General features: G+C 58.1%; 208 protein-coding genes, 3 tRNA genes and 9 pseudogenes (2 of these 220 only partly in view). 110 read left to right on the top strand and 110 right to left on the bottom strand.

Annotated features, from left to right (window positions below; all coding sequences use genetic code 11):
- A protein-coding gene (thiI, locus tag ACMXYH_RS02710) for a tRNA uracil 4-sulfurtransferase ThiI (RefSeq protein ID WP_129439251.1) crosses the window boundary here: on the bottom strand, window positions 1–1,106 show its 5' portion. It extends 349 nt beyond the left edge of the window; only the first 1,106 of its 1,455 coding nucleotides appear in the window; it begins with the start codon at window positions 1,104–1,106; its stop codon lies off the left edge, out of view.
- 330 nt (window positions 1,107–1,436) lie between these two features.
- Between thiI and glnA the strand changes: the two genes are divergently transcribed.
- The 6 genes and pseudogenes from glnA to ntrC all read left to right on the top strand — a co-directional run bounded on the left by glnA (window position 1,437) and on the right by ntrC (window position 8,182).
- Window positions 1,437–2,843, top strand: coding sequence for a glutamate--ammonia ligase (gene glnA / locus ACMXYH_RS02705; RefSeq protein WP_046045568.1), 1,407 nt, complete (start codon window positions 1,437–1,439; stop codon window positions 2,841–2,843).
- Between the two features lie 375 nt (window positions 2,844–3,218).
- Window positions 3,219–4,180: pseudogene (locus tag ACMXYH_RS02700) on the top strand (IS110 family transposase).
- Between the two features lie 126 nt (window positions 4,181–4,306).
- Window positions 4,307–4,816 (top strand): DUF4124 domain-containing protein, encoded by a 510-nt coding sequence (locus ACMXYH_RS02695; RefSeq protein WP_415766222.1) that lies wholly within the window; start codon window positions 4,307–4,309, stop codon window positions 4,814–4,816.
- Window positions 4,813–5,433: a DUF4124 domain-containing protein gene (locus tag ACMXYH_RS02690; protein WP_415766221.1), complete on the top strand. Its 621-nt coding sequence runs from the start codon at window positions 4,813–4,815 to the stop codon at window positions 5,431–5,433. The genes ACMXYH_RS02695 and ACMXYH_RS02690 overlap by 4 nt, the downstream gene beginning before the upstream one ends.
- A gap of 230 nt (window positions 5,434–5,663) precedes the next feature.
- Entirely contained in the window at window positions 5,664–6,749 is a 1,086-nt protein-coding gene (gene glnL, locus ACMXYH_RS02685) for a nitrogen regulation protein NR(II) (RefSeq protein WP_415766220.1), read from the top strand.
- Window positions 6,746–8,182, top strand: a complete 1,437-nt coding sequence (ntrC, locus tag ACMXYH_RS02680; protein ID WP_046052178.1) for a nitrogen regulation protein NR(I) — start codon at window positions 6,746–6,748, stop codon at window positions 8,180–8,182. Before glnL ends, ntrC begins: the two co-directional genes overlap by 4 nt.
- A gap of 551 nt (window positions 8,183–8,733) precedes the next feature.
- Here the strand turns inward: ntrC and ACMXYH_RS02675 are convergent.
- Window positions 8,734–9,174 carry a hypothetical protein gene (locus ACMXYH_RS02675; protein ID WP_046052179.1) on the bottom strand — a complete coding sequence of 147 codons (441 nt, stop codon included), beginning with the start codon at window positions 9,172–9,174 and terminating at the stop codon, window positions 8,734–8,736.
- Here ACMXYH_RS02675 and ACMXYH_RS02670 point away from each other — a divergent pair.
- Window positions 9,173–9,628 carry a tRNA (cytidine(34)-2'-O)-methyltransferase gene (locus ACMXYH_RS02670; protein WP_415766219.1) on the top strand — a complete coding sequence of 152 codons (456 nt, stop codon included), beginning with the start codon at window positions 9,173–9,175 and terminating at the stop codon, window positions 9,626–9,628. The two genes, ACMXYH_RS02675 and ACMXYH_RS02670, sit on opposite strands and share 2 nt — an antisense overlap.
- 131 nt (window positions 9,629–9,759) lie before the next feature.
- On the opposite strand, the gene secB is transcribed toward ACMXYH_RS02670, so the two are convergent.
- Genes secB through ACMXYH_RS02655 form a run of 3 tightly spaced genes read right to left on the bottom strand, consistent with a single transcriptional unit; the run spans window position 9,760 to window position 10,962 of the window.
- Window positions 9,760–10,251, bottom strand: a complete 492-nt coding sequence (gene secB, locus ACMXYH_RS02665; RefSeq protein ID WP_027922165.1) for a protein-export chaperone SecB — start codon at window positions 10,249–10,251, stop codon at window positions 9,760–9,762.
- 41 nt (window positions 10,252–10,292) lie between these two features.
- The gene (gene grxC / locus ACMXYH_RS02660; protein WP_415766218.1) at window positions 10,293–10,547 is read right to left on the bottom strand and encodes a glutaredoxin 3; all 255 of its coding nucleotides are present in this window, start codon (window positions 10,545–10,547) and stop codon (window positions 10,293–10,295) included.
- 1 nt (window position 10,548) lies between these two features.
- Window positions 10,549–10,962 carry a rhodanese-like domain-containing protein gene (locus tag ACMXYH_RS02655; RefSeq protein ID WP_008149429.1) on the bottom strand — a complete coding sequence of 138 codons (414 nt, stop codon included), beginning with the start codon at window positions 10,960–10,962 and terminating at the stop codon, window positions 10,549–10,551.
- Window positions 10,963–11,115: 153 nt separating this feature from the next.
- Between ACMXYH_RS02655 and gpmI the strand changes: the two genes are divergently transcribed.
- The 5 genes from gpmI (at window position 11,116) to ACMXYH_RS02630 (ending at window position 17,669) form a co-directional block, all read left to right on the top strand.
- On the top strand, window positions 11,116–12,645 hold the full coding sequence (gpmI, locus tag ACMXYH_RS02650) for a 2,3-bisphosphoglycerate-independent phosphoglycerate mutase (RefSeq protein ID WP_134419600.1): 1,530 nt from the start codon (window positions 11,116–11,118) through the stop codon (window positions 12,643–12,645).
- A gap of 241 nt (window positions 12,646–12,886) precedes the next feature.
- Window positions 12,887–14,185 (top strand): murein hydrolase activator EnvC family protein, encoded by a 1,299-nt coding sequence (locus tag ACMXYH_RS02645; RefSeq protein WP_056745475.1) that lies wholly within the window; start codon window positions 12,887–12,889, stop codon window positions 14,183–14,185.
- A 31-nt stretch (window positions 14,186–14,216) separates the two neighbouring features.
- Window positions 14,217–15,536, top strand: a complete 1,320-nt coding sequence (locus ACMXYH_RS02640) for a S41 family peptidase (RefSeq protein WP_129445084.1) — start codon at window positions 14,217–14,219, stop codon at window positions 15,534–15,536.
- A gap of 1 nt (window position 15,537) precedes the next feature.
- Window positions 15,538–16,329 (top strand): divergent polysaccharide deacetylase family protein, encoded by a 792-nt coding sequence (locus ACMXYH_RS02635; RefSeq protein WP_415766217.1) that lies wholly within the window; start codon window positions 15,538–15,540, stop codon window positions 16,327–16,329.
- A gap of 98 nt (window positions 16,330–16,427) precedes the next feature.
- On the top strand, window positions 16,428–17,669 hold the full coding sequence (locus ACMXYH_RS02630; RefSeq protein ID WP_415766216.1) for a trypsin-like serine peptidase: 1,242 nt from the start codon (window positions 16,428–16,430) through the stop codon (window positions 17,667–17,669).
- A gap of 3 nt (window positions 17,670–17,672) precedes the next feature.
- Here the strand turns inward: ACMXYH_RS02630 and ACMXYH_RS02625 are convergent, their stop codons facing one another.
- From ACMXYH_RS02625 to ACMXYH_RS02595, 7 genes are all read right to left on the bottom strand, one after another.
- Complete coding sequence (locus ACMXYH_RS02625; protein WP_129439270.1) at window positions 17,673–18,428, bottom strand: substrate-binding periplasmic protein; 756 nt, start codon at window positions 18,426–18,428, stop codon at window positions 17,673–17,675.
- A gap of 78 nt (window positions 18,429–18,506) precedes the next feature.
- Window positions 18,507–19,277, bottom strand: a complete 771-nt coding sequence (hisF, locus tag ACMXYH_RS02620) for an imidazole glycerol phosphate synthase subunit HisF (protein WP_121731627.1) — start codon at window positions 19,275–19,277, stop codon at window positions 18,507–18,509.
- 9 nt (window positions 19,278–19,286) lie between these two features.
- Complete coding sequence (hisA, locus tag ACMXYH_RS02615; protein ID WP_415766215.1) at window positions 19,287–20,024, bottom strand: 1-(5-phosphoribosyl)-5-[(5-phosphoribosylamino)methylideneamino]imidazole-4-carboxamide isomerase; 738 nt, start codon at window positions 20,022–20,024, stop codon at window positions 19,287–19,289.
- Between the two features lie 42 nt (window positions 20,025–20,066).
- On the bottom strand, window positions 20,067–20,327 hold the full coding sequence (locus ACMXYH_RS02610; protein ID WP_054616495.1) for a DUF2164 domain-containing protein: 261 nt from the start codon (window positions 20,325–20,327) through the stop codon (window positions 20,067–20,069).
- Window positions 20,328–20,966, bottom strand: coding sequence for an imidazole glycerol phosphate synthase subunit HisH (gene hisH / locus ACMXYH_RS02605; RefSeq protein WP_076028989.1), 639 nt, complete (start codon window positions 20,964–20,966; stop codon window positions 20,328–20,330).
- On the bottom strand, window positions 20,966–21,559 hold the full coding sequence (hisB, locus tag ACMXYH_RS02600; protein ID WP_129439274.1) for an imidazoleglycerol-phosphate dehydratase HisB: 594 nt from the start codon (window positions 21,557–21,559) through the stop codon (window positions 20,966–20,968). The genes hisH and hisB overlap by 1 nt, the downstream gene beginning before the upstream one ends.
- A gap of 270 nt (window positions 21,560–21,829) precedes the next feature.
- Window positions 21,830–23,494, bottom strand: coding sequence for an OFA family MFS transporter (locus ACMXYH_RS02595; protein ID WP_415766214.1), 1,665 nt, complete (start codon window positions 23,492–23,494; stop codon window positions 21,830–21,832).
- A gap of 218 nt (window positions 23,495–23,712) precedes the next feature.
- Here ACMXYH_RS02595 and ACMXYH_RS02590 point away from each other — a divergent pair, with 218 nt between their 5' ends.
- The 7 genes from ACMXYH_RS02590 to ACMXYH_RS02560 all read left to right on the top strand — a co-directional run bounded on the left by ACMXYH_RS02590 (window position 23,713) and on the right by ACMXYH_RS02560 (window position 30,198).
- On the top strand, window positions 23,713–24,117 hold the full coding sequence (locus ACMXYH_RS02590) for an acetyl-CoA sensor PanZ family protein (protein WP_415766213.1): 405 nt from the start codon (window positions 23,713–23,715) through the stop codon (window positions 24,115–24,117).
- Between the two features lie 78 nt (window positions 24,118–24,195).
- Complete coding sequence (locus tag ACMXYH_RS02585; RefSeq protein ID WP_415766212.1) at window positions 24,196–26,412, top strand: AsmA family protein; 2,217 nt, start codon at window positions 24,196–24,198, stop codon at window positions 26,410–26,412.
- Entirely contained in the window at window positions 26,409–27,476 is a 1,068-nt protein-coding gene (gene mutY / locus ACMXYH_RS02580) for an A/G-specific adenine glycosylase (protein ID WP_415766211.1), read from the top strand. Before ACMXYH_RS02585 ends, mutY begins: the two co-directional genes overlap by 4 nt.
- Entirely contained in the window at window positions 27,473–27,745 is a 273-nt protein-coding gene (locus ACMXYH_RS02575; protein WP_008149405.1) for an oxidative damage protection protein, read from the top strand. The genes mutY and ACMXYH_RS02575 overlap by 4 nt, the downstream gene beginning before the upstream one ends.
- Window positions 27,746–27,848: 103 nt before the next feature.
- Window positions 27,849–27,924 (top strand) — tRNA-Phe (locus ACMXYH_RS02570).
- Window positions 27,925–28,257: 333 nt separating this feature from the next.
- Window positions 28,258–29,334 (top strand): hypothetical protein, encoded by a 1,077-nt coding sequence (locus ACMXYH_RS02565; RefSeq protein WP_415766210.1) that lies wholly within the window; start codon window positions 28,258–28,260, stop codon window positions 29,332–29,334.
- A 72-nt stretch (window positions 29,335–29,406) separates the two neighbouring features.
- The gene (locus ACMXYH_RS02560; RefSeq protein ID WP_129439286.1) at window positions 29,407–30,198 is read left to right on the top strand and encodes a TSUP family transporter; all 792 of its coding nucleotides are present in this window, start codon (window positions 29,407–29,409) and stop codon (window positions 30,196–30,198) included.
- Window positions 30,199–30,462: 264 nt separating this feature from the next.
- Here the strand turns inward: ACMXYH_RS02560 and ACMXYH_RS02555 are convergent, their stop codons facing one another.
- Window positions 30,463–30,912 (bottom strand): carboxypeptidase regulatory-like domain-containing protein, encoded by a 450-nt coding sequence (locus tag ACMXYH_RS02555; protein WP_415766208.1) that lies wholly within the window; start codon window positions 30,910–30,912, stop codon window positions 30,463–30,465.
- A 261-nt stretch (window positions 30,913–31,173) separates the two neighbouring features.
- On the opposite strand from ACMXYH_RS02555, the gene ACMXYH_RS02550 reads away from it, so the two are divergent.
- The 4 genes from ACMXYH_RS02550 to ACMXYH_RS02535 all read left to right on the top strand — a co-directional run bounded on the left by ACMXYH_RS02550 (window position 31,174) and on the right by ACMXYH_RS02535 (window position 34,189).
- Window positions 31,174–32,232, top strand: a complete 1,059-nt coding sequence (locus tag ACMXYH_RS02550; protein WP_415766207.1) for a PDDEXK nuclease domain-containing protein — start codon at window positions 31,174–31,176, stop codon at window positions 32,230–32,232.
- Between the two features lie 69 nt (window positions 32,233–32,301).
- Window positions 32,302–33,276 (top strand): alpha/beta hydrolase family protein, encoded by a 975-nt coding sequence (locus ACMXYH_RS02545; protein WP_415766206.1) that lies wholly within the window; start codon window positions 32,302–32,304, stop codon window positions 33,274–33,276.
- A gap of 37 nt (window positions 33,277–33,313) precedes the next feature.
- On the top strand, window positions 33,314–33,730 hold the full coding sequence (locus ACMXYH_RS02540; protein WP_403139131.1) for a hypothetical protein: 417 nt from the start codon (window positions 33,314–33,316) through the stop codon (window positions 33,728–33,730).
- A 6-nt stretch (window positions 33,731–33,736) separates the two neighbouring features.
- Complete coding sequence (locus ACMXYH_RS02535; protein ID WP_129439292.1) at window positions 33,737–34,189, top strand: hypothetical protein; 453 nt, start codon at window positions 33,737–33,739, stop codon at window positions 34,187–34,189.
- Between the two features lie 72 nt (window positions 34,190–34,261).
- Here the strand turns inward: ACMXYH_RS02535 and gabP are convergent, their stop codons facing one another.
- A complete protein-coding gene (gene gabP, locus ACMXYH_RS02530) occupies window positions 34,262–35,653 on the bottom strand; it encodes a GABA permease (protein WP_129439294.1) in 1,392 nt (463 codons plus the stop codon).
- A gap of 561 nt (window positions 35,654–36,214) precedes the next feature.
- Between gabP and ACMXYH_RS02525 the strand changes: the two genes are divergently transcribed.
- The 8 genes from ACMXYH_RS02525 (at window position 36,215) to ACMXYH_RS02490 (ending at window position 43,658) form a co-directional block, all read left to right on the top strand.
- The gene (locus ACMXYH_RS02525) at window positions 36,215–36,988 is read left to right on the top strand and encodes an ABC transporter ATP-binding protein (protein WP_007897462.1); all 774 of its coding nucleotides are present in this window, start codon (window positions 36,215–36,217) and stop codon (window positions 36,986–36,988) included.
- 13 nt (window positions 36,989–37,001) lie between these two features.
- Window positions 37,002–37,748, top strand: a complete 747-nt coding sequence (locus tag ACMXYH_RS02520; protein WP_046052200.1) for an ABC transporter substrate-binding protein — start codon at window positions 37,002–37,004, stop codon at window positions 37,746–37,748.
- Between the two features lie 78 nt (window positions 37,749–37,826).
- Window positions 37,827–38,522 (top strand): ABC transporter permease, encoded by a 696-nt coding sequence (locus ACMXYH_RS02515; RefSeq protein WP_129439296.1) that lies wholly within the window; start codon window positions 37,827–37,829, stop codon window positions 38,520–38,522.
- The gene (locus ACMXYH_RS02510) at window positions 38,519–39,208 is read left to right on the top strand and encodes an ABC transporter permease (protein WP_129439298.1); all 690 of its coding nucleotides are present in this window, start codon (window positions 38,519–38,521) and stop codon (window positions 39,206–39,208) included. The genes ACMXYH_RS02515 and ACMXYH_RS02510 overlap by 4 nt, the downstream gene beginning before the upstream one ends.
- Window positions 39,189–40,418 carry a methyltransferase gene (locus ACMXYH_RS02505; protein WP_415766204.1) on the top strand — a complete coding sequence of 410 codons (1,230 nt, stop codon included), beginning with the start codon at window positions 39,189–39,191 and terminating at the stop codon, window positions 40,416–40,418. The genes ACMXYH_RS02510 and ACMXYH_RS02505 overlap by 20 nt, the downstream gene beginning before the upstream one ends.
- Window positions 40,419–40,716: 298 nt before the next feature.
- The gene (locus ACMXYH_RS02500; protein ID WP_415766203.1) at window positions 40,717–41,958 is read left to right on the top strand and encodes a nucleoside deaminase; all 1,242 of its coding nucleotides are present in this window, start codon (window positions 40,717–40,719) and stop codon (window positions 41,956–41,958) included.
- A gap of 130 nt (window positions 41,959–42,088) precedes the next feature.
- Window positions 42,089–42,164, top strand: a tRNA-Thr gene (locus tag ACMXYH_RS02495).
- A gap of 171 nt (window positions 42,165–42,335) precedes the next feature.
- Window positions 42,336–43,658 carry a tyrosine-type recombinase/integrase gene (locus tag ACMXYH_RS02490; protein WP_415766202.1) on the top strand — a complete coding sequence of 441 codons (1,323 nt, stop codon included), beginning with the start codon at window positions 42,336–42,338 and terminating at the stop codon, window positions 43,656–43,658.
- A gap of 8 nt (window positions 43,659–43,666) precedes the next feature.
- Here ACMXYH_RS02490 and ACMXYH_RS02485 read toward each other — a convergent pair whose 3' ends face one another.
- Entirely contained in the window at window positions 43,667–44,182 is a 516-nt protein-coding gene (locus ACMXYH_RS02485; protein ID WP_415766201.1) for a hypothetical protein, read from the bottom strand.
- Between the two features lie 1,132 nt (window positions 44,183–45,314).
- Here ACMXYH_RS02485 and ACMXYH_RS02480 point away from each other — a divergent pair.
- From ACMXYH_RS02480 to ACMXYH_RS02455, 6 genes are all read left to right on the top strand, one after another.
- Complete coding sequence (locus ACMXYH_RS02480; protein ID WP_415766200.1) at window positions 45,315–46,292, top strand: integrase domain-containing protein; 978 nt, start codon at window positions 45,315–45,317, stop codon at window positions 46,290–46,292.
- On the top strand, window positions 46,289–46,561 hold the full coding sequence (locus tag ACMXYH_RS02475; RefSeq protein WP_415766199.1) for a hypothetical protein: 273 nt from the start codon (window positions 46,289–46,291) through the stop codon (window positions 46,559–46,561). Before ACMXYH_RS02480 ends, ACMXYH_RS02475 begins: the two co-directional genes overlap by 4 nt.
- 1,072 nt (window positions 46,562–47,633) lie before the next feature.
- Complete coding sequence (locus tag ACMXYH_RS02470; protein WP_415766198.1) at window positions 47,634–48,884, top strand: iron-containing redox enzyme family protein; 1,251 nt, start codon at window positions 47,634–47,636, stop codon at window positions 48,882–48,884.
- Between the two features lie 93 nt (window positions 48,885–48,977).
- Window positions 48,978–50,285 (top strand): aspartate aminotransferase family protein, encoded by a 1,308-nt coding sequence (locus tag ACMXYH_RS02465; protein ID WP_415766197.1) that lies wholly within the window; start codon window positions 48,978–48,980, stop codon window positions 50,283–50,285.
- Between the two features lie 36 nt (window positions 50,286–50,321).
- Window positions 50,322–53,864 carry an amino acid adenylation domain-containing protein gene (locus ACMXYH_RS02460; protein ID WP_415766196.1) on the top strand — a complete coding sequence of 1,181 codons (3,543 nt, stop codon included), beginning with the start codon at window positions 50,322–50,324 and terminating at the stop codon, window positions 53,862–53,864.
- A 42-nt stretch (window positions 53,865–53,906) separates the two neighbouring features.
- A complete protein-coding gene (locus tag ACMXYH_RS02455; protein ID WP_415766195.1) occupies window positions 53,907–54,815 on the top strand; it encodes a DMT family transporter in 909 nt (302 codons plus the stop codon).
- A gap of 490 nt (window positions 54,816–55,305) precedes the next feature.
- Here ACMXYH_RS02455 and ACMXYH_RS02450 read toward each other — a convergent pair whose 3' ends face one another.
- Together ACMXYH_RS02450 and ACMXYH_RS02445 are read right to left on the bottom strand one after the other, a co-directional pair.
- Window positions 55,306–56,055, bottom strand: coding sequence for a hydroxypyruvate isomerase family protein (locus tag ACMXYH_RS02450; protein WP_415766194.1), 750 nt, complete (start codon window positions 56,053–56,055; stop codon window positions 55,306–55,308).
- Entirely contained in the window at window positions 56,048–56,749 is a 702-nt protein-coding gene (locus ACMXYH_RS02445) for an aspartate/glutamate racemase family protein (protein ID WP_415766193.1), read from the bottom strand. The genes ACMXYH_RS02450 and ACMXYH_RS02445 overlap by 8 nt, the downstream gene beginning before the upstream one ends.
- 154 nt (window positions 56,750–56,903) lie before the next feature.
- Between ACMXYH_RS02445 and ACMXYH_RS02440 the strand changes: the two genes are divergently transcribed.
- The 5 genes from ACMXYH_RS02440 to ACMXYH_RS02420 all read left to right on the top strand — a co-directional run bounded on the left by ACMXYH_RS02440 (window position 56,904) and on the right by ACMXYH_RS02420 (window position 62,464).
- Window positions 56,904–57,821, top strand: coding sequence for a GntR family transcriptional regulator (locus tag ACMXYH_RS02440; RefSeq protein ID WP_415766192.1), 918 nt, complete (start codon window positions 56,904–56,906; stop codon window positions 57,819–57,821).
- Window positions 57,822–58,010: 189 nt separating this feature from the next.
- Window positions 58,011–58,709, top strand: coding sequence for a hypothetical protein (locus tag ACMXYH_RS02435; protein WP_415766191.1), 699 nt, complete (start codon window positions 58,011–58,013; stop codon window positions 58,707–58,709).
- Entirely contained in the window at window positions 58,663–60,474 is a 1,812-nt protein-coding gene (locus ACMXYH_RS02430) for a pyrroloquinoline quinone-dependent dehydrogenase (protein ID WP_415766190.1), read from the top strand. The genes ACMXYH_RS02435 and ACMXYH_RS02430 overlap by 47 nt, the downstream gene beginning before the upstream one ends.
- A 273-nt stretch (window positions 60,475–60,747) precedes the next feature.
- Window positions 60,748–61,485, top strand: a complete 738-nt coding sequence (locus ACMXYH_RS02425) for a TSUP family transporter (RefSeq protein WP_282481195.1) — start codon at window positions 60,748–60,750, stop codon at window positions 61,483–61,485.
- A gap of 25 nt (window positions 61,486–61,510) precedes the next feature.
- Window positions 61,511–62,464, top strand: a complete 954-nt coding sequence (locus ACMXYH_RS02420; protein ID WP_415766188.1) for a TauD/TfdA dioxygenase family protein — start codon at window positions 61,511–61,513, stop codon at window positions 62,462–62,464.
- A gap of 191 nt (window positions 62,465–62,655) precedes the next feature.
- On the opposite strand, the gene ACMXYH_RS02415 is transcribed toward ACMXYH_RS02420, so the two are convergent.
- Genes ACMXYH_RS02415 through ACMXYH_RS02405 form a run of 3 tightly spaced genes read right to left on the bottom strand, consistent with a single transcriptional unit; the run spans window position 62,656 to window position 64,284 of the window.
- Entirely contained in the window at window positions 62,656–63,366 is a 711-nt protein-coding gene (locus ACMXYH_RS02415; RefSeq protein ID WP_415766187.1) for an SDR family NAD(P)-dependent oxidoreductase, read from the bottom strand.
- Window positions 63,367–63,409: 43 nt separating this feature from the next.
- Window positions 63,410–64,066: a DsbA family oxidoreductase gene (locus ACMXYH_RS02410; protein ID WP_415766186.1), complete on the bottom strand. Its 657-nt coding sequence runs from the start codon at window positions 64,064–64,066 to the stop codon at window positions 63,410–63,412.
- Window positions 64,063–64,284, bottom strand: a complete 222-nt coding sequence (locus tag ACMXYH_RS02405; RefSeq protein WP_046045533.1) for a tautomerase family protein — start codon at window positions 64,282–64,284, stop codon at window positions 64,063–64,065. Before ACMXYH_RS02405 ends, ACMXYH_RS02410 begins: the two co-directional genes overlap by 4 nt.
- Before the next feature lie 227 nt (window positions 64,285–64,511).
- On the opposite strand from ACMXYH_RS02405, the gene ACMXYH_RS02400 reads away from it, so the two are divergent.
- On the top strand, window positions 64,512–64,835 hold the full coding sequence (locus ACMXYH_RS02400; RefSeq protein WP_415766185.1) for a helix-turn-helix domain-containing protein: 324 nt from the start codon (window positions 64,512–64,514) through the stop codon (window positions 64,833–64,835).
- Here ACMXYH_RS02400 and ACMXYH_RS02395 read toward each other — a convergent pair.
- Window positions 64,832–65,179: a type II toxin-antitoxin system RelE/ParE family toxin gene (locus ACMXYH_RS02395; RefSeq protein ID WP_415766184.1), complete on the bottom strand. Its 348-nt coding sequence runs from the start codon at window positions 65,177–65,179 to the stop codon at window positions 64,832–64,834. The genes ACMXYH_RS02400 and ACMXYH_RS02395 overlap by 4 nt on opposite strands.
- A 361-nt stretch (window positions 65,180–65,540) precedes the next feature.
- Here ACMXYH_RS02395 and ACMXYH_RS02390 point away from each other — a divergent pair, with 361 nt between their 5' ends.
- The gene (locus tag ACMXYH_RS02390) at window positions 65,541–65,834 is read left to right on the top strand and encodes a DUF3077 domain-containing protein (protein ID WP_415766183.1); all 294 of its coding nucleotides are present in this window, start codon (window positions 65,541–65,543) and stop codon (window positions 65,832–65,834) included.
- A 55-nt stretch (window positions 65,835–65,889) separates the two neighbouring features.
- Here the strand turns inward: ACMXYH_RS02390 and ACMXYH_RS02385 are convergent, their stop codons facing one another.
- The 6 genes and pseudogenes from ACMXYH_RS02385 to ACMXYH_RS02360 form a co-directional block, all read right to left on the bottom strand.
- Window positions 65,890–66,567, bottom strand: a complete 678-nt coding sequence (locus ACMXYH_RS02385) for an RES family NAD+ phosphorylase (RefSeq protein WP_415766182.1) — start codon at window positions 66,565–66,567, stop codon at window positions 65,890–65,892.
- Window positions 66,567–66,977, bottom strand: a complete 411-nt coding sequence (locus tag ACMXYH_RS02380; protein WP_415766181.1) for an MbcA/ParS/Xre antitoxin family protein — start codon at window positions 66,975–66,977, stop codon at window positions 66,567–66,569. The genes ACMXYH_RS02385 and ACMXYH_RS02380 overlap by 1 nt, the downstream gene beginning before the upstream one ends.
- Window positions 66,978–67,304: 327 nt before the next feature.
- On the bottom strand, window positions 67,305–67,619 hold the full coding sequence (locus ACMXYH_RS02375) for a type II toxin-antitoxin system YafQ family toxin (RefSeq protein ID WP_415766180.1): 315 nt from the start codon (window positions 67,617–67,619) through the stop codon (window positions 67,305–67,307).
- Window positions 67,585–67,875, bottom strand: a complete 291-nt coding sequence (locus ACMXYH_RS02370; protein ID WP_415766179.1) for a type II toxin-antitoxin system RelB/DinJ family antitoxin — start codon at window positions 67,873–67,875, stop codon at window positions 67,585–67,587. Before ACMXYH_RS02370 ends, ACMXYH_RS02375 begins: the two co-directional genes overlap by 35 nt.
- 328 nt (window positions 67,876–68,203) lie before the next feature.
- A pseudogene (locus tag ACMXYH_RS02365) lies at window positions 68,204–69,488 on the bottom strand (OprD family porin).
- A gap of 251 nt (window positions 69,489–69,739) precedes the next feature.
- Window positions 69,740–70,411 (bottom strand): DsbA family protein, encoded by a 672-nt coding sequence (locus ACMXYH_RS02360; RefSeq protein ID WP_415766178.1) that lies wholly within the window; start codon window positions 70,409–70,411, stop codon window positions 69,740–69,742.
- A gap of 254 nt (window positions 70,412–70,665) precedes the next feature.
- On the opposite strand from ACMXYH_RS02360, the gene ACMXYH_RS02355 reads away from it, so the two are divergent.
- Window positions 70,666–72,756 carry a TonB-dependent receptor gene (locus tag ACMXYH_RS02355; protein ID WP_415766176.1) on the top strand — a complete coding sequence of 697 codons (2,091 nt, stop codon included), beginning with the start codon at window positions 70,666–70,668 and terminating at the stop codon, window positions 72,754–72,756.
- Window positions 72,757–72,951: 195 nt separating this feature from the next.
- Here ACMXYH_RS02355 and ACMXYH_RS02350 read toward each other — a convergent pair whose 3' ends face one another.
- The 4 genes from ACMXYH_RS02350 to ACMXYH_RS02335 form a co-directional block, all read right to left on the bottom strand.
- The gene (locus tag ACMXYH_RS02350; RefSeq protein ID WP_046045525.1) at window positions 72,952–73,164 is read right to left on the bottom strand and encodes a hypothetical protein; all 213 of its coding nucleotides are present in this window, start codon (window positions 73,162–73,164) and stop codon (window positions 72,952–72,954) included.
- Window positions 73,165–73,408: 244 nt separating this feature from the next.
- Window positions 73,409–74,515, bottom strand: coding sequence for an agmatine deiminase (aguA, locus tag ACMXYH_RS02345; protein WP_415766175.1), 1,107 nt, complete (start codon window positions 74,513–74,515; stop codon window positions 73,409–73,411).
- Window positions 74,516–74,520: 5 nt separating this feature from the next.
- Complete coding sequence (aguB, locus tag ACMXYH_RS02340; RefSeq protein WP_415766174.1) at window positions 74,521–75,399, bottom strand: N-carbamoylputrescine amidase; 879 nt, start codon at window positions 75,397–75,399, stop codon at window positions 74,521–74,523.
- A 288-nt stretch (window positions 75,400–75,687) separates the two neighbouring features.
- Entirely contained in the window at window positions 75,688–78,600 is a 2,913-nt protein-coding gene (locus ACMXYH_RS02335; RefSeq protein ID WP_415766173.1) for an aminotransferase, read from the bottom strand.
- A 488-nt stretch (window positions 78,601–79,088) separates the two neighbouring features.
- Here ACMXYH_RS02335 and rfbC point away from each other — a divergent pair, with 488 nt between their 5' ends.
- The 4 genes from rfbC (at window position 79,089) to ACMXYH_RS02315 (ending at window position 83,434) form a co-directional block, all read left to right on the top strand.
- Window positions 79,089–79,634, top strand: a complete 546-nt coding sequence (gene rfbC / locus ACMXYH_RS02330; RefSeq protein WP_415766171.1) for a dTDP-4-dehydrorhamnose 3,5-epimerase — start codon at window positions 79,089–79,091, stop codon at window positions 79,632–79,634.
- Window positions 79,635–79,741: 107 nt separating this feature from the next.
- Window positions 79,742–81,550, top strand: a complete 1,809-nt coding sequence (locus tag ACMXYH_RS02325) for a sensor histidine kinase (RefSeq protein WP_415766170.1) — start codon at window positions 79,742–79,744, stop codon at window positions 81,548–81,550.
- A complete protein-coding gene (locus ACMXYH_RS02320; RefSeq protein WP_415766169.1) occupies window positions 81,547–82,938 on the top strand; it encodes a sigma-54-dependent transcriptional regulator in 1,392 nt (463 codons plus the stop codon). Before ACMXYH_RS02325 ends, ACMXYH_RS02320 begins: the two co-directional genes overlap by 4 nt.
- 40 nt (window positions 82,939–82,978) lie before the next feature.
- Complete coding sequence (locus ACMXYH_RS02315; protein ID WP_415766168.1) at window positions 82,979–83,434, top strand: YiiD C-terminal domain-containing protein; 456 nt, start codon at window positions 82,979–82,981, stop codon at window positions 83,432–83,434.
- 99 nt (window positions 83,435–83,533) lie between these two features.
- On the opposite strand, the gene cysQ is transcribed toward ACMXYH_RS02315, so the two are convergent.
- Window positions 83,534–84,361, bottom strand: a complete 828-nt coding sequence (gene cysQ, locus ACMXYH_RS02310; RefSeq protein WP_415766167.1) for a 3'(2'),5'-bisphosphate nucleotidase CysQ — start codon at window positions 84,359–84,361, stop codon at window positions 83,534–83,536.
- Window positions 84,358–84,924, bottom strand: coding sequence for an ADP compounds hydrolase NudE (nudE, locus tag ACMXYH_RS02305; protein WP_033058385.1), 567 nt, complete (start codon window positions 84,922–84,924; stop codon window positions 84,358–84,360). Before nudE ends, cysQ begins: the two co-directional genes overlap by 4 nt.
- A 233-nt stretch (window positions 84,925–85,157) precedes the next feature.
- Between nudE and yrfG the strand changes: the two genes are divergently transcribed.
- Together yrfG and ACMXYH_RS02295 are read left to right on the top strand one after the other, a co-directional pair.
- Window positions 85,158–85,820 carry a GMP/IMP nucleotidase gene (gene yrfG, locus ACMXYH_RS02300; RefSeq protein WP_129439346.1) on the top strand — a complete coding sequence of 221 codons (663 nt, stop codon included), beginning with the start codon at window positions 85,158–85,160 and terminating at the stop codon, window positions 85,818–85,820.
- A 364-nt stretch (window positions 85,821–86,184) separates the two neighbouring features.
- Window positions 86,185–86,889: a TetR/AcrR family transcriptional regulator gene (locus ACMXYH_RS02295; protein ID WP_129439348.1), complete on the top strand. Its 705-nt coding sequence runs from the start codon at window positions 86,185–86,187 to the stop codon at window positions 86,887–86,889.
- Here ACMXYH_RS02295 and ACMXYH_RS02290 read toward each other — a convergent pair.
- Together ACMXYH_RS02290 and ACMXYH_RS02285 are read right to left on the bottom strand one after the other, a co-directional pair.
- Entirely contained in the window at window positions 86,869–87,783 is a 915-nt protein-coding gene (locus tag ACMXYH_RS02290; RefSeq protein WP_415766166.1) for an HpcH/HpaI aldolase/citrate lyase family protein, read from the bottom strand. The genes ACMXYH_RS02295 and ACMXYH_RS02290 overlap by 21 nt on opposite strands.
- A 53-nt stretch (window positions 87,784–87,836) precedes the next feature.
- Window positions 87,837–88,577, bottom strand: a complete 741-nt coding sequence (locus ACMXYH_RS02285) for an SDR family NAD(P)-dependent oxidoreductase (protein WP_129439352.1) — start codon at window positions 88,575–88,577, stop codon at window positions 87,837–87,839.
- Between the two features lie 580 nt (window positions 88,578–89,157).
- On the opposite strand from ACMXYH_RS02285, the gene ACMXYH_RS02280 reads away from it, so the two are divergent.
- The 10 genes from ACMXYH_RS02280 (at window position 89,158) to ACMXYH_RS02235 (ending at window position 98,645) form a co-directional block, all read left to right on the top strand.
- The gene (locus ACMXYH_RS02280) at window positions 89,158–89,568 is read left to right on the top strand and encodes an acyl-CoA thioesterase (RefSeq protein WP_129439354.1); all 411 of its coding nucleotides are present in this window, start codon (window positions 89,158–89,160) and stop codon (window positions 89,566–89,568) included.
- Window positions 89,569–89,656: 88 nt separating this feature from the next.
- Complete coding sequence (locus ACMXYH_RS02275) at window positions 89,657–90,802, top strand: acyl-CoA dehydrogenase family protein (protein ID WP_403139229.1); 1,146 nt, start codon at window positions 89,657–89,659, stop codon at window positions 90,800–90,802.
- A gap of 191 nt (window positions 90,803–90,993) precedes the next feature.
- Window positions 90,994–91,785 carry a 2-(1,2-epoxy-1,2-dihydrophenyl)acetyl-CoA isomerase PaaG gene (paaG, locus tag ACMXYH_RS02270; protein ID WP_129439358.1) on the top strand — a complete coding sequence of 264 codons (792 nt, stop codon included), beginning with the start codon at window positions 90,994–90,996 and terminating at the stop codon, window positions 91,783–91,785.
- A gap of 2 nt (window positions 91,786–91,787) precedes the next feature.
- Entirely contained in the window at window positions 91,788–93,128 is a 1,341-nt protein-coding gene (paaK, locus tag ACMXYH_RS02265) for a phenylacetate--CoA ligase PaaK (protein WP_129439360.1), read from the top strand.
- A 42-nt stretch (window positions 93,129–93,170) separates the two neighbouring features.
- Window positions 93,171–94,157, top strand: coding sequence for a 1,2-phenylacetyl-CoA epoxidase subunit PaaA (gene paaA / locus ACMXYH_RS02260; protein ID WP_415766165.1), 987 nt, complete (start codon window positions 93,171–93,173; stop codon window positions 94,155–94,157).
- The gene (gene paaB, locus ACMXYH_RS02255) at window positions 94,150–94,431 is read left to right on the top strand and encodes a 1,2-phenylacetyl-CoA epoxidase subunit PaaB (protein WP_129439364.1); all 282 of its coding nucleotides are present in this window, start codon (window positions 94,150–94,152) and stop codon (window positions 94,429–94,431) included. Before paaA ends, paaB begins: the two co-directional genes overlap by 8 nt.
- A gap of 8 nt (window positions 94,432–94,439) precedes the next feature.
- Window positions 94,440–95,201 carry a 1,2-phenylacetyl-CoA epoxidase subunit PaaC gene (gene paaC / locus ACMXYH_RS02250; RefSeq protein ID WP_415766164.1) on the top strand — a complete coding sequence of 254 codons (762 nt, stop codon included), beginning with the start codon at window positions 94,440–94,442 and terminating at the stop codon, window positions 95,199–95,201.
- Window positions 95,188–95,694: a 1,2-phenylacetyl-CoA epoxidase subunit PaaD gene (gene paaD / locus ACMXYH_RS02245; RefSeq protein ID WP_129439368.1), complete on the top strand. Its 507-nt coding sequence runs from the start codon at window positions 95,188–95,190 to the stop codon at window positions 95,692–95,694. The genes paaC and paaD overlap by 14 nt, the downstream gene beginning before the upstream one ends.
- A gap of 26 nt (window positions 95,695–95,720) precedes the next feature.
- Window positions 95,721–96,797, top strand: coding sequence for a 1,2-phenylacetyl-CoA epoxidase subunit PaaE (gene paaE, locus ACMXYH_RS02240; protein ID WP_129439370.1), 1,077 nt, complete (start codon window positions 95,721–95,723; stop codon window positions 96,795–96,797).
- A 144-nt stretch (window positions 96,798–96,941) separates the two neighbouring features.
- Window positions 96,942–98,645 (top strand): alpha-keto acid decarboxylase family protein, encoded by a 1,704-nt coding sequence (locus tag ACMXYH_RS02235; RefSeq protein ID WP_129439372.1) that lies wholly within the window; start codon window positions 96,942–96,944, stop codon window positions 98,643–98,645.
- Between the two features lie 72 nt (window positions 98,646–98,717).
- On the opposite strand, the gene ACMXYH_RS02230 is transcribed toward ACMXYH_RS02235, so the two are convergent.
- The 5 genes from ACMXYH_RS02230 to ACMXYH_RS02210 form a co-directional block, all read right to left on the bottom strand.
- Window positions 98,718–99,512 carry an SDR family NAD(P)-dependent oxidoreductase gene (locus ACMXYH_RS02230; protein ID WP_347802637.1) on the bottom strand — a complete coding sequence of 265 codons (795 nt, stop codon included), beginning with the start codon at window positions 99,510–99,512 and terminating at the stop codon, window positions 98,718–98,720.
- Between the two features lie 101 nt (window positions 99,513–99,613).
- Complete coding sequence (locus tag ACMXYH_RS02225) at window positions 99,614–101,065, bottom strand: efflux transporter outer membrane subunit (RefSeq protein WP_129439375.1); 1,452 nt, start codon at window positions 101,063–101,065, stop codon at window positions 99,614–99,616.
- Window positions 101,062–102,138 (bottom strand): HlyD family secretion protein, encoded by a 1,077-nt coding sequence (locus tag ACMXYH_RS02220; RefSeq protein WP_129439377.1) that lies wholly within the window; start codon window positions 102,136–102,138, stop codon window positions 101,062–101,064. Before ACMXYH_RS02220 ends, ACMXYH_RS02225 begins: the two co-directional genes overlap by 4 nt.
- 25 nt (window positions 102,139–102,163) lie before the next feature.
- Window positions 102,164–103,711, bottom strand: coding sequence for an MFS transporter (locus tag ACMXYH_RS02215; RefSeq protein WP_403139250.1), 1,548 nt, complete (start codon window positions 103,709–103,711; stop codon window positions 102,164–102,166).
- Between the two features lie 234 nt (window positions 103,712–103,945).
- The gene (locus ACMXYH_RS02210) at window positions 103,946–104,860 is read right to left on the bottom strand and encodes a LysR family transcriptional regulator (RefSeq protein WP_129439381.1); all 915 of its coding nucleotides are present in this window, start codon (window positions 104,858–104,860) and stop codon (window positions 103,946–103,948) included.
- A 179-nt stretch (window positions 104,861–105,039) separates the two neighbouring features.
- Here ACMXYH_RS02210 and ACMXYH_RS02205 point away from each other — a divergent pair, with 179 nt between their 5' ends.
- Both ACMXYH_RS02205 and ACMXYH_RS02200 read left to right on the top strand, forming a co-directional pair.
- Entirely contained in the window at window positions 105,040–105,504 is a 465-nt protein-coding gene (locus tag ACMXYH_RS02205; RefSeq protein WP_129439383.1) for a universal stress protein, read from the top strand.
- Window positions 105,501–106,277 (top strand): enoyl-CoA hydratase, encoded by a 777-nt coding sequence (locus ACMXYH_RS02200; protein ID WP_129439385.1) that lies wholly within the window; start codon window positions 105,501–105,503, stop codon window positions 106,275–106,277. The genes ACMXYH_RS02205 and ACMXYH_RS02200 overlap by 4 nt, the downstream gene beginning before the upstream one ends.
- Window positions 106,278–106,331: 54 nt before the next feature.
- Here the strand turns inward: ACMXYH_RS02200 and lysM are convergent, their stop codons facing one another.
- On the bottom strand, window positions 106,332–106,772 hold the full coding sequence (lysM, locus tag ACMXYH_RS02195; protein ID WP_415766163.1) for a peptidoglycan-binding protein LysM: 441 nt from the start codon (window positions 106,770–106,772) through the stop codon (window positions 106,332–106,334).
- Between the two features lie 140 nt (window positions 106,773–106,912).
- Here lysM and ACMXYH_RS02190 point away from each other — a divergent pair, with 140 nt between their 5' ends.
- The 4 genes from ACMXYH_RS02190 to ACMXYH_RS02175 all read left to right on the top strand — a co-directional run bounded on the left by ACMXYH_RS02190 (window position 106,913) and on the right by ACMXYH_RS02175 (window position 111,925).
- Window positions 106,913–107,800: a LysR family transcriptional regulator gene (locus ACMXYH_RS02190; protein WP_283189635.1), complete on the top strand. Its 888-nt coding sequence runs from the start codon at window positions 106,913–106,915 to the stop codon at window positions 107,798–107,800.
- 94 nt (window positions 107,801–107,894) lie between these two features.
- Window positions 107,895–108,734, top strand: coding sequence for a formate dehydrogenase accessory sulfurtransferase FdhD (gene fdhD, locus ACMXYH_RS02185; protein WP_129439390.1), 840 nt, complete (start codon window positions 107,895–107,897; stop codon window positions 108,732–108,734).
- Window positions 108,731–111,079, top strand: a complete 2,349-nt coding sequence (locus ACMXYH_RS02180; protein WP_415766161.1) for an FdhF/YdeP family oxidoreductase — start codon at window positions 108,731–108,733, stop codon at window positions 111,077–111,079. Before fdhD ends, ACMXYH_RS02180 begins: the two co-directional genes overlap by 4 nt.
- A gap of 354 nt (window positions 111,080–111,433) precedes the next feature.
- Window positions 111,434–111,925 (top strand): glycine zipper domain-containing protein, encoded by a 492-nt coding sequence (locus ACMXYH_RS02175; RefSeq protein WP_149631734.1) that lies wholly within the window; start codon window positions 111,434–111,436, stop codon window positions 111,923–111,925.
- Window positions 111,926–111,994: 69 nt separating this feature from the next.
- Here ACMXYH_RS02175 and ACMXYH_RS02170 read toward each other — a convergent pair whose 3' ends face one another.
- From ACMXYH_RS02170 to ACMXYH_RS02155, 4 genes are all read right to left on the bottom strand, one after another.
- Entirely contained in the window at window positions 111,995–112,426 is a 432-nt protein-coding gene (locus ACMXYH_RS02170) for an acyl-CoA thioesterase (protein ID WP_192226755.1), read from the bottom strand.
- 178 nt (window positions 112,427–112,604) lie between these two features.
- Window positions 112,605–113,831 (bottom strand): 3-hydroxyacyl-CoA dehydrogenase, encoded by a 1,227-nt coding sequence (locus ACMXYH_RS02165; protein ID WP_415766160.1) that lies wholly within the window; start codon window positions 113,829–113,831, stop codon window positions 112,605–112,607.
- A gap of 102 nt (window positions 113,832–113,933) precedes the next feature.
- On the bottom strand, window positions 113,934–115,868 hold the full coding sequence (locus ACMXYH_RS02160; RefSeq protein ID WP_415766159.1) for a RecQ family ATP-dependent DNA helicase: 1,935 nt from the start codon (window positions 115,866–115,868) through the stop codon (window positions 113,934–113,936).
- Window positions 115,869–116,097: 229 nt separating this feature from the next.
- Window positions 116,098–116,394, bottom strand: coding sequence for a hypothetical protein (locus ACMXYH_RS02155; protein WP_415766157.1), 297 nt, complete (start codon window positions 116,392–116,394; stop codon window positions 116,098–116,100).
- Between the two features lie 308 nt (window positions 116,395–116,702).
- Between ACMXYH_RS02155 and ACMXYH_RS02150 the strand changes: the two genes are divergently transcribed.
- The 4 genes from ACMXYH_RS02150 (at window position 116,703) to ACMXYH_RS02135 (ending at window position 119,342) form a co-directional block, all read left to right on the top strand.
- On the top strand, window positions 116,703–116,966 hold the full coding sequence (locus ACMXYH_RS02150; protein WP_129439404.1) for a hypothetical protein: 264 nt from the start codon (window positions 116,703–116,705) through the stop codon (window positions 116,964–116,966).
- A gap of 101 nt (window positions 116,967–117,067) precedes the next feature.
- Entirely contained in the window at window positions 117,068–118,195 is a 1,128-nt protein-coding gene (locus tag ACMXYH_RS02145; protein ID WP_415766156.1) for a hypothetical protein, read from the top strand.
- 382 nt (window positions 118,196–118,577) lie between these two features.
- The gene (locus tag ACMXYH_RS02140) at window positions 118,578–118,874 is read left to right on the top strand and encodes a hypothetical protein (protein ID WP_123367054.1); all 297 of its coding nucleotides are present in this window, start codon (window positions 118,578–118,580) and stop codon (window positions 118,872–118,874) included.
- A 114-nt stretch (window positions 118,875–118,988) separates the two neighbouring features.
- Window positions 118,989–119,342 carry a DUF1493 family protein gene (locus ACMXYH_RS02135; protein WP_129439408.1) on the top strand — a complete coding sequence of 118 codons (354 nt, stop codon included), beginning with the start codon at window positions 118,989–118,991 and terminating at the stop codon, window positions 119,340–119,342.
- Here ACMXYH_RS02135 and ACMXYH_RS02130 read toward each other — a convergent pair.
- The 3 genes from ACMXYH_RS02130 to hslO all read right to left on the bottom strand — a co-directional run bounded on the left by ACMXYH_RS02130 (window position 119,339) and on the right by hslO (window position 122,113).
- Window positions 119,339–119,470: a hypothetical protein gene (locus ACMXYH_RS02130; protein ID WP_256657693.1), complete on the bottom strand. Its 132-nt coding sequence runs from the start codon at window positions 119,468–119,470 to the stop codon at window positions 119,339–119,341. The two genes, ACMXYH_RS02135 and ACMXYH_RS02130, sit on opposite strands and share 4 nt — an antisense overlap.
- Before the next feature lie 16 nt (window positions 119,471–119,486).
- Entirely contained in the window at window positions 119,487–121,028 is a 1,542-nt protein-coding gene (locus ACMXYH_RS02125; RefSeq protein ID WP_129439410.1) for a phosphoenolpyruvate carboxykinase, read from the bottom strand.
- A gap of 182 nt (window positions 121,029–121,210) precedes the next feature.
- Complete coding sequence (gene hslO / locus ACMXYH_RS02120) at window positions 121,211–122,113, bottom strand: Hsp33 family molecular chaperone HslO (RefSeq protein WP_415766155.1); 903 nt, start codon at window positions 122,111–122,113, stop codon at window positions 121,211–121,213.
- A gap of 104 nt (window positions 122,114–122,217) precedes the next feature.
- On the opposite strand from hslO, the pseudogene ACMXYH_RS02115 reads away from it, so the two are divergent.
- A pseudogene (locus tag ACMXYH_RS02115) lies at window positions 122,218–122,406 on the top strand (phosphatase PAP2 family protein); the annotation flags it as partial.
- A gap of 203 nt (window positions 122,407–122,609) precedes the next feature.
- Here the strand turns inward: ACMXYH_RS02115 and ACMXYH_RS02110 are convergent.
- Window positions 122,610–123,017 carry an RNA-binding S4 domain-containing protein gene (locus ACMXYH_RS02110; RefSeq protein WP_129439414.1) on the bottom strand — a complete coding sequence of 136 codons (408 nt, stop codon included), beginning with the start codon at window positions 123,015–123,017 and terminating at the stop codon, window positions 122,610–122,612.
- A 116-nt stretch (window positions 123,018–123,133) separates the two neighbouring features.
- Between ACMXYH_RS02110 and ACMXYH_RS02105 the strand changes: the two genes are divergently transcribed.
- The 3 genes from ACMXYH_RS02105 to rimK are packed head-to-tail and all read left to right on the top strand — an operon-like array spanning window position 123,134 to window position 125,311.
- On the top strand, window positions 123,134–123,913 hold the full coding sequence (locus tag ACMXYH_RS02105; protein WP_415766154.1) for an EAL domain-containing protein: 780 nt from the start codon (window positions 123,134–123,136) through the stop codon (window positions 123,911–123,913).
- A gap of 34 nt (window positions 123,914–123,947) precedes the next feature.
- The gene (locus tag ACMXYH_RS02100) at window positions 123,948–124,409 is read left to right on the top strand and encodes an ATP-dependent zinc protease family protein (protein WP_176471525.1); all 462 of its coding nucleotides are present in this window, start codon (window positions 123,948–123,950) and stop codon (window positions 124,407–124,409) included.
- On the top strand, window positions 124,406–125,311 hold the full coding sequence (gene rimK, locus ACMXYH_RS02095) for a 30S ribosomal protein S6--L-glutamate ligase (protein WP_134419496.1): 906 nt from the start codon (window positions 124,406–124,408) through the stop codon (window positions 125,309–125,311). Before ACMXYH_RS02100 ends, rimK begins: the two co-directional genes overlap by 4 nt.
- A gap of 160 nt (window positions 125,312–125,471) precedes the next feature.
- Here the strand turns inward: rimK and ACMXYH_RS02090 are convergent, their stop codons facing one another.
- The gene (locus ACMXYH_RS02090; protein ID WP_008149285.1) at window positions 125,472–126,785 is read right to left on the bottom strand and encodes an ATP-binding protein; all 1,314 of its coding nucleotides are present in this window, start codon (window positions 126,783–126,785) and stop codon (window positions 125,472–125,474) included.
- Window positions 126,786–126,900: 115 nt separating this feature from the next.
- The gene (gene ompR / locus ACMXYH_RS02085) at window positions 126,901–127,641 is read right to left on the bottom strand and encodes an osmolarity response regulator transcription factor OmpR (protein WP_129439422.1); all 741 of its coding nucleotides are present in this window, start codon (window positions 127,639–127,641) and stop codon (window positions 126,901–126,903) included.
- Between the two features lie 361 nt (window positions 127,642–128,002).
- Between ompR and ACMXYH_RS02080 the strand changes: the two genes are divergently transcribed.
- The 7 genes from ACMXYH_RS02080 (at window position 128,003) to tauD (ending at window position 136,464) form a co-directional block, all read left to right on the top strand.
- The gene (locus ACMXYH_RS02080; protein WP_415766153.1) at window positions 128,003–130,327 is read left to right on the top strand and encodes a Tex family protein; all 2,325 of its coding nucleotides are present in this window, start codon (window positions 128,003–128,005) and stop codon (window positions 130,325–130,327) included.
- Window positions 130,327–130,710 (top strand): PaaI family thioesterase, encoded by a 384-nt coding sequence (locus tag ACMXYH_RS02075; RefSeq protein ID WP_415766152.1) that lies wholly within the window; start codon window positions 130,327–130,329, stop codon window positions 130,708–130,710. The genes ACMXYH_RS02080 and ACMXYH_RS02075 overlap by 1 nt, the downstream gene beginning before the upstream one ends.
- Before the next feature lie 256 nt (window positions 130,711–130,966).
- On the top strand, window positions 130,967–132,550 hold the full coding sequence (gene gshA / locus ACMXYH_RS02070; RefSeq protein WP_415766151.1) for a glutamate--cysteine ligase: 1,584 nt from the start codon (window positions 130,967–130,969) through the stop codon (window positions 132,548–132,550).
- A gap of 251 nt (window positions 132,551–132,801) precedes the next feature.
- A complete protein-coding gene (gene tauA / locus ACMXYH_RS02065; RefSeq protein WP_415766150.1) occupies window positions 132,802–133,779 on the top strand; it encodes a taurine ABC transporter substrate-binding protein in 978 nt (325 codons plus the stop codon).
- A 15-nt stretch (window positions 133,780–133,794) separates the two neighbouring features.
- Window positions 133,795–134,589 (top strand): taurine ABC transporter ATP-binding subunit, encoded by a 795-nt coding sequence (tauB, locus tag ACMXYH_RS02060; RefSeq protein WP_415766149.1) that lies wholly within the window; start codon window positions 133,795–133,797, stop codon window positions 134,587–134,589.
- The gene (tauC, locus tag ACMXYH_RS02055) at window positions 134,586–135,419 is read left to right on the top strand and encodes a taurine ABC transporter permease TauC (RefSeq protein WP_415766148.1); all 834 of its coding nucleotides are present in this window, start codon (window positions 134,586–134,588) and stop codon (window positions 135,417–135,419) included. The genes tauB and tauC overlap by 4 nt, the downstream gene beginning before the upstream one ends.
- A gap of 202 nt (window positions 135,420–135,621) precedes the next feature.
- The gene (tauD, locus tag ACMXYH_RS02050) at window positions 135,622–136,464 is read left to right on the top strand and encodes a taurine dioxygenase (protein ID WP_129439432.1); all 843 of its coding nucleotides are present in this window, start codon (window positions 135,622–135,624) and stop codon (window positions 136,462–136,464) included.
- Window positions 136,465–136,619: 155 nt separating this feature from the next.
- Here the strand turns inward: tauD and mgrA are convergent, their stop codons facing one another.
- The 4 genes and pseudogenes from mgrA to ACMXYH_RS02030 all read right to left on the bottom strand — a co-directional run.
- A complete protein-coding gene (gene mgrA, locus ACMXYH_RS02045) occupies window positions 136,620–137,657 on the bottom strand; it encodes an L-glyceraldehyde 3-phosphate reductase (RefSeq protein ID WP_415766146.1) in 1,038 nt (345 codons plus the stop codon).
- 120 nt (window positions 137,658–137,777) lie between these two features.
- Window positions 137,778–138,242, bottom strand: a complete 465-nt coding sequence (locus ACMXYH_RS02040) for a type II toxin-antitoxin system HicB family antitoxin (protein WP_415766145.1) — start codon at window positions 138,240–138,242, stop codon at window positions 137,778–137,780.
- Complete coding sequence (locus ACMXYH_RS02035; protein ID WP_046045491.1) at window positions 138,239–138,421, bottom strand: type II toxin-antitoxin system HicA family toxin; 183 nt, start codon at window positions 138,419–138,421, stop codon at window positions 138,239–138,241. Before ACMXYH_RS02035 ends, ACMXYH_RS02040 begins: the two co-directional genes overlap by 4 nt.
- Window positions 138,422–138,551: 130 nt before the next feature.
- Window positions 138,552–138,851, bottom strand: a pseudogene (locus tag ACMXYH_RS02030) (LysR substrate-binding domain-containing protein); the annotation flags it as partial.
- Window positions 138,852–138,854: 3 nt separating this feature from the next.
- Here ACMXYH_RS02030 and ACMXYH_RS02025 point away from each other — a divergent pair.
- Both ACMXYH_RS02025 and ACMXYH_RS02020 read left to right on the top strand, forming a co-directional pair.
- A pseudogene (locus ACMXYH_RS02025) lies at window positions 138,855–139,010 on the top strand (SDR family oxidoreductase); the annotation flags it as partial.
- Window positions 139,011–139,102: 92 nt separating this feature from the next.
- A complete protein-coding gene (locus tag ACMXYH_RS02020) occupies window positions 139,103–139,363 on the top strand; it encodes a hypothetical protein (protein ID WP_415766144.1) in 261 nt (86 codons plus the stop codon).
- 27 nt (window positions 139,364–139,390) lie between these two features.
- Here the strand turns inward: ACMXYH_RS02020 and betT are convergent, their stop codons facing one another.
- On the bottom strand, window positions 139,391–141,346 hold the full coding sequence (gene betT / locus ACMXYH_RS02015; RefSeq protein ID WP_415767646.1) for a choline transporter BetT: 1,956 nt from the start codon (window positions 141,344–141,346) through the stop codon (window positions 139,391–139,393).
- A 406-nt stretch (window positions 141,347–141,752) separates the two neighbouring features.
- Window positions 141,753–142,679: a serine O-acetyltransferase EpsC gene (gene epsC / locus ACMXYH_RS02010; protein WP_046045486.1), complete on the bottom strand. Its 927-nt coding sequence runs from the start codon at window positions 142,677–142,679 to the stop codon at window positions 141,753–141,755.
- A gap of 192 nt (window positions 142,680–142,871) precedes the next feature.
- Here epsC and ACMXYH_RS02005 point away from each other — a divergent pair, with 192 nt between their 5' ends.
- The 11 genes from ACMXYH_RS02005 (at window position 142,872) to ACMXYH_RS01955 (ending at window position 154,529) form a co-directional block, all read left to right on the top strand.
- Window positions 142,872–143,864, top strand: coding sequence for a D-cysteine desulfhydrase (locus tag ACMXYH_RS02005; protein ID WP_129439441.1), 993 nt, complete (start codon window positions 142,872–142,874; stop codon window positions 143,862–143,864).
- A gap of 317 nt (window positions 143,865–144,181) precedes the next feature.
- On the top strand, window positions 144,182–144,982 hold the full coding sequence (tcyJ, locus tag ACMXYH_RS02000) for a cystine ABC transporter substrate-binding protein (protein WP_129439443.1): 801 nt from the start codon (window positions 144,182–144,184) through the stop codon (window positions 144,980–144,982).
- On the top strand, window positions 144,982–145,647 hold the full coding sequence (gene tcyL, locus ACMXYH_RS01995) for a cystine ABC transporter permease (protein ID WP_008148276.1): 666 nt from the start codon (window positions 144,982–144,984) through the stop codon (window positions 145,645–145,647). The genes tcyJ and tcyL overlap by 1 nt, the downstream gene beginning before the upstream one ends.
- 4 nt (window positions 145,648–145,651) lie before the next feature.
- A complete protein-coding gene (gene tcyN, locus ACMXYH_RS01990; protein ID WP_095127632.1) occupies window positions 145,652–146,407 on the top strand; it encodes an L-cystine ABC transporter ATP-binding protein TcyN in 756 nt (251 codons plus the stop codon).
- A 502-nt stretch (window positions 146,408–146,909) separates the two neighbouring features.
- Window positions 146,910–147,674, top strand: coding sequence for a hypothetical protein (locus ACMXYH_RS01985; RefSeq protein WP_415766143.1), 765 nt, complete (start codon window positions 146,910–146,912; stop codon window positions 147,672–147,674).
- A gap of 333 nt (window positions 147,675–148,007) precedes the next feature.
- Window positions 148,008–149,249 carry an SfnB family sulfur acquisition oxidoreductase gene (locus ACMXYH_RS01980; protein ID WP_415766142.1) on the top strand — a complete coding sequence of 414 codons (1,242 nt, stop codon included), beginning with the start codon at window positions 148,008–148,010 and terminating at the stop codon, window positions 149,247–149,249.
- A 23-nt stretch (window positions 149,250–149,272) separates the two neighbouring features.
- On the top strand, window positions 149,273–150,466 hold the full coding sequence (locus tag ACMXYH_RS01975; RefSeq protein ID WP_415766141.1) for an SfnB family sulfur acquisition oxidoreductase: 1,194 nt from the start codon (window positions 149,273–149,275) through the stop codon (window positions 150,464–150,466).
- On the top strand, window positions 150,467–151,819 hold the full coding sequence (locus ACMXYH_RS01970) for an LLM class flavin-dependent oxidoreductase (protein WP_415766140.1): 1,353 nt from the start codon (window positions 150,467–150,469) through the stop codon (window positions 151,817–151,819).
- A gap of 142 nt (window positions 151,820–151,961) precedes the next feature.
- Window positions 151,962–152,771 carry a MetQ/NlpA family ABC transporter substrate-binding protein gene (locus ACMXYH_RS01965; protein ID WP_415766139.1) on the top strand — a complete coding sequence of 270 codons (810 nt, stop codon included), beginning with the start codon at window positions 151,962–151,964 and terminating at the stop codon, window positions 152,769–152,771.
- A 2-nt stretch (window positions 152,772–152,773) separates the two neighbouring features.
- A complete protein-coding gene (locus tag ACMXYH_RS01960) occupies window positions 152,774–153,895 on the top strand; it encodes a methionine ABC transporter ATP-binding protein (protein WP_415766138.1) in 1,122 nt (373 codons plus the stop codon).
- On the top strand, window positions 153,885–154,529 hold the full coding sequence (locus ACMXYH_RS01955; protein ID WP_129439456.1) for a methionine ABC transporter permease: 645 nt from the start codon (window positions 153,885–153,887) through the stop codon (window positions 154,527–154,529). Before ACMXYH_RS01960 ends, ACMXYH_RS01955 begins: the two co-directional genes overlap by 11 nt.
- Window positions 154,530–154,623: 94 nt before the next feature.
- On the opposite strand, the gene ACMXYH_RS01950 is transcribed toward ACMXYH_RS01955, so the two are convergent.
- Window positions 154,624–157,485 carry an RHS repeat-associated core domain-containing protein gene (locus ACMXYH_RS01950; RefSeq protein ID WP_415766137.1) on the bottom strand — a complete coding sequence of 954 codons (2,862 nt, stop codon included), beginning with the start codon at window positions 157,483–157,485 and terminating at the stop codon, window positions 154,624–154,626.
- Between the two features lie 213 nt (window positions 157,486–157,698).
- Here ACMXYH_RS01950 and ACMXYH_RS01945 point away from each other — a divergent pair, with 213 nt between their 5' ends.
- Window positions 157,699–158,325 (top strand): class I SAM-dependent methyltransferase, encoded by a 627-nt coding sequence (locus tag ACMXYH_RS01945; RefSeq protein WP_129439458.1) that lies wholly within the window; start codon window positions 157,699–157,701, stop codon window positions 158,323–158,325.
- 135 nt (window positions 158,326–158,460) lie between these two features.
- On the opposite strand, the gene ACMXYH_RS01940 is transcribed toward ACMXYH_RS01945, so the two are convergent.
- The 3 genes from ACMXYH_RS01940 to ACMXYH_RS01930 are packed head-to-tail and all read right to left on the bottom strand — an operon-like array spanning window position 158,461 to window position 163,678.
- Window positions 158,461–161,514 (bottom strand): efflux RND transporter permease subunit, encoded by a 3,054-nt coding sequence (locus ACMXYH_RS01940; RefSeq protein WP_415766136.1) that lies wholly within the window; start codon window positions 161,512–161,514, stop codon window positions 158,461–158,463.
- Entirely contained in the window at window positions 161,511–162,578 is a 1,068-nt protein-coding gene (locus tag ACMXYH_RS01935) for an efflux RND transporter periplasmic adaptor subunit (RefSeq protein WP_415766134.1), read from the bottom strand. The genes ACMXYH_RS01940 and ACMXYH_RS01935 overlap by 4 nt, the downstream gene beginning before the upstream one ends.
- Complete coding sequence (locus ACMXYH_RS01930) at window positions 162,575–163,678, bottom strand: efflux RND transporter periplasmic adaptor subunit (protein ID WP_415766133.1); 1,104 nt, start codon at window positions 163,676–163,678, stop codon at window positions 162,575–162,577. Before ACMXYH_RS01930 ends, ACMXYH_RS01935 begins: the two co-directional genes overlap by 4 nt.
- Window positions 163,679–163,814: 136 nt before the next feature.
- Between ACMXYH_RS01930 and ACMXYH_RS01925 the strand changes: the two are divergent.
- Window positions 163,815–164,197 (top strand): annotated as a pseudogene (locus ACMXYH_RS01925) (AAA family ATPase); the annotation flags it as partial.
- 159 nt (window positions 164,198–164,356) lie between these two features.
- Here the strand turns inward: ACMXYH_RS01925 and ACMXYH_RS01920 are convergent.
- The 8 genes from ACMXYH_RS01920 to ACMXYH_RS01885 form a co-directional block, all read right to left on the bottom strand.
- Complete coding sequence (locus ACMXYH_RS01920; RefSeq protein WP_415766132.1) at window positions 164,357–165,223, bottom strand: transporter substrate-binding domain-containing protein; 867 nt, start codon at window positions 165,221–165,223, stop codon at window positions 164,357–164,359.
- On the bottom strand, window positions 165,220–166,002 hold the full coding sequence (locus ACMXYH_RS01915; RefSeq protein WP_415766131.1) for an amino acid ABC transporter ATP-binding protein: 783 nt from the start codon (window positions 166,000–166,002) through the stop codon (window positions 165,220–165,222). The genes ACMXYH_RS01920 and ACMXYH_RS01915 overlap by 4 nt, the downstream gene beginning before the upstream one ends.
- A complete protein-coding gene (locus ACMXYH_RS01910) occupies window positions 165,999–166,658 on the bottom strand; it encodes an amino acid ABC transporter permease (protein WP_008009608.1) in 660 nt (219 codons plus the stop codon). The genes ACMXYH_RS01915 and ACMXYH_RS01910 overlap by 4 nt, the downstream gene beginning before the upstream one ends.
- Complete coding sequence (locus ACMXYH_RS01905; RefSeq protein ID WP_415766129.1) at window positions 166,639–167,304, bottom strand: amino acid ABC transporter permease; 666 nt, start codon at window positions 167,302–167,304, stop codon at window positions 166,639–166,641. The genes ACMXYH_RS01910 and ACMXYH_RS01905 overlap by 20 nt, the downstream gene beginning before the upstream one ends.
- A 561-nt stretch (window positions 167,305–167,865) precedes the next feature.
- The gene (locus ACMXYH_RS01900; protein WP_046052269.1) at window positions 167,866–168,648 is read right to left on the bottom strand and encodes a MetQ/NlpA family ABC transporter substrate-binding protein; all 783 of its coding nucleotides are present in this window, start codon (window positions 168,646–168,648) and stop codon (window positions 167,866–167,868) included.
- Window positions 168,649–168,913: 265 nt separating this feature from the next.
- The gene (locus ACMXYH_RS01895; RefSeq protein ID WP_129439481.1) at window positions 168,914–169,843 is read right to left on the bottom strand and encodes a sigma 54-interacting transcriptional regulator; all 930 of its coding nucleotides are present in this window, start codon (window positions 169,841–169,843) and stop codon (window positions 168,914–168,916) included.
- 74 nt (window positions 169,844–169,917) lie between these two features.
- A complete protein-coding gene (locus ACMXYH_RS01890) occupies window positions 169,918–170,499 on the bottom strand; it encodes an alpha/beta hydrolase (protein ID WP_008148229.1) in 582 nt (193 codons plus the stop codon).
- 362 nt (window positions 170,500–170,861) lie between these two features.
- Complete coding sequence (locus ACMXYH_RS01885) at window positions 170,862–171,935, bottom strand: fatty acid desaturase (RefSeq protein ID WP_415766128.1); 1,074 nt, start codon at window positions 171,933–171,935, stop codon at window positions 170,862–170,864.
- Between the two features lie 100 nt (window positions 171,936–172,035).
- On the opposite strand from ACMXYH_RS01885, the gene ACMXYH_RS01880 reads away from it, so the two are divergent.
- Entirely contained in the window at window positions 172,036–173,040 is a 1,005-nt protein-coding gene (locus tag ACMXYH_RS01880; RefSeq protein WP_129439484.1) for an AraC family transcriptional regulator, read from the top strand.
- Window positions 173,041–173,167: 127 nt separating this feature from the next.
- Here ACMXYH_RS01880 and ACMXYH_RS01875 read toward each other — a convergent pair whose 3' ends face one another.
- Together ACMXYH_RS01875 and ACMXYH_RS01870 are read right to left on the bottom strand one after the other, a co-directional pair.
- On the bottom strand, window positions 173,168–173,533 hold the full coding sequence (locus ACMXYH_RS01875; protein ID WP_008148221.1) for a response regulator: 366 nt from the start codon (window positions 173,531–173,533) through the stop codon (window positions 173,168–173,170).
- A 70-nt stretch (window positions 173,534–173,603) separates the two neighbouring features.
- Window positions 173,604–174,290: pseudogene (locus ACMXYH_RS01870) on the bottom strand (Crp/Fnr family transcriptional regulator).
- A gap of 84 nt (window positions 174,291–174,374) precedes the next feature.
- On the opposite strand from ACMXYH_RS01870, the gene ACMXYH_RS01865 reads away from it, so the two are divergent.
- Window positions 174,375–174,899 carry a DUF962 domain-containing protein gene (locus ACMXYH_RS01865; RefSeq protein ID WP_415766127.1) on the top strand — a complete coding sequence of 175 codons (525 nt, stop codon included), beginning with the start codon at window positions 174,375–174,377 and terminating at the stop codon, window positions 174,897–174,899.
- A 90-nt stretch (window positions 174,900–174,989) separates the two neighbouring features.
- Here the strand turns inward: ACMXYH_RS01865 and ACMXYH_RS01860 are convergent, their stop codons facing one another.
- The 6 genes from ACMXYH_RS01860 to dibA form a co-directional block, all read right to left on the bottom strand.
- A complete protein-coding gene (locus ACMXYH_RS01860; RefSeq protein ID WP_415766126.1) occupies window positions 174,990–175,979 on the bottom strand; it encodes a sulfate/molybdate ABC transporter ATP-binding protein in 990 nt (329 codons plus the stop codon).
- A gap of 3 nt (window positions 175,980–175,982) precedes the next feature.
- Window positions 175,983–176,855, bottom strand: coding sequence for a sulfate ABC transporter permease subunit CysW (gene cysW / locus ACMXYH_RS01855; protein WP_129439493.1), 873 nt, complete (start codon window positions 176,853–176,855; stop codon window positions 175,983–175,985).
- A 12-nt stretch (window positions 176,856–176,867) separates the two neighbouring features.
- Window positions 176,868–177,686 (bottom strand): sulfate ABC transporter permease subunit CysT, encoded by an 819-nt coding sequence (gene cysT / locus ACMXYH_RS01850; RefSeq protein WP_033058556.1) that lies wholly within the window; start codon window positions 177,684–177,686, stop codon window positions 176,868–176,870.
- 184 nt (window positions 177,687–177,870) lie between these two features.
- Complete coding sequence (locus tag ACMXYH_RS01845; RefSeq protein ID WP_415766125.1) at window positions 177,871–178,884, bottom strand: sulfate ABC transporter substrate-binding protein; 1,014 nt, start codon at window positions 178,882–178,884, stop codon at window positions 177,871–177,873.
- A gap of 143 nt (window positions 178,885–179,027) precedes the next feature.
- Window positions 179,028–179,210, bottom strand: a complete 183-nt coding sequence (gene oscA / locus ACMXYH_RS01840; RefSeq protein ID WP_007945260.1) for a sulfur starvation response protein OscA — start codon at window positions 179,208–179,210, stop codon at window positions 179,028–179,030.
- A 139-nt stretch (window positions 179,211–179,349) separates the two neighbouring features.
- Window positions 179,350–181,275 carry a phosphodiesterase DibA gene (gene dibA / locus ACMXYH_RS01835; RefSeq protein ID WP_415766124.1) on the bottom strand — a complete coding sequence of 642 codons (1,926 nt, stop codon included), beginning with the start codon at window positions 181,273–181,275 and terminating at the stop codon, window positions 179,350–179,352.
- Between the two features lie 147 nt (window positions 181,276–181,422).
- Here dibA and desA point away from each other — a divergent pair, with 147 nt between their 5' ends.
- Both desA and ACMXYH_RS01825 read left to right on the top strand, forming a co-directional pair.
- Window positions 181,423–182,607 (top strand): delta-9 fatty acid desaturase DesA, encoded by a 1,185-nt coding sequence (gene desA / locus ACMXYH_RS01830; protein ID WP_056745676.1) that lies wholly within the window; start codon window positions 181,423–181,425, stop codon window positions 182,605–182,607.
- 226 nt (window positions 182,608–182,833) lie between these two features.
- The gene (locus ACMXYH_RS01825) at window positions 182,834–183,823 is read left to right on the top strand and encodes a GGDEF domain-containing protein (RefSeq protein WP_415766123.1); all 990 of its coding nucleotides are present in this window, start codon (window positions 182,834–182,836) and stop codon (window positions 183,821–183,823) included.
- A 127-nt stretch (window positions 183,824–183,950) separates the two neighbouring features.
- Here ACMXYH_RS01825 and ACMXYH_RS01820 read toward each other — a convergent pair whose 3' ends face one another.
- The 3 genes from ACMXYH_RS01820 to gabD form a co-directional block, all read right to left on the bottom strand.
- Window positions 183,951–185,165: an HDOD domain-containing protein gene (locus tag ACMXYH_RS01820; protein ID WP_415766122.1), complete on the bottom strand. Its 1,215-nt coding sequence runs from the start codon at window positions 185,163–185,165 to the stop codon at window positions 183,951–183,953.
- A 149-nt stretch (window positions 185,166–185,314) separates the two neighbouring features.
- A complete protein-coding gene (gabT, locus tag ACMXYH_RS01815; RefSeq protein ID WP_415766121.1) occupies window positions 185,315–186,592 on the bottom strand; it encodes a 4-aminobutyrate--2-oxoglutarate transaminase in 1,278 nt (425 codons plus the stop codon).
- A 197-nt stretch (window positions 186,593–186,789) separates the two neighbouring features.
- The gene (gabD, locus tag ACMXYH_RS01810) at window positions 186,790–188,232 is read right to left on the bottom strand and encodes an NADP-dependent succinate-semialdehyde dehydrogenase (RefSeq protein ID WP_415766120.1); all 1,443 of its coding nucleotides are present in this window, start codon (window positions 188,230–188,232) and stop codon (window positions 186,790–186,792) included.
- 350 nt (window positions 188,233–188,582) lie between these two features.
- On the opposite strand from gabD, the gene ACMXYH_RS01805 reads away from it, so the two are divergent.
- Window positions 188,583–188,659, top strand: a tRNA-Arg gene (locus ACMXYH_RS01805).
- Window positions 188,660–188,800: 141 nt separating this feature from the next.
- On the opposite strand, the gene ACMXYH_RS01800 is transcribed toward ACMXYH_RS01805, so the two are convergent.
- The 5 genes from ACMXYH_RS01800 to ACMXYH_RS01780 form a co-directional block, all read right to left on the bottom strand.
- Window positions 188,801–189,067, bottom strand: a complete 267-nt coding sequence (locus ACMXYH_RS01800; protein WP_256657694.1) for a hypothetical protein — start codon at window positions 189,065–189,067, stop codon at window positions 188,801–188,803.
- A gap of 20 nt (window positions 189,068–189,087) precedes the next feature.
- Complete coding sequence (locus tag ACMXYH_RS01795) at window positions 189,088–189,696, bottom strand: hypothetical protein (protein ID WP_415766119.1); 609 nt, start codon at window positions 189,694–189,696, stop codon at window positions 189,088–189,090.
- The gene (locus tag ACMXYH_RS01790) at window positions 189,693–190,259 is read right to left on the bottom strand and encodes an RNA polymerase sigma factor (RefSeq protein WP_415766118.1); all 567 of its coding nucleotides are present in this window, start codon (window positions 190,257–190,259) and stop codon (window positions 189,693–189,695) included. Before ACMXYH_RS01790 ends, ACMXYH_RS01795 begins: the two co-directional genes overlap by 4 nt.
- A gap of 1 nt (window position 190,260) precedes the next feature.
- Window positions 190,261–191,970: a vWA domain-containing protein gene (locus ACMXYH_RS01785; RefSeq protein WP_415766117.1), complete on the bottom strand. Its 1,710-nt coding sequence runs from the start codon at window positions 191,968–191,970 to the stop codon at window positions 190,261–190,263.
- 87 nt (window positions 191,971–192,057) lie between these two features.
- Window positions 192,058–192,618 carry a YbhB/YbcL family Raf kinase inhibitor-like protein gene (locus ACMXYH_RS01780; protein WP_415766115.1) on the bottom strand — a complete coding sequence of 187 codons (561 nt, stop codon included), beginning with the start codon at window positions 192,616–192,618 and terminating at the stop codon, window positions 192,058–192,060.
- A 139-nt stretch (window positions 192,619–192,757) separates the two neighbouring features.
- Between ACMXYH_RS01780 and ACMXYH_RS01775 the strand changes: the two genes are divergently transcribed.
- Window positions 192,758–194,287 (top strand): FAD-dependent oxidoreductase, encoded by a 1,530-nt coding sequence (locus tag ACMXYH_RS01775; protein WP_415766114.1) that lies wholly within the window; start codon window positions 192,758–192,760, stop codon window positions 194,285–194,287.
- Between the two features lie 89 nt (window positions 194,288–194,376).
- Here ACMXYH_RS01775 and ACMXYH_RS01770 read toward each other — a convergent pair whose 3' ends face one another.
- The 12 genes from ACMXYH_RS01770 to ACMXYH_RS01715 form a co-directional block, all read right to left on the bottom strand.
- On the bottom strand, window positions 194,377–195,882 hold the full coding sequence (locus ACMXYH_RS01770) for a YdgA family protein (protein WP_415766113.1): 1,506 nt from the start codon (window positions 195,880–195,882) through the stop codon (window positions 194,377–194,379).
- 322 nt (window positions 195,883–196,204) lie between these two features.
- Window positions 196,205–196,843: an NADH:ubiquinone oxidoreductase subunit N gene (locus ACMXYH_RS01765; RefSeq protein WP_129439519.1), complete on the bottom strand. Its 639-nt coding sequence runs from the start codon at window positions 196,841–196,843 to the stop codon at window positions 196,205–196,207.
- An 82-nt stretch (window positions 196,844–196,925) separates the two neighbouring features.
- Window positions 196,926–198,374 (bottom strand): efflux transporter outer membrane subunit, encoded by a 1,449-nt coding sequence (locus tag ACMXYH_RS01760; RefSeq protein WP_415766112.1) that lies wholly within the window; start codon window positions 198,372–198,374, stop codon window positions 196,926–196,928.
- Window positions 198,371–199,258, bottom strand: a complete 888-nt coding sequence (locus ACMXYH_RS01755) for an efflux RND transporter periplasmic adaptor subunit (protein WP_129439523.1) — start codon at window positions 199,256–199,258, stop codon at window positions 198,371–198,373. Before ACMXYH_RS01755 ends, ACMXYH_RS01760 begins: the two co-directional genes overlap by 4 nt.
- Complete coding sequence (locus tag ACMXYH_RS01750; RefSeq protein WP_033058629.1) at window positions 199,255–199,464, bottom strand: DUF1656 domain-containing protein; 210 nt, start codon at window positions 199,462–199,464, stop codon at window positions 199,255–199,257. Before ACMXYH_RS01750 ends, ACMXYH_RS01755 begins: the two co-directional genes overlap by 4 nt.
- Window positions 199,461–201,533, bottom strand: coding sequence for an FUSC family protein (locus tag ACMXYH_RS01745; protein WP_415766110.1), 2,073 nt, complete (start codon window positions 201,531–201,533; stop codon window positions 199,461–199,463). Before ACMXYH_RS01745 ends, ACMXYH_RS01750 begins: the two co-directional genes overlap by 4 nt.
- Entirely contained in the window at window positions 201,530–201,958 is a 429-nt protein-coding gene (locus ACMXYH_RS01740) for a MarR family winged helix-turn-helix transcriptional regulator (RefSeq protein WP_415766108.1), read from the bottom strand. Before ACMXYH_RS01740 ends, ACMXYH_RS01745 begins: the two co-directional genes overlap by 4 nt.
- A 593-nt stretch (window positions 201,959–202,551) precedes the next feature.
- On the bottom strand, window positions 202,552–204,246 hold the full coding sequence (locus ACMXYH_RS01735) for a DUF2326 domain-containing protein (RefSeq protein WP_415766107.1): 1,695 nt from the start codon (window positions 204,244–204,246) through the stop codon (window positions 202,552–202,554).
- Window positions 204,237–204,473 (bottom strand): ABC-three component system middle component 6, encoded by a 237-nt coding sequence (locus ACMXYH_RS01730; RefSeq protein WP_415766106.1) that lies wholly within the window; start codon window positions 204,471–204,473, stop codon window positions 204,237–204,239. The genes ACMXYH_RS01735 and ACMXYH_RS01730 overlap by 10 nt, the downstream gene beginning before the upstream one ends.
- On the bottom strand, window positions 204,470–205,057 hold the full coding sequence (locus ACMXYH_RS01725; RefSeq protein ID WP_415766105.1) for a hypothetical protein: 588 nt from the start codon (window positions 205,055–205,057) through the stop codon (window positions 204,470–204,472). The genes ACMXYH_RS01730 and ACMXYH_RS01725 overlap by 4 nt, the downstream gene beginning before the upstream one ends.
- Before the next feature lie 2 nt (window positions 205,058–205,059).
- Complete coding sequence (locus ACMXYH_RS01720; protein ID WP_283189583.1) at window positions 205,060–205,362, bottom strand: hypothetical protein; 303 nt, start codon at window positions 205,360–205,362, stop codon at window positions 205,060–205,062.
- A gap of 154 nt (window positions 205,363–205,516) precedes the next feature.
- Window positions 205,517–206,980: a Fic family protein gene (locus ACMXYH_RS01715; protein ID WP_415766103.1), complete on the bottom strand. Its 1,464-nt coding sequence runs from the start codon at window positions 206,978–206,980 to the stop codon at window positions 205,517–205,519.
- Between the two features lie 261 nt (window positions 206,981–207,241).
- Between ACMXYH_RS01715 and ACMXYH_RS01710 the strand changes: the two genes are divergently transcribed.
- Both ACMXYH_RS01710 and ACMXYH_RS01705 read left to right on the top strand, forming a co-directional pair.
- Window positions 207,242–207,517, top strand: a complete 276-nt coding sequence (locus tag ACMXYH_RS01710) for an antitoxin of toxin-antitoxin stability system (RefSeq protein ID WP_415766102.1) — start codon at window positions 207,242–207,244, stop codon at window positions 207,515–207,517.
- Window positions 207,514–207,795, top strand: a complete 282-nt coding sequence (locus tag ACMXYH_RS01705; protein ID WP_415766101.1) for a type II toxin-antitoxin system RelE/ParE family toxin — start codon at window positions 207,514–207,516, stop codon at window positions 207,793–207,795. The genes ACMXYH_RS01710 and ACMXYH_RS01705 overlap by 4 nt, the downstream gene beginning before the upstream one ends.
- A gap of 14 nt (window positions 207,796–207,809) precedes the next feature.
- On the opposite strand, the gene ACMXYH_RS01700 is transcribed toward ACMXYH_RS01705, so the two are convergent.
- Entirely contained in the window at window positions 207,810–208,055 is a 246-nt protein-coding gene (locus ACMXYH_RS01700) for a DUF2789 domain-containing protein (protein ID WP_095127695.1), read from the bottom strand.
- 154 nt (window positions 208,056–208,209) lie between these two features.
- Window positions 208,210–208,671: an aminoacyl-tRNA deacylase gene (locus ACMXYH_RS01695; protein ID WP_123369093.1), complete on the bottom strand. Its 462-nt coding sequence runs from the start codon at window positions 208,669–208,671 to the stop codon at window positions 208,210–208,212.
- A gap of 199 nt (window positions 208,672–208,870) precedes the next feature.
- Between ACMXYH_RS01695 and ACMXYH_RS01690 the strand changes: the two genes are divergently transcribed.
- From ACMXYH_RS01690 to ACMXYH_RS01680, 3 genes are all read left to right on the top strand, one after another.
- A complete protein-coding gene (locus tag ACMXYH_RS01690) occupies window positions 208,871–209,401 on the top strand; it encodes an NfeD family protein (protein WP_415766100.1) in 531 nt (176 codons plus the stop codon).
- A 2-nt stretch (window positions 209,402–209,403) separates the two neighbouring features.
- Entirely contained in the window at window positions 209,404–210,162 is a 759-nt protein-coding gene (locus tag ACMXYH_RS01685) for a slipin family protein (protein ID WP_129439535.1), read from the top strand.
- Between the two features lie 323 nt (window positions 210,163–210,485).
- The gene (locus ACMXYH_RS01680) at window positions 210,486–210,869 is read left to right on the top strand and encodes a DUF6124 family protein (RefSeq protein ID WP_415766099.1); all 384 of its coding nucleotides are present in this window, start codon (window positions 210,486–210,488) and stop codon (window positions 210,867–210,869) included.
- A 126-nt stretch (window positions 210,870–210,995) separates the two neighbouring features.
- On the opposite strand, the pseudogene ACMXYH_RS01675 reads toward ACMXYH_RS01680, so the two are convergent.
- Both ACMXYH_RS01675 and ACMXYH_RS01670 read right to left on the bottom strand, forming a co-directional pair.
- A pseudogene (locus tag ACMXYH_RS01675) lies at window positions 210,996–211,957 on the bottom strand (IS110 family transposase).
- Window positions 211,958–212,230: 273 nt separating this feature from the next.
- Window positions 212,231–213,799 carry a glycosyltransferase family 39 protein gene (locus tag ACMXYH_RS01670; RefSeq protein ID WP_415766098.1) on the bottom strand — a complete coding sequence of 523 codons (1,569 nt, stop codon included), beginning with the start codon at window positions 213,797–213,799 and terminating at the stop codon, window positions 212,231–212,233.
- A gap of 158 nt (window positions 213,800–213,957) precedes the next feature.
- Here ACMXYH_RS01670 and ACMXYH_RS01665 point away from each other — a divergent pair.
- Together ACMXYH_RS01665 and ACMXYH_RS01660 are read left to right on the top strand one after the other, a co-directional pair.
- Window positions 213,958–214,038, top strand: a pseudogene (locus ACMXYH_RS01665) (phage tail protein); the annotation flags it as partial.
- A 55-nt stretch (window positions 214,039–214,093) separates the two neighbouring features.
- Complete coding sequence (locus tag ACMXYH_RS01660; protein WP_415767777.1) at window positions 214,094–214,228, top strand: hypothetical protein; 135 nt, start codon at window positions 214,094–214,096, stop codon at window positions 214,226–214,228.
- A 63-nt stretch (window positions 214,229–214,291) separates the two neighbouring features.
- Here the strand turns inward: ACMXYH_RS01660 and ACMXYH_RS01655 are convergent, their stop codons facing one another.
- From ACMXYH_RS01655 to bcsQ, 9 genes are all read right to left on the bottom strand, one after another.
- Window positions 214,292–215,158 carry an ABC transporter permease gene (locus tag ACMXYH_RS01655; protein WP_033058673.1) on the bottom strand — a complete coding sequence of 289 codons (867 nt, stop codon included), beginning with the start codon at window positions 215,156–215,158 and terminating at the stop codon, window positions 214,292–214,294.
- A 20-nt stretch (window positions 215,159–215,178) separates the two neighbouring features.
- Window positions 215,179–216,039, bottom strand: a complete 861-nt coding sequence (locus tag ACMXYH_RS01650; protein WP_415766097.1) for an ABC transporter ATP-binding protein — start codon at window positions 216,037–216,039, stop codon at window positions 215,179–215,181.
- A 5-nt stretch (window positions 216,040–216,044) separates the two neighbouring features.
- Window positions 216,045–217,070: an ABC transporter substrate-binding protein gene (locus ACMXYH_RS01645; protein WP_046047244.1), complete on the bottom strand. Its 1,026-nt coding sequence runs from the start codon at window positions 217,068–217,070 to the stop codon at window positions 216,045–216,047.
- A gap of 18 nt (window positions 217,071–217,088) precedes the next feature.
- Entirely contained in the window at window positions 217,089–217,985 is an 897-nt protein-coding gene (locus tag ACMXYH_RS01640; protein ID WP_056745751.1) for a TauD/TfdA dioxygenase family protein, read from the bottom strand.
- A gap of 455 nt (window positions 217,986–218,440) precedes the next feature.
- Window positions 218,441–221,917: a cellulose synthase complex outer membrane protein BcsC gene (bcsC, locus tag ACMXYH_RS01635; RefSeq protein ID WP_415766096.1), complete on the bottom strand. Its 3,477-nt coding sequence runs from the start codon at window positions 221,915–221,917 to the stop codon at window positions 218,441–218,443.
- Entirely contained in the window at window positions 221,905–223,020 is a 1,116-nt protein-coding gene (bcsZ, locus tag ACMXYH_RS01630) for a cellulose synthase complex periplasmic endoglucanase BcsZ (protein WP_415766095.1), read from the bottom strand. Before bcsZ ends, bcsC begins: the two co-directional genes overlap by 13 nt.
- 4 nt (window positions 223,021–223,024) lie before the next feature.
- Window positions 223,025–225,307: a cellulose biosynthesis cyclic di-GMP-binding regulatory protein BcsB gene (gene bcsB, locus ACMXYH_RS01625; protein WP_415766094.1), complete on the bottom strand. Its 2,283-nt coding sequence runs from the start codon at window positions 225,305–225,307 to the stop codon at window positions 223,025–223,027.
- Window positions 225,304–227,898, bottom strand: a complete 2,595-nt coding sequence (gene bcsA, locus ACMXYH_RS01620; protein WP_415766093.1) for a UDP-forming cellulose synthase catalytic subunit — start codon at window positions 227,896–227,898, stop codon at window positions 225,304–225,306. The genes bcsB and bcsA overlap by 4 nt, the downstream gene beginning before the upstream one ends.
- A protein-coding gene (bcsQ, locus tag ACMXYH_RS01615) for a cellulose biosynthesis protein BcsQ (RefSeq protein ID WP_149631077.1) crosses the window boundary here: on the bottom strand, window positions 227,895–228,445 show its 3' portion. The gene runs 172 nt beyond the window's last position; only the last 551 of its 723 coding nucleotides appear in the window; its start codon lies off the right edge, out of view — the gene reads right to left on this strand; it ends in the stop codon at window positions 227,895–227,897. The genes bcsA and bcsQ overlap by 4 nt, the downstream gene beginning before the upstream one ends.

Genomic DNA, 228,445 nt, shown 5'->3' with positions numbered 1-228,445 from the left:
AACTGTTGTTCTTCGTACTCCACGCGTGGACGCTTGGCGTGGGTCTTGGGGTTCACCGAGATGACCCCGCAGTATTCCGGCATGTGCTTGGCGAAGTCGGCAGTACCGATTTCGTTGGCCAGGTCGATGATGTCCTGCTTGTGACTGGCGATCAGCGGACGCAAGACCAGCTTGTCGGTCACGCAGTCGATCACGGACAGGTTCGGCAGCGTCTGGCTCGACACCTGGGAAATCGCTTCGCCGGTGACCAGCGCATCGATCTCCAGCCGATCGGCAATACGGGAAGCAGCGCGCAACATCATACGCTTCAAAACTACGCCCATATGACTGTTATCGACTTTACCGAGAATTTCTCCCAGTACTTCCTCGAACGGCACACTCACAAATAACACGCGTTGGGAGCTGCCGTACTTCTTCCAGATGAAGTGCGCGACTTCCATGACGCCCAGTTCATGGGCTCGTCCGCCCAGATTGAAGAAGCAGAAATGGCTCATCAGCCCGCGGCGCATGATCTGGTAAGCGGCGACGGTGGAATCGAAGCCGCCGGACATCAGCACAAGCGTCTGTTCCAGGGCGCCCAGCGGATAACCGCCGATGCTGTTGTGCTGGCTGTGGATCACGAACAACCGTTTGTCGCGAATTTCGAGGCGAACTTCGATTGCAGGCGTTTTCAGCGAGATTCCGGCGGCGCCGCACTGACGACGCAGTTGGCTGCCGACGTATTTCTCGACGTCCATCGAGCTGAATTCATGCTTGCCGGCACGCTTGCAGCGCACCGAAAAGATCTTCCCGGCCAATGCATCACCGAAGTGCTGCTTGCACTTGGCGACGATGTCGTCGAAGTCGCCCAACGGGTATTCGTCGACTTGCAGGAAATGCGCGATGCCCGGCATGCAGCTCAGGCGCTCGGTCATCTCCTTCAGGGCTTTGGGCTCGCTGACGCGGGTTTCCAGCTCGAGATTGTCCCACACACCGTTCACCACCACAGCCGGGTCCAGGTCGCGGAGCACGGTACGGATGTTTTTGGCCAACTGGCGGATGAAACGCATCCGTACCGGGCGGCTCTTGATGGTGATCTCGGGGAAGACTTTTACGATTAGTTTCATGAAAACAGCGCGCGCTGGGCCAGCCGAAAAAGGGGGGCGCGGATTATAGCGGAAATTGCTCAAGGTTTAACCAGTTAATGTGCAGAAGGTTTTGCGCGCACCAAAACGGGTCATTTGTTGTATTTGACGCTACATTACGGGGCGCTATTTCCAGCTTTGCTGCGCTTTGCACCTTTATAAGCGTGAAATTGGGGCAAAAAACCCATGGTGGGGCACTGGCATGCAATTTGCTCCCTTGTGAGGCAGGTTGCCTTGGCAGAGTATTCGCGCCGGCATCACCCACATTCTAAGGGCATCCACTACTAAGCCCGAAGCCACCCGGAGGACACTATGTCGAAGTCGGTTCAACTCATCAAAGATCATGACGTCAAGTGGATTGATCTGCGCTTCACGGACACCAAAGGCACTCAGCACCACGTGACCATGCCGGCTCGCGACGCGCTGGATGAAGCTTTCTTCGAAGAAGGCAAAATGTTCGACGGTTCCTCCATCGCTGGTTGGAAAGGCATCGAAGCCTCCGACATGATCCTGATGCCGGACGACAGCACTGCCGTTCTCGACCCGTTCACCGAAGAGCCAACCCTGATCCTGGTTTGCGACGTGATCGAGCCTTCGACCATGCAAGGCTACGACCGTGACCCACGTGCGATCGCCAAGCGTGCCGAGGAATACCTGAAGTCGACCGGTATCGGCGACACCGTATTTGTTGGTCCAGAGCCTGAATTCTTCATCTTCGACGAAGTGAAGTTCAAGTCCGATATCTCCGGCTCCATGTTCAAGATCTACTCCGAACAAGGTTCGTGGATGTCCGACCAGGACGTGGAAGGCGGCAACAAAGGCCACCGTCCAGGCGTCAAAGGCGGCTACTTCCCGGTTCCGCCGTTCGACCACGACCACGAAATCCGTACCTCCATGTGCAACGCCATGGAAGAAATGGGCCTGGTCATCGAAGTTCACCACCACGAAGTGGCAACTGCCGGCCAGAACGAAATCGGTGTGAAGTTCAACACCCTGGTGGCCAAGGCTGACGAAGTTCAGACCCTGAAGTACTGCGTACACAACGTTGCTGATGCATACGGCCGCACCGCGACCTTCATGCCTAAGCCTCTGTACGGCGACAACGGTTCGGGTATGCACGTTCACCTGTCCATCGCCAAAGATGGCAAGAACACCTTCGCTGGCGAAGGCTATGCCGGCCTGTCCGATACCGCTCTGTACTTCATCGGCGGCATCATCAAGCACGGTAAGGCCCTGAACGGCTTCACCAACCCGTCGACCAACTCCTACAAGCGTCTGGTCCCAGGTTTCGAAGCTCCAGTGATGCTGGCCTACTCGGCTCGCAACCGTTCCGCCTCGATCCGTATTCCTTACGTGTCCAGCCCTCGCGCTCGCCGTATCGAAGCCCGCTTCCCGGATCCGGCAGCTAACCCGTACCTGGCCTTCGCTGCCCTGGTAATGGCCGGCCTGGACGGTATCCAGAACAAGATCCACCCTGGCGATGCTGCTGACAAAAACCTGTACGACCTGCCGCCTGAAGAGGCGAAAGAGATCCCACAAGTGTGCGGCAGCCTGAAAGAAGCCCTGGAAGAGCTGGACAAAGGTCGTGCGTTCCTGACCAAAGGCGGCGTTTTCAGCGACGACTTCATCGACGCTTACATCGCTCTGAAAAGCGAAGAAGAAATCAAAGTACGTACCTTCGTACACCCACTGGAATACGAGCTGTACTACAGCTGCTGATCCAGTAGCGCCTGCGCAAGCGGCGTGACAAAAAAGAGGCCTCCTTCGGGAGGCCTTTTTTTGTGGGCGCGATTCAACGGCTGCAATAAACCCCTGTGGGAGCTTGCTCGCGATGGCGGCGGATCAGCCAACATCAATGTTGAATGAGAAACCGCTATCGCGAGCAAGCTCGCTTGTATGTTTAGACTTGAAGGGGTGGGCGGGACTAAAAGCTCGATTCTGACTCTGACCAGTACAGACCGTGGGAGACTTCTCGTCCCGCCCTTTCTACCCAAAGCGCCGATAAGGAATTCATCGGTAAAACCGACGATAGAGGCAAGCCAGCGCAACGGTAGACCCCGACAAGCTCTTAAACCCTAGCTCCGAGGATTCGTCATGACAATCCTTACTTCGCAGACGGTTGTTGGCATCGATATCGCCAAGGCTGAAATAGTTATCTATCGCTCCGACCTGCAAACCACTGACGCCATCAAGAACGATCGAACAGCCCTTAAACGCTGGCTTAAAACATTGCCCGCCCAAAGCGCTATCGCCGTTGAAGCCACCAACATCTACCACCTGGACACTGTCGAGTTGGCCCATGCGATGGGTCACCAGGTCTATGTCGTGGATGCTTATCGGGTGAGCAACTATCGCCGCGGCATCGGCCAGCGAGCCAAGAACGATCCCTGCGATGCCCGTCTGCTGGCGCGTTATTTGACGAACGAACAAGACGGACTGCGGATCTGGAGCCCGCCACCCAAGGCCTACACCTCGCTGAAAAGCCTGCTCCACAGGCGTGCAACGCTAATCCAGAACCATGCCGGTCTGATGCTGAGCTGGGCCAATGAACCCTTGTTGAAGAAAGTGCAGACCGCCCAGCAAAAGGCCTTCAAGCAAGCGGATCAGGCCATTCAGAAACTGCTGCGCAAGGTCTGCAAAGAGGCGGGTATTGAAGAGAATATCGACCGCTGCAAAGCCATCGAAGGGGTTGGCGAACTGACTGCAACCGGGTTGGCGACGACCTTTATGCGCGGTGATTTTGCCAATAGTGATGCGTTCATCGCGTTTCTAGGGATGGACCTTACGGTCGATGACTCCGGGAAGAAGAACGGCCCCCGGCACTTGACCAAAAAAGGGGATCCGGAAGTACGCCGGTTGGCTTACAACGCCGCAATGGCAGCCTGTCGCTCAGCTAAATGGAAACCGTTTTACGAGTCATATTTGGCAAGAGGCTTCTCGAAAACCCAGGCATTGGTGGCCCTTGCCCGGAAACTCTGCCGGGTGGCATTTGCCCTGATGAAAAATCAGAGCAAATACCAGCCGGCCTGAAGTTGCGGGGTTGCCCTGCAACATAGAATCTCCCACAGGTATTTACGGTGCTTGATGGACCTCGTTAAACCATGCCCAAATGTTTACAACTTGGGACAATCGCCGCGCCTGACCTATGCTGCACCTCAACGCTTTTGTTTCTGGTCGATTTTATGGGTCGTGGTTTTCTACTGATGTTGCTGTTGATCGCCCTGCCCGCCGCCGCGCAGATCTATAAGTACACCGACGCCGACGGCAACACCGCCTACAGCAATCAACCGCCCGATGGCGTGAAGGCTCAACCGGTCGAGTTACCACCGCTTAACAGGGTTGAGCCCCAAGCCCCTTCTGCGCCACCTGTCGAAGCCACCAGCCGCGAACAGCCGCGCAGCGCTTACGAGGTGCTGGAGCTGACCAACTTACCCACCACCGAAGCACTGCGTGCCAACAACGGCACCTTCACCGTCAACGTGCTGATCAAACCCCGCCTGCAAGGCCCTCATCTGTTCAGGCTGTTGCTGGACGATCAACCTTACGGCCAGCCGAGCAACGTGCCGATCCTGCAACTGGTCAATATTGACCGCGGCACACACAGCCTTGCTGTACAGGTGATCGACGGGGAAAACATCGTTCAACAAAGTCCCACCGAGACGTTCACCGTACAACGGGTGCATAAGCCGTGAGGCTGTGGCTGCTGATCACCTGCTTGATCGCCCTGCCGGTGACGGCCGAGGTGTTCACCTACGTCGACGCTCAGGGCAATCGGGTCTACACCGACCAGCCAGGCTCCGGCAATGCCAAGCGCGTGCCGCTGGCGACGAGTAACCGCATGTCCGCCAACCCTGGCGGCGCAGCACCGGTGATGGCTGGAAAGAAGGCCGAAACAAAACCACTGTTCCACTACGACATGCTGAGAGTCCTGGTGCCGGAGCCAGACGCCACGGTGCGCAGCAGTGCTGGCGAGATTATCGTCAGCGTCACCAGCGAACCCAGCCTGCAACGAGGCCATCGCTACCAACTGCTGCTCGACGGCCAACCCACCGCAGCGCCCGGCCTGAGCCCGGTATTCGCCCTGAGCAACCTCGATCGCGGCAGCCATAACCTCTCCGTGGAAATCCTCGACGAGCAGGGCCGCACGGTCGAGCGCACAGCCAACCAGCCGTTCCACATGCTGCGCATCTCCCTCGCACAGAAGCGTCAGGTCAAACCCTGCGCCCTCCCCGATTACGGCCAACGGCCGGAATGCCCGCTCAAAGACAAACCCGTAGAAGAAAAAAATCCCTTCCTGCGCTTCTTCTAACGCCGCTCAAGTTTGCGCACTATATTGGTGCAATTGGTTGCACCATACTCACATCCCATCCCATTTTGGTTCGAAAGTACCCGTCAAAGCTGGCAGAACGCCACGCAAACGAGCGTCAAACGCCCGTTTCAGGCCTTAAACGCTTCTTTTCGGAGCCTTGGTTTGGTTTTTGCATTTTCCTCGTATCAGCGCTTTATTCATGCGCGCGCCCTGCTCCAAAAGAGGTCCTGATGACCATTAGCGACGCACTGCATCGATTGCTACTCGACAACCTGACCACCGCCACCATTCTGCTCGACGCCGAACTGCGCCTTGAGTACATGAACCCGGCGGCGGAGATGCTTCTGGCCATCAGCGGCCAGCGTAGCCATGGGCAGTTCATCAGCGAGTTGTTCACCGAATCTCCCGAGGCGCTGAACTCCCTGCGCCAGGCGGTCGAGCAGGCACACCCGTTCACCAAGCGCGAAGCGATGCTCACCGCCCTCACCGGCCAGACGCTGACCGTCGACTACGCGGTAACCCCGATCCTGGCCAACGGCGCCACGATGCTGCTGCTGGAAGTCCACCCCCGTGACCGCTTGCTGCGAATCACCAAGGAAGAGGCGCAGTTGTCGAAGCAGGAAACCAGCAAGACGCTGGTGCGCGGCCTCGCTCACGAAATAAAGAATCCTCTCGGCGGGATTCGCGGCGCGGCGCAATTGCTCGCCCGCGAACTGCCGGAAGAAAGCCTGCGCGACTACACCAACGTGATCATTGAAGAGGCCGACCGCCTGCGCAATCTGGTCGATCGCATGCTCGGTTCCAATAAGCTGCCGTCACTGGCGATGTGCAACGTCCACGAAGTTCTGGAACGCGTTTGTCATCTGGTGGAGGCCGAAAGCCAGGGCTGCATCACGTTGGTGCGCGACTACGACCCAAGCATTCCCGACGTGTTGATCGACCGCGAACAGATGATTCAGGCCGTGCTGAACATCGTGCGCAATGCGATGCAGGCCATCAGCAGCCAGAACGAGCTGCGCCTGGGCCGCATCAGCCTGCGTACCCGCGCCATGCGCCAGTTCACCATCGGCCACGTGCGTCATCGCCTGGTGACCAAGATTGAAATCATCGACAACGGCCCGGGCATTCCCGCGGAGTTGCAGGAAACCATCTTCTTTCCCATGGTCAGCGGCCGTCCGGACGGTACCGGGCTGGGCCTGGCCATTACCCAGAACATCATCAGCCAGCACCAGGGCCTGATCGAATGTGACAGCCATCCAGGCCACACCACCTTCTCGATCTTTCTGCCACTGGAACAAGGAGCCACATCGACATGAGCCGTAGTGAAACCGTGTGGATCGTCGATGACGACCGTTCTATCCGTTGGGTCCTGGAAAAAGCCTTGCAGCAAGAAGGCATGACCACGCAAAGCTTCGACAGCGCCGATGGCGTGATGAGTCGCCTGGCGCGCCAGCAGCCGGACGTGATCATCTCCGACATCCGTATGCCGGGTGCCAGCGGTCTGGACCTTCTGGCGCGGATTCGCGAACAACACCCACGGCTGCCGGTCATCATCATGACCGCTCACTCCGATCTGGACAGCGCTGTCGCGTCCTATCAGGGCGGCGCGTTTGAATACCTGCCCAAGCCGTTCGACGTCGACGAAGCGGTGTCGCTGGTCAAACGCGCGAACCAGCACGCCCAGGAACAGCAAGGCCTGGAAGTCCCGGTCGCCTTGACCCGCACCCCGGAAATCATCGGTGAAGCACCGGCGATGCAGGAAGTGTTTCGCGCCATCGGGCGCTTGAGCCACTCCAACATCACTGTACTGATCAACGGTGAATCCGGTACCGGTAAAGAACTGGTGGCGCATGCCCTGCACCGTCACAGTCCGCGGGCGGCTTCGCCGTTCATTGCACTGAACATGGCGGCAATCCCGAAAGACCTGATGGAATCCGAGCTGTTCGGCCATGAGAAAGGCGCGTTCACCGGCGCGGCCAACCTGCGACGCGGGCGTTTTGAACAGGCTGACGGCGGCACGCTGTTCCTCGATGAAATCGGCGACATGCCGGCAGACACCCAGACCCGCTTGCTGCGGGTGTTGGCGGACGGCGAGTTCTATCGCGTCGGCGGTCATGTGCCGGTGAAGGTCGATGTGCGAATCATCGCCGCGACTCACCAGAATCTGGAAACCCTGGTGCACGCCGGGAAATTCCGTGAGGACTTGTTCCACCGCCTCAACGTGATCCGCATCCACATTCCACGGTTGTCGGACCGTCGCGAAGACATCCCGACCCTGGCCAAGCACTTCCTCAGCCGCGCCGCGCAAGAACTGGCGGTGGAGCCAAAGCTGCTGAAAAGCGAAACCGAGGAATACCTGAAGAACCTGCCGTGGGGCGGCAACGTGCGTCAGCTGGAGAACACCTGCCGCTGGATCACGGTGATGGCTTCGGGTCGCGAAGTGCACATCAGCGACCTGCCGCCGGAGCTGCTGAACCTGCCGCAGGATTCGGCGCCAGTGACCAACTGGGAGCAAGCGCTGCGCCAGTGGGCTGATCAGGCGTTGGCCCGTGGCCAGTCGAGCCTGCTGGACAGCGCTGTACCGGCGTTCGAGCGGATCATGATCGAAACTGCCCTCAAACACACCGCCGGCCGCCGCCGCGATGCCGCCGTTTTGCTGGGCTGGGGGCGTAATACCCTGACTCGCAAGATCAAGGAATTGGGGATGAAGGTTGATGGTGGGGATGATGATGAAGGGGAAGAAGGCTAAGCAGCCTTTAGCTCTTCGCCGACAGTTACATCCAATCGCGAGCAAGCTCGCTCCCACAGTGGATTTCAGTGTTTTCACGATTGAGTGAACCCCCTGAACCCTGTGGGAGCGAGCTTGCTCGCGATGCTTTTGGGGCCATCGTGCACCGACTGAATGCACCGTGAACCGCAATCGCGCACGGCAACAGATCCGAAATCCCGCCGGCTTTCGCAATCGAACCCCTATCGAAAAAACACGAAAGCCCCGGAATACGGGGCTTTCGACGTTTCTGCGCGACATTCTGTTTCAACTTGTTAAAACCTGGCACGCCCCCTGCAATAGTCCATTCAGTGATTCAGTTCACTACCCGGTTTCGGGGACCTTGGTACAGGCAGGCCGGGGATTCCCCTCTTTACATCGGGCTCACACCGCACTTGCGACGAGCCCAAGCAGTTTTGGGGCCCTTGATACAGGCAGGTCAGGGGTTCCTTCTTTACACCGGGCTCACGACGCAATGCGCGAGCCCTCCCGTTTTGGGGACCTTGGTACAGGCAGGCCGGGGATTCCCTCTTTTATTGCTCTCGGAGATGGATCTCCAGCCGCCAGCGGTCATCGACCTCGCTACCGGCCCACTCGCCCTGCAGTGGCCGAGCCGCCACCACCGTCAGCAACAACCCCCCATCACTCAAACGCACGCGCCAGTTCACGCTCTTGTCGTTGATTTTGAGCTGACCTTTCTGCGCCTTGCCTTCAGCCTCGAACAGCAACGCGAGGCTACCGTCGACGAACTCGCCGTGAGCCTTGGGTTCGTTGTTGAACCACACCACCAACCCGTCGTTCGTCACCTCGACCTGCTGCAATTCACTGGGGTCGGGCGTGGTCAGGCGACCGATCATCAGCCCTACCATCACCCCGACAATCGCCAGCGAAGCCATCACTCGCGGGAATAGCTTCGAACGCGGGTCCGCTTCAGGCGTAGAATGCCGCTCATCTTTACCTTCGGAGCCGTGCATGTTTCACGTCATCCTTTTCCAACCAGAAATTCCGCCGAATACCGGCAACGTTATCAGGCTGTGCGCCAACAGTGGCTGCCACCTGCATTTGATCGAACCGCTGGGCTTCGAGATGGACGACAAGCGTCTGCGCCGGGCCGGCCTCGATTACCACGAGTATGCCACCCTGCAACGCCACGCAGACCTCGCCAGCTGTCTGGAAAGCCTCGGTCATCCTCGGCTGTTCGCCTTCACCACCAAGGGCTCGCGGCCGTTCCACGATGCCCGCTTCGCCGAGGGCGATGCATTCCTGTTCGGCCCGGAAAGCCGTGGTTTGCCGGCGGAAGTACTCGATGCCCTGCCCGGCGAACAGCGCCTGCGCCTGCCGATGCGTGAAGGCTGCCGCAGCCTGAACCTGTCGAACACCGTGGCGGTCGCCGTCTACGAAGGCTGGCGCCAGCTCGGTTTTAAATAACACCGCATAACAAATGTGGGAGCGGGCTTGCTCGCGAAGGCGTCGTGTCAGTCAACATCAATGTTGAATGATCAACCGCTTTCGCGAGCAAGCCCGCTCCCACATTGGACTTGCTTCGACGCTCAGACCGCTTATTGCACGGTTGGGGTTTCGCCCGCAGCCTGCATGCGTTGCAGTTCTTGTGCGTACAGCGCGTCGAAGTTCACCGGGGCCAGCATCAGGGCCGGGAAGGAGCCACGGGTGACCAGGCTGTCCAGGGTCTCGCGAGCGTACGGGAACAGGATGTTCGGGCAGAACGCGCCGAGGGTGTGGCTCATCGAAGCGTCGTCGAGGTTCTTGATCAGGAAGATCCCGGCCTGTTGCACTTCAGCGATGAACGCCACTTCGCCGTTTTCACCGTTTTTCACGGTCACGGACAAGGTCAGCACGACTTCGTGGAAGTCGCCTTCCAGAGCCTTTTGACGGGTGTTCAGATCTAGACCGACGCTCGGTTCCCACTGCTGGCGGAAGATGGCCGGGCTTTTCGGGGCTTCGAAGGACAAGTCACGTACGTAGATGCGCTGCAAGGAGAATTGCGGTGCGGTTTCTTCTTCGCTAGCTGCAGTGTTCTGTTGGTCAGTCATCTCAGATCCTTTCTGATCTTGGGGTCTTATAGGGAAGGCATTCAGGCCTTGAGCATGGCGTCGAGCTTGCCGGCGCGCTCAAGGGCGAACAAATCATCACAACCACCCACGTGGGTGCTGCCGATCCAGATCTGCGGCACGGACGTACGTCCGGCCTTCTGAGCCATGGCGGCACGCACCTGCGGCTTGCCATCGACCTTGATCTCTTCGAAGGTCACGCCTTTGTTCTCGAGCAGGTACTTGGCTCGCGAACAGTAAGGGCAGTAATCGCTGGAATAGACGACGACGTTGCTCATATCACTTCACCAGCGGCAGGTTGTCGCCTTTCCAGCTGGAAATACCGCCGGAGAGCTTGGCGGCGGTGAAGCCGGACTTCATCAGTTCGCGGGCATGCGTGCCGGCAGTCTGGCCCATGGCATCGACCAGGATGATGGTCTTGGCCTTGTGCTTTTCCAGTTCGCCGACGCGAGCGGTCAGTTTGTCGTGAGGAATGTTCACCGCGCCAACAATGTGACCGGCGGCGAAGTCCTTGGTCGAACGGATGTCGATCACAACGCCCGCGTCCTTGTTGACCAGTCCGGTCAGTTCACCGGTGCTCAGGCTGCGACCGCCGCCTTGCATCTGATAAGCGATCAGCAACGCCAGCAGTACGACGAAGATACCGACGAGCAGATAGTGGTTAGTGGCAAATTCAATCAGGTGAGCAACCATCGAAGGAGGTTCCAGGGCGTTAAAATGTCGGCCAGTATACACAGCCACTATGGTGGGCCAAACCCCGTCCGGCGGTGACGCCGTCGGAACTTAGCTTTAAACTGCCACTCCCTTTTCCATCGCCCTCTTTTAACTCAGCCACGAGTGGAATCCATGACTACCACGCCTAAACCTTTGGTCCTGATTATTCTCGACGGCTTCGGTCACAGTGAGAGCCCTGAATCCAACGCCATCTTTGCGGCGAAGAAGCCCGTACTGGACCGTCTGTGGGCCACCGTGCCGAACGGCCTGATCTCGGGCAGCGGCATGGACGTCGGCCTGCCGGACGGCCAGATGGGCAACTCCGAAGTCGGCCACATGAACCTCGGCGCCGGCCGCGTGGTGTATCAAGACTTCACACGCGTGACCAAATCGATCCGCGACGGCGAGTTCTTCGAGAACCCGACCATCTGCGCCGCTGTCGATAAAGCCGTCGCTGCCGGCAAAGCCGTGCACTTCATGGGCCTGCTGTCCGATGGCGGCGTTCACAGCCACCAGGATCACCTGGTTGCCATGGCTGAACTGGCTTTCAAGCGCGGCGCCGAAAAAATCTATCTGCACGCCTTCCTTGATGGTCGCGACACACCCCCGAAAAGCGCCCAGTCGTCCATCGAACTGCTGGATGCGGCCTTCCAGGCCCTCGGCAAAGGCCGGATCGCCAGCATTGTTGGCCGTTACTTCGCCATGGACCGCGACAACCGTTGGGACCGCGTATCCCAGGCTTACAACCTGATTGTCGACGGCAACGGCGAATTCAACGCTGCCACCGCACAGGAAGGCCTGCAAGCCGCGTATGAACGTGGCGAGAGCGACGAATTCGTCAAAGCCACTTCCATCGGCGAGCCGGTGAAAGTCGAAGACGGCGACGCCGTGGTGTTCATGAACTTTCGCGCCGACCGCGCCCGTGAACTGACCCGCGTGTTCGTCGAAGACGATTTCAAGGAATTCGAACGTGCCCGCCAGCCGAAACTGGCCGGCTTCGTCATGCTGACCCAGTACGCCGCCAGCATTCCTGCACCATCGGCCTTCGCCGCGGGCAGCCTGGATAATGTGCTGGGCGACTACCTGGCGAAAAATGGCAAGACCCAGCTGCGCATCGCCGAAACCGAGAAGTATGCCCACGTGACCTTCTTCTTCTCCGGCGGCCGTGAAGAACCGTTCCCGGGCGAAGAACGCATCCTGATCCCGTCGCCAAAAGTCGCCACCTATGACTTGCAGCCCGAGATGAGCGCCCCGGAAGTCACCGACCGCATCGTCGATGCCATCGAAAACCAGCGTTACGACGTGATCGTGGTCAACTACGCCAACGGCGACATGGTCGGCCACAGCGGCGTGTTCGACGCAGCCGTTAAGGCCGTTGAATGCCTCGACCTGTGTGTTGGCCGCATCGTCGATGCCCTGGAAAAAGTCGGCGGTGAAGCGCTGATTACTGCCGACCACGGCAACGTCGAGCAAATGGCCGACGAATCCACCGGCCAGGCACATACCGCCCACACCACCGAACCGGTGCCGTTCATCTATGTTGGCAAGCGTGACTTCAAGGTTCGCGACGGCGGCGTGCTGGCGGATGTGGCACCGACCATGCTGATGTTGATGGATCTTGAGAAACCAGCTGAGATGACCGGCACGTCGATTCTGGTGTAATCCGGCCTAACAAACGCCGCTAAACCCTGTGGGAGCGAGCTTGCTCGCGATAGCAATCTGACAGTCAACATCTACGTTGAATGTTATGGCGCCATCGCGAGCAAGCTCGCTCCCACATTGGTTTTGGAGTGTTTTCAGAGGTAACTCTGCTCCGGTTATCACACAGCCCCAATTGGGCGTTTTTTTTGCAGCGCTTGGCGGGCATACTAGGCCGTCCCTTTCCCTGGTGTCGCCCGCCTCTATGCTTCGCGTCCTGATAGCCCTTGCTCTGACATGCCTGCTCCAACCGGCCTTTGCTGACGAGCGCGCGCAAACCCAACAACAGTTGGACGCCACGCGTCAGGACATTGCCGAGCTGAAAAAACTGCTGGGCAAGCTCCAGGAAGAAAAATCCGGTGTGCAAAAAGACCTCAAAGGCACCGAGACCGAGATGGGCAAGCTCGAGAAGCAGGTCGACGCCCTGCAAAAAGAGCTGAAGAAAAGCGAATCCGAGCTGCAGCGACTCGATGCCGAGAAAAAAAAACTCCAGAGCGCGCGGATTGAACAGCAGCGACTGATCGCCATTCAGGCCCGCGCGGCCTATCAGAACGGCCGTCAGGAGTACTTGAAGCTGCTGCTCAACCAGCAGAACCCGGAAAAATTCGCCCGCACCCTCACCTATTACGACTACCTGAGCCAGGCCCGCCTGGAGCAGCTGAAGAATTTCAACGAAACCCTGCGCCAACTGGCTAATGTCGAAAAAGACATCGCCATGCAACAGGCGCAATTGCTGGTGCAGAAAAGCAGCCTCGACAGCCAGCGCGACGAACTCGACAAAGTCCGCAAGGAGCGCCAGCAAGTCCTGGCCAAGCTCAGCGACGACGTGAAGGCCCGCGATCAGAAGCTGGCAGCCCGCGAGCAGGATCAGGCAGACCTGTCTAAAGTCCTTAAAACCATTGAAGAAACCCTGGCCCGTCAGGCCCGTGAGGCAGAAGAAGCGCGGCAAAAAGCGCTGATCGCCCAGCAGGAAGCCGAAAAAAAGCGTTTACGTGAGGCTCAGGCTGCAGCAGATGCAGACGCCACTGACGCCCCACGCAAACCCGTTAAATCGACACCCGGCGCACTGGTTTCAAGTTCAGGCGAGACCTTTGGTGGCCCCTTTGCTTCAAGCCGGGGAAAACTTCCCTGGCCAGTTGATGGTCGACTGCTGGCACGCTTTGGCGAAACCCGTGGCGACGACGCCCGCACCAAGTGGGACGGCGTGATGATCAGCGCCTCCGCCGGCAGCCAGGTGCACGCCGTGCATGGCGGTCGCGTGGTGTTCGCCGACTGGTTGCGAGGCGCCGGGCTGCTGGTGATTCTCGACCACGGCAACGGTTTTTTGAGTCTTTATGGTCACAACCAGACGCTGCTCAAGTCTGCGGGTGACGTGGTTAAAGCCGGTGAGTCCATCTCCACTGTGGGTAGCAGTGGCGGGCAGGACACACCAGCGCTGTATTTCGCTATTCGTCAGCAGGGTCACCCGAGTGATCCGGCGCAATGGTGTCGTGCGCAAGGATAAGTACGCCATCTACTTCAGGAGTTCGTTCGACATGCTGCATTTGTCCCGCCTTACCTCGCTGGCCCTGACGATCGCCCTGGTGATCGGCGCGCCTCTGGCATTTGCCGCTCAACCGGCCCCGGCAGTCGCGCCTGCGGGCACTGCTGCGACCACCAAGGCGCCATTGCCGCTGGAAGAGTTGCGCACCTTTGCCGAGGTCATGGATCGGATCAAGGCCGCGTATGTCGAACCGGTGGACGACAAGACCCTGCTGGAAAACGCCATCAAAGGCATGCTCAGCAACCTCGACCCGCACTCCGCCTACCTGGGCCCGGAAGACTTCGCTGAGTTGCAGGAAAGCACCAGCGGCGAATTCGGCGGCCTGGGCATCGAAGTTGGCGCTGAAGATGGTTTCATCAAGGTGGTTTCGCCGATCGATGACACCCCGGCCTCCAAGGCTGGCATTCAGGCCGGCGACTTCATCGTCAAGATCAACGGCCAGCCGACCCGCGGCCAGAGCATGACCGAAGCCGTGGACAAGATGCGCGGCAAGATCGGCCAGAAAATCACCCTGACCCTGGTGCGCGACGGCGGCACGCCGTTCGACGTAACCCTGGCCCGCGCCATCATTCAAGTGAAGAGCGTGAAGAGCCAGCTGCTGGAGTCCGGCTACGGCTACATCCGCATCACCCAGTTCCAGGTCAAGACCGGCGAAGAGGTCTCCAAGGCCCTGGCCAAGCTGCGCAAGGACAACGGCAAGAAGCTCAAAGGCATCATCCTCGACCTGCGTAACAACCCGGGCGGCGTGCTGCAAGCGGCGGTTGAAGTGGTCGACCACTTCATCACCAAGGGCCTGATCGTTTACACCAAGGGCCGTATTGCCAACTCCGAACTGCGCTTCTCCGCCACCGGCAAGGACGAAAGCGAAGCCGTGCCAATGGTCGCGCTGATCAACGGCGGCAGCGCCTCGGCCTCGGAAATTGTCGCCGGCGCCTTGCAGGATCAGAAACGCGCGGTGGTCATGGGCACCACCAGTTTCGGCAAAGGCTCGGTACAAACCGTGCTGCCGCTGAACAACGACCGCGCACTGAAGATCACCACGGCGCTGTATTACACGCCGAACGGCCGCTCGATCCAGGCTCAGGGCATCGTCCCGGACATCGAAGTGCGCAAGGCCAAGATCACCAACGAGCAGGACGGCGAGTACTTCAAGGAAGCCGATCTGCAAGGTCACCTGGGCAATGGCAACGGCGGCGCCGACAAACCGACCAGCTCCAGTGGCAAAGCCAAGGCGATGCCGCAGGATGACGACTACCAGTTGGCCCAGGCCCTGAGCCTGCTCAAAGGGTTGAGCATCACCTCCGGCCGCTGAGATGCGCCTGCGGTTCATCCTCGGCTTGCTGTGCTGTCTGGCGGGTGTTGCTCATGCAGCGCCCGTCGCGACGACGCCTCAAACGGCCTATCTAAGCCTGATCATCGATGACCTGGGGCAGAACCTGCCCCGGGATCGCCGCGTGTTGGCCCTGCCCGGCCCCGTCACCACGGCGATCATGCCCGACACACCCCACGCCACCGAATTCGCCCGCGAAGCTCACCGCGCCGGCAAGATCGTCATCCTGCACATGCCGATGGACCCGGCCACCGGGCCGTTTGCCTGGCATCCCGAGTTGCCCATAGAAGAACTCGAAAAGCGCCTGAACGCGGCGTTACAGGCTGTGCCGTACACCGCTGGCATCAACAACCACATGGGCAGCCGCATGACCTCTCAGCCAGCCGCCATGTCCTGGTTGATGGCCGACTTGCAGCGCCGACACAAGTTCTTCGTCGACAGCCGCACCAGTGCACAAACCGTGGCGGCCGCCGAGGCGCAGAAGATTGGTTTGGCGAGCGTTTCGCGGGATGTGTTCCTGGATGACGAGCCCACTGAAGCCGCGATCTTTACTCAGCTACAGACGGCTATCACCCTGGCGCGCAAACAGGGTTCTGCGGTGATGATCGGGCATCCGTATCCGCAGACATTAGCGGTACTTGAACGTGAATTACCCAAGCTCAAGGCTCAGGGCATTGACTGGATCGACATCAAACAGATGATCAGCGTGCGCGGCAATCGTGCAACGGCAGCGCACGGCAAGGATGGCCAGTACCGCCTCCCGACCGCCCGATAATTCCTCGCAGCCCACTCCATTTCGCGATAACTATTTATACCTGCCGGTACACCGCCGCGTGCCACGATAGCGCTCACACTGAATTTCATCACCAAGGAATGGACATGAAATACCTTAGCTTCTTTTGCTTCGCAGGCCTGATTGGCCTGCTGGCTATTTCCGCAGTGCAGGCCCGCGATCTGGGCGAAGGCGCCGTCAACGACTCACCGTCAAGGGCACTGCAAAACAGCGAACATCTTTATGAACTCTGGAGCGGCGTGGGACGACTCAATCTCCAATCAGGCTTGACCTGCAGCGCCGTTCTACTGGATACGCGAAACAGGCAAGGCCGAGCCACCGGCCCTGCTTACCTGCTCACCAGCGGTCATTGCGTGTTGTTTCAGTACGGTTCGGCGCGGACCAATCTGCCTTTTAAAGCCAACGTCACCTTCCACTACTTTCATGACATGCCACAGCGTAAGCGCCGATACGCCATCCGGACTGCCCGATGGAGCAGTCTGGTCGGGACCGATCTTGCAGTACTGGAGGTCGACGCAACATTGGCGTCGCTGATACAGGCCGGGGTCAACCCGCTCAAGCTGGCGCCCCATCAAACCAACGAGAGTCATGATGCGCTTAACATTGGCGCGCCGGGCGGCTTTACCGAACAAGGGCTTCGACTGAGTGCCTGCGCTGAACAAACCGCCGGAACGTTCATCGATCACCCCGGGGTGTTCCCTTTGGCCATGAAAAACAACTGCGACCTTCACGGTGGCAGCTCCGGCAGCCCGATGCTGAACCGCCGCACCAATGAAATCACCGGCATCGTCAGTAAAGTCGTGATCTCGCGCAATACCCCAGCGCCGCCAGATTGTGAGCACTCGACGTCTTGCAAGGCCGCCCGTTTCAACTACAGCTACTCTGCCAACTTTCTGCACAACTGCTTTATTGACAGTGTCTTCACCAGCGATGGGGCGAACTGTTCGTTGGAGCCGGTCGAGCTGACTGTCACGGAGCCCTGGAAGCTCAAGTCATACGTTCATAGAACGCAAAACGCGGATGAGCAGATCGTATTGCCTACGTGGGACTTCAGGTTCTCCCTCGAGGCGCCCTTCTATCGCTACAAAACGGTCCATAACGCCAGGGACTGCAAAGTTTCCGACAATTACAGCGCCGCCATCAGCGCTGAAGATGCTTACATCAATACTGAAATCGGGCCACAAAGCGGCGCACATGCACTGTGCATTATCGGCGTCGCCTCAGGGGAACTGCAGCTGACAAGGGCGATGTTGAATAACGTGTTTACAAGTGCCGTGTACTTGAGCGCGACGCCGGCTCCGTCTCAGGTTGTATCGAAGTGATGGTTACAGATACTTCGCCATGATGTCGTCCACCACGCCTTCCTTGCGCAGCTGATCCAGCGCTGCCTGAAGCTTGGCGACGACGTCATCCGGCACGTCCTTGTTCAATGCCAGGTACAACTCGGCACTGTTAAATCGCAGCACGGTCTTGAGCCCGGTCACACCGTCCTGGCGAGCCAGGTAACGTCCGGCCGGATCACCCGTGGCCCACAGATCAATCTGGCCATTGACCAGCTTCTTCGCGTTGTCCTGATCCCGCAGCACGACTATCGGCTTCAATCCCTGCTTGGCCAACGTCTCGGCAATCGCATCGCCTTTATACGCACCAATCTTGTATTTGCGCGCCTGCTCCAACGACTCAAGGCTGATCTTGCTATCGGCCTTGGCCAGCATGATCCAGTCATCCGGCCCGATCGGGCCAACCCACTTGAACAGGTTCTCGCGGTCCGGCAACCGCGCCATCACAAATACGCCGTAACCGGGCTTCTCCAGGGCGAGTTTGTAGATTCGCTCCCAAGGGAAACGCAGCGTCAGGCTGTAGGTGACTTCGGCACGTTTGAACATTTCGCGGACGATGTCCACCGCGATGCCGTTGATGTTCTCGTCCTGAGCGAAGTTCTTGCCGTTCTTCGCCATGTTGTACGGGGGGAAATTTTCAGTCAGCAACACCAGACCGGTGTCGGGATTTTCTGCGGCATGCGCCCCATTGACGAGCAATAGAGAAGCACCGGCGAGGGCAAGAAGAAGGCGTCTAAGCATGTCTGGCTACCGAAATCCATGGCGTACCCAAGAGTGCCCTGAGCCCGCCATGATGTCCACTGGCCTGTATCGGTTTGTTTAGCGCATCACGATGCCGCGATGAGCCATGTAGGCCTTGGCTTCCTGCACGGTGTATTCGCCGAAGTGGAAAATACTCGCCGCCAATACGGCGCTGGCGTGGCCTTCGATAATGCCGTCGGCCAAATGCTGCAGGTTGCCGACGCCGCCGGACGCGATTACCGGAATCCCCAGCGCATCGCTGATGGCGCGGGTGACGCCCAGGTCGAAGCCGTTTTTCATGCCGTCCTGGTCCATGCTGGTCAGCAGGATTTCACCGGCACCGAGGCCTTCCATCTTCTTCGCCCATTCAACGGCGTCGAGACCGGTAGGCTTGCGACCGCCGTGGGTGAAGATTTCCCAGCGCGGGGTTTCGCCCGGCAGCGAAACCTTCTTCGCGTCGATGGCAACGACGATGCACTGCGAACCGAAATGCTGAGCCGCTTCACCAACAAACTCAGGGTTGAATACCGCAGCAGTGTTGATCGAAACCTTGTCCGCGCCAGCATTCAGCAGATTGCGAATGTCCTGCACGGTACGCACACCGCCACCCACGGTCAGCGGGATGAACACCTGGCTGGCCATGCGCTCGACGGTATGCAGCGTGGTGTCGCGGCCATCGACGCTGGCGGTGATGTCGAGAAAAGTAATCTCGTCGGCACCCTGCTCGTCGTAGCGACGGGCGATTTCCACCGGGTCACCAGCATCGCGGATGTTCTCGAACTTGACGCCCTTGACCACCCGGCCGTTATCCACGTCCAGGCAAGGGATGATGCGTTTGGCCAGCGCCATGGTCAGTCCTCAGCCTTTGTACGAATCGCAGAAAGCTTGCGCTTCAGCGACATCGAGAGTGCCTTCGTAGATCGCCCGGCCAGTGATGGCGCCGATGATGCCTGGCGCCCTGGCGTCGAGCAGCGACTTGATGTCACCCAGATTGTGGATACCGCCCGAAGCGATGACCGGAATCTTCGTCGCAGCGGCCAGGGCAGCGGTGTACGAAACGTTGCAGCCCTGCATCATGCCGTCTTTGGCGATGTCGGTATAAACGATCGCGGACACGCCGTCGGCTTCGAATTGCTTGGCCAGGTCGATCACCTGAATGGTGCTGATTTCAGCCCAGCCGTCAGTGGCGACAAAACCGTCTTTGGCATCCAGACCGACGATCACTTTGCCCGGGAACGCGCGGCAAGCTTCAGCAACGAAAGCCGGATCTTTCACGGCTTTGGTGCCGATGATCACGTAGCTCACGCCCGCTTTCACGTAGTGTTCGATGGTTTCCAGAGAGCGGATACCGCCGCCGATCTGGATCGGAAGGTTCGGGTAGCGCTTGGCGATGGCGGTGACCACTTCGCCGTTGACCGGCTGGCCTTCGAAGGCGCCGTTCAGGTCGACCAGATGCAGACGACGGCAACCGCCCTCCACCCACTTGGCAGCCATGCTCACCGGGTCATCGGAGAACACCGTGGAATCTTCCATGCGGCCCTGGCGCAGACGAACACAGGCACCGTCTTTAAGATCGATAGCGGGAATAATCAGCATCTGGCAAACCTTCAAATTCGATTGTTCAGCTTCGCTCGAAAATCAGTTTTTCTCGAGCGCCCACAAGTCGCTTTCGATGCTTTCGAACCTCTCTTTGAGGTGCGTCTGCACATCGAAAATCGCCCTGTTGTAATAGTGCGGCGCAATTTCACGGGTAAACAGCTCAAGGATTTCAGCCGCTTCGAACGAACCCAGGTCCAGCTCGAAGCGATCTTCCATAAAGCGCTTGATCTTGTGATTGGCCTCGTTCTCCTGTTCAGGAGTGAGGGTCAGGATCGGCGGTTTGGATTTCTTGACGGCCATTTACCAGCGACCATCCCACGCGGCGAAGTTCTGCAGCAATTGCAGGCCATGGGTATGGCTCTTCTCCGGGTGGAACTGCACGGCGAAACGCGAGCCATCGGCCAGCGCCGCGGCGAAATCGACACCGTAGTGACCGCCACCCACCACTTGCCGCGGGTTGCCGGCAGCGATGTAGTAGCTGTGCACGAAGTAGAAACGCGCCAGGTCCGGAATGTTGTGCCACAGCGGATGTGTGACCGTCTGCTTCACTTCGTTCCAGCCCATGTGCGGGACTTTCAGGTGTTCGCCATCTTCGTGCAGGTCTTTGCCAAAGAACTTCACCGCGCCCGGAAACAGGCCGATGCAGTCGACGCCGTCGTTCTCTTCACTGCTGTCGAGCAAGGCTTGCATGCCGACGCAGATGCCGAGGAACGGGCGGTCCTGGCTGACTTCGCGCACCAGCGAATCGAAGCCCAGGCGACGGATCTCCGCCATGCAATCGCGAATCGCGCCGACACCGGGAAATACCACCCGGTCGGCTTCGCGAATCACGTCGGCATCACTGGTGATCAAGACCTTGCCGGCACCGACGTGCTCGAGGGCCTTGGCCACCGAGTGCAGGTTGCCCATGCCGTAATCGATAACCGCGACCGTCTGCATTACAGAACGCCTTTGGTCGACGGCATCTGACCGGCCATGCGGTCATCGAGCTCTACAGCCATGCGCAGTGCGCGGCCGAAAGCCTTGAACACGGTCTCGATCTGGTGGTGGGTGTTGTGCCCACGCAGATTGTCGATGTGCAGGCTGACGTTGGCGTGGTTGACGAAGCCCTGGAAGAATTCCTGGAACAGGTCAACGTCGAAACCGCCGACGGTGGCGCGGGTATAAGGAACATGCATCTGCAGGCCAGGACGGCCGGAGAAGTCGATCACCACGCGCGACAGCGCTTCATCGAGCGGCACGTAGGCATGGCCGTAGCGACGGATGCCTTTTTTGTCGCCGATGGCTTTGGTGAAGGCCTGACCCAGGGTGATACCGACGTCTTCCACCGTGTGGTGGTCGTCGATATGCAGGTCGCCCTTGCTGACAATATCCAGGTCGATCAGCCCGTGACGGGCGATCTGGTCCAGCATGTGCTCAAGAAAAGGAACACCGATATCAAATCGGGCCTTTCCGGTGCCATCCAGGTTGATCGAGGCTTTGATCTGGGTTTCCAGAGTGTCGCGCTCGACTGACGCCTTACGTTCGGCCATCACCAGCTCCGCAAAATCATTGGGCGAAAAAGGCAACCATTATAGGGGCGCGGGCGCCAAACAGAAACACGGGAGGTGATTTCACTGACGGAGTGAATCCCGTGTTGTCGGGGATAGACATGTCAGTACAAGCCAGCAAACCCAGATTCTGTACCTTGAGGAGATCAAATGTGGGAGCGGGCTTGCTCGCGAAAGCGGTGTGTCAGCCAACATCAATGTCGACTGACACACCGCTTTCGCGAGCAAGCCCGCTCCCACAGGGGTTTTGCGTTAGTGGAACAGTACTGCGGTTTTCTGCAGGGTCACCCAAACACCCCACGCCAACGGAATACCCACCACCAGCCACGCAGCCACTGCCAAAGGCTTGGTGCCCGCATCCGCTTTCCACTCCAATACGGTGCTGCTGTCAGCCCCCTTGTCGTGGCCCAGCGCCTGTTCGGCAGCCAGCTCAGCGTCGGTCATGAAGTACTTGTCAGCCACCGGACGCACCAGCAGGTTGCAGATGAAACCCAGCACCAGCAGGCCCGCAAGGATGTACAGGGTGATGTCGTAAGCCGCGGCGCGTTCAACGCCGATGCTCAGCTGATACTCACGCAGGTAGTTCACCAACACCGGACCCAACACACCCGCCGCCGCCCAGGCAGTCAGCAGACGACCGTGGATCGCGCCGACCATTTGCGTACCGAACAGGTCCGCGAGATACGCAGGGACAGTCGCAAAACCACCGCCGTACATCGACAGGATGATGCAGAAGGCCGCTACGAACAGCGCAACGTTGCCCAGGTGACCGAGGTTCGGGATCAACGCGTACAGCGCAAAACCGAGGGCGAAGAACACGAAATAGGTGTTTTTACGGCCCAGGTAATCCGAGAACGAGGCCCAGAAGAACCGGCCACCGATGTTGAACAGACTCAGCAAACCAGTAAATCCGGCAGCAATCGCCGCGATCGAGGCCAGTTGCCCAGCGTCCAGTTGACCAAACGTCTGGTCAGTGCCCAGCAATTTACCGGCGAACACTTCCTGCAACAGCGGCGAAGCCATGCCGAGGATGCCGATACCTGCCGAAACGTTCAGGCACAGCACCAGCCACACCAGACGGAATTGCGGGGTTTTCCACGCCACGTTCACGTGGACGTGACGGTGGGTGATCATCGCGTTGGAAGCTTTCTTCGCCGGAGCCGTCCAGCCTTCAGGCTTCCAGCCGGTTGGCGGAACGCGGTAGGACAGTGCGCCACCGATCATGAACACGAAGTAGATCGCGGCCATCACCAGGAAGCTCTGCCATACGCCGACGCTGGTTGGCGAAGCGAAGTGGCCCATCAAGGCTGCGGCCAGCGGAGCACCAACCATCGCGCCACCACCGAAACCCATGATCGCCATGCCGGTCGCCATACCGCGCTTGTCCGGGAACCACTTGATCAAGGTCGAGACCGGCGAGATGTAACCCAGGCCCAGGCCGATACCGCCAATGACCCCGGAGCCGCTCCACATCAGCCATATCTGGTGGGTATAGACCCCCAGCGCTGAAATCAGCAGACCGCCACACCAACACAGTGCCGATACAACGCCAGCCTTGCGTGGCCCGGCGTGTTCCAGCCAGCCGCCCCAGATGGCGGCCGAGCAACCGAGGAAGATGAAGAACAGGGTGTAGATCCAGCCGAGCATCGAGATCGGCCAGTCGCATTGGGACGAGAATACTTGCGAGATGAAGCTCATGTCCGGTGCGCAGGTCACTGCCTTGGTCACACCCAGGGCTTTGGACAGTGGCAACCAGAACACCGAAAAGCCGTAGGCCATGCCGATGCACAGGTGGATGGCCAGAGCGGCCGGTGGTACCAGCCAACGGTTGAAACCGGGCTTGGCGATGATGCGCTCCTTGGACAGGAACGCGGGCTGGTCGGCTTTGAGGCCGTCCGCCGTGATGCTCGTGGTCATTGTGTATCCCCCAATTATTAGAATGGTTCGTCAGCGCTCCTCACCCCCAGCCTTTATGCGCACGCATGACTGTTTTTGAGGTGAAGCTCCATTTTGGTGCGATATCACGTCGCAGAAGGACGGACGAACCGGCAGAGGTTACCATCTGTACGTGACAGAAAAATCAAAGTGATATCACCTTTTGTATGTCATCAGTTCTCGTACCTGAAGGAGCCCTCATGCCGATCATTGTCGAGCCGCTAAACGAAGCCACTTATCAGGATCAGCAAGATCTGCAGAAGATCTACCGCGATGCGCCGGACTGGCTGTTTGCCCCGTTTGCCGGAGATTTGCAGTTGATCGAAAGCTGCCTGCTGGACGGTTCGCTGATCGCCGGCCGCTTCAACGATCGGCTTTTGGGCGCGGCACGCCTGCAACGGCACTCGGATGTCTGGCATCTGTCCCAACTATGCGTACGAAAAATTACCCGTCGTCGTGGCGTGGCCGAGCGCCTGGTGAATGAAGCGCAGAAAATGGCGTCGCAATCGGGCGCGACATTGCGCTTGCTGGCGCCTGCCGGGCATCTGGAGGCGCAAGCGCTGGCGGCCAAACTGAAAATACCGCTGGATGTATTTCCGACGTGATCGCTGACCGGTCGTCCGCTACGGAGCGCTATACTCCCCGGCTAAATTTCGAATTCGACTAACTACAAGGACTCGCCCATGAAAGCGTTCGGCAAAATCCTGGGTCTGGTACTTCTCGGGCTGTTGCTGATCATTGTGGCGCTGGGCTTTGCCCTGACCCACCTCTTTGATCCCAACGACTATAAAGACGAGATTCGCCAGATAGCCCGCGACAAGGCCCACATCGAGCTGACGCTCAATGGCGATATCGGTTGGAGCCTGTTCCCGTGGCTGGGCCTGGAATTGCACGAAGCCAGCGTCGCGACCCTGGCCAAGCCCACCGAGCCGTTCGCTGACTTGCAGATGCTTGGCTTGTCGGTCCGTGTGCTGCCGCTGCTGCGCCGTGAAGTGCAGATGAGCGATGTGCGCGTCGAAGGCCTGAACCTGCGCCTGACCCGCGACAAGGACGGTCACGGCAACTGGCAAGACATCGGCAAGGTACCGGCGCCGGCCACTCCGCCCGCGACCACTGGCGAACCAGCGACCGAGACCACCGCCCAAGCGGAAAAACCGGCGCAGCCAATTCGCCTGGACATCGACAGCCTGACCGTCAACAACGCCCGCGTTGAATACAGCGACGAAAAAACCGGCAAGCAATTCAGCGCCGAAAGCATCCAGCTGAGTACCGGCCCGGTGCATGACTCCACGAACATCCCGGTCAAGCTCACCGCGTTCCTGGGCACCAACCAGCCGGTCTTGCGTGTCCGTACCGAGCTCAACGGCGAGCTGCGTTTCGAGCGCGCACTGCAGCGCTACAAACTCGAAGACATGAAACTCTCTGGCGAAGTGGCTGGCGATCCGCTGCAAGGCAAAACCATGACCTTCGCCGCCCAGGGCCAGTTACTGCTCGATAAAGCCGCGAACGTCTCCGAATGGACTGGCATCAAGATCTCTGCCAACCAACTGCGCGCATTGGGTGAACTGAAGGTCAACGACCTCGACAAAACCCCGCAAATCAGCGGCGGCCTGTCGATCGCCCAGTTCGATCTGGCGAAATTCGTCGACAGCATCGGCCAGAAGCTTCCGGCGATGGCTGACGGTAGCCTGAGCAAAGTCGAGTTAGTCAGCCGTCTGGCTGGCACGCCGACCAGCGTGGTGCTCGACAACATCAACCTGAAAGTCGATGACAGCACCTTCAGTGGCCGCATCGCCGTCGAGGACTTCGCCAAACAATCGCTGCGGGCGACCCTCAAGGCCGACACCTTCAACGTCGACCGTTACCTGCCGCCAAAATCCGCCGAAGCCAGTAGCGCGACGCAGGTGCGTCAGGCCGAAGTGGCCAGCACCGAAGCCGATGCCTTGGCTGGTCCGGGCAGCACGCCGCTACCGCAAGCACCGACCAAAGACGCGTGGAGCAACGAGCGCCTGCTGCCGGTGGAACGCCTGAGCAAACTCGACGTAGACGCTGACCTGACCTTCGGCCAGCTGACCCTCGATAAATTGCCGATCCAGAACGCTGCGCTCAAAGCCACAGGCCAAGGCGGTCTGCTGACACTGGAAAGCCTTCGCGGCGACCTGTACGACGGCAACTTCGACGCCAAAGGTACGCTCGACGTGCGCCAACAGGTGCCAGCGCTGAACATGCAGACGAGCATCAGCAAAGTGCCGGTGGAAAAAATCCTTGAAAGCCAAGGTAAAAATCCACCGGTCAAAGGTCTGGTGACGCTCAACAGCAACCTGACCGGCAACGGCAACAGCCAGAAAGCGCTGATCGAAACCCTCAACGGCAACGCCAGTTTCGTCATCAACAACGGCGTGCTGCTCAATGCCAACCTCGAACAACAGCTGTGCAAAGGCATCGCCACCCTGAACCGTAAATCCCTCAGCGGCGAGCCTCGGGGCAAGGACACACCGTTCCAGGAGCTCAAGGGCAACCTGACCTTCCGTAACGGCGTGGCCAGCAACCCGGACCTGAAAGTGCGCATCCCGGGCATGACCGTCAACGGCGACGGCGATGTCGATCTTCGGGTGTTGGGCATGGACTATCGCGTGGGCGTTATCGTCGAAGGCGACAAGAGCGACATGCCGGACCCTGCCTGCCAGGTCGGCGAGAAGTTCGTCGGCATCGAGTGGCCGCTGCGCTGCCGTGGTCCGCTGGAACTGGGCGCCAAGGCTTGCCGCCTCGATAACGAACGCATGGGCGAGGTCGCGAGCAAACTGGCCGGCGAACGGATCAGCGAAAAAATCGACGAGAAGCTTGGCGACAAGGTCAGTCCTGAACTGAAAAACGCGTTGAAGGGGCTGTTCAAGCGATGAGAGCCGAGCAGTTTTCATCGGCGGTGCTGGACTGGTACGACCGCCACGGCCGCCACGACTTGCCTTGGCAACAAGGCATCACCCCGTATCGGGTGTGGGTCTCGGAAATCATGTTGCAGCAGACCCAGGTCAGCACCGTGCTGAACTACTTCGACCGCTTCATGGCCTCGCTGCCGACGGTCGAAGCCCTGGCCGCCGCGCCGGAAGACGAAGTCCTGCACCTGTGGACCGGCCTCGGTTACTACACCCGTGCGCGCAATTTGCAGAAGACCGCGAAGATTGTTGTCGCCGAGTACGGCGGCGAGTTTCCGCGGGATGTGGAAAAACTGGTTGATCTGCCGGGTATCGGCCTGTCCACGGCGGGCGCCATCGCCAGCCTGAGCATGGGCCTGCGGGCGCCGATCCTCGACGGCAACGTCAAACGGGTGCTGGCGCGCTTTACCGCGCAAGAGGGTTATCCGGGCGAGCCAAAGGTCGCCAAACAGCTGTGGGCGAACGCTGAGCGCTTTACACCGCATGATCGGGTCAACGCCTACACCCAGGCGATGATGGATCTGGGCGCCACACTTTGCACCCGCAGCAAGCCGAGCTGCCTGCTCTGCCCGCTCGAAAAGGGCTGCGAAGCGCACATGCTTGGCCTGGAGACGCGCTACCCGATCCCCAAACCGCGTAAAGTCGTGCCACAGAAGCGCACGCTGATGCCGATGCTCGCCAACGGCGAAGGCGCGATTCTGCTTTACCGTCGCCCTTCCACGGGCTTGTGGGGCGGTCTATGGAGCCTGCCGGAACTCGATGACCTCGACGACCTGCAACATCTGGCTTCGCAGCATTCGCTGGAGCTTGGCAGCCAACAGGCGCTGCCGAGCCTGGTACACACCTTCAGTCATTTTCAGTTGTCCATCGAACCCTGGCTGGTTCAGGTCCAGGAGGCCGGCAATCACGTGGCCGAGGCCGACTGGCTCTGGTATAACCTCGCCACCCCGCCGCGCCTGGGCCTTGCCGCCCCGGTCAAAACCTTGCTCGAACGCGCGGCCGCCGTATTGAACGCAGGAGAGTCGTCATGACCCGCACCATCATGTGCCGCAAGTACAAAGAAGAATTGCCCGCCCTGGAGCGCGCTCCATTTCCAGGCGCAAAAGGTCAGGACATTTTTGACCATGTCTCGGCCAAAGCCTGGGCAGACTGGCAAAAGCACCAGACTCTGCTGATCAACGAAAAACGCCTGAACATGATGAACGCCGAAGACCGCAAATATCTTCAGGGCGAGATGGACAAGTTCTTTTCCGGCGAGGAATACGCCAAGGCTGACGGCTACGTTCCGCCGGCTGAATAATCCCGCTTTTTCGAGGGTCGGAACGTAAGCGACGGTAATAATTAAAATTTTTTTGAAAACTTTCTTGACGACCCCCTGAAAAACCAGTTTAATGCGCCCCGTTGCCCAGATAGCTCAGTCGGTAGAGCAGGGGATTGAAAATCCCCGTGTCGGCGGTTCGATTCCGTCTCTGGGCACCAAATACCGAAAACCCTGAATCGCAAGATTCAGGGTTTTTTTATGTCTGGGATTTAATGAGGCACTGTTCCAGCCGCTATCGAAGCGCCGGACGAAGCATCAATTCCCCACCCCCTGTCGACGCCAGCACGCGCCTGTAACGCTTGCCGAGGCCGAGTCCCGACAAGCCGTTACAGGCATTGGTGATCGGCCCTTCTTGATAGTCTCTCGGGTCTGTCGGAACGCTCCGTATGCTTTAGCGGAAATGGATGACATACGCTGATCATCGGATTGGGCAGAATCGGAACAGAAGCTGCCGCATAACCGGGAGCAGATACACAACAGGGATGTAGACAATGATTGACGCTATTAAACCGGACGTCGAAACCGCTGAGCTTACTGAACAAGAAATCAGGACTTTCAGCTTTGATACTCGGCAGTCAACATTGCTTCACAAATTCGCCGAAGAACTGGCCGCCATCGGCGGGCCACAGGCATCAGGAGCCAAGTCCAAAGCCTCTCTGGCAACCACCGAATTAAAGTCCTCGTTTTCGAAAGACCAATGTGAACTGCTGGATGCCTACTCCGATGGCCTTGTTTCCGTGTTGATCTTTGAAGGCCTGCAAAAAATCACCGATGTCAGCCCTCCAAATGAACTGCCTGACCTGACATCCCTGGAAAATCGATACGACGTCCTTTGCCTGGCCGCACGTAATCAGATCTTGTTGAAACTGGTGGATAACAGTGCCTTTGCCTATGACATGGACAACGAAGGAAAACTGGTTCGATTGGTGGCCAACTTCAAGGGTGGCGGGCTCATCAAAATCAATGCCGAGACGGAAATCATAGAACTGAGTTCCCATTCCGGCCTCGCGCTTGGCCCGCACACCGAGGCGCCTTACTGGTGCGCCGTGAACGCGAAAGACGGGCACTCGCCCTCTCCGTCGTCGCTCATACTTTCCGCCTTGTGGAACCCGAGCCTGGAACCTACTCGGATCATTCCACTACCTCCCATACTCGAAAAAATTGGCGTCACCAACTGCCTCGCACTGACCACGGATAACTTCCAGTTCACTCGTAGTGACTCCTTTGTCAGTGGCAAAGGGGAAGATGGCCGCAACGTTTCGATTCTGGAGTTCGACGACAAGGTCGGGTTCGCAGCCCGCTTTAACTCGTATCGCTTTTCGGTCAATGACAACGTCTCGACCTTTGTCAAAACGGCTTACACCGCCCTTTGCCGGGGTGTGGGCGAGGCAACCCCGGTTGAATACACACTGACCCAGGAGTCGGCCATGGCCATCAATAACATCCGGGCTTTGCACTGTCGCGATGTCATCAAAGACAACAGACGAGTCCTGGTTCGCATTTTCGGACTTTCAAAATTTTCTTCCCCTCTCGTTATTTCAGAGGACCCGTTACTGCTGCAGGGCTGATTTTTCAAGTATTCAGGCCGTTGAACGACCCGTCATTTGATGACTGGCCAATAACGATAAAGAGGGAATGTAATGTCTTGGGATGTCATTGGCATGTTGGCGCTCGTCGCTTTTTGCGCCGGTTTTTTTGATGCGATTGCCGGTGGTGGCGGCTTGATCACCTTGCCTGCTTTGTTTCTGGCAGGCTTAGATCCGGTCAGTGCAATTGCAACGAACAAGTTCCAGGCCGCGTCGGCAACTATTTCGGCCACTGCAACCTTTGCACGCAAAGGAATGATCGAGTGGCGCGAGGGCCGTTTCCTGGTTATCTGCGGATTTATTGGCGGCGCCAGTGGTGCCTTGCTGGTCAGCTCAGTGGATAAGCGCTATCTGGAAGTTTGCGTGCCTATTATGCTGATTCTGGTGGCGATCTATTTTGCGCTCTCTCCAAAGCTGGCCAATGAAGATCGACGCAAGAGAATCGGAATTCTGCTTTTTTCGTTTACCGTGGCGCCGATCCTGGGCTTTTACGACGGTATATTTGGCCCCGGTGTAGGCTCTTTCTTTATTGTCGGGTTTGTACTTCTTTGCGGCTTGGGCATGATGCGGGCCATGAGTTTTACCAAACTTGCCAACGCCTCATGCAACCTGGGTTCTCTGTCGGTCTTCATTACCAAAGGTGTGATTATCTGGCCGATTGCCATAGCCATGGCTTTGGCGGCCTTTATCGGCGCTCAACTGGGCGCACGGGCTGCTGTTCGGGTCGGACCACGGTTGATTAAACCCATGTTGATCGTTGTCTGCTGCGCATTAGCCATCAAGCTGCTAAGCGTAGAAACCAATCCTTTGCGCGTCGCGGTCCTCAATTCATTAGCTTCGTTATGATTACCGGTGCGGCGCCGACCAGTTCTTGCTTTCAACTTTGATCGCAGCCGACCCGCCCTGCGCATTACTTTTTATAGACTTTAGAGGGCTATCAACTTGAAGGTCGCGCGCTGTCAAATCCCCGTGCCGGTGGTTCGATTTCGTCTCTGGAACCAAATACCGAAAACCCTGAATCTCAAGATTCAGGTTTTTTTTATGACTGCAATTTGATCAGGCGCTTTTTCTCTGCCTTGCTCGCGACACTTCTCTCTCGCCCATCCTTAGCTATTCGTCACCATTCCAATGGAAGACCAGATTGCGAGCAGTGCCGCTTCCGACATCCGTCGTGTCATGTCGCGCCTCACCATTGCGGGTCGCGACAACGGTGTACTTGCCAGGAGGTAGCTGAACGTACACCAGCGGGCCAGCCTGACTCAGCGTCAGCACCGTTTGCCCTGGTACTGTCTGAATGACCACATTCACATCGGGAACGTATTTGTTCTCCACACCGATGGAGAAGGTCATGTGCAGGTTGTACCCAGTGGCTTGCTGGATGGCCTTTGACTCATCCTCGCCAACACCACCGGACAAGTAAGCGATCCCGTTTTGCTCTTGCCTCTGGACTTGCACGCCCGAGCTGTCGACGGGCTCAAGGCTGGCAGCGCTCAACATGACGGGAAACATCAATACGCCGACAGCGGCGATGGGCAACAGGAGTGAATGGAGGTACTTCATGGTGGCGGCTCCCGGGCTCCGCAGAACCCAATCGTTTCCCCTGTTAGATTTCCTGCTGATTGGCCAAGTTTTAGATTAATTAGTACTTGGGTTCACTGCGAATCGGCCTACACGTTGTATTCCTCAAGCGCGGATTGCCGTCGGCGTGATCCCGCAAAACCAGTCGGATTTTCCTTCCGGTTTACCAGCCGCGCCCGGCATCGCTGACCAACCTCCCCCTGCAATCCTCTTCTGCCTGTTCATCCAGCAGCGGAAGACCTCATGAGCGCACTCAAGCCCGATAACACCCAAGACCCACAACTCACCTCACTGCTTGGCAATCTTGGCGAACTGATCCGTCAGGCACGGCAGAAGGTGCTACGTGCGGTCGATACCGTCCAGGTGCAAACCTGCTGGCAGATCGGGCGGCATATTGTGGAGTTCGAGCAGGAGGGGGCCCGGCGAGCGGGTTATGGCAAGCAGTTGCTGTCGACGCTGGCGAAAAGGCTTACAGCAGAGTTCGGAAAGGGCTTTGACGAACGCAATCTGCGACACATGCGTGATTTTTATCAGACCTTTCCAATTTGGAACGCAGTGCGTTCCGAATTGAGCTGGACCCACTATCGCAGGCTGCTGCGCGTCGATAACGACCACGCTCGCCATTGGTACATGAACGAATCAGCCCTGCAGAACTGGTCAAGTCGCGCCCTCGAGCGCCAGATCAATACCCTCTATTACGAACGCTTGCTGGCGAGCCGCGACCGGGCTGCCGTCAAACAGGAAGCTGCCACCAACATCCAGCAAATGAACGCCAGCCCTCGGGATTTCATCCGGGACCCAGTGCTACTGGAGTTTCTCGGCCTGCCCAATGCGGGCTTGATCCAGGAAAGTGAACTTGAACAAGCATTGATCAATCAACTCCAGGGCTTCCTGCTCGAATTGGGCAAAGGCTTCGTCTTCATCGCTCGCCAGCAACGCATCAGTACCGAAAGCAAAGACTTCTACATCGATCTGGTGTTCTACAACTACCTGCTCAAGTGCTTCGTCATCTTCGACCTCAAGCGCGGCGTACTGACCCACCAGGATGTCGGCCAGATGGACATGTACGTGCGCATTTACGACGACCTCAAGCGCGGACCGGCGGATGGCCCCACCGTCGGCCTCATTCTCTGCGCGCAAAAAGATGAATCAGTGGTGCGCTATTCAGTACTGCAAGGCAACGAACAACTGTTCGCCAGTACATACAGATTGGTACTGCCGAGCGAGGAGGAACTTCGCACAGAACTGGATCGGGAGTGGGCGGTGCTTGAGGAGCGGTTACTCAAGCAAAAGCCCCGATAAGCACGGGTGGATTGTTCATAAACGGCGTGAAGACTATGGTGACTGGCTAACCGCAAAGGTTCAAAGCCGATGAATTTACAGGACATGCCCTCACTGGCCCCGACGCAACTTGAATTGCCGTTACCCACCGGCACACCTGGTGACTCTTTCAAGGAACCCGCCGCCGACGGTTTCATCCTTGGCGGCTTCACCTGGCGGCATGCGCATCAAGACTCGACCCGTCCTGTGGTGATCATTAACGCCGCCACCTCAGTCCGCTGTCGCCACTACTCGCGCTTCGCCGATTACCTGTTCGCCAACGGCTTCGACGTGATCACTTACGACTACCGTGGCATCGGCGAATCGCGACCCGCGTCGCTGAAAGGGCTTCGGGCTTCATGGTCAGATTGGGGCGCGCTGGACTTTGAGGCGATGCTCAAGCGCGCTCAGCGTGAATTTCCCGGGCAACCCATCGACGTCGTCGGTCACAGCTTTGGAGGCTGTGCAGCGGGCCTGGGAGCTTCCGGGCATATGATTCGACGTCTGGTGACCGTCGGTGCGCAATTCGCTTACTGGCGCGATTACGCGCCCGCCCATCGCTGGCGGATGTTCGGCAAGTGGCATCTGGTGATGCCGTTGATGACATTGCTTTGCGGCTACTTCCCCGGCAAACGTCTCGGCTGGCTAGAGGACACCCCCGCCGGCGTGGTTCGCGACTGGAGCATGCCCACCGCGCAATACGAGAAACGCCCCAGCGGTCGCGTCCTTCACGCAAAAACCGGGCGACTGCCCTTCTCATCCGTCACCGCACAAAACCTGGCCATCAGCCTCAGCGACGATCCTTACGGCACGATTCCGGCCATCGAACGGCTGCTGGGTTACTTCACCAACAGCACGAACGCCCACTTGCGAATCGCCCCCGAAGACATCGGCGAAAAAGAAGTCGGACATTTCGCCTTTTTTCGTAGCGCATACCAAGCCACACTATGGCCCATTGCACTGTCCTGGCTGCAGACCGGCGAACTGACCCCCAACACACCCGGGCGGCTAGTGCCACGCAACTGACTGATGCGCCCACTCAACGGAATACGGAACGACGCCCATGGCATCCGCCAACAAGCAGAACAAACGCGCCACACGCGCCAAAGCCAAGGCCAAGCAGAACCGCACCCAACGGGCCGCCGCGCCGGTCGAGCTGGACCCGAACGATGATCGTATCGACTTCGAATCGGTGGATTTGACCGAGCTGTTCAAAGAGATGATCGACGCGGAAAAGATCAGCCAACAAGCTATGTGCGCGGCCTTTCTTGAACACCCGCTGCTCGCGTTGGTGCTGGAGCAGGAAGGCGAAGAAACAGCGACAGACTTCATCATCGCTGCGCTGATCGAATACCGCCAATGGTCCACCGAAGCGGACGAAGCCAGTGCCCTGGCCTGGATCGAATCCCCGGCCTTCCAGATTGATTACGTGGCAGCTTCCGAAGCTATCGCGGCCCAAAACCAACAGAAACCGAACTGAGTTCCCATGGCCTCCCTGAACAAGCAACAGAAACGCGCCAAACGCGCCAAGATCAAAGCCAAGCAAATCAATATTCACGGCAGAAAACCCGCCGCACTGGACGATGATCTGGGGGAAATCGGCGAGCCGATCCCGGAATACACCCTGGCGATGTTCAGCAAAATGCGCGACGCAGAAGCCACCAGCCGTAACGATATGCTGCTGTCCCTGCTGTCGAACCTCGCCGACATCATCAGCGACCATCCAGAACTGCTGGACATGGAAAACGCCGACAACGAAGCCATGGCCGCCACTCACCTGGCCGCCGACATGCTGATCGACTACCGCATGTGGGCCGACGGCATGGACCGCGACACCGCCCAGGCCTGGCTGACAGATCCGCAGTTCATCACCGACTTTGGCACGGCGCTCGACAGCTATCGCGAGTCGCTGGATGCGCTGGAAGAAAAGGCTGAGTAAACAATCGCTTCAGAAACAAAAACGGCCGCTTGTCATCACTGACAGCGGCCGTTTTGCGTTATGCGGTACGAATCAGCTCAGCACCACCGCACCCATCTTCTGCAGCTTGCGACGGCGAGCCACAAACAAACCGGCAGCCACCACCAGCAAACTCAGCAGACCGGTCGCGAGGATCTCCACGCGATGCGCTTCCTGGAACAACATGATCGTCAGGGCCGCAACGATGAAGATGATCACCGCGTAGGTCAGGGCCGGGAACAGCCACATGCTAAAAGCGATTTTCTCGCCACGTGCCATACGCTGCTTGCGCATACGCAGTTGCGAAATCGCGATCACCAAGTACACCAGCAGCGCGATAGCGCCGGAGCTGGCCAGCAGGAACTCGAACACGGCGGCCGGGGCCACGTAGTTGGCGAAAACCGCGATGAACGCAGCACCGGTGGACAACATGACGGCCCAGTACGGCGTGCCGCTCTTGTTGGTGCGCTGGGAAACGGCCGGTGCATCACCGCGCTTGCCCAGGGAGAACATCATGCGTGATGCAGTGTAGAGCGCCGAGTTCAGGCAGCTGGTTACAGCAACCAACACCACGATGTCGACGATCAGCTTGGCATTCGGGATGCCCATGCGTTCCAGTACAGTCTGGTAGGAACCGACGCTGGCCAGAATCGGGTCGTTCCATGGCACCAGGGCCACAACAATGAAGATCGACACGAGGTAGAACAAGCCAATCCGCCAGATCACCGAGTTGGTGGCCTTGGAGATTTGCTGGCCAGGGTTCTTCGATTCCGCGGCCGCAATGGTCACGATCTCAGTGCCCATGAAGGAAAACATGGTGGTCAGGATCGCGCCCAGCACTGCGCCCATGCCGTTTGGCAGGAAGCCCTGGGTGTCGAACAGATGCGAAACGCCGCTGACCTGGCTGTTCGGCAGGAAGCCGAAGATCGCCAGAATGCCGAGGCCAATGAAACCGATGATCGCCACGACTTTGACCAGGGCGAACCAGAATTCGAATTCACCGTAGTTCTTCACACTGAACAAGTTGGTGACTGTCAGCAGCAAAGTGATGATCAACGTGAAGGCCCAGATCGCCACATTCGGGAACCAGGCGTGCAGGATGGTCGCGGCGGCGTTGGCTTCCAGCGGAATCACCAACACCCAGAACCACCAGTAGAGCCAGCCGATGGTGAAACCGGCCCAGTGACCGATCGCGCGATCGGCATACGTCGAGAAGGAGCCTGTGTCCGGCGAAGCCACAGCCATTTCGCCGAGCATGCGCATCACCAGCACCACCAGCATACCGGCGGCGGCGTAGGCCAACAGCACGGCCGGGCCTGCGGCTGCGATGGCGTGACCCGAGCCTACGAACAAGCCGGCGCCGATTACCCCGGCAATCGACAGCATGGTCACATGACGCGGTTTGAGCCCCTGTTCGAGGCCATTGGAGCTTGGGGTACTGCTCATTGAAACTACCTTTGTAAGGAAAAGCGAATGCGTGCATCCCGCCTGGAATTCTTTCTCGTAAAAAGAAACCAACGGGGCGTTCTGGATTCTGTACGCAATAATTGCGCCAAAATGTTTCAAAGCCGTCTACCACGGCGATCTCATCCAGACCGGACAGTCATCGCAACCCATTGAAATTAATGGCACTTTGCCAGTGCGTTACCCTGCGACTCACTTTGAGAACGAATTCGCGCACCGGAAACACACCCGGAAAATGCCCGACGCACAATAAAAGTTCAGATCAGGAACGTTTGGCCGGTTAGCGCTTCCAACCCCCGCCAAAGCTGGCAACATCGCGCCCTTTTTTGGAACAGCCCCAGCCTTTTTATCGACAGGCAGGGTTCAAACGGCTGTTCGGTTGATAGCAGCGCGACAGTCTGCTGTACCGATGCGACAACCTGCCACAGGCAACCCGTTTACCGCCCGTAGCGCTGTTGGCTGCCATTCAGACGCTATGCTAGCTTGGCCGCCTCGCCAGGAAGGCCGCCAACAGCAGGAGCGAAATACTTATGAGGAACGCACATGGCTGAGGCCACGCCCGCGCTTGAAATCCGCAACTTGCACAAACGCTACGGACAGCTTGAGGTGCTCAAAGGCATCTCGCTGACCGCCCGCGACGGCGACGTGATCTCGATCCTGGGTTCTTCCGGTTCCGGCAAGTCCACCTTCCTTCGTTGCATCAACCTGTTGGAAAACCCGCATCAGGGCCAGATCCTGGTGGCCGGCGAAGAACTCAAGCTCAAAGCCGCCAAGAACGGCGAACTGGTCGCAGCCGACGGCAAGCAGATCAACCGTCTGCGCAGCGAGATCGGTTTTGTATTTCAAAACTTTAATCTCTGGCCGCACATGAGCGTGCTCGACAACATCATCGAAGCGCCGCGCCGCGTACTCGGTCAGAGCAAAGCCGAAGCCATCGAAGTCGCCGAAGCCTTGCTGGCCAAGGTCGGCATTGCTGACAAGCGCCACGCCTACCCGGCGCAACTCTCCGGTGGCCAGCAACAACGCGCGGCCATCGCCCGCACGCTGGCGATGCAGCCCAAGGTGATCCTGTTCGACGAGCCCACCTCCGCCCTTGACCCGGAAATGGTCCAGGAAGTACTTAATGTCATCCGCGCATTGGCCGAAGAAGGCCGCACCATGCTGCTGGTCACCCACGAAATGGGCTTCGCCCGTCAGGTGTCCAGCGAGGTGGTGTTCCTCCACCAGGGCCTGGTAGAAGAGCAAGGATCGCCACAGCAGGTGTTCGAAAACCCGCTTTCGGCGCGCTGCAAACAATTCATGTCCAGCAACCGCTAACGGAGCTACCCACATGCAGAACTACAAAAAAATCTTCCTGGCGGCTGCCGTCACCCTGGCCTTCAGCGCCGGTGCCGCCGCCGAGACCTTGAAGATGGGCATCGAAGCGGCCTACCCGCCGTTCAACAACAAAGATGCCAGTGGCAATGTCGTCGGCTTCGACAAAGAAATCGGCGACGCCCTGTGCGCCAAGATGAAAGTCGAATGCACCGTGGTTACGTCCGACTGGGACGGCATCATTCCGGCCCTGAACGCCAAGAAATTCGATTTCCTGATCTCCTCGATGTCGATCACCGACGAACGCAAGCAAGCGGTGGACTTCACCGACCCGTACTACTCCAACAAGCTGCAATTCATCGCGCCGAAAAACGTCGATTTCAAAACCGACAAGGACTCCCTGCAGGGCAAAGTGATCGGTGCACAACGTGCGACCCTCGCTGGCACCTGGCTGGAAGACAACATGGAAGGCGTTGAAGTCAAACTCTACGACACCCAGGAAAACGCCTACCTCGACCTGACCTCCGGTCGTCTGGACGGCATCCTGGCGGACAAGTACGTCAACTACGAGTGGCTGAAAAGCGACGCCGGCCGTTCTTATGAGTTCAAAGGCGACCCGGTGGAAGAAAGCGACAAGATCGGTATCGCTGTACGTAAAGGCGATGAGATTCGTACGAAGCTGAACACCGCACTGAAAGAAATCGTCGCTGATGGCACCTACAAAAAGATCAACGACAAGTACTTCCCGTTCAGCATCTATTGATTCTGACCTGCCTGGCTGGCGCCGTTACTTGACGGCGCCAGTCCCTGGCATTGCCTGCCGCGATTTGAAAAGAAATCCATGACTATCGATCTCTACGGATTCGGCCCGGCGCTCGCCGCTGGCGCGCTGATGACTGTGAAACTGGCACTCTCGGCCTTGTGCCTGGGGCTGGTGCTCGGTTTGCTCGGCGCCTTGGCCAAGACTTCCCCGTACAAGCCGCTGCAATGGCTTGGCGGCACTTATTCGACACTGGTTCGCGGCATCCCTGAATTGCTTTGGGTGCTGTTGATCTACTTCGGCACGGTCAACTTGATGCGTGCCCTGGGCGAGTTCTTCGGCAACCCCGACCTCGAACTCAATGCTTTCGCCGCCGGCGTAATTGCATTGGGACTGTGCTTCGGCGCCTACGCCACGGAAGTGTTTCGTGGTGCAATTTTGGCCATTCCCAAAGGTCACCGCGAAGCGGGTGTGGCGTTGGGTCTGTCGAAATTTCGTATCTTCACCAAACTGATCATGCCGCAGATGTGGCGCATCGCCCTGCCCGGCCTGGGTAACTTGTTCATGATCCTGATGAAAGACACCGCACTGGTATCGGTCATCGGCCTGGAAGAAATCATGCGTCACGCGCAAATCGGCGTGACCGTGTCCAAGCAGCCGTTCACCTTTTATATGGTGGCCGCATTCATGTACCTGGGCCTGACGATTCTCGCCATGACCGGCATGCACTTCATGGAAAAACGCGCCGCTCGCGGCTTCGCGAGGAGCACCCAATGAACTGGGACGTCATCATCAAGTGGCTGCCGAAACTGGCTCAGGGCGCGACGCTGACCCTGGAACTGGTGGCCATCGCCGTGATCGCCGGTTTGCTGCTGGCAATTCCACTGGGCATCGCACGCTCGTCGCGACTCTGGTACGTGCGGGCATTTCCCTACGGCTACATCTTCTTTTTCCGTGGCACGCCGTTGCTGGTTCAACTGTTCCTGGTCTACTACGGCCTGGCGCAGTTCGACGCGATCCGTAACAGCTCGATGTGGCCGTACCTGCGCAATCCGTTCTGGTGCGCTACCGCAACCATGACCTTACACACCGCGGCCTACATCGCCGAAATCCTGCGCGGCTCGATTCAGGCGATTCCAAAGGGCGAGATTGAAGCTGCCCGGGCGCTGGGCATGTCCCGAGCCAAAGCGATGTTCTACATTATCCTGCCCCGCGCAGCGCGCATCGGGCTGCCGGCCTACAGCAACGAAGTCATCCTGATGCTCAAGGCCAGCGCCCTGGCCAGCACCGTGACCCTGCTGGAACTGACCGGCATGGCCCGCACCATCATTGCCCGGACCTACCTGCCGGTGGAGATCTTCTTCGCGGCGGGCATGTTCTATTTGCTGATGGCTTATGTGCTGGTTCGCGGCTTCAAGCTGCTGGAGCGCTGGCTGCGCGTCGATGCCTGCCAGGGGCGTTGATTCCTGCGTGCTGACGGGTGAGGCCTTACTCGCCCGTTTCACGGCGCTGGATGCTTTTTTGATCGAGCATCAGGCGCTGTGGAAGCCTCGGCCGTTTACTCATCTGCAACTTCCCTGGGAAGCGTCCTACCCCGAGTTGGCGACCTGGCTACGAGGGCGATCGCTGGAGGACGCGGAACACGCTCATAACAACCCAGCTCTTTTGGACGCACCGGAGCCGTTTGCCTCATTGGCGGCGATGTCCCTTGAGTTGATCGCTGTGGAGGAGTTGCCAGCGCATACGCTTGAAACGGCGGGTCATCGACTGAATGTCGATGTGCCAGGGCGCAAGTGGCAGCAAATCGAAGCCTTCGCCAGTCGCTTGCAGTTTGCTGACGCGCCGAGCCATTGGCTGGACTGGTGCTCGGGCAAAGGCCACTTGGGTCGACGGTTGCTGACAGCCGGGCAACAGCTGACCTGCCTGGAATACGACCCGGCGCTGGTCGCCAGCGGTCAGGCACTCAGTCAGCGTCATCAACTGCATGCGCTTCATGTCGAGCAAGACGTGCTCGCGCCCGGTGCCGCCTCTTTATTGAATGCTGACCACACGCCGGTAGCGCTGCACGCCTGCGGTGAACTGCATGTGCGGCTGATGCAGCTCGCCAGCGCCACCGGTTGCAAGCAACTGGCCATTGCCCCTTGCTGCTACAGCCGGATCAGTGTGAGCGAGTACCAGACGCTTTCCTCGTCGGCCAAGCGCTCCGACCTACAGCTGTCCCTCGATGATCTTTCGCTACCGATGAGCGAAACCGTCACCGCTGGTGCTCGCGTCCGACGTCAACGTGACACCTCCATGGCCCGACGCCTGGCCTTCGACCTGCTGCAGCGGCAGCTGCGCGGCATTGACGAATACCTGCCCACCCCTTCCCTCCCCAGTGCCTGGCTGGATAAATCCTTCGCTGATTACTGCCATCATTTGGCCGCGCTTAAAGAATTATCCACAATCGGCCCGCAGGATTGGTCAGCACTTGAAGCCGTCGGTTGGCAGCGATTGGCCGAAGTGCGCAATCTCGAGCTCCTGCGCGGACTTTTCCGACGCCCGTTGGAGCTGTGGCTGGTACTCGATCGGGCACTTTTCCTATCCGAGCAGGGTTATGCCGTTCGCCTCGGCACCTTCTGCGAAACCCCACTTACACCGCGTAATTTCCTGATCCTGGCTGAGCGCCCTTAAAGCGCCTCAGCCTGTGGATAACTCTGGGGATGAAATTATCGTGGATCCAATATATACGGCTTTTTCGGGGCTGAAACACAACTGTTCAATTTTCGTACACCTGTAAAAAAATCGGAAAAACAGGCATTTGCGATCAAATGAGAACGGCTCCACAAATTTGCCTCTAAGCAGGTGCGGTACAGATCCCGTTGTGCATAAGCGTTCAGCCAAAACAACATAAACGACCTGCGAAACCTGAACTATCTTTGCCAAACGCCAGAATTGCCTGGCGTTCAAACAGCAAGGAGCTGGGAAAAACATGAGCACATTGAACAGTGCACAGGAAGCCGTCGATACCGTCGCCAACCAAGCCATTGATGCTGCGCTGCAGCAAACCTTCGCGGTGGGTGGCGCCATCATCAACAACGCAACGGGCGAAGTCATCGCCGCGCTGCACAACAATGTGCTGATGCCTTACCCCGGCAGCGGCACCACTTACTTTCTACCTCATGACCCGACCGCACACGGCGAGCGGCAATTGGTGGACTGGTACTACGAAAACGTCGCGCCATTGAACCTGCCACCGCCCAATCAGTTGACTGTCGTCACCACGCTGGACCCGTGCGCCATGTGCGCTGGTTCACTGCTGACTGCAGGATTTAACGTCGCCGTCAGTGCGATCGATGACTACGCAGGCATCAACTACAACAGCCAGTTCACCTTTCCGTCGCTGCCGCCGCAGATCCGCCAACAGGCGCAGGACACCTGGGGTTATTACGCGATTGCGGCGCCTGTCAGCCGGGCTTATCAAGGTTCGACCAGCCCGGTATTCGGCGGTCAGACCATCGACTCGGCGGCTTACTTCCTCACCAGTTCGATCTTCTCCGCCAGCGTCAACACCGTACGCGAGGCCAGCAACAACAGCGGTCTGCCACCGGATCAACTGCAAAACCCGGCAAACCTTCCGGCCAACAGCAAAGTCCGCCAGGCACTGACTGCGCTCAGCCCGTTTGCGCTGACCGTGCAATCGGCCAACCCACGCGACCCCGGCGCAGAACTCGCCCCGCCACTGTTACAAACCGCACAGCACAGCCCGGTGTTCAACTCGGTGGCCCTCATCGATCCGTTCGGCAACCTGCTGGTGTGTCTGGGAGGCGTCGAGAACCAGTCGCCAATTCGTACAGCGTTCATGGAAACCACCCGCAACTACGCGGTCATGCGCTGGACCCTGATGAACGACCCCGACCCGACGGTTCGCGCCCAGGCCGAGCAATACCTGACGCATCCAAAGTACGGCACCTTCGTCTTCCTCTACGCCCCCGACCCCACCACCCCGCAGGCCGTGATGACCTTCGGCGCGTACGGTTCGACCATGGAAGGCCCCGTGCCGCAGAGCTATCCGTCCAACCTCCAATACGTGCTGCTGCCGGGCAACACCACCGCACAAGCGCTGTCGACACTGGCCCAAAACCTGCCGCCGTTCTACACGCAAAGCGTGCAAGTGGCTCCCGCGCAGGTGTTGAGTCAGGACCTGATCAACGCGGTAAAAAACGGCGTGTAATGCTTTAAAGCAATCGCACAGACCAGCCCCGCAGAAGCGTCCGCGGGGCCGGTCTGACGCCTACGCAAAAATAGTCTGAATTCAGGGGTTTACAGAACCAACCCAATCGCTATAATCGTCGCCCTAACACGCCGGTATAGCTCAGTTGGTAGAGCAACTGACTTGTAATCAGTAGGTCCCGGGTTCGACTCCTGGTGCCGGCACCATACAAGGTTCCAGAGAAGGCTTTCAAAATCTCTGAAACCCCCGAAAAACCCGCCTTCTGGCGGGTTTTTTCGTTTTGGCGTTCCATCGGTTTCCGTCAGAAACTGGTGGATTCCAACCGTTTTAGGGGGAATGTTAGGGGTAAGGTAATTCGATAAAGGGGGAGTACCCTTATGTCGCGCACCACTGCTCCACTCTCCGATTCGGCTTGCCGCTCAGCCAAGCCCACCGACCGCGCCTACAAGCTTTTCGACGGCGACGGCCTCTACCTTCTAGTCCAACCCAATGGCCGTAAAGGCTGGCGTCTCAGGTATGTAAAACCTGATGGCCGAGAAGGACTGACCTCGTTCGGCAGCTACCCCGTGGTCGGCCTCGCCGAGGCTCGCAACAAGCGCCTGGAGGTCAAGCGGATGCTGGCGAAAGGCATCGACCCCATAGAGACCAAACACCAAGCCAAGACGCAGGCCGCAATCAAAGGCCGAACCTTTGAAAGCGCCGCACTGGACTGGCACAAAGCGATGTCTGCCAAATGGGCTCCGGGCCATGCCAAGACCGTTCTGAGCCGCCTCAAAACCCATGTCTTCCCGCTGATCGGCGCTCGCTCTATTGTCGATCTGGACACCCATGACCTGATGCAACCTCTGGAAGCGATCCAGAAACGCGGCACGATTGACGTCGTTTTAAGGGTACAAAACTACCTGCAAAGCATAATGCGCGAGGCGAAGCGTTCACGGCTTATCACCGTAAACCCTGCCTACGACCTCGAAGGCTTGATCAAAGCCCCGAGAGTCATTCATCGCCCCGCTCTACCCTTATCGCGTCTGCCTGAATTGCAGGAACGTATCGATACCTACAAAGGCCGCGCACTTACCCGGTTGACGGTCATGCTCTCGCTGCATGTGTTCGTACGCTCCAGCGAACTGCGCTTCGCCCGCTGGAACGAGTTCGACCTCAAGCGCGGCACCTGGGAGATACCGGACACTCGACCCGCGTTGGACGGCGTACCCTTTTCAACAAGGGGTACGAAGATGGCCGGGGACATCCACCTTGTACCCTTATCGCCGCAAGCCGTGGTCCTGCTTGAACAGATCCACGCCCTCACCGGCAAATTCGACCTGGTGTTTGCAGGCGATGCCAACCCGTCGAAACCGATGTCTGAAAACACGGTGAACAGCGCGCTTCGAAATATGGGTTACGACACCAAAACCGAAATCTGTGGCCATGGCTTCCGCTCGATGGCATGTAGCGCACTGATTGAGTCAGGATTGTGGTCCGAGACCGCCATTGAAAGGCAGATGAGCCACAAAGAACACAACAACGTCCGCGCCGCTTACATCCACAAGGCCGAATTCATTGAGGAGCGCAGATTGATCATGAACTGGTGGAGCCGGTATCTGGAGGCCAACCGGCAGGAACATGTCACTCCGCACGAATTCGCGAACCAGACCGGAGCGAACGTCACGCGGCTCAAGGCGAAAAGCAGCTTGAGGGAGTAGGCCTTTACCTACTCCTCATCCTGTCCACCAATGTGCGCTTTGTACGCTTGCCTTTCATGAGTCGGCTTGGACGGAAATGCCAACTGAATCTGCCTGCTTTTCACCATTCCATTCAGGTACTGCTGACGGAGGGCATCTGGACTGCGCTTTAACAAATTAGCCAAAACGTTGAGCGTCAGATAGTGCTCCTTGCAAAGGGTGATAATCACCTGTTGCATACGATCCTTTTGCATGCGCTCTCGATTGCGCGGCTCCTCAGCCAGTATTTCGAGTTTTTCTCGAAACCCTGCGTCAAGCCTGTCCAAAGCATCGATCAGCGGCGCGTCAATATGATCGCTCAACAAGCAGCCATCACCGTTTCGCTGCATATCCGGCTCGACCTTATGTTCGGAGCTACCTGCTTTATGTTCGGAGCTAGCCCCGTTATGTTCGGAGCTGCCGGCGTAATGTTCGGAGCTCTGCAGCGGACCTGCGAACACTTGCTCCGGCGTAGGCAGTTGCTCACCCGGCAGGTGATAAATCATGCCTCGTGAGCGCCCGTCACGTAGCTGCAAAAGGTCGAAGAAAAGACATACGTGCGGGGAGTGTACTCAGTCTTCCATAGTCGCACGCAACTCAACGAGCGGAGACTGATCATCAACTGGTGGAGCCGATTCCCAGTCACGAATCAGCAGGAGGATGTCACTGCTCACGACTTTGCACGAACGTCGCACGGCCAAAAGCCAATCGCGGCGCAGCAAAGTAAGCGTACGGTCTCGAAATCTCGATGATCCGCTTGTCCACGCGGGTCCATCCAAGCGGGGCTGCAAAGCCGCCCTGCTTGGATGGACCTCACTTAAAAAATCTAAAGCCCACGCAACTGTCTGTGGAAAACCACTGATTTCCACCGGTGGATAATTTCATCCAAAGCCGCAGAAATCCCGAAAATTCGAGCCTTGACCCGAATTATCCACAGGCGTAGAAAAGATCGGGCAAAGCGCTGTCGTTGACAGCAACCCAGGTAGCCAGAACCTTTAAGGCTACGCCACACCGTGGTGGTTCTCCCAAAGTGCGATTAGCGTCCGGCGGCTCGCACGGTCACAGCGATGTGATGGATGCCTGCTTTTACCAGTGTGCCCACTGCGGCAACTCATCCCCTTTCATAGCTGCCCTGCAGCAACCTATCCGTTTGGCCATTTCATTGCGCCAACCTGCGCCCGTCTCTTTCTCCGGGAAAGAGACGGGCGCTCCTACCGCTGCTGCAGCCCAACTCGTACAAGGCTTTGCGGCATTCCCCCTCGTGACAATCGGCGTGACAAACACCGAAGTCACCAGAAACAGCGATGCAGATGATGGTGCCGCAGCCCAAGGAATGGACTGCACCTGACTGACAGTCAGGCATGCCCCTGTCATCGCATCACTGCCTTCACCCGACTCAGGATCTCGCGGCGCCGGTCTCGTCAGCCAGTGCAGCCTCCACCCGCCCACTTCCTCGGAAGTGTTCAGGAGGCCAGATCATGAGATGCCCAAGCTCCCGGTCGTAAGGAGCCGCAAGTCCCGCGTTAATGGACAACCCTCACAGGTCGCAGGGGCCTTGATCCCTGATAACACTCAACATCCATGGCGGGATGACGTGGGGAAGGTTTCAAAGATTTTGGCTTCGAGAGGAGTTTGATCATGGCGTTGGTCGGTAAACGGGATGGGCGCAATTTTGGGTATGGACGGCAACTGAGTTATGCCGGGCCACAGGCATTGCGAGATCTATTTGGCGGCGGGCATTACGGGACCGTCAAAGCGCACAGCGATCGTTGGCAGGCATTTGTGCGCTGGTGTCGCTCAGACACTGGACCAGGACTCAACGATGCGCGCCAGATTGATCGCCAAACCTTGTCGGATTACGCGGCGCATCTGCGTCAATTGGTCGAGCGCGGCGACCTTGCCATCGCCACCGCACAAAACCGATTGTCCGGCGTCAACCGGACTATGGCAGCGCTTCGCGGGGATCAGTACGTGAAAGTGCCGAGTCCGAGCAAGATTTTGGAAATGCAGCGCACCACCATCCGCATGACAGCCCCACAAGGCCAGGATCGCGAACATTTGATACGCATCGTCGATGCGCTCCGCGAAGAGCATCCCCGTGCCGCCGCCATCGCGCTCTTGGCACGAGTCACCGGAATGCGTTTGCGGGAGGCGATTTTGGCCGACCTTCCGCGCCTCAAGCGTGAGGCCGAATATCACGGGAAGATCAACATTCAGGACGGCACCAAAGGTGGCCGTTCAGGCACATCGGCACATCGATGGGTCTCAGTGGATGATCATATTAGCGAAGCACTCAGGTATGCCGAACAGGTTTCACCCGCTGGCTGTCGCAATCTGCTCGCACCGAATGAACGCTACCTCGATTTCCAAAAGAGAGTCGCTCGCCCAGCCCGAGACATTCTTCATACACACAACCTCAAAGGCTTCCACGAATTACGAGCAGCCTATGCGTGCGAACGCTACGAGCAAATCACCCATCATCCCGCGCCCGTCAATGGCGGCAAGTGCTATCAGCTCGATCGAAACCTTGATCGAGAGGCCCGAGCACAAATCAGCTATGAGCTAGGACACGGTCGTATCGACGTGGTATCGGCGTACATTGGCGGGCGAGCATGAGCAAGCCATTCGATATGGAGGTTTTTCTGGTAGGAGTGCTGACCGGGTCGCCTGCCACACGCGAGCGTCACCTACGCCAAGCAAAGGCAATTCACGCTGCGATTTCTAAACGCTGGCACCGAGATAATCCATGGACCTGGCAGCGAAAGCATCTGGTCTGGTTTCTTGATGCGCACCTGAATCCGCGCGCTGAGTCGACACGCTACTACTATCTGTTGACCATACATTTGCTCACTATTCGCTTAGGAAGGGCATGGCAATTCAATTGATAGTCGAGGATCAGCAACCAATCAGAAGCGGGCGATAGGAATTGGCCTCTTCCCCAGTATTTCGCAACATCGTCCGTGAACGCTAAATCGACACGGCATCGACCCAAGGTTCTCAGTCCGGCATAGGCTTGATCTATGAGCGATACCTGGCCTCACATAACGTGTAGATACCCAAGGCAATCGCCAGCCATAACTTGCTTGTACAGGCCGGACTGACCTTGTCCGGGGGCAGTGTCAGCTACTCGCCCAAAGCTTGCCTGTCTCACCTGATCGAACGTGGTGCATTGCGCGGGTTGGTCACGATTCCAGGACTGCCACGAATTCGGCTCACTGCACTCTATCGTACCGATCACCAGTTTGGACTGAATCAGAATATGGCGCAGTTGGCGCTGCAATACTGTGATTGTTCCCGATTTCTGCTTTCAGTAGAGCCCAACCGTGCTCGGCGCCTTCGATCATCCCGGGCATCGCCATTTTCGTTGTATGGCATCAGTGCAACGATTCGCACACCGTGTCAGCCTTTGACCGGTTCAGATATTCATCGTAGATATTCTGGAATTTGCCGACAACTCTATCGTTCATTATATTTTACTACCGTTTGAAATGGTCGCCTCCCCCTACGCACATGAAAGTATTAGCTTTTTTAAGACCTGAGCTTTACCTTAGCTCAAAATAAAAAGCGAACACGAACATAATATCAAACACTCACAGCATGGTTTCTAGATTGACAGTTACAACAGTGCGACTATATGATTTGAATCAAGGACACGTTATTTTCACGGAATGAATCCAATGCTCCACCATCTCTCTCTGTGTATTCAGCTCCCTCCTGATTTTCCCATCGCATTGCGGCCCCCACTAACAGTTAATAGCTGGGACGCCCGTACCTATTTTCTCCGCACGGCAGCATCTTAATAGATGCCAAAAATCTATTCGTATTGATCTTCGCGCTGAGATTTAACTCAGTGAAGGTCGCAACCTGCGAATGTAAACCTTAAAAGCCAATTAGCTTGAGTCTTGCGCCGGATATATGACGCAGGGAAAATATCGCCTATAAAATGAAAGGATTTCTATGAAGTTACTGGATAACGCTATCCGTTTTTCCTACCCGCTGCCTAATGGGCAAACCGTCACGCTTAACCTTGCGACGGAGGAGCTGCTAGGTGTTCGCATGAAAAAAAATGTGAAGCGCCTAATTGGTTGCTATGAGCAGGACATGCTCTTCTTGAACAAGGAAATCGAAGGGGACATTCAGCAGCATCTCGACGAACGATATGGCCGCGACAAAAGCAAGAAGGCTTTAGACGAGTTGAGAACACTTGAGGCTGTTGTATTTGCACCGGTCAGTGCACAGTTGGATAAAGTCGACTTCTCGGTCTCGGCAGATCAATTGAAGGCGTTTTTCGGCGCCCAATTGGATGAGGAGTTCGCTCGACTCAAAAATGGCGACTTTGATCCTACGCTTTCTTACATTCTCAACGATTCAAACGGCCAAGCGTTGATGAGAAGTTTGTTGACGCAGTTCTCGATTGAATTCCTCATCGAGGGCGCGCCAATGGGCCTTTACGCTACGGGCGCATTCGGCACCTTACAGTCCCATCTGCTGCGGGTTTACCAGGACGAGATGGGCAACGGCGTTCCCGAGGACAAACACAGCCATTTGTATGAAAAGACGATGTTGGATCTTGGACTGAGCGATACGCCGGATGCGTATCAGGACCACTTCCTTACCAGCAACATGCTGGTCTCGGCTTTTACTTATCAGATCTGCCACGACAAAAGTAAGTTCTTGCGTTACCTCGGCGCATTTTTCCGCAATGAAGCTTGCTTCATTGTGTGGCAAAAACAACTGGGAGAGTCTGTTCGCGAAATTTATAGCGGAAAAGTCGACTGTCATTATTTTGATGTGCACACCTCAGTCGATCAGGCACATGGTCGCTGGGTGCTTGACAACCTGGTGGCTCATGCATTGGAGCGTTTCGGTGATGACGCCGCGCCCCATATATTGCGCGGTTTTGTAGAGCTGATGATTTACCAGGATATTTTTGGCTTGGAACTTGATCATCAAATATTGACCGGCACGGTGGCAGAATCAACAGAGTCACCAAACTCAAATCGTCCATTTTCAAATCACATATCCCCCGGCCAGACCGAGCACCTTTTCTCTGCTCAGGAACTTCTCATCAATCTTCAGGGAAGTGGCAAACTCTTTCTCACGGATCCTTTGACTGCTACCACTTCGTCAGAGCGCGAACTGATTCGTCTCCCTCCATTTACCGCAGCCTATGTCATCGCCGGAAACGACGGCGTAAATTATAACTAAAAGTCTATAGCGTCGCGATTGTTCTTCAATCAATCGCGCAGCAACCGATACCTGATGACATTAATGCTTGGTTATCAAGCGTAAGGAACTTTCATGTCTAAAGAAAAGGCTCTGCCTGATCATGGCAATACATGGCTTCACTTTTTTCCTTCCGATCAACTTGGTAATACGGATGCTTTCCCTTCAACTTTAATTGAAGCGCAAGGGATCTATGTAACGGATGCGCACGGCCGTCGATATATGGATGCCATCAGCGGAGCGTATTGTGTGAATGTCGGTTATGGCCGCGACTCGATTGTCGATGCGGCCAGCCAGGCGGCCAAGACGCTTGCGTTTTGCTCTCCGTTCAGTTTTTCAAACCCGTACTCCACCAGGCTGGCTCAGACGCTGGCTGATCTGGCGTCCCCCGTCGTCGGAGCCAATGCACGGGTGTTCTTCACCAATAGCGGTTCGGAAGCGGTAGAGACCGCGTTGAAAATTGCTCGGGCTTTTGCCGTCAAGAATGGCGAAAGCCAACGCAAATGGCTGGTTTCTCGCGATCATGCTTACCACGGTGTCACCCTGGGTGCGCTGTCAGTTTGCGGGTTTGCGGCTTTGAAAGAGGAGTTCGGTCCACTTCTACCCATGACCGCGACCATTCCTTCGATGCGAGATAGCGGCGATCCCTTTTATGATTTGCTGAACGCCACCCCAGGCCGTGGCAAGGATGTGGCGGGCCTACTGGTTGAAACGGTCGAAACTAGTAACGGCATGGTGACGCCCACCACACAGTATCTTGATGGATTGAAACGATTGCGCGAGGAGACTGGCGCTTTACTGATCGTGGATGAAGTCATTACCGGATTCGGACGTCTCGGCAGTTGGTTCAGCGCTGAACACTATGGTCTGGAAGCAGACATCATTGTCTGCGCGAAAGGGCTCACAAGTGGATACGACTCCCTTGGGGCAACGATTGTCAGCGAACGCGTCGCTTCGGTCTTTGCCCAGGGCGACGAGAGCATGTTTGCCCATGGAGCCACGTTCGGTGGTCGTCCAGCCGCGGCCGCGGCGGCATCGGAAAACATCGGGATTCTCGAACGCGAGCAGTTGCTTGGGAACGCCTCATCCATGGGTGTCTATTTAAAAGACAAACTGCACAGTTTGCTTAAAGACCATCCAAAGGTTTCCGGTCTCACCGGTATAGGTCTGCTCCAGGCCATCCATTTGAAATCAGCAGACTCCTCAGCTCCCGCCACTGCGGAAGAAGTCGTGGTGATTCGGGAGCGCTTATTAAACCTTGGGGTCATCACCTCCTTGTATTACACCCGTAACGATCCAACGATCGAAATTGCCCCTCCACTGTGTATCAACCGGGAGCAGATCGATCATCTCTGCCTAGTTATCCTCGAAGCATTGAACTGACTGTCGTTGAGCCTCAATCGTAAAGGACTATAAGAGATGACATTCGATGAAATCGAACACACAGATCCGGTGCGCAATACACAAGTGCAAGGTGAGGAATATGAAAGATCGACAGTGAATGAGGCGTCGGTCAGTCTCGAACGGGCAGAGGCAGTGGGTACGAAGGACGCTGACTTTGAAGCCAGCCTGCTGACAGCCTGGCTTATAACGGCTTGCTGGTACGCCAACTGGGCGGAAGAGGTGAACAGTGTCGTCGTCTCTCGCGCAGGACATTTTAATTGCCTGAATGTGGATCCGCATGCGCCAGCTAGTGCACTTCGCGCTGCCTGCAAAAAAGCCCTGAACGACATGTTCGGCGCGCAGACCGCCCCGTGGCAGGTACGGGCCTGGTCAGACATCGAACAATGCCAGGGCTTATTCGGTACGGCCCGGCTGCAGATGTGTGTCAGAGAAGCCTCGGTCGAATTATTGTTCGACAGTCAGATTCTCGACAAAAACCTGGCTCATGAGATCTTCGACACGCTGCACGCTATCGCAACTGCCTTGCAGAGTGATGAATGCGTGACTCCGCAACAACTTGTGGAGCTTGCAAGACCTGTGCAGTCGAACTCTGAATTGCTGGGCAAACTGCACGGCGTCGTGGATCAGGATGTGCTGGAAGCGTTCGAGAGCCATGCATGCCGGAATCCTAAAAAAGTAGCCATTTGTGATGCTGGCACGACTATAAGTTACGGGCAGTTATCGATGTATGCCCGGAAGCTCGCAGCAGAGCTTGCACGTGACGGGGTAACCGCCGGCAGCCGTGTTGCGCTGAGCATGCCGCGCTCCAGCGGTTTTGTTGTTGCCGCGCTGGCGTTGCTTTCGCTGGATGCCATCTACATTCCAATAGACCTCGAACTTCCTGCTGAGCGAAGCAAAATGATGCTTGAGGATGCGCGGGTAGGGTGGATCATTGGTAGCGATGCCATAGTAACAAGGGTTCGCTCGATAGCCGAAACCCAATCCGAAAGCGACTCGGGTTGCGGGTATGTGCTGTTCACCTCGGGAACTACGGGTCGGCCCAAGGGGGTTCTGGTTTCTCGCTCATCACTCTCGTACTACGCCAGCGTTGCCAGACATTCGTTCAATCTCACTGGCCATGACAGGGTTCTGCAATTTGCTACCGTATCGTTTGACGCCTCTGTCGAGGAAATTTACCCCTGCCTGATGGCCGGTGGAACTGTGATCATCCGCGATTCGTCTGTCGATTTACGACCTGCCAGATTTCTGGAGTTCGTGCATGAACAACAGATCACCTTCCTTGACTTGCCGACCGGGTACTGGCGAGAGCTGAGCCTGGCCTGCACATCGGAAAACCTCCGCTTTCCACCTAGCGTTAACCTGATTGTCATTGGTGGAGAAGCGCTCTACAAATCAGATATCCACGCCTGGTTCCGTCTCCCCGCACCTCGCCCGACCCTGATCAATTCTTACGGTCCGACCGAGACAACCGTTGTCACAGCCTTCCAACGCGTGCGGCCACCCAGTGCAACCGACGACTCAAAGAACGATATCTCCATCGGCCGCCCAATTGCCGGAAGCAGAATTGTCTTGCTCGATCGCTTTGACAACCCGGCGCCACTCGGAGGAATGGGGCAGATATGCATATCCAGCCCAGGTGTGGCCGTGGGGTATCTGAACAGCCCTGAAATGACTGATGAGAAGTTCTTCGTCCGGGTGGAAAGCGATCGAAGTCAGCGCCGCTACTACAAGAGTGGAGACCTAGGACGCATCGGCACCGACGGGGCACTCGAATATCACGGGCGCATGGACAATGTGGTGAAGCGTCAAGGCTTCAGAATCAGTCTTGGTGAAATCGAGTCGATCGTCCGGACTCTGCCCGAAGTGTCAGATTGCTGCGTGGTCATGACCGAAGCGGGTAGCAATGGCAAGCTACTGTGCGCGGTGCAATTGATGCCCGATGTCGAGGTGACTCAAGCGGATGTTCTCCACCAACTGAGCCTGGATCTTCCGTCCTATATGGTTCCGAATAGCTTCGTCCTGCTCGACGAAATACCACGTACCCTCGCTGGAAAGATCGATTACAACGCGGTGCGGGCTCTTGCGACCGTCACTGCCGAGATCGAGGATAGCGGCAAGACCGGCCGGCAGCAGGAAAGCGAACTCATGGTGGGAATACGCTCGATATTGGGCGGTCGTGAACTGAATTGGGATGCCAGTCTTGCGGAGAATGGTGCCGACTCATTGGAAATCGTGCGGTTAGCCGTATTTCTGGAGCGGCACAGCGGTCGAGAATGGCCACTGTCGACGCTGTACCACTACTCGAGCGTGCGGGCCATACTGACCGACGCAGGTAACTCGATGGTCGCACAATACCCTGCTCGACACTTCCGCGACTGGCGCTACACAGAGCTTGATCGACTCAAAGGTTTGCTCCGTTTCGGCGTGACACGATCCGGTCGTATTGAAGACGGCATTCTTGTGACAGGAGCTACGGGGCTGCTCGGACGCCACATGGTCAAAGACCTACTGAAAAAGACGCAACGTCCAATTTACTGTCTGGTTCGCAACTCACCCCCGGGAGCGCCCGAATCCCTGCGTCGAAAACTGATGCAAACGCTCAATGTGAGGAATGAGGAACTGCACAGACTGCACATCCTCGTTGGCGATCTGACCCTCAATAACTTCGGGCTGGACGAGGAGTGCCTGCATACCCTGCAACACAGCATCGGCGATATCGTACATTGCGCCGCCGATACCAACATGTTGTTGCCTTACTCGAAATTGGCGACGACCAATGTCCTCGGGAGCCTGAACCTCATCAATCTGGCGCTCTCAAGTGACGCTGGCTTCCACTTCGTTTCTTCTATGGCTTTGTTTGATACCAAACCAACACTCCCGACAATCTCCCCAAACACCAAAATAACGGAAGTGGATAGCGTGACGTCCGGTTATCTGCAAAGCAAATGGATGATCGAAATGTTGCTGGAGCAACTCGGCGCGTCGGGCCTCAAGGCAACAATTTATCGCTGCGGTCGACTTTGGGGCGGCACCACAAACATCGCTGAAGCCAGCAACGACTACGTCTTTCAGTTCTTGAGTGTCTGCCTGCGAATAGGTCAATTTCCGATCATGCCAATGCAGTTGGAAGTCTGTCCGGCGGATCGCATCGCTGGCCAGATCGCCTCATCCGTAGTAAATCCGGCTAGGCAACCCATGACTGCCGCAAACATCTATCATCTGTGCTCCAGCAAAAGCCACACCATGGACGAAATCTACACGGCCATGCGTCGGCAGGTAAGAGATCTGGCGCTGGTGAATTCGGCAACATGGCTTGCAACGTTGAATGCTCGCATTTTGGCCAATCCGCAGGATGTCCCGGCGATGAGAGTGTTCGCAGTCGTGAAGTCGCTGTCGCTTTCAGATTGTATCGATGACCTGGCGATCAATGAAACGACCGCCTCGCATGAATGCTGGGAGCATGGCGAACCTCCCGGCCTCACACCGGAGCAGATGGTCTACACCGTGATTGCAGGATCAACCCCTCCATATTCACAGGCTCAAGCGGTCGCGCGTTGATGACGCTGAACCGAGAGATTCACTTAACAAGGAGTTACCAAATTGACGCGCTACATCAATTTTCTACTGCTCGCCCTGATGGGCAGCACCTGGGGGCTCCATTTCGTACTGGTAAAGAAAATCACCAGTGCCGGGGTTCATGCAGATTTGATCCTGTTTCCGACGCTGATCGGGGTGGCTATTGTGTTCCTGGCGATGATGGCCGTCAGTCGCAGCTCGTGGCGTATCAACCCGTCGTGGTGGGGCTTCCTGATCATTTGCAGCGTACTCGGCTACGCCTTTCCGATCTGGCTTGAGCTGGTGGTGGCGCCTTATATCGACTCAACGCTGATTACACTGATCGTCACCAGCACACCAGTTTTTTGCATCATGCTGGGATTTCTGCTGCGTCTGGCAACGGTTACGGTCTGGCATCTGTTGTGTGCAGCACTGGGTATTGGTGCCGCAATGATGCTCCTGCTGCCCAGCGCGGCGCTTCCGCAGGGATCGTCACGTTTTTGGTTGGCGGCGGCCATTGGGGTTCCGGTGAGCTATGCGCTTTACAACCTGTACGTCGCCGCTGCCTGGCCGAAAGGCCTAGGGGTATTCACCATGGCAGCATATGAGTCTGTGCTTGCTGCATTGCTGGCACTGCCGTTATTTGCTACTTCAACGTCGGAGACGGGCTATCAGGAGCTTGTGCAACATGGACCTGAGGTGACGCTGCTGGTGATCGTCACAGCAATTGAAGTTTGGTCGTTCTTCGAGCTGGTGCGCCGGGCAGGTGGGATTTATGTTTCGTTCGCCAGCTTCGCAGCGCTGGCGGCGGGGATTGCATGGTCAGCATTGTTACTAGATGAGCAGATCACTCCATGGATGAATGTGAGCATCGGCGCGATTGTGCTTTCACTGTTGTTGTGTCTGATCGGGGATCGAAGCCAAGCCCGAAGGACGTCTCTGAGCGAAGTTTGAAGCCAGGGCAGACATGATCGAAGCAGCCCTGTCGACGTTTGCCGATGCAACCGCCGACAGGGTTGGAAGAGGATTAGCGCGAACATTTTCACCTACCTCTCCGAGTCCCTGTTTTTCCACCTAGAACGTCAATTCCATCACAGCTTCCTCCAGCGCGAGAATGTCCTTACCGGGTATCGAGACGGGTCGAATAAAATGCGGGGGGTGATTAGGATAATTTTAGGGATAGAAAAATTTATAATTAAGCATAAGTAATAAATAAAACAGTTGGTTAATGTCTGATTCGACTCCTGGTGCCGCACCATACAAAACAAAGCCCTCGTAGAAATACGAGGGCTTTGTCGTTTCTGGGTTTCGGAATGCCCTTACGTCAAATCGTGTAAATGACGCGCATAGAACAATAGCGATTGTCCCGCTGGCGTCCGACACCGCGGGCATTTCACACCAACAGAAACGACCCAATGGTGGCGTCGTTCGCGCGTTCCAAGCGCTAAGCACTTAGCTGCTTAATCCAGTCAAGGCTCGCAATGGTAGAACCGGAAGGACGGTATTCACACCCGATCCATCCTGGGTAGCCACGCTGCTCCAGCGCCGCGAACAAGGCAGCAAAGTCGATGCTCCCCGTTCCCGGTTCGTGACGACCCGGGCAGTCGGCAATTTGCACATGGACGGTTCTGTCATAAAACCGAGCCAGAACATCTGCTGCGTCTCCGGCCAGAAGCTGGGCATGGTAGAGATCGAGAATCAGCCCAACACTCGGGAAGGTCTCCAGCACCTGTTGCGCCTTGCTGAAGTCAGACATGTAATAACCCGGCATCGCCTGCGAACTGATCACTTCGATAAGCGGCCGCAAACCCTGATCTTCGAAGTACTTGACTGCATACTCCAGGTTGCCCCCGAAGATAAGCGCTGCCTCATCCTGCGTTGTAACGCCAGACATGATGTGGACATCCGAACACGCCAGCGCCTTTGCATAGCGGGCGGCCTGGACCAAGCCAGCACGAAACTCTTCTTCCTTGCCCTGCAAGGCAGCGATGCCTTTGGTAACGCCAGCCGGTGCGGCGAACTGAATCATCGGCAGACGGTATTGAGCCAGGTGATCGGCCAGTTCGCTGGCGTCGAATTCATAGGGCGACGGGAACTCCACCGCCTGAAAACCAGCTGCGGCGGCGGCTTCGATGCGTTGCAGAAAAGGCAACTCATTGAATTGGAAACCGAGATGAGCATTGAATTTAAGCATTGGGTAAACCTCCATCCTGGGAAGAAACGAAATCATCAACCTGGAGCATCCTTCGCAGCTCCAGCACTGCACTATCGGGAGTGGTCAATACAGGTAGACCAGATCGAGCCTGTGCTTGCCCTGCGGCGCTCGTCATCGAAAACTGTGCGAAACAGATCAGATCGCAGACCCCGACCTGACCGGCCATTTCCGCGATGGCGGTATCGTGGCCTTCTCTGTTCCCTTCACTCAGTGCCTGCATTGCACCAGGGACAAAATAGGGCACCACCTCCAGCGCTCGACCACTGCGCTCAGCCACTTGCTTGAACTCGGCCATTATCGAGGTGATGGTAGGCTCGAACGTCGCCAGCACGGCAACACGCGATGCTTGCGCTAGAGCCAGATTGATCATGGCTTCGTTCGGCTTGAGTACTGGAATGGAAATGTCAGGCTTGCACAGGTCGATGGCATCGCCGAAAGCCGAGCAGGTAAAAAGAATGGCATCCGCTGCGCTTTGTACTGCGTAATAGGAAAGCGTCAGAAAGCGCGCCTTCATACTCGTGGTTAATCCGCCCTCCTCCACTCGGTCTCGGGACAACGAGTCCTCGAGCAGATTGATGATCTGTGCCTGCGGCCATAGCCGGGCGAAAGCCGCCGTGATGGGATCGATCGCCAGTGCGGTCGCGTGGATCAGAAAAATGCGTGGAGCCTTCATACTCATGTGCCTCGACAAGGTTGGTCGACAAGTCCACCTGCGCTCTTTGTGCAGATACCCACATCCTCTTCGTATGGTATTTTCCAACTCCAGTCCGATGGGGGTATCTCCCCCAACGGGAACGGACTGAAGCTAACCATTCGAGATAGAGCCTGTGATCAAGAAAGACCTCGCCTTGCAGTTGGCCCCACGCGTCATCGACATGGTTCGCGCCCGGTCGATGAAAGCCGGTGAGCCGTTGCGCGAGCAGACGTTCGCGCAAGCGCTGGGTGTTTCGCGTTCGCCTATTCGGAGAGTTTTTGCCTTGCTCGCTGAGTGGGATCTCGCGATTCAGGAACCTAATCGTGGCTACTTTCTGAAACAAGGTGCAGGGCAGATTCAGGAAACAACATTCCCTCTCGCCAGTGATCCTTTCGAAGACTTTTACCTTCGCGTGGTCGACGACATTCTTGGCGGGGAAATACCTGCCCACTTTTTCGAAGCGCAGCTGTTGCGCCGTTACGAAGTGCCCCGCGGACAATTGCTCAAGGTATTGAACAGGCTGGCCAGCGAAGCCATGGTGGAGCGCAAGCCGGGGCAAGGATGGAGTCTCAAAGACTTCGTGCATAACGCCCAGACACACATCCAAAGCTACCGCTTCCGAATGGCCATCGAGCCGGCCGCCCTGCTTGAGCCCGGTTATCAGATTAATCACGCAGCGTTTGCCAAGGCCAGGCAGCAACAGCAGGCCATGCTCGATGGGGATATCCACACCTTGTCCCGCGCCCAACTGTTCCAAGTGGGCGCCCAGTTTCACGAACTGATCGTGCAGTGCTCCGGAAATGTCTTTTTCATCGATGCCATACGCCAGCAAAATCAACTCAGGCGATTCATGGGCTACAAAGCCAACGTCGATCGCACTCGCCTTATGGTGCAATGCCAGGAACACATCCATTTGCTCGACCTCATCGAGTCTGATCGGCGCGAAGAAGCCGCTCAATTTCTCTGGAGGCATCTGGACGAAGTGGGCCGGCTCAAGACTCAACAGGACGTCTTGCCAGAAGCGCACCCCGAACACCCCATTACGGATTGAAGCCTCGTCAGAGCGCTCCCCAAAAATTCGCTGGTCAGCTTAGCATGATTGTTTCTAATCGAAACAAGATACAAAAACATGGCACGTCCGTACTAGGAAGTTAATTTTTTCGTCGGATATTGTATTTCATTACAACAATAAGCAATTATGCGCGCCGCTGGACGCTGAGCCATATCGAATTACACAGGGATGATCGCAGTGAAACAAAGGACGTTGGGTAGAGGGCCGGGAGTCTCGAACTTTCTGTTCGGGGTGTACACCATATTGGTTGCCCTGCTTGGAGCGTCACTCGCCTATAGAGGCGGGGCTCTGGTGGCAGCTGGCGGATCACCCTATTACGCCATGATGGGCACCGCCCTGTTGCTATCGGCCATCCTCATCGGCCTGAAACAGGCTCGCGGCATTTACCTCTATGGTGCGGCCTCCCTGGCCACCTACGCCTGGGCGATCTGGGAGTCCGGGTACGATGGTTGGGCCTTCATTCCACGCTTAGCCTGGCTGGCCGTTCTCAGCGTACCGTTTCTGGCTTTTTGGCCTTTGGTGCGTCGTGACTTTTCCAACGCTAAAAGAAGCCATTACTTCACCATTATGGGTCTACTGCCGATACTTATGGCGATCACCATCCTGGTGCCCCTGTTCTTCCCAACAACCGTTCATCTTGCCGACTCGACGCTCGCAACGACGCGTCCCGAACAACCGTTCAGTCGCAATACGGTAACTTCACCGGACGGTAATTGCCGCGTCACACGACGAAACCAACTGGACCGCCTATGCAGGCTCCAACTTGGGCAATCACTATTCCGCAGCATCGCAAATCACCCCTTCGAATGTGTCGGGCTTGGTGAAAGCCTGGGAATACCACCACGGCGACGTGAAGCAACCCGGTGAAAAAACCAAATACTTGAACGAGGCCACTCCGATCAAGGTGGGTAACTCGCTCTATACCTGCACTCCGAAGCAAATCATCATTTCTCTGGATGCCACCACAGGGAAGGAGAACTGGCGGTTTGACTCCAAAGTCGACCCAGCCTACTTCGACAATGGCGGCGCATACTGCCGTGGTGTCTCCTATTTCGAAGTGCCAAATGCCAGTGGCCTGTGCGCCTCGCGCATCATCTGGGGCACCAACGATATTCGCTTGGGAGCGGTAGACGCCTTGACTGGCCAAGCGTGCCCCGGATTCGGCAACGCAGGTTTTGCGGATTTGAAAGACGGGTTAGGCACCTTCAGAAAAGGGTCGACCGGGATTACCTCCGCGCCCATCGTAATCCGCGGGGTAGTGATCACCGGGGGCCGAGTCCTTGATTCAGATGTGCGCCCAGCGCCCTCGGGAGTGGTTCGTGCCTACGACGCGGTTACCGGCAAACAAAAATGGGCTTGGGACTTGGGCCGCCCAGACACCAATGCCCCCGCTCGCGACGACGAGAACTACACGCTCAGCACACCCAACTCCTGGGCACCGCTTTCCGCCGACGATGAACTGGGATTGGTGTATGTCACCACCGGCAACGCTGCCGGCGACTTCTATGGTGGTACTCGCACGGAACAAGAGGACAAGTTCAGCTCCTCCCTGGTTGCACTGGATGCGGCCACAGGTAAGGTCAGATGGCATTTCCAGACAGTTCACCATGATCTATGGGACTACGACCTGAGTCCACAACCCAATCTGATTGACTTCCCCACATCAACGGGCACACGCCCTGCCGTCATTCAAGCCACCAAATCCGGCCAGCTGTTCGTACTTGACCGCGCCACCGGCGAACCTTTGGTGGATATCGTGCAATCTCCCGTCCCACAGGGAACCGCTCCTGGCGACTACACCTCGGCCACCCAGCCGCTTTCGCCCAATATGCCGAGCACCATGGGGCGCCCATCGAAAATGCCGGAAGTACTGACCGAGGCAAATGCCTGGGGCTTAACGCCATTCGATCAGTTGCAATGTCGCATCGAGTTTCGCCAGGCACGCTACGAAGGGATCTTCACACCACCAGTCGTAGGCCAACAAAGCCTGATTTTCCCCGGCCATCATGGCGGCTTGAACTGGGGAGGCGTGATGGTAGACCTCAAACGAGGCCTGCTGATCATCAATAACCAGCGGCTCCCTTACATGCAGGGGTTGGTTCCTCGCGAACAACTCGACGCCATCAATGCCAAGTCATTCCAAGAAGCGCCGGGCAACAGCCAAGGCTTCCGCGTCCAGGCCGGACTGCCTTACGGCGCCATCAAAGATCCATGGATGTCATCCCTTGACCAACCTTGCATTGCGCCACCCTGGGGCTTCATTACTGGTATAGACCTGCGCACGCGCGATGTAGTCTGGAGTCGCCCGTTCGGTACGGGGTACGACAGCGGGCCTTGGGGAATCGCCTCTCGTATGCGCTTCGAAATCGGTACGCCGAGTGACGCGACGGGCGTGACAACAGCTGGAGGCGTGACGTTCATCGGTGCCGCCATCGATCGTTTCATGCGGGCTTACGACAGTGAAAGTGGAGAACTACTGTGGGAAGAACGCCTTCCCGCGGGCAATCAGGCTTCACCCTTGACCTACATGAGCCAAGGCCGACAGTACGTCGTGGCAGTGGTCGGCGGTCATGACCGAATTCCAACCAAGTTAGGTGACAGCATCATCGCCTGGGCCCTACCCAAGAAGTAAATCGCGCTCTGCCTGAAAAGGCTCTCCGTAACATTATCGGACCGGGATGGAAGGGAAGTTAGCAGTCTAACTTCCCACTTACGAGAGAAGTAATTTTGTAGCTGCTTATCACAGCCCCGGACAGGGGCGACCCTCTTAACTTTGTTTGAACAGTGTGCGGCACGGCTGATGACGTCATTCGCGTTATCGGACGCGTAAGTGCGCGCCGACATAACTGGAAGCCGCTGCATAGAGATGCAATTTTTATCTTAAGAAACCGAACAGGAACTAAACATGTTTGAACTCTCTTCTGGCTTATACGTTTTGGTGGGTGTCAGTTTCATAACTTCATTCATGACTGCCGCCATTGGTGTCGGTGGCGGGATTGGATTGCTTGCTGTGATGCCTCAATTTATACCTATCTCTGCGGTTGTACCGGTTCACGGCTTGATTCAAATGGTGAGCAATGGCAGTCGATTCGCATTTGACTACAAGAGCGCAAAAATAGAGATCCTTCCCAGATATATCATCGGCTGTCTGACGGGAGCTTTTATTGGATATTTCTTCATAGGGAATTTCCCTGAAAAATACTTATCATTGATCCTTGGCATTTTTATTCTAGCAATCACATGGACCAAGATTGTTTCATCATTAGGATTCGTGCTTAAAAACTTTGCCATCGTTGGTTTTCTTCAAACATTTCTTTCGCTTTTCGTTGCTGTAACCGGTTTGATATCACAGCCCATCTTGATGAAGATGAATATCAATAAAAATGAAGTAATCGTCACGCATGCCATGCAAATGAGTGTGCTGCACGGGTTGAAAGTCGCTGCTTTTGTTATTGCGGGCTTTGCATTCATGGACTACGCAGAACTCATAATCATCATGATAGCAGCATCCACTATCGGCTCGTATCTGGGCGGGTTTCTTAGAGATCGAATATCGCAACGTGTAGGCGCCATGCTTTTAAAAGCGGGGGTCACTTTTTTTGGTTTTAAAATGATTCTGGATCATTTTATCAAGGGCATGTGAAGTTTATCAAAACAGGGAGTGTGAAATGACCGCGAGCAAAAAGTTTGATTTCTTTGACACCCAAGGAATCTCCAACTTTCTTAATGAACATGGATATTGTGTTGTCAAGCCTCAAGACAACTCTTTGGAGGCATTTAGAGATGTCGCGGGCAAGTTTGGGCTAATTCAATTCCACACAAAATCTGACGAACATGGCGTCGTGGGCGGTGGAGAGCCAATTAATAAGGATTGGCAAAGTTTCAAAGATGATTATCATGGTGAATTATCAAGTGATTTTTTCCCTCATACTGATGGATCTTTCTTGAATGGGATAACTTATGTTGATGGCGTGGCAAAGAAAATCACGCCTCCCAAATTTGTAATTCTTCAGTGCGTATCAAAACCAGAGATTGGCGGAGATAATTTTTTGGTTGACGGGCAGAAGATTTACAATGACTTACTTGCAAATCAAGCTGGCATATTAAAGACATTGATGACGAGCGGAATTGTCACTTACTGTCGAGACGACCTGTTATCTATGGATTGCTCTGTATTCGAAAAAATCAATGAAAATAAATTAAGAATCCGCTACAGGTATGACAGCACCGCGTTTATTCCTGAGTGGGCCAGCGCTGCATTTAATTACATCCAAAATGAATACTCCACCAATGAGAACTACATTATTAATGTAAGTCTTGAGCCTGGGGATATCCTGGTGATGGATAACCTTAGAGTCTTACACGCACGCCATCAATTCTTTGATGGCAGCAAGAAACGAAAAGTAAGAAGACTTTGGATTGCTGATGACTCACAAGTTATATTTAAAAATATATTGAATCAGTCACCTGTGCGTAGAGCAATGCTCCCCTTTCAGAACTATAATACTTCCCAACAAGAAAATGCAGAGCATTTACGTATTGAATATACATGTGGCATTCATTATCAACCGACCAAGAGCTTATCAAAAGCTCACGACGAGCTTGATATGATTGTCGAGTGATAGCCTCTGCCCGCCAATCTGCTGCGCATCGAGATCATCCACGAACTTCCCGAGCATGAACTGACTTGCGCCTGCGGCTGCAGTAAACACGCCATCGGCGAAGAAGTCAGCGAGATTGCTACACCATACAAAACAAAGCCCTCGTAGAAATACGAGGGCTTTGTTGTTTCCGGGGTTTGGAAAGTCAGGTTTTAGTGACCCGCGCTCTGACCACCATCGACGTGCAGGATTTCGCCGGTGACAAAGTTGGCGCTGTCCAGATACACGACCGCCTGAGCAATGTCGCTGATCTCGCCCATGTGCCCAACCGGGTGCAGGTTCCCCAGCGCTTCATGAGTTTCCTCGCCATGCATCGGCGTCTTGATGATACCTGGGGAAACCGCATTCACCCGAATCCCACGCTTGGCGTACTCGATGGCCAGGGATTTGGTCGCCGCATTCAAACCACCTTTGGTCAACGACGCCAGTACCGATGGCACACCGTCGATGGCGTGGTCCACCAGGCTGGTGGTGATGTTGACGACGTGGCCGCTGCCTTTTTTTTCCATCTCGTTGATCGCGAGTTGGGTGATGTAGAAAAAGCCGTTCAGGTTCACCGACAGCACGTTGGCGTAGTCTTCCGCGGTGTACGCGGTGAACGGCTTGGCGATGAAGATCCCGGCGTTGTTGACCAGGGTGTCGATGCGGCCAAAACGTGCGATGGCTTCACGGATGACTTGCTGGGCGACTTCCGGGTTGCCGATGTCGCCCGCCACGGTGAGGATGTCTGGGTCGGTGGACGGTTTGATCGAACGCGAAGTGGCAACAACCTTGTAATCCAGATCACGGAACGCCTTGACCATGCCTGCGCCGAGACCTTGGGAAGCACCAGTAATAACGATGACTTTTTTCGAATTACTCATGATGAACCTCTACTAATAAATGATGGTTTGAAAAAGTAAGTAATCAGGCTTCGGCGGGGGCCTTCGCCATTTGTCTCAACATCTGTTCGTAGTACTCGACCGACTGCGAACCGGACACCAGGTGACGACCGTTAAGCACCATGGCCGGTACCGAATTGATGCCGCGCTGGCGGTAAAACGCTTCAAGCTCACGCACTTCCTCAGCGAACGCTCCGGACGCCAACACCTCTTGAGCCGCCGCCGCATCCAGTCCCGCTTCAGCAGCCAGACCCACCAGCGTCTCGCGATCGCTCGGGTTCCGGCCGTCGGTGAAATAAGCGCGCAGCAGGATTTTCTTCAGTGCGACCTGCCGCCCTTCCTGCAACGCCCACATCAACAACCGGTGAGCATCAAACGTGTTGTAGAAGTGGCTGCGCTTCTCCAAATCGAACTTGAAACCAATGGCCGCACCACGTTCGATCTGCATCGCTTTGCCGGCGGCGACGTCTTCGGCGGTTCGTCCATATTTGCGCATCAAGTGCTCAACCGCTTTTTCGCCGACTGCCGGCATGTCCGGGTTCAACTCGAAGGGCTTGTAGGTCAGCTCCACCGAGACTTCACCCGCCACGTTCTCGATCGCCTGCTCCAGCGCCGTCGCACCCAACGCGCACCACGGGCACACCACGTCGGAGATGAAATCGATGGAGACGGTCGCGGTCATGACTGCCCCTCCGCCTCAGCCAGTTGCTTGCGGTACTGGGTGGTGGTGATACCGGCGTAGCCCCAGTTATCGGTGTCGACCTCTTCGATCACGATGTGGGTCAGGTGCGGATCCTTGTTAAGAACGCGTTCCAGGGTTTCAGTGATTTCAGCGATCACCTGAGCTTTCTGCTCAGAGGTAACGCCATCGCGGGTGATGCGTACGCTTACGAAAGGCATGAGGAATCTCCAAGTGACCTTCCCTTCGGAATGAATGGGTCGGCGTTGGAGCTCAATGTAGGGAGTTAGCTGGAGGGGATAAAGGTGGGGGCGGGAACATCATTAGTTACTTGGTGTAATGAGTATGCTGGGGGGCAGGCGAAAAAAATGTTTGCATCAAAAATGAGCAATCGCTAACCTCAATTTATCGCAAATTTTAGATAACTATTAAAAAAGGGGGAATGCTCATGGCAATCCAATTCTTCGACAGCCCGTTCCATGTCACGCATGACGAGGAAGTCGCCAGCAAAATGGCTCTGAAAATGGAGTTGTCAATTTTCATCACTGAGTGCATCAAAAAACTGGGCCTCAAACAGAGTGAGGCCGCAGCCAGGTTGAACGTGACCCAATCACGCGTTTCAGAGCTCACCACTGGGAAGATCGAGAAATTTACGATCGATGCGATGATGGACATGCTGGATAAACTCGGCTTTCGCACCACTTTTACATTGCCATCCAATGATGCCGGCGCATTACCTCAGATTGTCATTTCACAAGCTCACGCCTGCTAGACGTTACATCCCATTTTCCGAAGCTCCCTTTTCAGCTCCTTCAACCGATCTTGCGCGACTGTCATTGCGTGACGATCTGTTCGATTCGTCGTTTTCACGAACGAATGAAGGACGAAAATGGTATCCGCATACTTCGCAATGTAGATGCATCGGTATGCGGGACTACCATTGATGATCAACTCAATAGCGCCCGCCCCAACTGAACTCAGCTGCTTTATTGCCAGCTCTGGATCCCGGCTGTACTGCACACGCATCAAGTCTTTCCCGAACTCATCTTGTACCCAGCCCGGTAAGTCCCTGTACTCGCGTGTTGCAGCTTCATTTACAAAAGCAAATCTCTTCAAAAGATGGATTCCTACCTGGAACAGTCGATGCCCTCCGAACGCCTCAGTAGACGATTGATGGATTGCTGTTTAGTAGTCATCGCTGGCTCTTTTCGCAGTAGGACTCAGCCTCTTTTGAAGTAGTCCGTTTTGTTACATGTCGCTTTTTTAATTGACGCCACCACCTAGCCACGATTGCGCGGCCTCTCACCGCTAGCTACCTTCGACGCGTCGCTGCCAATTCAGCGACCGGGCCTGAGAACTCGAATTCGATGCAAGAACCAACCGGAGTTCTCCTTATGTATGCCCGCAATCCACTCAAAATTTTCGCTACTGCTACACCGGGTCACCCTCACCACCGCCCAAAAACCGGAGGTGCCCAATGACCAACCCCCAAGACCTGAAAACCATCGGCCTCACCCCTTTCTCCTACCACGGCAACCAACCACTGTTCCGCATCAACGCCGGTGTCCCGGTCATCCAGGCCCTCTCCCATGCCTCCGACCTGCTTCACATCGCCAAACTTCTCGCATCAGACGCCGCCATGGTTCGTGACACCGACCGGCATGCCTGGGCGTCGCATTTTTTGCAGGATATGAGTAAGGCGATCATCGATGACGTAGCGAAGGTGCTCGATGCACCGGGTAACAACCGAGACAGTAACGTCGCGCCATAAACAAATCGCACACAAGAAAAAGCCCCGAATCAATCGGGGCTTTTTGCATTCCGGCTCATACCTCGCTGACCTCAAACACAAACGAAATCTTCCGACTGCTCGCACTCCACACATATCGAATGTGCTTGCCTTGCTTCGGAATAGACACGGCCGGCGGACGAAACGCAGCGACACATTCATGCCCAGGCAGCCGAACGCTGTTGTAAAGCAGCCCCCACGACAAGGTTTCACGCAGTTGTCGGGCAAAGACTTGTGACGGCCCGTAAGCGTCAGGGTCCGGGTTGTGCAGCTCGGGGTAGTGTTGGCGGATGTCGTGCATCGGTTTAACGACTTTGTTGACGTAGGTGCGCAGGGTCAACTCGATGTCGGGCTCGTTGGTTGCGGCGAGGAAGCGTTCCTGGTGATAGCTCGTTTCGGCGATGGCGGCGGCCTGGCTGCTGGCGGCGTAGTAGACGCCATAGGTGCCGTCAGTGAAGCGGCTGGTTTTGCCGATGTGGGTGAACGCGGCCATGACCGGTGATGAGCCGGGGCCGGAGATTCGGTCTTCGGGCCGCACGCGGGAGAGCACGCCGGCTTCTTGCACCAACCGGTCGTTGGTCAGGGCTTCCAGGGCGTAGGCGGTTTGCAGGTCTTCGGGGTCGAGTACGTCTTCAAACAGGGTGATCGGGGGGAACGCGCTGTTGATCATCCGGTAAGCACGGTTCCACTCGGGGAGCGCTACTTCCGGGGCCATCAGCCGCGAACGCCATCGAGGTAGCGACGCACGTCAGCGATGTCCACCACCCGGCCGGCCAGCATATAGCTCAACGCGGATTGACCATTGAACGGCGCGGCGGTGTTCGGACTGCTGACCCATTTGTAGGCGCGGTCGCGGTTGTTGCTGAAGATGATGCTTAGCGCTTTGTGGATGCCCATCAGGTAGGAGATGCGCTCCAGAGTGTCATGAGGGAGACGCACAGTGGGCGGCAGGTGTTTGTATTTATAGAAGGTGGTGTTGCCGACTTTGCCCAGCAGCGTGCGCTGTTCTTCGGCGGTGCAGCCCCAACGCTCCATCAGGTTGAAGAAGAACTTGAGCGCCACACGGCCGGCTTCCGGGGTGTCGAGTTCTTGGGGAGCGGTGCGCACGGGAGATGAAGTTGCCATTGGAAGGACTCCTTCGGGCAAAGGGATGTGCCTTCAGAGTAGTACAGATCCGAACATGTTTTTAATTTTTGTTCGTTTGCGGATTTTCTAAGGCTTTTCGACGATCACGGTTTCCACAGTGCGTTGAGCCTCTTTATAACTCAACTCGCCTTTTTCGACTTGGTCGACAACCGACAATTAAAAGTCAGCGTGTAATCTCGCTGACTGCGTTTTGCGCCCGTATCCATTGCACCCTCCTGATAAGAAGTCAGAAGGTGTAAACCTTATTCAGGACGAGACAGCGCCCACAAAAAGCCCCGAACCAGTCGGGGCTTGTGTTGAGAGGCGCTACTTGAACAGTTCGGAATGACTTCCGAGATCAACAAATGTGATCAGATCGGAGCGCGTGTGCTCATAAATCATCAAGAAATCACCGCCTATATGGCACTCTCGAAAACCTGCCCAAACCCCCGTCAACGGATGATCCAGATACTCGGCGGGCAATGGCTCTCCCAGAAATAGCATGACCATCACCTGACGGACTTCATTCATGTCACGGCGTCCGGCTCGCTTGTAACGTTCCCACGACTTCTTGAATTCCGATGTTTGTGCACACTGTTTGGGCAGCTCAGCGCGCTTTTGCTTTTTCTCCGGTTTCGCCATCAGCGTCCCTCAGCATGTCGTCTATCGAGTCGAACCGCTGGCGAATATCTCGTGCTTCCGTCATGGCGCGGGCCGTCTTCTCCGAGGGGACGCGTACCTCAAACGGGAGGCCCTGAGTCGCTACAACCTGACGAAGAAAAAGACGCATGGCATCACTGATGCTCAAGCCGCAAGCACTCAAGACTTCAGTAGCCCGCGCCTTCAAATCCTCATCAATGCGGCAACGCACGTCTGTGGTTTTCAGTAATGCACCCATGGTAAAAACCTCATCGTTGATTTGTAGCTACATTGGCGCTACCTCGAGCATTGTGGTTGAGCGGGATCTTTTCGGTCAACTTCAGCGTGATGGACGGCTCCAAAGCTTGGGAAGCTTGATCATCAGCTGGATTTCTCGCCCAGTATTTCAATCGTTTGAGCACGCGATGAATATCAGCCTGATCCCTTTCCTACTCGAGAACCATCCCGGTTCAATGCAGGAAATAGCTGAGAGCGTTGAGCTCTAAATCGCGCCCACAAAAGCCCCGAACCAGTCGGGGCTTTTTCTTTCTCAGCCTTGCATCAGGCCTCGATAGCGCAACCGATCATCAGAAAATGTTGATCGGGTAATCCACGAACACACGCACTTCATTACCGCTGGAGTTGTACTCACTCGATTTCTGCGAGACACGCAGGATCGAGCTGCGCAGTTTCACGCTCAGGTCTTTGGCCGGGCCGCTTTGCACGACGTATTTGAACTGGTTGAAGATTTCGCGCTCGGTACCGCCTTCGCTGGTGGAGGTGGTGATGTTGTCGCCGCGCACGTAGGCGAAGTTGTAGCTCAGGCCTGGAATTCCGAAGGTGCTGAAGTCGAGGCCGTAGCCCAGCTGCCAGCTGCGTTCGTCTTCGGCGTTGAAGTCGGACCAGTAGGAGTTCGCCAGGTAGATGGTGTTGCCACCGTCGCCGACGCGACCTTGATCCTTCTGGTAGCCGCCGTAGGGGTAGCCCAGGTTGCTGTCGCCGGTGCTGCGCTGGTGGGCGAGCGTGAACGAGTGCGCGCCGGTGGCGAATGTGGCGGCCAGGCTCCAGATCTTGTTGTCGTCGCCGGTGGCACCGCTTTCGCGAACGTAGGAATCGTCCAGCTTGGTGCGGTAGCCGTTGAAGTCCAGGGTCAGGGACTGATCCCTGTCGATCGGGAACACGTAGTTGGCGTTCACGTATTGCTTCTTCAACACGTCTTCGACGTCGGAGGCGTACAGCGCAGCCTTGAACTGTTCGGTGAACTGGTAGCTACCGCCCAGCACGTTGATCGACTTCAGGCCACCGCTGTCACGGCCTTCAGCACTTTTGCGCGATTCGGCGGTGAAGCGACCGGCGTTCAGCTCCAGGCCTTTGATCTCCTTGGAGGTGATCAGCGTGCCGGTATAGCTTTCTGGCAGCAGGCGGGAGTTGTCGTAGTTCAGCACCGGCATGACCGGCATCTGGTCGCCGTAAGTCAGAACGGTGCTGGATACGCGGAATTTTACCGCGCCACCGGATTTGGCCAGGTCGCCGGCCGGGTTACCGCTGTCGCCTTCCTTGAAGAAGTCGATGCCTTGGCCGCCGCTGTGGCTACCACGGTCCAGACGCAAGCCGTACAGACCGAAGGCATCAACGCCTACGCCGACAGTTCCTTGGGTGAAGCCCGAGGTGTAGGTACCGATGGCAGCCTGACCCCATTCACGCTGGTCGTCGTTGCCGTCTTTTTTTATCGCGATTGATGTAGGCATTGCGCAGCAGCACTTTGAGGCTGCTGTCTTCAACAAAACCCTTGGATTCGGCCTGGTCGTTAGCCATGACCTGTGTAGCAATCAACATCCCCAGAGCGATCAGGCTGATTCGCTTGTTCAACATTTTGTTCTTTTCCTTATGACCGGTTGATACGCGCTGTGTCGAACGGCTGAAACGGCGCTATCGCACTCTTTTTTCACCCCAAACAAAAAGGCCCGCGCACGAAGAAATCGTGGCGGGCCTTTTTATTTTTTTTGAGTCATGGCGGTTAGCCACAGGCGTGGGGCGAATCCTAGCCGCGCCCTTAACGATGTGTCAATTTCATGAATCGTCTGTAAATAGGCGAAAAACGTCTAAGAAATCACTGGTCGACGTCAATGGGCGCAGCCGTCGAGGCCACAGGCTTGAAGCTCCGATGATGACGCTTGTCCGGGAAGCGACTGACTCAGCCATGCCGCGAAGGCTTGCGGCTTGCCGAGCCACGGGCCGATATCGATCAGGGTGAATTGGCCATTGTGTTCCAGGGCGAAGGTCGGGAAACCCTGGCCGCCGACTTCGGCCAGGAATGCTCGACTGTCCTTGATATGGCGATCGGTTTCAGCGTCTTTGAAAGCAGCCTGGAACGCTTGAGGTTCCAGACCGATGTCTTTCGCGAGTTCTAACAACACAGCTTCATCGGCAATGCGTCGACCTTCCTCGTAGTGAGCACTTTGCAAACGCCCCAGCAACTCCAGTCCGCGGCCGGCGAGCTGCTCGGCTGCCAGCACCGCGGCAATCGGCGGTGCGGAATCGAACACCGCTGTCTCATCGCGCAGCAAACCCTCGAAATACGCCTCGCCGAACGGCTGGCCGGTGTACTCGGCAATGCGCCGGTCGTGGGGCATCACGTAGTTGCGCAGTTGTGGCGAGACTGTCTGGCGGTTGGCACCGGTCATCATCCCGCCGCCGTGGGCGATCACTGGCAAAACAGCCTGGGCGGCTTGCACCAGCGGTTTTGCGCCATAGCACCAGCCGCACAACGGGTCGTAAATGTAGTGAAGGATCATGGGAAGACTCCGGCAAAAGCGTAGGAAAACGAGATGCCGGCAGATTAGTCCTCCGCCCGTTTCTGAAAAACGCTGCAATGGCTTTCAGTCTGTTTCATGAATCGGTCGAATGGCCTCACGGCCCCACTGTAGCCATCTCGACACAATTCGAAATAATCAAACAGAGAAACCTTTCAAGAATAATTAACGGAAGTAAATAGCAAGCATTACCATTCACGCCATCAAATTACTCCACCCTTCCGGATGCGCTTCAGATGCCTGCCCCCTTTCGCCTCACGCCCGTCACACTTGGGCTTTCTGCATTTCTCTCTGCCGGTTTTACCTGCGCCGCCACCACTGTTTTACCCGAGACGTCGATCAGCGCCGAAGTTGAGGCCGATGACCCGCGCGTGAAGGAAACCAGCACCGCGACCCGCACCGCCACGCCGGTGCGCTACGTTCCACAAGCCATCGACTCGATCAAAACCGCGAACGTCGTGGATTACGGCACCAACGATCTGGGCACTGCGCTGAGCGGCATCCCCAACGTCAGCAGCGGCGCCGACACTCGCTTCGACAGCTTGCGCATCCGCGGTTTCGACGCCAGCAACGACTTCTACCTCGACGGCATCCGCGACGACAGCCAATACGTGCGCGATTTGCACAACATCGAACGCATCGAAGTCCTCAAAGGCCCGGCCGCTGTTTTGTATGGCCGTGGCAGTCAGGGCGGGATCGTCAATCGGGTCAGCAAATTGCCTGAATTCGGTCGTCGCTCGACCATCGAAGCCCAGGGCGGCAGCGATGATTTGCGCAGCCTCTACGCCGACCTCAGCACCGACCCGAGCGAGAACATCAGCCTGCGCCTGAACATGGGCAACATGGACCAAAACAGCTTCCGCGACGGCGTGAGCGGCAATCGCCAACTGTTCGCTCCATCGATGAGCTGGCAACTGACGCCGGACCTGAACTGGCTGGTGCAGTACGAATACAGCCGCTACAACCGTACGCCGGATCGCGGCATCCCCGGTGTAAACGGGCGCCCGGCGGACGTAGGACGGGATACGACCTACGGCAGCGAACACGATTTCATCGACGACAAGTCGCAATCCCTGCGCTCGAAACTCAGTTATGAGCTCAGCGACAACTGGCAGCTGCGCCACACCCTGGGCGTGTTCAAGCTCAACAGCGATTTCGACAACACCTACCTGACGGGTTATACCCCGGCGACCAACAAGGTCACGCGCCAGCACTGGCAACAGGACCTGACCACCCGCAACGTCTACAACAACGTCGAACTGGAAGGCGGTTTCGACACGTTCGGCCTTGAACATCGTTTGCTGACCGGCATCGAAATCGGCAGCCAGCGGCGCGACCCTACGTTGTACAACGCGGCCACCGGGCGCGGGACTCAGCCGGTGCCGGCACTGGACCTGTACAATCCCGACCGCAATTTGCGCCATACCGGGCGGATGCAAGTGTCCAGCAGCACTCACACCGAAGTCGAAAGCCGTGCGGTGTACGTGCAGGATCAACTGCGCCTGAACGATCAATGGCAACTGCTGGCCGGCTTGCGTTACGACACCTTCGACATCGAGTCGACCAACAAGCTGCGGGACATTTCCGAAGATCGCGACAGCCATAGCACCAGCCCGCGTGTAGGACTGGTGTGGACGCCGCTGCAGAATCATTCCTTCTACGCCTCCTGGACCAAGACGTTTTCCCCGGTCGGCGGTGGCTTGATCGGTATCACCCCAGGCGCCGCCGGCAACAGCAATGACCTGAGTCCCGAGCTGACCAAGCAAAAGGAAATCGGCGTGAAGAGCGACTGGCTCGATGATCGCCTGAGTACCACGTTGGGGATCTACGAACTGGAACTCTACAACCGCCGTACCCGCGACCCCAACGATCCGACCGTCACCTTGATGACCGGCGTGCAACGTTCCCGCGGGATCGAGCTGACTGGCACCGGCAAAATCGCCGGCAACTGGTACGTGCGCGGTGGCGTGGGTGTGCAGGACGCGACAGTCGAAAAGGACAACAACGGCTTTGAAGGCAAACGCATCAGCAACGTGGCCAAGCATAACGGCAGCCTGTTCCTGACCTGGAAGCCGGAAATGGGCTGGTACGCTGAAACCGGTCTGACCCTGGTAGGCCAGCGTTATGCCGACAACCTCAACACCACCGTCCTGCCGGGTTATGGCCGTTGGGATGCATTGGCCGGGTTCCGGCAGAAGGATTGGGATTTGCGCGCGGCGCTGAACAACATCAGCGACAAGACCTATTACTCGTCGGCCACCAGCGCGGCGCAGATTCAGCCGGGTGAACCGCGCAGCCTGGTCGTGACCGGAACCTACAGTTTCTAAATTCACTGCGATCCAGTGTGGGAGCGGGCTTGCTCGCGAAGGCGATCGATCATTCAACATTAATGTCGACTGACACCCCGCCTTCGCGAGCAAGCCCGCTCCCACATTTGATCTCCAGTGATCATGAAAAAACCTTCGCCCATAAAAAAGCGCCGCCATCCCGGCAGCGCTTTTACCAATCCGTTGTTTTTCTTCTTATCCTTCCATCACATCCCACAACGCTTCCAGCTCCGCTTCGCTGAATAAACCAGCGGGGTAGCGTTCGATCATCATCCGGCGCGGATCAGGTTCTCTGATCTGACGCGTTCCATTGGACTTCAACCAGTGCGCCAGGACCTGGAGCGATTCGCTGTTTACTGCCAGGGGATGCAACGCCCGTTCGCTCACTACATTCATTTCGGCGTTCATTTCCGCGCTCTCTCCTGGTGTGTGAGCGGCTAACTTATCCAAGGTTTATGACAGAACATCGCAGTTCTCTCCTCCCTGTTTTACACCAGGAGAGATACAAGAGCTGTGCCAAGGTTTAGAAACTGTCGACAAGCGGATACAAAAAAGCCCGCGGTCCTGATGGACTGCGGGCTCTCTACAAGGCGAGAAGGCAAAACGCTTGCCGAATCGATTCTGCAATCAACTCAAGCTGTTACAACCTCACTCACTCCTTGTGCGGTGCTGGCTGTTGTTGGGTAAGGCAGTGAATGTTACCGCCTCCCAGTAACAGTTCGCGGCCGGGCACCATCACCACTTCGTGCTGCGGGAACAGTGCCTGCAAAATCTCTTTTGCCGGGCCATCCAGCGGGTCGTCAAAGCTCGGCGCGATGATGCCGCCGTTCACGATCAGAAAGTTCACGTAGGAACCGGCCAGACGCACGGTCGAATTACGTTCCTGAGTCCCGTCCACCGGATCAACACCAGCGCACTCTTCTTCGGTCGCATACAGCGGCCCCGGAATCGGCATCTTGTGCACCGTGAATGGGCGACCCTTGGCGTCGGTGCTGCTTTCCAGCACTTTCATCGCCGCCTGGCAGCGCGGGTAGTTCGGGTCCTGCGGATCATCGGTCCAGGCCAGCAACACTTCGCCCGGACGCACGTAGCAGCAGAAGTTATCCACATGGCCGTCGGTTTCGTCGTTGAACAAACCGTCCGGCAGCCAGATGATTTTATCCACAGCCAGATTCGCACTGAGCACCGCTTCGATCTCTGCGCGGTTCATGTGCGGATTGCGATTGCGGTTAAGCAGGCATTCTTCGGTGGTGATCAGCGTGCCTTCGCCATCAACGTGGATCGAACCGCCTTCAAGCACAAAGCCCTCGGTGCGGTAGCGCTGGCTGCGCTCGATCTCGAGGATCTTGCCGCCGACCTGCGAGTCGCGATTCCACGGCGAGTACAGACCACCGTCGAAACCGCCCCACGAGTTGAAGTCCCAATTCACACCACGGACTTCGCCACTGTTATTGATGACAAACGTCGGGCCAGTGTCGCGAACCCAGGCGTCGTCGCTGGACATTTCCACCACACGAATATTCGGCACGTCCAGGCGGGCACGGGCGTTTTCGTATTGGCCGGCGGAAACCGCCACGGTCACCGGTTCGAAGCGGGCAATGGCTTTGGCCACCGCGACGTGCGCGGCCTGCGCCGGTTTGCCACCCAGGCGCCAGTTGTCCGGGCGCTCGGGCCAGATCATCCAGGTCTGGGTTTGCGGCGCCCATTCGGCTGGCATGTAAAAGCCATCAGCGCGAGGGGTGCTGTTCAAAGTGGTCATAGCGATCAGGACTCCAGGGAACCGTCGAGGGTCTTTAGTGTGCCATACAGGTTCGGGCGACGATCACGGAACGAACCCCACGCGCTGCGGATGTGCTCCAGCTCATCGAGGTCGAAGCTTTGAACCAGCACGCCTTCTTCGGTCTTGTCGAGCTCCTGAACCTTCTCGCCGAACTGGTTGGCGATGAACGATGAGCCGTAAAAGGTGATGTCGTAACCGTCCTGCTCTTCGTTGCCGATGCGGTTGCTGGCGATCAGCGGCATCAGGTTGGCGCCGGCATGGCCTTGTTGCACGCGCTGCCAGTGATCACGGGACGAAATGGTCTTGTCGTGTGGCTCGCTGCCGATTGCGGTCGGGTAGAACAGGATTTCCGCGCCCAGCAACGCCATGCTGCGGGCACATTCCGGGAACCACTGGTCCCAGCAGATGCCCACGCCGATTTTCGCGTAACGGGTGTTCCAGACTTTGAAGCCGGTATCGCCCGGATTGAAGTAGTACTTTTCGTGGTAGCCAGGGCCGTCCGGGATATGGCTTTTACGATAAATCCCGATATTGCTGCCGTCGGCATCGATAATCGCGATGCTGTTGAAACGTGCGCGGCCCGCCAGTTCGTAGAAGCTGATCGGCAAAACGACTTGCAGTTCTTTGGCGACTTTCTGGAAGTGCTTGATGGCGACGTTGTCTTCAACGGTCGTGGCCAGCTGCAGGTAATCCGGGTTCGGCTTTTGGCAGAAGTACGGAGCCTCGAACAGTTCCTGGATCAGGATGATCTGCGCGCCTTTCGCCGCGGCCTCACGGACCAGCCTCTCAGCGGTCTCGATGTTGGCTTCAAGGTCCCAGGAACAGGCCATCTGGGTGGCGGCGACGGTAACGATACGGCTCATGAATCATCTCCGGGGCAATTGCTTGAGGGTCGAAGGTGGCATCGACCGATGACAGAAAGAAGAATGACGACTTTATAGCCGATAAAAATCGGCTTTAAAAGCGATAAATATGCCTTCTGTCTAAAACAACGCACTAACACTCGATAATAATCGGACTTAGCGCGATCCCCTGTGGGAGCGGGCTTGCTCGCGAAGGCGGTTGATCACTCAACATTGATGTCGACTGATACGACGCTTTCGCGAGCAAGCCCGCTCCCACATTAGTCCGTGTACATCGAAAAATACCGTTTACAACCCTTCATCCAAAACCTGCGACAGCATGTCCACGAAGAAATCCACGCTCTGACGCGAGGTCACCATCGGCGGTTTGATCTTGAGGATGTTCAGGTAATCGCCGGTCGGCTGCATGAAGATCCCCAGTTCGCGCAACCGATCACACAGCGCCGTGGTTTCTTCGGTCGCCGGTTCCAGGGTTTCGCGATTGCGGATCAACTCGACGCCCAGATAGAAGCCGGAACCATGCACCGCGCCCACCAGCGGATGAATATCGATCAGCGCTTCAAGCCGTTCCTTGAAATACCCGCCAACGACCTGAGCGTTTTCCCAGAGCTTTTCTTCTTCCATCACATCCAGCACCGCCATGCCAATCTGGCAACTGACCGGGCTGCCGCCGGCCGACGAGAAGAAGTAACCCTCGGCCTCCAGCGCTTCGGCGATTTCCCGGCGAGTGATCACCGCGCCCAACGGCTGGCCGTTGCCCATGCCTTTGGCCATGGTGATGATGTCTGGCACCACGCCCTGCTCTTCGAAACCCCAGAAAAAGTTGCCCATGCGGCCGTAACCGACCTGCACTTCATCGGCGATGCAGACACCGCCCTGGGCACGAACCAGTGCATAAACCTGCTTCAAATACCCTGGCGGCAGCGAGATACCGCCGGCATTGCCATACACCGGCTCGCAGATGAAACCGGCCAGTTGACGTTTCTGCTCGGCAATTTTCGCCAGGTTGTGTTCGACGCTGCGCACGTAGTCCGGCGCGCTGCCTGGTCCACGGAATTCGCCGCGATAAGTATTCGGCGCGGTGACTGGATGCACCCAGTCCGGACGGCTGCTCAAAGCCTTCGGGTTGTCGGCAATCGAGGTCGAGACCGCGTCCGCGCCCACTGTCCAGCCGTGATAGGCCTCCAGCACGCTGAGCATGTCGCGACCGCCGCTGTAGGCCCATGCCAGGCGGATTGCCAGGTCGTTGGCCTCGCTGCCGCTGTTGACCAGGAACACTCGGTCCATGGAGTCCGGCGACAGTTTCAGCAAACGCTCGGAAAACTCGGCAATCGCTGCGTAGTTAAAACGCGAGTTGGTATTGAGCAGCGACCACTGACGACTGGCGACCGCGGCCATGCGCGGATGACCGTGGCCAAGCACCGCAACGTTGTTGAGCATGTCGAGGTAGGAGCGACCCTGCATGTCGATCAAGTGATTGCGCCAGCCACGTTCGATGCGCGGCGGATCGACGTAATAGTGCTTCTGGGTACGGGCGAAACTGGCATCACGGCGCGCAAGCAACGTCTGCGAATCGAGTTCCACTTCGGCGTCACAGGCCAGCCCCAACAGCACCGCCGGCGACGGGCACAACGCTTGCCAGGCCGCGGCACGAGACGGCGTACAAAACAAGGGCGCATTGAACGAGGCGCCTCGGCACAACTGCACCACCAATGGCCCGTTGACTGAACCCAACACCTGACCTTTGACCAGCGCTGCGCCCGTGTGCAGCGACGGCGTCACGCCCCACAACCGCACACTCAGTTGCGGGCCATCCAATTGCAGCACGCCTGCCGCCGGCTGATGCACCACCCCGGCAAACGGTGACTCGACCGCCGTGCCGTGGGGCACTCGCAATTCGACGTGCAATGGGCACGTGTCCGGCTCCGTGGCGCTGTCCGGCCGGGTACGGGACAAGCGATATTGCCCATAACGACTGGCCGCCAGACCATGAGCCGCGGCGGCTTCGGTCAGCAGACGTTGATCGATCCCCTCCTGCTCCCAGTTGCCGGCCTCAAAATGCGGACTGAGCACGCCCAAATCGATCAACGCAAACTCACGCCCCACCAGGCTCGGCAGCAGCGGCGCGAAACCTTCGCTACCGATGCTCGGCAGGTTCTGGCCGACCGAGGTCAGGATCGCCGCTTCCATCAACGCCAACGGCACTGATGTAGCGACGCGGAAAATCTCCCACTCGTGGGTGAGATTGTCGCGGCTGTACGCGTTGCCAGGATCGATGCTGACCTGCTGTTCACCGCTGAGCACCAACACCGCCGCACGGGCGACGATCAGCGGCCAGAGCGCCAGTAACTCTTCATGCGTGAGCGGATTGACAGCGTGATAGGCCTGAACCGCCGGCAAAATGTAGAACGGATCGCCATCAGCGTGGTGCAGCAGCGCCGCGCAGGTCACCGACAGATCAGTAATGCGCCAGGTACGAACCAGGTCGCCGAAATCGATCACGCCCTGCAATTGCCACTGGCGTTGCGAATCTCGCTGCCACACCACGTTGTCGTCGGTGATATCCATGTGAATGGCCTGCACCGGCAGCTTATCCACAAGCGGCTGCAAATGACGCTCGGCCCGTTCAGCCGCATCGGCGATCAGCCGGCGTTGCTGGTCGTCGTTGATGACCGGCAACAAATGCGCGATCAGCGCGTTGGCGTGACGGGCGTCCCATTGAAGGGTGCGTTCGAGGCCCGGATGATCGAAACCGGCCAGGGCCAGGTCCATTTCACCGCAGAGCCGACCGAAACCGGCCACCACTGAACCGGGCAGATGATCCAGGTGTGTGAGCGACTGGCCTTCGATGTAATCGAGCAGGCGCACATGCACCGGTTGGCCCCCGACTTCCAGGGAAAGTAGGTCTGCACCGTTTTTGGCGGGAATCACTCGTGGCACATGCACATCGGGGTGTTCACCCAAATGCTTGAGCCCGGCGTGCTGGGCGTGCAGCTCCAGCGCCGAGTAGTCGCCACGACAGATTTTCAGGACAAAACGCCCCTGGTCGCTGTCGACCCGATAGTTAAGATCCTGCTGGCTGCCGAGGGCCTGCAACCTTCCACTCAGCCCGTAATGTCCCTTCAACAGCTCAAGCGCTTGCTCCGCAGACACTTGCGGGCTGGGCAAACTGGCGCGATGAATCAACGTGGCGAGCGGCATACAACGACCCCTGAAATTTTATTAGGCGCTTATATCGCCACTGCTTGGGGCGATACGCAACCCCCTTTCAAGCCAGCGACCTCTCTATTGAATTTTCCTACGCCCATCCCGGATTACCTTCCGCTGAAGGGGGGGGAACAAACTACAGCGGCTGTACTCAAAGAATGCGCCCAGCAGAAGATCCACGTAGCCCTTCTGACAAGGCCTTTTTTCATCGTGGATGATGAAATTTTTGTTCACGTCAATAAAGAAAGAGGGACAGTGTCTATAGTCCAAGCACCGGTACTTCGGTGAGGTGAATGTAGCGAACGATGGCTCGTATTAAGACCATTGGAGATACAAAGCCTTCAGCGCCTTGCGCGTCGAAAACCTCAAACTTTCAGGACTGCACTTCCAGAGTTTGATTACCGTGAACCACGGTTCACTCGCGCCCGCCGCTACTTTGCGCAAGAATGACGCCCATCAACGCCTATTGCTGGAGAAAGACCATGAAAGTAGTCACCACCGACCTTCCCGGTGTTCTGATCATCGAACCCAGGGTATTTGGTGACGAGCGCGGTTTCTTCTATGAAAGCTTCAATGCCAAGGCTTTCAAAGAAGCGACTGGCCTGGAGACGAATTTCGTTCAAGACAACCATTCCCGCTCGCAAAAAGGCGTATTGCGCGGCCTGCATTACCAACTGGAAAACACTCAGGGCAAACTGGTTCGCGTCACAGTGGGTGAAGTACTCGACGTGGCGGTGGACATTCGCCGCAGCTCGCCACATTTCGGCAAATGGGTGGCTGTGCGTCTGTCCGCCGACAACCATCGTCAAATGTGGGTCCCGGAGGGTTTCGCCCACGGTTTCGTGGTGCTGAGCGAGTTCGCCGAATTTCTCTACAAAACCACCGACTACTACACACCGTCCGCCGAGCGCAGCATTCGCTGGGACGATCCGGACCTGGCCATCGATTGGCAACTGGATGAAGCACCGCAACTGTCCGGTAAAGATCAGGCCGCCGCGTTCTTCAAGGACGCTGACGTCTTTTCCTGAAACATCGTCTGAATCTTCACCGCACATGCGTGCCAGACCCACGGGTACGCAGACTGCACCCGCAAGCCTAGGCATAATGCGCCTGTACCCACAGGCGCTCGATGCTCATGACTCCAACCCTCCCCCGCAGACCCCGCTGGCGCAGCCTGGCCCTGCTCGCACTGTGCCTGGCGCCATTGCTGTGGCCGCTGGAGCATCTGGCCGAGCGTTACTACCGCAGCGAACTGGCCGGGCAGAACCGTCAGACGCTCGACCTTTACGTCGCCAACCTGCTGGGTACCCTGCACCGTTATGAAGTGTTGCCGCAAATCCTCGGCGATCTGCCGGCCCTGCGAGCCGTCCTCGGCGCGCCCGACGATGGCGTCACCCAGGGCAACGCCAATCGCTTGTTGAAAAATATCAGTGCCCAGACCGGCGCCGAAGTCATGTACCTGATGGACACCACGGGCAAGACCCTGGCCGCGTCCAATTGGGACAAACACGACAGTTTCGTCGGGCGTAATTTTTCCTTCCGGCCGTATTTCAGCGAAGCCATGGCCGGGCGGCTTGGGCGCTTTTTCGGTTTGGGCACAACCTCGGCCAAGCGTGGCTATTTCTTCGCCGCCGCCGTGCGTAACGGCGAAAAGATCATCGGCGTGCTGGTGGTCAAGGTCGACCTGGACCACACCGAAAGCCTCTGGGGCAAAACCCCGGAACAACTGCTGCTGACCGACCATAACGGGGTGGTCATTCTCACGTCGCGGCCCGAGTGGCGATTCCGCTCGACCCGCCCGTTGGGCGAAGAGGAACGTAAGGCTATTACTGCGATTCAACCTTATCCGACCCGTGATCCCAAACCATTGCGGCTCAACCCCAACGCCTGGCTGACACAAACCCAGCCCATCGCAGAAACCGGTTGGAATGTCAGCATCCTCGCCCCACGCACTTTGATCGATCGCCCGGTACGCACGGTCGTCGCCATCGGCGGCGCGACATTGTTGGTCTTGATGTTGCTGCTGGGTCTGATGATGCAGCGACGCCGTCATTACCTCGAACGAATCGCCTTCGAAGCCAAGGCCCGTCAGGAGCTGGAAGGCCGGGTAGCCGAGCGGACCAGCGACCTCGAAGGCCTCAACCGTCGACTGAAACAGGAAGTGCTGGAACGCGAACAAGCCCAGCAAGAATTGGTACGCGCCCAGGATGATCTGGTGCAGGCCGGCAAACTGTCGGCCCTTGGCACCATGTCAGCAAGCATCAGCCACGAATTGAATCAACCGCTGGCAGCGATCCGCAGCTACGCGGAAAACGCCGAAGTGCTGCTCGACCATCAGCGCACCGACGATGCGCGCGGCAACCTCAAGCTGATCAGCGAACTGACCGGGCGCATGGCCTCGATCATCGCCCACCTGCGCGCCTTCGCTCGGCGCGATCGCCACGCCCCGGAAAGCGTCGCCCTGCAACCGGCGCTGGACGATGCGCTGGCGCTGCTGGCCAAGCGTCGACGCAGCATGGAAGTCGAGCTGATCCGCGACTTGCCGGCCGCCACCCTGTGGGTCGAGGCCGGGGAAACCCGTCTGCGTCAGGTGCTCGGCAATCTGCTGGCCAACGCCTTGGACGCCCTGACGGAAAAAGGCCCGCCGCGTAAGCTCTGGTTGAGTGCCCAATCCACTGCCGACGGCGTCAATCTGTACATTCGCGACAATGGCCCCGGGTTCTGCCTGGAGGCACTTGGCCGCGCCAGCGAGCCCTTCTACACCACCAAGACCCGCACTCAGGGGCTTGGGTTGGGGCTGGCGATTTGCGAAACCCTGATGCGTGCCTTCGGTGGTGAACTGTCGTTCGCCAACCACAAGGAAGGTGGCGCCCTGATTACCCTGAAGCTGCGTGCAGGCGCACCGGGTGTGAGCCTGCAACCGTCCGAGGACCGAAGTGCATGACCATCGACAACCGCATCCAGGTCGTGCTGATCGACGACGATCCGCACCTGCGTCAAGCCCTGAGCCAGACCCTGGACCTCGCCGGCCTGAAAATTCTGCCACTGGCCGAAGCCAAGGGCCTGGCCGCGCAACTGGAACGCGACTGGCCCGGCGTGGTGGTCAGTGACATCCGCATGCCGGGCATGGACGGTCTCGAATTGCTGACTGAACTGCATGCCCAGGATCCGGAACTGCCGGTGCTGCTGATTACCGGTCACGGCGATGTGCCGCTGGCGGTGCAGGCCATGCGCGCCGGGGCTTATGACTTTCTGGAAAAACCCTTTGCCAGCGACGCCTTGCTCGACAGCGTGCGCCGCGCCCTGGCCCTGCGCCGGCTGGTGCTGGACAACCGCAGCCTGCGTCTGGCCCTGAGCGATCGCAATGAGCTGAGCACCCGATTGGTCGGGCAATCGGCGCCGATGCTGCGCCTGCGCGAGCAGATCGGTGCATTGGCAGCGACCAAGGCCGATGTGCTGATCCTTGGCGAAACCGGCGCCGGTAAAGAAGTTGTCGCACGTGCGTTGCACGATCTGTCGAGCCGTCGTAACGGTCCGTTTGTAGCAATCAACGCCGGCGCCCTGGCCGAGTCGGTGGTAGAAAGCGAGCTGTTCGGTCACGAGCCAGGCGCCTTTACCGGCGCGCAAAAGCGTCGCATCGGCAAGTTCGAATTCGCCAATGGCGGCACGTTGTTCCTGGATGAAATCGAAAGCATGAGCCTGGATGTACAGGTGAAATTGCTGCGCTTGCTGCAAGAGCGGGTCGTCGAGCGCCTGGGCGGCAATCAGCTGATCCCGCTGGACATCCGCATCATCGCCGCGACCAAGGAAGACCTGCGTCAATCCGCCGATCAGGGCCGCTTCCGTGCCGACTTGTATTACCGCCTGAACGTCGCACCGCTGCGTATTCCACCGCTGCGCGAGCGTGGCGAAGATGCGCTGATGCTGTTCCAGCATTTCGCCGATGAAGCCAGCGCTCGCCACGGCCTACCACCCCACGAGTTGCAACCGGGACAACGCGCCCTTCTGCTGCGCCACACCTGGCCGGGTAACGTGCGGGAATTGCAGAACGCCGCCGAACGCTTTGCCCTGGGCCTGGAACTGGCCCTGGACAATAACGCAGCAGATGGCGCTGTCGGCATGACGGTCGACGTGGTCAGCGGCGGTCTCAGCGAACAAGTGGAAAACTTCGAGAAGAGCTTGATCGCCGCCGAACTGGCGCGTTCTCACAGCTCGGTGCGCAGCCTCGCCGAAGCCCTTGGCATCCCACGCAAGACCTTGCACGACAAACTGCGCAAACACGGGCTGAACTTCGCCGACGGTGGCAGCAGCCACACCGACGACCCCGATTGAGCTACCGTCAAATCATCATCTTCAAACAAGAGATCCGTGCATGAGCCGCGACAGCCGTCATCTGGAATCAGTCCTCCATCGCGACATTCCCCTTACCCGGGACATGGGCCTCAAAGTGCTCGACTGGCACGACCAGCAACTGCGCCTGCACTTGCCGCTGGAGGCCAACGTCAATCATAAAAGCACCATGTTCGGCGGCAGCCTGTATTGCGGCGCGGTGCTGGCCGGTTGGGGTTGGTTGCATCTGCGTTTGCGTGAAGAAGGGGTTGAAGGCGGGCACATCGTGATTCAGGAAGGACAGATCAGCTATCCGCTGCCGGTGACCATGGACGCGACAGCGATTTGCCATGCGCCGAGTGCGGCGGTTTGGAAGAAGTTTTTGGCGATGTATAAGCGGTATGGACGGGCGCGGTTGACACTGCATTCTCGGATCGTAAATACGGACAGTAATGACGATGCCGTGAAGTCTACTGGGCAGTACGTACTCCACCGCTAAAGCAAAAGATCGCAGCCTCGTTTCACTCGACAGCTCCTACAGAGAAACGCATGCCCCTGTAGGAGCTGTCGAGTGAAACGAGGCTGCGATCTTTTGATCTTACGCCCGCGCCAACGCCAGCAGTTTTTCGCGCCAGGCAGCCTTCGCCGGCAGCGCCAGGAAAAATGCATTCAACAACGACTCTCGCGCCGGATAACTAAACGGCGCACCGCTCAAATCCAGCACCTCACCGCCCGCCCCTTCCAGCACGCCTTGCGCCGCCGCCGTGTCCCACTGCGAAGTCGGCGCCAACCGCGGATAACAATCCGCCGCCCCCTCCGCCAACAAACAGAACTTCAGCGAACTGCCGATATTGGCCAATTGCAGCTCACCCAGACTGTCGCTCAACCCGGCCAGCAAGCGCTCCTGCTCAGGACTCGAATGCCGACGACTGGCAACCACGGTAAACGCTTCACCCTCAGCAGGAACCTCGCGAACCTGAATCGGCAAAGGCTCCGCGTCTTTATCGCCACGCCACGCGCCCAGACCCGCACCACCGACGTAGAAGCGTCCGTTGGTCGGCATCGACACCACGCCAAACACCACACGCCCCTGCTCGATCAGCGCGATGTTGACGGTAAATTCTTCGCTACCGGAGATGAACTCCTTGGTTCCGTCCAGCGGGTCCACCAGCCACCAACGCTGCCACCCGGCGCGCACGCTCTGGGGAATGTTGGCATCTTCTTCGGACAGCACCGGGATGCTCGGGTCCAGCGCCGTCAGCCCGGCCAGAATCACATGGTGAGCGGCCATGTCGGCGGCCGTCACCGGGGAATTATCGGATTTTGCAGTCACGGCGACGTTGGCACGCCAAAACGGCAGAATCGCTGCACCGGCTTTCAGCGCCAGTTCAACAACAGGCGCCATCAACGGATGGGGGAAAATCATGGCTGGAACACTCCACGCTGAGTCAGTAGATCACGGGCCAGATACAGTGCTGCCAATGCGCGGCCCTCAGTGAATCGCGGGTTCTGGGCCAGGGCCGACAACTCACGCAGGTTGATTTTGTCCACGCCCATCGGCTCGGGCTCATCGCCTTCAAGGCTTTCTTCGTACAAATCGGTGGCCAACACCACCTGGATCTTCTGGCTCATGTAACCGGGCGACAACGACAACTCAGTCAAATGCTCCAGTTGCCGCGCGCCGTACCCGGCCTCTTCCTTGAGCTCCCGCTCGGCCGCCGCCAGCACGTCCTCGCCCGGCTCGATCAAGCCTTTGGGCAAGGACAGCTCGTATTCATCGGTGCCGCCGCAATACTCTTCAACCAGCACCGCGTGGTCCGCATCCAGCATCGCCACGATCATCACCGCGCCATAACCGGCGCCCTTGCCCACCAGTCGCTCATACGTGCGCTCCACGCCATTGGAAAAGCGCAACTTCAGCTCTTCGACGCAGAACAAACGGCTGGTGGCGACGATCTCGCGGGCGAGGATGGTGGGTTTCTGGCGCATAAGAAGCTCCTTGGCGTGAACGCGTTACTATACAGGCTGATTGAAAGCTGCTGCGCTCGGGATTGCTGCGTCAAAAACAGGCTCGGACGGGTCATTTACAACTCGTAAACTCCCCGTCCTCGCCTGTTTTTTCCTTGCACTCCCTTCGCTCGCGACGCTTTCAAACCAGCCTTTACCCGGCCTATCCTGATTGTTTACGTCGGATATCTTTTTTACCGCTGGAGAAGTTTTTTATGTCCCTGCTGCCCTGGCGCGACATCGACACCGTTCTGTTGGATATGGACGGCACGCTGCTGGACCTGCATTACGACAACCATTTCTGGATGGAACACCTGCCCCAGCGTTACGCCGAATTGCACGGGGTGAGTCGGGCCATGGCCGAGATGGAATTGCAGCCGTTGTTCGAACGCAACGCCGGCCAGTTGCAGTGGTATTGCCTGGATTTCTGGAGCGCCGAGCTCAAACTGCCGGTGCGCGAACTGAAACTGGAAACCGCGCACCTGATCGCCTTGCGACCGGACGCGGACACCTTTCTGGCCGCCATCAAACAGGCCGGCAAGCGCGTGGTGCTAATCACCAATGCACACCGCGATTCGCTGTCATTGAAACTGGAAAGAATCGAACTGGCGCCGTACTTCGAGCGGTTGATCAGTTCCCACGATTACGGGTTCGCCAAGGAAAACCCGCAATTCTGGGATGCCCTGCAGGCGGACATCGGCTTCGACCCGGCGCGCAGTCTGTTTATCGACGACACCTTGCCAATTCTGCGTAGCGCCCGCGACTTTGGGGTTGCGCATCTATTGGCCGTGAGCGAACCGGACAGCCGCAAAGGGCCCAAAGACACCGCAGAGTTTGCGGCGGTGGGGGATTATCGAGAATTGATCGAAGGCCTTTAGAACTGTCTGTAAACGAAAAAAGCCGCCGCGCTGACCGCCAAAGGCCAGCCCGCAGGCTCCCGCCTATGCAAAAAGCTCACTAGCTTAACCCTACTCCCGCGCTCGATACATGTCCTGAACGCTAACTATAAACTGCACATAAAAGCATTTTCGAACGCCTATTAAGGATCAAGAATCGTCACGGTAAATAAGTTACTGCGTCAGGGGCACGTATGCGCTGCCGTAGCTTGGTCGCTTCCACGCAGGGGAGTCGCGCGCACCTAAAAGGAGCAAATCCTCCAGAGGCAGCGCTCGGCGTCAGTTCCAGCGGTCCCAATGGCAGTAACTCAGATACAGGGAAAATAGACAGACTCTGGAGTTATCCGTGAAGCACATCCAACATCCTCGTAAGGCCCCCACCCAGACTCGTTCGAAAATGATGGTCGAGGCCATCCTCGAAACCACTGCCAACGTGGTGGTCAAACATGGCTATGCCGGGACCAATACCAACCTGGTCGCGCAGCTGGCCGGCGTCAGCGTCGGATCGGTCTATCAGTATTTCCCCAACAAAGACTCACTGATAGCCGCCCTGCACTATCGCAAGGTCAAGGCCACTCACGAAGCCATCCAAGGCCTTCTGACCCGCTCAGACATCTCCAGCCTGCAAGGGCATATCGAGCACTTGGTACGAGCCTTCCTGACCCCACATACGAAGGAGCCGGAGCTGCATCGACTGCTGGAGCAAGAGTTCTCGTTCTTGAATGATCAGACGACCGAGGATGCGTATAAAGCGGAAATCCCGCTAATGGTGCAGGACCTGCTGGGGCGCTGGGCCGACCAACTGGTGCAAAACGATATCCAGCTGGCCGCCTGGCTAGTGACCCGGATGATCAGGTCACTGATACATGCCTATGTGATCGAATGCCCCGATTTTTGCCCCAAGGCTATCGAAAAAGCCATCTGCGACTCAGTCATGGGCTATCTGTGCGGGACAGCCAACAACACTTCGCTACTGGTTTCCCGCGCGCGACGGATTGCAAAAAACCGCACCAACGCCCGCATGGCGCACTCATGCGCCCCCGCGGCGTAACGCCTGCACCGCGCACAATTGCTCATAACGATTGAGCAGTCGCCTGGATTGTAGATAGCTTGGCACCTCAACAATTAGCCCATCCACTTCTGCCCGCACCTTACCGCCACTGGCAGCCTGTTCGAAGGCCTCGATCTGGCGAACTGACAACTCGGCATCGGCACTTGTCGGTGTCAGATAGCGATTGGCAACGGCCACGTGATCCGGATTGACCACACCTTTTGCCTGATAACCGATAGAGCGCGCAACGCGCATGTCCGCTTCGGCGCCCTCGTCATCAGCAAAGGTATAGGGCGAATCAATCGCCAGGACTCCGGCAGCAGCGCATTCAAGGAGAAAACGGGATCGGGGATAGAACAGCTCGGTCCCTTCTCTACTGCGCCCGGCACCGAGGTCAGCGACCATATCTTCAGTCGCTACCAGCATTCCCTTGATTCGCGGGCTCGAATGCGCGATATCGATCGCTCGCACCACACCCAGGGCGGTTTCGATGTTCGGGACAATCAGCGTTGAGCCCTGCTTGATCGAAAGCATCGACTCCAGCCGGGTAATTTGCTGGTCCAACTCGATCATCTGTTCAGTGGATTCGACTTTCGACATCATGATGATTGCCGGCCGGCCGACCATAACCGCACTTAGATCATCATGGCCGCACGTTTCGAAGGGATTGATGCGCACCGAAGTGATACGCCCGCACTCGCGCCAATGGTCCATGACTCTCGCCGATAATGCGCGGGCCTCTGCGCGCCTGGCCGGCGGCGTGAAATCTTCCAGCTCCTGTACCAGGACATCGGCACCCGTTTGCAGTGCCGCATGCAGCGCGACCTCTTCTGCGCCTGGTACAAACAAGAACGTACGGCATAGCGCCAACGGGTTTTCGGGGGACATAGCCATAGCATCTTCCTGATGATCTGTTGGGTTGAGAGAGGAAAAAATACGAGGTACTTCTAGAGCATGGTCAGGCCGCCATCCACCGGAATAGTCACACCACTGACAAATGAGGCCTTGCCGGACAACAACCACGCGATAACCTCGGCGGCTTCGTTCGCCGAGCCTTCACGACGCAATGCGGTCATCTCATGCAAACGCTGCAACTGGCCATCCTGACGAGTGGTGTCATCGAGCATCGGGGTACGAATCACGGCGGGGGCGACACAATTGACGTTAATACCTCGAGGGCCCAATTCGCGGGCAAGGCCCTTGGTCATGGTCACCACCGCGCCCTTGCTGGCGGCATAGGCCAGAGTCCCGGCCAAGCCACCACCGCGCAGCCCGGCGACACTGGCCACAGTGCAGATGCGAGCACCCGGGCTCATTCGCGGCACAGCCAATTGCACGACACTGAAGGTGCCGATCAGGTTGATATCCATCAGTGTTCGGAAACGCGCAGCCGTGAGCGAATCAAAAGGTGAGGTATCGACTACCCCGGCACAGGTTGCCAGGGCGTCTATCCGACCCTGCCAATCATCGATCTGCTGGAACACCCGAGCCAGCGCCTGCTCGTTACAGACATCGGCAACAAACCCGCGGTGCTGGCTACCCAGCCCACCGATCGCTTCCTCCAGCCCCTGCGCATTCATGTCCAGGCCTGCGACCAAAAATCCCAACTGGTGCAAGTGTCGTGCAGTGGCTGCGCCAATGCCGCTGGCGGCGCCAGTCACTACGGCCACGGGTTGTGATGAAGACATCTGAGCGGGACTCCTTGAGCATTCCGTTGCGGGTCGGCGTGAGCCTTGATCAGGTACCCACCCACTCGACTGGACGAGCCAGAACGAGCGCTTATGCTAAAAGAACCCGGACAGCCTCACTACTCGCATGCCAAACAGACAGCCCATGGTTAATACAGCAGTCTAAAGCGACTTATTACTCGCATTTATTTCTACTCGGTCGTTAATGTGTATTGTCCGACAATAGGAATACAACAGCGTTTCTGAAAATGCGAGTACGCCAGCCTTATACGGACTGAAGTTGCTCTTCTGTTTACGCACCCCTCAGATGAAATAAGACCGAGAACAGCGACTCTGCGCTACCTATCGATAGGTCCGCGCTCGCCAAGTTGGAAGTTTCGTCAGTCTTTTCGAGCGCAACGGAATGCGAGTAGCCACACTAATACCTGTGCCGTAGCATGAGTAACAAGTTGTGACAAGCGCTGAGAGCGCCTAGAACTATTAGTCATCAAAGCGTCATAAAGTTCAACGCTTTGATGAACACACCAACGCTTCTCGCCAGCACAACTCAGATGTCTCACTAAGCCAAGAGGGTACTGCAATGGGCAACAATGGATTTGATACCGTCATCGAAGTTAAATATCGCGACACCGACTCGATGGGTCATGTAAGCAGCCCTGTTTACTACGACTACTTGCAGCACGCTTACCTGAGCTACATGCACAACCTGCTGAACCTGCCGAAGGATCAAAAGCTTCCGCACATCATGGTCAAGACCTCCTGCGAATATGTTAAGCCAGCGGTCTATGGCAACATCGTGACTGTCACCAGCCGTGTTATCGAGTTCGGCAACAAGAGCTTCGAGATGGAGCACATCATGCACCTTAGCGATGCAGGGAAAACCACTGTCGCTAAAGGCCTGTCCAAACATGTGATGTTCGACTACGCGGGCAATCGCACCATCACCGTCCCCGACGAATTCAAAAACCAGGTTCTGGCCTTCCAGGAGTAGTGATCGAAACCCGACCACGACTCGAACAATGATCGCTGGCCGATGCCACCAGGCCGGCGTCTAGGGTGTATTGATAGGTAACGCAAATATGCTGCTGTCCTGGACTACCGAACAACGAAGCCTGCTCGAGAAATACCGTGAAATCGGCGGGCAACTGGCAAGTGCAAACAAAGGCACACCGGTTGGGTTTGACCATGCCGGTTGGAGCCGCCTCTGCGAGGAGGGACTATGGAAACTGGTAATTCCATCCAGTCACGGCGGCACGGGAGAAGACTGGTGGGGCTTCACTGCAGCGCTTGAAGGGCTGGCCTCTTCGATCCGCACACCAGAGCTGCTGCTCTCGGTCATCGCTCAGGCCGGTATGGTTCGGGCGTTGATGCTGTATGGCAGCGAAAGCCAGAAGGACCGATACCTTCAGGCGATTCTCAACGGCGCAATCAGCGCCACCGGGATCGCCGAACCTGGCACCGGTACCGACGTCAGAAGCATCGACAGCACGCTCAGCCCTACCGCCGACGGCTACAGCCTGACCGGCAGCAAATACAATATCGCTCACGCACCGATCGCCGACTTCATGCTGATCGTGACCAAACTGGCCGATATGCCAAAGCACAATATCGCGCTGGTCCTGCTCGACGGCGACATGCAAGGCCTGAGCAGAGGCGAGCCGGATGACAAGCTCGGCAACAAGAATCTACCTACCGGCCCGCTGTACTTCGACAACGTTCAGGTACAGGCTTGCCAAGTACTGGGCAAAGCCGGTCGCGGCCTGCAACAACTGATCGACATTATTTCTTTGGGCCGACTTTATTACGGTCTGGTGGCAGTCAACCTGCCAACGCCTTATGTTGCCGAGGCCGTGCGCTACGCCGCCGAGCGACAAAGCTTCAATAGTTCAATCGACAGCCACCAATATGTACAAAAGCGCCTGATCAATATGACCATTGGCATGGAGCGCAATCGCTGGATGGTCTATGCCGCGCTGTACCAACTTCTTAATGGTCATCCCCAGGCGTTGATGAGTTGTTCCATCGCTAAACTTACCAGTGCCCAAGACTTGATAGAAACTGCACTAAGTCTGGTAAAACTGTATGGCAGTATCGGCTATCACGAAGGTGGCATCGCTACCTTTGTTAAAGATGCTCTGGGCTTTGCCAGTGTCGGCGGCACAGAAGAAATGCATCAAAAAAATATATTCAATCAAATGCTTCGACTGGCATCCCATACAGAATAACAAAACAGCAATGCAGCCAACTTAATAGCCGGTTGATCCTGCGCACTCTAAACAGTGTGCTGTCGGCTTTAGGTTGAGCTGTGACGCCTTATCGAATGCATAACACTGCGTGCGACGTTGTATCAGCCTCACTGCGTGGTTAACGGCCGCGTGCCGGTACAACCAATTGCATCAATGATGAGTGGCTTGAGATGAATAGCGAGAACATTCTTTTCTCTGTGGATCAAGGTGTCGCTGTCGTGGTTCTGAATCGTCCGGACCAATTCAACAGCTTTACCGCAGACATGCACGAGCAACTGCGCCAAGCGTTGGCTCTGGTTCGGCAAGATCCAGGTATTCGCGCCCTGTTGCTGACCGGCAAAGGCCGGGCGTTTTGCGCCGGGCAGGATCTGGCGTCGTTGCAGATAAATCCTGACGGAACACCAGCAAACCTGGGCGACCTGCTCGAGCATGACTACAACCCGCTGATCAGAGCCTTGCGTGACCTGCCAATTCCGGTGATCTGCGCCGTCAACGGCGTAGCCGCCGGAGCTGGAGCCAGTATCGCTCTTACCGCCGACCTGGTCATCGCGGCCCGCAGCGCCAGTTTTATTCAGGCCTTCGGCAAGGTTGGCCTGATACCCGATTCAGGCGTCAGCTGGGTACTTCCACGCCTGATCGGCAGCGCTCGAGCCAAAGCGCTGTTTATGTTGGGCGAGCGCATCAGCGCCGAGCAAGCACAACAGTGGGGAATGATCTGGCGTTGCGTAGATGACAGTGAGCTTGCAGACGAAGCGCTGCTGCTGGCTAGGCACCTTGCCACGCAACCGACCTACGCTCTCGGTCTGCTCAAGCGCTGCATGGATTTAAGCCAGCAACACAGCCTGGATCAGCAGCTTGAAACGGAACGCGAGTTGCAGACGCTGGCAGGGCAAAGCGAGGACTTCAGTGAAGGCCTCAACGCTTTTATCGAGAAGCGCAGCACTCACTTCAAGGGTCGTTGAAAATGGACGCAATCGCACGTTTGGACACTGCGGTCAGACCGCTGCTCAATACTCACGATGACGCACTTGAACACGCGTCGATCGACCAACTGCGGCACCACCAGTTGCAACGTTTGCGATGGAGCCTGTCACACGCCTACACCAACGTCCCGTGGCATCGCCAGCAGTTCCATGATTTGGGGGTTCACCCTTACGACCTGAACAACCTGGAAGATCTGGCACGCTTCCCGTTGACCAGCAAAGCCGAGCTGCGCGAGCACTACCCTTTCGGGCTGTTCGCCGTGCCCATGGAGCAAGTGGTTCGTCTGCACGCCTCCAGTGGCACCACCGGCAAACCGACAGTGGTCGGTTACACCCGCAACGACATCGATGTCTGGGCCTCACTGGTGGCCCGCTCGATTCGCGTGGCGGGCGGGCACAGCGGCGACCGTATTCACATTGCCTACGGTTACGGCCTGTTCACCGGTGGCCTGGGCGCACATTACGGTGCGGAGAAACTCGGCTGCACGGTTATCCCGATGTCTGGCGGGCAGACCGCTCGACAAGTCCAACTGATCCAGGATTTCCGTCCCGACATCATCATGGTCACGCCGTCTTACATGCTCAACATCGCCGAAGAAATCGAGCGTCAGGGTATCGCCACCGAAGATCTGTCACTGCGGGTCGGCATCTTTGGTGCAGAGCCGTGGAGCGCGCAGATGCGGAGCGAGCTGGAACAACGGCTCGGCATTCAGGCACTGGATATCTATGGATTGTCCGAGCTGATGGGACCGGGCGTTGCCATGGAATGCCTGGACACCAAAGACGGCCCGACACTTTGGGAAGACCATTTCTACCCTGAAATCATCGACCCCGACACCGGCGCGGTATTGCCCGACGGGCAGTTCGGTGAGCTGGTGCTGACCTCGCTCAGCCGCGAGGCACTGCCGATGATTCGTTATCGCACCCGTGACCTGACCCGACTGTTGCCAGGCACCGGTCGAGCCATGCGTCGCCTGGACAAAATCACCGGTCGTAGCGACGACATGCTGATCATCCGCGGGGTCAACGTGTTCCCGACGCAGATCGAGGAACAACTGCTCAAGCAGGCGCCGCTGAGCCCGATCTATGAGCTGCACATCTATCGCAGCGGCAACCTCGACAGCCTTGAAGTGCATGTCGAACTGCGCCCGGAGCACGCCGCGCTGAGCGAGCCTGAGCGGGATGCGCTGTGTCGCGAATTCGGCCATCAGATCAAGGTCCATGTCGGCATCAGCACGCAGATCAAGTTACAGCCCCACCACACGCTCAAGCGCTCGGAAGGAAAGGCTTGCCACGTCTTCGATCGACGCGGCGAGTACTGATTGCGCACCTCACACGTCTTCGACTCACACGAGGAACCGCTCATGCAATCTTCATCGCAAAAGGATTTCGGCTCGACCCACGAGTCTGACGAAGAAGCCGCCTTTATGGAAAAAATCCAGGCTGAAGTGAAAATAGAGCCCGACAACTGGATGCCCGCCGGCTACCGAAAATCACTGATCCGTCAGATATCCCAACATGCCCACTCGGAAATCGTCGGCATGCTCCCGGAAGGCAATTGGGTCACCCGCGCGCCAACGTTCAAACGCAAGCTGCAACTCATGGCGAAAATCCAGGATGAAGCCGGTCATGGCCTGTACCTGTATTGCGCCGCAGAAACACTCGGCGCCGACCGCGACCAGGAGATCGCCCGCTTGCATGCCGGGCAAGCCAAGTACTCGAGCATTTTCAACTACCCAACGCCGAGCTGGGCCGATGTCGGCACCATCGGCTGGCTGGTCGACGGCGCCGCGATCGTCAATCAGGTAGTCCTGCAACGGACCTCCTACGGCCCCTATGCACGGGCCATGGTGCGGATCTGCAAAGAAGAAAGTTTCCATCAGCGCCAAGGCTACGAGCTGCTGTTGGTGATGATGAAACAAGGCACAGAGGCACAGAAGGCAATGGTTCAGGATTCAATCAATCGCTTCTGGTGGCCGGTGCTGATGATGTTCGGGCCAAGTGACGCGCACTCGCCCAACAGCGCGCAATCGATGGCCTGGAAGATCAAACGCAACAGTAACGACGAGCTGCGTCAGCGATTCATTGACCAGACCATCGCGCAACTGGAATTCCTCGGTTGCACAGTCCCGGACCCGGACCTTAAGTGGAACGCCGGACGCGGTCACTACGACTTCGGTGAGATCCAGTGGGATGAGTTCTACCACGTACTCGAAGGTAATGGTCCCTGCAATCAAGAGCGCCTGGATACCCGCCGCCAAGCCTTCGAAGAAGGTAGCTGGGTACGCCAGGCGGCAGCCGCCCACGCTCGCAAACAGCAAGAAAAAAACCGAGAGGCCGTGCATGTCTGAATGGTCGCTGTATGAGGTCTTCGTGCGCAGCAAGCACGGCCTCAACCACAAACATGTTGGCAGCGTGCACGCCACCGATGCGCGCATGGCCATCGAAAACGCTCGCGAGCTCTACACCCGGCGCAATGAGGGAATCAGCCTGTGGGTGGTCGCGGCGGACCAGATCACCGCCTCCAACCCGCAAGACAAGGAGATGCTGTTCGAACCGTCTCAGGACAAGGTTTATCGGCACGCCAGTTTTTATGAGCTGCCCGACGAAGTGGGGCATATGTGAGCCAGATAATGAATCAAACCGACGAGCTAATCGACTATCTGCTGCAAATGGGTGACAGCGCATTGATCACCGGCCAGCGCCTGTGCGAGCTGTGCGGGCATGCCCCGGCCATTGAGGAAGAACTGGCGCTGATGAATGTCGGCCTCGACCTGGTCGGCCAGGCTCGCAACTGGCTGGAGTACGCTGCCGAGCTGCTCAATGACGGGCGCAATGCCGACCGCTTGGCGTTCCTGCGCGGTGAACATCTGTATCGCAATCTGCTGTTGGTCGAACAGCCCAACGGAGACTATGCGCAAACCTGCGTGCGCCAATTTCTGTATGACGCCTGGCACTTTCATCGGCTGCAGGGTTTGCAGAACTCCAGCGACAAGATGGTCGCCGCTATCGCCAACAAAGCCCTGAAAGAAGTTACCTACCACCTGCGCCGCTCCAGCGAGTGGATGCTGCGCTTGGGCGACGGCACCGACTACAGCCATCAACGGATGCAGAGCGCGCTGGATCAGCTGTGGCGCTTCACTCATGAACTGTGCACGGTCAGCGACCGCGAGCAGCGTCAGTATCAAGTCGGTTTGAGCAGCGATCCCCAACTGCAGGTGAACGCCTGGCGCGAGACCATAGAGGGCATCCTCGCCCGCGCAACCCTGAAGCTGCCGCCGCCTGCGCGCTACTTCTACTTGAGTGGCATCGAGGGACGGCACACGGAAAACCTCGGCCCGCTTTTGGCGACCATGCAGTCTCTACCACGAGCTTACCCAGATGCACGCTGGTGAGCTGATCGCGTCCGACTGGTGTGGTCGTCGGGCGAAGGCCGAGGACCTGCCAAACGCCTGGTCGCTCATGGCACAGGTGATGGACCCGGAAGTGCCGGTGGTCAGCCTGGTCGACCTGGGCATCGTGCGCGACATTCTGTTCCAGGACGGCCGGCTGAAGGTGGTGCTGACACCCACCTATTCCGGCTGTCCAGCGACCGAAATGATCGAGCAACGTGTGCGCCAGGCGCTGGAATGCGCAGGCTATGCCACGCCCTATCTGGAACAGCGACTGGCGCCAGCCTGGAGCTCGCAATGGATCACCAACCAGGGCCGGCAACGCCTGCTGGACTACGGCATCGCCCCGCCACAGGAGAAATCCGGCCCGGTGCCCTGCCCGCAATGTGCGAGTCTCGATACCGAAACCGTCAGCGAGTTTGGCTCGACCGCCTGCAAGGCGTTGTACCGGTGCCGCCGTTGCAAAGAGCCCTTCGACTACTTCAAGTGCATTTGAGTCTGTAGCTGACTCAGGAGAAATCCATGAACACCTTTCACCCACTGGAGGTCCGGGACATTCGGCGCGAAACCCGCGATGCGGTTTCGATTCTCTTCAATGTGCCCGGGGCATTGCGCGACACCTTCCAGTTTCAGCAGGGCCAGTACCTCGTACTGCGCACGCAACTGGATGGCGAAGAAATCCGCCGCTCCTACTCGATTTGCAGCGCTCCACATGAAAACGAGCTGCGGGTGGCGGTCAAGCAAGTCAGCGGCGGGCGCTTCTCCGAGTTCGCCAATCAAACGCTGGTCGTCGGCGATTATCTGGACGTCATGGCGCCAAGCGGCAATTTTTTTGTCGAGCTGGACGCGCAACGTCACGGCCGCTATCTGGGCATCGCCGCCGGCAGTGGCATCACGCCTTTGCTGTCGATCATCAAGACCACGCTCGAGCAGGAACCGCATAGTCAGTTCACCTTGCTCTATGGCAATCGCTCCAGTTCCGGGACGCTGTTTCGCGAACAACTGGGAGACCTGAAAGACCGCTATCTGGAACGCCTGAAGCTGATCTTCGTGATGAGCCGCGAGCGCCAGGATGTCGACCTCTATAACGGTCGCCTGGATGGGCAAAAATGCCGGCAATTCTTCACTCGCTGGATCGATGTCGCAGCGTTGGATCATGCGTTTATCTGCGGCCCGCATGCGATGACCATTGAGGTTCAACAAGCGTTGATCGAGCACCAGCTTGACCCCGCACGAGTGCACTGCGAACTGTTCGCCAGCCCATCAGCCGGCCGCAAACAGGCCGTTCGCGAGGCCGCCCCGACAGACACCGTCAGAACCAGCCTGATCACCGTGATCAGCGATGGCAACAGCCTGGCCTTCGAGCTCCCGCGCAACACCCTGAGCATTCTCGACGCCGGCAACCAGAACGGCGCAGAACTACCCTACGCCTGTAAGGCCGGGGTCTGTTCGACCTGCAAGGCCAGGTTGGTCGAAGGTGAAGTGGAGATGGACAGCAACTTCGCCCTTGAAGATTACGAGATCGAAGCAGGCTTCGTTCTCTCATGCCAATGCTTTCCCCTTTCTGATCGAGTAGTGCTGGATTTCGATCAACTTTGAAACCCCACAACAAGAAAACTGTTCCGCTGCTGCAGCACTTTTAGCACCGCCCTTTTCTGGTACCTGCGTGACTAAGCCGCCTTTGAACTGCCTTTAGCGCAGAGAAGACTCGACTCATCAAGGAACTCTGAGGAAAAACGAATCATGGACATGACTATTGGTGATTTTTTATTGCGACGCTTGCGCGAATTCGGCATTCGTCATCTGTTCGGCGTACCCGGGGATTACAACCTGGCATTCCTCGAACAGGTCGAGTACTCGAACGAAATAGAGTTCATCGGCAATTGCAATGAACTCAACGCTGCCTATGCCGCGGACGGCTATGCCCGGACCCAGGGCTTTGGCAGCGTATTGACCACCTATGGCGTCGGCGATCTGAGTGCGCTAAATGGCATCGCCGGCGCCTACGCCGAACGCGTACCGGTGATTCTGATCTCCGGCATGCCGCCCCTGCATGCGATTCTCGACCGCGCGTTGTTGCACCACACGCTGGTCGACGGCAACTACGACAACGTGATGATCACCCTGCGCGAGTTCACAGTGGCGCAAGCCCGCATCACGGTGGAAAACGCTGCAGCGGAAATCGACCGGGTGTTGCTGACCTGTTATCGAGAGCGACGACCGGTTTATCTACAGCTACCGTCGGACCTCGCCACGCTGCAAATCGAAGTGCCTGAGCATCCATTGCAGTTGACCGAAACCCGCAGTGATCCGAACCAACTAAAGGAAGTGGTTGAGCAGATCGTCCAGCGCCTTTCACACGCCAGCACGCCGACGCTACTGGTGGATGCAGATGTCTCGCGTTTTGGTCTGACCGGCCTGGTGCAGAGCCTGGCTGAAACGCTGAATGTGCCATTTGCAACCATGGCACCAGCCAAGGCCATGCTGCCAGAATCGCATCGTCTGTTTCTCGGGACCTACGTCGGCGCTGGTTCGGCTCCGAGCGTACGTGAAGCGATTGAAAACTCAGACTGCGTGATCAGCATCGGCGCTCGATTTACCGACACGAGCACGGGTCTGTTTTCGCAAAAATTCAGAGCCGGCTCGTTGATTCAGCTGCACCCCTATGCCGTATCCCTCAACCGTGTCCACTACACCGCCGTATCGGTGCGCCAAGTGCTGGCGGGCGTTCTTCAGCTGGCCACGAAGCGCCTCCAGGCCTGGCCGATGCGCGAGTTGCGCGAGCAACGTTCAGTCACGCCGTTCGAGCCACAACCGGATGCCAAGCTGAGCCAACTGCGCTTCTGGCAACGCATCAGTCACTTCATAAAACCGGGCGATCTGATCATCGCTGAAAGTGGCACTTCTTCAGCTGGCCTCAACGGTTTGAGCCTGCCGGAAGATGTCACCTTCATTTCCCAGCCGATCTGGGGCGCTATCGGTTTCACTCTGCCGGCCCTGCTCGGCTCGCTAGTGGCCCAACCGCAACGCCGGCAGATGCTGTTCATCGGCGACGGTTCGATCCAGATGACCGTGCAGGAGCTGTCATCGATTCTGCGTCGCGACCTCAAGCCGATTATTTTCCTGATCAACAACGACGGCTATACCATCGAGCGCCTGATACTCGGCGAGAACTCCAGCTACAACGACGTCAACCGCTGGCGTTACGCCGAGCTGCCGTATGTACTGGACACGCGCAATCGCTCTCGACGGCTGATCGTTCACACCGAAGATCAATTGGAGGCCGCTGTCGAACAGGCAGCGACAGCCAACGAGCTGGTGTTTATCGAAGTGATGATGGAGCGGATGGATGCCCCTGAGTCGCTCAAGCGTTTCGCGAAGATGTTTGCCGACTTCGATTTCGGTCCCATTCCCAAAGCGACCGAAACGTTGTCGATGGCAGTCTGAGCCAAAGGCATCGGCGGTGGTCACCGCCCATGCCTTCTTGCCTCCAGTGACCTTCAACGGTCACCCTCTGCATCAGGCGATGGAACGAACCACGCCACCATCGACACGCATCGCCGCACCGGTGGTTGCACTGGCTTGAAGCGACGCCAGATAGACCACCAGATTCGCCACTTCTTCAGTCGTCGCCAAACGCTTGATCAGCGAGCTTGCGCGATGTTGCGCGATGAAACTCTTCTCCAACTGCTCAGACGGCACGCCTTGTTCTTCGGCCATCTGCGCGAAGAAACCGCCGACACCTTCAGAGCGCGTTGGCCCCGGCAGTACCGCGTTGACCGTCACACCGGTGCCGGCCAGCGTTTCCGCCAGGCCACGAGAGATTGCCAGCAGCGCGGTTTTGGTGGTGCCGTAATGGACCATTTCAGCCGGAATCTGCAACGCCGATTCACTGGACAGGAACAACACCCGACCCCAGCCACGTTCAGCCATGACCGGCGCATAGTGACGTGACAGACGCACTGCGCTCATTACGTTGACGTCGAAAAAACGCTGCCAGTCGGCATCGGTAATATCAAAGAAACCCTTGGGCTCGAAGATCCCCAGGTTGTTCACCAGGATGTCGACATTCGATACTTTGGAGAACAGTTCCTGCGCGCCTTCCACGGTTCCCAGATCGGCTGCAAGACCGATCAGCCGAGCACCCGGCAGTCGGCTCAGAATGTGCTCGATAGCCTTGCGCACCCTCTCCTCGCTACGCCCGTTGATGACCACTTCAGCACCCGCCTCGGCCAGACCGAAAGCAATAGCCAGACCAATACCGGCCGTGGAACCACTGACGATCGCGCGCTTTCCGTGCAACGATATGTTCATGCTTACTTCCTCCGATGGATGATGTAACGACACAAAAGGCGGACTCAAGGTCCGCCGTAATTGATTCGAAAAGCCTGGCGCCTCAATCAGTGGTACCGGCATCAGCCGTTGCCAGCGGGATAAATCGACTGCCAGCCGCCACCTAGTGATTTATATAGCCCAACCATGGCCAACGAGACCGTAGTCGAGCTTTCCACCAGTTGTTCCTGATTCGCCAACAAGGCGCTCTGAACCGTCAGCACGTTGAGGAAATCCACCACCCCTTCGACGTACTGGCTTTGCGCAGTTTCCAGCGCGATCCGATTCTGCCGCACCGCTTCGGCCAGTCGGTCACGTCGCAGTTGGCTGGCGTTGTACAAGGTCAGCACATCATCAATTTCATGCCAGGCCCGCAGCACCACCTGTTGGTAATCGAGCGCCGCTTCCTGTTGTTGCGCCTCGCGCAACTTGACCATCCCACGCAAACGTCCACCCTCGAAAATCGGCAGACTCAACTGTGGGCCGATAGCAAATTGGCGCGAGCCCCAGGACCCGAAATCCGATAGCTGCATAGACTGGAAACCAACGTTGCCGGACAGACGAATGCGCGGATAGAAATCACCTTTGGCCACTCCGATCCCAGCCGTCGCGGCATGCAGACGGGCTTCGGCTTGACGAATATCCGGACGACGCTCGGCCAGCTCCGAAGGCAAGCCAATTGCGAAGTTTTGTGGGGTTTGCGGTACTTGCGCCGGTCGTTCCAGTTCGGCCTGCAAGGCTCTTGGTGGCTCGGCCAACAGCAGGCTCAAAGCATTGATCAACTGTGCCTGACGCTGTTCGAGCGACGGTAAGCGCGCTTCGACTGCGGCGACCTGCGCAGCGGCTTCAGCCACATCCAGATTGGTCGCGATGCCATCAGCCAAACGCGTCTGCGACAGCTTCAGGCTGTGCCGGGAAACAGCTAGGTTCTCGCGAGTGACCGCGAGGGTGCTCTGCACGCCGCGCAGCTGAATGTAATCGCCAGCGGTCTCGGCCAGAATCGACAGCAGGACCATGCGCCGGTCGTTCTCAGCCACCTCGACCGATGCATCGGCCGCTTCCACTTCGCGTTTGACCCGGCCCCACAAGTCTAGCTCCCAGGCAGCGGTGAAATCGCCCTCCCAGAGATTGAAGGCAGACTTGCCGCCCTTGCCCGAAGGGTCACTCAGGCCCTTGCTGCTGTTGCGTGCCCGCTCATAGCCGACACCGGCATCAAGGCTCGGATATTGATCGGCGGCGATGGTCTGGCGCGCCGCTCGACTCTGCTGCAGACGAGCACTGGCGATTTTTACATCGAGGCTGCTGGTGACAGCACGGCGAGCCAGGGCAGACAACTGCGTATCGTGAAAGATGTCCCACCAGCGTTCTTCAACCGGCGAAGCCTCTGGGCGACTGACGGCAGCCTGGCCTTGCAGCAAGGGCCACTTTGCGTTATCTGGCCCCTGAGGCTTCTGAAAGTCCGGACCGACGCTGCAAGCCGAGAGCATCAACACGCTCGACAACAATAATGGTTGAACAGGGAAAGTCCGACTCATCGAAGGGTGACCTCTTTACGTGCGTCGTTGCCCTGCGGGTCCTGCGTCTCGATACTGGCTTCCACCGACATGCCCACACGCAGGCGGTTCGCCAACGGTTGATCGGCATCCAGCGCAATCTTCACCGGTATCCGCTGCACGACTTTGGTGAAGTTGCCCGTCGCATTGTCCGGTTTGACCGAAGCAAAGGTCACCCCGGTCGCCGGCGCAATACTTTCGACCCGACCGGTGAGGCTCTCGCCACTAAAGGTGTCGACGCGGATCTTCACTGGCTGCCCTGGCTGCACATGTGTCAACTGGGTTTCCTGGAAGTTGCCAACCACATAGGCCCGCTCCAGAGGAACAATCGCCATGATCTTCGCGCCTGGATTGACATAGGCCCCGACACGCGCAGCACGTTCACCGACTACACCATCCAGCGGTGCCACAAGACGAGTGTAGGACAGATCAAAACGGGCCCGCTCCAAGGATGCCAACGCATGTTTGTGGCCTCCGTCGGCACTGTCGAGCTGGGCCTTGAGGATATCCACCTGTTTGCGCGAAGCGGCCAAGGCAGCGGTCGAATTGGCCAAGCGGGCGCTGGCTTGATCCACCCGGCTGCGGGCCTGCTGAGCATTTTGCACGGTGCCGGCGCCCTGGCCTGCGAGATGGTTGTAGCGCGTCAGTTCGTGCTCCGCGAAAGCTTGCTCAGCCTTGTCGGCAGCCATCATGGCCTGCGCCTGAGCGATCAATGACGACTGGCGTTCCAGCGTAGCTTTCGCGTTTTGAAACTGCGCCTGCGACACCAGTGACTGTGCCTCGGCCGCCTGGAGCGCAGCCTGGTAGTCACGATCATCGATGACCACCAGCAATTGACCGGCCTTCACCGGCTGGTTGTCCTCGACCAGCACCTGACTGATAAAACCCGAAACCTTCGGCGCCACCAACGTGTAGTCCGCCGTGATAAACGCATCGTTAGTGGTTTGCAGCGAGCCGGAACCAAACAGGCGCGGCGCTGCCAGGTAGATGACCCCGCCAAGAGCAACCAAGGCAACTGTGTACAAGGCAATTTTCTGATTTTTACTCGTAGTCATAACGACTTTCTCTCTGAATGGAACGCTATGCCACCGCACGAGGTGGATAGATCCGGGAAGGCATCAACGGGATCAACAGAATCAAGGCCAGTGCCAGCAACGCCATGCAGTAGTACAAGTCCGAAGACGTCAGTACGACCGCCTGTTCGTGGATGCGATGGGCAAGCCCTGCAGCGTCGCTGTCTGCCAAAGGCGAGTTGCCCAGGCGATCGACCAGCATGGTTGAGTGGAAATGCAGCCGCGCCGTGGTCAACGCCTCCAGCACGCCGGTAGCAAGGACCGCCGAAAAACCTTTGACGGTGTTGAACCAGGCGGAAGCGAACGGGCCGTCTTGCGGCGCCAGGCCGCCGGTAGCGAGCATCAGCAACGGGATCACCGCCATCGGCTGACCAAACACCTGGAACAGCTGCAAGATGTAGAAGTTGTCACGAATCCACTCGGAAGTGATTTGCGTGCCGCCAGCACAGGCCAGCGCCAGCAATCCAAGACCGATTGCCAGAACCCATCGGCAGTCGACCCGACGGATGTTGCACAAGGCCGCCACCAGCGGTAACGCCAGCAACTGCGGCAAGGCCACCATCAGCAATACCGGCGCAGTTTGTACCGGGCGATAACCCTGCACCTGAGCCAGGTAGCTGGAAGGGATGATGATCACCCCCAGCAATACGATCAGCACCCCGCCGAGGGTTAGCAACGAGTGGGACAGGTTCAGGTTGGTCAGCATCTGCAATTTGAAGAACGGCAGCGGGTGCGACCATTCATTAATAAAGAACAACACCAACAGCACCAGACCGCCGCCAAGCAGCCAGCAGATCAGCGTGGACTCGAACCAGTCCAGACGATTGCCCTGGGACAGACCGATCACCAGCGCACAAATCGCCGGCAAACCGAGCAACAGGCCACGCCAGTCAAACTGTTTGAAACGCTCAAAGCGCATCGGGTCCTGCGGCAAGCCATATGCAACCGCGACCATCGCCAACAAGCAGGGCGGGACGATCTGCCAGAACGCCCATTGCCAACCGACGTATTCGGTCCACAACGCGGCCAGCGGAGTCCCCAGGCTCGGGCCGAAGGTGGCAGTCAACGCATAACTTGCCAGCCCGTAAAGCTTGACGCCGGGCGGGAGGAAACGCAGCGCGACGGTCATCAGCATCGGCGGCAGACTGCCCCCGGCCAGCCCCTGCAAAGTTCGTAACACCATCAGGCTTTCGAGGTTCGGAGCGAACGGGCAGAGAATCCCAAGCACGGTAAACGCACCGATGGCGCTGAGAGTGAAGCGACGCAGGGAGAAGGTGACCGAACACCAGGGCGCAAACGCCATGGCCGATACTGAGGTGGCAGCGTAAGTGGCGATCAACCAGGTACCTTCATCCGCACCGATATACAGCGCGCCACGAATGTCAGGCATGGCCACTTTGGTGACCATCTCGTTGAGACCGGCCACTAATACGGCAATCAGCACCCCGATCAGCCCGATCACAATACGCAGGCCAAACACTGGCGCAGCGGCCGGTGCGGGTTTCGTCACCTCCAGCGTCGGGGCCATAACAGCAGGGGCTGCGAGCGAACTCACGGGTTCACCCGTCGGCCAGCGCCCCGAAAGATAGAAAACAACACAAGGCACATTGCGTCATGACTCCAGGTAAAGGGTTACCTGGATAGTTTATGAAGACGCAATAGTTCCGAAAACTGACATATGGGAAGCTTTAAGCTGCACCCAACGCACGTATCAATCCACAGGCTGCGATAAGCCGGGGTCGTGCTCGGCCCGAAGGGGCTTGCGGCGATCCTGGAAGCGCAAGCTGCTTCAAACCCGTGGCGAGGAGTACTTGGCACAGCTCTCTTTCAACGTCTGACGCAGCCAGCGATGGGCCGAGTCGTTATCAAAGCGTGGATGCCAGGCCTGCATGACCACCACCGTCTCCAGCGCCATAGGGATACGGAACGAACGCAACGGCAAGCCCAGCCGCGAGACGCTCCACAACACATGCTCCGGCAGCGGCAGCAACAGGTCGGAATCGGGCAAGGCGAACATCGCCGAGTGAAAGCTAGGAGTGATCAACGCGACACGCCGCTGCAAGCCCATCCCGGCCAAAGCGGTATCGATCGGCCCGGTTGCACGACCGCGTCGCGACACGCTGACCTGCGCATAGGAGGCGAAACGTTTTGGCGTGATTTCTTCCTGAAAGATTGGGTGATCCACCCGGGCCAGGCCGACAAAGGTCGTGGTGAACAGGCTCTGAACTTTGATTTCCGGCCCAAGATTTCGCGTCGCACTGATATAAAGATCGATCCGCCCTTCGCGCAACGCGTCATCCTCGCCCTCGCCTTCCGGCACGAAGCGCAGCACGGTACGTGGGGCCTTTTTGCGCATGATTTCCAGCAGCTGCGCACCAAAGGCCGCGACAAATACGTCATTCGCCCGCAAGTTGTAGCAGCGTTCCAGCGTCGTCAGATCGACCTCGTCACCCGAAAGGAACACCTGCGCCGCTTGTTCGACCAAGCTGCGCACCTGAGCCCGTAATGCCAGCGCCTTGGGTGTCGGCACCAGACCACGCCCGGCGCGCACCAGAATCGGGTCACCGACTGCGCTACGTATCCGGGTCAAGGTCCGGCTCATTGCCGCGGGGCTCAAGCTCATGCGCCGGGCGGCACCGACCACACTGCCCTCGTCCAGCAGCGCATCCAGGGCCACCAGCAGATTCATATCTGGAAGATGCACAACAAACACTCCTTGTGAAAATCAATTAATCCTGGCGCAATCCTAGCAGTTTCTGACCAAACACCAATGCGCGCGAAGCCTGCGCCGTATGCAACTACAAAATGCACGACGAACCATTTACCTAAACGTACGATTTTCCAAGAATACCTGCTTTCCGTTAACTCCCGGTTGGAACAGCCATGCTTCGCTCCTTACTCGTTGCTATTGATGGTTCGCCCCAGAGCCGATCGGTCCTGGACCTGGCCGCACAGTATTCCAAGCTGGATGCCTCTCGACTCTATGTCCTGCTTTCCGTCGACAGTGCGTACACCCTGCCTTCGGAAAATGGGCACATCAAGCCTGCAGATGAGCAGGAATATCCCGCGGCCAGCAGTGAGCAACATATAGCCAATAACGCCATGCAAGAGGCCCTGGACTATTTACGGTCACTCGGGCTTGACGCAGAAGGCGTGGTCATTGACGGAGAGCCGGCCTCTTCGATCGTTTCGCAAGCCGACCGGCTGAAGGTCGACTTGATCATCGTCGGCCACCGCCATCTTTCGCGGATCAACCGTATCTTCGACCCTTCAGTCAGCGCCCGAGTCATCGAAGTCGCCCGCTGCCCGGTGCTGGTCGATGTCCTGAATTTCGCAGGTGATATATGAAACTGGAATACCTTTTATTGGAGAAGCATGGCCATGTGGCGATGATCACCCTTAACCGCCCCGAGGTGCTGAATGCGCTTTCAGCCGGACTGAATGCCGAATTGGCGCGTCTGCTCGATCATCTGGAAACAGATGACGAAACTCACGTAGTGGTGATTACCGGCAATGAAAAGGCCTTCGCCGCCGGTGCCGATATCAAGCTAATGAAGGATTGGAGCTACATGGATGTGTACAAGGCTGACTTCGTCAGCCTTGACTGGGAACGCCTGAGCACCTTTCGCAAGCCGAGCATCGCTGCGGTTGCTGGCTATGCGCTGGGCGGAGGCTGCGAGCTGGCGATGATGTGCGATTTCATTATCGCAGCGGAAAATGCCCGCTTCGGCCAGCCAGAGATCACCCTCGGTACCATCCCCGGCGCCGGTGGCAGCCAACGACTGGCAAGGTTTGTCGGCAAATCCAAGGCCATGGACATGGTTCTGACCGGGCGCACCATGGATGCCGTCGAAGCTGAACGCTGCGGTCTGGTTAGCCGTTTAGTGCCGACTGCCTCGCTGCTCGACGAGGCACTGAAGATAGCCTCACGCATCGCTGGCTTCTCATCCCCGGTAACACTACTGGCCAAGGAAGCGGTAAACCGCGCCTTCGAAACCAGCCTGGCAGAGGGCGTACGCTTTGAACGCCGGCTGTTCCATTCGACCTTTGCTATCGAAGATCAGAAAGAAGGCATGAACGCGTTCAGTGAAAAACGCCCACCGCAGTTCAAACATCGCTAAGCAGGCAAGCAGGAATCGGGATTCAGCCAGGCTCGAAAGCCTGGCTGAAAAGCATCACTCAGGAATACGCAATACCTGGCCGGTATAGATCTTGTCCGGGTGCGACAGCAGCGGTTTGTTGGCTTCGAAGATTTTCTGATACTTGTTGGCGTCGTTGTACTCAGCCTTGGCAATCGCGCTGAGGGTGTCGCCTTTTTTCACGGTGACGAAACGCGCCGCCTGAGCGACCGGGCCGGTCACGGTGATCTGGTCGTCAACGCTGCCGATACCGGCAATGTTGCCCACGGCCAGCAGAATTTTCTCTTTTTCTTCCTGGCTGGCGACTTCACCAGTCACCGTGACCGTATCGCCATTCACTGTTGCCTGAACATTCGGGTTGCCCAGGCCGACCTTGGCGATGTGCTCCTTCAACTGCTCGCTCGCATTGGCATTACCCGGCGTTAACAGGTCAATAAGCTTTTCGCCCGCTTCTTTCACAAAGCTAAAAATACTCATGATGCACTCTCCTTGGGTTTATGAGGTCCAGACGCGAAAGACTAGACCAACGGCAAAGAACGAGGTTGCGATCCGACCAATGACTCAAGTGCTCTGCAAGCGCGTTAGAATCTCGAGCCTGACCGCGCCCTGGAGCGAAGATGGACATCAAGCAACTGAAATTCCTCATCGCCCTCGACGAAACCCGGCATTTCGGCCAGGCCGCTGCGCGTTGTCACATCACCCAGCCGACCCTGTCCATGCGCCTGCGCAGCCTCGAAGAAGAACTCGAGTTGCCGCTGGTCAATCGCGGGCAGCGCTTCGAAGGATTCACCGCACCGGGTGAACGGGTGCTGGCGTGGGCGCGCACCGTGCTGGCGGCCTACGACGGTTTGCAGGCCGAAGCGGCTGCCTGTCGCGGCAATCTGGTCGGTACGTTGCGTCTGGGCGTGGTGCCGCTGTCGAGTTTCGATCCGCTGCCGCTGATGCAACGCTTGCACGCCGAACACCCGAACCTGCGCTTCGAACTCTCGGCACTGAGTTCCGAACAGATCCTCGAACAGCTGGCGAACAATCGCCTGGATCTGGGCGTTTCGTATCTGGAGCGGCTGGATGGCGAACGCTTCGATTCCCTGGCATTCAGCGAAACCCGCATGGGCCTGCTCTACGATCAGCGCTTCTTCAGTTTCGGCGAGGCGCCGCTGAGTTGGGAGTCCCTGATCGAACTGCCGCTGGGCATGCTCACCAGCGGCATGCATTTTCGGCAGTCCATCGACCACAACTTCCACAGTCGCGGCCTCACCCCGCAGCCGTTGCTGCAAACCGATGCCGTCCACCAATTGTTACAAGCGGTGCACGGCGGATTCTGCTGCGCCGTGATGCCGCTGGACGGAGGCCTGGAAAAACTCACCGATCATTTGCGCCTGCAACCCATCGAAAATGCTCAAACCCTCGCCCGGCTGGGGCTGATCATGCGTCGCAGCGCCCCGCGTTCGGCGCTCGCGGAAGCCTGTTTCGCAATTCTTCAGCAATCGCTGCCAAGCTCTTGATCGACGTCATCTATCGGTAGATCAGTATTAGCGATTAGACGCGACAAGTTGACGCGCCTAGGCTTAAAGCAGCCTAAACCGTCGGTGATGCCTAATGAACGCCAAGCACCCTGTCTGCGCGGCGCCAGCCCTCGAAACGCCAGCGCCCGCCGCAAGCCAGACGTACAGTTACTGCGACCTTCAAGACACCGAATCAGCCAGCACCGCGCTGGCCGAAGAAGTCGCGTTGGCGATCGCTTATAACGGCATCAGTCAGGCGGTCATGTTGGTGACGCCGACGGACCTTGAAGACTTCATCGTCGGCTTCAGCCTCGGCAGCGGCATCATCGAAGACGCCTGCGATATCTATGACCTGCAACTCAGCGGCTCGGGTTCAGCGCAATACGCGCAAGTGACCATCGCCAACCGCGCCTTCTGGAACCTCAAGCAACAGCGTCGGCAAATGGCTGGCACCAGCGGTTGCGGACTCTGCGGTGTGGAAGCGGTGGAGCAGGCATTGCCAGACCTCAAGATCCTGCCCGGCGCACCCTTGCCGCCCGCCGAATGGCTCGATGGTTTGCGTCAACGCATCGGTGCGTTTCAGCCTCTTGGCCAGTACTCCGGCGCGGTGCACGCCGCCGTGTTTATGAACAGTCAGGGCCAATTGCTGCTGGGCCGCGAAGACATCGGCCGACACAACGCCCTCGATAAGCTGATAGGCGGACTGATCCGTCAGAAAATCCCGACCACCGGCGGGCTGGTGATTGTCACCAGTCGTTGCAGCCTCGAATTGATCCAGAAAGTATTGCGCGCAGGTATCCAGACCCTGGTCAGCCTGTCGTCGCCCACGGGCCTTGCCGTGCAATGGGCCCGTCGCCACAACCTTAATCTCATCCACCTGCCGCAGAAAAGTGCGCCGCGGGTCTACAGCCCTGCGACGGAGAACCAAGCGTGAGTCAACATCGTCAAGCCGACCAGAAACCCGTCCCTCGCTACAAGCCCTACAAAGGCCCAGCCGGTGGCTGGGGCGCGCTGGCCAGCGTTGCCCGGGCCTGGTTGACCAGTGACAACGCGCTGAAAAACCTGCGCATGATGCTCAAGACCAACAAGAACGGCGGGTTCGACTGCCCCGGTTGCGCCTGGGGCGACTCCAACGAAGCCGGCATGGTGGCGTTCTGCGAGAACGGCGCCAAAGCAGTGAACTGGGAAGCGACCAAACGCCGTGTCGACGGTGCGTTCTTTGCCAAACACAGCGTCAGTTCGTTGCTGGAACAAAGTGACTATTGGCTGGAATATCAGGGGCGTCTGACCGAGCCACTGCGCTACGACGCCGAGACCGATCGCTACAAACCCATCAGCTGGGAAGCGGCCTTCGCGCTGATCGGCAAACACCTGCAAGGGCTGTCGAGCCCGGATCAGGCCGAGTTCTACACCTCGGGCCGCGCCAGCAACGAAGCGGCGTACCTGTATCAATTGTTCGTGCGTGCCTACGGCACCAATAACTTCCCCGATTGCTCGAACATGTGCCACGAGGCCAGCGGTGTGGCCATGTCGCAAAGTGTCGGCGTCGGCAAAGGCACCGTCACCTTCGACGACTTCGAACACGCCGACGCGATTTTTGTCTGGGGTCAGAACCCTGGCACCAACCACCCACGGATGCTCGAACCGTTGCGCGAAGCGGTGAAACGCGGCGCTCAGGTGGTATGCATCAACCCTTTGAAGGAGCGCGGCCTGGAACGCTTCCAGCACCCGCAACACCCGATCGAAATGCTCACCAACGGCGACAAGCCGACCAACACCGCGTACTTCCGTCCGGCATTGGGCGGCGACATGGCGATCATGCGCGGCATGGCCAAGTTCCTGCTGCAGTGGGAGCGTGACGCACAGAAGGCGGGTGAGCCTGCCGTATTCGACCACGACTTCCTCAATGAACACAGTGTCAACGTGCTGGAATACCTGGGCATCGTCGACGACACCTCGTGGGAGCAGATCGTCGAACAATCCGGACTGACGCTGGTTGAAATCGAGCAAGCGGCGCGGATGTACGCCAAAGGCAAGAACGTGATCATGTGCTGGGCGATGGGCATCACACAGCATCGCCATTCGGTGGCGACCATCCAGGAAATCGCCAACCTGATGTTGCTGCGTGGCAACATCGGCCGCCCCGGCGCCGGTCTGTGCCCGGTGCGCGGCCACAGTAACGTGCAGGGCGACCGGACCATGGGCATCAACGAGCGTCCGCCGGGGGCGTTCCTCGACTCCCTGGAGCGTCGCTTCAAGTTCAAGGTGCCGCGTGAAAACGGTCACAACGTGGTCGAGGCGATCCATGCCATGGCTGACGGCCGCGCGAAAGTCTTTATCGGGCTGGGCGGTAACTTCGCCCAAGCCACCCCGGACAGCTCACGGACCTTCCAAGCCCTGAGCAACTGCGACCTGACCGTGCAAATCAGCACCAAGCTCAACCGCAGCCATTTGGCGCACGGTAAAGACGCGTTGATCCTGCCGTGCCTGGGTCGCACCGACATCGACATCCAGACCGAAGGCCCGCAAGCGGTGACCGTCGAAGACTCGTTCAGCATGGTTCACGCCTCCAACGGCCAGTTGCAGCCGCTGTCGAACCAGATGCGCTCCGAGCCGTCGATCATTGCCGGCATCGCCGCCGCGACCCTGGGCAGCAAACCGGTGGACTGGAACTGGCTGGTGGCCGATTACCGACGCATCCGCGACCTGATCGCCGACACCATTGTTGGTTTCAAGGACTTCAACGAGAAGATCCAGAACCCGGGCGGGTTCTACCTCGGCAACAGCGCCGGTGCTCGCCGCTGGAATACCGCGTCGGGGCGCGCCAATTTCCGTCCGAACATCCTGCCTAAAGATCTGGTGCACGAACGCACTCGCGCCACCGGCGTATTGCCGGACCTGATCATGCAGTCGATGCGCTCTCACGATCAGTACAACACCACGATTTATGGGCTTGATGACCGCTATCGCGGCGTGAAAGGTCAGCGTGATGTGTTGTTCGTCAACGAAGCCGACATCATTCGCCTGGGGTTCAAGCCAGGGCAAAAGGCTGACATCGTTTCGATCTGGGATGATGGACGTGAGCGTCGGGTGAAGGGCTTTACGCTGCTGGCGTTTGATATCCCTGCCGGGCAAGCGGCGGCTTACTACCCGGAAGTGAATCCGCTGGTGCCGCTGGAAAGCATCGGGGATGGCAGCCATACGCCGACATCGAAGTTTGTGGCAATCCGGCTGGAAGCGGCGAGTGCGACTGGGTTGATTATGGCGAAGTCGGCGTAACGCGGCAGCAGGTCTGGCCCCTTCGCGAGCAAGCTCGCTCCCACAGTGGATCCTGATTGAACACAAATACTATGCCCACTGAAGATCTAATGTGGGAGCGAGCTTGCTCGCGATAGCGGTGGAACATTCAACGAATTTCCGAATTGACTGCTTTTCCTTTCGCCCACAAAAAAGGCCGTTTTGCATGAAAACGGCCTATCCGAAGTAGCTAAAGACCGGCGAAAAATACTTAAGTTCCGGCTAAAAAACAGTAACTTATAGAAATGTGCTCAAGTCGTGCTACTCGTCGGATTTCGATTGTCACGACCATGACACAGCCTCAGGATCGCGCCGTCATCCCCTTGAGGTTCCTCTATGAAGTTCTCCTCGATTCTCTTGTTGTCCCTTAGCCTGGCTAGTGGCATCGCTTCTGCTGGCGGCACCGCTGAAGCAGGTGTGGGCGGCGCATTGGGCGGGGTTCTGGGCTCAGTCGTCGGTCAGTCACTAGGCGGCAATACAGGTTCCACCATCGGCGCGGCCCTGGGCGGCGCGGGTGGTAGCGCCGTTGGCGCAGACAGACGCAGCCGTGGCGAAGCCGCCATTGGCGGTGCGTTGGGCGCGGCAGGCGGTAACGTGGTCGGTCGCAGCATGGGCGGCACCTCCGGCAGTCTGATCGGCTCCGCAGCAGGCGGCGGCGCCGGTGGCGCGCTGGGTAACTACATGGGCAACAAGAGCGATGACGACGATGATCGTCGCTCCTATCGTCGTGGTTATGATGATGATGATCGTCGCTACTACCGTGACGGCCACCCGGGGCGCGGTCATGCCTATGGCCACCGCAAGCATCACCATCGCGATCGCGACTGAGGCTTGAATCGCCTCGCTTGCCGATGCATCAAAAAATCGCAGCCCAAGGGCTGCGATTTTTTTTGTCCGTCAAACCACCAACCGCTCCAGCGCCCCCCGTAACCCGGCAGGAATCGCCACCGGCTGATTCGACACCCGGTCTACAAACACGTGCACGAACCGCCCCGCTGCGCAGGCTTCGTCTTCCCCGGCCTTGAACACTGCCAGTTCGTATTGCACGGAACTGTTACCCAACTTGCCCACCCGCAAACCGATCTCGATTCGATCGGGGAAGGCAATGGAAGCAAAGTAATCGCAGGCCGAACTCACGACAAAACCCACCACCTCGCCGTCATGGATATCCAGGCCGCCGACTTCGATCAGGTAGGTGTTCACTGCCGTATCGAAGAAGCTGTAGTAGGTGACGTTGTTGACGTGACCATAGGCGTCGTTGTCGTGCCAGCGGGTGGTGATGGGCTGGAAGTGGGGGTAGTCGGTGCGTTGGGGCATCGGGTTGGACATCAGCGTCGATTCCTGGAGTTGGATTGCCAGTCTAAGGCGAAAACCGCGTCGTACTCATCGCGAGCAAGCTCGCTCCCACAGTGAATCTCAGTCGTACACAAAATCTGTGCTCACTGAAGATCAAACTAATGTGGGAGCGAGCTTGCTCGCGATGAGGACATCAGAGGCACTACTTCAATCAGCGCTCAGAAACCCCCTTGCCCACCGCCGCCAACTCCCCAATCAACCGTGCCGGATTCCACTGATCACCCTGCTTCGTCTCCAGCGCCAGCAACCGTTGGTGAATATCCGCCAGCCCTTGCTGATCCGCCCAAGCCATCGGCCCACCCTTGTCCGCCGGGAAGCCGTAGCCATTGAGGTACACCAGATCGATGTCGTGCGCCGATCCGGCAATCCCTTCCTGAAGGATCTTCGCACCCTCGTTGACCAGTGCCAGCAAGCAGCGCTCAAGAATCTCCTCGGGCCCTATCTCTCGACGCTGGAAGCCCAACCCTTCGCTAACCTTCAGCACCAGCGCATCGACTTCAACATCGTGCTCAGCCTGGCGACTGTCCGACTCATAGTGGTAATAGCCATTGCCACTTTTCTGGCCGAAACGACCCAATTCGCACAGACGATTGTCCACCTGAACCTCAGGCGCATCCTGCCCTTTGCCGGCCAACTGCCGGGCGCGCCACTCCAGATCAATGCCGACCACGTCGTACATGCGGAACGGCCCCATGGCGAAACCAAAACCTTGCAGTGCCGCATCGACCTGATGTGGATAAGCGCCTTCGAGCAGCATCTTGCGCGCTTCTAGCACATACGGATGCAGCATGCGGTTACCGATGAAACCATGGCAGTTGCCCGACACCACGCTGACTTTGTCCATGCGCTTGCCCAGTGCCAGAGCAGCCTCAAGCACCACCGGTAAAGTCTGCGCACCGCGAACGACTTCCAGCAACTTCATGATGTGCGCCGGGCTGAAGAAGTGCAGGCCCAGGACCTGTTGCGGACGGCGGGTGGCCGCGGCGATGGCATCAATATCCAGCGCCGAGGTATTGCTGGCCAAAATCGCTTCGGGTTTGAGCAGATCGTCCAGCTCACGGAAGATTTTCTGCTTGAGTTCGAGGTTTTCGTACACTGCTTCGATGACCAGATCGACATCGCAGATCGCCGCGTAGTCAGCAGCCGCCGTTACCCGTGCTATGCGAGCGTCCGCTTCGGCCTGATCGATCCGTCCCTGACGCACGTTGTGGGCGTAGGTGTCCGCCACGGTAGCCAGCGCCTGTTCAAGCATCTGTGGATTGTTATCGACCCACTGCACCGGGACGCCGGCGTTGGCCAGACACATGACAATGCCACGGCCCATGGTGCCCGCGCCAATGACGGCGGCGCGCTGAATAGTGAACAGTGTCTGGCTCATAGTTGTTCTCTTGTTGGCGATCCAAAGACAGCCTTCACCATAGTCAGGCGGCGCGCATTTTTGAAATTTATTCCTGTGATGAGCAACATTCAGCGGATGGATCTACGCCGGCAAATGTGCCTCGGCCCACGTCCGGACTTCGGCATACGGATAATCCTCCAGCGCCGCAAACCCGGGAATCGACCGTACCTTGAGCTTGGTGAACAGCGGCACGCCGATGCCGCATAAAAACCGCGTAACGCGTTCCGCCGATGGAGTGTTGCCGGTGTACTGCTCGTGCCTGTGGATAAAGTCACCGCACAACGCCTCGAAGTTTTTATCCACAAGCGCCGGTAATTCCGGTGGCGTCGGCAATCGCGCCACATCCCCGTGACACACCGAACAATGCCCGCACTGCTGCGGTGCGTTTTCATCGCCGAAGTACTCGGCCAGGCGATAACCCAGGCAATGGTCGGTGGCGAACAGTTCCAGCATGGCGTGAATCCGCGCGACCTCGGTGCGCTCGTGCCGGGTGAAATAGGCGTGTAACTCGGCGCTCAGGGCCTGGCTGTTGAAATCCGTTTGCAACAGGCTGTAGACCTCGGTCATCTGTTTGCTTTCGAGCTCGACCCAGCCCTTTTCCTGGAAATAATCCAGCGCCTTGACCACTCGATTGCGTTCGGCCTGATGCTGTTCATACAGCGCATCGAAATTCACCGTGGCCCAGGTCCGTGCGCGACTGGAGGTCTGGATGATCGCCGCGACGAAGTCCTTGCGCTCACCCTCGAAACGGGCGAGTAAAGCTTCCGGCTCCTGCAAATACTTGAAACGGTATTCGGCGTAATAGGCGTAACGCGGCGCAATGATTCCACGCAGTTCCAACTGCACCAGCAAAGTCTTGAGCGGCAGCTGACGGATGTTGCTCTGATCGGCCAGCGGCCCCAACAGAAACTCCCACTGCCCCTCGGGCGCGGCGGCTTGCAACTCGTCGAGCACATAGCGGATGCCATCCAGCTCAGGCGTATCGCCGTAGACGAAGTTTTCCAGCACGTTGAGGCTGTCGCGGTTGGCCAATACCAGGCAGTCGGACGGCTGCCCGTCACGCCCGGCACGGCCGATTTCCTGGCTGTAGTTTTCGATGGATTTGGGCAGGTCGAAATGCACCACGTTGCGGATGTCGCTCTTGTCGATGCCCATGCCGAACGCGATGGTGGCAACGATGCAATTGGACTGCCCGCCCATGAACCGGCGCTGGATTGCTTCGCGCTGTTCGTGGGGCAGACCAGCGTGATAGGCCTCGGCCTGAATGCCGTTGCGGGTCAGATGTTCGGCAATGTGCTCGGCGGTTTTCTGCAGGGTGACGTAGACGATGCTCGGCTGGTCGGGACGCTGGCTCATCCATTCGACAAGGCGTCGTCGCTTGTCCTGACCGCGCACCGGCTCCACCAACAGATTGAGGTTCGGCCGGTAGAAACCGGTGGTCACCACGTCCTCAGGGGCGATGGCGAATTTTGCCTCCATGTCCGCGATCACTTTGGGGGTCGCAGTGGCGGTCAGCAGCAAGGCCTGAGGGATGTTGAACTGGCGCTGATAGTCGGGGAGCTTGAGGTAGTCGGGGCGAAAGTTGTGGCCCCATTCCGAGATGCAGTGCGCCTCGTCCACCACCAGCAACGAGATCGGCACCTGCTGCAAGAAATTGCGGAAACGCTCGTTCTTCAGGCGCTCCACGGAGATCATCAAAATTTTCAGCTCGCCAGACTTGGCCCGAGCCATCACGTCGCTGGCGTCATCGCGGCTCTGGGCCGAATCGATACTGCCCGCCGCAATGCCATGGCGCTGCAGGAACGCCAACTGATCCTGCATCAACGCCAGCAGTGGCGAGACCACCAGCGTCAGGTGCGGCAGTAGCAAGGCCGGCAATTGATAACAAAGGGACTTACCCGAGCCGGTGGGGAAAATCGCCGCCGCCGAGCGCCCGGCCAACACCGCGCTGACCGCCGCTTCCTGGCCGGGCCGAAACTGTGGATAACCGAAAACCTGTTCCAGGGTGTTGTGCATAAGCTGTCACTCCGTTGACCGCTGCGAAGCCCAAAGCCTAGCCGGCAAACGCAGCGAGTCGAGAAAAGGTCGGGGACCAAAACGATACGGGATGATACAGCGTGTTGTCGGCGATCGTTCCCATGCGCCGCAAAGGAATGCAGCCCGTGACGCTTCGCGTTACTGGACGCGGAGCGTCCCTTGAGGCATTCCCACTCGGGTGCGTGGGAAGATCAGTCAGGAGAGGAGGCTAAGGCGCCAACACCGCCACGCGCAGCTGTTCATTCAATGCCTGCTCGTGAAACACCTGGCTCTTGCTCGCCCAAATGGCATGGGCCGGACTGATTTCGCCGGTGAACGCCGCCGCCAACTGACGCAAATCAGCGCGCAAAGCGGTGTCCATGCTCGCCTGACTGGTCAGCGCATCCGGCCAACCGGTGCGATCCATATTGGCCAGGACCATCGAGTTACCGGCGTCAGCAGCACCTGCTGCGCGACAAATCCCGGCCCACAGCAACAAAATCGAGGCCATACGCAGCCATTGCATACTTAATTCCCTTTAAGCGTTGGACGGACGTTTCGAAACTTCCTACTGATTCTGGCGCGCACCATACAGAGGCTTGATGCGTTGCGCCTGACAAACCCGTAGGAAATTTGCCATCTAAGGGTTTAGGCGTAAAAAACCTCGGGAAACGCGTAGGTTCGGTCCGAAAAGGCAGGAAAAACCCCTACAAACCCTGTCCATTGCGGCCGTATTGCCGCGCTGCGTCGCCACCTTCATAGTTTGCGGCGCGGCTGAAAACAGGGTGTCGACCTGCCGGCGAGACTGCCCGACTTCCTACAGGACTGACCTAAATGCAAGACCGCTACCGTCCACTCAAAACCAGCTACAGCGAAACACCCGTCCTCGTCATCGACACCACGGCCAGCACCGGTGCCGTCCTCGACGCAGCGCACCAACGCCTGCGCGCAGCCAGCGATTTGCTCGAAACGCTTTATTGTCTGTGCTTCAAACAGGCCGACGTTAAAGACATCCCTCATATAGTGAATGCGCTTTATTTACTAACGCAGGATGGTTGCGAGCTACTAGAAGTTGCCAAACAAAGAATAGAACACTAAAACTTCAAACACACACTACAACCCCGGTAACAACTAACCACTTCATTATTTAAATAACTCAAACTAGTCTGCACGCTCTTAAACCAAACAAGAGCACAACAATGACTACATTAACTATTTTCTTTTGCGGTACCGGCTCGACTAAATTTGACAACCAAAACCCAACTTACTGGAATGGCGAACTGGTTTCGGCACTGGCCTCCCATCATGCTGGCCGAGAGTTTGCCGAATGGATCGTCATTGACGGCCCTGGCACCAGCAACCTGCAAGCTGATGAGCTGTTCACTAAATCCAAGGACTACGGCCTGAGCGGCACGCTGTTCGGCAAGGGCTGGGAGGAGAACGTAAAGCACGCCATCAACATCATCAAAGGTCAGTGTGACTGGCAGCGTGAAAAACTGACCGAGACCGAATACAACCGCCTGAAGGCTGCAGGCATTCCAATCGAAGACGTGATCGTCGAAGGCTCCTGGCTGTGGCGTAAATATAACTACGGCGACCGCAGTGTGACCCAGCAGAAGTTACAAGAACAAATCATTAAAACGTTTCGCAAGGACGGCATTATTCCAACCAAGGTAAACTTGGTAGGCTGGAGCCGCGGCGGTATTAGTTGTCATATGCTGGCCAATGCCATGTTCAAGGACAGCACACTGAAGAACATCCCGGTAAATATCTTTGCGATTGATCCAGTACCGGGCATCGGCAACTTTCAGGAAGACAAAGTAAAACTGAATGCCAACGTAAAAGAATACGTCGGCTTCTACGCCCGAGACGAGCGCTCCAAAGGCTTCAGCTGCGTCATCCCGCAAACGGCAACCGGCACCCGAACCCACATTTTTCCCATGCCCGGCCGCCATGGCACGCTGGTTGGCAACGCCGCAGCAGACGGTGTCGGCGGCCCTAAAGTGCTGGCCGAGCCTGGCCTGATCGTCCGCCACTTTGCCGAAGTGTGCCTGAAGCGCTGGGGCGTGCCGCTGAACAAAACCCTCAACTTGACCCCGGCCGACCTGCAGAACCACCACAACACCATGGTCAGCACCGCCGCGAAATACAAAGCGATGGAAAAGTGTTCGTACACCTATTTCACCGAGCTGGACCAGGGCGAGCGTTACGTTTCGTTGGGTAGTAATGGGGTCAGGTTCTCGGCAGTGAAAGGTACGATCTACGCGCCGGCGACCGGGCTGACCACTGGCCTTCTGGATGTTGCTTCGTATCAGCATATTCGTTGAGGTGGTAGGGCGCGGGATGGCAGAAAAGCACGAGAAATTCCTCGCGAAAACTCCTATAGAAACGGCCTAGCCAAGGTTCATCCCGTTCCTACATGCGGGGACTCTTTGTCGTCTATCGCTGCCCGGCTGCTCACACCTATAGTCGGGCTGTCGCTGCCAAATCAGCGTCTCGGGCTTGGTCACTCGATGGAATACATAAACGCGTCCGTTGTATGCTGCCGGCACCTCAAGTGTCTGCACGCTATATGGTGGCTGTGTTTGGGACGCCTTATGGCGTGCCGGTCTTATGTATTCCTCCGGCTGACCAACCCGAACACAGTCCGCCTCCATCGCTTGGTCACGATGGTGGTGGTTTCATCTGATGCATTTGAGAATACATAAAATGAATAAATTGAACCCGTTCCCCGATCGCTACCGCCCCCTCCAAACAAACCTCACCGATTCCCCGCCCCTGATCATCGACACAGAGGCCAACCCCCAGGACATCCTCGAAGCTGCCCTCCAGCGAATCAGAGCTTCCGGCGACCTACTCAAAACCCTACATTGCCAATGCTTCAAAAACGGCGATGTGGAAGACATCCCGCATATCACCCACGCCCTCTACCTGTTGACTCAGGACGGCTGCGACCTGCTGAAAGTCGCGCAACAACGCATGATGGGCTGGAAAGCACCAACCTGACGCCGAGCGAAGATCGTTCCCACGCTCTGCGTGGGAATGCCTCAAGTTAGTCGGTCCTTCCCCCAGGGCCCGACGATCAATAAGCTCCACCCAAGCCCAATCGGACACTCCGCAATGAACTTCGCCCCCGACTTCCCCGACGACCAAACCATGCATCTGCTCATGCAGCTGCTGCACGAAGAGCTCGGTCTGCCAGAACGCAAAACCATCAGCCTCACCACCTCGATTAACTTCGACTTTGGCTGCAACGGCACCGATGCGCGCCACCTGATGGAGACGCTGGAAGAACAGTTCGCCATCGACTTCATCGATTACGACGCCTATCGCTACTTCCAGCCCGAAGGCTTTGACGTATTCCTCAAGCGCCGGGCCAAGGGGCGTGGCGACAAGATCCCTCTGACTATCGGAATGATTTACCAAGCGATCAAGTTGCAACGGTGGGACACACAGGAATTGGAAGGAATCTAGCTGAACGCGTAAGTGCCATTATTCTGGTCGTTTAGCGCCTTTTCGGCTGGAATAATGGCACTTAAGGTGTCCCTGACGGCCTGAATTGCACGCACAAAAAAGCCGCCCTCAAAGGGCGGCTTTTTCATTCGCTAAATCCAAGCCTTACAGCTTCGGCCCAGCAGCCTTGATCGCGTCGCTCACTTCAAACTTCTTGAAGTTCTCAACAAACAACCCAGCCAATGCTTTAGCGGCTTCATCGTAAGCAGCCTTGTCAGCCCAGGTATTACGTGGGTTCAACAGTCCAGTCTCAACGCCCGGCACAGCCAACGGCACGTCGAGGTTGATGGTGTCGAGGTGTTCGGTTTCAGCACCGATCAACGCGCCGCTCTGGATCGCTGCGATCACGCCGCGAGTGGTCGGGATGTTGAAGCGTTTGCCGACGCCGTAGCCGCCGCCGGTCCAGCCGGTGTTGACCAGGTAGACCTTGGAGCCGAAGCCGCGGATGCGCTTGATCAGCAGTTCTGCGTATTCGCCAGCCGGACGCGGGAAGAACGGTGCGCCGAAGCAGGTGGAGAAAGTCGACTTGATGCCGCTGCCGGAACCCATTTCGGTCGAGCCCACCAGTGCGGTGTAGCCGGACAGGAAGTGGTAGGCCGCTTGTTCTTCGCTGAGGATCGACACTGGCGGCAGTACGCCGGTCAGGTCGCAGGTCAGGAAGATCACAGCGTTTGGCTCACCACCGAGGTTTTTCTCGGAACGCTTGGCGACGTGCTCCAGCGGGTAGGCGGCGCGGCTGTTCTGGGTCAGGCTGACATCGGTGTAGTCGGCGTGCTTGGCGTCATCGATAACGACGTTTTCCAGGACTGCGCCGTGCTTGATGGCTTTCCAGATGACCGGCTCGTTCTTCTCGGACAGGTCGATGCACTTGGCGTAGCAGCCGCCTTCGATGTTGAAGACAACGCCTTCACCCCAGCCGTGCTCGTCGTCACCGATCAGGTAACGGCTTTCATCGGCGGACAGGGTGGTTTTGCCGGTGCCAGACAGACCGAAGAACAGGGTCACGTCGCCCGCTTCGCCGATGTTGGCGGCGCAGTGCATTGGCAGTACGTCGGCAGCCGGCAGCAGGTAGTTCTGCACCGAGAACATGGCTTTCTTCATTTCACCGGCGTAACGCATGCCGGCGATCAGCACTTTCTTCTGAGCGAAGTTGAGGATCACGCAACCGTCGGAGTTGGTGCCGTCACGCTCTGGCACGCACTCGAAGTTGGCAACGTTGAGCACTTGCCACTCATCACGGCCAGCCGGGTTGTACTTTTCCGGGTTGATGAACAGGCAACGGCCGAACAGGTTCTGCCAGGCAGTCTGGGTGGTCATCTTCACGGCCAGGTAGTGGTCTTCAGACGCACCTACATGCACGTGGGAAACGAAATGCTCTTGTGCATTGTTGAACGCTTCAACGCGGTCCCACAGGGCATCGAACTTGTCGGCCGGGAACTTGCGGTTGATCGGGCCCCAGGCGATGGAAGCCGAAGTGGACGGCTCGTCAACGATGAAACGATCGACTGGCGAGCGACCGGTGCGGTGACCGGTGCGAACAGTCAGCGCGCCGGTATCGGCAAGCTCGCCCTCACCGCGACTCAGAGCTTCTTTTACCAGATCATCAACACTCAGATCGGTGTACACGGCGTTATTGGCTTGCGTCATGAGATTCCCCGTCGGCCAGTGGCCGAGTGTGCTCCAAACGTTTTGTAGTAGAAAGTCGTGCACTACTACCGCGACAAAAAGTGGGCCGGATTATGCCAGAAAAGCCCAAAAATAGTAGGGCCCTCCCGTCAGAACGGCGTTATTCCGGCACAAACCAGTGAATTTACCTGCGCTGAACCGTTTTAGTGACGGGTATCTGACGGCGTATCAACACCCGCGCCGGCGAATAATTGAGCGATATCGGCGGCGTCGAACAGGTAGCGCTCGTTGCAAAATTGACAGTCAATTTCAATATTGCCACCGTGTTCGACCACGAGCGACTGGGCATCTTCCAGACCCAAACTGACCAGCGCATTGGCAGAACGTTCGCGCGAGCAGCTGCAACGGAAGCGCAGTTTCTGCACATCGAACAGTCGAACCTGCTCTTCGTGGTAGAGGCGATGGAGAATGGTTTCGTTATCCAGGCTCAGCAATTCATCGGCGGTCAGGGTGCTGCCCAGCGCGGTGATGTGCTGCCAGCTGGCGGCGCGTTCTTCTTCATCTTTCAATCGATCAGCAGGCAGCTGCTGCAACAACAGGCCACGGGCGCGACGACCATCGGCGTACAACCAGAAACGCGTACCGACTTGTTGGGACATCACGAAGTAATTAGTGAAGCACTCCGACAGGGTTTCGCCATCGAGGTCGACGATGCCCTGGTAACGCTGGCCGTGGGTCGGGTCGACGGTCAGCGCCAATACGCCGTTGGGCATCAGGTCGGCGAGGGTCGCATCCGGCGCGATCTGGTCGGCCTCGTATCGGGCCAGGCCACGGATTTCTCGCTCGCTGGAGCACTCGATCATCAGCAGCGGGATCGGGCCTTCGGAACGGGCCTGGAGAATCAGCAAGCCATCGAACTTCAAGGTGCCGACCAACAACGACGCCGCCGCCATCAGCTCGCCGAGCAGTTGTGCAACCGGCTCCGGGTACGGGTGTTTAGCGAGGACTTCGGCGTAGCTACGCTCCAACGCAACCAGCTCGCCGCGGGTGTCGCTGTCATCGAAGATGAAGCGTTGGGTGTAGTCGGTATCCGGTAAATCGGTCATAGGTCTGGGTATCTGAAGTAATGACAAAATGATTTCAAACAGCGAGAAATTGCGCCTCTTCGGCACCATTTTGGTGCGCAATGTTCAGCCATGGGAGGCATTTTATGAACAATCCGGGTTTGTTCCAAGCAAGGTGGAGCCTCCGCCGGATGGCTTTATGCAATTTCTTACCTCTGGCGCTGCTGGCCTTCTGGTTATGGCCTACGGGTCAGAGGCTGCGTGTGGTTTTCGACAAGTGGCGCTTTCACCCATCCAACGCGCCGCTGGCGATTAACCCGATATGGCTACACGTTTAAGCAATTGCAAGTCTGCGTCCCGTCGATGCGGTGGTGGGTGGTGCGTAGCGCCTGATAGTCAGGCACGCCTGGCGAGTGCTTCGCACTCGATCGCGAGCAAGCTCGCTCCCACAAGGACTGCGCAATACCTGTGGGAGCGGGCTTGCTCCGGGCGGCGATCCGACGAAGGCTGCCTCACAGGCAACACAGAAACAATTGTCTTACTCGTCGTTACTGCTTCCACGAAACTTGAACAAATCCCGTCGCTGTTTCTTGCTCGGTTTGCCATCGGTGCTCACGCCCAGCGAACCGGCCTTACGCATGGCCGCAGCCGCCTCGCGCTTGGCGATGCTGGCGTCGGTTTCAGCGTAGAGCGCCTGAGCCTCTGGCGCACCACGGCGTACGATCGACAGCGCCTGAACCACCACCGTGCGTTCCTCGAACCCTGCGCGAATCTGAAACTCATCGCCGATCCTCGGTTCCTTACCCGGTTTGCAGCGCTCGCCCCGGCAATGCACCTTGCCGCTTTCAATCGCCGCCTTGGCCAAGGCACGTGTTTTATAAAAACGCGCGGCCCACAACCACTTATCGAGACGGACCTTGTCGTCCTCTTCCTGTTTTTGTGCCACTTGAATTCCTCTCTCAGCCAATAGTCAGAACTGTACTACCGTTTCTGTCGGGCGCAATAACTCGACCCTCCAGCTAGAATGCGATCTTGGCCGGATCACCGGCATGGAGTGATCGAGTGACTACATTTCCGTCTTCATTGACCTCGCCTCAGGGCGGGTGCCAGGGTTGTCAGCAAAGCGAGCCACTGGGCTTCGATTTTGCCTTCGCCTACCAACCGATCGTCGATTTGCGAGACCAGTCGATTTTTGCCCACGAAGCATTGGTACGGGGCCTGGCCGGTGAAGGTGCGCTGTCGGTGCTCAATCAGATCACCGAGGACAACCGCTACCGCTTCGATCAGCTCTGCCGGACCCGAGCCATTGAAGGCGCAGCGAATCTGGGGATGCAGACGCATCTGTCGATCAACTTCATGCCCAACGCCGTGTACCGCCCGGAACTGTGTATTCGCAGCACGCTGGAAGCCGCGAAAAAACACAACTTCCCCATCGACCGGTTGATTTTCGAAACCCTGGAAAGCCAGCACGTAGATAACTATCGCCATTTGACCAATATTCTGCGTGAATACCGCGAATTCGGCTTCAAGACCGCCATCGACGATTTCGGCGCGGGCTACTCGGGGCTCAATCTGCTCGCTGATTTCCAACCGGACCTGATCAAACTCGACATGGCACTGATCCGCGATGTCGACCGTGATCGTGCTCGTCAGGCTATCGTTCGAGGGATTGTCACAATCTGTGCGGAGCTGAACGTTACAGTCATTGCCGAAGGGATCGAAAGCGCCGGAGAACGGGATTTCCTGGCGGACTGTGGAATTTTTCTGATGCAGGGTTACTGGTTCGCCAAGCCCGCATTCAAAGCGTTGGCCCAGGTAACACCTGGGTCCTGGACGCGTTAATCGCCGGTTTTTCCTATTGAAGACATTTGACCATTTGACCGTTGTCGGTCTGCGCGAGTGGGTGGCGCTCCCGGATTTGGGAGTCGCGGGCCTGCGCGCAAAAATCGACACCGGCGCCAGCACCTCCAGCCTGCATGCCACCGATATCGAACCGTTCGAGCGCGACGGGGAACAGTGGGTGCGCTTTACTGCTCACTTGGGCACGGTGGTGCAACTGCGTCACCGGCGCTGCGAAGCCCCCCTGGTGACGATGAAGACCATCAAAAGCTCCAACGGCCACGCGCAGATGCGTTACGTGGTCAGCACCACTCTGGCCCTCGGTGATCGGGTCTGGCGGGTCGAGTTCACTCTCGCCTGCCGCAAGTCCATGCGTTATCGCCTGTTACTCGGTTCAAAAGCCTTGATCGACGGCCAGTTGGTGGTCAATCCAGGCATTAAGTACGTACAAGACAAGCCGGTGTTCCCGGTATCTACCTCCTCCACAGGTGTTGCATGAAGATCGCTGTGCTGTCGCGGAACCCGCGTCTGTATTCCACTCGTCGTCTGGTCGAAGCCGGTACCGAACGTGGCCATGAAATGGTGGTGATCGACACCCTGCGCGCCTACATGAACATCGCCAGCCACAAGCCGCAGATCCACTACCGCGGCAAGCCGTTGGAGGGTTTCGATGCGGTGATCCCGCGGATTGGCGCGTCGGTGACGTTTTATGGCTGCGCGGTGTTGCGCCAGTTCGAAATGATGGGCGTGTTCCCGCTCAATGAATCGGTGGCCATCGCCCGCTCGCGGGACAAACTGCGGTCCCTGCAATTGCTGTCACGCAGAGGGATCGGTTTGCCGGTCACTGGTTTTGCGCACTCCCCGGACGACATTCCCGACTTGATCGAGATGGTCAACGGCGCGCCGCTGGTGATCAAGGTGCTGGAAGGCACTCAGGGCATCGGCGTGGTGATGTGTGAAACGGCGACGGCGGCGGAGTCGGTGATCGAGGCGTTCATGGGCCTGAAGCAGAACATCATGGTTCAGGAATACATCAAGGAAGCCGGCGGGGCGGACATTCGCTGCTTCGTGGTGGGCGACAAGGTGATCGCGGCGATGAAGCGCCAGGCCAAGCCTGGGGAGTTTCGCTCCAACCTGCATCGGGGTGGCACTGCCAGCCTGATCAAGATAACGCCGGAAGAACGCATGACGGCATTGCGTGCGGCGAAGGTCATGGGGTTGGCGGTGGCGGGTGTGGATATCCTTCGTTCCAATCACGGGCCGCTGGTGATGGAAGTGAATTCATCGCCGGGGTTGGAAGGGATTGAAACCACCACCAGCAAGAACGTGGCGGGGATCATCATTGAGCATCTTGAGAAAAATGGTGGGCCGAATATGACGCGCACCAAAGGCAAGGGTTAAGGGTACAAAAGCCGGCTTTTGTGGTGACGGGCAGGCCGCCTTCGCGAGCAAGCCCCACATTTGATCTGTGGCGAACACAATATCAGTGTCTGACACGATCTACTGTGGGAGCGGGCTTGCTCGCGAAGAGGCCTTGAGCCCCAACGACAATGCTGATCTCTTAAACCGCATCCCGCGGCAGCATCAACCCAAGCGGCAATCGCACCCGCGCTTCCAACCCACCACCAGACCGATTGCGCAGCTCAACATTCCCACCATGCATCGAAGCAATCCGCTTCACGATCGCCAAGCCCAACCCGGTCCCCTTCCCGCCCCGGGCTCGGTCACCCCGAGTAAACGGATTGAAGATCGCTTCCAGCTCGGACGGATCAATCCCCGCCCCACGATCCATGACACTCAGCACCACATACGGCGCGCTGGTATCGCCGGACACATAAGCCGCCACCTCAACCCCGCTGCCCGCGTGATGCAAGGCGTTGCCAATCAGGTTGTTCAGCAGCCGCTTCATCGACACCCGACGCAACGGAAACGGCTGAATCGGCTCCAGGCGCAGGCGCACTTTCTCTTCGTTCTGGTTGTACGGCGCCGCGACTTCGCGCACCAGATCGCTCAGGTCCACCTCTTCCACCGACTCGTCGCGACCATCGCGAATGAACGCCAGGAACTGGTCGAGAATCGCGTCCATGTCTTCGATGTCGCGCACCATGTCGTCCGTCAGGTCGCTGTGGTCGCCCATCAGCTCCAGAGACAACCGCAAACGGGTCAACGGTGTGCGCAAGTCGTGAGACACACCGGCCAGCATCAATTCGCGCTCACGCCCCGCCTGTTCGACGTCTTCGGCCATCTGGTTGAAGGCGCGATAGACCTCGGTCATTTCACTCGGCGTGTCGCTGATCGGCAGGCGCACACTGCGACCCTGGCCGAGTTGCCTCGCGGCATAGACCAGACGTTTCAATGGTTGATTGAGCTGGCTGACGAAGATCCACGCCGAGGCAGTGGACAGCAGACCGATAGCGAGGAACCAGCCGAGCACGTTCCAGATTTTCTGGCCGCGCAATGGATGCGGGTAAAGCGGCACTTTCAGCCAGCCGTCACCCAGGCTTGGCGCCCGAACCCACAGGGCTGGCGGCGAATGCATTCGCAATCGGACTTCAGTGTCGGCACCCAGCTCCGCTTGCATCTGCCGCTGATAGATCTCGCTGTAAGGCCAGTGTTGCTCACCTTCCGGCACGCCAGCGCCCACTACCCGGATCAGGGTCGCGGCATCGGCAATCTTCGTACGGTTTTCTTCATCGGCCGCCCAATAGGCGCGTAGCGTCAGGGCGACGCCGTGGCTGTATTGGCGGTCCACCAGCACGTCTTCGTTCATCAACAGATAAACCAGGGTCAGCGCCTTGGAAAACAGCACGACGATCAGCACCAGCCAAAGGGTGCGGGAGAAGAAACTCTGGGGGAACCAAACGGGGGTTTTCATGGATAACCGCTACACACTTGCAGGAGCGAGCGATGCTCGCATATTGCGGATCGCGAGTCTGCGAGCAAGGTCATCTGACCCGTTGCCCGCAAGACCCGCTCCTACAAATCACCGATCACTTGGTGGCGGCGCCATCCGGAACGAACACGTAACCCACGCCCCAGACTGTCTGGATGTAACGCGGTTTGGACGGATCGGGCTCGATCATCCGGCGCAGACGAGAAATCTGTACGTCGATGGAGCGCTCCAGGGCGTCCCACTCGCGGCCACGGGCCAGATTCATCAGCTTGTCGCGGGTCAGTGGCTGACGGGCGTTCATGACCAACGCCTTGAGCACCGCAAACTCACCGGTGGTGAGCATGTGCACTTCGTCGCCGCGTTTGAGCTCGCGGGTGGCCAGGGACAGTTCGTAGTCACCGAAGGTCACGCTTTCGTCTTCGCTGCCCGGTGCGCCCGGCACAGGAGTCGATTGACGACGCAGGACCGCTTTGACACGAGCCATGAGCTCGTCCGGGTTGAATGGCTTGGCCAGGTAATCGTCGGCGCCCAGCTCCAGGCCCTTGATGCGGCTCAGCTCATCGCCCTTGGCGGTCAGCATGATGATGGGGATCTGGTTGTTCGAGGTGCGCAGGCGACGACAAGCGGTCAAGCCGTCTTCGCCGGGCAGCATCAGGTCGAGGACGACCAGGTTGAACACTTCACGCGCCAGCAGGCGATCCATTTGTTCAGTGTTCGGTACGGCGCGGGCGCGGTAACCCTTGCTGACGAAAAAACGTTCCAGCAGGCTGCTCAGCCCTGGATCGTCGTCAACAATAAGAATTTTTTCGCCTTCAGCAATGTTTGCAGTGCTGCTCATTAGATGCTCCTTTGATCTCGGCGCGCATTATGGCGTAGCTGCCGTTATACGCACCGTGTGCATTGTTAGCAGATTTTTCCTTCATCGCCAGAAATCCGGTCTTTATGCCTACAGCCTGCGATGCCCCCGAATGACAGAACGCTGGTTATAATGCGCGGCCTTTTGTGTCAGGCAACGTCTGATCATTACTGTAGGTGGCCGTTTTTTATTTTCATGGCACGGGCAGTAATTGTTCGATTTCACGGGTCAACGGGATACCTGTTGATCCAGGTAGCGGCGCAGGCCAGGCCGCTCAACCAGACTCGCCGAGCCTTTATCTCTGCGCCTGCGAGCCTGCTTTCACAATTTGTCAGGTGGTTTTATGGACAGCATCAACAGCCGCATCGCCCAGGAACTCGGTGTACGCCCACAACAGGTCGAAGCGGCCGTCGCGCTACTCGATGAAGGCTCCACGGTGCCCTTCATCGCCCGCTACCGGAAAGAAGTGACCGGCAGCCTCGATGACATCCAGTTGCGTCATCTGGAAGAGCGTCTGCGCTACCTGCGAGAACTCGACGAACGGCGTATCAGCATCCTTGCCAGCATCCAGGAACAAGGCAAGCTGACCCCGCAACTTGAACGCGATATTAAACTCGCCGACACCAAAACCCGCCTCGAAGACTTGTACCTGCCGTACAAGCAGAAGCGCCGCACCAAGGGCCAGATCGCCCTGGAAGCCGGCCTCGGCGAGCTGGCCGACGGCCTGTTCAACGACCCAACCCTGACGCCAGACGCTGAAGCCGCGCGCTTCATCGATAGCGAAAAAGGCGTCGCCGATGTGAAGGCGGCCCTCGAAGGCGCCAAATACATCCTGATGGAACGTTTCGCCGAAGACGCCGGCCTGCTGGACAAGCTGCGCAGCTACCTCAAGCAGGAAGCCACCCTCAGCGCCCGCGTCATCGCCGGCAAAGAAGAGGAAGGCGCCAAGTTCCGCGACTACTTCGAACACGATGAACCGCTGAAAAGCATGCCGTCGCACCGCGCACTCGCCATTTTCCGTGGCCGCAACGAAGGCATTCTGAGTTCGGCGCTGAAAGTCGGCGACGAACTGCCGGGCACCATGCACCCGTGCGAAGGCATGATCGGCCAGCAATTCGGCATTCAGAACCAGAACCGCGCCGCCGACAAATGGCTGGGCGAAGTGGTGCGCTGGACCTGGAAGGTCAAGCTCTACACCCACCTGGAAACCGACTTGCTGGGCGAACTGCGCGACGGCGCAGAAACCGAAGCGATCAACGTGTTCGCTCACAACCTGCACGACTTGCTGCTGTCGGCGCCGGCTGGCCCGCGTGCCACGCTAGGCCTCGACCCGGGCCTGCGCACCGGTTGCAAGGTGGCCGTGGTCGATTCCACCGGCAAACTGCTGGATCACGCCACGGTTTACCCGCACGTGCCGCACAACAAGTGGGACCAGACCATCGCGATTCTGGCTGCCCTGTGCGCCAAGCATGCAGTGGACCTGATCGCCATCGGCAACGGCACCGCCAGCCGTGAAACCGACAAGCTGGCCGCTGAGCTGATCAAAAAATACCCTGCCATGAAGATGACCAAAGTCATGGTCTCCGAGGCCGGCGCATCGGTTTACTCGGCGTCGGAACTGGCTTCCAAGGAATTCCCGGACCTCGACGTGTCGATCCGTGGCGCGGTGTCGATCGCTCGTCGCCTGCAGGATCCACTGGCTGAGCTGGTGAAGATCGACCCGAAATCCATCGGCGTCGGCCAGTACCAGCACGACGTGTCGCAGCTGAAACTGGCGCGCGGCCTGGACGCTGTGGTCGAAGACTGCGTGAACGCCGTGGGCGTCGACGTGAACACCGCCTCCGTGGCGCTGCTGGCGCGGATCTCCGGCCTCAACGCGACCCTGGCGCAAAACATCGTCAGCCACCGCGACGAACACGGCGCGTTCAAAACCCGCGCGGCACTGAAGAAAGTCGCTCGCTTGGGCGAGAAAACCTTCGAACAGGCCGCTGGCTTCCTGCGCGTCATGAACGGCGACAACCCGCTGGATTCGTCTGCGGTTCACCCGGAAGCCTATCCGCTGGTCCAGCGCATCGCCGCTGAGACCGACCGCGACATTCGCTCACTGATCGGCGACGCCAGCTTCCTCAAGCGTCTTGATCCGAAAAAGTACACCGACGAAACCTTCGGTCTGCCAACAGTCACCGACATCCTGCAAGAACTGGAAAAACCTGGCCGCGATCCACGTCCCGAATTCAAGACCGCCGAGTTCCAGGAAGGCGTCGAAGACCTCAAGGACCTGCAGCTGGGCATGATCCTCGAAGGCGTGGTGACCAACGTGACCAACTTCGGTGCTTTCGTCGACATCGGCGTGCATCAGGACGGTTTGGTGCACATCTCTGCGCTTTCGGAGAAGTTCATCAAGGATCCGCGTGAAGCGGTGAAGGCCGGTGACGTGGTGAAAGTGAAAGTCATGGAAATCGACATCCCGCGCAAACGCGTGGGCCTGTCGATGCGCATGAGCGATACGCCGGGCGAGAAAATCGACGGTGCCCGTGGTGCACGTCCGGGTTCGGCGCCACGCCAGTCCCAGAACACCGCACCGCGTAAGGAAACCACGGCGGCGGTTCCGGCCAACAACGCCATGGCGTCGCTGTTCGCCAACGCCAAGCAGTTGAAGAAACGCTGATGGACATCCCGGCCGGGCTGACCGAAAGCGCTTTTTTCAAGTTGCTGGGGTGTCGCTTGCACAGTCTGGATACCGGGGTGGCGCAAGTCGCCCTCGGGCTTGCGCCAGAACTGCGCAATCGCGGTGGCAAGCTGCACGGCGGGGCCTTGTTCAGTCTGGTGGACATTGCCATGGGGCTGGCCTGTTCCAGCACCCATGGTTTTGACCAGCAGAGCGCGACCATCGAGTGCAAGATCAATTACATTCGCGCCGTCGCAGACGGTGAAGTGATGTGCACGGCGCGGGTGATCCACCCGGGCCGCCGCACACTGGTGGTCGAAGCCGACGTGATGCAAGGCGACAAACTCGTCGCAAAAGCACAAGGCACGTTCGCTGTCCTATAGCTCCCCATCCCCAATTTGAGTTAATTTCGGCGCTGTGACCGCAGCGTCGGAGTTTCCTGTGGGAGCGGGCTTGCTCGCGAAGGCGGTGTGCCAGACGACTTAAGTGCCGACTGACACGCCCTCTTCGCGAGCAAGCCCGCTCCCACAGGGATTGTGGCGATCCAAAACCAGGCGACAACGCCAGTTTCAACTTCACCCTTGTAGACCGTCTTGCCCACCCCCATATTGGGGCGACTGACGCGTGAAGGAATCCAACTTGAGCGAACTTCTCAACCGCCGCCTGGCTCTGCTCGGCGAGCGCGCTAACCTCTCTCTGCTCGAACAGTGCCTTCACGGCATCGAACGTGAATGCCTGCGCGTGACCGGCGAAGGTCGCCTGGCGCAAACGCCGCACCCGGAAGAATTGGGTTCCGCGCTGACCAACGAACAAATCACCACCGACTATTCCGAGTCGCTGCTGGAGTTCATCACGCCCGCCCTGCCCGACCCGGCGGATACGCTGGCGAGCCTGGACAAGATCCACCGTTTTGCCTACAGCAAGCTCGGCAACGAGTACCTGTGGAGTCCATCGATGCCGTGCCCGTTGCCGGCCGAGGAAGACATCCCGATTGCCTATTACGGCACCTCCAACATCGGTCAGCTCAAGTACGTCTACCGCAAGGGCCTGGCCCTGCGCTACGGCAAGACCATGCAGTGCATCGCCGGGATTCACTACAACTTTTCCCTACCGGAAAAGCTCTGGCCGCTGCTTAAAGAGGCTGAAGGCTTTGTCGGCACCAACCGTGACTATCAGTCGTCGGCCTACATCGCGCTGATCCGTAACTTCCGCCGCTACAGCTGGCTGCTGATGTACCTGTTCGGTGCTTCGCCTGCGCTGGACGCCGGTTTCCTGCGTGGCCGCTCGCATCAGTTGGAACAACTGGACCCGGACACCTTGTACTTGCCGTACGCTACCAGCCTGCGCATGAGTGACCTGGGTTACCAGAGCAACGCCCAGGCCGGTTTGACGCCGTGCTACAACGACTTGGCGAGCTACACCGACAGCCTGCGCAAAGCGGTCGCAACGCCTTACGCGCCGTACGTCGAAATCGGCACGCATCAGGACGGTGAGTGGGTTCAGCTCAACACCAACATCCTGCAGATCGAAAACGAGTACTACTCCAACATTCGCCCGAAACGCGTGACGTACACCGGCGAACGGCCGATTCAGGCGCTGGTGGCCCGTGGCATTCAGTACGTTGAAGTGCGTTGCCTGGACATCAACCCGTTCCTGCCGATGGGCATCGACCTGCCGGAGTCGCGGTTCCTCGATGCGTTCCTGCTGTATTGCGCGCTGAACGACAGCCCGCTGCTGACCAACACCTCGTGCGGCAACGCGACCTCGAACTTCCTCAGCGTGGTCAAGGAAGGTCGCCGCCCGGGCCTGCAACTGCAACGCGACGGTCATCCGGTGGACCTGAAAGAATGGGCCGGCGAGTTGCTGGAGAAGATTGCACCACTGGCGGCGATGCTGGATCAGAGTCATGGCGGCGATGCGCATAGCAAGGCGCTGGACGTGCAATTGGAGAAGATCAAGGATCCGTCCCGCACACCGTCGGCCCAAGTATTGGCGGCGATGGCTGAGCATAAGGAAAGCTTTGCTCAGTTCTCCCTGCGTCAGAGCCGCGCGCATGCGGAGTTTTTCCGCAGCGAGCCGCTTTCAAGCGAAGACCAGGCGAAATTTGAAGACCGGGCAGGTTCGTCGCTGGCTGAACAGGTCGAGCTGGAGCAGAACGAGGTGGGCGATTTCGATGTGTTTGTCGGGTCGTATCAGGCGAGTATTTTGGCAATCAGCAACTAAGCGGCGCCTGTCAAAAGATCGCAGCCTTCGGCAGCTCCTTGGGACGGTGCCAGGGTTGCGATTTTTTTTTGCCCGCACCACGCAATTTTGAATTCGCACGCTACCTTTGTAGGAGCTGCCGCAGGGATCTTTTGATCCTTTAGAATTTTCTGCTCATAAGCTCATTCGAAAAAGTTATTTATTTTCCGATTCTTATATCACTTAGTCTCCTTTTCACGCCGACTCTCGGTCGCCTGACAAGGAGCTTCTCAATGAAACTGATTTTCCCCCTTCGCCTGCTGGCGGCCGCGTCTCTGGCTGCGGTGAGTTTCTTTGCCCAGGCGGCTGACGTCACCGTCGCCTACCAGACCACCGTAGACCCGGCGAAAGTCGCCCAGGCCGACGGCGCGTACGAAAAAGCCACCAACGCCAAGATCGACTGGCGCAAATTCGACAACGGCGCCGACATCATCGCCGCCATCGCTTCCGGCGACGTGCAGATCGGTTACCTCGGTTCCAGCCCCCTGACGGCGGCGATCACCCGTAAAGTCCCGGTAGAAACCTTCCTCATCGCCACGCAGATCGGCGCCGCTGAAGCCCTGGTTGCCCGCGACGGTTCCGGGATCAAGACCCCACAAGACCTGATCGGCAAGAAAATCGCCGTGCCGTTCGTGTCCACCGGTCACTACAGCCTGTTGGCCGCGCTGAAGCACTGGAACATCGATCCATCGAAAGTCACCGTCCTCAACCTTGCCCCGCCAGCCATCATTGCTGCGTGGAAACGCGGTGACATCGACGCCACTTACGTTTGGGACCCAGCCCTCGGCGTGGCCAAGGAAAATGGCAAAGTGCTGATCACCTCCGGTGAACTGGCCAAGTTCGGCGCACCAACCTTTGATGCCTGGATCGTGCGTAAAGACTTCGCCGAGAAGCACCCGGAAATCGTCACCGCGTTCGCCAAGGTGACCCTCGATGCCTACGCCGACTACCGCAAAGACCCGAAAGCCTGGCTCGCCAACCAAAGCAACGTCGACAAGCTGGTGAAACTCTCCGGCGCCAAGGCCAGCGACATTCCGTTGCTGCTGCAAGGCAACGTCTTCCCGCTGGCGGCTGATCAGGTGATCACCCTCGGCGCGCCGACCACCAAGGCCATCACCGACACCGCCGCGTTCCTGAAAGAACAAGGCAAGGTTGAAGCCGTGCTACCGGACTACGCCCCCTACGTCAGCGCCAAATACATCACCAACTGATCGGAGTTAACCGCGATGGCTTTGCTTCAGCTGGAGCGCATCAGCGCACAGTACCCATGCAGCCCCGAACCGGTACTGGCGGATATATCCCTGAGTCTTGGGCCCCAGCAGTTGCTGGTCGCCCTCGGCCCGTCCGGCAGTGGCAAGACCTCGCTGTTGAACCTGATTGCCGGTTTCGTCGAGCCCAGCGCCGGGCGCATCACCCTTGATGGCGTGCCCGTCAAAGGCCCGAGCGCCGAACGCGGCGTAGTGTTCCAGGACGATGCCCTGCTGCCCTGGCAGGACGTGCTGGCCAACGTTGGTTTCGGTCTGGAACTGGCTGGTATTCCCCGGGACAAACGCGAAATCCGCGCCCGGGAAATGCTCGCGCTGGTCGACCTTTGCGGTTTCGAAAACCGCCGGATCTGGCAGCTCTCGGGTGGCCAGAGGCAGCGTGTCGGCTTGGCCCGTGCCCTCGCCGCCGACCCCCGGGTGTTGCTGATGGACGAACCCTTCGGCGCCCTCGATGCCTTCACCCGCGAACAGATGCAGGAGTTGCTGCTGCAAGTCTGGCAGCGCACCGCAAAACCCGTATTTCTGATTACTCACGACATCGAAGAAGCGGTGTTTCTCGCCACGGACCTGATTCTGCTGGCGCCTAATCCTGGGCAAATCGTTGAGCGCCTGAGCCTGGATTTCGGTCAACGTTATGCCGCTGGGGAGTCGGCTCGATCGATCAAGTCAGACCCGCGCTTTATCGAAACCCGCGAACACGTGCTTGCCAAAGTGTTCTCCCAACGCAGCGCCGCCCAGCGGCAGGAGACCGTATGAGCAGCTATGAGATTCCGGTCGTCACGGTCAAACCGCACTCTACGGTGATTCCTGTTCGACGCAGCCTCAGTACTCGCTGGATCAGTCTGCTGACACTCGTCGCGCTCGTGGTCATTTGGTGGGCCGTCACCGCCACAGGAATGATCGAACCACTGTTCCTGCCGCCACCCTCCGCCGTACTGCAAAAAGGCTGGCTGCTGGTGACCACCGGCTACATGGATTCAACGTTGTGGCAGCACCTTGGCGCGAGTCTCAGCCGAATCGGTCTGGGCCTGGGCTTCGCGGTGCTGACCGCCGTGCCCGTTGGAATCGCCATCGGCCACAACCGCATTGCCCGCGGCATTCTCGATCCGCTGATCGAGTTCTACCGCCCTATCCCACCGCTGGCTTATCTGCCGCTGATCGTGATCTGGTGCGGCATCGGTGAGCTGTCGAAAGTCTTGCTGATCTACCTCGCGATCTTCGCCCCGATCGCCATCGCTACGGCGACCGGCGTGCGCACGGTTGACCCGGCCAAATTGCGCGCGGCGCAGTCGTTAGGCGCGACCCGGGCGCAGTTGATTCGCCATGTGATTCTGCCGAGCGCCTTGCCGGACATTTTGACCGGTGTGCGGATTGGCCTGGGTGTGGGTTGGTCGACACTGGTCGCCGCCGAATTGATCGCCGCCACTAGCGGTTTGGGCTTCATGGTGCAGTCGGCCGCGCAGTTCCTGGTCACCGATGTGGTGGTGCTGGGGATTCTGGTGATCGCGCTGATCGCCTTCGCCATGGAGATGGGCTTGCGCGCCCTGCAACGCAAACTGGTGCCGTGGCATGGCCAGGCACACTGAAGCATTTGAATGTAGGAGCAACTGCCTTGATACCCCCTTTTTTTGGATCAACCCTGTAGGAGCTGTCGAGTGAAACGAGGTTGCGATCTTTTGATCTTGCTCTCTAAAAACAACATCAAAAGATCGCAGCCTTCGGCAACTCCTACAGGTGCGGTGTCGTTCACAAAATTCATGTACGGCCTCCAGAATTGAAGAGAACACCATGAGCAACCTGACCATCGTCCCCTTAAGCTATGCCCTCGGCGCACACATCAGCGGCGTCGACATCAGCCAGCCGCTGAACCTGGAACAGCGCGACGCCATCGAGCAGGCGCTGCTCAAACATCAAGTGTTGTTCTTCCGCGATCAGCCGATCACACCGCAGCAACAGGCGCGTTTCGCCGCCAATTTCGGCGACCTGCACATTCACCCGATTTACCCAAATGTGCCGGAACAGCCCGAAGTGCTGATCCTCGACACCGCCGTCACCGACGTGCGTGACAACGCGATCTGGCACACCGACGTGACCTTCCTGCCGACCCCGGCCCTGGGCGCGGTGCTCAGCGCCAAGTTGTTGCCGGAGTTTGGTGGCGACACGTTGTGGGCCAGCGGTATTGCGGCGTATGAAGCGTTGTCCGCGCCGATGAAAACCTTGCTCGAAGGGCTGACGGCTACCCACGATTTCACCCGCTCGTTCCCGCTGGAGCGCTATGGCAACACGCCGCAAGCCTTGGCCCAGTGGGAGGAAGCGCGCAGAAAAAATCCGCCGCTGTCACACCCGGTGATTCGCACTCATCCGGTGAGCGGACGCCGGTCGTTGTTCGTCAATGAAGGCTTCACGTCGAAGATCAACGAACTGTCGGAAACCGAAAGCGAGGTGATTCTGAAGTTTCTGTTTGCCCACGCGACACGGCCGGAATTTACCATTCGCTGGCGCTGGCAGAAGGACGACGTGGCGTTTTGGGATAACCGCGTGACACAGCATTACGCCGTGGATGATTACCGGCCGGCTCGGCGGGTGATGCAGCGGGCGACGGTGTTGGGGGATGTGCCGTTTTTTCGGTAATCCAGGGAGTTTTTTTACTAACTTTGATGGCCCCTTCGCGAGCAAGCCCGCTCCCACATTAGACCGCGTTCTTACTGAACAACTCGGTCTAATGTGGGAGCGGGCTTGCTCGCGAAAGCGGTCTGTCAGGCGCCAAAGGATCCAGCGCCGAACACTTACTCAGCCGTCGACGGCTTCTCCCAAAGATTGACCCCGCCCTCTTGGGCAAACCGGTCAATTTCCGCCAGCTCTTCAGCGCTAAAGCTCAAATTTTTCAACGCCCCGACGTTCTCGATAATCTGCTCGGGCCGGCTCGCACCGATCAGCGCCGACGTCACGCGCGGATCGCGTAACGTCCACGCCAATGCCAGCTGCGCCAGACTCTGACCGCGACGCTTGGCGATCTCATTCAGCGCACGCACATGAGCGATGTTGGCTTCGGACAGGTGCGCCGTCTGCAACGAACCACCCCCCGGACGATTGACCCGCGCATCAGCCGGCACACCATTCAGGTACTTGTCGGTCAACAACCCCTGAGCCAGCGGCGTAAACGCAATCACGCCCGTACCGAGTTCGTCCGTCGTATCCAGCAGGTCTTTTTCCACCCAACGATTGAGCAGGTTGTAAGCCGGTTGGTGAATCAGCAACGGGACCTTCCACTCTTTCAGCAGCGCGGCCATTTCACGGGTTTTAACCCCCGAGTACGAGGAGATACCGATGTACAACGCCTTGCCCTGTTGTACCGCGGCGGCCAGTGCGCTGGCGGTTTCTTCCAGCGGCGTGTCCGGGTCGAAGCGGTGGGAGTAGAAGATGTCCACGTAGTCCAGGCCCAGACGCTGCAGGCTCTGATCAAGGCTGGCCAGCACGTATTTGCGCGAACCGCCGCCCTGACCATAAGGGCCGGCCCACATGTCCCAACCGGCCTTGCTGGAGATAATCAGCTCGTCGCGATACTGCTTGAAGTCTTCACGCAGCAAACGACCGAAATTGATCTCGGCGCTGCCATACGGCGGGCCGTAGTTGTTGGCCAGGTCGAAATGGTTGATGCCCAGATCAAACGCGGTACGCAGCAACGAACGCTGAGTGTCGATCGGCGTGCTGTCGCCGAAGTTGTGCCACAGGCCCAGAGACAGTGCGGGCAGCACCAGCCCGCTGCGCCCCACGCGGCGGTAAGGGATGGAGTCGTAGCGGTTTTCGGCAGCGGTGTAGGTCATCGAATCCTCTCTTGTCTGTCTTGAAGTTGGTATCGACTGCTTCGCAAGTTGCCCAGCATACGCCCAGACAAACGCCGATGGACCTTGGACTCGAGAAAATGCTGAAACGTTTCACAACATTTACGCCGACAACTCACGCAGGGCGGCGGCAGCCAAAAAGCCAGACCTTGAGCTGTACCGCTGATCCCGCCTGACTGTTTGATCGATACGTTCAAGCAACTGCTCAGGCAGCGTGGCATTGAAGCGCACCGACTTGCCGAAGTAAGGCGTGATATCGAATTCGACCACACCCCACACGCCGCCTGCGTAATCAGGGTTATCAAGATGAGCGTCAATCTCACGCACCTGCGGCAGTGGATCGCCATCGGCCACCAAGCCTTCGTAGTGCAACGACAGCGCTTCCTTCACGTTTTCAAATGCCTGCGCCACAGTACCGCCTGCGGAGAAGCAACCCGGCACGTCCGGGATAATTACTCCGTATTCTGAGTCGGCATCCTTGTGCAGAACGACCGGGAATTTCATTTCGGTAAGTCCTTCCTGTGATGTGGCCCGCTTGGGGCTTTCGTATTCGGTGTCGGGTCTCATTTCAGACCCGCCTGTTTCAATATGCTGTTGATCGTTCCTTTCGGAAGATCCGAGTCCGGGTGCTTTATCGTCACCCTGCCTGGCTTGCACGGATGCTTGTACTGATGATGGCTGCCTTTCACGGCCACCAGATACCAACCATCCTCCTCGATCATCCTGATCATTTCCCGACTTCGCATCACCTTCGTCCTTGTGGGCAGCATCTGCTGCGCACACTACGCGACGAAGCTTCATGTCAATACACACCATACACACTCTGATAAATATTAGCCTATCGTGCATCGGCCTGATTTCCCTATAGACCAGCGGCTACTGTGCCCCCGCAAACACGTCCCCCAACCAATCCACAAACACCCGAACCCGTGGCGACATGTGTCGGTTGTGCGGATACAACACCGAAACCGGCATCGGCGGTGGCGGCGTTTCGATCAGGACTTCCTGCACCAAGCCCTGGGAAATCTGCGTTTCCATTCGGTAATGCGGGCACTGGATCAGCCCCAACCCGGCAATCGCCGACGCCGCATAAATTTCCGCGCCGAATACTGAAAGCGCGCCATCGATAGCCACTTCCTTCAGTTCGCCATCAACCATGAATTCGAAGGGAAACAACGCAAGAGCGAAGAGCAGATCCAGAGCTTTGCCAAGATGGCCCCGCTGGAACGTTTGGCTCAGCCAGAAGACATCGCCCGCGTTGTGTCTTTCCTGGTCGGTCCTGATTCGGCGTGGGTCAACGGGCAAATCCTGCGCGTTAACGGTGGGTTGGTTTGAGCACGTGGCGCGCAGCGACGCCTATGCTCGATAGAACGGGGTGCGGACAATCCTGCAAGGACGCCTGACACCCAAAATCAGGAGCACACACCATGCACACCACCATCATCATCACCTTCGGCCTGATCCTGCTGGCGCTGATGTTGTTCATCGGCGAAAAAATCGGCTTCAGCCAACAGACACTGACCTACAGCTTCGTGGTCTTGTGGCTGGCGCTGACGTTGATCAACGGCGCCGTTGGCATGGTCACTGCCGGCCAGTCACTGAGTTCGGAACTGATGATCGGCACGGTGGTGTTCAGTGTGCCGGTGGCGGCGCTGGTGCTGTTCATGGTGTTGAGCGCCGAGACCTGAAAAAGGCCCGGCGCCACCGGTTCTCGATCAACGCACCAAATGCAAAAACTGCATGTGCCGTTCGTACTGATCGAGGATGTCGTTGATGATCTGCTCCTTGGTGTAACCCACCAGATCGTAGTCCTGACTGCCCTCTGCAAGATGCACTTCAGCCCGGTAATAACGACGGTTGTTGAGTTCCTTGGAACCCATGCCGCCACGGGCAAACGACGGCGTGAAATAGCCACGCATCTGCACTTGATAGATAAACGGATGCTCCTCGCCGTGACCGATTTCCAGGCTGACATTGTCGTTGGCCGGGTCCGGCTGAGTGACCACGTTTAAACCCTTCTCGACGAATACTGCCGTCACTTCTTCAATCGCCGGACGTACCGTCGTTTCGAGGAAGCGATAGACCTCATCCCGCGACGGGAAATGCACCGCCTGACTCAAGCGCTGACGCCAGCCACCACGGCGTGAACCGGAGACCGGTGCCAGCGAATGCAGTTGCGCGATCTGCTTCTGCGACTCCAGGTAGAACGCCTTGTGCAGCCCCCACATCATCAGCAGCAAGATCATCGAGAACGGCAACGAGGTCAGCACCACCGCTGACTTCAGCGCATCGATGCTGCCGGAAAACAGCAGCGCACTGGTCACCAACGCGGTCATTGCGCCCCAGAACACTCGCAGCCATTTCGGCCCGTCTTCATCGGGATTGCCGCCCTTGGCAGACAGCGTCGACAGCACCACGGTGCCGGAGTCGGCAGACGTCACGAAGAACACGAAACTGATGAACACCGTGACCGCGATGACGGTTTTGCTCCACGGGTAGGTTTCCAGCAGCAAGTAGAGGGTCATCGACGGGTTATCGATGGCCGACATGCCGAGGGCGCTCATGCCGTGATTGAGGACTTGATCGATGGCGCTGTTGCCGAAGATCGACATCCACGCGAGGGTGAAGCCGAGCGGGATCAGCAGCACGCCAAAGACGAATTCGCGGATGGTCCGGCCACGGGAAATCCGTGCGATGAACAGGCCCACGAACGGCGACCATGCGATCCACCAGGCCCAGTAGAACACCGTCCAACCGCCCAGCCAGTCGCTCGGTTTGTCGTAGGCGTACAGGTCGAAACTCTTCATCGGCAAGGCGCCGAGGTAGTCACCGATGTTCTGGATCAGAGTGTTGAGCAGGTGCTGGGTCGGGCCGGCGAACAATACGAACAGCAACAGCGCGCAGGCCAGCAGCATGTTGATGTCAGACATCACGCGCACGCCTTTATCGACACCGGACACCGCGACGATGATCGCCGCGCCCATCATCAGCGTGATCAGGCCGACCTGAATCCACTGGGTGTGAGCGATGCCGAACAGGTAGTCCAGACCCGAGTTGAGGTGCAACACGCCAAAGCCCATGTCGGCACCGAGGCCGAACACCGTGGCGATGATGCCGAAGCCGTCCACCGCGTAACCGATGGGGCCGTTGATGCGCTTGCCGATCAGCGGATAGAGCGCCGAACGTAGGGCCAGCGGCAGGTTGTGACGGTAGGCAAAATAAGCCAGCGCCATGCCAACAAAGGCGAACACGCCCCAGCCGTGCAGGCCCCAGTGCAAAAACAGAATCTGCATCGCCTGACGCGCCGCATCCGCCGTGCCGGCTTCGCCTTGCGGGGGTTGCGCCAGGTGTGTCAGCGGTTCGGACACGCAAAAAAAGAACAGCGTGATGCTGATCCCGGCGGCGAACAGCATGCCGGCCCAGGACAGGTAACTGAATTCGGGCTCGTCGTGGTCGGCACCGAGCTTGATCTTGCCGTAGCCGGACAAGGCGGTGACCACCACGAAGACCAGATACAGGGTCATCGCGAGCATGTAGTACCAGCCGACCGTGTTGGCCGCCCAGTTCTGCGCTTCCAGAAGCCAGGCGCCGGCTTGTTCAGGCATGGCGATGACGATGATGCCGAACAGCAAAATGAACGTCGCCGAAAAGTAAAACACCGGCGGATTCATGCGGACCTGACCGCTAGCGGGGGTGGGCGATGCACTCATGAAAGATGCACCTCAAGGGGGTGAAACAGGGCAATCAGTAACGGACTCGGCATAGGCAAGCCTCCTGTTGTGAGCGGGCAGCAAACCGGCGGTTTAACTTGAATGAGCGTTCAAGTTAAACATGAATAGGGTGCTAAGGACTAATCGCAAGGCTCGGCGGTACTGTTCGTACGCTAGCTCAAGGAAGGGTATGACGTGGGGTTCGGGGGATTTTGTAGGAGCTGTCGAGTGAAACGAGGCTGCGATCTTTTGATCTTGATCTTAAAAAAGCAAAGTCAAAAGATCGCAGCCTCGTTTCACTCGACAGCTCCTACACAGCTCCTACAGCCAACGAAGACTGTTTATCAGTCACCAAAAAGCCGGGGGCTTACTTCTGCGTCCCATCATCATGCTGCAGATTCGCCTGAGTCAGGTTGCTCCCCGCCGGCACGCTGCGGGTCAGCCAGACATTGCCGCCAATGGTCGAGCCCTTGCCGATGGTGATCCGCCCCAGAATCGTCGCACCGGCATAGATCACCACGTCATCCTCGACAATCGGATGTCGCGGTTGCCCCTTCTGCAACTGACCGTCTTCATCCGCCGGGAAGCGCTTGGCGCCCAACGTCACGGCCTGATAAATCCGCACGCGCTCGCCGATGATGGCGGTCTCGCCGATCACCACACCCGTCCCGTGATCGATGAAGAAGCTGCGACCAATCTGCGCGCCAGGGTGAATGTCGATGCCGGTCGCCGAGTGTGCGATTTCCGCGCTGATCCGTGCCAGCAGCGGCAATCCGGCGCGGTACAAATGGTGGGCCAGGCGATGGTGAATCACCGCCAGAATCCCCGGATAGCACAGCAACACTTCATCGACACTGCGAGCCGCCGGATCGCCGTGATAGGCCGCCAGCACGTCGGTGTCGAGCAGACTGCGCAGCCCCGGCAATGCGAGGGCGAAGTCCTGAATGATCTGAATGGTCTTGGCCTCGACTTCAGTGTCGGCCTGAGCACTGTGGCGAGCGGCGTAGCGCAATTCGAGTCGCGCCTGAGCCAGCAACGCGTTCAACGCAACGTCCAGCGTGTGGCCGACGTAGAAGTCTTCACTCTCCTCGCGCAAATCCACCGGCCCCAGGCGCATCGGGAACAATGCGCCGCAGAGGGCTTCGAGAATCTCTGCCATGGCCGCTCGGGAAGGCAACTCGCGACCGCCCTGTTCGGTGCTGGCGCGGCCATTTTGTACCCGCCACTGATCACGCGCCGTGCGCAGTTGGCTGACGATGGTCTGCAGTTGCCAATGACTGGAACGCTCGCTCACGGTAAAAACTCCTCACGGGCGGCCGGACTGTCTGGCCGCGTTAACCGCGATTACTTTACGGCATGGTCTGGAAGCCGAATTAAGAACCGATTGTGCTGTGCTCAGCACTTTTTGGCATAAGGCGATTGGCAGTTGCCCCGCAAAATAGGCGTGCCTATAGTCCTGTCATCTCCCTCCGCCAGTACGGACCCCATGATCAAACAACAGCTTGCCCGCTTTAACCGCCTCGACCTGCTCGGTCATCCTACCGCCCTGGAAAAACTCGAACGCCTGTCGGCCTGGTTGGGCCGCGATGTATACGTCAAGCGTGATGACCTGACGCCGCTGGCGATGGGCGGCAACAAGCTGCGCAAGCTCGAATACCTGGCGGCCGATGCACTGGCACAAGGCGCCGACACCTTGATTACCGCTGGTGCGCTTCAGTCCAACCACGTGCGCCAGACTGCCGCCATTGCGGCCAAGCTTGGCCTGGGCTGCGTAGCCCTGCTGGAAAATCCCTTGGGTACCGACGACGCTAACTATGTCGGTAACGGCAATCGACTGTTGCTGGACCTGTTCGATGCCAAGGTCGAGCTGGTGGAAAACCTCGACAACGCCGACGAGCAATTGCAGGCTCTGGCCGACCGTCTACGCAACAACGGCAAGAAGCCGTATCTGGTGCCGATTGGTGGCTCCAACGCATTGGGCGCTTTGGGTTATGTGCGCGCCGGGCTGGAATTGGCCGAGCAGATCAAGGACACCGGGCTGACATTCGCGGCCTTGGTTCTGGCTTCGGGCAGCGCCGGGACCCATAGCGGTCTGGCGTTGGGGTTGAGTGAAGCACTGCCGGATTTGCCAGTGATTGGTGTCACGGTTTCTCGCAGCGATGAAGATCAGCGACCGAAAGTCCAGGGGCTCGCCGAGCGCACTGCCGAGCTGTTGGGTGTGAGCCTGCCAGAGAATTTCAAGGTCGAGTTGTGGGACGAGTATTTCGGCCCGCGCTACGGCGAACCGAATGCCGGGACGTTGGCAGCCGTGAAGCTGGTGGCGAGTCAGGAAGGGCTGTTACTGGACCCGGTCTACACTGGCAAGGCCATGGCCGGGTTGCTCGATGGCATCGGCCGCCAGCGCTTCAACGACGGCCCGATCATCTTCCTGCACACCGGCGGGGCGCCGGCGTTGTTTGCCTATACAAGTTTTTTGTAAGGATCGAAGATTAAAAGATCGCAGCCTGCGGCAGCTCCTACATTGATCGGCGTTAATCCGGAATTTGCGCCGGGCATGATCCATGTAGGAGCTGCCGCAGGCTGCGATCTTTTCGAAGGCTACTTATATTCTAAAAAAGAATAACAAACTTTATATTTATTATTTTCCAATCTAAAAGCACCGTCATATAGTCGCGCCGCAGGCGAATTTGCAGCGAGACGCATACGCTGCTTTAGGGCAGGATATCGCAGTCGTCCAAATCCCGATTTTGCCAACATTCCTAAAAGCGTCTTCATAAGAAAACACAGGGGCTTGTCATGAATTTTTCCGCACTACGACGAAATCTGCTGGTAGGTTCGCTGGGCCTGGCGCTGAGCGCCGGTCTGCTGGGGCAAGCGGTTGCCGGTGAGCAGCTGCAAAAAATCAAAGACGCTGGCGTGATCAACGTTGGCCTGGAAGGCACTTACCCACCGTTCAGTTTCGTCGACGCCGACGGCAAGCTGGCCGGCTTCGAAGTCGAGTTTTCCGAAGCCCTGGCCAAAGAGCTGGGCGTGAAGGTCAAACTGCAACCGACCAAATGGGACGGCATCCTCGCGGCGCTGGAATCCAAACGTCTGGACGCCGTGATCAACCAGGTGACCATCTCCGAAGAGCGCAAGAAGAAGTATGACTTCTCCGAACCGTACACCGTTTCCGGGATTCAGGCGCTGGTGCTGACCAAGAAGGCTGCGGAGCTGAACATCAAGTCTGCCGCCGATCTGGCCGGCAAAAAAGTCGGTGTAGGCCTGGGCACCAACTACGAGCAGTGGCTCAAGGACAATCAGCCAAAAGCCATCATCAAGACCTATGACGATGATCCGACCAAGTTCCAGGATCTGCGCGTCGGCCGCATCGACGCCATTCTGATCGACCGCCTCGCCGCGCTGGAATACGCCAAGAAGGCCAAGGACACCACCGCCGCCGGCGAAGCGTTCTCCCGCCAGGAAGCCGGCATCGCCCTGCGCAAAGGCGAGCCTGAGCTGCTGGCCGCGGTGAACAAGGCCATCGACAAGCTGCGTGCCGACGGTACGCTGAAAAAGCTTTCGGAAAAATACTTCAGCGCTGACGTCACTAAATAATGGAAGAAGCTTTCCAACTCGCGCTGGATTCCGCGCCCTTTCTGCTGAAGGGCGCGTACTACACAGTCATCTTGAGCCTGGGCGGGATGTTCTTCGGCCTGGTGATGGGGTTTGGTCTGGCGTTGATGCGCCTGTCGCGCTTCAAACTGGTGAGCTGGATCGCCCGCATCTACGTATCGTTTTTTCGCGGCACGCCGTTGTTGGTGCAACTGTTCGTGATCTATTACGGCTTGCCGCAATTGGGCATCGAACTTGATCCGCTACCGGCAGCCCTGATCGGCTTCTCACTGAACATGGCGGCCTATGCCTGCGAAATCCTGCGTGCCGCGATCAGTTCCATCGAGCGCGGTCAGTGGGAAGCCGCCGCGAGTATCGGCATGACCCGTGCGCAGACCCTGCGCCGGGCCATCCTGCCGCAAGCGATGCGCACGGCTCTGCCACCGCTGGGCAACAGCTTCATTTCGCTTGTGAAGGACACCGCGCTGGCAGCCACTATTCAGGTGCCGGAACTGTTCCGTCAGGCGCAGCTGATTACCGCCCGAACCTTTGAAATTTTCACCATGTACCTTGCCGCCGCGCTGATCTACTGGGTTCTGGCCACGGTGCTTTCGCACCTGCAGAACCAGTTGGAAGCACGGGTCAATCGGCACGACCTGGAGTCCTGACCCAATGATTGTCGTGGAAAAACTGACAAAGCAGTTCAAGGGTCAAGTGGTGCTCAACGGCATCGATCTGCAAGTGAAGGAAGGCGAGGTGGTGGCAATCATCGGGCCTAGCGGCTCGGGTAAAACCACGTTCCTGCGTTGCCTGAATTTCCTGGAAGAACCCACCAGCGGCCGGATCAAGGTCGGTGACATCGAGATCGATGGCAGCCGTCCGCTGAACCAGCAGCAAGGCCTGGTGCGACGTTTGCGCCAGCACGTGGGTTTCGTGTTCCAGAACTTCAACCTGTTCCCTCATCGCACCGCCCTGGAAAACGTTATCGAAGGCCCGATCATCGTAAAGAAGATCCCGCACGCCGAAGCCGTTGCCTTGGGTAAAAAGCTGATGGCCAGGGTCGGCCTGGCGGGCAAGGAAGACGCTTACCCGCGACGCCTGTCCGGTGGTCAGCAACAGCGTGTGGCGATTGCCCGCGCGCTGGCGATGGAGCCGGAAGTGATTCTGTTCGACGAACCCACCTCAGCCCTCGACCCGGAGCTGGTGGGTGAAGTGCTGGCAACCATCCGCAGCCTCGCCGAAGAGCGACGCACCATGGTCATCGTCACCCACGAAATGGGCTTTGCCCGGGACGTGGCGAACCGCGTGGTGTTTTTCGACAAAGGTGTGATCGTCGAACAAGGCGAAGCCAAGGCGCTGTTTGCCAATCCGAAAGAAGAGCGGACGAAGCAGTTTCTCAGCAAGTTCCTGAATAACGCTCACCACTGAAACATCGCTTCACTACTTGTCAACTTCCATGGACGGAAGTGACAACCACCCCTACTAACAAAACCTCTCGATATATTCTCTTCTCTTATTCATCCATCCGAACAATAGATAATTTTTTATTGCTGCGTGCGGTACATATATATGTCCTGCAACAGAATAACCTCGCCTAAAATTCGCCAAACCCAGCGCCCTCACCGAGCCGGTCTTCGCCGTCAGCAACGCACTAGAAGCCCGTAAAATAACGTCAAGTTCGACAGAGCGGTGCAGCTTATTAACTTCAACGCGTAGGATTTTTCTGAATAACACTAGATCCAATACTTAACTAGCCAGCTCTATTGACACCTATTCAAGCGCACTCTTATCTAGTCTCCAACAGGCGTTTAACCTCGCACTCATTCACTGTTTAATTTCACACACAGTGAACAGTTTTGTTGCTCGGTAATTCACGCCTTTCGAACTTTCAGAAACGGACTTTCGCTGCAAGGCTTCAAGGAGAAACCCCATGACAAGCACTTCGAACAAACCCGAACTTGCCGCCCCGACCCTGGCGCAATCTCACAAGACCTGCATCAACATCACCTCGGCGGCGCACTTGCTGATCGATGTGGCGCCCTACTCCGGCATGGACGAAGGCGACCTGATCGAATTGTTCTGGGACAACTGCTACGTGGCCTCCAGAGTGCTGACGGCCGACGATGTCGGTCAACCGGTCCAACTGCGTGTACCCGAGAGCTTCATCGCCAATGGCACCTCACGCATCCGCTACCGGATCATGCAGATCGGGCAAGGACCAACCCTTTCAGCCACCAGACGAGTGCAAATCAAACTCGACTGCCCCGGCGGCCAACCGTCTGCGCTGTGCGGCGATGAAAACCAGAGTCTGGAGCCCGTGAATATCCCCGAGACCATTCGCCGTCAGGGGGTCAATCCGAACCAGGTCAAGCGCGGCGTTCCGCTGACCATCGAGCCTTACCTGAACATGGCCGCCGACGACGAAATCACCCTGCGCTGGGGCGATGTGCGCATGGATCTGCCACGACTCAAGGCCGGCGATGTCGGCCAGCCGATCCAGGTCTGGGTGCCGCCGGCGATCATTCTCGAAGCCGGCGAAGACCTGCGGCTGGAAGTGACTTACTGCATCCTCGACCGGGTGGGTAACAACTCCCGCTGGGCACCACCGCGCCGGCTGAAAATCGGTTGCGCCAATCCGTATTTGAAGGCCCGGCCGAAAGAACTGCTCATGGCCGCCGAACCTCGCAAGAAGTGAAAACACCGCCCACCCTGTGGGAGCGAGCTTGCTCGCGATGAGGCCGTGTCAGTCAACATCAATGTTGCCTGACACACCGCTTTCGCGAGCAAGCTCGCTCCCACAGGGTCCGCGCTCAGCCTATTGAAGCCTCTTCTATGCATATTCCTAAAAGTTAGTTTATTAATTTTTTATACACGCTTAGGGTATATGCACCGGACCACCGGACATTCTTGTTTTCGTTCGTCGCAACCCTCGCGACGTTTCCATGAGATGTGAGGTAGGTATGGTCCGGAACACAATCACCCCAGTGCAGATCGCCAGGGCATTGCGTGCAGCCAAGGAGCGGCACTGATGTCCAGTCTGGCAGATGCAATCGTTCAGAGTGATCTGGACATCGCCCCCCTGTTGTTGCCCGCGCAGGTCTTGCGCAACGACGCACAAGCCATCAAGGCCGCCCATGAGCTGGCGCAAGTCGCCCGCCTGCAAGCGGCCAAACGCGACCAGCAGCGCAAGCTGCCGTGGTCGGAAATCGAACAATTCACCCGCAGTGGTTTGGGCAGCATTGCTATCCCGCGTGAGTACGGTGGCCCGCAGGTTTCGTTCGTCACTTTGGCCGAAGTCTTCGCGATCATTTCCGCGGCCGACCCGGCACTGGGACAGATCCCGCAGAACCAGTTCGGCATTCTCAACCTGGTGCTCGGCAGCGCCACTGAATCGCAAAAAAAGCAGCTGTTCAAAAGCGTGCTCGACGGCTGGCGGATCGGTAACGCGGGCCCTGAGCGCGGCACCAAAAACACCCTTGAACTCAAGGCGCGAATCACCGCCAGCGGCGACGGCTTCGTCCTTAACGGGCAGAAGTTCTATTCCACCGGCGCGCTGTTCGCCCACTGGGTCGCCGTCAAGGCGCTGAACGACTACGGCAAACAAGTGCTGGCCTTCGTCCGCCGCGGTACACCGGGCCTGCGCATCGTTGATGACTGGTCGGGGTTCGGCCAACGCACCACCGCCAGCGGCACCCTTTTGCTCAACAACGTGCAAGTCGACGCCGAGCTGGTGGTGGATAACTGGAAGATCAATGACAGCCCGAACATTCAGGGTGCCGTGTCGCAGCTGATTCAAGCGGCCATTGACGCCGGCATCGCTCGGGGCGCCATCGACGACGCCATCGCGTTCGTGAAAACCCGTGCACGGCCGTGGATCGACGCCAAGGTCGAACGGGCCAGCGACGACCTTTATGTGATCGCCGACATCGGAAAACTGAAAATCGAACTGCACGCCGCCGAGGCGCTGCTACGCAAGGCCGGGCAAGTGCTCGATCAGGTCAACGCCGCGCCGCTCACCGCCGAGTCCGCCGCCCGCGCCTCGATTGCCGTGGCCGAAGCCAAAGTGCTGACCACCGAGATCTCGCTGCTGGCCAGCGAAAAGCTTTTCGAACTGGCCGGCAGCCGCGCCACCCTCGCCGAATTCAACCTCGACCGCCACTGGCGCAACGCCCGCGTGCACACGCTGCACGATCCGGTACGCTGGAAATACCACGCCGTCGGGACTTATCACCTGAACGGCACGCTGCCCGCTCGCCACTCCTGGATTTAACGACCAGATCTCTGGAGAAACACATGACTCTTTCTCACCACGTCGCGGTCATAACCAGCGATGAGCAAGCCCTGATCGTCGCCAGTGACTTGGCCGAAGATTTCAAACGCGACAGCGCCCTGCGCGACCGCGAACGCCGTTTGCCACACCCGGAACTGGAAGTGTTTTCCCGCTCGGGTCTTTGGGGCATCAGCGTGCCAAAAGAATATGGCGGCGCTGGCGTTTCCAACGTCACCCTGGCTAAGGTGATCGCGCTGATCGCCCAGGCTGATGGCTCGCTCGGCCAGATCCCGCAGAACCATTTCTACGCGCTCGAAGTGCTGCGTGTGAACGGCAGCGAAGAGCAGAAAAAACGCCTGTACGCGGAAGTGCTGGCCGGCCAACGCTTCGGCAATGCCCTCGCGGAACTCGGCACCAAAACTGCCCATGACCGCGTCACCAGCCTGACCCGCAACGGTGACGGTTACCGCATCAACGGCCGCAAGTTTTACGCCACGGGCGCGATTTATGCCCAACGCATTCCGACGTCGGTCGTGGACGAAAACGGTGTTCAGCAACTCGCTTTCGTCCCTCGTAACGCCAAGGGTCTGACAGTGATCGACGACTGGAGCGGCTTCGGCCAACGCACCACCGGCAGCGGCTCGGTGGTGTTTGAAGATGTCTACATCGCCGCCGAAGACGTGATCCCGTTTCAGAGCGCGTTCGAGCGCCCGACCACCGTCGGCCCGCTGGCGCAGATTCTTCACGCCGCCATCGACACCGGTATCGCCCGCGCCGCCTATGAAGATGCCCTGCATTTCGTGCGCACCAAGACCCGGCCGTGGATCGATTCCGGCAACGACAAAGCCACCGAAGACCCGCTGACCATCAAGAGCTTCGGCCACTTGAGCATTCGTCTGCACGCCACCGAAGCCTTGCTGGAACGCTCGGGCGAATTCCTCGACAAGGCGCAGGTCGACACCAACGCCGAGACCGTCGCCGCCGCGTCGATTGCTGTCGCCGAAGCCCGCGCCATCAGCACCGAGATTTCCCTCGCCGCCGGCAGCACGCTGTTTGAACTGGCCGGCAGCCAGGCAACCCTGATCGAACATGGTCTGGATCGCCACTGGCGCAACGCACGGGTACACACGCTGCACGACCCTGTGCGCTGGAAGTATCACGCGGTCGGCAATTACTACCTCAACGATGAAAACCCGCCACTGCGGGGGACCATCTAAATGAGCAAGAAAAAGATCCTCCTCAACGCGTTCAACATGAACTGCATCGGGCACATCAACCATGGCCTGTGGACGCATCCACGGGACACTTCAACCCAATACAAGACGATCGAATACTGGACCGAACTGGCACAATTGCTGGAGCGCGGACTGTTCGACGGTTTGTTCATCGCCGACATCGTCGGCGTGTACGACGTCTACCAAAACTCGGTGGACGTGCCGCTCAAAGAGTCGATCCAACTTCCGGTCAACGACCCGCTGCTGCTGGTCTCGGCCATGGCCGCAGTCACAAAAAACCTTGGCTTCGGCCTCACCGCCAACCTGACGTACGAGCCGCCCTATCTGTTCGCCCGACGCATGTCCACGCTCGATCACCTGAGCCGTGGCCGGGTCGGCTGGAATATCGTCACCGGCTACCTCGACAGCGCCGCCAAGGCCATGGGTTTGAGTGAACAGGTGGAACACGACCGTCGTTACGACCAGGCCGATGAATACCTGCAAGTGCTCTACAAACTCTGGGAAGGCAGCTGGGAAAACGGCGCGGTGCTTAACGATCCGCAGCAGCGGATCTACGCGCAGCCCGAGAAAGTGCACAAGGTCGAGCACAAGGGCGAGTTCTATCAGGTCGAGGGTTATCACCTCTGCGAACCGTCGCCGCAGCGCACACCCGTGCTGTTCCAGGCCGGCAGTTCGGATCGCGGTTTGCTGTTCGCCGGGCGACATGCCGAGTGCGTGTTCATCAGCGGCCAGAACAAACCGTCGACCAAGGTTCAAGTGGACAAGGTGCGCGCCAGTGCCGTCGAGGCCGGGCGCAACCCCGAGGACATCAAGGTGTTCATGGGGCTGAACGTGATTGTCGGCGAAACCGAAGAGCTGGCCTGGGCCAAGCACGCCGAGTACTTGAGCTACGCCAGTGCCGAGGCCGGCGTGGCGCATTTCTCGGCCTCCACCGGGATCGATTTCTCCGAATACGAAATCGACGAACCGATCCAGTACGTGAAGAGCAACGCGATCCAGTCCGCCACCAAAAACCTGCAAAACAACGACTGGACCCGCCGCAAATTACTCGAGCAACACGCGCTTGGTGGTCGCTACATCACCGTGGTGGGTTCGCCTGAGCAAGTGGCCGATGAGCTGGAATCGTGGATCACGGAAACCGGTCTGGATGGCTTCAACCTGACTCGGATTGTCACGCCGGAAAGCTATTTGGATTTCATCGATTTGGTAATTCCGGAGTTGCAACGCCGAGGGTCGTACAAGACCGCTTACGACCCTGGCAGCCTGCGGGAAAAACTGTTTCACGGGGAGGCGCATTTGCCTGAGCAACATACCGGGTCCGCGTTCCGCCGCTAAAAGCATCGCGAGCAAGCTCGCTCCCACATTGGATCTCGGGTGTTCACACAATCCCTGTGGGAGCGAGCTTGTTCCGGGCGGCGTTCCGACGATGAGGCCCGACCAAGCACCACACAACTATGCACTGACTGGAAAACCCATCATGAAAAAGACCTACCTCTCTCACCCAGTCAAAGCACTGGCCCTGGCCCTCGGCCTTTTCAGCTCCATCACCTTCGCCGCCGACGCGCCACTGAAGGTCGGCACCACCGCCGCTTTCGCCATTCCCCTGGAAGCTGCCGTCGAAGAAGCCAAGAAACAGGGCCTGCAAGTCGACCTGGTGGAGTTCAGCGACTGGATCGCGCCCAATGTCAGCCTCGCTGCCGGTGACATTGACGTGAACTACTTCCAGCACGTCCCGTTCCTGGAAAACGCCAAGGCCGCCGCCGGTTTTGACCTGGTGCCGTTCGCGCCGGGGATCATCAACAACGTCGGCCTGTACTCGAAGAAATACAAAAGCTTCGACGAGTTGCCGGAAGGCGCCAGCGTGGCGATCGCCAATGACCCGATCAACAGCGGTCGTGGTTTGCAACTGTTGGCCAAGGCCGGACTGATCACGCTCAAACCGGGTGTCGGCTACAAAGCCACCGAAGAAGACATCATCGCCAACCCGAAGAAGATCAAAATCCTTCAGGTCGAAGCCGTGCAACTGGTGCGCGCCTATGACGACGCCGATCTGGTCCAGGGTTACCCAGCCTACATTCGCCTGTCGAAGACCTTCGATGCCGGCTCCGCCCTGCTGTTCGACGGTCTCGATCACAAGGAATACGTGATCCAGTTCGTGATCCAGCCGAAAAGCAAAACCGACCCGCGCCTGATCAAATTCGTCGACATCTACCAGCATTCACCGGCCGTTCGTGCAGCGCTGGATAAAGCCCATGGCAAGCTCTATCAAGCTGGCTGGGAAAGCTGAATATGACGGCAGCCACCCAACTGCGACTGGAAACTCCAGAGCCCCACAAAGTCGAACAGACCGAACTGCATCCAGCGCTCAACCGCGCTCACGTGCGCTTCATCGGCCTGGGCAAAACCTACAACGGCCAGCTAGGTCCGGTGGCGGCCCTGCACGGCATCGACCTGGCGATCCAGCGCGGCGAGGTGTTCGGCATCATCGGCCGCAGCGGCGCCGGCAAGTCGTCGCTGATCCGCACCATCAACCGTCTGGAACAACCGAGCACGGGGCGCGTGCTGATCGATCAGGTCGACATCGGCGAGTTCGATGAAGACCGCCTGGTGGCGCTGCGCCGGCGCATCGGCATGATCTTCCAGCACTTCAACCTGATGTCGGCCAAGACGGTTTGGCAGAACGTCGAGTTGCCGCTGAAAGTCGCCGGTGTGCCGAAGGAAAAACGCGAGCAGAAAGTCCGCGAATTGCTGGAACTGGTAGGCCTGCAAGAGAAACACAAGGCCTACCCGGCGCAGCTTTCCGGCGGGCAGAAACAGCGCGTAGGCATCGCCCGCGCCTTGGTGCATGACCCGGCGATTCTGCTGTGCGACGAAGCCACTTCGGCGCTGGACCCGGAGACCACGCAATCGATCCTCGGCCTGCTGCGCGAGATCAATCAGCGCCTGGGCCTGACCATCGTGCTGATCACTCACGAGATGGCGGTGATTCGCGATATCTGCGATCAGGTCGTCGTGTTGGAACACGGGCGAATCGTCGAACAAGGCCCGGTCTGGGAAGTCTTTGGCGACCCGCAGCACGAGGTCAGCAAAACCTTGCTGGCGCCGTTGCAACACGGTTTGCCGGAAGAATTGCAAAGCCGCTTGCAGGCACATCCACAATCCTCGGACGCCGCTGTTGTGCTGCGTTTGCAGTTCACCGGCAGCGCGAGCGATGAACCGGATCTGGCCGCACTGTTCGCCGCCCTCGGCGGCCGTGTGCGCTTGCTGCAAGGTGGCGTGGAAAGGATTCAGGGCCATGCCCTCGGGCAATTGCTGCTGGCGGTGACCGGTTCGTCCCTCGGCGCAGAGGAATTGCGTCAACGCGCCGGCAACTGGGTGCAACAGGTGGAGGTGCTGGGTTATGTGGTTTGATCGCTTGCTGCAAGGCTTCATCGACACCTTCCTGATGGTCGGCGTGTCGTCATTGATCGCGCTGCTGGCGGGCATTCCGCTGGCGGTGATTCTGGTCACCAGCTCCAAGGGCGGGATCTATGAAGCGCCGGCGCTGAACCGTGCGTTGGGCGCGTTCGTGAACCTGTTCCGCTCGATTCCGTTTCTGATTTTGATGGTGGCGCTGATTCCGTTTACGCGGTTGATCGTCGGCACCACGTACGGCGTTTGGGCGGCTGTGGTGCCGCTGACGATTGCGGCCACGCCGTTCTTTGCGCGTATCGCTGAAGTCAGTTTGCGTGAGGTTGATCACGGGTTGATCGAAGCGGCGCAGGCGATGGGTTGCCGGCGCTGGCATATCGTTTGGCATGTGTTGTTGCCCGAGTCGCTGCCGGGGATTGTCGGCGGTTTCACGATTACGTTGGTGACGATGATCAACTCGTCGGCAATGGCGGGAGCGATTGGTGCGGGGGGACTGGGGGACATCGCCTATCGCTACGGGTATCAGCGCTTTGATAGCCAGATCATGTTGACGGTGATTGTGTTGCTGGTGGTGTTGGTGGCGGCGATTCAGTTGGGCGGGGATCGGTTGGCTCGGGGGTTGAACAAGCGTTGATCTGCGTTGATCCTGAGCGGGCGTACTCACGCCCGCTCAGACAAATCCAGTGAACGTCCGCTCAAACACACCGCTTGATCTCATACGCTGACGTTCAAGAAAACCACCTTTGAACGGTGTTGGACAGTCGTTGAGAAAAACCGGGGGACTTCTGGTAGTAGGCTATGAAATTTCCAACGGCTCTGTCTGGCGCACCGGGATATGACCGCGTCATGAGAGATTGACCCTCGGCGCCGATAACCCCCAGGGCAGTCGAATAACCTCCATCAAGATTCACTGAATGCCCGCCAGAACCGTTCAATCTGTCGAGCCTGGCCATAACCATGGACCATTCGGGCATCGTGTAACCGGGAGATTCATTGGTTCGCCCCTCGGTAGTCCCCATTGCCAGCCGTGTACGCTGCCCACCTGCGCCTGGACTGGGAAGGCTAATGCCGGAACGAGCATTGGGTGCGCTCGCATGACCCAGCCTGCCCGGCTTGCTGGTTTGGTCGGTAAACTGAAACCGCGGCCGACTCAGCATTTCCTGAGGGAAGGTAATCTTGCCGTTATCTGAAAGCAAAGGCCCGGAATGAATCATGGAAAGGTCATCCATCTGGATCTTCACATAATTTGAGCGATAGTCTCGAGGAGTATCGGCATAAACCCTTCGCCGACCGTCAATGATGTTGGTGCCAACGGATGCATAACCAGGGGCATCCTTACTCGCCCCTCCTCCCATGTTAAAAAAGCCGCCGTTTATGTAGGCCATCGCACCAGCGTTTTTTTTCCGGGCCTCAGACTTGATAGCTGCCCCGGACAAACTTTTGAGATGAACTGGGCGAACACCTCCCGCAATTTTTCCTTTCAGAGAAGTATCAATGGACAAATACGAAAGTCTTCTCTCACTGTCTACGTCACGTGTCAGCCCAATGCCCATGCGATTGAAGAGTTCATTTCCACCGACGACATCAACAGCAATTATTCCCGGCACAACGGTTCGAACCCGAACCCCCGAGTTAGTGGCCGCCACCGAATCATAGGCCGCTCTCCACCTCTTACTCGCCGCCTCTCTTGTCAAACCGTCGGGGTCAAAAAAATTCAGTGGACTGTTCCCGACCATCTCGAATGCATTGAGCCCATCCCATGCCGGATCCGGACTTATCCAACGTTGTAACCAGGGCGCGTAATACCGAAACCCATAGCAGTAAAGACCTGTCGCATCCCGCTCTTTCTTCGAATACCGAACGCTTTTGTACTTTGCCACCAACCCACTTTTGCCCGCCCAGCACGCCGTGCCGCCAAAGGGGTAATAGTGTTCCTGGGTCAGCACGCCTGCCTCGTCGTCCAATTCCAACGTGCTTGAGCCGAGGTGATCGTCGAGGCTGTAGCGCAGTTGATTGGCGCGTGTACCCTCGGGCCAATGCAACGCTCGAACGCTACTACGTCCTGCTTCGACGCAAATGACATGGTGCTCCTCGCCATCAGCCAGTCGGCGGATTTCCAGACCGGGTAGATAACGGACTTCAGTACGCAGGGTTCGGCGATTGGCCTGGCTGAAATGCAGCTTGCGCAATCGATGACCTGGACGGTCGTAGGCATAACATTCGTAATCGTCCAGCTCGTCTTCGCGTTTGACCAGGGTCACCCGCCTCAACTGATTGCGAGCATCCCATGTCATGGCTTGGCCACGTATCAGCTCCAGCTGGTTGCCGCAGGCATCAAAACCTGAGGTGATTTCAGGTTCACCCGGCAATGAACCATCATCCCGTTGAGCCAGGCTTCGGTTACTGCCCGCAGAGGTAAACATCGAGAACCCGGGCGCACCGCTGTGGTGACGAGAGATCAGATTGCCCGCGGGGTCGTAATCGAATTGCTGGGTGTAATTGCGCCGTTGATTGGGGTCCAGCGGTGTGGGCAATAATTGCGGTAACGCGGGGCCGTGGCTTGGGTTGGAGACTTCCCAGCCCCTGGAGTCGACCAATTGATACAGGCTGTCATAGCGGTAGCGGCTTATCGGTTCGATACGCTGGTTGTTGAAATGCGTCACGGCTTGGGATTTGTCTTCCACTTCGACAATGTTGCCTATCGGGTCGTAGAGGTAGTTCAGGTCCTGCAACGGCTTTTGATTCCCGACCGCCGCTACCAGTCTTGTCAAACGACCGTTCTCGGTGTCGTACTCAGCTCGCGTTTCAACGGCATTTCCCGCCGTTTCGCTTTCGATCTGGCCATCGGCGTTGTAGCGAATGTTGCTGACCAGACATTGTGGTTGCTTGCCATCCCCAGCCAGTAGCAGCCAGACTTCACTGAGCTTGCCCGCCACGTCATAGCCAAAGGTTCGGACATTCCCCATGGCATCGATCTGATGTTGAATTTCACCCGTGGGGAGGAAGGCGTAGTGGGTGACGAACGACTGATCTTCCAGCAATTCGTCTCGGGCCTCTAGCTCGTCAGGCCAGTCGGGTGTTTCAAGTTCGGTGAGAAATCGTCGGATTTCCATCAACACTGAACCCGCCAGACCGTAGTCGCCGACGAGTTGAGAGCCCGCCGGGTCGTCATGACGGATCAGTCGCCCGCACTGGTTGTGTGCGGTGAACACTGGACCGGCGCTGCCATAGGTCAACCGCTCCACCACGTGTGGCAGTTCTCCAGCCGTCTGTTCCGTAACGGTTATCGGCCGTTGTTGATCGTCATAGTCGATATGCCGCCTGCTGCCTCGACCGTCCCAGAAGGAACGCAGTGAACCTGCCTGATCCAAAAGGCTCAACTGCCACCCGGCATCAACGCTGTCCGTCAGTAACGGCTGAGCGTTCAAGCTGTAGATCGTAGCGAGGTTCGGCTTCGGCGCCTTGCCCCACAGGCGCGGGTCCCACAGCTGAATCAACCGACCCGCAGCATCGAACACTTGCCGGGTGATGCGCGGCTCAATCACTGTTTTGTCCGGGTGACGGCAGTAACCCACGCTGCGAATCGTCAAGGCACGCGGATCCTGGACCGACAAGGTGGGTGTGGCAGTGTGATGGTGAGCATTCACGACATAACGACCCTTCGCACGTATTGAGGAAAGACTGAGCCTTTTATCACCTGACGGATACTGTAAGAAGTAACAGGTGGACGCAGATTGGCTGTGCAGCAGCCCCCGGCCTCATGGCGTATATTCGGCAAATCCCAATTGCCTGCGCAGCCGACCATGAAACAGACTCCCACCGACCTCGAGCAGATCACCTCCACCACCCTGGGCCATTACAACTCGGTGGCTGAAAGTTTTCGCGAAGGGACTCGCGATCATGATGTCAGCCAGAACATTGATGCGCTGCTGCGGCATATTCAGGGGGAGGCACCGTTCGACATTCTCGACTTTGGCTGTGGGCCGGGTCGTGATTTGCAAACCTTCACGCGCATGGGCCACACCGCTGTCGGGCTTGATGGCTCGGAGAAGTTTGCGCAGATGGCGCGCGAAGACAGTGGTTGTGAGGTCTGGCAGCAGGATTTTCTGAAGCTGGATTTGCCGGCTGAGCGCTTTGACGGGATCTTCGCCAATGCGGTGCTGTTTCATATTCCGCGTCAGGAATTGCCTCGGGTGTTGAAGGAGTTGCGCGGGGCTTTGAAGCCGGGCGGGGTGTTATTCAGTTCCAATCCGCGTGGCGAGAATCAGGAAGGGTGGAATGGGCCGCGTTATGGGGCGTATCACGATCTTGAGACGTGGCAGCAATTGCTGACGGCGGCGGGGTTTGTAGAGTTGGAGCATTACTACCGGCCGGCGGGGTTGCCGCGCGAGCAGCAGGCTTGGTTGGCGAGTGTTTGGCGCAAGGTGTAAAGCCTTAAGACTTGCGGTATCTGTACTGGTGCCTTCGCGAGCAAGCCCGCTCCCACAGTTGACCGAGTTGTCCAGACTGACGCGACCGAATGTGGGAGCGGGCTTGCTCGCGAATAGAGCGCGAAGCGCTCGCCGTTACTGCACTTCTTTCTTCGGTTCGCGAATCTTGTACCAGGCCACATAAAGCGCCGGCAAAAACAGCAACGTCAGCAACGTCGCAATAATAATCCCGCCAATCATCGCGTAAGCCATCGGCCCCCAGAACACCTCTCGGGCGATCGGGATCATCCCCAGGCTCGCCGCCGCTGCCGTCAGCAGAATCGGCCGGCGACGATGCTCTGTGGCTTGCACCACCGCATCCCACGGTGCATGACCGTCCTTCTCCAGGGCGTCAATCTGCGTCACCAGAATCACCGAGTTGCGGATGATGATGCCGATCAGCGCCAGAATCCCCAGGATCGCCACAAAGCCCATCGGCGTGCCCGTCGGGATCAGCGCTATCACCACGCCAATCAGCCCGAGCGGCGCGACGCTGGCCACCAGGAACAGCTTCTGCACGCTGTGCAACTGGATCATCAGAAAGGTCGCCATCAAAAACAGCATCAACGGCACAACCTTGGCAATTGGCCCCTGGGCCTTGCCGCTTTCCTCGACGGTGCCGCCAGTGGCGACCTTGTAGCCCACCGGCAAACTGGCGGCGAATTTATCGATGTCGGGTTGGAGTTGTTTCACCAGGTCGGTCGGCTGAATTTCGTCGCGCACCGCAGCCTTGATGGTGATGGTCGGTTTGCGGTCGCGGCGCCAGACCAGCGGTTGCTCAAGTTCATAGCGCACGGAGGCGAACGCCAGCAGCGGAATCGACGTGCCGCCCGGCGTGACGATCTGCAAATTCTGCAGGGTTTCCGGGGTGCCGCGTTCGGCGTCTTCGGCGCGCCCCACCACGTTGATCAGGTAGATATCGTCATCGACCTGTGTCACCGGCGCACCGACCACAATGCTGTTCATCAGGTTGGCCACGTCTTCCGACGACAGCCCCAATTGCCGTGCCTTGTCCTGCGCGATGTCGATGCGCAGGACTTTGCCCGGTTCGTTCCAGTCGTAAATGATCTCGCCGATGTGCGAGTTTTTATCCAGTTCGGTGGCCAGGGCGATGGCGTGTTTGCGCACCTGATCGATGTCCTTGCCGCTGACCCGGTACTGAATCGGCCGCCCTACCGGCGGGCCCATTTCCAGCGCCTGGACGTAGCTGCCGATACCGACAAAATCCTTACGCAGTCGCTCGCGCAAGCGTTGGCTAAGCGCGTTACGCGATTCCAGCCCTTTGCTGACGATCACCAGTTGCGCGTAGTACGGGTTCTGCAATTGCTGGTCGAGGGGCAGGTAGAAACGGATCGCCCCTTCGCCGATGTAGGTGCTCCAGCGCACGATGTCCGGGTCGCCCTTGAGCGTCGCCTCGAGCTTGTCCACCGCCTTGCGGGTTTCGGCGATCGAGGCGTTTTGCGGCAGGTTCAGATCGACGAGAATTTCCGGACGATCCGAGGACGGGAAGAACTGGTTCTGCACGAACTGCATGGAAAACACCGACGCCACAAATAGTGCAACGGTGATGCCGATCGCCCACCAGCGATTGCGCATGGCCCAAAGCAAGCCGTAATTGAACGTCCGACCGATGCGCCCCGGTTCTGCGTCGTGAGGTTTCACGTTGGCGCTGAGGATGTGCACGCCGATCACCGGGGCGAACAGCACCGCGACAATCCACGACACGATCATGGCCACCGCGATCACCGCGAACAGCGTGAAGGTGTACTCGCCGGCCGAGCTGGCATTGAGGCCGATGGGCACGAAACCGGCCACCGTCACCAGCGTACCAGTGAGCATCGGGAACGCCGTCGAGGTGTAGGCGAACGTAGCGGCCTGCTCCTTGGTCTCGCCCATTTCCAGGCGCGTGACCATCATTTCGACGGTGATCATCGCGTCATCCACCAGCAGCCCGAGCGCAATGATCAGCGCGCCGAGGGAAATCCGCTGCATGGTGATGCCGCTGTATTCCATGAAGACGAAGACCATCGCCAGCACCAGCGGAATCGAGCACGCCACCACCAGCCCGGCGCGCACACCGAGGCTGATGAAGCTGACGATCAGCACGATCACCACCGCTTCGAACAGTGCGCTGGTAAAGCCGCCGACGGCTTTTTCCACCACTTCGGCCTGGTCGGAAACGTTGTGCACGCCGACGCCCACCGGCAGGTCGGCAGTCAGGTCGGTCATGCGCTGGTGCAACGCCTTGCCGAACACCTGAATGTTGCCGCCCTTCTTCATCGCAATGGCGAGGCCGATGGCAGGGTGGCCGTTGAAACGGAATTCCGGCGTCGCCGGATCGACATAGCCACGGCTGATCTCGGCGATATCGGCCAGGCGGTAGAAACGATCGTTGAGTCGCAGGTTGACGTTTTCCAGGTCTTTCTCGGAGGCAAACTGCCCGGACGTGCGCACGGAAATCCGCTCGGGACCTGCCTCGATTACACCGGCCGGCGTCACCGCGTTTTGCGATTGCAGGCTCTGCACCACCTGACGCTGATCAATGCCCAGCGCCGCCAGTTTGCGGGTGGAGAAGTTCAGGTAGAGGACTTCATCCTGCTCGCCGACCATCTCGACCTTGCCCAGCCCCGGCACTTCGCGGATCTCGGCGCGGACTTGCTCGACGTAATCGCGCAATTGGCGCATCGACAAACCGTCGGCGGTAAAGGCGTACACCGAGCCGAACACGTCACCGAATTCATCGTTGAACCCCGGCCCTTGCAGGCCTTGGGGGAAGTCGCCGCGAATGTCGTTGATCTTCTTGCGCACCTGATACCAGATTTCCGGAATGTCCTTGGCGCTGGTGGTATCACGCAAGTTAACGAAAACCGTCGACTCGCCGGGGCGGGTGTAGCTTTTCACGTAGTCGAGCGAGTCGAGCTCTTCGAGTTTTTTCTCGATCCGGTCAGTGACCTGCTTGAGGGTTTCTTCCTGGGTCGCGCCCGGCCAGCGGGTCTGGATCACCATGGTTTTGATGGTGAACGACGGGTCTTCCTCGCGGCCCAGGTTCAGGTACGAGAACACGCCCATCAGCAGCGCGACGAACATCAAATACCAGACAAACGACTGATGCTTGAGGGCCCATTCGGATAAGTTGAAACTCCCTTTCATTGCGGGCTGTCCTCATCGATTTTTACTTTCTGCCCCGGTTTCAGGCTGTTCACGCCGGCACTGACCACTCGCTCGCCGGACTTCACACCGCTGGCCAGGACCATCGTTGAGTCAGTGCGGCTGATCAGGCTGACGTCTCGTGGGGAAACGGTTTGGGTCTGCGGGTCGATGACCCAGATCCGCGATTTGCCATCGACCTCCTGGAGCGCGGTCAGGGGCAGTTCGATACGCGGTTTGATCGCGGAACTGAGGGTCACGCTGATGGCCGTGCCCAGGCGAAACCCCGGTGGCGTGTCGGTCAGTGTCAGGCGGGCGCGACGGGTGCGGGTCGCACTTTGCGCCTGGGGCTCGATTTCGCGAACGATGGCTGTGGTGGTGATGCTCGGGTCGAGTTGGACAGCAACCTGGAACACCACGTCTTCCGGCAACTGGTCGACCAGCGTGTCCGGCAGGTCGATCACCGCTTCCTTGATGTCCGGCTGCGCCAGGGTCACCACTTGCTGGCCGGCGCTGACGACTTGCCCGGCTTCGGCATTCCACGCGGTGACGATGGCCTTGTGATCGGCGCGCAGTTCGACGTAGTTGAGCTGGTCCTTGGCCTGATCGACCGCAGCCTTCGCTTGATCGAGGGAGGCCTGGGTGGTTTTGAGGTCGGTCTGTGCGACGTCGAGTTGCGCCTGGGCGCCCACGCCACGATCGAACAACTCTTGCTGACGCCGGGCGTTGGCCTGGGCGTTGATAAGTTGCGCCTGGACGCTGGCCAGATCACCCTGAGCGGAACGCAACTGGTTCTGCTGATCGGTGGGGTCGAGTGTGGCGAGCAACGCGCCCTTATCGACTTCGGCACCGACATCGACGTTACGGCTGGCGATGCGTCCCGGCACCCGGAAGCCAACATTGCTTTCATAACGGGCCTGGATGCTGCCGGCGAAACGGCCCAGGTTTTCTTCGTCCAGGGACTGGACCTTGATGGACAGCACCGGACGCACTGGCTCCGGAGGCGGTTCTTTTTTCGAGCAGGCCACCAGCATCACACCGGCGCAAACCAGTAACAGACGCTTCATGGCTGGGCTCCCTCGGCCAAATCCTTATAGGTGTTTTCGGCGATCTCCACCTTCACGCCGGGGTGCAGCAACTGGCCGCCGGCGATGACAACTTTTTCGCCACCCTTCAGGCCGGCGCTGATGATCACTTTGCCAGTCAGGTAGCGGCCGACAGTGACCGTGTGCAGCTGCGCCTTGCCCTCGCCGTCCACCAGCCACACCGCCGGGTCGCTGAGATTTTTCGTCAGAGCCGACCAAGGCAGTTCGACCGCCGATTTGCCTGGCGTCTTGGCCGTGGCACTCACCACCGAACCGAGCTGCATGCCTTCCGGTAGTCCGTTGAGAGTGACTTTGACCTGCACCGTGCCAGTCTGCGCGGAGACGGCCGGGGTGATTTCCCGAACGGTGCCAGTGGTTTTGATCGCGGGGTTGTCGAGCAGGCTGACGACCACCGTTTTTCCCTCTGGCGGCTCTGTCAGCAGCGATTCGTAGACGTTGAACACCGCGTCACGTTCACCATCACGCGCCAGGCTGAAAATCGGCACGGTGGCCTGCACCACCTGGCCGACCTCGGCCTGGCGCGCGGTAATCACCCCCGGCGCGTCAGCGACCAACGCGGTGTAGCTCAGTTGTTCACGGGCGTTGGCCAGTTGCGCCTGGGCAGCCGTCAGGGCGCTTTGGCTGCTGCGCAAGGCGGCTTGGGCGGAATCGAACTCGCTCTGGCTGGTGTAGCCCTTGGGCAGGAGTTTTTGCTGACGAACGAAAGCGGCGGCGGTCTGTTTGACTCGGGCCTGTTCGGCAACAACCTGCGCCTGAGCCGAGTCGACGCTGGTTTGCAGGTCCTTGGGATCGAGTTTTGCCAGAACCTGTTTGGCCGAAACCCGATCACCGACATCGACTGTACGCTGGATGATCTTGCCGGCAACGCGGAACGACAGGTCGGTCTGGACCCGCGCCTGAACATCACCGGTCAGGGTCACCGTCGCCGCGTAATCCGCAGGTTTTACCTCTTGCACGAATACCCGCGGACGGTCCTTTTCGACCGGTTTTTTATCGCCACAGGCGCTCAGCAGGACAAGGAGGCTCAGGCCAACCACTGTTTTCAATCCGGGACCCACCATGCAGACTCCTTTGCGTTGTACGAACGTGCCAATGGCGATACGACTGTGAGCTTAGAACAGGGTTCCAAGGGTGCGCCTGACGGCTTCAAATAAAGCGATCACACCAGCTGCTATGGGGCACGGTGTTTCCGACAATGATCACTTTCGCAGCGACGCCGACGCGCCGGTGCGCCAACCGCAATTGGGCACCCGCACGCCGGTGCTGCATCACGACGGTCGGGATCTGGCGGCCGCGTTGCAGACAATCCGCGAAATCGGCGACCCCGAGGCCTTGCAGGCCGCCGTCAGCGACGCCTTCCTGGCGCGCGATTGAACATCGCGCCGCTTCAGGGTGGTCGGTTTGCGATCGAGTTTTACTAGGAGTGTCAGGTGTGGGTGGTTTCTCATGCACGGCGGTTGATTTCGGCGTTGCAGGAGGACCCGGAGTGTAATTGCATTGTGCTGGAGAAGAACCTGGGTCAGACCGGGATTGTCGGGCAGCGGATACTGGACGAACCGGCGTGGTATTGGCCGGACTAATCAGCGCCTGTTAAACCGAATCGCGAGCAAGCTCGCTCCCACACTGGATCGGTGACCGGCACAGATATTGTGTTTATCGAAGATCCACTGTGGAAGCGAGCTTGCTCCGGGCGGCGTTCCGACGATGGTGATCGGAAAGTCACCGCATAGCTCAGTGAATCACCCCTGCCACTTCCCACCCTCGACAATCACACTCTCAGGCTTGGTGTCATCGCTCAGTTCTTTACGCACATATTGGTCATACAGCTTGAGCAAAAACTTCTCTTCACCCAGCTTCGCCAACTCGGCATTCACCCAATCGCGCAGCTCGATATTGCCCTTCTTCACCGCCGGCGCAATCGGTGCTTCAGCACCCAACGTCTGGGTCAGCACGCGATAGCCAGGGTTCTGTTTCGCCCAGCTGAACAGCACCAGATTGTCCTGCGCATACGCATCGCCGCGCCCATTGGCCAACGCTTGCAGAGATTCAGAGTTTTTCTCGAACTTCAGCAGTTTCCAGTCCGGATGGTTCTTGGTCAGCCAGATATCGGCTGTAGTGCCGGTGGTGACGATGGTCGTGCGAGTTGCCAGGTCATCAAGGTTTTTCACCGAACTGGCCTGTGGCACCAAGGCCTGCACCGCGACTTTCAGATTCGGATTGGTGAATTCCACCGCTTCCTTGCGCTCGGGGGTAACGGTCATGTTGGCCAGAATCAAATCGACCTTGTCGCTTTGCAGGAACGGAATCCGGCTCGCCGGTTCTACCGCGACGAACTCGACCTTGTTCTCATCGCCTAGCAGGTCTTTGGCGAATTGACGGCCGATGTCGGTATCGAAACCGACATAACGCCCGGCTTCATTGACGAAACCAAACGGCGGTTTATCGGTGAAGACACCGACGATCAACTTGTCCCGGGCTTTGATTTTTTCCAGATAACTGGCACTGGTGGCCGCCGGTTTGGCGGGTTCTTCGGTTTTGTTGCAACCGGCCAGCAACGCGAGGCCGAGCAGCGGGAGTAGCAGCAGAGAAGACTTGGCAGTTTTCATAGCAGTTCCAGTTCCTTTGTTTGAGTCGTTTTGGGTAGTGCGGCGACGTAGGAGAACTTCTCCAGGAACTGCTGCGCTCGTGCGGTTTGCGGGTTCGTAAAGAAAATCTCGGGAGGGTTTTGTTCGAGGATTCGCCCGGCATCCATGAACACAATGCGGTCAGCCACGGCGCGGGCAAAAGCCATTTCGTGGGTGACGATCAACAGGGTCATGCCCTCGCGGGCCAGGCCCTGGATGACTTCCAGCACTTCCTTGACCATTTCCGGGTCAAGGGCGGCGGTGACTTCATCGAACAACATGACTTTCGGGTTCATGCACAGCGAACGGACGATGGCGATGCGTTGCTGCTGGCCACCGGAGAGCTGACGCGGGAAGGCATCGCGCTTGTCCGAAAGGCCCACACGCTCAAGCAACGCTTCGGCCTGGGCACGGGCCTCGCGGCGGTCGCGCTTCTGCACTTTGACCGGGCCGAGCAGCAGGTTGTCGAGCACGCTCATGTGCGGAAACAGGTGGTAACTCTGGAACACCATGCCGATCTGCTGCCGCACGTCGCGCCAGTCGGTGCCTTTGTCCAGCAACTCACGTCCGGCAAACTTCAAGCTGCCGCTGTGGGCGACTTCAAGACCGTTGAGGCAACGCAGCAAGGTGCTTTTACCGCAACCGCTGGGGCCGAGGATGACGATCACTTCGCCTGACTTCACTTGCAGGTCGATCTCTTTGAGCACCTGCTGCTCGCCGAAAAACTTGTTGAAACCCTTGAACTCGATCAATGCGCTCATGCTTGCGTCCAGCGCCGCTCCAGCACGCGCGAGGCGGCCGACAGCGGGTAGCAGATGAAAAAGAAAAACAGGAACAGTGCGCCGTAGATCAGCACTGATTCGTAGGTGCGTTCGATGATCTGCTGACCGACCTTGATCACGTCGACCACGCCAATCAGCACCGCCAGGGAGCTGGTCTTGATGATGCGCGTGTAGACGTTGATGGTCGGTGGCGTCATGCGTTTCAGCGCTTGGGGCAGCAGCACGTAGCCGTAGAGTTGCGGACCGTCCAAACCAATCGACAACCCTGCCTCACGCTGCCCGCGAGGCAACGAATGCAACGCACCGCGCACCACTTCGCCGACTTCGCTGGCGCCCCACAACGACAACACCAGCACTGCGCACCAGAAACTCGGAATGCTCAGACCGAAGAAAATCGGCAGACCGAAGAACAGCAAATACAGCCAGACCAGCACCGGAATTGCGCGGAACAATTCCAGATAAACGCGCAGGATTGCGTTCAGCCATTTCGAGTTCAGCGTGCGCAGCACGCCATAGAGCACGCCGCCAACGGTGCTGATGACGATGCTCAGGAAAGAGATCGACAAGGTTTGCGCGGCGCCCTTGCCCAATTGCGGCAACGACACCCACAGCAATTCAAGACCCGAACTGGCCATGCTGGAGCCTCCTTTCCAGACGGCTGAGCAGCAGCGACAGCGGCAAGAACAGCAGCACGCAAATCAGCGTCAGCACGGCGAGCATTTCGTAGGTTTTGTAGTAGAGCGCGATGTAGCTTTTGGTGGTGTAGAGAATCTCCGGCACCGCCACCGCCGAGACCACGGTGGTTTCCTTAAGCAGGAAAATGAAATTGGCGAACAGCGAAGGCAGGCTGAGGATGCCCGCTTGCGGCAGGATCACGTAGCGCAGCAATTGCCCGTGGGACAGGCCGATGGAGCGCCCGGACTCGAGCTGCGCCTGAGGTACCGCGTCGACGCCGGCACGCAGCACTTCGGTGAGGTAGGCGCCGCCGAGGAAGGTCATGGTGATGATCGCCGCCGCAAAGCCCGAGACCTTGATGCCCAGCGCCGGCAAGGCGAAGTAGACGAAGAACAGTTGAATGAGCAGTGGCGTGTTGCGCGCCAGTTCCACATACAGCCCGACCAGGCACTGCAAGTAAGGCGTGCGGAACACCAGAATCGTCGCGTTGATCAGCGCCACCAACAACGACGTGCCAATAGCGATGAAGCCGACCTGCAGCGTCACGCCCACGGCTTTAAGAAACGCCGGCAAGGTGCTGAGGATAAATGCGTAATCGAAGTTCATTGAACATCCTGGACGCCGCAGGGTAAGCGACGGTGGTGCAGTCCATGGGCAGTGGATAGCTACCCGGCAGGCACCGACTTTAAAGGTATAAAAAGAAGAATTTAAATACCGTTAAAGCATATTGATATCACGCAAAAAACTATCCTCCGAATTTGCGACGGCAGCGGAAGACGACTATTTTTCTTTGCGCTGTAGGAAGGATCTTTTTTTCAGAATACCCCTCCAAGGATGCACAGCTTTTGGCCAGACTCCCCGGCCGAACCATCACAAGGAAGAGAAAATGGCTGACGTTAAAGTGCCACAGCGGCTGGATCCGCAGGACATCGTGAAGTTGTTGATGGCGTTGCGCAGGGCGTTGAAGGCCGGGGTGGCCTAAAACCTTAAAAGCAAAAGATCGCAGCCTCGTTTCACTCGACAGCTCCTACAGGGAATGCGCATTTCAATGTAGGAGCTGTCGAGTGAAACGAGGCTGCGATCTTTTGATCTTGGCGCAATAAAAAACGCCGACGCTATATCAGCCGTCGGCGTTTGAAACCTTGAAGGGTTTGATGCTGCGTCGAATCAGAACGCCGGCAGTACCGCGCCGCTGTACTTCTTGGCGATGAATGCTTTCACTTCCGGGCTGGTCAACGCTTTGGCCAGCTTCTGGATGGCAACGCTGTCCTTGTTGTCCGGACGAGCCACCAGGAAGTTCACATAAGGCGAATCTGCACCTTCGATCACCAGCGCGTCTTTAGCCGGGTTCAGACCGGCTTCCAGCGCGTAGTTGGTGTTGATCATGTCCAGGTCGACCTGGTCCAGAACACGCGGCAGCATGGCCGATTCCAGTTCCTTGAACTTGAAGTTGTGCGGGTTCTTGGCGATGTCTTTCGGGGTGGCCAGAGCGTTTTTCGGGTCTTTCAACTCGATCAGGCCAGCCTTCTGCAGCAGGATCAGGGCACGACCGCTGTTGCTGCCTTCGTTCGGGATAGCGATGGTTGCGCCGTCTTTCAGCTCAGCCAGGGTTTTGACTTTCTTCGAGTAGCCGCCGAACGGTTCGACGTGCACGCCGATCACGGTCACCAGGTTGGTACCTTTGCCTTCATTGAAGCTCTTCAGGTACGGCAGGGTCTGGAAGTAGTTGGCGTCCAGACGCTTCTGGTCAACTTGCACGTTCGGCTGAACGTAGTCGGTGAAGACTTTGATTTCCAGGTCCACGCCTTCTTTGGCGAGGGTTGGTTTGATCAGTTCCAGAATCTCGGCGTGTGGAACCGGGGTCGCCGCAACCACCAGTTTCTCGCCAGCCTGGGCCAGGCCCGCGGTCAGGGCAGCCGCCAATGCGGTGAACAACAGAACCTTTTTCATGCAGTGTCCTTATCGAAAATCGCGGTCGTGATCGACGACGGCTTGTTTATTACGAGTGGTTTTTGTAAGTGCTAATGAAGTGCTATCGCTGGCGTGACGCGGACAATACCGGGATTTTTTATTCCCGAACAATATCTTTTATTCACTTTCATATTCCATTTTGTTCATACGGCGTAGGAGCTGCCGAAGGCTGCGATCTTTTGATCTTGATCTTCGGCAATCTAGAGCATTGCCAAGATCAAAAGATCGCAGGCTGCGCCAGCTCCTACACAAACGCGGTGTTTTTGAGGAGTTGTTTCAAGGCTTCTTTCTCTGCGGTGGAACCGCTGCCGAGAATCTGCTTCAGTTGCCGCTCGATCTGCACCAATGACGGCGGCGCCTCGGGCAGATTCAAATGCTCGGGCAAAATCTCATCGCCGGTGCTGACCAACAACGCAAAGTGAATGACGTTTTCCAGCTCCCGGGTGTTGCCCGGCCAACTGTGTTGCTCTAACAAATGCTGCGCGGCTTCGCTGATCAGCGGCACCGGCAGGTCCAGGCGTTGGCTATAGATGCCCAGGAAATATTCCGACAGCGACAGAATATCGCCCACCCGTTCACGCAAGGCCGGCAGTTCGAGCTGGCCTTCGCTGAGGTAGTGGTAGAGCCGCTCATGGAATTTTCCGGCGGCCACCGCTTGGGCCAGATCGATGCTGGTAGCCGCCACCAGGCGCACGTCCACCGGGCTTGGTTGGTGAGCGCCGACACGCGTGACTTCGTGGTTTTCCAGAGCCGCAAGCAATTTGATCTGAATCGGTAGCGGCAAGTCGCCGATCTCATCCAGGTAGAGCGTCCCGCCGTTGGCAGAACCGAACCAACCCGCGCGACTGCTGGCCGAACCGCTGTAACTGCCAGCGGCATAACCGAACAATTCAGCATCAGCGTAGGTCGGACTGATCGCGCCGCAATTGACCGAGACGAACAACCCGCCACGATCACTCGCACGATGGATGTGCCGTGCGAGCAATTCCTTGCCGCTGCCGGTTTCGCCACGGATCAACACCGAGATCGAGCGCGGTGCCAATAGCTCCAGCTCCTGGCGTAACTGACGGGAACGCGGATCGACAAACACCAGCGCCTTGGCGCGAATGCTCAGGGGACTTTTTTCTGCGTCGGGGAAGGTCAGCAGCGGCTGACCGAAGGCTTCAAAACTCATGGCAGACTCCCGCCCTAAACCGCCGGGAGACGGGGGGCGTTGTTTTAAAAAACAAAAGCAAAAAAAGAAAAGGTTCAAGCGCGGCGCAGGGCGTGGTGTTCCATTCGGTTTTGCAGGCGATAGAGATAGGCAAAACCCTGCTCCCAGCGTTGGTGGCCGGACTTCACGTTGATGTGTCCGGCACCCGACAAAATCCCCGCCTCGGCGCCCCAGTGACGTGCCAGTTCCAATGCACGCGGTGTGCTCACGGCGCTGTCGTTGTCGGAGCTGACCACCTGACTCGGGAACGGCAGCAGGTGGGTTGGAATCGGGGCGAAGTTGCGCAGGGCCGGTGCACAGGCCGCACGCTCGACGTCCGCCGGGGCGACCAGCAAGGCGCCGCGAACCTGACGCAAAAACTGCACGGGCGCCGTGGCAGCCCAATGCGCGACAGTGATGCAACCCAGGCTATGGGCGATCAGGATCACCGGCGTGCTGTCGGCGGCAATCGCCTCAGCCAGTGCCGCGACCCAATCTTCACGACGCGGCGTCAGCCAGTCGGCCTGCTCCACCCGCGCGCTGTTCGGCAGGCTGTTCTGCCAATGGCTTTGCCAATGATCTTCTGGCGATCCTTGCCAGCCCGGCACAATCAGGTAGCGAATTGATTCGTTGCGCATGGGGGAGCTCTCCTGCTGCGTGTCTGTTCCTGAGCAAGTATAGGGAGGAGAGTTATATTCGTTAAGGAATAAGAAGCTATTTATTAAGACCTATAAGGAATATGCGGCAGTTTTGAATGGACAAAAAAAGGGACCGCACCCTGCCAAGGAGACGGCCCCGGAAACTCAAAATTTGATAATGCGATGATTGGCTGAAATGCATATCCAATAAAGGAATATTTAATTACTTTATTAGATCCAAAATGCATATATCAATCAGCGATACTGTCACCACCAAGCAACCCTGCTTGCGTCATAACGTATCGCCCTATTGGGTCAGATTGATGACGAAATTCGTTATCTTGAGTTTCAGGACACATCGATCAAGCCTGAGCGGCACGCACCTCCTGCGCCTCTGTTGCTTCCTTGCGCACAAATCGATTCGCCCGCCCAAACGTCCCGAAATCATTGAATCGCACACCCATCTTGCGCATCGCTTTATGCGCCACCGACACGGTCAACTGACGGATGTAAAAAGGTTCCTTCACTACAAAATGATGAATCCCGTGAGTGCTGCCGAAGTTGAAGCAGAACGCCTGCAACGGCCACATCCACCAAGGGTTCAGCACCTGGGTCTGCTGAATCACGTTGCCCGGCTCCACGTCACCGTAGTAGTGCATGTTCGAGCTGACAAAGTGCAGGCAAAAGGTACGCAACACGTTCGGGCCGATGATCACCACGGCAGCGATGTCGATCACCTGCATCACCGACAAAGTAGTCGCCGACCATTCAATCGACGTTCCCATCAGAGAGCCGATGCCATTGGCCGCATGGAAGCCCAGGAACATGTACCAAGCACCCCAATGCACCAGCGCCAGTGGCGCGTAGACCTTCAGCGCACGTTTGATGATGCTGATCTTGTGAGCCCAGGTCTTGGCCCGCAGCATGCGGATGAACGCCGACATCACGTTGTCGCCGACCATCAACAGCCGCGCGAAACCCCAAGGCTCGCCGTTGGTGATGGCGCGCTCTTCCATGTCGGATTCTGTGCCGGAGACCTTGTGATGATTGAGGTGCAGATGCCGGCGAATCCACGGATTGATCGTGCTCGGCCGCGCCAGCCACACCAGTCCCATCATCAGGTTGTGCGGTACGCGCTGTTTGCGGAAGTACATGCTATGAATCAGGTCGTGTTCCAGCTCGTGGGTCAGCGAGGCAAAAAATGCGTTGAGCAACAGGCATGCCCACCACGCCATGTGCCCGGTCATGTAGAGCGTTGCCGAGCCAATCATGCCGACCAGCGCGAAGGCCAGAATGCCCGCGCCCAAGGCGTCCTGATGGTTGAGAATCGGGTAGCGCTGACGCAGTTCGACCCCCTTGGCCAGCACCACTTCACGAATATGCGCTGATCGTTGTGCTGCATTCAGTCGCTGGGGACTTGCAGAAGTACCGTGCATGCTTCCATCCTCTGGTTATTGATGTTCGCATCCTGCCTTGTGAACCCTCGCAAAGCGGTAGCCGTGAACGCCAACCTGTTGACCGGAAGCGCCAATCAGCATGACTGAACCGACCTCCCTCGCCAGCTGGACCCGCGCCCTGCGCAAGCAACTCGATGCGCTGGGCCTCGACAGCACCGCCCTGTGCCAACAGGCGGGGCTCGACCCGCGACTGATGGACGACCCGAACGCCCGTTACCCGTTGTCGGGCACCACGCGCTTGTGGGAAATCGCGGTGCAAGTCAGCGGCGACCCGGCAATTGGTTTGCGGGTATCGCGCTTCGTCAGCCCCACCACGTTTCACGCACTCGGTTATGCGCTGGTCGCCAGCGGCAGTCTGCGAGAAGTGTTCGAGCGCATCGTGCGTTATCACCAAGTGGTCAGCGATGCCCTGGATCTGGAACTGACTCGCGCCGAGGACCGCTACCGCTTCCGCCTGAAAATCCCGCCAGGCAATCCGGCCCCGGCCTTCGAAGCCATCGACGCCTTCACGGCAATTTACGTACGCACCTGCCGCAATCGCCTGGGCCGCGATTACGCCCCGCTGGCGGTGTACCTGCGCCGCCCGGAACCGGCGGACCCGCATCAATGGCACAAAGTCTTCCGCTCACCGGTGTACTTCGCCGCCGATGAAGACCGACTGGAATTCGCCGTCGCGGACTTCGACAGCCACCTGGACGACGCCAACCCGGAACTGGCCGAGCACAACGAAGCCGTGCTCAAACGCACCCTCGCACAACTCAAACCCCTGACTTGGGAACGCAAGGTTCGCGACGCCATTGAGGAGCAATTGCCGGAAGGCGAGCCCAGCGCCGAACACATCGCCCAGGCTCTGCACCTGAGTTTGCGCAGCCTGCAACGGCATCTGGCGGACGAGGGTTACCGCTTTGATACATTGCTCAACGAAAGCCGCGAGAACCTGGCGCTGCTGCATTTACGTGATCCGCAATGCTCGTTGAGCGAGATCAGCTATCTGCTGGGATTTGCGGACACGAGCAGCTTCAGCCGCGCATTCAAGCGCTGGACCGGGATGACACCGGGGCAGTTTAGGGATGGGTTGCGGTAACTGATCCGAGAAGTGTGTTGCCTCGTCCGGCCTCTTCGCGAGCAAGCTCGCTCCCACAGTTGACCGCATTCCAATGTGGGAGCGAGCTTGCTCGCGATGAGGCCAGACCAGACACTACAGAAACGCCTCAGCGCCCCCGATCCCGCCGCAACAATTTACGCACCCGCTTCACCAGTTCACTCACGGCAAACGGCTTGAGCAGGTAATCATCCTCATGCAACTCCAGATCGCGCAGGCGATCCTCGATGCCGTCCTTGGTGGTCAGGAACAGCACCGGCGTATCACCGAGCTTGCGGATCTGCTGCAGCAACTGCCAGCCATTGAGCCCCGGCAGCATCACGTCGAGGATGATCAGCTCGTATTCGCCAGACTCGATGAAACGACGGCCGTCCATACCGTTGACCGCCACATCGACTGAGTAACTTGCCTCGTTCAGACCTTTAGCCAGGAGTTTGGCGGTCTCAGGTTCGTCTTCCACTAACAGCACACGCATGGCACACCTCGATTGTCGTCATCACAGGCTAGGCGCCTTCGCGTCCAAAGCCCACCACTAACGCCGGGTTTTAGATAATCGCCAACATCCGCAATCGTTGCGCATCCAGAATCTCGATCTCGCCGTACTTGAGATTCACAATCCCCTGCCCCTGCAAGTCCTTGAGAATCTGGTTGGTGGTCTGGCGCGACAGCGAAAGCATCGACGCCAATTGCTCCTAGGGCAGTTGCAGCACTCGTCGTGGCGGATCGATCTCGCCATAACCCTCGGCGATCATCAGCAAGCGATGAGCCAGTCGAGCGGCGGTTGGCATGAGGCTCAGTTGTTCGAGATTGATGAAGGTCAGGCGCAGTTTCTGGCTCATCAGCAATGCCAGTTGCCGCCAGTACGCCGGTTGCTCATCAAGCAAAGTCAGCAGCGCGGTCTGCGGGATGTGCAACAGGGTGCAATGGGCCAGACCGAACGCATCGTGAGTGCGCGGCTGGCCATCGAACAGGCAGATTTCGCCGAACCAGTGGGGCGACTCCACCAGGCTCAACAGCGCCTCCTTGCCCTGCTCGCTCACCGCGCCGATCCGCACCGAACCTTCCAGCACCGCGTACAGCCCACACGGTGGATCGCCGCGCTTGAACAGCCGCTGGCCCGGCGACAACCGCCGCACCTTGGCGGCGGCCAGCAGACTATCCTGTAATGGAACAGGTAGATGGCTGAACCACTGCCCTTTATCCAGCCGCGAACGCCAAACCTGCATGTCCATGAAAACTCCTGGAGATTGTCGCCTGCCTGACAGAGCGAAATGTGGACCCGGGGCATGATCCATCACCCAACAGGAGGAACAACAATGAAAAGCCTCGTCGACCATCTCAGTCAATACGCCGCCTACCACCGTGACCCGCGCAATATTGCCACCCACTTTATCGGTATTCCGCTGATCGTTGTCGCAGTGGCGGTGCTGCTGTCACGGCCCGAGTGGTCGCTGTCCGGGGTTTGGGTGTCACCGGCAGTGCTTTTGGCGCTGGCTTCGGCGTGGTTTTATCTGCGATTGGAGTTACGGCTGGGCGCGCTGATGACGGTGTTGCTGGGCCTTTGTGTTTGGCTGGGTCATGTGCTCGCGCAGCAAAGCACGTTCGTCTGGCTTGCGAGCGGCATCGGGATGTTCGTGGTGGGTTGGGCGATTCAGTTTGTCGGTCATCACTACGAAGGACGCAAACCGGCGTTTGTCGATGATGTGACGGGGTTGATTGTCGGGCCGTTGTTTGTGGTGGTTGAGTTGGCGTTTTTGGTTGGGTTGCGGCATGACCTCAAAGAGCAGATCGAGGCGCGGGTGGGTGGTGTGCGGGTCAATCCGAATCGCGCTGCTGCGTAGATCGCTTTCGCGAGCAAGCCCGCTCCCACATTGGATTTGTGTCCACCATAGATCCAGTGTGGGAGCGGGCTTGCCCGCGAAGCTTTTGCTTTAGATGTTGGCGACTTTCTGCCAGACCTTCGGCTTGAAGAACAGCGTCTCGCCCTTCGCCAACCCGATCAGGCTGTCGTGATCTTTCACCACTTCAGCTTCGATCAATTCGCTCTGGCCTTCGACCTTCAGCGTCACCCGTGTCGTCGCGCCCAATGGACGAATATCCCGTACCTCGGCCGCGTGGTGATCCTCCATCTCATGACGCGACAGCGACACTTCGTGCGGACGGAACAGCACGTGATTGTCTTCACCCAGGTGCAGCCGGTTCGAATCGCCCAGGAAGTGATAAACAAAATCGCTGGCCGGGTTTTCGTAGACATCGCCCGGTGAGCCAATCTGCTCGATCACACCCTTGTTCATCACCACGATGCGGTCGGCGACTTCCATCGCTTCTTCCTGGTCGTGGGTCACAAACACCGAGGTCAGGTTGATGTCTTCGTGCAGGCGCGCGAGCCAGCGACGCAATTCTTTACGGACCTTGGCGTCGAGGGCACCGAAGGGTTCATCGAGCAGCAGGACTTTCGGTTCCACCGCCAGCGCGCGGGCCAACGCGATACGTTGACGCTGACCGCCGGAGAGCTGTTCCGGGTAGCGATCCGACAGCCAATCCAGTTGCACCATGTTCAGCAGCTCGTGGACTTTCACCGCGATCTGGCTTTCGCTCGGGCGCTGGTTTTTCGGCTTCATGCGCAGGCCGAACGCGACGTTGTCGAACACCGTCATGTGGCGGAACAGCGCGTAGTGCTGGAACACGAAACCGACGTTGCGATCACGCACGTCGTGACCGGAGACGTCTTCACCGTGGAACACGATGTTGCCCTTATCCGGGGTTTCCAGACCGGCGATGATCCGCAGCAGGGTGGTCTTGCCGCAGCCGGACGGGCCAAGCAGCGCCACGAGTTCGCCGCTTTGAATGTCCAGGCTGATGTTGTCCAGCGCCTTGAACGCGTGAAAATTCTTGCTGACGTTACGCACTTCGATCGACATGACTTATTCCTCCGCGGCGCTGGCGCGCAGGCGGTTAATACGGTTTTCGCTCCACTGCTTGAGCAGCAGGATGAAGAGCGCCAGGATCAGCAACAGGCTCGCCACGGCGAACGCGGCCACGTGGTTGTATTCGTTGTAGAGGATCTCGACGTGCAGCGGCAGGGTATTGGTCACCCCGCGAATGTGCCCGGAAACCACCGACACCGCACCGAACTCACCCATGGCCCGCGCGGTACACAGCACCACGCCGTAGATCAGGCCCCATTTGATGTTGGGAACGGTGACGTGCCAGAACATCTGCCAGCCATTGGCTCCGAGCAAACGTGCGGCCTCTTCTTCCTGCGTGCCTTGCTCCTGCATCAACGGGATCAGCTCACGCGCCACGAACGGCACGGTGACGAAGATCGTCGCCAACACGATGCCCGGCAAGGCGAAGACGATCTGGATGTCGTGGTCCTGCAGCCACGGCCCGAACAGGCCCTGAGCACCGAACATCAGCACGTAGACCAGACCGGCGATCACCGGCGATACCGAGAACGGCAAGTCGATCAGGGTCACCAGCATGCTCTTGCCGCGGAACGAGTATTTACTCACGCACCACGCGGCGCTGACACCGAACACCAGGTTCAGCGGCACTGAAATCAGCACGGCAATCACCGTGAGTTTCAGGGCCGACAGAGCGTCGGGTTCGAAGATCGCGGTGAAGAACGCACCGAGGCCATTTTTCAGCCCCTGGGACACCACGATGAACAGTGGCAGAAACAGAAACAGCGCAAAAATCAGCCAGCCAAGACTGATCAGAATTCGCCGCGAAGTGGCACTGCCACGGCGGGCAGCGTTGGCCGAGGAAGCGGCGCTAATAGACGATTGGGACATTTTCGCGCCTCCTTATGGGGTTTCGATGCGCCGCTGCAGCAAGTTGATCAGCAGCAACAGGACGAAAGAAACCACCAGCATCAGTACACCAATGGACGTGGCGCCGGTGTAATCGTACTGGTCAAGTTTGACCATGATCAGCAGCGGCAGGATCTCGGTTTTCATCGGCATGTTGCCGGCGATGAAAATCACCGAACCGTACTCGCCGACCCCGCGGGCAAAGGCCAACGCGAAACCGGTCAGCCAAGCTGGCAGCAGCGCGGGCACCAGAATATGGCGGAAAACCTGTAACGGTTTTGCACCCAGGCACGCCGCCGCCTCTTCCACTTCACGCGGGATATCAGCCAATACTGGCTGTACGGTACGTACTACGAATGGAAGTGTCACAAAAGTGAGGGCAAGGGTGATGCCGAGAGGGGTATACGCGATCTTGAAACCCAGGTCCGCTGCGAACTGACCCACCAAACCGGTGGGGGTGTACAACGCAGTCAGTGCGATACCGGCCACGGCAGTGGGCAACGCGAAGGGCAAGTCGATCATCGCGTCGATGACTTTGCGTCCCGGGAAGGTATAGCGCACCAGCACCCAGGCCAGCAGCGTGCCGATGATGCCGTTGATGATCGCGGCATAGAGCGCGGTGCCGAAGCTGAGCTTCAACGCCGCCAGCACCCGTGGCGCCGAGATAATCGCCCAGAACTGGTCCCAGGTGAGTTGAGCGGCATGCACGAACATCGCCGCCAGTGGAATGAGCACAATCAGGCTGAGGTACACCAAGGTGTAGCCCAGCGTCAGCCCGAAGCCGGGTATGACGGGGGAGATACGACGCGACATAAAAGTCCTTGGTTGAGAACGCGCTAAGCCCCGACGGTGAAATCGGGGCCCGTTGGTGCGTAACCTGTGGGAGCGGGCTTGCTCGCGAAAGCGGTGTGTCAGACAACATCGATATTGACTGTGCCGCCGTCTTCGCGAGCAAGCCCGCTCCCACATGAATTGCGTTTAACTGATCGTTTTCAGGTTATTGCGCCTGATAAATCTGGTCGAACACGCCACCATCGTTGAAGAATTTCGGTTGAGCGGTTTTCCAGCCGCCGAAATCCTTGTCGATGGTCACCAGATCCAGTGTCGGGAACTGTTTGGCGTACTTGGCGGCAACATCCTTGTCACGTGGACGATAGAAGTTTTTTGCCGCGACTTCCTGGCCGGCCGGGCTGTACAGGTGCTTGAGGTACGCTTCGGCGATCTCGGTGTTGCCCTTTTTCTCGGCGTTCTTGTCGACCACGGCTACCGGAGGTTCGGCGAGGATCGACAGCGAAGGCACGACAATGTCGAACTTGTCAGCGCCGCCGTCTTCTTTCAGGGCCAGGAAGGCTTCGTTTTCCCAGGCCAGCAACACGTCGCCCTGACCGTTGTTGACGAAGGTAATGGTCGAACCGCGAGCACCGGTGTCCAGCACAGGAACGTGCTTGAACAGGGTTTGCACGTATTCCTTGGCTTTCGCTTCGTTACCGCCATTGGCTTTCAGGCCATAGGCCCACGCCGCGAGGAAGTTCCAGCGTGCGCCGCCGGAGGTTTTCGGGTTCGGGGTGATAACTTCCACGCCGTTCTTGGTCAGGTCGCCCCAGTCCTTGATGCCTTTAGGGTTGCCCTTGCGCACAAGGAACACGATGGTCGAGGTGTAAGGCGTGCTCGCTTCCGGCAGACGCTTCTGCCAATCCGCTGGCAGGGTCTTGCCGAGTTTGGCGATTTCATCGATGTCACCGGCCAGGGCCAGGGTCACCACGTCGGCACGCAAACCGTCGATCACTGCCCGGCCCTGCTTGCCCGAACCACCGTGGGACTGCTGGATTTTCACGCTGTCGCCGGCGTGGTCTTTCTGCCAGAACTTGACGAATTCGGCGTTGTAGTCCTGATACAGCTCGCGAGTCGGGTCGTACGACACGTTAAGCAGCTCGTAATCCTTGGCAACCGCGGAACCAGCAAAAAGGGCACTGGCCAGGGCGGCCAAAGCGAAATGACGAATCGACGACATGGTGAAAGCTCCTGGAATTCTGTTTGTAATGGCTTTTTATGGTCTGGAATCGGGGTTGCCTGTCAAAGATCGCAGCCTTCGGCAGCTCCTACACAAAGCCCCCCGTAGGAGCTGCCGCAGGCTGCGATCTTTTGATCTTTGTTTCAGCTCGGTTTGTTGCTCGGGTTCTGCAACCGGAATTTCTCTTTGCGTTCGATCTGGACCACCTGGGCGTTATGCACGGTGATTTCCACTGCGCCAAAACGCAGATCGCGCAAGGCGCTCTGGATCTCACGCAAAATGGTTGCTTCGTCCTGGCCGTCAACGCTACGTAGGGATGCGCTCATGGTGCTGCTCCTTCAACTAGAGGTTGCCTGGCAGTGGCGAGACTGCTTGCGGCGTGGGACCAATAGTAGATAAGCGTGGATATTCTTAAAAAGACTATTTAAGAATTTTAATATAACCAAAAGACCAATCGAAGACCGATCAGTGCTGAAGAATCAGTGGAGCACGCTTCCAATCCAGCTGCCCGGCCGGCACCGGCCGCCCAAACCAGTAGCCCTGCCCCAGATCGCAATCGTGTTCGAGCAGGAAGCCCGCCTGCTCGACCTGCTCGATCCCCTCGGCATGAACCTGCATTCCCATGCTCTGGGCCAGCGCGATGATCACCCGCACAATCGCCGCGTCATCTTCATCCCACGGCAACCCGGCAACGAAGCCCTGGTCGATCTTGAGTTTCTGTACCGGCATTCGCTTGAGGCGCAGTAACGACGAATAGCCTGTACCGAAGTCATCGATGGCCAGCCGAACTCCTAATTCACGCAACCTGTGCATCTGCTCCAGTGCGTCTTCCGGGTCATCCATCACAGCGCTCTCGGTAACTTCCAGCTCCAGACAGGCAGGATCCAGCCCGGTTTCGTTCAGCACCTTCGCCACCTGCCCAAACAACTCACGGCGGGCGAACAATCGAGAAGAAACATTCACCGCGACAAACGACAACACCACCCCGGCCTGCTGCCACCGGCACATCTGCTCACACGCTTGGCGCATAACCCAGGCATCAATTTCGGCGATCAGACCGGTGCGCTCGGCAATGGGAATGAATTCTGCCGGCGACACCAACCCTCGCTGTGGATGCTCCCAGCGCACCAATGCCTCGACGCCGATCAGGCGGCTGGTCTTGAGGTCGTGAACCGGCTGGTAATAAACCCGCAACTCCTGCTGCTCCAGCGCACGGCGCAATTCGAATGCAGTCTCGACCCGTTGCTGGGCATGGGCGGTCAATTCTTCGGTATAGAGGGCGTAGCCGTTGCGGCCGGCACCCTTGGCCTTGAACAGCGCCGAGTCGGAGTTGCGCAACAGCTGCTCGGCACTCAAGGCGTCGCCGGGGAACAGGCTGATGCCGACGCTGATATTGACGAACAACTGATGCCCGTCGATCTGGAACGGCTCTTTGAGGCCATCGATGATCCGCTGAGCCAGCGCCGCCGCGTGCACCATTTGCGGACAGCTTTCAGCCAGCACGGCGAACTCGTCGCCGCCAAGGCGTGCCAGCGTGATTCCCGGACCGACCATCGCTTTCAAACGCTCGGCCACGCCCTTGAGCAACTGGTCCCCAATGCTATGCCCGAGGCTGTCGTTGATCATCTTGAAGTGATCAAGATCGATCATCAGTAACGCGCAGCCGCGCTTGTGGATCTGCGCCGAAGCCAGGGCCTGCTCGGTGCGGTCGGTGAACAGCAAACGGTTGGGCAGATCGGTCAGCGGATCGTAGTGAGCCAGGTGCGTCAGCTCATGTTCAGAGTTCTTGATTGCGCTAATGTCGGAAAACACTGCCACGTAATGGCTGCGCCGCCCTCTCTCGTCGTCAATGACGCGGATGGTCTGCCATTGCGGATAGATCTCGCCGCTTTTGCGGCGGTTCCAGATTTCCCCGCTCCACTCGCCGGTGCTGGTGAGTGTCGCGAACATCGCCTGGTAGAAAGCCGGCGGGTGATGACCGGACTTGAACAGGCTGGGGCGCTGGCCAAGCACCTCCTCGCTCTGATAGCCGGTGATTGCCATGAAGGCCCGGTTTACGTGGATGATCAACCCTTTGTTGTCGGTGACCAGCACCCCTTCACGCGTGCAATCGAACACCGCGGCCGCCTGACGCAAACGCTCGCGGTCTTCAGTGCGCTCACGCAATTTTGCGCCGATCCCCAGGCAACGAAACAATCGCGCCCGAGCGAGGAAAATCAACCCGGAGCTGAACACCACCCAGGCGTAACCGTTGATCAGTTGCCAGCGCATTAGCTCTGCAGAGCTATCGAAGAAACTGTTCAATAAATGGCCACTGAACTGCAGCCAACCGACGGAAACCAGTAAGTAAAGCAGTGCTGCACGCAAAGCATCGCGATAGGTGGCAGACATTCGGCTGTCCATGTCCCTTCAAAAAGGATGGAATTATAGTTTAAAGAAACATCCAGCCACTCTTATCTGAAAGGGCGACTGGTTTTATCTGTGGGCTAAGTGATAATGCAACGGCTGTTTTTTTCTTTATCGAGGGCCCAATAGACTATGTGGTACGAAGGTTTTCTCGGCTTGTCGCCCTGGTCACTGGTGGCAGTCACCCTGCTGATGACCCACGTGACGATCATCGGCGTCACGGTCTATCTGCATCGTTATTCAGCCCATCGCTCGCTTGAGCTCAATGCCGGCCTGAAACATTTCTTCCGCTTCTGGCTGTGGCTGACCACGGCACAGAACACCCGTGAGTGGACCGCGATCCACCGCAAGCACCACGCCAAATGCGAAACCGTCGATGACCCGCACAGCCCGGTCATCAAGGGCCTGTCCACCGTTCTGCGCAAAGGCGCCGAGCTGTACCGTGCCGAGGCGGAAAACCCCGAAACCCTGCGTATCTATGGCAAGAACTGCCCCGAAGACTGGATCGAACGCAACCTGTACAGCCGTTTCCCGCTGCTGGGCGTGGCGATCATGGGCGTCATCGACCTGTTGCTGTTCGGCACCATCGGCATCACCATCTGGGCCATCCAGATGATGTGGATCCCGGTGTGGGCCGCCGGTGTGGTCAATGGCCTGGGCCATGCCATCGGCTACCGCAACTTCGAATGCCGCGATGCGGCGACCAATCTGGTGCCGTGGGGCATCCTGATCGGCGGCGAAGAACTGCATAACAACCATCACACCTACCCTAATTCGGCAAAACTGTCGGTGAAGAAGTGGGAATTCGATCTCGGCTGGGCCTGGATCCAGGTCTTCAGCTTCCTGCGTCTGGCCAAGGTTCAGCGGGTCGCGCCAATCGCCCATCGGGTCGAAGGCAAAGGCAACCTGGACATGGACACCGCCATGGCGATCCTCAACAACCGCTTCCAGATCATGGCCCAGTACCGCAAGTTGGTGATCGCACCGCTGGTCAAACAAGAGCTGGAAAAGGTCGATCACTCGGTCCGTCACCAGTTCCACCGCGCCAAGCGCCTGCTCTCGCGGGAAACCAGCCTGCTGGATGACAAACACCACATTCGCATCCAGACCATGCTCGAGCACAGTCAGGCGCTGAAGGTAATTTACGAGAAACGCCTGGCCTTGCAGCAGATCTGGGTCAAGACCAGCTCAAATGGTCACGACATGCTGGCCGCCATCAAGGATTGGGTACACGAAGCCGAAGCCAGCGGGATTCAATCCCTGCGCGACTTTGCCGATCAGTTGAAAACCTACTCCCTGCGCCCCGCCGCTGTCTGACGCCGTTGATCGGTGCGCCTCGTTCGTGGGCGCACCCTTCGGAACTTAGCTCCAAATCCCCTATCTCAAAGACACTTCGCCATCCAGGCGGGCAGGGACCTGTTATCAATTATTTCCTCCAACCACAGCGTGACGTGCCTGCTTGTGGCACCGGAAATAATTGATAAAAGGCCCGCGTATTGGCCGCTTTCGAACCTCGAGCGGCACACGCCCTTTGAGAGTGTCGATGGTCAATAAAAGCCTGCAAGACTCATCCCTCCAGCAGTGGCCCGAGGCCGCGCAAACCTTGCTGGCGCTGATGCATGCACAAGGCGAAGTGGCGCGCCTGAGCGAACGCGAACAACTGTTCAGCGCTCTGCTGGTGAGCGTCAACGCGGTGCTTTGGGCCTTCGACTGGGAGTCCCGTCGGGTGCTCTATGTCAGCCCCGCGTATGAACGGATTTTCGGCCGCTCTGCAGGCTTGTTGCTGTCCGACTACAACCATTGGCGCGACAGCATTTACCCCGACGATCTGGACTATGCCGAACGCAGCCTGGGCGAAGTACTGGTCAAAGGCGCCGTTGAAGACCGTGAGTACCGAATCATTGCCGCCGACGGCCAGGTCCGCTGGCTCAGTGACAAGTGCTTCATCAACCGTCAGGCCGAGCCGGGGCAACCGGTGATCATCGTCGGCATTGCCGAAGACATTACTGACAAAAAGCAGATGGAAACCGAGCTGCAACGCCTGGCCACCACCGACGTACTGACCCAGAGCAGTAACCGCCGACACTTCTTCGACTGCGCCCACCGTGAATTCGAACAGGCACGGAACCAAGGCACGCCGCTGGCATTCCTGCTGCTGGACATCGATGACTTCAAAGTGATCAACGATACCTACGGCCACCAGGAAGGCGACAACGTGCTGCAACGAATCGCCGAGAGCAGTCGCGCGGCTTTGCGTCGCGGTGATTTGTTCGGGCGAGTTGGCGGTGAGGAATTTGCAGCGGTGTTTCCCGGCTGTGCGCCAGACATGGCCATGCAAGTGGCCGAACGCCTGCAACGGGAGATTCAGCGCTTAAGTTTCAGCCATGGCGACCAGACGTTCGGCATCACCGTCAGCCAGGGCCTGACCAGCCTCACCGCCGAGGACGAAAGCGTCGACAGCCTGTTTGCCCGCGCGGATGCGGCAATGTACAAAGCCAAACACCAGGGCAAGAACCGCATCATCTCGGCCTGACAGGCTCAACACAAAACCCCTGTGGGAGCGGGCTTGCTCGCGAAGGCGCCGTATCATGCAGCATTGATATCGACTGACCCGACGCCTTCGCGAGCAAGCCCGCTCCCACAGGGGAATTGTGTGATGCCTACTTTTTGCGCAACCGTATCAATTCCGGCAACCCGATCTTGAGCAACCGCGCCGTCCGGCTCTTCGCCAGTTCCTCAATGCCCTCATGCTCGGTCAGTCGCGCCAGTTGTGCAGCCATGTTCATCACCAGCGCTTCGCGGGAGTAAACCCCGCCACCGAGCTGGTAGACCGCCGCAATCAGCTCTCGCAGCTCCAGCGGCAGGCGCCAGCGAGTGCGAAGCGCCGAACCATAAGCCGCACCGAATTCAGCCAGTGCCTCGCCGACCTCCTCCCATTCATCCAGCTCACCACCGGCCTGCTTCCATTCCTGCAAACACCGCAACAGCGCAAGGTCGCCGAGGCGATGCAGCATGCCGGCGCAATAACAACGCTCCTGATCCAGATCCAGCAAGCGCGCCAGGGTCCGGCCATACTCGGCGGTGCGCAGCGACAGCTCCCAATAGCGCTCGGCATAGTCGGCCAGAAACGGATCACTGAGGCGGGCACTGCGTTTGAGCGCCAGCCCCAGAATCAGGTTCATGCTTTGCCCGGTGCCGAGGTGGTGCAGCGCCTGGGACAGGGTTTGTACGGCGGCGCCATGGTGCTGGGCCGCGCTGTTGGCGGCGGCGATCAGCACAGCGGTGACTTGCGGATCGGTGCGGATCTCGTCATGCAGCACGGTCAAATCGAGGCCGTTGGGATTGAGGCTGCGTTTGACCGCCAACTGCACGTCAGTCATCAGCGGCGCACCGTCGGCAAACTCACGACGACGCTCCAGATACGCCGACAAGGTGATGCCCGGCGCCAATGAAGGCACCTCGCAAGACACTTCCTCACCGGCATTGAGCAGCAGATCCTGCAGACGCAGGGTCAGGCTTTCCATGTTCAGGGGTTTGGTCAGGTACGCAGCAGGCGCCAAGGGCAAGACTTCGCGCACACTGGCGCTGTCATTGCGGCAGCTCATCAGAATGAACGGCAGGGGGGGATTACGTTTGCGCTGGCGGACATTGCGCAAGACATTCAAACCATCGACGCCGGGCAGCTCCCAGTCGACGATCACCAGGTCGTAAGGATTTTCCGCCAACAGGTGCAGCGCTTCCTGACCATCGGCACACAGATCCAGCCGCGCGTCGCAACGCACATTCAACAAAACCTGCTTGAGCAGGTCGCGGGACCAGGGATCGGCCTCGGCAATCAGCACACGCGGTGCAGCGGGTAACACCACAGCAGTCATTTACACACTCCAAAGCAGTGCTTGCACCTTAGTCAATGCTGACCATTCGATACAGCGCATTTGCCATCGATGGGTTCCAGGGACACAAAAAAACCCGCCGAAGCGGGTTTTTGTGTCGATCAGTTCACAAATCGATCAGAGCTTGGAGATCACAGCTCCGAGAAGCACTCTTCGATAATGGCCAGACCTTGGTCCAGCTGCTCGTCCGGCGAAGTCAGCGGTACCAAGACGCGCAGAACGTTGCCGTAAGTGCCGCAGGACAGCAGGATCAGACCCTTGTCGCGGGCCTTGGCCACAACGGCGGCTACCGCTGGAGCGTTCGGCTTGTGGCTGTCGCCATCAACGAACAGCTCGACCGCGATCATCGCGCCGAGGGCACGGACTTCGCCGATCACCGGGTATTTCGCCTGGATAGCTTTCAGGCCAGTGACCAGACGCTCGCCGACAGCCTTGCAGCGGTCCAGCAGGTGCTCTTCTTCGAACACTTCCATTACGGCCAGAGCCGCAGCGCAAGCGATCGGGCTACCGGCGTAGGTGCCGCCCAGGCCGCCTGGAGCAATGGCGTCCATGTATTCGGCCTTGCCGCAAACACCGGCCAACGGGAAGCCGCCAGCGATGGATTTGGCGAAGGTGGTCAGGTCGGCAGCAACGCCCATCTGTTCCATGGCGAAGAAAGTACCGGTACGACCAGCGCCAGTTTGTACTTCGTCAGCGATCAGCAGGATGCCGTGCTGGTCGCACAGCGCGCGCAGACGCTTCATGAACTCTTTAGGCGCGACGTAGAAACCACCTTCGCCCTGAACCGGCTCGATGATGATTGCAGCGATGTCACGCGGCTCGGCGTCGTTCTTGAAGATGCGTTCGATGCTGGCGATCGAATCGTCGATGCTCACACCGTGCAGTTCGTTCGGGTACAGCGCGCGGAAGATGCCGCCTGGCATCAGGCCCATGCCGGCCGAGTAAGGCACGACTTTACCGGTCAGGCCCAGGGTCATCATGGTGCGACCGTGGTAAGCGCCGGTGAACGCGATCACGCCGGCACGGCCAGTGGCGGCACGGGCGATTTTCACGGCGTTTTCCACGGCTTCGGAACCGGTGGTCACCAGCAGGGTTTTCTTGGCGAAATCACCCGGCACCTTGGCGTTGATTTTTTCGCACAGTTCTACGTACGGTTCGTAAGCCAGCACCTGGAAGCAGGTGTGAGTCAGCTTGTTCAGCTGCGCGGTCACCGCGGCGATGATTTTCGGGTGCAGGTGACCGGTGTTCAGCACGGCGATACCGCCGGCGAAGTCGATGAACTCACGACCTTCAACGTCGGTCACGGTGGCGTTCTTCGCGGACTCGGCGAAGATCGGGTGAATCTGGCCAACACCGCGTGGTACAGCGGCTTCGCGGCGTTTCATCAGGGATGCGTTAGTCTTGCTCATAAAGTCCTCATTCACCGCTCATCGGGCGGCGTGGTTCAAGGAAAATGCAGCGGGGAGGCAACTACGGCAGCATGCGATGATCGACTGCCACAGCTTTCCCGGCCACAGAGAAAATTCCGTTTGTTGCACGCAAAGGGACAGCGCTCTCGTGCCCTTTGCGTTTGAAGCAATGCCTTGCCGGGCTTATCCCTTCGAGCTTAGATGCCCAGGCAGAGGTATTTGATTTCCAGGTAATCTTCGATGCCGTACTTGGAGCCTTCACGGCCCAGGCCCGACGCCTTGATGCCGCCGAACGGCGCGACTTCGTTGGAGATCAACCCGGTGTTGACGCCGACCATGCCGTATTCCAGGGCTTCAGCCACACGGAACACGCGACCCAGGTCGCGAGCATAGAAGTACGAAGCCAGACCGAACTCGGTGTCGTTGGACATCGCGATCACTTCGGCTTCGTCTTTGAAGCGGAACAGCGGCGCCAATGGACCGAAGGTTTCTTCCTTGGCCACGGCAGCGTTCTTCGGCACGTTGGTCAGGATGGTCGGCTCGAAGAAGTTGCCTTCCATGACCTTGCCACCTGCCAGGATGGTTGCGCCTTTGCTGATCGCGTCAGCAATGTGCTCTTGAACCTTGGCCACGGCTTTTTCGTCGATCAGCGGGCCAGTGGTGGTGCCTTCTTCCAGACCGTTACCGATCTTGAGTTTGGCCACAGCCACTTTCAGCTTCTCGGCGAACGCGTCGTAGACCGAATCCTGAATGTACAGCCGGTTGGCGCAGACGCAGGTCTGGCCGTTGTTGCGGTACTTGGAAATGATCGCGCCTTCGACGGCCTTATCCAGGTCCGCGTCGTCGAACACGATGAACGGCGCGTTGCCGCCCAGTTCCAGGGACACTTTCTTGATGTCCTTGGCGCATTCAGCCATCAGTTGACGACCGATCTCGGTCGAGCCGGTGAAGGACAATTTGCGCACGATCGGGTTGCTGGTCAGCTCGCTGCCGATGTCGCCGGCGCTGCCGGAAACAACACTGAATACACCGGAAGGAATGCCGGCACGCTGGGCGAGTTCAGCCAGAGCGAATGCCGAGAATGGAGTTTGCGAAGCTGGCTTGAGCACCATGGTGCAACCGGCGGCCAGGGCCGGGCCGGCTTTACGGGTGATCATCGCGGCTGGGAAGTTCCACGGGGTGATTGCAGCGGTCACGCCGATTGGCTGCTTGATCACGATCAAGCGCTTGTCTGGCTGGTGACCCGGAATCACGTCACCGTAGACGCGCTTGGCTTCTTCGGCGAACCACTCGATAAAGGAAGCGGCGTAAACGATTTCGCCCTTGGCTTCGGCCAATGGCTTGCCTTGTTCGAGGGTCATCAGGCGAGCCAGGTCGTCCTGGTTTTCGATGATCAGTTCGAACCAGCGACGCAGCTTGTTCGCGCGGTCCTTGGCGGTCAGTGCACGCCAGGCCGGCAGCGCTTTGTCAGCGGCTTCGATCGCACGGCGGGTTTCGGCAGCGCCCATTTTCGGCACGGTGCCCAGAATTTCGCCCGTTGCCGGGTTGTTGACCTTGATCGTCTGACCATTGTCCGCATCAACCCAAGCGCCATCGATAAAGGCTTGCTGGCGGAACAACTGGGTGTCTTTAAGCTGCATGTCGGCTTTCCTTAACAGCACCGCGGCTAGCGCGGAGCGAATTATGATTGTTGAAAGGCGCCTTATAGGCTGCCGTCAGGGAAATCATTCACCGGGCTGAAGCACATAAATAGCGCACTGATTGAAACTCGTGCGGTTCAGCACCCAGACAAGAGCGTTTGAAATCTCGAACGAATCCTAGGATCAATGCCGGGAAAGGACAATAGGGCGTTCGAAAAAAAGAACGAAAACGGCGCATTTGCCTAATTTTTCTGATCAACGTAGCAACCGCAGGTTACGCTTTGGAAAAACGCAGGTGATTCAGCAGCATGGACGCCCGCAGCGCATATGAGTATCATGGCGCCCGCATTGCACCAGTAGCTCAGCTGGATAGAGTACTGCCCTCCGAAGGCAGTGGTCGTGGGTTCGAATCCCGCCTGGTGCACCATACGTAGAAACGAGAAAGCCTCAGATCTTAGGGTCTGGGGCTTTTTTGTGTCCGTCGTCAAAGCCTCAGGATGGGCGCTGGATGCAGCTGTTCGGTTTAACCGAACAACTGAGTCTGAAAAAAACCGCCGAAGCGGTTTTTTCATTCAGTCGTCCAATCAAACTCGTCGTATTCATCATCCTCGTCGTCCTCAACCTCTTCTTCATCAAGAACGTCTTCCTCAAGCGCTTCTTCTGCCTGCTTCGCCAGCAGAAACTCCTTACGACTCTCAGTAACAGCCCGTCGTAATTCCTGACCCTTCACCGGGCAGTTGAGCATTTGGGCGATGCGGTCGATTTTTTTCGCCATGGCTTCCTCCAACGCATCGGCTATGGGCCGATAGTGCGCGCTTTCGGGTGTCGATGCCAAATTGGCGACCGCTGTGCCCTTCAGTTTTTCTGCAACGCCTTGAGTCGGGCCGTGAGGTTTTCGTCAGGGAAGCGCTTGTGCAATGTTTTCAACAGCGCATCGGCGGCTTGCGTCTGACCGGCCTTTCGCAGGCGCACCACTTCATGCAATTGCTCATCCAGGGTTTTCGCCGGCGCTGCTGCACGCTTGCTGGCCTTTGCTTCATCGGCCATTTCGGCATTGATCGATTCGCTCTGCGCGGGCGCGGCAAAATCGGCCATTGGCGCCGCAGGCGCGGGGGCCGCCAGCGAGCGAGCAACCGAAGGGGGTACCTCTGCGGCTTCTTTTTTGGCGACCGGCGCAGAAGCTTTGGGTGCAGGGGCGAAGTCGTAACTCGGCGGTTGCTCCTCCGTGCGTTGCACCAGTGCAAGCATCAGGGCCACTCCGACGAGGCTGGCAAATGCAACTTGCCAACGGGGTTTCTGGCAGGCCTGAACCCAGCGTTTCCACAGACCAGGTTTCTGCACAGGGACTTCACGGTGTGCGGCAGCCAAGAGGAACGCGTCGAGATGGGCCGGTGGTTCGCCGGTCGCGTGGTCACGATAGTGCTTCAACACTTCGTCTTCTGGGGTAGGACGGGCGTCAGTCATGTCAGTACCTCCTCGGCCAGCAGCCGACGCAGTTTTTGCTGGGCGTAGCGCAAGCGGCTTTTGACGGTTTCCAGCGGTGTTTCGGTGAGGGTGGCGATCTGCGGCAGGTCGAGATCGCCATGGGCGCGCAGCAGGAACACTTCGCGCTGGTCAGCGGGGAGGTTTTGCAGGGCCGCTTCGAGGCGCTGGCTGTCGCGGCTCAGGCTCAGCAGTTGTTCGGGATCAGCAGCGTCATCGCTCAGCGCGTGGATCTGTTCGTCATAGCTGTCGTGCAAGGGGTTGTGGATTCCGTGTTTGCGCCAGTGATCGATCAGACGGTTGCGGGCAATCTGGTAGAGCCAGGTGCGAAAATTCGCTCGGCCTTGTGGCTGACTGGTGCTGCGGATCAGGCTCAACCAGGTTTCCTGGTAAACCTCTTCGGCCAGCTCGGACTTGCTGCTCAGGCCGAGCAGGAATCGGTAGAGCCCTTGGCGGTGACGGGCGTACAAAATCTCGAACGCCGGCCCGTCGCCTGCGCGATAACGGGCCAGCAGCGATTCGTCGCTCGATTCAGGAGCTGACATTTCAGTTGTAGCCTCCTTTAAGCGGCTCACTATTGGATGCGGTCGTGGTTCGCAGACTTTGAGCCAACTCCACCAATTGCACGAACTCTGCCCGCAGACCAAATCGATCCTCGCCCCGCGCACCGCGAGCCAAAGCCTCGGTGTCCTTCAGGCTGAAATCACCGGTATACCGCCCGTCCTTGAGCTGCTGGGAAAACGCCGCGACTGCCGCTGCAAATCGCAGGTCTTCACTGGCTGGCGCAGCACTGTCAGTGATCGGCCGCTCGATCAAGCGACTGTTCCCACCTTCGGGCAACTGATATCGCACGCGCAGTACGGCCATTTCCCCAGATTTCCCGGAAGCAACTGCCCCGGAATTGCCGTAGCGCAACGGCTCCAGCCAACCCTTCTCGCCCTTCGGCACAATTTCATACAACGCCGTCACCGTATGCCCTGCGCCGATTTCACCGGCATCGACCTTGTCGTTACTGAAATCCTCACGCTTCAACGCACGATTTTCATACCCCAACAGCCGATATTCACTGACCTGTGCCGGGTTGAACTCCACTTGCAGCTTCACGTTTTTCGCCACGACCGCGAGGGTCGAACCGAGCTGATCCACCAGCACCTTGCGCGCCTCGCGCAGGTTGTCGATGTAGGCATAGTTGCCGTCGCCAGCATCGGCCAACTGTTCCATCAGGTGTTCATTGTAGTTATCCACACCAAAACCCAATGTGGTCAGGGAAACGCCGGTCTTGCGCTTATCCACAGCCATTTGCTTGAGGCTGTCAAAGTCGCTGATGCCGACGTTAAAGTCACCGTCAGTGGCCAACAGGATGCGGTTGATGCCTTTGGGAATGAACGCTTGCTGCGCCATCTGATAGGCCAGTTCGATGCCTGACGCCCCAGCGGTGGAGCCGCCGGCGGTTAATTGATCGATGGCTGTACGAATTTTCACTTTTTCGCGTCCGGAAGTTGGCTCCAGCACCACTCTCGAATCACCGGCATAGACGACTAATGAAACCCGGTCCTGCTCGCGCAATTGATCGACCAGCAATTTCAGGGTGCTTTTGACCAACGGCAACCCCTCGCGTCGGTCCATCGAGCCGGACACGTCCACCAAAAACACCAGGTTCGCCGGGGCCAGTTCCGCGACCGCGCGGTCCGAGGCCTTGATGCCGATACGCAACAATCGGGTATGCGGGTTCCACGGTGACGGCGCCAGCTCTGTGGTCACGCCGAAGGGCGAGCCATCGGTGGGCAATGCGTAATCGTAGGGAAAGTAATTGACCATCTCCTCCAGTCGTACCGCACCTTCCGGTGGCTGCCGCCCCTGATTGAGCAAGCGGCGGACGTTGGCGTAAGCGCCGGTATCGAGGTCGGCGCTGAAGGTCGAGACGGGCGCTTCGGCCACGCTGTGAATCGGGTTATCCGCCAGCGCTTGATACTGCTCCCGCTGCTCATCCCGATATCCCTGCGCAGATGCCTCACCCGCCGGCATCGGCGCATAGCTCGCCGTCGGCGCCGGACTCACGCTGCGCTTGGCCATCGAGGAGTCCGCCATGACAGCCTCGCTGCGCACCAATGCTTCAGCCGACAGCGCACCTTGAGCCGGTGGCGGAACCGAGGCGGAATCAGGCTTGGATGAAACGCCGCAACCGGCAATCGCCAGCAGCAACCCGGCGGCGAAACCCTGGGCGGCCGGGCGGAGGAAATGCAGAGGGAGGGACATGGGGGCTGACCTCAGGAGGAAATTGATCCATTCATCCTCTGAGACGAGCCCCTCTTCAGGTTCGGGTTAAACCGGCCGAAATTAATTTCAGCGGTGATAACGCCGCACCACACTGCTGTTTTTCAGCACATGGCCTTTGATTTTTTCCAGTAGCTGCGCGCGCGTCAGGCCGGCGGGCAAAGCTTCCGGCGCCAGGTCCAGGGCGTAGAGCTGGATGATGTAGTGGTGCGCGCTGTCGCCGACCGGCGGGCAAGGGCCAACATAACCTGTGGTGCCTTTGCTGTTGGTGCCGCCGACGCCTTCTAGGGCGGATTTTGCGCCGACGCCGGAGGCAATCTGATGAGTCGTGGCTTTGATGCCGTAATGCACCCAGTGATCAACGCCTTGGCCTTTTTGGCCGTCAGGATCGTGCATGACAATGGCGTAACTGAGGGTGCCCGCCGGGCCGGCGTTCCAATTCAATGCCGGTGACTGGTTGTGCCCACCACAATTGGGCGCATCGCTGGCGGCAGCCGAGGTGAACAGTCGATCGTCGGTGACACCTGGGATGTTCAGGGTGAAACGCTCCTGGGCCTGCGCCGGAAATTGTACGCAAAGGGCGACTGCAACGGCCGCCAGCCAAGGGTTCAGAGAGGTCAATCGGGTCATACCGGAGCACCTTGTGCGGGTGGGGCCGTCGTCGGCGTGCAAACTATAGCCGGACGGTTCATTCGGTGGCAGTGGGAATTGGCTGAACCTCCAGATAAGCGCCAAACTCTTAAGTGAAACGCTTGCCTGGAGAATGAACATGGCACTGCACCGCGTTGCCCGCTTCGCCGATGTGTCCGAAACCCGGGGCCTTGAAGTCCTGATCGCGGACACGAAAATAGTCTTGCTGCGGGTAGGCGATCATCTGCGCGCCTTTCAGGGCGAATGCCCCCATGCCGGAGCGCCGCTGGCCGACGGTGCTCTGTGCCACGGACGTTTGATCTGCCCGTGGCACAAGGCTGCGTACCGGATCGAGGACGGTGCGCTGTGCGAACCGCCGGCCCTGGACAGCCTCAAGCGCTATCCGCTGGAAGTGCGCGATGGCGAGGTCTGGGTCGACGATCAGCCGATGTCCGACGCTCATACCCCACCGGCGGACGACGCGCGAACCTTTGTGATCATCGGTGCCGGTGCGGCAGGCACGGCGTGCGCGGCGGCGTTGCGCGAAAAGGGCTTCGGTGGCCGGGTGCTGTTGATCGACCGTGAAACCGACGCCGGTTACGACCGCACGGTATTAAGCAAATTCGTGATTGCCGGGGAGATGCCGCCGGAAGAAGTCCCGCCGCTGCGTGATGAACACTTTTACCAAGAGCAGCGCATTGAGCGAATAAACGCTGAAGTGACGAGCCTGGACGCCGAGAACAAAACGTTGCACCTGTCTGATGGTCAATCGCTGAGCTACGACGCAGCCCTGCTCGCCACCGGGGGCACACCCAATCCGCTTACGCTGCCTGGCGCCGATCTGCCGCAGGTGTTCGTGTTGCGTTCGAAGGATCAGGCGCAGCGGATTCTGGGCTCGGCAAAACCAGGCCAACGAGCGGTGATCATCGGTGACAGTTTTATTGCCATGGAATCCGCGTCCTCCCTGCGCCAATACGGCCTGGACGTCACCGTTCTGGCCCGCCACGCAGTGCCTTTCGCCAAACAGTTTGGCGACGCCGTCGGCAAGGCGATTCGTGCCCTGCACGAGGCTAACGGTGTGGTGTTTCATACGGATGGCGAAGCCACTCACGTCGAAGGAACGACCAAGGTCGAAGCGGTGCACCTGGACAATGGTCAACGTTTACCGGCGGATCTGGTGTTGGTCGGTATTGGCGTCAGCCCGGCAACCGGCGCATTTACCGGCCTTCCCATGGAAAAAGACCAGTCGCTGAAGGTCGACGGCGGGATGCGCGTGACCGATGGGCTTTGGGCCGCCGGCGATATCGCGACCTTCCCGCTCAACGGCCAGCCCCAACGGATCGAACATTGGCGCCTGGCACAGCAACAGGCACGGATCGCGGCGATGAACATGCTCGGCGGCGACGAGCATTACCTCGACGTGCCCTATTTCTGGACCTGGCACTTCGGTAAAAACTACGACTACCTTGGCCACGCCGCAACCTGGGATGAGGTCGAGTTCAAAGGTGATCCTGACCATCCGCCTTTCATCGGCCTGTTCGGCAAGGAGGGATTGGTGGTCGCCGCGGTGGCTTGCGATGAAGAACGTGCGATAGCGATGCTCGCCGAACGGATGAAACAGCCGTTGTCGGTGGATGAGGCGTGGCGGTTGATTCGGGACCTGAATTAACGGCTGTTCCCCCGTTTCAAACGCCAGACAGCAAAACGCCCGGCGTCTGCGTTGCGCAGAGGCCGGGCGTCGGTCTGTAAGCCATGGTTTTACTGGACGGTGACATTCCCGCCGAATTTGCTCATGACAAACCCGACAAACTCTTCGACGGTCATCTTCTGGCCGTTGAATTCCACCTGATTACTGGCGTAATGCAGTTTGGAAACGATGTTGTTGCCATCCAGTTTTGCCAACTGCGTACCGACTGCCATGCTGCCAAACATGTCGGCGGTAGCAGTGGCCTGATCGGCGATGAGTTTAGCGTCGGTCTGACCGTTGATTTGCGACTGCACGCTCAGCAGGTCAACGAGCATGGGCTTGGACACTTTCACGTTGACGTCCAGCAGCGCGATCAGTTGTTGGGTCAGTAGGTCGGGCGGCAGGTCCATGGATTGTGGTTTGGTCAGGTCGAGCACCAGGTGGGCGCGGCTTTCGCCATTGGGGGTGTTGAACGACAGATTTTCCAGGGCGACCTGCGGGCCAGCGGCCAGCAGTTTCTCCAGGCCGGTTTTGACCTGCGCCTCTTCGGCCGGGGTCAGGATCAGCTCTGGCGCCGGTTCACCCGCAGCGACGGCCTCAGCGGCGGCCCTCTCGTACGGTTGCAGTTTGGTCTGGTAAATCTGCATCAACGACATTGTTGCCGGGATGTCGAGGTTCTTCAGGCTCATGACCATCTGAGCAGAGCCGACGGCCTTGCCGTTCAAGGACACCTCACCCACCTTGTAATCGGCACGCCCCGAGGCGCTGGTGCCCGATTCCTCGGTCTGGTTCTTCATTTCAAATTTCTTGAAACCCAAGACCGACTGCTTGGCGCCGAAGGTGGTCTTGCTGTCGGTCAGCTCGACGGTGTTGTCGCCGGTGTAGTAGCCGTAGGTACTTTTTGTCAGGTTGCTGGCCAGGGTCAGGCCGTTCAGTTCGACCTTCACCGGCGTCTGATCTTCAGCCACTGTGCTCAGTGTCAGGCTGTCCATGTAACCGTCGGCCTTGACCTTCTGCGCTTGAGCGCTGGCGGCGACATCGAGGTTCAGCCCGGAGAATTTCAGGTTGGACTTGTCGTCGAGCGCCACGTCCAGCGACAGCAATTGCAGAGTACCGTTGGTGGCATTGTCGTAACCGATGTTGACCACGCCCGTGAGTGGGGATTTGTCCTTGGCAGCGGCGAACCACTTCTCGGTGTTAGGCGTTCTTTCCAGTTCGTAGTGACTGGTGGCCAGGACCGGCAGCCACTTCAGCGACACCAGGCGCGAAAACGGCAGCGGACCGTGTTCGATGTGATCGACAAACAGCAGCTCCACCGGTGCTTCACCGAACATCTCGCCTTCACCCTTGAGGCGGTAGTGCGCAGTGCTGCTGAACACATGGCGTTCCAGCGACACCAGCTCCAGCGACGCCTTGCCGTTGGAACCGACCAGCGCGGCTTGCAGCTCTTTGTTGGCGTCGGCGATCGAGGTGTTCAGCACACCTTCGAGTTTGGTGCCGGTGTACCAGGCTCCGCCGGCGCTGATTGCGCCGATGGCAACGACGATTCCAAGAAGCACGCCTGCTGATTTATTCATGAATGACCCGATCAATGTCCGTTGTTTGAAGGTGTGGTCGTCTTCCCTGAACCCATGACGGGTTGCGGTCACGACTGCGCTAAAAGTGCGATGGAGATTAGCATCAGGCGCACGGGGCGACCCAATGATTAAAGGTTAAAGAGTGTCTATGGACCGTACGCAGGGGTTGAGAGTTTCGGCGGATATGAAATCGCCATCGTCGGATCGCCGCCCGGAGCAAGCTCGCTCCCACATGGGTTATGTGTCGATCACAGTAACCCTGTGGGAGCGAGCTTGCTCCGGGCGGCGATCCGACGATGGCGTCAGTCCTGTCAACACAGAATCAGGAATACTGAACCTCGATCTCATCAAGCTGATGATCAAAGCTCTTGAGCCGTGCGGTCCATGTATAGACCAGCACTTCGAAGTCGCGATTGATCACCGCCGTGCCGCTTGGGGATTCCGAGCGCGGGTCGCAGAAGTCCAGTTGATAACGTTCCCGGGCCATGGCGGTGACGACATCGGAGAGTTCACGGGCGTTGCTGAGCCAGTGCCAGCCTTCCGCGGACACTTGCTTGTCCAGCGCCTGGCATTGTTTTTTCAGGGTTTCGAGGCTTTTTTCCAGCGGTGTGCCGGTGAGTTCGCCCATGACTTCCTGGAACGTACGCCCCGGTTGCCAGTAACTGCCCCAGAAATACCGGTCGAACACCGTTTCGACACGGCGCAGCGCGACCTTGGTGTCCCAGATCAGCACCAGGGTCTTGCCTTGTTCGAGCTGTCTTTTTTTGATGCGCTGACCCTGGACCGAAGCCCAGGCCACCACCACGATTGCCATCACGGCAATCAGTGCCGTGGCGCTGTCGAGGAACACCAGTGCCTTGTCGATCTGGTGGGCCAGCATGATGCCGTAGAAATAAGTGGCCGATAGCAACACCAATGCCGCAATAGCGCACCAGAAGCCGGGAGCATAAGGGTTTTTCATTATTGGAATCCCCATGACCAACGCGAGCCTTGATTGATGAGTTCGACGCGCGACCTCATCAAATCAAAGCATAGCAACGGCCTCAGGGTTTGCCGGAGTTCGTGCCTTGCGTTCGTCCGCTTTCCCAACCGCCACCCAATGCCAGGAACAAATCGATCTGGCTCATGGCAACCTGCGTGCTGGCGGAAGCCAGTTGCGCCCGCACGTCGGTGTAGGTGCGGGTCGCTTGCAAGTCCGCCAGGAACGATGCGCGGCCAGCCTGGAAGAAGCGGTGGGTCTGATCTGCCGCCAGTTGCGCCGATTGCTCGGCGTCGGCCAGTGCGTCGCGACGTTGCAGCAACGCGGAGTACTGCGCCAGGCCGGTTTGGGTTTCGCGAATGGCGTTGAGCACCACGCCATCGAAATGCGCCAGCGCGCCTTGGGTCGTTGCTTCGGCCTCGCGGATTCGTGCCCGGGAGCCGTTGGACGGCACGGTCCAGGTCAGCAACGGCCCGAAACCCCAGCGATTGGTCGCCGGTTTGCCGAGATTTTCCAGGATGCCGACGGTACCGACGGTCGCGCCGATGCTGATGTCCGGGTACAACTCGCCGGTGGCGATGCCGATGCCGGCGGTCGCGGCAGCCAATCGTCGCTCGGCCTGCCGCACATCGGGACGGCGCTTGAGCAACGTCGCGCCGTCACCCACCGGCAACAATTGCGCAATTTTCGGCAGTTCCGCACAGTCGCTGGTGCCTGGCGGCAATTGGTCGACAGGTTTGGCCAATAGCATCGACAAGCGGAACAACCCGGCCTGACGGACCGCCTCATAACGCGGCATGTCGGCGCGCAGGGATTTGAATTGGGTTTGCGAGCGGGTCACCTGGGTTTCATCACCGCGCCCGGCGTCACGCAGACGCTGGATCAGCGTGGTGCTCTGGGCTTGCAGGTCGAGGGAATGCTGGGCGATTTCCTGCTCTTCATTGGCCGCGCAGACTTGGGTGTAGGCCCGAACCACATCAGCCACCAAGGTAATCCGCGCTGTATCGGCCGCGGCTTGAGTCGCATCGGCATTGGCCTTGGCCGCTTCGATGCCGCGCTGCAACGTGCCAAACAGGTCGAACTGATACGAGGTGGTGATGCCAATGTCGCCGACGTTGGCCACCGGCACTTTCTCCGGTAGCAAGAACGCTTCGCCAGACTCCTGCAAACGCTGGGCGCCCATCTTCACGCCGCCGCTCCAGCCACCTGCCGCTTGAGCTTCATCGACCTGCGCGCGCGCGCGGGAAAGGTTCGCCGCCGCCACGCGCAAATCGGTATTGGAGGCCATAGCCTGCTCGACCAATTGGTCGAGGCGCGGATCTTGATACAAGCGCCACCAATCGCTGGGCACCGGTGCAGAGACGACATTTTTGCCGTTCACCGCCAAGTCGCCCTGCAAGTCTTCACGGTGTACGGCGGCCTCGTCCGGCAAGTGATAATCCGGCCCGACCACTTGGCAGGCCGACAGCAACAGGCCTAACCCGGCGATAGCCAAACCCGAGGCCCTGCTCATTTCGCGGGCTCCTGCTGGTGGTCATCCATAATAGAAACCGTCGCCGTGCGACCGGCGATCATGCGGAAATCGGCCGGCACATCATCGAAGGCGATCCGCACCGGAATCCGCTGGGCCAGCCGCACCCAGCTGAACGCCGGATTGACGTTGGGCAGTAGGTTGCTACCGCTGCTGCGGTCGCGGTCTTCGATGCCGGCGACGATGCTTTCCACATGCCCGCGCAGGCGAGCTCGGTCGCCGATCACCCGAATATCGACGCTCTGGCCGACATGAATGCCGTCCAGTTTGGTTTCTTCAAAATAACCGTCGATGTGGAATGAATTGCTGTCCACCACCGACAACACCGGACGCCCGGCGGTGACGAATTCCTGGTTGCGCGGCGCACGGTCATTGACGTAGCCATCCACCGGGCTGCGGATGGTCGAGCGGTCAAGGTTGAGCTGGGCGCTGTCCACCGCCACCTGAGCTTCCATCAACGCCACCTCGGCGCGGGCCACCCGGGACTGGCTCTCTTCCAGTTGCTCACCCGGCACCAGATTGCCGAGGCCGCGGTTACGCTTGGCTTCGCGTTGCGCCTGCGCCAGGGTTTCCTGACGGTCGGCGACCGCCGCCTTGGCCTGACGCAGGGCCAGTTTGAAACGGTCCTGATCAATGCTGAACAGCACCTGGCCACGTTTCACTAATTGGTTGTCACGCACGTCGACCCGCTGGATCAACCCGGACACGTCCGGTGCGATCTGCACGATATCGGCACGGATGTGGCCGTCCCGGGTCCAGGGCGCGAACATGTAATACATCACCATGCGCCAGACCACGACAACGGCGAAGGTCACGATCAGCAGGGTCAGGACCACGCGACCGATGGTCAAAAAAGGTTTTTTCATGTCATCAGGTATCGACTGAGTGAGTCCACGGCGCCGAGCAGCACAGCGTAGAGAGCCACGTTAAACAATGCCCGGTGCCAGACCAGACGGTAAAAGTGCAGACGCGTCAGCAACCCGTGCACCAGCAGGAACAACACGTACGTAATGCCCATCAGCACCAGCAGCGTGGGCAGAAACACCCCGCTGATATCCAGATCACCGATCATAAAGGCGCTCCATCGATGCCATGGGGCAGCGGTTCTTCGAGCTCGCCGGCGCCGACGAATTCCACCCCTGGCAGCAGCGACAGGCGCAGGCCGCTCAAGGCGTGCAGCAAATGCAGACGCGCACCTTCATCGCACTCCGTGTTGAGTGCACGGCGGGTGCGATCCAGGGTCATCAGCAACGGACTCGGCGCCGGCAACCGTTCGCCAGCCTTGAGGCAGGCTTTGAAATACTCACCGACCTCGGCCACCACCTGGCGCAGCAGCGCTTGCGGTACGCCGAGGACTCGCGGTGTATAGGCGAGCAAATCCAGCAGGTTCAGCGCCACGCGAACTTCCCGCAGGGCGATGCCCGTGTCCTGGCCGGTCATGGCCAGGCGCGGCAAATGCTGCATCAGGCGATCGAGCATCTGCACACCCAAGTGCCGGTGCTCAGACAACGTCGCCGGTTCGGTCAGGCTGACAATGTCGCGCCAGCTGAAACGGGTCAGGCGCTTGGCCGCCAGTTCGGCGCCGAACGGCCGGGCGATCAGGGTCCAGACGAAGGCGAACAGCAAGCCCACGGGGCCGGCCAGGTTGGAGTTGGCGAAGCTGAGGAAATCCGCGTCGTAGGCACCCTGAATGCTGATGAAGGACGAGGTGTTGACGAGGGTCAGCAGCATGCCCAGATAGAACTGCGGCTTGACCGTCAGGGTGCCGATGCAAATGAACGGCACGGCAAACGCCAGCACCAGCATCGGGAAGTCATGCAGGTTGGGCAGGACCAGAAACAGATAAAGACTGGCGAACAACACCGACATCGCCGTCCAGAAAAAGAATCGGAAAATCTGCGGTGCCGGGTCGTCCATCGAAGCGAAAAAGCTGCACGCCACCGCCGCCAGAATCACCGCGGCGCCGCCGTCGGTCCAGCCGAGCAGAATCCACAGCACTGAAGCGACGATGATGGCGGTGACGGTGGACGCCGCCGAATAGAGCATCAGCCCACGGTCGAGAAATGGCGACAGCCGACCAAGCCGCCAGTGCCGATAAACCGCGCGCCAACTGTCCTGGCTTTCGCACTGGATGGCGTACTGCAGGCTGCGACAGTCTTGCCACACATCGATCCACTCGCCGAGGCGATACAGGGCGTTTGAGAACAGCAGCTGCTTGCGATCATCCAACGCTTCGGCGGACGGTTGCAGGGCTTCGAGTTGGTCTTTCAGCGTCTGCCAGCGGGCGAGGTCGGCATCGTTGTGGCCGAGCCATTCAGTGGTCGCTGCCAGCAGCGGCGCGAACTTATCCACAAGCTCGGGCGTGCGCCGCTCAAGGGCATAAAGCGCGTCGTCGAGGGCGTCAATCACTGGCAGCAGGTGAATCATGCGACCGCGCAGTTCCTTGGTGTTGCGCACCGTTTGCGGCCGCGCGCCTTCGTGGGGCAACTGGCCGATCATCAATTCCAGACTGTTGAACGTCGCCACCATCGCCGAGCGCAGCGCGCTGACTTCGTCCGGCTGCACGTTGCGGCTGAGGAAACGCAGGCTGTAAGTCGAGGCATCGGCAAACCATTTGCTCACCGAATCGTTGAACACCGGCGCCAGCCGCCGGGGCCAGAACATGGCGCCGACCACCGCCGCCACGGCGATGCCGAGGAAGATTTCTTCGGTCCGTGCTTCGGCGATGTCCCACACCGCCAAGGGGTTATTCACCACCGGCAGGGCGATCAGCGGCAAGGTGTACCCGGCGAGCATCAGCGCGTAATTATTGGCGGTGCGCAGGTGCAGGGAGAGGAACAGCAGAGTCCCGGTCCACAGCGCGATGACCACCACCAGCACATAAGGGCTCTGGACAAACATCGGCACGAAAAAAACCGCGGCGGCGGCACCGAGAAGGGTGCCGACAGCGCGGTACAACGCCTTGGAACTGGTAGGGCCAAGAAACGGACTGGAAACGATGTAGACCGTGGCCATCGCCCAATAAGGCCGGGGCATTTGCATGAGCATGGCGATGTACAACGCGATCATCGATGCCGCGAACGTTCGCACTCCGTAGAACCAGTCCCGCGCCGGGGGCATGCCGGTAAAAAATCCGTTCAAGGGTTGAGCACCGGCAGATGATTGGCCGATTCAAAAGCCCTCAGCACCCGCAACGCCGCTTCCAGATCACTCTGATCGATCCCTTCGAGCACTTCATGGCGCAAACGCACCAGCTCGATTTCGACGGCTTGCACCAACTCACGACCGGTCTCGGTCAGGCTCAGGCATTTGGCGCGCCGGTCATGGGCGTCTTCGGTGCGGCGGACGTAGCCGGCATGACACAGTTGATCCAGCAGACGCACCAGGGACGGGCTCTCCATCCCGGCCGCCTGCGCCACCGTCACCTGCCGCACACCCTCGCCCAAACGCCCGATCATCAACAACGGAACGGCGCAGGCTTCGGAGATTCCATAGTTGACCAGCGTGGTCTGGCAGATCCTGCGCCAATGCCTGGCGGCCACCACCATGGAGCTGCTGATGTTCATCTGGAGAGCGTCGAGGTTCTTCGGCACGAGGGGAAACACACACTGTTAGCTTGCTAACTATCAATATGGCATTTGATGGGAAAGCTGGTCAAGTTTTGAAACAAATTCGTCGATATCTAGGCCTCGCAGACCCGACGAACGGTCCAAGTCCGCTGCCAGTAAATTTCGACGTTACCGACGTCGATTATCAATGTAGTGATTGCAACGCAAATTGCATGGAGATCACGCATTAATCAAATTTTTTCAATCCCTGCGAGCACCATGAGTAAATGCCGAAGCGAAGGCGTTTAAGAAACAGTATTAAATTTCAACTATTGTTACAATTTATAGATATATGGACACTCACGAAGGATCAATCGCCAGAATATCTATGTCGATGATCCAATAACAAATCGCCAGCTCCCCAAATATAAACTAGCGGAATCGCCAATATTCTCAAAAGATAAAAAATGCTATCTGCAGGGCAGGAATGGTCTATTAATCGGCCTTGAGTATTCGATCTTTTGGCATGACTCACAGATATGAGAAGTTAAGTCTTGCAACCGACCATGACCACCCTAACTTTTATTAGTCATTAAACATTGCACAACACATCAAAAAGAAAAGAATTTATCAACTGATGACAACTTCAGTACGATATTATCCTTCTTAAAACCATCACTTAGCAAACTTAGCTTATCATTTAGAATCGCAATTACTGTCTGAATTCCTCTATCGTTTGCCAACTTAATCAGAGAGACAAGTTTATCTTCATCAGCCGACTCTAAGTAGTCCTGAATATTAAAATGTATAAATCTAGCTCCGCTTTTATTTAAGAAATCAACCAATGCCATGTCGAACGCCATCGCCGCAGCTCTTGGAACTCCATCCCCGGTATTTTTGTTCTCATTAATTATAGAGAATGATAATTCCCCGTCGGAGTTTGTATCTGCTTTTAATATGTTTTTGTAGGTAGAGAATAATTCTAAAGTAATTTGACCATAGCATTCATTGAAAGCTGTAAGCTTCTTATTAAAGTCATTTAGTAAATCTTCAATTTCAGCCTTAAGCTTGTCTAGAGAAGTCTTTTTTACTCTTATTTCCGCTGTAATCGATTTCGTTGTTTCAGCCAGATAGGAAAATTTCCCTCTCTCTTCAACTTTTTGCTGGATATCTCGTTCAAGTAAAATAAACCCACTGAAATGACCTTCATGCGAAAGGTCTTTAATAAGGTTTTTTTCCAGAGCTAACGATTTTTCCAGTACTGTTTTTTTCTCAAAAATATCGCCCTCTAAAGCCAGGCGCTGGCCTCTAACATATAGAGCTTTTCGTGAAAAAATCGAATTATGAAAAGCAATAGTTTCTTCCAGCGATCTCGCCAGACTTGGCAAAATGATATTTGCCTCATTGTATATCGCTTCAACAACCGAACTATCTATGTCTGAGATACTAGCCTCATATTTCTCAACAGTTAGATTTACGTAAACAAGTCTGGCTTCCAAATTCGCTATTTCAGTAGAAAGCGAAGCAATCGCCTCTCGCGAACGCCGTAATCTGGCTAAAGCTTCCTCCTGAATACCAGAGAGATCATAGCTTCCCTCTTTTTGCAGCAGAAGCTCTATTTCCAAGTCGAGAGCTGCGACTCTATCTCTACAGTCTCGTTCATCACTCCCATTCAACAAACTTTCTTTACGAAACTCAAGACTTTCGATTTCTTGCTTAAGTGCTATTTCAGCAGCTAATTTTTCCAGCCCTACAAACCCAAATAAATATGAATAAATAAGGGTGTATTCGTCATTTGTTGTCCAATTTGTCAAGTATCGAAGCGAATTGTTTGATGTAGCTCTGGAGATTCTAAGAAATTTATTCTTTATTGTATTAAATGATGGAGTTAGCGTGGTATGGCCGAACAGCGTAGCTAGCGCTAATTTAAAACCATCCTGAGATTTATATTCAGAATCATCTATCCAGCTTAATCGCCTAATGACAACTCTACTTTTTTGTTGAACCTGCTCAAACTTCCTGGTGATTACACGTTGTTGCCCGCCAACAAAGATGGAGAGTTTAAATAATACTTCACCACCAATCAAAAATTCTCGAACACTATCATTTATGTTGTTATTATCAGGATCTTTCCACAAGCTTTCGCCGTCAGAGCCTAAGCAAAAATTTATTGCCCTTAAAGATGTGCTTTTCCCTATTTGATTTCCGTCATGCCCGTCATTAGTAATGATATTAATTCCATCCTTGAAATTTATATCTCGAATAACATTGCCACTCTTGATAACTTTAAAATTAATCAGTTGCATGACATAACATCCCCTGTCTCAGTCAGCTCCACAGCCCCAACAACAAACAACCAGTCAAGCCCATACATCAAGTATGAAAGTGAAATATCTTCATACTCCAGTTTATATCGTCTATATAACTCCACGGGGCTAACACTGCCAAGTTTTAACGCCGCCAGAATTTCTAGAATATTGCCACCAATAACATACAAGCTTCTGCTGGGGGACTGTAGACTTGAAATAATCACACTGGCTCTTCCAGAATTTTACAGTTTATAAACCCATAGCAAACTATTAACTCCTTGGCTGCTTTCACTAACTCAACGGGAGAGGTTGAAGAAACATTTGCTCCAGACAAAATATCCAATGACACCAAAGAGATGATTTTATCTGAGTTTTGACATATGGCTTCTTTAGCCGCTTCACTATCAAGCGGATCAATATTACCTTCAAGAAAAATCTTTTTCTTAACGTCTTTGTATTTTTGGTTTATTGCCCACAAAAAGGTTTCTTTAGACAGTGGACTTTCATCGTCAATACAGTCAATTAAACTTTCTATCAGCGCCATATAACCGCTTTGCTCTCGCAAATCTTCTGCGTAAATCTTGACGCGATTAAAGGTTATTTTCACTTCAGTTTCTGGATACTTAGGAGCCTGCATTACCGAATTAAACTGTGGTCTGTACACCTCAACGATCTTTATAATTAGCGGATTGAGGACTGAAGGCAGGCCTGATAAAGACTTAACAATATTCAGATTAACGCTTCCAGGACCGGTGTTTAGGACAGCAACACCATCATCTTGGGCGGATATACTGTTATCGAAAGCCATTATCACTTATCCTTGTTGATATTGACCGTACCGCTACCTGAATTGTTTACCGCATTAGCATTATCACGGGCCGAAATGCTGATACTAGCTTTTTTATTTGATGACGCGTGAATCAACATCAACATTAATGCAATTACTACCGTAGCCCCCAAGCTGTAGAGAAAAGCCTTATATGTTTGATCTGGTGTCATTGCTGAAAACATTCCAATTTTCAACCATTCCACATGCATAGAATAAAACAGCGCAGCGGCAACAACTGCTAGTCCACCGCCAGTTTTGAGCGAAGCTTTCAAAAAATCCAACATCAACTTTTCCCTGTCAAAGTATTACAACTATATTTGTTGCCAACGCCGATGGGTAATATTTATACGGCCCATACGCAAACGCACCAATAATATCTTTATGCCATCACCCTGTCTATCTTTTCGCTTTAGAAGCGAGCATCCATATGCTTTGAATTCAGTGTTTACTTGCAGACTCCTCAATAAACGCAAAAACCTCCTCCGACACGCTGTACTGAAACTGCTTGCGTCGGTGCTTCGAGACCTTGCCGTCGTTGTCCAGACACATCATCACCAGCTTCGACAAATCGCTGCCGCGAACATCGAAACGCTGATTTACCGCTTTGACTACACGGTCGTAACGGTCCAGAAACTCAGTTTCCTCACGCAGTTCGATTTCTAGCGCGCGTCGTGCCATCTGTAATGTGAATTCGACGCAACGGGTGGCGTCCCAGAAGCGATAAATGGACGGGTGGCCGATGAATTCGAAAACCATCTGATCAGCGTCCAGCCAAGTGACATTCCAGAAGTCGCGAGCAGGTTTTGAGAAGTCCTTCAGCGCTTCCAGGTATTTCGCCTCTTCGTGTTTCATGGCCACGGAAACGGGCAGCAGCAACCCATTTTCCAAGGCTCCGGAATGGCAAAGGGTCTGATGAATCAAGAAACGTGAAAGTCGGCCATTGCCATCCATGAACGGATGAACGAAGACGAATCCGAAAGCAGTCACAGCAGCCGCCACCAGTGGGTCGACTTGCCTTGAAGACTGATTGGCGAAGTTCATCAACTCTTCCATCAGTTCACGACACAGGTCCGATGCAGGCGGGACATAGCTGACGCCAGCGGCGCCACGCAAACCGTTTTGCAGATGATTCTGTTGGTGGCGAAACAGGACGGCTTTGTCGAAAGGATTGGAAACCGTGCTGTTCTGCAGTTCGACCAGATAGTCTTCACTCAACTCGCGCCCTTCATGGGCCTGGCGCAGCAGCTGAACAAAGCGGCGAGATTTTTCTTCGCTGGGTTCTTCTTTCTCGATGGCGAAGGAATCACGGGTTTCGTGCAGGTAAGCCCAGTTGATGGCGCGGTCCATCATTTCAGGCGGTAATGTCGCCATAAAGGCTTTAGCTCGGCCGAGAATGTCGAGACTGAGCAGGGCTTCGAGTTCAGGAGTTCGTTCTACGGTGGCGCAGTAGCGCATTGAGCCAAGACCATTGAACTCGATTCGCCAACGCGTGTTTCTAAACGCCGGGCCAGTTACATAACGTTCGGGGTCGAAAAGCGGCGCAAATCTGCTGTTGATCTGGGTTTCATAATCGAGTCGCCGATTTGTCAATTCTTCCCAGAGAAAGCAGGTCTTTCGAACAAAGACTCCGTTCGGAGATTTTGCCAGCTCTTGAAGCAGGTGTTCGGCAACAACAGTCTCAAGGGCGGCGGCCAGAATTCCGAGATTGATGCCTTCGTGTTTAAGCGCAAAAAAAATGTGTTCAAGGGTCGAATCGGTTGCCGGCGCGACGGTTTGAGGAACAGCCAGGCAATCTCTAATCATCGAGATGCGTGTGACTGGTTTGACCATAGCCACACGCGTCGGCGCGATAACTTTGAGTTTTAAAGCATCATGGAGGTGTGCGTATCCAACCAAGGGCATTGTGCGCGTCCACAGAAAAAGTTCACAAACGCGATTAAAGCCCAGATTTCTGCAACGCCTGTAAGTTTTTTGCACATTTCAATCGTTCCGCTAAGATTTTTGCACCCCGCTAGTGTTTATTGGAACGCGATCGCTGCCCAGGCCAAGCTGTTTCAACAGAGAAGGCAGGGTGTGGCACCGCACGTCGCATCGATTTTCCCTCAGGCTATTTGTACTCACGACGTATATACTTCATCAGTACATCAGTCGAGGATGCAGACCATGTCCAAACAAGCCGTCTTTACAATGAAACTCGAACCGGAATTGCGCGAGCAGTTCATGGCCGAAGCCGAAGCTTCGCATCGCCCTGCTTCGCAGATTGTTCGTGACCTGATGCGGCAATTCGTTCAAAAACAGCGCGAGTCGCGTGAGTACGAAGCGTTTTTACAACGAAAAGTGGACAGCGCGCGAGTGTCCATGAACGCAGGCGACGGCCTGACGAATGATGAAGTTGAAGCAGAATTTGCCGCCAGGCGAGCGAGGGCTGGTAAAGAATGAGGATTATTTGGACGCCAGCAGCAGCACAGGATCGTGCAGAAATTTGGGATTACCTCCATGCCGTCAATCAAAAAGCAGCCATCGATATGGATACCCGTTTCACTCACTCAATATCTCGGCTGTCCCGAAACCCTGAAAGCGGTCCCGCCGGAATCATTGCAGGCACTCGAGAGCTGATTCCGCACCAAAGTTATCGCATCGTCTATGAACTGGGACAGGACGCGATCTGGATACTCGCGCTGGTTCACACTTCTCGACAGTGGCCGCTGGAGAGTTGAAGAACTCCTCAGATTTACACCCCCCGCCCCTTCCTCAACAGCACATCCAACTGATCCACCACCTCCGCCCAATCGGCGTCATCCAGAATATCGTCGCGCAAAAACTGCGCTTGGCTCTCGCTCCAGAAGAACGCATCCGCCAAGTGCAATTCGGGTTTAAGCGGTGAGTGGGTGGCGATGAATTTATCGATGCTTTCGGCGTCGTCAGGCAGGCCGAGTTGTTTGAACAGGTTGGGGAGGCTGTGGGTTGGGGATTCCATGTCGGGCTCCTTCGTCATCGCGTATGGGATCGGTGACCGCGGCGCAGCCATTCGCGAGCAAGCCCGCTCCCACAGTTGACCGCGTTTCCATGTGGGAGCGGCGGTGCGGCGATCCGACTTGCTCGCGAAGGCGTCATCACTGACGCCGCAAAAACTACTGACTCAACTCACACACTTCAGCATGCGGCACCATTTTCAGGTATTCCGGCACGCTCATGTGCACCAGGTTGTTGTGGTTACCAGCCTCCAGGTAGATGTCTTTTTGCCGGGTCAGCAGTGGGTCGATGACCATGTCCATGCCATAGGATTCGCCCAACGCAGGCACCGCGCCGCGTTCGCAATCCTGGAACAGATGCGCCAGGGTGCTTTCCCGGGTGATCTGCCATTCGCCGCTGCCGCGTACTTTGCTCAGGTCCAGGTGACGGCTCGCCGGCAGCACAGCCATCAGGAAATGACCGTGGTGGTCGTCGAGGATCACCGATTTGGCCACCCGTTCGGCAGGAATGCCCGCGACCCGCGCCGTTTCAAGGCTGCTGGCCGAGTGCGGATGGGTGACGACGTCAAATTCGCAGTGAGCCTTATTGAGGCTGTCCTGCACAGTTCTTGCCATACGCATGATGCACCTCGGAGTCCGCAATAACGTTTCGCGGACGATGGTTAAACCTTTTCTCTCCACTAAAAAGTCTAGGCCCGCTGGCGCCATCGCGCGGGAAATCTGCCCGCCGGAACAACGCCGAAAATTGATCAAAATTCGTACAATCCAGAGCTCAGCTAGACTGTATAAAGAACCATCTATGACTCTCCCGGAGGGTCACGTGAACACTCGTTGTTGTGCAGTTGCGCTGCTGTTGGCCTTGAGCGGATCGGTATTCGCGGCGGACACCGTCGTCCTACTGGTGCCCAACCCCATCGGGATCTGGCTGATCACGTTCGGCATCGCGTTTCTGATCGCCGAGGCGGCCTTGCCCAATTACGGCGTGATCGGTCTGGGCGGCATTGTGATGTTCGTGATCGGTGCGGTGATTCTGACCAACACCGAGGTGCCGGTTCCGCTGATGATCGGCCTGGGACTGGTGAGTGCCCTGTTGCTGATTTTCCTGCTGATCCACGCTCTGAAAACCCGACCGCGCGAAAACGTCAGTGGCGATGCAGGACTGGTGGGTAGCGTGGCCCCGGTGATGTCGCTGGCCGGCAATGCCTACAACGGTTGGGTGCACCTGCAAGGAGAAAAGTGGCAAGTGCTCAGCGCCACGCCGCTGCAACCCGGGCAAAGGGTCCGGGTGGTGGCACGCAAGGGATTATTGCTGGAAGTGGCCGCGGCTGACGCGGCGCCGGGTGGAGAATAACCATGGGCCTGCAACTGGGTTTTGCCGCGCTGCTGTTACTGGTGATTGCACTGGCGGGGTCGACCTTCCGCATCCTGCGCGAATACGAGCGCGGAGTGGTCTTCCAGCTCGGGCGCTTCTGGCAGGTCAAAGGCCCCGGCCTGATCCTGCTGATTCCAGTGGTGCAGCAAATGGTTCGCGTCGACTTGCGTACCGTGGTCCTCGACGTGCCGCCACAAGACGTGATCACCCGCGACAACGTTTCGGTCAAGGTCAACGCGGTGCTGTATTTCCGCGTCCTCGATCCGCAGAAAGCGATTATTCAGGTCGAAGACTTTCTCATGGCCACCAGCCAATTGGCTCAGACCACGTTGCGGGCAGTGCTCGGTAAACATGAACTCGATGAACTGCTGGCCGAGCGTGAGCGGTTGAACATCGACATCCAGCAAGTGCTCGACGCCCAGACCGACGCCTGGGGCATCAAGGTCGCCAACGTCGAGATCAAGCACGTAGACCTTAACGAATCGATGATCCGCGCCATCGCCAAACAGGCCGAAGCCGAACGGGAACGCCGGGCCAAGGTGATCCACGCCGAAGGCGAATTGCAGGCCTCGGAAAAACTCATGCAGGCCGCCGAAATGCTCGGGCGCCAGCCTGGGGCCATGCAGCTGCGGTATATGCAGACGTTGAGTTCGATTGCCGGGGACAAGAGCTCGACCATTGTCTTTCCGCTGCCGATCGAGTTGCTCAAGGGGATGGCGGATTTGTCGTCCAAACCTTGATGGCCCCATAGACACCAACGTCTGGTAACCGCGTCGGAGATTTCCTTCAAGTTGTAGTGGTGTTGGTGAACTTGTTCCGGCCCAAGCCCAGGTCTAGTCTGGCTTTGTCACTGAATAAACGGTGACACGGACGTGCAAGTCCGACGAAACTGTTTAGGGCGCAATTGCCATGGCTCATGCTTTATGGCGGCTGCGCGCAGGAGATCCTCGGATCTGCTGGGTGTCCTAAACAGTCCCGGTCTTGCACACCTGCGCACGGCCGCCACCCAATTCGCGTGCAAACGAACGGTGACGGCTCCAAATTACTGTTTAGGGAATTTTATATGTTCAAGGTATCTCCAAATCCGCCAGACAACTCTGGCACCCCGTCCGAAGAATCCTTCGAAGACGAAAAACTCAAAGAAGCCGCCGACCGCGCCTTCGCCCACTACTTCCCCCCGACCACCGAAAAACCGCCCAGGCACCGCAAAGGTAACCTCTTCACCGTCGCACCCGAGGTCAACACCGAAACCCTTCTGGCCAACGCCTCCGAAGACCTGCTGTCCATCAGCGCCATCGCTGCCAATCTGGCGGACGATGTGGACGGGACGCGGCGCTCGGTAGCCCTGGCGCTCAGCCGCATGGCCGATGGCGTGCAGTTGCTCGTAGAGCGTGCGCTGGATCATTGGGAGGAGTCGGAGATCATGCAGGCTCGGGTCAAGGTTTAGCCGAATAGATTTGTGGTGAATTGACCGCCGCCATCGTCGGAACGCCGCCCGGAGCAAGCTCGCTCCCACAGTTGATCGTCGGTGAACACAACCTATGTGTACGTCTGAGATCCAATGTGGGAGATTCTATGTTGCAGGGCAACCCCGCAACTTCAGGCCGGCTGGTATTTGCTCTGATTTTTCATCAGGGCAAATGCCACCCGGCAGAGTTTCCGGGCAAGGGCCACCAATGCCTGGGTTTTCGAGAAGCCTCTTGCCAAATATGACTCGTAAAACGGTTTCCATTTAGCTGAGCGACAGGCTGCCATTGCGGCGTTGTAAGCCAACCGGCGTACTTCCGGATCCCCTTTTTTGGTCAAGTGCCGGGGGCCGTTCTTCTTCCCGGAGTCATCGACCGTAAGGTCCATCCCTAGAAACGCGATGAACGCATCACTATTGGCAAAATCACCGCGCATAAAGGTCGTCGCCAACCCGGTTGCAGTCAGTTCGCCAACCCCTTCGATGGCTTTGCAGCGGTCGATATTCTCTTCAATACCCGCCTCTTTGCAGACCTTGCGCAGCAGTTTCTGAATGGCCTGATCCGCTTGCTTGAAGGCCTTTTGCTGGGCGGTCTGCACTTTCTTCAACAAGGGTTCATTGGCCCAGCTCAGCATCAGACCGGCATGGTTCTGGATTAGCGTTGCACGCCTGTGGAGCAGGCTTTTCAGCGAGGTGTAGGCCTTGGGTGGCGGGCTCCAGATCCGCAGTCCGTCTTGTTCGTTCGTCAAATAACGCGCCAGCAGACGGGCATCGCAGGGATCGTTCTTGGCTCGCTGGCCGATGCCGCGGCGATAGTTGCTCACCCGATAAGCATCCACGACATAGACCTGGTGACCCATCGCATGGGCCAACTCGACAGTGTCCAGGTGGTAGATGTTGGTGGCTTCAACGGCGATAGCGCTTTGGGCGGGCAATGTTTTAAGCCAGCGTTTAAGGGCTGTTCGATCGTTCTTGATGGCGTCAGTGGTTTGCAGGTCGGAGCGATAGATAACTATTTCAGCCTTGGCGATATCGATGCCAACAACCGTCTGCGAAGTAAGGATTGTCATGACGAATCCTCGGAGCTAGGGTTTAAGAGCTTGTCGGGGTCTACCGTTGCGCTGGCTTGCCTCTATCGTCGGTTTTACCGATGAATTCCTTATCGGCGCTTTGGGTAGAAAGGGCGGGACGAGAAGTCTCCCACGGTCTGTACTGGTCAGAGTCAGAATCGAGCTTTTAGTCCCGCCCACCCCTTCAAGTCTAAACATACAAGCGAGCTTGCTCGCGATGGCGTCAGTGCCGTCGATACATGACTTCTGGAAAAAGCGTTTTTTGTTACAGACTCAATGCAACACAAACAAACGCGCGTTGGCGCCGCCCGCCTGCGTGACGCCAACGTTCTGCCAGCCTGCGGGCAACGGCGCGAATTCGTCCGGCACATCGAGGGTGCCGATCAACCATACTCGGCCGGTGCCTTTGGGCAAATTACCGAGGCTGTCGAGGTAAATATCCTGAGTCACCAGCGTGCCGAAACCATAGGCATTCGGCCGGCTCGAAGCACCCTTGGCCGGTGGGGTGTACAGCAGCGGTTTGGCGTCGGTGCGGTTGTAATAAACGTAACTGAGGTACCAGAGCATGTCGCTGGTGACGATCCGGTCACCGGCAACGAAGTGCTGGTTCACGTAGTCCACCATGACGCTGATTTGATCGTTGGTATCGACCGTGGCGTTGTTGTTCAGGCCTACCAGTTCGACGCTGACAAACAACACCAGCACCGTCAGGGCCACCACCCGAAAGACCGCGTACACGCGGTCAATGGCCAGTGCGGCAATCATCGGCAGGCCGAGGGCATACACGGTGAGGTAACGCTCGATGAACACCGGCGAGATGAACGACACCGAAAACACCAGCAACAACGGCAAAACGGTGTAGATCACCAGTAACGCGCTGCCACGAATGACACTGCGATCCCGCGCCAGCGCCACACACACCAAGGCCAGCACCGCCAAGGGCAACGTCATGAAAAGCGGTGTGGCCAGGGTCTCGCCATCGTCCTGGGTCAGGAACGACCAGATCATCGAAGGTAACGAGGCGAAGGTGACCGGTGTCTCCCACCCTACATCGCCATTGGCTTTGAGTTGGTCCATGTGCTGCATCAGATCTATCAGGCTGGGCACCCACGGCAAGTACACCAACACAATCGCCACGTTCGCCCACCACCAGCCGGGCTGCTGGATATGCCGCAAGCGATAGCCAGGCTGTACGCGGAGCAGCCCCAGATACAGCCAGTGACACAGCACGCACAGGGCCGTGAAGTAATGGGTGTAGAACGCCGCGCTCATCAGCAGTGCGTAAATCACCAGATAGCGCCTACGCCCGGGGTGTTTGATCCAGTAAACCAGGGCAATCGTGGCACCGATCAGCCACAGCCCCAGCAACGAATACATGCGCACTTCCTGGCTGTAACGCACGGCGGTAGGCAGCAGCGCCAACAGGACGCCGGCCAACAACGCGGCGCGGCGAGTGGCGAGCAAGTCCACCAGCCAGACGCCAAGCGCCACGGTGGCAATCCCCGGTAGCGCGCTCAGGCTTCGAATCGAAAAAATGCCATCGCCGAACAGCTCGATCCAGCCATGCAGCAGCATGAAATACAGCGGCGGATGCACATCATGGGCAGCATGCACCCAGATCCCGGCCAGCGAATACTGGCTCAGCAGCAGACTGGAACCTTCATCGCCCCAGACCGCCGCCGCGGTCAGGTCATAAAAACGCACCAGCGCGGCCAATGCCAGGATCGGCAGCAGCCAATGCTCGCGCACCCATCGAAGCAAGCGTTGAACACTCGCCCAGGCGCTGGGTGCCGCGGGGGGGCCTTGGGTGCCGTCAAGCGGCGTTTCTCTGTGCGCCTCCATTGCCTCCCCTCGAGTCTGCCGGTGAAAAAACCTTGAAGCTTGCCATCACTGTAGGACAGGCACAGCGCCGTCGTCGATGCTGGCTTTGCGACCAACGACATTCGGCGGCCATGCGGATCCGGGTCTACGCTCTTGCATGGCGTGACTTGACCACGGAGATGCCCATGGAAACGATGAACCCCTTCCTGGTGCTCAACTTCAGCATCGCCCTGAATGGGCTGCTCCCTTCGCGCAACTGAGCAGCCGCCGGGGGGTTCAAATCCCCCCGGCCACTTTCAATTTTGGAGTGACGCCATGCTGCAACAGGTTCAAAGCCAACACTTTCAGGCGCTGCCGGAGTTGGGTCAGGTGCAAGACATCTTTGTCTCCCGAGTGCCGGCCATGGGACGTGACCCCGGCGTGGGGTACTTTTACATCGCGTTCAATTGAACACGAAATTCCAATGTGGGAGCGAGCCTGCTCGCGAAGGGGCCAGATCAAACACCGCAAATCTTACCGCTGCATCCCCCAACGCTTCACCGTGACCCGCTCCAACGTGCTGAACACCAGGTTTTCCACCAGCAAGCCGATCAGGATCACCACCGCCAATCCGGCAAACACCTTGTCGGTGTACAGCTCATTGCGGTTCTGGAAGATGTACCAGCCCAAGCCACCCTTGCCACTGGTGGCACCGAACACCAATTCAGCGGCGATCAGCGTGCGCCAGGCGAAGGCCCAGCCGATTTTCAGCCCGGCGAGAATCGATGGCAGTGCTGCCGGAATCAGAATGAACAGCACGAAGCGCATGCCTTTGAGGCCGTAATTGCGCCCGGCCATGCGCAGGGTTTCCGAGACACCGAGGAACCCGGCATAAGTGTTCAACGCCAAGGCCCAGAGCACCGAATGCACCAATACGAAAATCAGGCTGTTCTGCCCAAGGCCGAACCACAGCAGCGCCAACGGCAATAGCGCAATCGCCGGCAGCGGGTTGAACATCGAGGTCAACGTACTCAATAGATCGCGACCGAACTGCGTCGACACCGCCAAGGTGGTCAGGGCAAACGCCAGCACGATGCCGATCAGGTAACCCTTGAGCAACACCACCAGCGAAATCCACACCTTGCCCAGCAATTCGCCACTGAGCAAACCGTCGTACAGCGCGCTCCCGGTTTGCAGAAAACTCGGTAGCAGCAGGTCGTTGTTCTGAACGCGGGCAACCACCTCCCACAGGACCGCGAGCAAAATCAGGATCAGGCTTTTGCGTAACCAGCCTTGTTGCCAGAGTCGTTGACCGAGCGGTAATTCACGCTCCAGCGGCACGCTCGTCAGCGGCTGCAACACCGTTTCAAACTCTTCACGCGGGGATGATAAAAGGCTCATCGGGCACTCCTCTCAATGGCTCAATAAGCGATGCGGATGTCAGAGAAATCCAGCTCATGCTCGGTTTCCGGGCACTGACCTTCATCGAACAACAACCGATGAATGCATCGCGCAGATTCCTGAAAGGCCACGCCACCTAGGCTGTGCAAGTCGTATTGATGGCTGTGGACTTCCGCCCGCACCCGCCCCGGATGCGGCGACAGCAGCAGGATTCGATTGCCCACCACCAGCGCTTCTTCGATGGAGTGCGTGACGAACAGCAGCGTGAAGCGCACTTCTTCCCAGAGCAGCAGCAATTCTTCCTGCATCTTGCGGCGAGTCAGCGCGTCCAGGGCGGCGAAGGGTTCGTCCATCAAGAGGATTTTCGGCTGCATGGCCAGCGCACGAGCAATCGCCACACGCGCTTTCATGCCGCCGGACAAGGTATGCGGGTAGGCATCGGCAAACGCCGCCAGACCGACCTTTTCCAGGTAGTGCAGCGCTCGCTCCTCGGCCTCTTTGCGCTTGAGGGTTTTCGAGGCAAGCAGCGGAAACATCACGTTCTGTTTGACGGTTTTCCACGGCGGCAGTTGATCGAATTCCTGGAACACCACGATCCGGTCCGGCCCCGGGGCATGAACGGTTTGCCCCTGAAGACGAATCTCGCCTTCACACGGCTGGATGAACCCGGCGACCGCCTTGAGCAACGTTGACTTGCCGCAACCGGACGGACCGAGCAGCACAAAGCGGTCTGCCGGATCGATTTCAAAACTGACCTGATGGGTCGCACGAACCACCCGCTGAGGCGTGCGGTATTCGAGGCTGACATTGTCGACCGACAGCAGCGCCTGGGCTGCCGCGATCGGTTTGCTGACCGTGTGGCCTTGCAAAGGGGCGTTCATGTCGGTCAGCTCCCTTGCAGCGGTTTGGCGTCCTGGAAGAAGTAGTCCTTCCACGAGTCCGGTTTGTTTTTGATCGCGCCGACGCGGTAGAGGAACTCGGCCAACGGGTAAGTGTTTTTCGGCGTGACGCTGAATTCGAACTGCGGGTTATCGATGATTTTCAGCAGCGCGGCACGGTCGATTTTGGCCTTGGTAACGCGGATGTAAGTGTCCGCCGCCGCGCCTTTATCGTTCTGGGCAAACTCGGCCGCTTCAGTCAGCGCCTGGACGAACGCTTTATAGGTTTTCGGGTTCTCGTCGCGGAATTTTTCGGTGGCGAACAGCACCGTCGGCGAGTTCGGGCCGAGCACGTCATTGGAATTCAGCACAACGTGGACGTTAGGGTTAGCCAGCTCTTGATCCTGGAACGGCGGGTTGGAAAAGTGCCCGGTCAACTCGGTGCCGCCGGCAATCAGCGCCGCCGTGGCGTCGGGGTGCGGAACGGCGATGGTGTACTTGTCGAGGCGATTGAATTCCTTGTCACCCCACTGCTTGGCGGCCGCGTATTGCAGGATGCGCGATTGCACCGACACGCCGACCGCCGGCACCGCGATACGGTCCTTCTCGGTGAAATCGGCGATGGTTTTGACCTTGGGATTATTGCTCACCAGGTAGTACGGGAAGTTGCCGAGGGAGGCGACGGCTTTGACGTTCTGCTTGCCGTGGGTGCGGTCCCAGATGGTCAGCAGCGGACCGACGCCCGCACCTGCAATATCAATGGAACCGGAGAGCAACGCATCGTTGACCGCCGCACCACCGGAGAGCTGAGTCCAGTCGACCTTGATGTCGATGCCTTCCTGCTTGCCGTACTTCTCGATCAGGTTTTGATCGCGCACCACATTGAGCAACAGATAAACAATGCCGAACTGCTCGGCGATGCGGATTTCACCTTCAGCGTGGGCCACGGTCGGCGCCACCAGGCTGCCGGCGATCAGGCTGAAACCCAGGCCAATGGCCGCGGCCAGCGGTGCAAATGGAAGACGTTTGGACATGAGAGTTTCTCCGACAAATCAGAAAGGCGCGTCGCCCTGGATGGTGGTGCGATACAACTTGCGGCGCAGGTAGCTCGGGCATCCGGCGGCGAGATGAATCAGCGAACGGTTGTCCCAGAACACCAGGTCGTGGGCCTGCCATTGATGGCGGTAGATGTTTTGCGGCAGCACGCTGTGGGCGTAGAGCTCATCGAGCAGTTGCTTGCTTTCGTCTTCCGGCAAACCAACGATGCGGGTGGTGAAACCCTCACTGACGAACAACGCTTTGCGACCGTTTTCCGGGTGGGTACGAACAATCGGGTGAACCACTTCGGCGACCTGAGCGAGTTGCTCTGGCGTCAGCGTCGGGCGCCAGTTGCCTTCGAATTTGGTCTCGCTGTAGCGCGCGGTGTAAGAGTGCGCGGCCGAGCGACCTTCGACGGCTTTGCGCAGCGCTTCGGGCAGGTTGTCCCAGGCTTTGTGCATGTCGGCGAAGAGCGTGTCGCCGCCCTCGGACGGCAGCTCCTGGGCGTGCAGCATCGAGCCCAGGCTTGGCAGTTCTTTATAGGAAAGGTCGGAATGCCAGAACTTGCCGGCGTCGCCGAGGCCGATGGATTGGCCATTTTCGATGATGTTGGAAACGATGAGGATTTCCGGATGCCCGGCGAGCAGGAATTGCTTGAGCACATGAATCTGCAACACGCCGAAACGGCGGCTGAAAGCGATCTGCTGCTCGGGGGTAATGCGTTGATCGCGGAACACCACGACGTGATGATCCAGGTGCGCGCGGTGGATGCGGGCGAAGTCCTGATCATTGATCGGGCGGGACAGGTCGAGGCCGATGATTTCGGCACCGACAGCGCCACTGAACGGGCGGATGTCGAAGGTTTGCGGCGCGATGTTCGCGGCGCTTGGGGAAGCCGTTGCTGCAGACATAAATCACTCCCACGCACGGCACGCTCAAAGGCGCGCGCGTCGATCAAGAAACTCACGGAGGTCCCGTGTTGGTTCGTGTCGTGCGGCGCGCCGATTGGTCGGCAGGTACGCAGGGGGATGACTTTATAGGTATAAGAACGTGAATTTAAATACCGTTAGCGAATAACGATATGGCTTTTGAGGTGTGGTGCCTTTTGGGCCTTCGCCTTCGCGAGCAAGCCTGCTCCCACAGGGGTAATGTGGTCGACAAATCCAATGTGTGGGGCTTGCTCGCGAAGGGGCCATCAGCCCCAAAATAGACCGCCGCGAGGCGTTGCTTGAGGCGTTCTCCGAAAAGACAACAGCAAGCCCATTAGAGGTGTCTGCCGTCAGTTCGTCTGGCTGTGTCAGCAGCTGGGATTATTCGGAGAAAATCAGGTTGTGCCTTGCCCAAGTCCCGCTTGAGCAGAAATAGACTAGCGCATATCCGCATAAGGCGACATCGGCTCCACCGGTAGCGGCAGGTTGCCTTGCCAAGGGTCAAACGTGTAGCGCAAGTAAAGCAAGGCGCGACTCGGTGCATAGCCCTCGCTGTGCTGCCAAGTGATGCCGGTACCCAGCACCAGGCTGTCGGAAAGGCGACGCTCCACGAGGCCCTGGAGACGGAAATTGATGCCGTTGCTGCTACTGCCACTCTTGGTCTGGGACGGGTTGTCCACCAGGGTCTGATTCGATTGCGCTAGCAGGTTTTGCAGTTCGGCTTCACGATTGTCTTTGGGGTAGAGGTCAGAGCCGTCGATTTTCGCAAACGACCAGCCCACCGAGCTTTCGAGCAAGGCCGACCAGTCAGCGTTGCGCCAGGCATAGTTCACCGGCACGCTGACCGAGTAGTACTGCTGTGGGCTGTAATAGCCGCCCTGGCCGAGGGTGAGTTCGCTTAAGTCCTTGTCGTACCCCATGTACATCAGGGTCAGGCCAGTGCGCAGACGTTCGTCGGCACGTTCCACCAGGCGATAGTAATAGCCACCCATGGCTGTGCGTCGCTGATTGTTCTCAACGTTCTGGCCCACTAACCAATGACTGCTCAGGCTTGCCCACACGCCATCATCGCCGCCTTGGTCATGGCTCAGTCCCAGGGTGAAGCCGTTGGCCGTAACCCCGCCCCACTTGGTTCCGGTGACCGGATCGACCGCACCGGCATACGACACCAGTGAGTTGGTCAGGGGCCGCCGCGATACCGTGAGGCGGTAGCCCAGGCTGCTCCAGTCACCGCTGTAGGTGACACCGCCTACCCAGTTGGACACCGTGAATTCTTGTGGCGTATGGCCAAGGTCGAAGGCCCAGCGATCATCGTGCCAGCCCATGCCCAGCAGGGTGCCGCGCACGCTCTGCGGAGCGGTGGCACAGCCACCCTGCACCACCGCGCACAAGCCGAACTGGTCGGTGCTGGAAAAATTGCTGACATCCAGATCGATGTCTTCGGCCTGAACGAAACCCTGTCCTTGCGCCACCGGCGCGTCGATGCGCAGGATGGTGGTTTGGGTGGTCAGGTCCGAAACCCCAGATGAGCTGTTGTCGGTGCGCCAGGCGAGGTCGTGGTACAGGTTCACCGTCGGGTTCTGCTTTTGGTACAGCTCGTCGACGTCGCTGCGGATGCTGCGCTGCAACCAGTCATCGCTGTCCTTGGCACGGCTGGCCAAGGTCATGGCACGGTTGTCGCGCGGTTCGGCCTGTTGCGGTTCGATCATCCTTGCCGCGCCCATGCTGCGCGCATAGCCATCCAGAGCCCGCTGCGGCTCTTCTCGGGACAGCAGACGCGCCGCATCCCGGTAGACCAGCGGATTACTTTGCGGGGTCTTGAGCAACTGCGCGAACAGCGCGTTCGCACGAGTCTTGTCGCCCAGCGACGCCCAGGCATTGGCCAAGCGACGCTGGAACGACGCATCGGCCGGTACTGGCGCAGTCACTGTCATAAGGCTGGCCTTGGCGGCGTTCGGCTGACCGCGGGCGATCAGCACTTCGCTCAGGCCCAGTTGGGCCTCGGTATTTTTCGGCGCGCTGGCCAGCACCTTGCGGTAGCGGCTTTCGGCCTGCGCGAGGTCGCCACGCTGCTGGGTCCAGTCGGCCAGGGTCAGGTAGTCGTCAGTGGACGGCGCGCGCATCAGCAGCGCTTCGGCCTGAGCCTCATGGCCGCCGTCGCGTAGTGTCCGGGCCTTCGCGAGCAACTGGCGACGCTGCAGACGTGCCCACAGCTCGTTCATGTTGTCGCTCCAGGCGGCGCGAGGGATCTGTTGCAGACTGCCCACGGCATCGCCGTCACGATCACCATTGGCCAGAAACAGGCCGTGGGCATAGCGCGCCTCGGTGTTCTGGCCCTGACGTTGTAACAGCCAGTGGAAGCTTTGATCGGCCTCGGTATTGAGGCCCAGTTCGCGCTGGGCATTGGCCAAGCGGTACACCAGCCAGGGATTGTCCGGGTCCAGCACTCGAGCCTTGCTCAAGGCTACCGTCACCTGCGCCCAATCGCTGCCTCGGGTGGCGTCATCGGCTTGCGCGTTGAGGCGATCCAGCGTCAGTCCCCGACGCACGCCTTGGAACTCTTGCTGCTCCTTGGGCGTCAGGCTGTCGAGGTAGTGCTCGGCCTTTTCCGGTGATTGCGACTGGTACAGACGGACCATCGCACGCACCACGCTTGCGTTGTTCGGATCGAGCTTGCGCGCCTGCACCAACAGGGCTTCTGCGGTGATGTCATCTGATTCGCCCCGGGCAGCGTAGGACAGGCCGATCAGCGGCGCAGGATCGTCCGGCTTGGCTTTGGCCGCCTGCCGATACCACTTTTTCGCGACGGGATAATCCTTTCGCTCAAGGGCTTCATCACCCTTTTGCAACAGCATCCACTGGTAGTTGGCAGCCTTGAGATCCTGCCACTTGGCGATCCAGTAGGTGTCCTGCTCGATGGCCGAGGCCTGGACGAAAGTGTTGTATGCCGCTTCGTGCTTGTTCTGGCGCATCAGCAAAATACCCAGCGAACCGAGCAGGCTGGAGTCTTGCGGATAACGCTTGATCGCCCGACGCAAACTGGCTTCAGCGCCGACGTTGTCGCCGGCTTCGAGCAATGCCTTGCCTTTGACTCCGGCCTGCCAGGCCGGATCAGCCAGGTATTGCTCCTGCTCATGCAGCTGTCTGGTCGCGTCAGCGTGCAAGCTGGCGTAGGGGTAGAACTTCAGAAAAGTCCGCCAGCCCTGCGCGGTTTCGTGCCCTACCGGCTGCTTGAGCCAATAGTTGTATTCGCGTTCGGCAGCGTTATTGCTGGCGTTCGGATCGCCAGCCAATTGATGCAGGACGTCCAGCGCCTCGGGATCACGTTTTTCGGCAAACAACAGGCCGGCCAAAGTCTGGCGCAGCGAGGCATTGCCAGGATACTGCCGGTCCAACTCGCGCAACTGCTCTATCACCACCGGGCGCTCAGCCTTGATGCCGCTACGCACGTTCAGGTATTCCAGGGTCGTGGCAAAGTCCGGCATGTCATCGCCGAACAATTGCCGATAGGCTTTGACCGCGTCTTCGGAACGGCCGGCGACGGCCAGCAGGCGCGCCTCCTGCACGGCCCTCTGACCATCGGTGCCGTGCATTTTCAGCAAGCTCTCGGCCTGACGCAGGGCCGCAGTGCCTGGCGCCTGCTGGCGCAGTTGGGCGACCAGGCGTTCGGCTTCCGGCTGGTTCTTTTGCAACAGTGCCTGGCGGACTTCAACGACTTTCACCATCGGATTGTCCGGGGCGATCAGCTCCAGACGAGCCAACGAGTCATGCACCAGGTCTTCGCGGTACATAGCCTCACCAATGCGGACTTGCTCCAGCAGCCATTGCTGCTGGTCGGGCGGACTGAGAGGCTGACCCAGGGCGACCCCATAAACGCTGCTCAACAGCAGCCCAAAACCGGTCATTTTGTGCATGCGGCAGTCCAGTTTGGCACGAGGTACCCGTTTTTATCGAAGCGATAACGTTGTTGGTCCCAGCCCTGCCCGAACAGCGTCAGCGACTGGTTGTAATAGGCATCCGCCAAGGGCGGCTGTTGTTGCAAGCGTTGGCGCTCAGCCTTGAGGGCACCCGCACTGTCCGGGCTTGCGGCCAGCAACGGCAGCAATGCGGCAGTGAAGCCGACCGGGGCGATGCCATTGTCGAGGCCGGTGGTGATGTCGACTTTTTCCGGCACATGGCCCAGCCGCGCAGTCAGGTCCAGCATGGGTTTGAAGTGCTCGATCAACCCGGCGCGCCCCGGCGCATCTTTGTCCAGCATGCCCAGCCAGAGGTAGACGCGAATGGCGTCATAGCTTCCAACACTGCCCTTCTGACTGTCCACGGCCCAACCCTGACCGGCTTTCCACAGTTGCCAGTCGGATGCCAGGCCCTTGGGCGAACTTTCGATCAGCAGACGCTCGGTGTTGCTCGCCAGCTCCGCCCAAATCGGTGCTTCCTGGGCGAAGCGTGCAAGCAATTGCGGTGGCAGATAGCTGGCATTCAGACGCCAACCCTCGGCATTGTCGAACCCGACGTCGCCGGGCAACAGCATCAGACCCAGGCCCGGTAGCTTGCGCAGGCTTTGCGCAGCACTGCGCCAGAGCAGGTTACGGCCCAATGCCAGGTAAGTCGGTTGATGCCACAGACGCCCAGCTTCCAGCAGGCTATAGGCGATCCACAAATCGGCGTCGGTGGCATTGTTGCTATCAAGTACCTGCCAGCGGCCAGTTTTTTCGCGGCCCCACTGCCACGCCGGTAGCTGCCGGTTAAGGTCTCCGTCGGCCAGATTGTCCTGGGTCCAGCGCAGCACCTGGGCGAAGCTTTTACGGTCATTGCCCAGCAGGGCGAAAAACAGCCCGTAGCTCTGCCCTTCAGACGTGGAGATCAACTGCTCCGAGGAGTGGTCAATTACCCGTCCGTCCGGACTCAGCATGGCCTGGCGATAATTCTGCCAGGCCGGCCAGGCGCATTCCGCAGCACCAGCAGAGCCAGGCGCTATGATGATCGTGGTCAAAGCCAGAGTGAGGAAGGCTTTCACCCGACTACTCCTGGCCAGCCAGACGACGACGGGCAGCCCAACGTAATGCACGCCACAGCAGGAAAGCCGTCAGCAGCACACTGATGGTGGCCATGGTCGCCAGCAGGATCGGGTGCTCGGACAATTGGTACCAAAGCAACAACCACCACGGAAGATGGCCGACGAAGTACTGCTGGCCCACCCAACTGCTGCCTACGCCACTGCTGCGGATCAGGGCCACGGAACCGGTAACGGCGTCTAATTTTCCAGTGTCGCCCAAGGTGTCGCGCAGCAGTTGGTAATCGGCGTCATCACTGGCCAGCAAGGCCACAATGCTGCGCTTTGGGTGATACGGCGACTGCAAGCCGACGATGGCGGCGATCGGTGCATGGGCGCTGACGTCGACGCGGTTGGCACCCAGGTCGCGCTCATCGCTGAACTGGCCGACGCGGGCCGATTTACCGTTCTGCTCATTGGACGGTTTGAGTAGCCAGGCACGCGTCTTGTCCAGCACCAGATTGGCATCGGCACCATCGCCCACCCCCGCCGCCATGGCGCCGAAGACCAGCAGATCGACATCTGCCTTCGCGTCGTCCCAGTTGTCCGACAGCCGCAAGTCAAACGCTGGCAGGCCTGAGCGCGCGGAGATTCCAGCAATGGTCTCGAACAGAGTGCTCAGTTGCACAGGTCGACTGTGGGCCGGGACCATCACCAGGGTTTCCGACAGGTCAGCCATCCGGCTGTATGGAAAACCGCCTCGGGCAAAGGCGCGCAGGTCTGGCATGGCGATGTAGTGATAGTAGCCGGACAGGTCAATGGTCGACTCTTCATCGATCACGGCCTGGTTATTCACCGGCAGCGAAGTCTGGCAACGGTCGCGCTGGGCACTGCCATAGGTACTGGCGAAGTTGAAGTCAAAACGCAGGGTGTTACGGTCGCCAATCTTAAGCGCCGGCACCAGCAGCTTGTCGCTGAGGTTAGCCGACTCGTTGGACAACACTGCCAGGCGCAATTCCTCCAGACGACTGTCGGTCTTGCTTTGCAGCGGCAGGCTGGTGATGAACTGGTTGTTCAGGCTGATGGTCAAGCGCGACTCGTCGTTGACCGACGGTGGCGTATAACGGAACTTGGTTTGCAGCGGAATCCCTTGGTTACGCCAGACGAACAGGTCAGGCGGCAGATTCACGTCCACCGTGATGGGCCGTGGCTGCAGACCGTTGGCCTGAAGCTGCTCGGGGTACTTGATCAACTCGGCGAAGCGTACCGAGCGGTCCGTGCGCATCCAGTTCGGCGCGTCATAAGGCACCCGGGGTTTGAGCTGCTCGACCTTGTTGACGGTAACGTTCGAGCCACGAAACGCGCCTGCGCCCAAGGCCAGGGCGCGGGCGGCCATAGCCAGATCATCGTCGTTTCGACCCAACACCAGCAACACCTTGCTGTAGGGATCCTGCGGGTTGTCGATCATCTGGACAACGGGCGCATCCACCACCGGGAACTTGTCTGTGTCAGCCAGGAAGGACGGGCGATGATCGTTGGTGGCGAAAACAATGGCCGACCTGGCGCGATGGTGTTCATCGGCGGGCGGAAGCTGGTCGAAGAGAACGGGGAACTGCGCACCACGCCAAGCGGCCTGGCTGCCGAAATAGGACGCCAGGATACCGGCTGCACGCTGCTCGCCCAGGGTCGGCGCATCGGCGAAGACCAAATTGAGGACCGGCTTGTCCTGACCTCGAGTATCGAAGAAAGGCATCGGAAAATAGGCCAGGTCGTTCTTGAGCGTCAGTGCCTGCTCCTGCAACTGGATCTGGCTACTGCGCCCCACGTTCAACCATAGCGTGCTGTTGGCCGGATCTTCGCAGATATCGGTGTAGTGACCGACGAACTCCAGGCGTACGCGGTTGAAGTCCGCAATCAGACGCGGGTCCAGGGCTACCGATTGGTTGACCCTCTTGCCCAATTGGTCCTTCTCGATTGGCACAACGCTCATCAGCACGTCATTGAGATACACACGTAAATGCGAGATCTGTGGCAGCAGCGAAGGCGACGGCGTGTACTCCAGCTGCAGTTTCGCGTCGCTGGCGATGCGATCACGGCGCAGGCTGAATTCGATCTGGTCGCTATTGTGGATGCCCAGCAATAGGCTGTCGGCGGGACGGCCCAGCTGTTCGAAGGTGTACGCGGTGCTCCAGCTCGGTACGTTGCTGACCGCAGCCGACGCGACAGGCGCAAGTGCGGTGGCGGCCTGGGCGCAACCGGCGGCCAGGAGCGCCAGACTGGCAACAAGGGATTTGCTGAAGTAGCGGCTCATGGTGCGCTCACTGATCGAGAGTTGGGAGTTGAGGCAACTGCCGGCATGCGCGGCAGAAAACTGGCCAGCCAGCGCAACATTCGCAAAGGCGGGCCGGCGATGCGGCGGATCCAGGCAGGCAGGTATTCGTAGAGGCGGTAGTAACCGGTGCCGCCCAGTTTGACGATGTCCAAAAAGCTCTGCAGCGGGCGATCCGGGGTGAAATTCTCGTCCCAGTTGAGCCAGGCGTCGGCGCGGGCGAACGTGCACTGCACAAAGTCGATTTTCTGTTGTGCATTGAGGCCGGTGAAGCTGATGCCGATGAAGTTCTTGTGGCTGCGGCAGATATAGCCCGGGAACATGAATTCACGAGTGCCGCGCTTCATAATCAGCGAGATGCTCCCGCCCACCGCTAGCGACAGCGAGGTGTCGAGCTGGATGCCTGCGCCACCGTCGGAATAGTCCTGCAACATGCCTGGGTAAGAGTGACCACTTTCAAGGCGCACTGCAGCGGGTAACTTGACGTTTACACGATGGGTCTGGCGAACCTGGCGCGCTTCAGCGGCGACCGCCATGGCGGCCCCAATGATCACCAGGTTGTAGACCACCCAGAGCATGCTCACCACAACGGTGACGATCTCGTCGCGGGGCCCGCAGATCAGACGCCAGATGGCAAAACCCAAGCCGGTAATGTTTATCAACGACAGTAGCAAGTACGGTTGGGCGATTTTCCAGTCAAACTGGTTGTGCTCCATCAGGCCGCCCTTGGCGGTGACGTTGAACTTGCCCTTACTGGGGTTGAACAGTGCCACGGTAGTGGGACGCGCGATGTACCAGGCCAGTACGGTTTCGTACACCTCACCCCAGAACGTCCGACGATAGGCGCCCTGCATCCGCGAGTTGGTGAGGCTGGCGTGAATCATGTGCGGCAGCACGTACAGCAGGATCATCAGCGCCGGGGCGTAGATGATGTAGGCATGCAGGAACAAAAACGCCATCGGCGCCATCAGAAACACCAGGCGCGGCAGGCCGGCCAAAAAGTGCATCATCGCGTTCGCGTAGCAGATGCGCTGGAAGAGGGTCAGGCCTTTTCCGAGCAAGGGGTTGTCGGTACGGAATATCTGCGCCATGCCACGGGCCCAGCGAATGCGCTGGCCGATGTGTGCTGACAGACTCTCGGTTGCCAGGCCGGCCGCTTGCGGCACCTTGATATAGGCCGAGTTCCAACCGTTGCGGTGCAGGCGTAGCGCCGTGTGGGCGTCTTCGGTAACTGTCTCGACGGCAAAGCCGCCGATCGCGTCCAGCGCGGTGCGCCGCAGCACCGCGCATGAGCCGCAGAAAAATGCCGCGTTCCACATGTCGTTGCCATCCTGAATCAACCCGTAGAACAGCTCACCTTCGTTGGGGTGCTCGCGGAACACATTGAGGTTGCGCTCAAAGGGATCCGGTGACAGGAAATGGTGCGGGGTCTGCACCAGCGCCAGTTTCGGATCACGCAAAAAGCCCCCGGTGGTGATTTGCAGAAATGAGCGCACAGGTATGTGGTCACAGTCGAAAATGGCGACCAGTTCGCTGTTCAGCTGCTTCAGCGCATGGTTGAGGTTACCGGCCTTGGCGTGACGATTGTCGTTGCGAGTGATGTAGCCCACTCCGACTTCAGCGGCGAACTGGCGGAAACTCTCGCGTCTGCCGTCGTCGAGAATGTAGATGTTCAGCTTGTCGGCCGGCCAATCGATGCCCATGGCCGCGTACACGGTACCCCGCACGATTGACAGGTCTTCGTTGTAGGTCGGGATCAACAGGTCGACGCTGGGCCACAGGCGCGTGTCGCGGGGCAGCGGCGCCGGTTTGCGGCCCAAGGGCCAGCAAGTCTGGATGTACCCCAGGATCAGCACCACCCAGGAATAAGTTTCGGCCACCAGCAGGATCATCCCGCAAGCCAGGTCCAGAGGCTGGTTCCAGTTCAGGGTCGAGGTGTAGCGCCACCACAGGTAACGGCACGAGACGATGGTCGACAACACCACCATCAGCAGCGTCGAAAAGCGTCCCGGAACCCGCCGCACCAGCATGGCCAGCCCCCACAGCAGCAAGACAAACACCAGTTGGGCGACGTAGCCGAAGGGCTCGGTGATGCACAACAATGTAAAAATGAAGGCGACGACACCGATGGCCAAGTTGACCCATCGTTGGTTGCGACGGTCCAGGCCTTTCCACCAATGGCTGCTCTGGCGAATCTGCTGGCTGGCCTCGGCGCGCACGGGCAGTTCTTCCAGCGCCTTTCCGATCCGGGTCCACAGCCGCAGGTACAGCGCCCCGACGGCTTTAAGCCAGGCTGGGGTCGCCAGCGTCCACGCCGGCGGCCTGGTCGGGCGAACCAGCAGCAGCCAGAGGCTTTGCACCGCATAGCGCAACGGGTCGCCCAGGCTCGGTGCCTTGTTGGTCAGTTGCGGATACCAGCGCTTGGGCTGATCGAGCACAGCGCGCCAGTTCGGTGACTCCAGGCGCAACAGCAGCCACGCCAGGGCGCTCATTGTCGCCAGCAGCAGCGCAACTGGCGGCGCACAGTCATAGCGCCGCCGCAGGTGAACATAAGGGAAAACGCGGGCGATCATACCGTCTCCAGGCGTCGGGTCAGGCACCAGATGGCCAGACTCAACACATCCTGGGCAGCCAGGCTGGCTTCGGCATAAGCTCCCACCGGCTTCTTGAACGCCAACGCTTCGCGCATGGCTTCATCCTGATGCACGCTGAGTGGCAACAGGCGGGCACCATATTGTTTGCGCCAGATCAGCAGCAGGTCGCGCTGCAATTGGCTGACCGGGTCGAAGCGGTTGATCAGCAGATGCTCGCTGGGGACTTCGCCCTGCTGCAACAGCACATGGCAGGCGGCATCCGCCTCGACTATCCGCAGGCGCAACGCACAGGGCCCAATACGAGCATGACCGGGCAATCGCAAGGGCACATCGAACAGGATCCAGTCAAAGTGTTCGGCAAGGCTGGCCTGTCGGCGGCGCCACAGCTTCGGCTCCCTGAGCAGGTGTTGCTCGATTTGATCCTGCTCTTCCAGTTTCAGGCGACCATAAGGCAACACGTTCAATCCCGGCTCCACGGTCCAGGCCTGTGTGTTCCAACCCACACCGTCGATCATGGCGCGCGCCC

Origin of the sequence: Pseudomonas frigoris (assembly GCF_047758635.1) — a bacterium.
Lineage (GTDB): Bacteria > Pseudomonadota > Gammaproteobacteria > Pseudomonadales > Pseudomonadaceae > Aquipseudomonas > Aquipseudomonas frigoris.
Note: the sequence above shows the minus strand (reverse complement) of the source record. Positions and strands in the feature narration are given on the sequence as shown.

Coding starts and splice junctions, on each gene's coding strand:
- glnA (WP_046045568.1), top strand. CDS start 1,437: ATGTCGAAGTCGGTTCAACTCATCAAAGATCATGACGTCAAGTGGATT.
- ACMXYH_RS02695 (WP_415766222.1), top strand. CDS start 4,307: ATGGGTCGTGGTTTTCTACTGATGTTGCTGTTGATCGCCCTGCCCGCC.
- glnL (WP_415766220.1), top strand. CDS start 5,664: ATGACCATTAGCGACGCACTGCATCGATTGCTACTCGACAACCTGACC.
- ntrC (WP_046052178.1), top strand. CDS start 6,746: ATGAGCCGTAGTGAAACCGTGTGGATCGTCGATGACGACCGTTCTATC.
- ACMXYH_RS02670 (WP_415766219.1), top strand. CDS start 9,173: ATGTTTCACGTCATCCTTTTCCAACCAGAAATTCCGCCGAATACCGGC.
- ACMXYH_RS02675 (WP_046052179.1), bottom strand. CDS start 9,174: ATGCACGGCTCCGAAGGTAAAGATGAGCGGCATTCTACGCCTGAAGCG.
- secB (WP_027922165.1), bottom strand. CDS start 10,251: ATGACTGACCAACAGAACACTGCAGCTAGCGAAGAAGAAACCGCACCG.
- grxC (WP_415766218.1), bottom strand. CDS start 10,547: ATGAGCAACGTCGTCGTCTATTCCAGCGATTACTGCCCTTACTGTTCG.
- ACMXYH_RS02655 (WP_008149429.1), bottom strand. CDS start 10,962: ATGGTTGCTCACCTGATTGAATTTGCCACTAACCACTATCTGCTCGTC.
- gpmI (WP_134419600.1), top strand. CDS start 11,116: ATGACTACCACGCCTAAACCTTTGGTCCTGATTATTCTCGACGGCTTC.
- ACMXYH_RS02645 (WP_056745475.1), top strand. CDS start 12,887: ATGCTTCGCGTCCTGATAGCCCTTGCTCTGACATGCCTGCTCCAACCG.
- ACMXYH_RS02640 (WP_129445084.1), top strand. CDS start 14,217: ATGCTGCATTTGTCCCGCCTTACCTCGCTGGCCCTGACGATCGCCCTG.
- ACMXYH_RS02635 (WP_415766217.1), top strand. CDS start 15,538: ATGCGCCTGCGGTTCATCCTCGGCTTGCTGTGCTGTCTGGCGGGTGTT.
- ACMXYH_RS02630 (WP_415766216.1), top strand. CDS start 16,428: ATGGACATGAAATACCTTAGCTTCTTTTGCTTCGCAGGCCTGATTGGC.
- ACMXYH_RS02625 (WP_129439270.1), bottom strand. CDS start 18,428: ATGCTTAGACGCCTTCTTCTTGCCCTCGCCGGTGCTTCTCTATTGCTC.
- hisF (WP_121731627.1), bottom strand. CDS start 19,277: ATGGCGCTGGCCAAACGCATCATCCCTTGCCTGGACGTGGATAACGGC.
- hisA (WP_415766215.1), bottom strand. CDS start 20,024: ATGCTGATTATTCCCGCTATCGATCTTAAAGACGGTGCCTGTGTTCGT.
- ACMXYH_RS02610 (WP_054616495.1), bottom strand. CDS start 20,327: ATGGCCGTCAAGAAATCCAAACCGCCGATCCTGACCCTCACTCCTGAA.
- hisH (WP_076028989.1), bottom strand. CDS start 20,966: ATGCAGACGGTCGCGGTTATCGATTACGGCATGGGCAACCTGCACTCG.
- hisB (WP_129439274.1), bottom strand. CDS start 21,559: ATGGCCGAACGTAAGGCGTCAGTCGAGCGCGACACTCTGGAAACCCAG.
- ACMXYH_RS02595 (WP_415766214.1), bottom strand. CDS start 23,494: ATGACCACGAGCATCACGGCGGACGGCCTCAAAGCCGACCAGCCCGCG.
- ACMXYH_RS02590 (WP_415766213.1), top strand. CDS start 23,713: ATGCCGATCATTGTCGAGCCGCTAAACGAAGCCACTTATCAGGATCAG.
- ACMXYH_RS02585 (WP_415766212.1), top strand. CDS start 24,196: ATGAAAGCGTTCGGCAAAATCCTGGGTCTGGTACTTCTCGGGCTGTTG.
- mutY (WP_415766211.1), top strand. CDS start 26,409: ATGAGAGCCGAGCAGTTTTCATCGGCGGTGCTGGACTGGTACGACCGC.
- ACMXYH_RS02575 (WP_008149405.1), top strand. CDS start 27,473: ATGACCCGCACCATCATGTGCCGCAAGTACAAAGAAGAATTGCCCGCC.
- ACMXYH_RS02565 (WP_415766210.1), top strand. CDS start 28,258: ATGATTGACGCTATTAAACCGGACGTCGAAACCGCTGAGCTTACTGAA.
- ACMXYH_RS02560 (WP_129439286.1), top strand. CDS start 29,407: ATGTCTTGGGATGTCATTGGCATGTTGGCGCTCGTCGCTTTTTGCGCC.
- ACMXYH_RS02555 (WP_415766208.1), bottom strand. CDS start 30,912: ATGAAGTACCTCCATTCACTCCTGTTGCCCATCGCCGCTGTCGGCGTA.
- ACMXYH_RS02550 (WP_415766207.1), top strand. CDS start 31,174: ATGAGCGCACTCAAGCCCGATAACACCCAAGACCCACAACTCACCTCA.
- ACMXYH_RS02545 (WP_415766206.1), top strand. CDS start 32,302: ATGAATTTACAGGACATGCCCTCACTGGCCCCGACGCAACTTGAATTG.
- ACMXYH_RS02540 (WP_403139131.1), top strand. CDS start 33,314: ATGGCATCCGCCAACAAGCAGAACAAACGCGCCACACGCGCCAAAGCC.
- ACMXYH_RS02535 (WP_129439292.1), top strand. CDS start 33,737: ATGGCCTCCCTGAACAAGCAACAGAAACGCGCCAAACGCGCCAAGATC.
- gabP (WP_129439294.1), bottom strand. CDS start 35,653: ATGAGCAGTACCCCAAGCTCCAATGGCCTCGAACAGGGGCTCAAACCG.
- ACMXYH_RS02525 (WP_007897462.1), top strand. CDS start 36,215: ATGGCTGAGGCCACGCCCGCGCTTGAAATCCGCAACTTGCACAAACGC.
- ACMXYH_RS02520 (WP_046052200.1), top strand. CDS start 37,002: ATGCAGAACTACAAAAAAATCTTCCTGGCGGCTGCCGTCACCCTGGCC.
- ACMXYH_RS02515 (WP_129439296.1), top strand. CDS start 37,827: ATGACTATCGATCTCTACGGATTCGGCCCGGCGCTCGCCGCTGGCGCG.
- ACMXYH_RS02510 (WP_129439298.1), top strand. CDS start 38,519: ATGAACTGGGACGTCATCATCAAGTGGCTGCCGAAACTGGCTCAGGGC.
- ACMXYH_RS02505 (WP_415766204.1), top strand. CDS start 39,189: ATGCCTGCCAGGGGCGTTGATTCCTGCGTGCTGACGGGTGAGGCCTTA.
- ACMXYH_RS02500 (WP_415766203.1), top strand. CDS start 40,717: ATGAGCACATTGAACAGTGCACAGGAAGCCGTCGATACCGTCGCCAAC.
- ACMXYH_RS02490 (WP_415766202.1), top strand. CDS start 42,336: ATGTCGCGCACCACTGCTCCACTCTCCGATTCGGCTTGCCGCTCAGCC.
- ACMXYH_RS02485 (WP_415766201.1), bottom strand. CDS start 44,182: ATGATTTATCACCTGCCGGGTGAGCAACTGCCTACGCCGGAGCAAGTG.
- ACMXYH_RS02480 (WP_415766200.1), top strand. CDS start 45,315: ATGGCGTTGGTCGGTAAACGGGATGGGCGCAATTTTGGGTATGGACGG.
- ACMXYH_RS02475 (WP_415766199.1), top strand. CDS start 46,289: ATGAGCAAGCCATTCGATATGGAGGTTTTTCTGGTAGGAGTGCTGACC.
- ACMXYH_RS02470 (WP_415766198.1), top strand. CDS start 47,634: ATGAAGTTACTGGATAACGCTATCCGTTTTTCCTACCCGCTGCCTAAT.
- ACMXYH_RS02465 (WP_415766197.1), top strand. CDS start 48,978: ATGTCTAAAGAAAAGGCTCTGCCTGATCATGGCAATACATGGCTTCAC.
- ACMXYH_RS02460 (WP_415766196.1), top strand. CDS start 50,322: ATGACATTCGATGAAATCGAACACACAGATCCGGTGCGCAATACACAA.
- ACMXYH_RS02450 (WP_415766194.1), bottom strand. CDS start 56,055: ATGCTTAAATTCAATGCTCATCTCGGTTTCCAATTCAATGAGTTGCCT.
- ACMXYH_RS02445 (WP_415766193.1), bottom strand. CDS start 56,749: ATGAAGGCTCCACGCATTTTTCTGATCCACGCGACCGCACTGGCGATC.
- ACMXYH_RS02435 (WP_415766191.1), top strand. CDS start 58,011: ATGATCGCAGTGAAACAAAGGACGTTGGGTAGAGGGCCGGGAGTCTCG.
- ACMXYH_RS02425 (WP_282481195.1), top strand. CDS start 60,748: ATGTTTGAACTCTCTTCTGGCTTATACGTTTTGGTGGGTGTCAGTTTC.
- ACMXYH_RS02420 (WP_415766188.1), top strand. CDS start 61,511: ATGACCGCGAGCAAAAAGTTTGATTTCTTTGACACCCAAGGAATCTCC.
- ACMXYH_RS02415 (WP_415766187.1), bottom strand. CDS start 63,366: ATGAGTAATTCGAAAAAAGTCATCGTTATTACTGGTGCTTCCCAAGGT.
- ACMXYH_RS02410 (WP_415766186.1), bottom strand. CDS start 64,066: ATGACCGCGACCGTCTCCATCGATTTCATCTCCGACGTGGTGTGCCCG.
- ACMXYH_RS02405 (WP_046045533.1), bottom strand. CDS start 64,284: ATGCCTTTCGTAAGCGTACGCATCACCCGCGATGGCGTTACCTCTGAG.
- ACMXYH_RS02400 (WP_415766185.1), top strand. CDS start 64,512: ATGGCAATCCAATTCTTCGACAGCCCGTTCCATGTCACGCATGACGAG.
- ACMXYH_RS02390 (WP_415766183.1), top strand. CDS start 65,541: ATGACCAACCCCCAAGACCTGAAAACCATCGGCCTCACCCCTTTCTCC.
- ACMXYH_RS02385 (WP_415766182.1), bottom strand. CDS start 66,567: ATGGCCCCGGAAGTAGCGCTCCCCGAGTGGAACCGTGCTTACCGGATG.
- ACMXYH_RS02380 (WP_415766181.1), bottom strand. CDS start 66,977: ATGGCAACTTCATCTCCCGTGCGCACCGCTCCCCAAGAACTCGACACC.
- ACMXYH_RS02375 (WP_415766180.1), bottom strand. CDS start 67,619: ATGGCGAAACCGGAGAAAAAGCAAAAGCGCGCTGAGCTGCCCAAACAG.
- ACMXYH_RS02370 (WP_415766179.1), bottom strand. CDS start 67,875: ATGGGTGCATTACTGAAAACCACAGACGTGCGTTGCCGCATTGATGAG.
- ACMXYH_RS02360 (WP_415766178.1), bottom strand. CDS start 70,411: ATGATCCTTCACTACATTTACGACCCGTTGTGCGGCTGGTGCTATGGC.
- ACMXYH_RS02355 (WP_415766176.1), top strand. CDS start 70,666: ATGCCTGCCCCCTTTCGCCTCACGCCCGTCACACTTGGGCTTTCTGCA.
- ACMXYH_RS02350 (WP_046045525.1), bottom strand. CDS start 73,164: ATGAACGCCGAAATGAATGTAGTGAGCGAACGGGCGTTGCATCCCCTG.
- aguA (WP_415766175.1), bottom strand. CDS start 74,515: ATGACCACTTTGAACAGCACCCCTCGCGCTGATGGCTTTTACATGCCA.
- aguB (WP_415766174.1), bottom strand. CDS start 75,399: ATGAGCCGTATCGTTACCGTCGCCGCCACCCAGATGGCCTGTTCCTGG.
- ACMXYH_RS02335 (WP_415766173.1), bottom strand. CDS start 78,600: ATGCCGCTCGCCACGTTGATTCATCGCGCCAGTTTGCCCAGCCCGCAA.
- rfbC (WP_415766171.1), top strand. CDS start 79,089: ATGAAAGTAGTCACCACCGACCTTCCCGGTGTTCTGATCATCGAACCC.
- ACMXYH_RS02325 (WP_415766170.1), top strand. CDS start 79,742: ATGACTCCAACCCTCCCCCGCAGACCCCGCTGGCGCAGCCTGGCCCTG.
- ACMXYH_RS02320 (WP_415766169.1), top strand. CDS start 81,547: ATGACCATCGACAACCGCATCCAGGTCGTGCTGATCGACGACGATCCG.
- ACMXYH_RS02315 (WP_415766168.1), top strand. CDS start 82,979: ATGAGCCGCGACAGCCGTCATCTGGAATCAGTCCTCCATCGCGACATT.
- cysQ (WP_415766167.1), bottom strand. CDS start 84,361: ATGATTTTCCCCCATCCGTTGATGGCGCCTGTTGTTGAACTGGCGCTG.
- nudE (WP_033058385.1), bottom strand. CDS start 84,924: ATGCGCCAGAAACCCACCATCCTCGCCCGCGAGATCGTCGCCACCAGC.
- yrfG (WP_129439346.1), top strand. CDS start 85,158: ATGTCCCTGCTGCCCTGGCGCGACATCGACACCGTTCTGTTGGATATG.
- ACMXYH_RS02290 (WP_415766166.1), bottom strand. CDS start 87,783: ATGGCTATGTCCCCCGAAAACCCGTTGGCGCTATGCCGTACGTTCTTG.
- ACMXYH_RS02285 (WP_129439352.1), bottom strand. CDS start 88,577: ATGTCTTCATCACAACCCGTGGCCGTAGTGACTGGCGCCGCCAGCGGC.
- ACMXYH_RS02280 (WP_129439354.1), top strand. CDS start 89,158: ATGGGCAACAATGGATTTGATACCGTCATCGAAGTTAAATATCGCGAC.
- ACMXYH_RS02275 (WP_403139229.1), top strand. CDS start 89,657: ATGCTGCTGTCCTGGACTACCGAACAACGAAGCCTGCTCGAGAAATAC.
- paaG (WP_129439358.1), top strand. CDS start 90,994: ATGAATAGCGAGAACATTCTTTTCTCTGTGGATCAAGGTGTCGCTGTC.
- paaK (WP_129439360.1), top strand. CDS start 91,788: ATGGACGCAATCGCACGTTTGGACACTGCGGTCAGACCGCTGCTCAAT.
- paaA (WP_415766165.1), top strand. CDS start 93,171: ATGCAATCTTCATCGCAAAAGGATTTCGGCTCGACCCACGAGTCTGAC.
- paaB (WP_129439364.1), top strand. CDS start 94,150: ATGTCTGAATGGTCGCTGTATGAGGTCTTCGTGCGCAGCAAGCACGGC.
- paaC (WP_415766164.1), top strand. CDS start 94,440: ATGAATCAAACCGACGAGCTAATCGACTATCTGCTGCAAATGGGTGAC.
- paaD (WP_129439368.1), top strand. CDS start 95,188: ATGCACGCTGGTGAGCTGATCGCGTCCGACTGGTGTGGTCGTCGGGCG.
- paaE (WP_129439370.1), top strand. CDS start 95,721: ATGAACACCTTTCACCCACTGGAGGTCCGGGACATTCGGCGCGAAACC.
- ACMXYH_RS02235 (WP_129439372.1), top strand. CDS start 96,942: ATGGACATGACTATTGGTGATTTTTTATTGCGACGCTTGCGCGAATTC.
- ACMXYH_RS02230 (WP_347802637.1), bottom strand. CDS start 99,512: ATGAACATATCGTTGCACGGAAAGCGCGCGATCGTCAGTGGTTCCACG.
- ACMXYH_RS02225 (WP_129439375.1), bottom strand. CDS start 101,065: ATGAGTCGGACTTTCCCTGTTCAACCATTATTGTTGTCGAGCGTGTTG.
- ACMXYH_RS02220 (WP_129439377.1), bottom strand. CDS start 102,138: ATGACTACGAGTAAAAATCAGAAAATTGCCTTGTACACAGTTGCCTTG.
- ACMXYH_RS02205 (WP_129439383.1), top strand. CDS start 105,040: ATGCTTCGCTCCTTACTCGTTGCTATTGATGGTTCGCCCCAGAGCCGA.
- ACMXYH_RS02200 (WP_129439385.1), top strand. CDS start 105,501: ATGAAACTGGAATACCTTTTATTGGAGAAGCATGGCCATGTGGCGATG.
- lysM (WP_415766163.1), bottom strand. CDS start 106,772: ATGAGTATTTTTAGCTTTGTGAAAGAAGCGGGCGAAAAGCTTATTGAC.
- ACMXYH_RS02190 (WP_283189635.1), top strand. CDS start 106,913: ATGGACATCAAGCAACTGAAATTCCTCATCGCCCTCGACGAAACCCGG.
- fdhD (WP_129439390.1), top strand. CDS start 107,895: ATGAACGCCAAGCACCCTGTCTGCGCGGCGCCAGCCCTCGAAACGCCA.
- ACMXYH_RS02175 (WP_149631734.1), top strand. CDS start 111,434: ATGAAGTTCTCCTCGATTCTCTTGTTGTCCCTTAGCCTGGCTAGTGGC.
- ACMXYH_RS02170 (WP_192226755.1), bottom strand. CDS start 112,426: ATGTCCAACCCGATGCCCCAACGCACCGACTACCCCCACTTCCAGCCC.
- ACMXYH_RS02165 (WP_415766160.1), bottom strand. CDS start 113,831: ATGAGCCAGACACTGTTCACTATTCAGCGCGCCGCCGTCATTGGCGCG.
- ACMXYH_RS02160 (WP_415766159.1), bottom strand. CDS start 115,868: ATGCACAACACCCTGGAACAGGTTTTCGGTTATCCACAGTTTCGGCCC.
- ACMXYH_RS02155 (WP_415766157.1), bottom strand. CDS start 116,394: ATGCAATGGCTGCGTATGGCCTCGATTTTGTTGCTGTGGGCCGGGATT.
- ACMXYH_RS02150 (WP_129439404.1), top strand. CDS start 116,703: ATGCAAGACCGCTACCGTCCACTCAAAACCAGCTACAGCGAAACACCC.
- ACMXYH_RS02145 (WP_415766156.1), top strand. CDS start 117,068: ATGACTACATTAACTATTTTCTTTTGCGGTACCGGCTCGACTAAATTT.
- ACMXYH_RS02140 (WP_123367054.1), top strand. CDS start 118,578: ATGAATAAATTGAACCCGTTCCCCGATCGCTACCGCCCCCTCCAAACA.
- ACMXYH_RS02135 (WP_129439408.1), top strand. CDS start 118,989: ATGAACTTCGCCCCCGACTTCCCCGACGACCAAACCATGCATCTGCTC.
- ACMXYH_RS02130 (WP_256657693.1), bottom strand. CDS start 119,470: ATGAAAAAGCCGCCCTTTGAGGGCGGCTTTTTTGTGCGTGCAATTCAG.
- ACMXYH_RS02125 (WP_129439410.1), bottom strand. CDS start 121,028: ATGACGCAAGCCAATAACGCCGTGTACACCGATCTGAGTGTTGATGAT.
- hslO (WP_415766155.1), bottom strand. CDS start 122,113: ATGACCGATTTACCGGATACCGACTACACCCAACGCTTCATCTTCGAT.
- rimK (WP_134419496.1), top strand. CDS start 124,406: ATGAAGATCGCTGTGCTGTCGCGGAACCCGCGTCTGTATTCCACTCGT.
- ACMXYH_RS02090 (WP_008149285.1), bottom strand. CDS start 126,785: ATGAAAACCCCCGTTTGGTTCCCCCAGAGTTTCTTCTCCCGCACCCTT.
- ompR (WP_129439422.1), bottom strand. CDS start 127,641: ATGAGCAGCACTGCAAACATTGCTGAAGGCGAAAAAATTCTTATTGTT.
- ACMXYH_RS02080 (WP_415766153.1), top strand. CDS start 128,003: ATGGACAGCATCAACAGCCGCATCGCCCAGGAACTCGGTGTACGCCCA.
- ACMXYH_RS02075 (WP_415766152.1), top strand. CDS start 130,327: ATGGACATCCCGGCCGGGCTGACCGAAAGCGCTTTTTTCAAGTTGCTG.
- tauA (WP_415766150.1), top strand. CDS start 132,802: ATGAAACTGATTTTCCCCCTTCGCCTGCTGGCGGCCGCGTCTCTGGCT.
- tauB (WP_415766149.1), top strand. CDS start 133,795: ATGGCTTTGCTTCAGCTGGAGCGCATCAGCGCACAGTACCCATGCAGC.
- tauC (WP_415766148.1), top strand. CDS start 134,586: ATGAGCAGCTATGAGATTCCGGTCGTCACGGTCAAACCGCACTCTACG.
- tauD (WP_129439432.1), top strand. CDS start 135,622: ATGAGCAACCTGACCATCGTCCCCTTAAGCTATGCCCTCGGCGCACAC.
- mgrA (WP_415766146.1), bottom strand. CDS start 137,657: ATGACCTACACCGCTGCCGAAAACCGCTACGACTCCATCCCTTACCGC.
- ACMXYH_RS02040 (WP_415766145.1), bottom strand. CDS start 138,242: ATGAGACCCGACACCGAATACGAAAGCCCCAAGCGGGCCACATCACAG.
- ACMXYH_RS02035 (WP_046045491.1), bottom strand. CDS start 138,421: ATGCGAAGTCGGGAAATGATCAGGATGATCGAGGAGGATGGTTGGTAT.
- ACMXYH_RS02020 (WP_415766144.1), top strand. CDS start 139,103: ATGCACACCACCATCATCATCACCTTCGGCCTGATCCTGCTGGCGCTG.
- betT (WP_415767646.1), bottom strand. CDS start 141,346: ATGAATCCGCCGGTGTTTTACTTTTCGGCGACGTTCATTTTGCTGTTC.
- ACMXYH_RS02005 (WP_129439441.1), top strand. CDS start 142,872: ATGATCAAACAACAGCTTGCCCGCTTTAACCGCCTCGACCTGCTCGGT.
- tcyJ (WP_129439443.1), top strand. CDS start 144,182: ATGAATTTTTCCGCACTACGACGAAATCTGCTGGTAGGTTCGCTGGGC.
- tcyL (WP_008148276.1), top strand. CDS start 144,982: ATGGAAGAAGCTTTCCAACTCGCGCTGGATTCCGCGCCCTTTCTGCTG.
- tcyN (WP_095127632.1), top strand. CDS start 145,652: ATGATTGTCGTGGAAAAACTGACAAAGCAGTTCAAGGGTCAAGTGGTG.
- ACMXYH_RS01985 (WP_415766143.1), top strand. CDS start 146,910: ATGACAAGCACTTCGAACAAACCCGAACTTGCCGCCCCGACCCTGGCG.
- ACMXYH_RS01980 (WP_415766142.1), top strand. CDS start 148,008: ATGTCCAGTCTGGCAGATGCAATCGTTCAGAGTGATCTGGACATCGCC.
- ACMXYH_RS01975 (WP_415766141.1), top strand. CDS start 149,273: ATGACTCTTTCTCACCACGTCGCGGTCATAACCAGCGATGAGCAAGCC.
- ACMXYH_RS01970 (WP_415766140.1), top strand. CDS start 150,467: ATGAGCAAGAAAAAGATCCTCCTCAACGCGTTCAACATGAACTGCATC.
- ACMXYH_RS01965 (WP_415766139.1), top strand. CDS start 151,962: ATGAAAAAGACCTACCTCTCTCACCCAGTCAAAGCACTGGCCCTGGCC.
- ACMXYH_RS01960 (WP_415766138.1), top strand. CDS start 152,774: ATGACGGCAGCCACCCAACTGCGACTGGAAACTCCAGAGCCCCACAAA.
- ACMXYH_RS01955 (WP_129439456.1), top strand. CDS start 153,885: ATGTGGTTTGATCGCTTGCTGCAAGGCTTCATCGACACCTTCCTGATG.
- ACMXYH_RS01945 (WP_129439458.1), top strand. CDS start 157,699: ATGAAACAGACTCCCACCGACCTCGAGCAGATCACCTCCACCACCCTG.
- ACMXYH_RS01940 (WP_415766136.1), bottom strand. CDS start 161,514: ATGAAAGGGAGTTTCAACTTATCCGAATGGGCCCTCAAGCATCAGTCG.
- ACMXYH_RS01935 (WP_415766134.1), bottom strand. CDS start 162,578: ATGAAGCGTCTGTTACTGGTTTGCGCCGGTGTGATGCTGGTGGCCTGC.
- ACMXYH_RS01930 (WP_415766133.1), bottom strand. CDS start 163,678: ATGGTGGGTCCCGGATTGAAAACAGTGGTTGGCCTGAGCCTCCTTGTC.
- ACMXYH_RS01920 (WP_415766132.1), bottom strand. CDS start 165,223: ATGAAAACTGCCAAGTCTTCTCTGCTGCTACTCCCGCTGCTCGGCCTC.
- ACMXYH_RS01915 (WP_415766131.1), bottom strand. CDS start 166,002: ATGAGCGCATTGATCGAGTTCAAGGGTTTCAACAAGTTTTTCGGCGAG.
- ACMXYH_RS01910 (WP_008009608.1), bottom strand. CDS start 166,658: ATGGCCAGTTCGGGTCTTGAATTGCTGTGGGTGTCGTTGCCGCAATTG.
- ACMXYH_RS01905 (WP_415766129.1), bottom strand. CDS start 167,304: ATGAACTTCGATTACGCATTTATCCTCAGCACCTTGCCGGCGTTTCTT.
- ACMXYH_RS01900 (WP_046052269.1), bottom strand. CDS start 168,648: ATGAAAAAGGTTCTGTTGTTCACCGCATTGGCGGCTGCCCTGACCGCG.
- ACMXYH_RS01895 (WP_129439481.1), bottom strand. CDS start 169,843: ATGAGTTTTGAAGCCTTCGGTCAGCCGCTGCTGACCTTCCCCGACGCA.
- ACMXYH_RS01890 (WP_008148229.1), bottom strand. CDS start 170,499: ATGCGCAACGAATCAATTCGCTACCTGATTGTGCCGGGCTGGCAAGGA.
- ACMXYH_RS01885 (WP_415766128.1), bottom strand. CDS start 171,935: ATGCACGGTACTTCTGCAAGTCCCCAGCGACTGAATGCAGCACAACGA.
- ACMXYH_RS01880 (WP_129439484.1), top strand. CDS start 172,036: ATGACTGAACCGACCTCCCTCGCCAGCTGGACCCGCGCCCTGCGCAAG.
- ACMXYH_RS01875 (WP_008148221.1), bottom strand. CDS start 173,533: ATGCGTGTGCTGTTAGTGGAAGACGAACCTGAGACCGCCAAACTCCTG.
- ACMXYH_RS01865 (WP_415766127.1), top strand. CDS start 174,375: ATGAAAAGCCTCGTCGACCATCTCAGTCAATACGCCGCCTACCACCGT.
- ACMXYH_RS01860 (WP_415766126.1), bottom strand. CDS start 175,979: ATGTCGATCGAAGTGCGTAACGTCAGCAAGAATTTTCACGCGTTCAAG.
- cysW (WP_129439493.1), bottom strand. CDS start 176,855: ATGTCCCAATCGTCTATTAGCGCCGCTTCCTCGGCCAACGCTGCCCGC.
- cysT (WP_033058556.1), bottom strand. CDS start 177,686: ATGTCGCGTCGTATCTCCCCCGTCATACCCGGCTTCGGGCTGACGCTG.
- ACMXYH_RS01845 (WP_415766125.1), bottom strand. CDS start 178,884: ATGTCGTCGATTCGTCATTTCGCTTTGGCCGCCCTGGCCAGTGCCCTT.
- oscA (WP_007945260.1), bottom strand. CDS start 179,210: ATGAGCGCATCCCTACGTAGCGTTGACGGCCAGGACGAAGCAACCATT.
- dibA (WP_415766124.1), bottom strand. CDS start 181,275: ATGTCTGCCACCTATCGCGATGCTTTGCGTGCAGCACTGCTTTACTTA.
- desA (WP_056745676.1), top strand. CDS start 181,423: ATGTGGTACGAAGGTTTTCTCGGCTTGTCGCCCTGGTCACTGGTGGCA.
- ACMXYH_RS01825 (WP_415766123.1), top strand. CDS start 182,834: ATGGTCAATAAAAGCCTGCAAGACTCATCCCTCCAGCAGTGGCCCGAG.
- ACMXYH_RS01820 (WP_415766122.1), bottom strand. CDS start 185,165: ATGACTGCTGTGGTGTTACCCGCTGCACCGCGTGTGCTGATTGCCGAG.
- gabT (WP_415766121.1), bottom strand. CDS start 186,592: ATGAGCAAGACTAACGCATCCCTGATGAAACGCCGCGAAGCCGCTGTA.
- gabD (WP_415766120.1), bottom strand. CDS start 188,232: ATGCAGCTTAAAGACACCCAGTTGTTCCGCCAGCAAGCCTTTATCGAT.
- ACMXYH_RS01795 (WP_415766119.1), bottom strand. CDS start 189,696: ATGACTGACGCCCGTCCTACCCCAGAAGACGAAGTGTTGAAGCACTAT.
- ACMXYH_RS01790 (WP_415766118.1), bottom strand. CDS start 190,259: ATGTCAGCTCCTGAATCGAGCGACGAATCGCTGCTGGCCCGTTATCGC.
- ACMXYH_RS01785 (WP_415766117.1), bottom strand. CDS start 191,970: ATGTCCCTCCCTCTGCATTTCCTCCGCCCGGCCGCCCAGGGTTTCGCC.
- ACMXYH_RS01780 (WP_415766115.1), bottom strand. CDS start 192,618: ATGACCCGATTGACCTCTCTGAACCCTTGGCTGGCGGCCGTTGCAGTC.
- ACMXYH_RS01775 (WP_415766114.1), top strand. CDS start 192,758: ATGGCACTGCACCGCGTTGCCCGCTTCGCCGATGTGTCCGAAACCCGG.
- ACMXYH_RS01770 (WP_415766113.1), bottom strand. CDS start 195,882: ATGAATAAATCAGCAGGCGTGCTTCTTGGAATCGTCGTTGCCATCGGC.
- ACMXYH_RS01765 (WP_129439519.1), bottom strand. CDS start 196,843: ATGAAAAACCCTTATGCTCCCGGCTTCTGGTGCGCTATTGCGGCATTG.
- ACMXYH_RS01760 (WP_415766112.1), bottom strand. CDS start 198,374: ATGAGCAGGGCCTCGGGTTTGGCTATCGCCGGGTTAGGCCTGTTGCTG.
- ACMXYH_RS01755 (WP_129439523.1), bottom strand. CDS start 199,258: ATGAAAAAACCTTTTTTGACCATCGGTCGCGTGGTCCTGACCCTGCTG.
- ACMXYH_RS01750 (WP_033058629.1), bottom strand. CDS start 199,464: ATGATCGGTGATCTGGATATCAGCGGGGTGTTTCTGCCCACGCTGCTG.
- ACMXYH_RS01740 (WP_415766108.1), bottom strand. CDS start 201,958: ATGAACATCAGCAGCTCCATGGTGGTGGCCGCCAGGCATTGGCGCAGG.
- ACMXYH_RS01735 (WP_415766107.1), bottom strand. CDS start 204,246: ATGCAACTGATTAATTTTAAAGTTATCAAGAGTGGCAATGTTATTCGA.
- ACMXYH_RS01725 (WP_415766105.1), bottom strand. CDS start 205,057: ATGGCTTTCGATAACAGTATATCCGCCCAAGATGATGGTGTTGCTGTC.
- ACMXYH_RS01720 (WP_283189583.1), bottom strand. CDS start 205,362: ATGTTGGATTTTTTGAAAGCTTCGCTCAAAACTGGCGGTGGACTAGCA.
- ACMXYH_RS01715 (WP_415766103.1), bottom strand. CDS start 206,980: ATGCCCTTGGTTGGATACGCACACCTCCATGATGCTTTAAAACTCAAA.
- ACMXYH_RS01710 (WP_415766102.1), top strand. CDS start 207,242: ATGTCCAAACAAGCCGTCTTTACAATGAAACTCGAACCGGAATTGCGC.
- ACMXYH_RS01705 (WP_415766101.1), top strand. CDS start 207,514: ATGAGGATTATTTGGACGCCAGCAGCAGCACAGGATCGTGCAGAAATT.
- ACMXYH_RS01700 (WP_095127695.1), bottom strand. CDS start 208,055: ATGGAATCCCCAACCCACAGCCTCCCCAACCTGTTCAAACAACTCGGC.
- ACMXYH_RS01695 (WP_123369093.1), bottom strand. CDS start 208,671: ATGCGTATGGCAAGAACTGTGCAGGACAGCCTCAATAAGGCTCACTGC.
- ACMXYH_RS01685 (WP_129439535.1), top strand. CDS start 209,404: ATGGGCCTGCAACTGGGTTTTGCCGCGCTGCTGTTACTGGTGATTGCA.
- ACMXYH_RS01680 (WP_415766099.1), top strand. CDS start 210,486: ATGTTCAAGGTATCTCCAAATCCGCCAGACAACTCTGGCACCCCGTCC.
- ACMXYH_RS01670 (WP_415766098.1), bottom strand. CDS start 213,799: ATGGAGGCGCACAGAGAAACGCCGCTTGACGGCACCCAAGGCCCCCCC.
- ACMXYH_RS01660 (WP_415767777.1), top strand. CDS start 214,094: ATGCTGCAACAGGTTCAAAGCCAACACTTTCAGGCGCTGCCGGAGTTG.
- ACMXYH_RS01655 (WP_033058673.1), bottom strand. CDS start 215,158: ATGAGCCTTTTATCATCCCCGCGTGAAGAGTTTGAAACGGTGTTGCAG.
- ACMXYH_RS01650 (WP_415766097.1), bottom strand. CDS start 216,039: ATGAACGCCCCTTTGCAAGGCCACACGGTCAGCAAACCGATCGCGGCA.
- ACMXYH_RS01645 (WP_046047244.1), bottom strand. CDS start 217,070: ATGTCCAAACGTCTTCCATTTGCACCGCTGGCCGCGGCCATTGGCCTG.
- ACMXYH_RS01640 (WP_056745751.1), bottom strand. CDS start 217,985: ATGTCTGCAGCAACGGCTTCCCCAAGCGCCGCGAACATCGCGCCGCAA.
- bcsC (WP_415766096.1), bottom strand. CDS start 221,917: ATGCACAAAATGACCGGTTTTGGGCTGCTGTTGAGCAGCGTTTATGGG.
- bcsB (WP_415766094.1), bottom strand. CDS start 225,307: ATGAGCCGCTACTTCAGCAAATCCCTTGTTGCCAGTCTGGCGCTCCTG.
- bcsA (WP_415766093.1), bottom strand. CDS start 227,898: ATGATCGCCCGCGTTTTCCCTTATGTTCACCTGCGGCGGCGCTATGAC.